194 protein-coding genes, 3 tRNA genes, 1 pseudogene and 1 riboswitch (2 of these 199 running past the window's edge) are annotated in these 230,686 nt (G+C 69.4%); of the genes and pseudogenes, 91 read left to right on the top strand and 107 right to left on the bottom strand.

Annotated features, from left to right (window positions below; all coding sequences use genetic code 11):
* The 4 genes from ABD655_RS02610 to ABD655_RS02595 all read left to right on the top strand — a co-directional run.
* On the top strand, nucleotides 1-966 hold the 3' portion of the coding sequence (locus ABD655_RS02610; RefSeq protein WP_344711486.1) for a kynureninase. 330 nt of this gene lie to the left of the window's left edge; the window shows 966 of its 1,296 coding nt (coding positions 331-1,296); the start codon falls outside the window, past its left edge; it ends in the stop codon at nucleotides 964-966.
* A 121-nt stretch (nucleotides 967-1,087) separates the two neighbouring features.
* A complete protein-coding gene (locus ABD655_RS02605) occupies nucleotides 1,088-2,542 on the top strand; it encodes an MFS transporter (RefSeq protein ID WP_344711485.1) in 1,455 nt (484 codons plus the stop codon).
* 70 nt (nucleotides 2,543-2,612) lie between these two features.
* Nucleotides 2,613-4,421: an aldehyde dehydrogenase family protein gene (locus ABD655_RS02600; RefSeq protein WP_344711484.1), complete on the top strand. Its 1,809-nt coding sequence runs from the start codon at nucleotides 2,613-2,615 to the stop codon at nucleotides 4,419-4,421.
* Nucleotides 4,418-6,058, top strand: a complete 1,641-nt coding sequence (locus tag ABD655_RS02595; protein ID WP_344711483.1) for a GMC family oxidoreductase — start codon at nucleotides 4,418-4,420, stop codon at nucleotides 6,056-6,058. Before ABD655_RS02600 ends, ABD655_RS02595 begins: the two co-directional genes overlap by 4 nt.
* 41 nt (nucleotides 6,059-6,099) lie before the next feature.
* Here ABD655_RS02595 and pip read toward each other — a convergent pair whose 3' ends face one another.
* Both pip and ypfJ read right to left on the bottom strand, forming a co-directional pair.
* On the bottom strand, nucleotides 6,100-7,077 hold the full coding sequence (gene pip / locus ABD655_RS02590) for a prolyl aminopeptidase (RefSeq protein ID WP_344711482.1): 978 nt from the start codon (nucleotides 7,075-7,077) through the stop codon (nucleotides 6,100-6,102).
* Nucleotides 7,074-7,946, bottom strand: coding sequence for a KPN_02809 family neutral zinc metallopeptidase (gene ypfJ, locus ABD655_RS02585; protein WP_344711481.1), 873 nt, complete (start codon nucleotides 7,944-7,946; stop codon nucleotides 7,074-7,076). Before ypfJ ends, pip begins: the two co-directional genes overlap by 4 nt.
* Nucleotides 7,947-8,042: 96 nt before the next feature.
* Here ypfJ and ABD655_RS02580 point away from each other — a divergent pair, with 96 nt between their 5' ends.
* The 3 genes from ABD655_RS02580 (at nucleotide 8,043) to ABD655_RS02570 (ending at nucleotide 11,335) form a co-directional block, all read left to right on the top strand.
* On the top strand, nucleotides 8,043-9,047 hold the full coding sequence (locus ABD655_RS02580) for a malate dehydrogenase (protein ID WP_344711480.1): 1,005 nt from the start codon (nucleotides 8,043-8,045) through the stop codon (nucleotides 9,045-9,047).
* 5 nt (nucleotides 9,048-9,052) lie between these two features.
* Nucleotides 9,053-10,786 (top strand): cation:proton antiporter, encoded by a 1,734-nt coding sequence (locus tag ABD655_RS02575; RefSeq protein WP_344711479.1) that lies wholly within the window; start codon nucleotides 9,053-9,055, stop codon nucleotides 10,784-10,786.
* Nucleotides 10,787-10,861: 75 nt separating this feature from the next.
* On the top strand, nucleotides 10,862-11,335 hold the full coding sequence (locus ABD655_RS02570; protein ID WP_378721000.1) for a recombinase family protein: 474 nt from the start codon (nucleotides 10,862-10,864) through the stop codon (nucleotides 11,333-11,335).
* Between the two features lie 16 nt (nucleotides 11,336-11,351).
* Here ABD655_RS02570 and ABD655_RS02565 read toward each other — a convergent pair whose 3' ends face one another.
* The 19 genes and pseudogenes from ABD655_RS02565 to ABD655_RS02475 all read right to left on the bottom strand — a co-directional run bounded on the left by ABD655_RS02565 (nucleotide 11,352) and on the right by ABD655_RS02475 (nucleotide 44,339).
* The gene (locus ABD655_RS02565; RefSeq protein WP_344711477.1) at nucleotides 11,352-11,828 is read right to left on the bottom strand and encodes a hypothetical protein; all 477 of its coding nucleotides are present in this window, start codon (nucleotides 11,826-11,828) and stop codon (nucleotides 11,352-11,354) included.
* Nucleotides 11,829-11,876: 48 nt separating this feature from the next.
* On the bottom strand, nucleotides 11,877-12,986 hold the full coding sequence (locus ABD655_RS02560; RefSeq protein WP_344711476.1) for a WXG100 family type VII secretion target: 1,110 nt from the start codon (nucleotides 12,984-12,986) through the stop codon (nucleotides 11,877-11,879).
* 107 nt (nucleotides 12,987-13,093) lie between these two features.
* Complete coding sequence (locus ABD655_RS02555; protein WP_344711475.1) at nucleotides 13,094-13,363, bottom strand: WXG100 family type VII secretion target; 270 nt, start codon at nucleotides 13,361-13,363, stop codon at nucleotides 13,094-13,096.
* A gap of 157 nt (nucleotides 13,364-13,520) precedes the next feature.
* Entirely contained in the window at nucleotides 13,521-17,942 is a 4,422-nt protein-coding gene (locus tag ABD655_RS02550) for a type VII secretion EssC family protein (protein WP_344711474.1), read from the bottom strand.
* The gene (locus tag ABD655_RS02545) at nucleotides 17,939-18,691 is read right to left on the bottom strand and encodes a hypothetical protein (protein WP_344711473.1); all 753 of its coding nucleotides are present in this window, start codon (nucleotides 18,689-18,691) and stop codon (nucleotides 17,939-17,941) included. The genes ABD655_RS02550 and ABD655_RS02545 overlap by 4 nt, the downstream gene beginning before the upstream one ends.
* Nucleotides 18,688-20,301, bottom strand: coding sequence for a serine/threonine-protein kinase (locus ABD655_RS02540; protein WP_344711471.1), 1,614 nt, complete (start codon nucleotides 20,299-20,301; stop codon nucleotides 18,688-18,690). Before ABD655_RS02540 ends, ABD655_RS02545 begins: the two co-directional genes overlap by 4 nt.
* Nucleotides 20,302-20,443: 142 nt before the next feature.
* Nucleotides 20,444-21,115, bottom strand: a pseudogene (locus ABD655_RS02535) (FHA domain-containing protein); the annotation flags it as partial.
* A 500-nt stretch (nucleotides 21,116-21,615) separates the two neighbouring features.
* Nucleotides 21,616-22,458 (bottom strand): PP2C family protein-serine/threonine phosphatase, encoded by an 843-nt coding sequence (locus ABD655_RS02530; RefSeq protein WP_344711470.1) that lies wholly within the window; start codon nucleotides 22,456-22,458, stop codon nucleotides 21,616-21,618.
* Entirely contained in the window at nucleotides 22,455-23,666 is a 1,212-nt protein-coding gene (locus ABD655_RS02525) for an RDD family protein (protein WP_344711469.1), read from the bottom strand. The genes ABD655_RS02530 and ABD655_RS02525 overlap by 4 nt, the downstream gene beginning before the upstream one ends.
* Nucleotides 23,663-26,023, bottom strand: coding sequence for a transglutaminaseTgpA domain-containing protein (locus ABD655_RS02520; RefSeq protein WP_344711468.1), 2,361 nt, complete (start codon nucleotides 26,021-26,023; stop codon nucleotides 23,663-23,665). The genes ABD655_RS02525 and ABD655_RS02520 overlap by 4 nt, the downstream gene beginning before the upstream one ends.
* A complete protein-coding gene (locus ABD655_RS02515) occupies nucleotides 26,020-27,258 on the bottom strand; it encodes a DUF58 domain-containing protein (protein WP_344711467.1) in 1,239 nt (412 codons plus the stop codon). The genes ABD655_RS02520 and ABD655_RS02515 overlap by 4 nt, the downstream gene beginning before the upstream one ends.
* Entirely contained in the window at nucleotides 27,258-28,229 is a 972-nt protein-coding gene (locus ABD655_RS02510) for an AAA family ATPase (RefSeq protein WP_344711466.1), read from the bottom strand. The genes ABD655_RS02515 and ABD655_RS02510 overlap by 1 nt, the downstream gene beginning before the upstream one ends.
* A gap of 35 nt (nucleotides 28,230-28,264) precedes the next feature.
* Nucleotides 28,265-34,354 carry an Ig-like domain-containing protein gene (locus tag ABD655_RS02505; protein WP_344711465.1) on the bottom strand — a complete coding sequence of 2,030 codons (6,090 nt, stop codon included), beginning with the start codon at nucleotides 34,352-34,354 and terminating at the stop codon, nucleotides 28,265-28,267.
* Between the two features lie 237 nt (nucleotides 34,355-34,591).
* Nucleotides 34,592-36,946, bottom strand: coding sequence for an ATP-binding cassette domain-containing protein (locus ABD655_RS02500; RefSeq protein WP_344711463.1), 2,355 nt, complete (start codon nucleotides 36,944-36,946; stop codon nucleotides 34,592-34,594).
* Between the two features lie 99 nt (nucleotides 36,947-37,045).
* Nucleotides 37,046-37,645, bottom strand: a complete 600-nt coding sequence (locus tag ABD655_RS02495; RefSeq protein WP_344711461.1) for a hypothetical protein — start codon at nucleotides 37,643-37,645, stop codon at nucleotides 37,046-37,048.
* A 475-nt stretch (nucleotides 37,646-38,120) separates the two neighbouring features.
* Nucleotides 38,121-40,364 carry an LLM class flavin-dependent oxidoreductase gene (locus ABD655_RS02490; protein ID WP_344711459.1) on the bottom strand — a complete coding sequence of 748 codons (2,244 nt, stop codon included), beginning with the start codon at nucleotides 40,362-40,364 and terminating at the stop codon, nucleotides 38,121-38,123.
* Between the two features lie 75 nt (nucleotides 40,365-40,439).
* Nucleotides 40,440-41,030, bottom strand: a complete 591-nt coding sequence (locus ABD655_RS02485) for a DNA-3-methyladenine glycosylase I (protein ID WP_344711457.1) — start codon at nucleotides 41,028-41,030, stop codon at nucleotides 40,440-40,442.
* A 37-nt stretch (nucleotides 41,031-41,067) separates the two neighbouring features.
* Complete coding sequence (locus ABD655_RS02480; protein ID WP_344711455.1) at nucleotides 41,068-42,060, bottom strand: NAD(P)-dependent alcohol dehydrogenase; 993 nt, start codon at nucleotides 42,058-42,060, stop codon at nucleotides 41,068-41,070.
* Nucleotides 42,061-42,233: 173 nt separating this feature from the next.
* Nucleotides 42,234-44,339 (bottom strand): acyl-CoA dehydrogenase family protein, encoded by a 2,106-nt coding sequence (locus ABD655_RS02475; RefSeq protein WP_344711453.1) that lies wholly within the window; start codon nucleotides 44,337-44,339, stop codon nucleotides 42,234-42,236.
* Nucleotides 44,340-44,757: 418 nt separating this feature from the next.
* Between ABD655_RS02475 and ABD655_RS02470 the strand changes: the two genes are divergently transcribed.
* Nucleotides 44,758-46,011 carry a GNAT family N-acetyltransferase gene (locus ABD655_RS02470; RefSeq protein ID WP_344711451.1) on the top strand — a complete coding sequence of 418 codons (1,254 nt, stop codon included), beginning with the start codon at nucleotides 44,758-44,760 and terminating at the stop codon, nucleotides 46,009-46,011.
* Nucleotides 46,012-46,048: 37 nt separating this feature from the next.
* Here ABD655_RS02470 and ABD655_RS02465 read toward each other — a convergent pair whose 3' ends face one another.
* From ABD655_RS02465 to ABD655_RS02445, 5 genes are all read right to left on the bottom strand, one after another.
* Nucleotides 46,049-47,722, bottom strand: coding sequence for a formate--tetrahydrofolate ligase (locus ABD655_RS02465; RefSeq protein WP_344711448.1), 1,674 nt, complete (start codon nucleotides 47,720-47,722; stop codon nucleotides 46,049-46,051).
* A gap of 68 nt (nucleotides 47,723-47,790) precedes the next feature.
* Complete coding sequence (recQ, locus tag ABD655_RS02460) at nucleotides 47,791-49,818, bottom strand: DNA helicase RecQ (RefSeq protein WP_344711446.1); 2,028 nt, start codon at nucleotides 49,816-49,818, stop codon at nucleotides 47,791-47,793.
* A 125-nt stretch (nucleotides 49,819-49,943) separates the two neighbouring features.
* Nucleotides 49,944-50,816 (bottom strand): alpha/beta fold hydrolase, encoded by an 873-nt coding sequence (locus ABD655_RS02455; RefSeq protein WP_344711444.1) that lies wholly within the window; start codon nucleotides 50,814-50,816, stop codon nucleotides 49,944-49,946.
* Nucleotides 50,816-52,069 (bottom strand): glycosyltransferase, encoded by a 1,254-nt coding sequence (locus tag ABD655_RS02450; RefSeq protein WP_344711442.1) that lies wholly within the window; start codon nucleotides 52,067-52,069, stop codon nucleotides 50,816-50,818. The genes ABD655_RS02455 and ABD655_RS02450 overlap by 1 nt, the downstream gene beginning before the upstream one ends.
* 31 nt (nucleotides 52,070-52,100) lie before the next feature.
* On the bottom strand, nucleotides 52,101-53,180 hold the full coding sequence (locus ABD655_RS02445) for a class I SAM-dependent methyltransferase (RefSeq protein WP_344711440.1): 1,080 nt from the start codon (nucleotides 53,178-53,180) through the stop codon (nucleotides 52,101-52,103).
* 249 nt (nucleotides 53,181-53,429) lie between these two features.
* Here ABD655_RS02445 and ABD655_RS02440 point away from each other — a divergent pair, with 249 nt between their 5' ends.
* Nucleotides 53,430-56,216 (top strand): helix-turn-helix transcriptional regulator, encoded by a 2,787-nt coding sequence (locus ABD655_RS02440; RefSeq protein ID WP_344711438.1) that lies wholly within the window; start codon nucleotides 53,430-53,432, stop codon nucleotides 56,214-56,216.
* 51 nt (nucleotides 56,217-56,267) lie between these two features.
* Here the strand turns inward: ABD655_RS02440 and ABD655_RS02435 are convergent, their stop codons facing one another.
* Complete coding sequence (locus ABD655_RS02435) at nucleotides 56,268-58,808, bottom strand: DEAD/DEAH box helicase (protein ID WP_344711435.1); 2,541 nt, start codon at nucleotides 58,806-58,808, stop codon at nucleotides 56,268-56,270.
* 100 nt (nucleotides 58,809-58,908) lie between these two features.
* Between ABD655_RS02435 and ABD655_RS02430 the strand changes: the two genes are divergently transcribed.
* Nucleotides 58,909-59,253, top strand: coding sequence for a GNAT family N-acetyltransferase (locus ABD655_RS02430; protein ID WP_344711433.1), 345 nt, complete (start codon nucleotides 58,909-58,911; stop codon nucleotides 59,251-59,253).
* Nucleotides 59,254-59,293: 40 nt separating this feature from the next.
* Here the strand turns inward: ABD655_RS02430 and ABD655_RS02425 are convergent, their stop codons facing one another.
* Nucleotides 59,294-62,971, bottom strand: a complete 3,678-nt coding sequence (locus ABD655_RS02425) for a S8 family serine peptidase (RefSeq protein ID WP_344711431.1) — start codon at nucleotides 62,969-62,971, stop codon at nucleotides 59,294-59,296.
* A 131-nt stretch (nucleotides 62,972-63,102) separates the two neighbouring features.
* Here ABD655_RS02425 and ABD655_RS02420 point away from each other — a divergent pair, with 131 nt between their 5' ends.
* From ABD655_RS02420 to ABD655_RS02410, 3 genes are all read left to right on the top strand, one after another.
* On the top strand, nucleotides 63,103-63,654 hold the full coding sequence (locus ABD655_RS02420) for an ECF transporter S component (protein ID WP_344711429.1): 552 nt from the start codon (nucleotides 63,103-63,105) through the stop codon (nucleotides 63,652-63,654).
* Between the two features lie 162 nt (nucleotides 63,655-63,816).
* Complete coding sequence (locus ABD655_RS02415; RefSeq protein ID WP_344715638.1) at nucleotides 63,817-65,613, top strand: ABC transporter ATP-binding protein; 1,797 nt, start codon at nucleotides 63,817-63,819, stop codon at nucleotides 65,611-65,613.
* Nucleotides 65,610-66,449 carry an energy-coupling factor transporter transmembrane component T family protein gene (locus ABD655_RS02410; RefSeq protein WP_344711427.1) on the top strand — a complete coding sequence of 280 codons (840 nt, stop codon included), beginning with the start codon at nucleotides 65,610-65,612 and terminating at the stop codon, nucleotides 66,447-66,449. Before ABD655_RS02415 ends, ABD655_RS02410 begins: the two co-directional genes overlap by 4 nt.
* Nucleotides 66,450-66,991: 542 nt before the next feature.
* Here the strand turns inward: ABD655_RS02410 and ABD655_RS02405 are convergent.
* Both ABD655_RS02405 and ABD655_RS02400 read right to left on the bottom strand, forming a co-directional pair.
* Nucleotides 66,992-68,155 carry an acyl-CoA dehydrogenase family protein gene (locus ABD655_RS02405; protein ID WP_344711424.1) on the bottom strand — a complete coding sequence of 388 codons (1,164 nt, stop codon included), beginning with the start codon at nucleotides 68,153-68,155 and terminating at the stop codon, nucleotides 66,992-66,994.
* Between the two features lie 255 nt (nucleotides 68,156-68,410).
* Nucleotides 68,411-69,430, bottom strand: a complete 1,020-nt coding sequence (locus tag ABD655_RS02400; RefSeq protein WP_344711422.1) for a D-alanyl-D-alanine carboxypeptidase family protein — start codon at nucleotides 69,428-69,430, stop codon at nucleotides 68,411-68,413.
* 343 nt (nucleotides 69,431-69,773) lie between these two features.
* Here ABD655_RS02400 and ABD655_RS02395 point away from each other — a divergent pair, with 343 nt between their 5' ends.
* From ABD655_RS02395 to ABD655_RS02385, 3 genes are all read left to right on the top strand, one after another.
* On the top strand, nucleotides 69,774-70,844 hold the full coding sequence (locus tag ABD655_RS02395; RefSeq protein WP_344711420.1) for an Rv2578c family radical SAM protein: 1,071 nt from the start codon (nucleotides 69,774-69,776) through the stop codon (nucleotides 70,842-70,844).
* 119 nt (nucleotides 70,845-70,963) lie between these two features.
* Nucleotides 70,964-72,202, top strand: a complete 1,239-nt coding sequence (locus ABD655_RS02390) for a glycosyltransferase (RefSeq protein ID WP_344711418.1) — start codon at nucleotides 70,964-70,966, stop codon at nucleotides 72,200-72,202.
* A 100-nt stretch (nucleotides 72,203-72,302) separates the two neighbouring features.
* Entirely contained in the window at nucleotides 72,303-73,154 is an 852-nt protein-coding gene (locus ABD655_RS02385; protein ID WP_344711416.1) for a VOC family protein, read from the top strand.
* Nucleotides 73,155-73,308: 154 nt separating this feature from the next.
* Here the strand turns inward: ABD655_RS02385 and ABD655_RS02380 are convergent, their stop codons facing one another.
* Nucleotides 73,309-75,759, bottom strand: a complete 2,451-nt coding sequence (locus ABD655_RS02380; RefSeq protein WP_344711414.1) for a DEAD/DEAH box helicase — start codon at nucleotides 75,757-75,759, stop codon at nucleotides 73,309-73,311.
* Between the two features lie 328 nt (nucleotides 75,760-76,087).
* Here ABD655_RS02380 and ABD655_RS02375 point away from each other — a divergent pair, with 328 nt between their 5' ends.
* Together ABD655_RS02375 and ABD655_RS02370 are read left to right on the top strand one after the other, a co-directional pair.
* The gene (locus ABD655_RS02375) at nucleotides 76,088-77,167 is read left to right on the top strand and encodes a DUF998 domain-containing protein (RefSeq protein ID WP_344711412.1); all 1,080 of its coding nucleotides are present in this window, start codon (nucleotides 76,088-76,090) and stop codon (nucleotides 77,165-77,167) included.
* Between the two features lie 168 nt (nucleotides 77,168-77,335).
* The gene (locus ABD655_RS02370; protein ID WP_344711410.1) at nucleotides 77,336-78,271 is read left to right on the top strand and encodes a DUF998 domain-containing protein; all 936 of its coding nucleotides are present in this window, start codon (nucleotides 77,336-77,338) and stop codon (nucleotides 78,269-78,271) included.
* A 25-nt stretch (nucleotides 78,272-78,296) separates the two neighbouring features.
* Here ABD655_RS02370 and ABD655_RS02365 read toward each other — a convergent pair whose 3' ends face one another.
* The 4 genes from ABD655_RS02365 to ABD655_RS02350 form a co-directional block, all read right to left on the bottom strand.
* Nucleotides 78,297-81,860 (bottom strand): efflux RND transporter permease subunit, encoded by a 3,564-nt coding sequence (locus ABD655_RS02365; RefSeq protein ID WP_344711408.1) that lies wholly within the window; start codon nucleotides 81,858-81,860, stop codon nucleotides 78,297-78,299.
* Nucleotides 81,861-82,033: 173 nt separating this feature from the next.
* The gene (locus ABD655_RS02360) at nucleotides 82,034-82,408 is read right to left on the bottom strand and encodes a fluoride efflux transporter FluC (protein ID WP_344711406.1); all 375 of its coding nucleotides are present in this window, start codon (nucleotides 82,406-82,408) and stop codon (nucleotides 82,034-82,036) included.
* A complete protein-coding gene (locus ABD655_RS02355) occupies nucleotides 82,405-82,839 on the bottom strand; it encodes a fluoride efflux transporter FluC (protein WP_344711404.1) in 435 nt (144 codons plus the stop codon). Before ABD655_RS02355 ends, ABD655_RS02360 begins: the two co-directional genes overlap by 4 nt.
* Before the next feature lie 184 nt (nucleotides 82,840-83,023).
* Complete coding sequence (locus ABD655_RS02350; RefSeq protein ID WP_344711402.1) at nucleotides 83,024-83,986, bottom strand: DNA topoisomerase IB; 963 nt, start codon at nucleotides 83,984-83,986, stop codon at nucleotides 83,024-83,026.
* Nucleotides 83,987-84,306: 320 nt separating this feature from the next.
* Here ABD655_RS02350 and ABD655_RS02345 point away from each other — a divergent pair, with 320 nt between their 5' ends.
* The gene (locus ABD655_RS02345; RefSeq protein ID WP_344711400.1) at nucleotides 84,307-84,471 is read left to right on the top strand and encodes a hypothetical protein; all 165 of its coding nucleotides are present in this window, start codon (nucleotides 84,307-84,309) and stop codon (nucleotides 84,469-84,471) included.
* A 158-nt stretch (nucleotides 84,472-84,629) separates the two neighbouring features.
* On the opposite strand, the gene ABD655_RS02340 is transcribed toward ABD655_RS02345, so the two are convergent.
* Nucleotides 84,630-85,409: a MerR family transcriptional regulator gene (locus tag ABD655_RS02340; protein ID WP_344711397.1), complete on the bottom strand. Its 780-nt coding sequence runs from the start codon at nucleotides 85,407-85,409 to the stop codon at nucleotides 84,630-84,632.
* A gap of 168 nt (nucleotides 85,410-85,577) precedes the next feature.
* Here ABD655_RS02340 and ABD655_RS02335 point away from each other — a divergent pair, with 168 nt between their 5' ends.
* Nucleotides 85,578-86,450: a DUF4097 family beta strand repeat-containing protein gene (locus tag ABD655_RS02335; RefSeq protein WP_344711394.1), complete on the top strand. Its 873-nt coding sequence runs from the start codon at nucleotides 85,578-85,580 to the stop codon at nucleotides 86,448-86,450.
* Nucleotides 86,450-87,058: a PadR family transcriptional regulator gene (locus tag ABD655_RS02330; RefSeq protein WP_344711392.1), complete on the top strand. Its 609-nt coding sequence runs from the start codon at nucleotides 86,450-86,452 to the stop codon at nucleotides 87,056-87,058. Before ABD655_RS02335 ends, ABD655_RS02330 begins: the two co-directional genes overlap by 1 nt.
* A gap of 15 nt (nucleotides 87,059-87,073) precedes the next feature.
* Here ABD655_RS02330 and ABD655_RS02325 read toward each other — a convergent pair whose 3' ends face one another.
* Nucleotides 87,074-87,646: a universal stress protein gene (locus ABD655_RS02325; protein ID WP_378720864.1), complete on the bottom strand. Its 573-nt coding sequence runs from the start codon at nucleotides 87,644-87,646 to the stop codon at nucleotides 87,074-87,076.
* A 161-nt stretch (nucleotides 87,647-87,807) separates the two neighbouring features.
* Between ABD655_RS02325 and ABD655_RS02320 the strand changes: the two genes are divergently transcribed.
* Nucleotides 87,808-87,984: a DUF3073 domain-containing protein gene (locus ABD655_RS02320; protein WP_344711389.1), complete on the top strand. Its 177-nt coding sequence runs from the start codon at nucleotides 87,808-87,810 to the stop codon at nucleotides 87,982-87,984.
* A 79-nt stretch (nucleotides 87,985-88,063) separates the two neighbouring features.
* Here the strand turns inward: ABD655_RS02320 and ABD655_RS02315 are convergent, their stop codons facing one another.
* The 3 genes from ABD655_RS02315 to purM are packed head-to-tail and all read right to left on the bottom strand — an operon-like array spanning nucleotide 88,064 to nucleotide 91,993.
* Entirely contained in the window at nucleotides 88,064-89,293 is a 1,230-nt protein-coding gene (locus ABD655_RS02315; RefSeq protein ID WP_344711386.1) for an MFS transporter, read from the bottom strand.
* Between the two features lie 58 nt (nucleotides 89,294-89,351).
* On the bottom strand, nucleotides 89,352-90,812 hold the full coding sequence (purF, locus tag ABD655_RS02310) for an amidophosphoribosyltransferase (RefSeq protein ID WP_344711383.1): 1,461 nt from the start codon (nucleotides 90,810-90,812) through the stop codon (nucleotides 89,352-89,354).
* A 5-nt stretch (nucleotides 90,813-90,817) separates the two neighbouring features.
* Nucleotides 90,818-91,993 carry a phosphoribosylformylglycinamidine cyclo-ligase gene (purM, locus tag ABD655_RS02305; RefSeq protein ID WP_344711380.1) on the bottom strand — a complete coding sequence of 392 codons (1,176 nt, stop codon included), beginning with the start codon at nucleotides 91,991-91,993 and terminating at the stop codon, nucleotides 90,818-90,820.
* A gap of 132 nt (nucleotides 91,994-92,125) precedes the next feature.
* On the opposite strand from purM, the gene ABD655_RS02300 reads away from it, so the two are divergent.
* A complete protein-coding gene (locus ABD655_RS02300; RefSeq protein ID WP_344711377.1) occupies nucleotides 92,126-92,737 on the top strand; it encodes a zinc-binding alcohol dehydrogenase in 612 nt (203 codons plus the stop codon).
* 5 nt (nucleotides 92,738-92,742) lie between these two features.
* Here the strand turns inward: ABD655_RS02300 and ABD655_RS02295 are convergent, their stop codons facing one another.
* The 8 genes from ABD655_RS02295 to ABD655_RS02260 form a co-directional block, all read right to left on the bottom strand.
* Nucleotides 92,743-93,132 (bottom strand): potassium transporter Trk, encoded by a 390-nt coding sequence (locus ABD655_RS02295; RefSeq protein WP_344711374.1) that lies wholly within the window; start codon nucleotides 93,130-93,132, stop codon nucleotides 92,743-92,745.
* Between the two features lie 103 nt (nucleotides 93,133-93,235).
* A complete protein-coding gene (locus ABD655_RS02290; protein ID WP_344711371.1) occupies nucleotides 93,236-95,584 on the bottom strand; it encodes an HtaA domain-containing protein in 2,349 nt (782 codons plus the stop codon).
* A 104-nt stretch (nucleotides 95,585-95,688) separates the two neighbouring features.
* The gene (locus ABD655_RS02285; protein WP_344711368.1) at nucleotides 95,689-96,462 is read right to left on the bottom strand and encodes a heme ABC transporter ATP-binding protein; all 774 of its coding nucleotides are present in this window, start codon (nucleotides 96,460-96,462) and stop codon (nucleotides 95,689-95,691) included.
* The gene (locus tag ABD655_RS02280; RefSeq protein WP_344711365.1) at nucleotides 96,459-97,520 is read right to left on the bottom strand and encodes a FecCD family ABC transporter permease; all 1,062 of its coding nucleotides are present in this window, start codon (nucleotides 97,518-97,520) and stop codon (nucleotides 96,459-96,461) included. The genes ABD655_RS02285 and ABD655_RS02280 overlap by 4 nt, the downstream gene beginning before the upstream one ends.
* Nucleotides 97,517-98,623, bottom strand: a complete 1,107-nt coding sequence (locus ABD655_RS02275; RefSeq protein WP_344711362.1) for a heme/hemin ABC transporter substrate-binding protein — start codon at nucleotides 98,621-98,623, stop codon at nucleotides 97,517-97,519. Before ABD655_RS02275 ends, ABD655_RS02280 begins: the two co-directional genes overlap by 4 nt.
* On the bottom strand, nucleotides 98,620-99,468 hold the full coding sequence (locus tag ABD655_RS02270) for an HtaA domain-containing protein (protein ID WP_344711359.1): 849 nt from the start codon (nucleotides 99,466-99,468) through the stop codon (nucleotides 98,620-98,622). Before ABD655_RS02270 ends, ABD655_RS02275 begins: the two co-directional genes overlap by 4 nt.
* A 117-nt stretch (nucleotides 99,469-99,585) precedes the next feature.
* Complete coding sequence (locus tag ABD655_RS02265; protein WP_344711356.1) at nucleotides 99,586-99,954, bottom strand: sterol carrier family protein; 369 nt, start codon at nucleotides 99,952-99,954, stop codon at nucleotides 99,586-99,588.
* Nucleotides 99,955-99,999: 45 nt separating this feature from the next.
* A complete protein-coding gene (locus ABD655_RS02260; protein ID WP_344711353.1) occupies nucleotides 100,000-100,419 on the bottom strand; it encodes a hypothetical protein in 420 nt (139 codons plus the stop codon).
* Nucleotides 100,420-100,489: 70 nt separating this feature from the next.
* Here ABD655_RS02260 and purD point away from each other — a divergent pair, with 70 nt between their 5' ends.
* The 4 genes from purD (at nucleotide 100,490) to ABD655_RS02240 (ending at nucleotide 104,369) form a co-directional block, all read left to right on the top strand.
* Entirely contained in the window at nucleotides 100,490-101,761 is a 1,272-nt protein-coding gene (gene purD / locus ABD655_RS02255) for a phosphoribosylamine--glycine ligase (RefSeq protein ID WP_344711350.1), read from the top strand.
* Nucleotides 101,762-101,780: 19 nt separating this feature from the next.
* Nucleotides 101,781-102,998: an L-2-hydroxyglutarate oxidase gene (lhgO, locus tag ABD655_RS02250; protein ID WP_344711347.1), complete on the top strand. Its 1,218-nt coding sequence runs from the start codon at nucleotides 101,781-101,783 to the stop codon at nucleotides 102,996-102,998.
* Between the two features lie 59 nt (nucleotides 102,999-103,057).
* Complete coding sequence (locus ABD655_RS02245) at nucleotides 103,058-103,936, top strand: siderophore-interacting protein (RefSeq protein ID WP_344711344.1); 879 nt, start codon at nucleotides 103,058-103,060, stop codon at nucleotides 103,934-103,936.
* A gap of 94 nt (nucleotides 103,937-104,030) precedes the next feature.
* Nucleotides 104,031-104,369, top strand: coding sequence for a hypothetical protein (locus ABD655_RS02240; protein WP_344711341.1), 339 nt, complete (start codon nucleotides 104,031-104,033; stop codon nucleotides 104,367-104,369).
* Nucleotides 104,370-104,401: 32 nt separating this feature from the next.
* Here ABD655_RS02240 and ABD655_RS02235 read toward each other — a convergent pair whose 3' ends face one another.
* Nucleotides 104,402-106,192 (bottom strand): BCCT family transporter, encoded by a 1,791-nt coding sequence (locus ABD655_RS02235; RefSeq protein WP_344711338.1) that lies wholly within the window; start codon nucleotides 106,190-106,192, stop codon nucleotides 104,402-104,404.
* Between the two features lie 155 nt (nucleotides 106,193-106,347).
* On the opposite strand from ABD655_RS02235, the gene ABD655_RS02230 reads away from it, so the two are divergent.
* Nucleotides 106,348-107,301 carry a phosphoribosylaminoimidazolesuccinocarboxamide synthase gene (locus ABD655_RS02230; RefSeq protein WP_344711335.1) on the top strand — a complete coding sequence of 318 codons (954 nt, stop codon included), beginning with the start codon at nucleotides 106,348-106,350 and terminating at the stop codon, nucleotides 107,299-107,301.
* Nucleotides 107,302-107,415: 114 nt separating this feature from the next.
* On the top strand, nucleotides 107,416-108,330 hold the full coding sequence (locus ABD655_RS02225) for a VOC family protein (RefSeq protein ID WP_344711332.1): 915 nt from the start codon (nucleotides 107,416-107,418) through the stop codon (nucleotides 108,328-108,330).
* Nucleotides 108,331-108,367: 37 nt separating this feature from the next.
* Here ABD655_RS02225 and ABD655_RS02220 read toward each other — a convergent pair whose 3' ends face one another.
* From ABD655_RS02220 to ABD655_RS02200, 5 genes are all read right to left on the bottom strand, one after another.
* A complete protein-coding gene (locus tag ABD655_RS02220) occupies nucleotides 108,368-109,390 on the bottom strand; it encodes a LacI family DNA-binding transcriptional regulator (RefSeq protein ID WP_344711328.1) in 1,023 nt (340 codons plus the stop codon).
* Between the two features lie 36 nt (nucleotides 109,391-109,426).
* Complete coding sequence (locus ABD655_RS02215) at nucleotides 109,427-110,905, bottom strand: GH1 family beta-glucosidase (protein WP_344711325.1); 1,479 nt, start codon at nucleotides 110,903-110,905, stop codon at nucleotides 109,427-109,429.
* Nucleotides 110,906-110,907: 2 nt separating this feature from the next.
* A complete protein-coding gene (locus tag ABD655_RS02210; protein ID WP_344711322.1) occupies nucleotides 110,908-111,825 on the bottom strand; it encodes a carbohydrate ABC transporter permease in 918 nt (305 codons plus the stop codon).
* Nucleotides 111,822-112,844, bottom strand: a complete 1,023-nt coding sequence (locus ABD655_RS02205; RefSeq protein ID WP_344711319.1) for a carbohydrate ABC transporter permease — start codon at nucleotides 112,842-112,844, stop codon at nucleotides 111,822-111,824. The genes ABD655_RS02210 and ABD655_RS02205 overlap by 4 nt, the downstream gene beginning before the upstream one ends.
* A gap of 79 nt (nucleotides 112,845-112,923) precedes the next feature.
* Nucleotides 112,924-114,198 carry an ABC transporter substrate-binding protein gene (locus ABD655_RS02200; RefSeq protein WP_344711316.1) on the bottom strand — a complete coding sequence of 425 codons (1,275 nt, stop codon included), beginning with the start codon at nucleotides 114,196-114,198 and terminating at the stop codon, nucleotides 112,924-112,926.
* Between the two features lie 327 nt (nucleotides 114,199-114,525).
* On the opposite strand from ABD655_RS02200, the gene purS reads away from it, so the two are divergent.
* Both purS and purQ read left to right on the top strand, forming a co-directional pair.
* Nucleotides 114,526-114,774, top strand: a complete 249-nt coding sequence (purS, locus tag ABD655_RS02195; RefSeq protein ID WP_344711313.1) for a phosphoribosylformylglycinamidine synthase subunit PurS — start codon at nucleotides 114,526-114,528, stop codon at nucleotides 114,772-114,774.
* The gene (purQ, locus tag ABD655_RS02190; RefSeq protein WP_344711309.1) at nucleotides 114,771-115,478 is read left to right on the top strand and encodes a phosphoribosylformylglycinamidine synthase subunit PurQ; all 708 of its coding nucleotides are present in this window, start codon (nucleotides 114,771-114,773) and stop codon (nucleotides 115,476-115,478) included. The genes purS and purQ overlap by 4 nt, the downstream gene beginning before the upstream one ends.
* 86 nt (nucleotides 115,479-115,564) lie before the next feature.
* Here purQ and xdhC read toward each other — a convergent pair whose 3' ends face one another.
* The 3 genes from xdhC to ABD655_RS02175 are packed head-to-tail and all read right to left on the bottom strand — an operon-like array spanning nucleotide 115,565 to nucleotide 120,296.
* Complete coding sequence (gene xdhC, locus ABD655_RS02185; protein ID WP_344711306.1) at nucleotides 115,565-116,422, bottom strand: xanthine dehydrogenase accessory protein XdhC; 858 nt, start codon at nucleotides 116,420-116,422, stop codon at nucleotides 115,565-115,567.
* Between the two features lie 11 nt (nucleotides 116,423-116,433).
* Nucleotides 116,434-118,821, bottom strand: a complete 2,388-nt coding sequence (gene xdhB, locus ABD655_RS02180) for a xanthine dehydrogenase molybdopterin binding subunit (RefSeq protein ID WP_344711303.1) — start codon at nucleotides 118,819-118,821, stop codon at nucleotides 116,434-116,436.
* Nucleotides 118,818-120,296 (bottom strand): xanthine dehydrogenase small subunit, encoded by a 1,479-nt coding sequence (locus ABD655_RS02175; RefSeq protein ID WP_344711300.1) that lies wholly within the window; start codon nucleotides 120,294-120,296, stop codon nucleotides 118,818-118,820. Before ABD655_RS02175 ends, xdhB begins: the two co-directional genes overlap by 4 nt.
* A gap of 125 nt (nucleotides 120,297-120,421) precedes the next feature.
* Here ABD655_RS02175 and ABD655_RS02170 point away from each other — a divergent pair, with 125 nt between their 5' ends.
* Both ABD655_RS02170 and ABD655_RS02165 read left to right on the top strand, forming a co-directional pair.
* Complete coding sequence (locus tag ABD655_RS02170; RefSeq protein ID WP_344711296.1) at nucleotides 120,422-121,726, top strand: DUF6986 family protein; 1,305 nt, start codon at nucleotides 120,422-120,424, stop codon at nucleotides 121,724-121,726.
* Complete coding sequence (locus ABD655_RS02165) at nucleotides 121,723-122,532, top strand: bifunctional allantoicase/(S)-ureidoglycine aminohydrolase (RefSeq protein WP_344711293.1); 810 nt, start codon at nucleotides 121,723-121,725, stop codon at nucleotides 122,530-122,532. The genes ABD655_RS02170 and ABD655_RS02165 overlap by 4 nt, the downstream gene beginning before the upstream one ends.
* A 45-nt stretch (nucleotides 122,533-122,577) precedes the next feature.
* Here ABD655_RS02165 and ABD655_RS02160 read toward each other — a convergent pair whose 3' ends face one another.
* On the bottom strand, nucleotides 122,578-123,009 hold the full coding sequence (locus ABD655_RS02160) for a DUF1761 domain-containing protein (RefSeq protein ID WP_344711291.1): 432 nt from the start codon (nucleotides 123,007-123,009) through the stop codon (nucleotides 122,578-122,580).
* A 109-nt stretch (nucleotides 123,010-123,118) separates the two neighbouring features.
* On the opposite strand from ABD655_RS02160, the gene ABD655_RS02155 reads away from it, so the two are divergent.
* The gene (locus ABD655_RS02155; RefSeq protein WP_344711288.1) at nucleotides 123,119-124,045 is read left to right on the top strand and encodes a 2-hydroxyacid dehydrogenase; all 927 of its coding nucleotides are present in this window, start codon (nucleotides 123,119-123,121) and stop codon (nucleotides 124,043-124,045) included.
* 81 nt (nucleotides 124,046-124,126) lie between these two features.
* On the opposite strand, the gene allB is transcribed toward ABD655_RS02155, so the two are convergent.
* Entirely contained in the window at nucleotides 124,127-125,467 is a 1,341-nt protein-coding gene (allB, locus tag ABD655_RS02150; RefSeq protein WP_344711285.1) for an allantoinase AllB, read from the bottom strand.
* Between the two features lie 106 nt (nucleotides 125,468-125,573).
* On the opposite strand from allB, the gene uraD reads away from it, so the two are divergent.
* Genes uraD through ABD655_RS02130 form a run of 4 tightly spaced genes read left to right on the top strand, consistent with a single transcriptional unit; the run spans nucleotide 125,574 to nucleotide 128,766 of the window.
* On the top strand, nucleotides 125,574-126,074 hold the full coding sequence (uraD, locus tag ABD655_RS02145) for a 2-oxo-4-hydroxy-4-carboxy-5-ureidoimidazoline decarboxylase (protein ID WP_344711282.1): 501 nt from the start codon (nucleotides 125,574-125,576) through the stop codon (nucleotides 126,072-126,074).
* Nucleotides 126,075-126,078: 4 nt separating this feature from the next.
* Entirely contained in the window at nucleotides 126,079-126,417 is a 339-nt protein-coding gene (gene uraH / locus ABD655_RS02140; RefSeq protein WP_344711279.1) for a hydroxyisourate hydrolase, read from the top strand.
* Nucleotides 126,418-126,420: 3 nt separating this feature from the next.
* Entirely contained in the window at nucleotides 126,421-127,338 is a 918-nt protein-coding gene (pucL, locus tag ABD655_RS02135) for a factor-independent urate hydroxylase (RefSeq protein WP_344711276.1), read from the top strand.
* A 6-nt stretch (nucleotides 127,339-127,344) separates the two neighbouring features.
* Nucleotides 127,345-128,766, top strand: coding sequence for an amidohydrolase family protein (locus ABD655_RS02130; RefSeq protein ID WP_344711273.1), 1,422 nt, complete (start codon nucleotides 127,345-127,347; stop codon nucleotides 128,764-128,766).
* An 85-nt stretch (nucleotides 128,767-128,851) separates the two neighbouring features.
* Here ABD655_RS02130 and ABD655_RS02125 read toward each other — a convergent pair whose 3' ends face one another.
* Nucleotides 128,852-129,373 (bottom strand): adenine phosphoribosyltransferase, encoded by a 522-nt coding sequence (locus tag ABD655_RS02125; protein ID WP_344711270.1) that lies wholly within the window; start codon nucleotides 129,371-129,373, stop codon nucleotides 128,852-128,854.
* 84 nt (nucleotides 129,374-129,457) lie between these two features.
* On the opposite strand from ABD655_RS02125, the gene ABD655_RS02120 reads away from it, so the two are divergent.
* The 4 genes from ABD655_RS02120 (at nucleotide 129,458) to ABD655_RS02105 (ending at nucleotide 134,607) form a co-directional block, all read left to right on the top strand.
* Nucleotides 129,458-131,146, top strand: a complete 1,689-nt coding sequence (locus ABD655_RS02120; protein ID WP_344711267.1) for a glycoside hydrolase family 13 protein — start codon at nucleotides 129,458-129,460, stop codon at nucleotides 131,144-131,146.
* Between the two features lie 27 nt (nucleotides 131,147-131,173).
* Nucleotides 131,174-132,196 carry a LacI family DNA-binding transcriptional regulator gene (locus ABD655_RS02115; RefSeq protein ID WP_344711264.1) on the top strand — a complete coding sequence of 341 codons (1,023 nt, stop codon included), beginning with the start codon at nucleotides 131,174-131,176 and terminating at the stop codon, nucleotides 132,194-132,196.
* A 330-nt stretch (nucleotides 132,197-132,526) separates the two neighbouring features.
* Nucleotides 132,527-133,741 carry an amidohydrolase gene (locus tag ABD655_RS02110; protein WP_344711261.1) on the top strand — a complete coding sequence of 405 codons (1,215 nt, stop codon included), beginning with the start codon at nucleotides 132,527-132,529 and terminating at the stop codon, nucleotides 133,739-133,741.
* A 41-nt stretch (nucleotides 133,742-133,782) separates the two neighbouring features.
* Entirely contained in the window at nucleotides 133,783-134,607 is an 825-nt protein-coding gene (locus tag ABD655_RS02105) for an esterase/lipase family protein (protein ID WP_344711258.1), read from the top strand.
* 41 nt (nucleotides 134,608-134,648) lie between these two features.
* On the opposite strand, the gene ABD655_RS02100 is transcribed toward ABD655_RS02105, so the two are convergent.
* The gene (locus ABD655_RS02100) at nucleotides 134,649-135,203 is read right to left on the bottom strand and encodes a hypothetical protein (protein ID WP_344711254.1); all 555 of its coding nucleotides are present in this window, start codon (nucleotides 135,201-135,203) and stop codon (nucleotides 134,649-134,651) included.
* A 114-nt stretch (nucleotides 135,204-135,317) separates the two neighbouring features.
* Here ABD655_RS02100 and ABD655_RS02095 point away from each other — a divergent pair, with 114 nt between their 5' ends.
* Both ABD655_RS02095 and sufU read left to right on the top strand, forming a co-directional pair.
* Complete coding sequence (locus ABD655_RS02095) at nucleotides 135,318-136,607, top strand: SufS family cysteine desulfurase (RefSeq protein WP_344711251.1); 1,290 nt, start codon at nucleotides 135,318-135,320, stop codon at nucleotides 136,605-136,607.
* Nucleotides 136,604-137,074 carry a Fe-S cluster assembly sulfur transfer protein SufU gene (gene sufU, locus ABD655_RS02090; RefSeq protein ID WP_344711249.1) on the top strand — a complete coding sequence of 157 codons (471 nt, stop codon included), beginning with the start codon at nucleotides 136,604-136,606 and terminating at the stop codon, nucleotides 137,072-137,074. Before ABD655_RS02095 ends, sufU begins: the two co-directional genes overlap by 4 nt.
* 112 nt (nucleotides 137,075-137,186) lie before the next feature.
* Here the strand turns inward: sufU and ABD655_RS02085 are convergent, their stop codons facing one another.
* Nucleotides 137,187-137,744, bottom strand: a complete 558-nt coding sequence (locus ABD655_RS02085; protein ID WP_344711247.1) for a hypothetical protein — start codon at nucleotides 137,742-137,744, stop codon at nucleotides 137,187-137,189.
* A 225-nt stretch (nucleotides 137,745-137,969) separates the two neighbouring features.
* Here ABD655_RS02085 and purL point away from each other — a divergent pair, with 225 nt between their 5' ends.
* From purL to ABD655_RS02065, 4 genes are all read left to right on the top strand, one after another.
* Nucleotides 137,970-140,375: a phosphoribosylformylglycinamidine synthase subunit PurL gene (gene purL / locus ABD655_RS02080; RefSeq protein WP_344711245.1), complete on the top strand. Its 2,406-nt coding sequence runs from the start codon at nucleotides 137,970-137,972 to the stop codon at nucleotides 140,373-140,375.
* A gap of 9 nt (nucleotides 140,376-140,384) precedes the next feature.
* Nucleotides 140,385-140,519: a hypothetical protein gene (locus ABD655_RS02075; protein WP_344711243.1), complete on the top strand. Its 135-nt coding sequence runs from the start codon at nucleotides 140,385-140,387 to the stop codon at nucleotides 140,517-140,519.
* A 269-nt stretch (nucleotides 140,520-140,788) separates the two neighbouring features.
* Entirely contained in the window at nucleotides 140,789-141,637 is an 849-nt protein-coding gene (locus ABD655_RS02070; RefSeq protein WP_344711241.1) for a hypothetical protein, read from the top strand.
* An 82-nt stretch (nucleotides 141,638-141,719) separates the two neighbouring features.
* Nucleotides 141,720-142,667: a hypothetical protein gene (locus tag ABD655_RS02065; protein ID WP_344711239.1), complete on the top strand. Its 948-nt coding sequence runs from the start codon at nucleotides 141,720-141,722 to the stop codon at nucleotides 142,665-142,667.
* A gap of 52 nt (nucleotides 142,668-142,719) precedes the next feature.
* Here the strand turns inward: ABD655_RS02065 and ABD655_RS02060 are convergent, their stop codons facing one another.
* The 3 genes from ABD655_RS02060 to ABD655_RS02050 form a co-directional block, all read right to left on the bottom strand.
* Nucleotides 142,720-143,625, bottom strand: coding sequence for a glycine betaine ABC transporter substrate-binding protein (locus tag ABD655_RS02060; RefSeq protein ID WP_344711237.1), 906 nt, complete (start codon nucleotides 143,623-143,625; stop codon nucleotides 142,720-142,722).
* Nucleotides 143,626-143,768: 143 nt separating this feature from the next.
* Nucleotides 143,769-144,674 carry an ABC transporter permease gene (locus ABD655_RS02055; protein ID WP_344711235.1) on the bottom strand — a complete coding sequence of 302 codons (906 nt, stop codon included), beginning with the start codon at nucleotides 144,672-144,674 and terminating at the stop codon, nucleotides 143,769-143,771.
* Nucleotides 144,671-145,966 carry a quaternary amine ABC transporter ATP-binding protein gene (locus tag ABD655_RS02050; protein WP_344711233.1) on the bottom strand — a complete coding sequence of 432 codons (1,296 nt, stop codon included), beginning with the start codon at nucleotides 145,964-145,966 and terminating at the stop codon, nucleotides 144,671-144,673. The genes ABD655_RS02055 and ABD655_RS02050 overlap by 4 nt, the downstream gene beginning before the upstream one ends.
* A 289-nt stretch (nucleotides 145,967-146,255) precedes the next feature.
* Here ABD655_RS02050 and ABD655_RS02045 point away from each other — a divergent pair, with 289 nt between their 5' ends.
* The 3 genes from ABD655_RS02045 to ABD655_RS02035 are packed head-to-tail and all read left to right on the top strand — an operon-like array spanning nucleotide 146,256 to nucleotide 148,305.
* Nucleotides 146,256-146,657, top strand: a complete 402-nt coding sequence (locus ABD655_RS02045) for a GntR family transcriptional regulator (RefSeq protein ID WP_344711231.1) — start codon at nucleotides 146,256-146,258, stop codon at nucleotides 146,655-146,657.
* On the top strand, nucleotides 146,654-147,568 hold the full coding sequence (locus tag ABD655_RS02040) for an ABC transporter ATP-binding protein (RefSeq protein ID WP_344711228.1): 915 nt from the start codon (nucleotides 146,654-146,656) through the stop codon (nucleotides 147,566-147,568). The genes ABD655_RS02045 and ABD655_RS02040 overlap by 4 nt, the downstream gene beginning before the upstream one ends.
* Nucleotides 147,565-148,305, top strand: coding sequence for a hypothetical protein (locus ABD655_RS02035; RefSeq protein WP_344711226.1), 741 nt, complete (start codon nucleotides 147,565-147,567; stop codon nucleotides 148,303-148,305). The genes ABD655_RS02040 and ABD655_RS02035 overlap by 4 nt, the downstream gene beginning before the upstream one ends.
* Nucleotides 148,306-148,389: 84 nt before the next feature.
* Here ABD655_RS02035 and ABD655_RS02030 read toward each other — a convergent pair whose 3' ends face one another.
* On the bottom strand, nucleotides 148,390-149,478 hold the full coding sequence (locus ABD655_RS02030) for an ATP-binding protein (RefSeq protein WP_344711224.1): 1,089 nt from the start codon (nucleotides 149,476-149,478) through the stop codon (nucleotides 148,390-148,392).
* A gap of 19 nt (nucleotides 149,479-149,497) precedes the next feature.
* Entirely contained in the window at nucleotides 149,498-149,821 is a 324-nt protein-coding gene (locus ABD655_RS02025) for a chorismate mutase (RefSeq protein ID WP_344711221.1), read from the bottom strand.
* 96 nt (nucleotides 149,822-149,917) lie between these two features.
* Here ABD655_RS02025 and ABD655_RS02020 point away from each other — a divergent pair, with 96 nt between their 5' ends.
* Nucleotides 149,918-151,075: an AI-2E family transporter gene (locus ABD655_RS02020; RefSeq protein WP_344711218.1), complete on the top strand. Its 1,158-nt coding sequence runs from the start codon at nucleotides 149,918-149,920 to the stop codon at nucleotides 151,073-151,075.
* A gap of 211 nt (nucleotides 151,076-151,286) precedes the next feature.
* On the opposite strand, the gene pdxR is transcribed toward ABD655_RS02020, so the two are convergent.
* Nucleotides 151,287-152,744, bottom strand: coding sequence for a MocR-like pyridoxine biosynthesis transcription factor PdxR (gene pdxR / locus ABD655_RS02015; RefSeq protein ID WP_344711215.1), 1,458 nt, complete (start codon nucleotides 152,742-152,744; stop codon nucleotides 151,287-151,289).
* An 84-nt stretch (nucleotides 152,745-152,828) separates the two neighbouring features.
* Between pdxR and ABD655_RS02010 the strand changes: the two genes are divergently transcribed.
* Nucleotides 152,829-153,668 (top strand): DMT family transporter, encoded by an 840-nt coding sequence (locus ABD655_RS02010; RefSeq protein WP_344711212.1) that lies wholly within the window; start codon nucleotides 152,829-152,831, stop codon nucleotides 153,666-153,668.
* 83 nt (nucleotides 153,669-153,751) lie between these two features.
* Nucleotides 153,752-154,573: an MBL fold metallo-hydrolase gene (locus ABD655_RS02005; RefSeq protein WP_344711209.1), complete on the top strand. Its 822-nt coding sequence runs from the start codon at nucleotides 153,752-153,754 to the stop codon at nucleotides 154,571-154,573.
* Between the two features lie 46 nt (nucleotides 154,574-154,619).
* Here ABD655_RS02005 and ABD655_RS02000 read toward each other — a convergent pair whose 3' ends face one another.
* Complete coding sequence (locus ABD655_RS02000; protein WP_344711206.1) at nucleotides 154,620-155,801, bottom strand: lactonase family protein; 1,182 nt, start codon at nucleotides 155,799-155,801, stop codon at nucleotides 154,620-154,622.
* A 117-nt stretch (nucleotides 155,802-155,918) separates the two neighbouring features.
* Nucleotides 155,919-157,205 (bottom strand): adenylosuccinate synthase, encoded by a 1,287-nt coding sequence (locus ABD655_RS01995; protein ID WP_344711203.1) that lies wholly within the window; start codon nucleotides 157,203-157,205, stop codon nucleotides 155,919-155,921.
* 189 nt (nucleotides 157,206-157,394) lie between these two features.
* On the opposite strand from ABD655_RS01995, the gene ABD655_RS01990 reads away from it, so the two are divergent.
* On the top strand, nucleotides 157,395-158,141 hold the full coding sequence (locus ABD655_RS01990) for a Pr6Pr family membrane protein (protein ID WP_344711200.1): 747 nt from the start codon (nucleotides 157,395-157,397) through the stop codon (nucleotides 158,139-158,141).
* Here the strand turns inward: ABD655_RS01990 and ABD655_RS01985 are convergent.
* Nucleotides 158,131-159,324: a cytochrome P450 gene (locus ABD655_RS01985; protein WP_344711197.1), complete on the bottom strand. Its 1,194-nt coding sequence runs from the start codon at nucleotides 159,322-159,324 to the stop codon at nucleotides 158,131-158,133. The genes ABD655_RS01990 and ABD655_RS01985 overlap by 11 nt on opposite strands.
* 86 nt (nucleotides 159,325-159,410) lie before the next feature.
* Here ABD655_RS01985 and argG point away from each other — a divergent pair, with 86 nt between their 5' ends.
* A complete protein-coding gene (gene argG / locus ABD655_RS01980) occupies nucleotides 159,411-160,853 on the top strand; it encodes an argininosuccinate synthase (RefSeq protein ID WP_344711194.1) in 1,443 nt (480 codons plus the stop codon).
* 170 nt (nucleotides 160,854-161,023) lie between these two features.
* The gene (locus ABD655_RS01975) at nucleotides 161,024-163,630 is read left to right on the top strand and encodes a penicillin acylase family protein (RefSeq protein ID WP_344711191.1); all 2,607 of its coding nucleotides are present in this window, start codon (nucleotides 161,024-161,026) and stop codon (nucleotides 163,628-163,630) included.
* A gap of 15 nt (nucleotides 163,631-163,645) precedes the next feature.
* On the opposite strand, the gene mnhG is transcribed toward ABD655_RS01975, so the two are convergent.
* From mnhG to ABD655_RS01940, 7 genes are all read right to left on the bottom strand, one after another.
* Complete coding sequence (gene mnhG / locus ABD655_RS01970) at nucleotides 163,646-164,074, bottom strand: monovalent cation/H(+) antiporter subunit G (protein ID WP_378720831.1); 429 nt, start codon at nucleotides 164,072-164,074, stop codon at nucleotides 163,646-163,648.
* Nucleotides 164,071-164,340 carry an MrpF/PhaF family protein gene (locus ABD655_RS01965; RefSeq protein WP_344711188.1) on the bottom strand — a complete coding sequence of 90 codons (270 nt, stop codon included), beginning with the start codon at nucleotides 164,338-164,340 and terminating at the stop codon, nucleotides 164,071-164,073. The genes mnhG and ABD655_RS01965 overlap by 4 nt, the downstream gene beginning before the upstream one ends.
* Nucleotides 164,337-165,023: a Na+/H+ antiporter subunit E gene (locus ABD655_RS01960; RefSeq protein ID WP_344711185.1), complete on the bottom strand. Its 687-nt coding sequence runs from the start codon at nucleotides 165,021-165,023 to the stop codon at nucleotides 164,337-164,339. Before ABD655_RS01960 ends, ABD655_RS01965 begins: the two co-directional genes overlap by 4 nt.
* Nucleotides 165,020-166,576 carry a Na+/H+ antiporter subunit D gene (locus tag ABD655_RS01955; RefSeq protein WP_344711182.1) on the bottom strand — a complete coding sequence of 519 codons (1,557 nt, stop codon included), beginning with the start codon at nucleotides 166,574-166,576 and terminating at the stop codon, nucleotides 165,020-165,022. The genes ABD655_RS01960 and ABD655_RS01955 overlap by 4 nt, the downstream gene beginning before the upstream one ends.
* A complete protein-coding gene (locus ABD655_RS01950) occupies nucleotides 166,573-167,142 on the bottom strand; it encodes a Na(+)/H(+) antiporter subunit C (RefSeq protein WP_344711179.1) in 570 nt (189 codons plus the stop codon). The genes ABD655_RS01955 and ABD655_RS01950 overlap by 4 nt, the downstream gene beginning before the upstream one ends.
* Nucleotides 167,142-170,159: a Na+/H+ antiporter subunit A gene (locus tag ABD655_RS01945; protein WP_344711176.1), complete on the bottom strand. Its 3,018-nt coding sequence runs from the start codon at nucleotides 170,157-170,159 to the stop codon at nucleotides 167,142-167,144. The genes ABD655_RS01950 and ABD655_RS01945 overlap by 1 nt, the downstream gene beginning before the upstream one ends.
* Nucleotides 170,160-170,285: 126 nt before the next feature.
* The gene (locus ABD655_RS01940) at nucleotides 170,286-171,329 is read right to left on the bottom strand and encodes a LacI family DNA-binding transcriptional regulator (protein ID WP_344711173.1); all 1,044 of its coding nucleotides are present in this window, start codon (nucleotides 171,327-171,329) and stop codon (nucleotides 170,286-170,288) included.
* Between the two features lie 98 nt (nucleotides 171,330-171,427).
* On the opposite strand from ABD655_RS01940, the gene ABD655_RS01935 reads away from it, so the two are divergent.
* From ABD655_RS01935 to ABD655_RS01915, 5 genes are all read left to right on the top strand, one after another.
* Nucleotides 171,428-172,678, top strand: coding sequence for an MFS transporter (locus ABD655_RS01935; RefSeq protein WP_344711170.1), 1,251 nt, complete (start codon nucleotides 171,428-171,430; stop codon nucleotides 172,676-172,678).
* A 21-nt stretch (nucleotides 172,679-172,699) separates the two neighbouring features.
* Nucleotides 172,700-173,395: an endonuclease NucS gene (gene nucS, locus ABD655_RS01930; RefSeq protein ID WP_344711167.1), complete on the top strand. Its 696-nt coding sequence runs from the start codon at nucleotides 172,700-172,702 to the stop codon at nucleotides 173,393-173,395.
* Nucleotides 173,396-173,576: 181 nt separating this feature from the next.
* On the top strand, nucleotides 173,577-174,260 hold the full coding sequence (locus ABD655_RS01925; protein WP_344711164.1) for an HAD hydrolase-like protein: 684 nt from the start codon (nucleotides 173,577-173,579) through the stop codon (nucleotides 174,258-174,260).
* Nucleotides 174,217-175,518: a hypothetical protein gene (locus tag ABD655_RS01920; RefSeq protein ID WP_344711161.1), complete on the top strand. Its 1,302-nt coding sequence runs from the start codon at nucleotides 174,217-174,219 to the stop codon at nucleotides 175,516-175,518. The genes ABD655_RS01925 and ABD655_RS01920 overlap by 44 nt, the downstream gene beginning before the upstream one ends.
* A gap of 51 nt (nucleotides 175,519-175,569) precedes the next feature.
* Complete coding sequence (locus tag ABD655_RS01915; protein WP_344711158.1) at nucleotides 175,570-177,642, top strand: bifunctional lysylphosphatidylglycerol flippase/synthetase MprF; 2,073 nt, start codon at nucleotides 175,570-175,572, stop codon at nucleotides 177,640-177,642.
* 63 nt (nucleotides 177,643-177,705) lie between these two features.
* On the opposite strand, the gene ABD655_RS01910 is transcribed toward ABD655_RS01915, so the two are convergent.
* Nucleotides 177,706-177,912 carry a cold-shock protein gene (locus ABD655_RS01910; RefSeq protein ID WP_091485579.1) on the bottom strand — a complete coding sequence of 69 codons (207 nt, stop codon included), beginning with the start codon at nucleotides 177,910-177,912 and terminating at the stop codon, nucleotides 177,706-177,708.
* A gap of 312 nt (nucleotides 177,913-178,224) precedes the next feature.
* Between ABD655_RS01910 and ABD655_RS01905 the strand changes: the two genes are divergently transcribed.
* Nucleotides 178,225-178,863, top strand: coding sequence for a GntR family transcriptional regulator (locus ABD655_RS01905; protein ID WP_344711155.1), 639 nt, complete (start codon nucleotides 178,225-178,227; stop codon nucleotides 178,861-178,863).
* A 43-nt stretch (nucleotides 178,864-178,906) separates the two neighbouring features.
* The gene (locus ABD655_RS01900) at nucleotides 178,907-179,392 is read left to right on the top strand and encodes a GNAT family N-acetyltransferase (protein WP_344711152.1); all 486 of its coding nucleotides are present in this window, start codon (nucleotides 178,907-178,909) and stop codon (nucleotides 179,390-179,392) included.
* Between the two features lie 43 nt (nucleotides 179,393-179,435).
* Here the strand turns inward: ABD655_RS01900 and ABD655_RS01895 are convergent.
* Nucleotides 179,436-179,519: transfer RNA gene (locus ABD655_RS01895), tRNA-Leu, on the bottom strand.
* A 303-nt stretch (nucleotides 179,520-179,822) separates the two neighbouring features.
* On the opposite strand from ABD655_RS01895, the gene ABD655_RS01890 reads away from it, so the two are divergent.
* From ABD655_RS01890 to pknB, 7 genes are all read left to right on the top strand, one after another.
* On the top strand, nucleotides 179,823-180,563 hold the full coding sequence (locus tag ABD655_RS01890) for an FHA domain-containing protein (protein WP_344711149.1): 741 nt from the start codon (nucleotides 179,823-179,825) through the stop codon (nucleotides 180,561-180,563).
* Complete coding sequence (locus ABD655_RS01885; RefSeq protein ID WP_344711147.1) at nucleotides 180,560-181,087, top strand: FHA domain-containing protein FhaB/FipA; 528 nt, start codon at nucleotides 180,560-180,562, stop codon at nucleotides 181,085-181,087. The genes ABD655_RS01890 and ABD655_RS01885 overlap by 4 nt, the downstream gene beginning before the upstream one ends.
* Nucleotides 181,088-181,100: 13 nt before the next feature.
* On the top strand, nucleotides 181,101-182,339 hold the full coding sequence (locus ABD655_RS01880; RefSeq protein ID WP_344711144.1) for a PP2C family protein-serine/threonine phosphatase: 1,239 nt from the start codon (nucleotides 181,101-181,103) through the stop codon (nucleotides 182,337-182,339).
* Nucleotides 182,336-183,733, top strand: coding sequence for an FtsW/RodA/SpoVE family cell cycle protein (locus ABD655_RS01875; protein ID WP_344711141.1), 1,398 nt, complete (start codon nucleotides 182,336-182,338; stop codon nucleotides 183,731-183,733). Before ABD655_RS01880 ends, ABD655_RS01875 begins: the two co-directional genes overlap by 4 nt.
* Nucleotide 183,734: 1 nt before the next feature.
* On the top strand, nucleotides 183,735-185,192 hold the full coding sequence (locus ABD655_RS01870) for a peptidoglycan D,D-transpeptidase FtsI family protein (RefSeq protein WP_344711138.1): 1,458 nt from the start codon (nucleotides 183,735-183,737) through the stop codon (nucleotides 185,190-185,192).
* A complete protein-coding gene (locus tag ABD655_RS01865) occupies nucleotides 185,189-186,898 on the top strand; it encodes a serine/threonine-protein kinase (RefSeq protein WP_344711135.1) in 1,710 nt (569 codons plus the stop codon). The genes ABD655_RS01870 and ABD655_RS01865 overlap by 4 nt, the downstream gene beginning before the upstream one ends.
* A 65-nt stretch (nucleotides 186,899-186,963) precedes the next feature.
* On the top strand, nucleotides 186,964-188,664 hold the full coding sequence (gene pknB, locus ABD655_RS01860) for a Stk1 family PASTA domain-containing Ser/Thr kinase (protein ID WP_344711132.1): 1,701 nt from the start codon (nucleotides 186,964-186,966) through the stop codon (nucleotides 188,662-188,664).
* 63 nt (nucleotides 188,665-188,727) lie between these two features.
* Here pknB and ABD655_RS01855 read toward each other — a convergent pair whose 3' ends face one another.
* The 3 genes from ABD655_RS01855 to ABD655_RS01845 are packed head-to-tail and all read right to left on the bottom strand — an operon-like array spanning nucleotide 188,728 to nucleotide 190,367.
* On the bottom strand, nucleotides 188,728-189,360 hold the full coding sequence (locus tag ABD655_RS01855; RefSeq protein WP_344711129.1) for an anthranilate synthase component II: 633 nt from the start codon (nucleotides 189,358-189,360) through the stop codon (nucleotides 188,728-188,730).
* 21 nt (nucleotides 189,361-189,381) lie between these two features.
* Complete coding sequence (locus tag ABD655_RS01850; RefSeq protein WP_344711126.1) at nucleotides 189,382-189,537, bottom strand: hypothetical protein; 156 nt, start codon at nucleotides 189,535-189,537, stop codon at nucleotides 189,382-189,384.
* Complete coding sequence (locus ABD655_RS01845) at nucleotides 189,537-190,367, bottom strand: class E sortase (protein WP_344711123.1); 831 nt, start codon at nucleotides 190,365-190,367, stop codon at nucleotides 189,537-189,539. Before ABD655_RS01845 ends, ABD655_RS01850 begins: the two co-directional genes overlap by 1 nt.
* Before the next feature lie 96 nt (nucleotides 190,368-190,463).
* Between ABD655_RS01845 and ABD655_RS01840 the strand changes: the two genes are divergently transcribed.
* Nucleotides 190,464-190,703, top strand: a complete 240-nt coding sequence (locus ABD655_RS01840; protein ID WP_344711120.1) for a cell division protein CrgA — start codon at nucleotides 190,464-190,466, stop codon at nucleotides 190,701-190,703.
* 94 nt (nucleotides 190,704-190,797) lie between these two features.
* Here ABD655_RS01840 and ABD655_RS01835 read toward each other — a convergent pair whose 3' ends face one another.
* Both ABD655_RS01835 and ABD655_RS01830 read right to left on the bottom strand, forming a co-directional pair.
* Nucleotides 190,798-191,673, bottom strand: a complete 876-nt coding sequence (locus ABD655_RS01835) for a rhomboid family intramembrane serine protease (protein ID WP_344711117.1) — start codon at nucleotides 191,671-191,673, stop codon at nucleotides 190,798-190,800.
* 15 nt (nucleotides 191,674-191,688) lie between these two features.
* A complete protein-coding gene (locus ABD655_RS01830; RefSeq protein ID WP_344711114.1) occupies nucleotides 191,689-192,261 on the bottom strand; it encodes a peptidylprolyl isomerase in 573 nt (190 codons plus the stop codon).
* A 98-nt stretch (nucleotides 192,262-192,359) separates the two neighbouring features.
* Between ABD655_RS01830 and ABD655_RS01825 the strand changes: the two genes are divergently transcribed.
* The gene (locus ABD655_RS01825; RefSeq protein ID WP_344711111.1) at nucleotides 192,360-192,944 is read left to right on the top strand and encodes a DNA helicase; all 585 of its coding nucleotides are present in this window, start codon (nucleotides 192,360-192,362) and stop codon (nucleotides 192,942-192,944) included.
* Between the two features lie 61 nt (nucleotides 192,945-193,005).
* Entirely contained in the window at nucleotides 193,006-193,485 is a 480-nt protein-coding gene (locus tag ABD655_RS01820; protein WP_344711108.1) for an aminoacyl-tRNA deacylase, read from the top strand.
* Between the two features lie 24 nt (nucleotides 193,486-193,509).
* On the opposite strand, the gene ABD655_RS01815 is transcribed toward ABD655_RS01820, so the two are convergent.
* On the bottom strand, nucleotides 193,510-193,938 hold the full coding sequence (locus ABD655_RS01815) for an NUDIX hydrolase (RefSeq protein ID WP_344711105.1): 429 nt from the start codon (nucleotides 193,936-193,938) through the stop codon (nucleotides 193,510-193,512).
* A 357-nt stretch (nucleotides 193,939-194,295) separates the two neighbouring features.
* Nucleotides 194,296-194,416, top strand: a riboswitch (SAM riboswitch).
* Between the two features lie 26 nt (nucleotides 194,417-194,442).
* Between ABD655_RS01815 and ABD655_RS01810 the strand changes: the two genes are divergently transcribed.
* The 4 genes from ABD655_RS01810 to ABD655_RS01795 all read left to right on the top strand — a co-directional run bounded on the left by ABD655_RS01810 (nucleotide 194,443) and on the right by ABD655_RS01795 (nucleotide 197,798).
* A complete protein-coding gene (locus tag ABD655_RS01810) occupies nucleotides 194,443-194,904 on the top strand; it encodes a hypothetical protein (RefSeq protein WP_344711102.1) in 462 nt (153 codons plus the stop codon).
* A gap of 565 nt (nucleotides 194,905-195,469) precedes the next feature.
* On the top strand, nucleotides 195,470-196,741 hold the full coding sequence (locus ABD655_RS01805) for a DNA methyltransferase (RefSeq protein ID WP_344711099.1): 1,272 nt from the start codon (nucleotides 195,470-195,472) through the stop codon (nucleotides 196,739-196,741).
* 48 nt (nucleotides 196,742-196,789) lie between these two features.
* Complete coding sequence (locus ABD655_RS01800; RefSeq protein ID WP_344711096.1) at nucleotides 196,790-197,017, top strand: helix-turn-helix domain-containing protein; 228 nt, start codon at nucleotides 196,790-196,792, stop codon at nucleotides 197,015-197,017.
* Nucleotides 197,010-197,798: a hypothetical protein gene (locus ABD655_RS01795; RefSeq protein WP_344711093.1), complete on the top strand. Its 789-nt coding sequence runs from the start codon at nucleotides 197,010-197,012 to the stop codon at nucleotides 197,796-197,798. Before ABD655_RS01800 ends, ABD655_RS01795 begins: the two co-directional genes overlap by 8 nt.
* Nucleotides 197,799-197,849: 51 nt before the next feature.
* Here the strand turns inward: ABD655_RS01795 and ABD655_RS01790 are convergent, their stop codons facing one another.
* The 5 genes from ABD655_RS01790 to ABD655_RS01770 are packed head-to-tail and all read right to left on the bottom strand — an operon-like array spanning nucleotide 197,850 to nucleotide 200,718.
* Nucleotides 197,850-198,542, bottom strand: coding sequence for a hypothetical protein (locus ABD655_RS01790; RefSeq protein WP_344711090.1), 693 nt, complete (start codon nucleotides 198,540-198,542; stop codon nucleotides 197,850-197,852).
* A gap of 46 nt (nucleotides 198,543-198,588) precedes the next feature.
* Nucleotides 198,589-199,146, bottom strand: a complete 558-nt coding sequence (locus ABD655_RS01785) for a hypothetical protein (protein ID WP_344711087.1) — start codon at nucleotides 199,144-199,146, stop codon at nucleotides 198,589-198,591.
* A complete protein-coding gene (locus ABD655_RS01780) occupies nucleotides 199,143-199,535 on the bottom strand; it encodes a hypothetical protein (RefSeq protein ID WP_344711084.1) in 393 nt (130 codons plus the stop codon). The genes ABD655_RS01785 and ABD655_RS01780 overlap by 4 nt, the downstream gene beginning before the upstream one ends.
* Nucleotides 199,532-200,452, bottom strand: coding sequence for a hypothetical protein (locus ABD655_RS01775; protein ID WP_344711081.1), 921 nt, complete (start codon nucleotides 200,450-200,452; stop codon nucleotides 199,532-199,534). Before ABD655_RS01775 ends, ABD655_RS01780 begins: the two co-directional genes overlap by 4 nt.
* Before the next feature lie 44 nt (nucleotides 200,453-200,496).
* Nucleotides 200,497-200,718 (bottom strand): helix-turn-helix domain-containing protein, encoded by a 222-nt coding sequence (locus ABD655_RS01770; protein WP_344711078.1) that lies wholly within the window; start codon nucleotides 200,716-200,718, stop codon nucleotides 200,497-200,499.
* 198 nt (nucleotides 200,719-200,916) lie between these two features.
* Between ABD655_RS01770 and ABD655_RS01765 the strand changes: the two genes are divergently transcribed.
* Nucleotides 200,917-202,137: a site-specific integrase gene (locus ABD655_RS01765; RefSeq protein ID WP_486348125.1), complete on the top strand. Its 1,221-nt coding sequence runs from the start codon at nucleotides 200,917-200,919 to the stop codon at nucleotides 202,135-202,137.
* A gap of 19 nt (nucleotides 202,138-202,156) precedes the next feature.
* Here the strand turns inward: ABD655_RS01765 and ABD655_RS01760 are convergent.
* The 9 genes from ABD655_RS01760 to dnaA form a co-directional block, all read right to left on the bottom strand.
* Nucleotides 202,157-202,229 (bottom strand) — tRNA-Ala (locus tag ABD655_RS01760).
* A gap of 80 nt (nucleotides 202,230-202,309) precedes the next feature.
* Nucleotides 202,310-202,383: transfer RNA gene (locus ABD655_RS01755), tRNA-Ile, on the bottom strand.
* Nucleotides 202,384-202,567: 184 nt separating this feature from the next.
* On the bottom strand, nucleotides 202,568-202,972 hold the full coding sequence (locus ABD655_RS01750; protein WP_344711072.1) for a DUF3566 domain-containing protein: 405 nt from the start codon (nucleotides 202,970-202,972) through the stop codon (nucleotides 202,568-202,570).
* The gene (gyrA, locus tag ABD655_RS01745; RefSeq protein ID WP_344711069.1) at nucleotides 202,969-205,536 is read right to left on the bottom strand and encodes a DNA gyrase subunit A; all 2,568 of its coding nucleotides are present in this window, start codon (nucleotides 205,534-205,536) and stop codon (nucleotides 202,969-202,971) included. Before gyrA ends, ABD655_RS01750 begins: the two co-directional genes overlap by 4 nt.
* Before the next feature lie 53 nt (nucleotides 205,537-205,589).
* The gene (gyrB, locus tag ABD655_RS01740) at nucleotides 205,590-207,644 is read right to left on the bottom strand and encodes a DNA topoisomerase (ATP-hydrolyzing) subunit B (RefSeq protein WP_344711066.1); all 2,055 of its coding nucleotides are present in this window, start codon (nucleotides 207,642-207,644) and stop codon (nucleotides 205,590-205,592) included.
* Between the two features lie 122 nt (nucleotides 207,645-207,766).
* Nucleotides 207,767-208,318 (bottom strand): DciA family protein, encoded by a 552-nt coding sequence (locus tag ABD655_RS01735; protein WP_344711063.1) that lies wholly within the window; start codon nucleotides 208,316-208,318, stop codon nucleotides 207,767-207,769.
* Nucleotides 208,311-209,468: a DNA replication/repair protein RecF gene (gene recF, locus ABD655_RS01730; protein ID WP_344711060.1), complete on the bottom strand. Its 1,158-nt coding sequence runs from the start codon at nucleotides 209,466-209,468 to the stop codon at nucleotides 208,311-208,313. Before recF ends, ABD655_RS01735 begins: the two co-directional genes overlap by 8 nt.
* A 63-nt stretch (nucleotides 209,469-209,531) precedes the next feature.
* Nucleotides 209,532-210,683: a DNA polymerase III subunit beta gene (dnaN, locus tag ABD655_RS01725; protein WP_344711057.1), complete on the bottom strand. Its 1,152-nt coding sequence runs from the start codon at nucleotides 210,681-210,683 to the stop codon at nucleotides 209,532-209,534.
* 560 nt (nucleotides 210,684-211,243) lie between these two features.
* The gene (dnaA, locus tag ABD655_RS01720; protein WP_344711054.1) at nucleotides 211,244-212,674 is read right to left on the bottom strand and encodes a chromosomal replication initiator protein DnaA; all 1,431 of its coding nucleotides are present in this window, start codon (nucleotides 212,672-212,674) and stop codon (nucleotides 211,244-211,246) included.
* Nucleotides 212,675-213,000: 326 nt separating this feature from the next.
* Between dnaA and rpmH the strand changes: the two genes are divergently transcribed.
* From rpmH to ABD655_RS01675, 9 genes are all read left to right on the top strand, one after another.
* Nucleotides 213,001-213,138 (top strand): 50S ribosomal protein L34, encoded by a 138-nt coding sequence (gene rpmH / locus ABD655_RS01715; RefSeq protein WP_045278552.1) that lies wholly within the window; start codon nucleotides 213,001-213,003, stop codon nucleotides 213,136-213,138.
* 10 nt (nucleotides 213,139-213,148) lie between these two features.
* Nucleotides 213,149-213,484 carry a ribonuclease P protein component gene (gene rnpA, locus ABD655_RS01710; RefSeq protein ID WP_344711051.1) on the top strand — a complete coding sequence of 112 codons (336 nt, stop codon included), beginning with the start codon at nucleotides 213,149-213,151 and terminating at the stop codon, nucleotides 213,482-213,484.
* On the top strand, nucleotides 213,481-213,840 hold the full coding sequence (yidD, locus tag ABD655_RS01705; protein WP_344711048.1) for a membrane protein insertion efficiency factor YidD: 360 nt from the start codon (nucleotides 213,481-213,483) through the stop codon (nucleotides 213,838-213,840). The genes rnpA and yidD overlap by 4 nt, the downstream gene beginning before the upstream one ends.
* A gap of 3 nt (nucleotides 213,841-213,843) precedes the next feature.
* Nucleotides 213,844-214,953: a membrane protein insertase YidC gene (gene yidC / locus ABD655_RS01700; RefSeq protein WP_344711045.1), complete on the top strand. Its 1,110-nt coding sequence runs from the start codon at nucleotides 213,844-213,846 to the stop codon at nucleotides 214,951-214,953.
* Between the two features lie 37 nt (nucleotides 214,954-214,990).
* The gene (locus tag ABD655_RS01695) at nucleotides 214,991-215,512 is read left to right on the top strand and encodes a Jag family protein (RefSeq protein WP_344711042.1); all 522 of its coding nucleotides are present in this window, start codon (nucleotides 214,991-214,993) and stop codon (nucleotides 215,510-215,512) included.
* Between the two features lie 19 nt (nucleotides 215,513-215,531).
* Nucleotides 215,532-216,158: a 16S rRNA (guanine(527)-N(7))-methyltransferase RsmG gene (rsmG, locus tag ABD655_RS01690; RefSeq protein ID WP_344711039.1), complete on the top strand. Its 627-nt coding sequence runs from the start codon at nucleotides 215,532-215,534 to the stop codon at nucleotides 216,156-216,158.
* A 310-nt stretch (nucleotides 216,159-216,468) separates the two neighbouring features.
* On the top strand, nucleotides 216,469-216,939 hold the full coding sequence (locus tag ABD655_RS01685; RefSeq protein WP_344711036.1) for a GIY-YIG nuclease family protein: 471 nt from the start codon (nucleotides 216,469-216,471) through the stop codon (nucleotides 216,937-216,939).
* Nucleotides 216,940-217,732: 793 nt separating this feature from the next.
* Nucleotides 217,733-218,701 (top strand): ParA family protein, encoded by a 969-nt coding sequence (locus ABD655_RS01680; protein ID WP_344711033.1) that lies wholly within the window; start codon nucleotides 217,733-217,735, stop codon nucleotides 218,699-218,701.
* Nucleotides 218,701-219,651, top strand: a complete 951-nt coding sequence (locus ABD655_RS01675; RefSeq protein WP_344711030.1) for a ParB/RepB/Spo0J family partition protein — start codon at nucleotides 218,701-218,703, stop codon at nucleotides 219,649-219,651. The genes ABD655_RS01680 and ABD655_RS01675 overlap by 1 nt, the downstream gene beginning before the upstream one ends.
* On the opposite strand, the gene ABD655_RS01670 is transcribed toward ABD655_RS01675, so the two are convergent.
* Nucleotides 219,636-220,910, bottom strand: a complete 1,275-nt coding sequence (locus ABD655_RS01670; protein WP_344711025.1) for an RNA polymerase sigma factor — start codon at nucleotides 220,908-220,910, stop codon at nucleotides 219,636-219,638. The genes ABD655_RS01675 and ABD655_RS01670 overlap by 16 nt on opposite strands.
* Nucleotides 220,911-220,968: 58 nt before the next feature.
* On the opposite strand from ABD655_RS01670, the gene ABD655_RS01665 reads away from it, so the two are divergent.
* Nucleotides 220,969-221,316 carry a tryptophan synthase subunit alpha gene (locus tag ABD655_RS01665; protein WP_344711022.1) on the top strand — a complete coding sequence of 116 codons (348 nt, stop codon included), beginning with the start codon at nucleotides 220,969-220,971 and terminating at the stop codon, nucleotides 221,314-221,316.
* Between the two features lie 4 nt (nucleotides 221,317-221,320).
* Here the strand turns inward: ABD655_RS01665 and ABD655_RS01660 are convergent, their stop codons facing one another.
* From ABD655_RS01660 to ABD655_RS01640, 5 genes are all read right to left on the bottom strand, one after another.
* Nucleotides 221,321-221,740, bottom strand: a complete 420-nt coding sequence (locus ABD655_RS01660; RefSeq protein WP_344711019.1) for a YciI family protein — start codon at nucleotides 221,738-221,740, stop codon at nucleotides 221,321-221,323.
* A gap of 221 nt (nucleotides 221,741-221,961) precedes the next feature.
* Entirely contained in the window at nucleotides 221,962-222,285 is a 324-nt protein-coding gene (gene trxA / locus ABD655_RS01655) for a thioredoxin (protein WP_344711016.1), read from the bottom strand.
* 77 nt (nucleotides 222,286-222,362) lie between these two features.
* Nucleotides 222,363-223,382, bottom strand: coding sequence for a thioredoxin-disulfide reductase (gene trxB, locus ABD655_RS01650; protein ID WP_344711013.1), 1,020 nt, complete (start codon nucleotides 223,380-223,382; stop codon nucleotides 222,363-222,365).
* Between the two features lie 108 nt (nucleotides 223,383-223,490).
* Entirely contained in the window at nucleotides 223,491-225,086 is a 1,596-nt protein-coding gene (murJ, locus tag ABD655_RS01645) for a murein biosynthesis integral membrane protein MurJ (protein WP_344711009.1), read from the bottom strand.
* Nucleotides 225,083-227,296 carry a DUF6049 family protein gene (locus ABD655_RS01640; RefSeq protein ID WP_344711007.1) on the bottom strand — a complete coding sequence of 738 codons (2,214 nt, stop codon included), beginning with the start codon at nucleotides 227,294-227,296 and terminating at the stop codon, nucleotides 225,083-225,085. The genes murJ and ABD655_RS01640 overlap by 4 nt, the downstream gene beginning before the upstream one ends.
* A 113-nt stretch (nucleotides 227,297-227,409) precedes the next feature.
* Between ABD655_RS01640 and ABD655_RS01635 the strand changes: the two genes are divergently transcribed.
* Both ABD655_RS01635 and ABD655_RS01630 read left to right on the top strand, forming a co-directional pair.
* Nucleotides 227,410-228,936 (top strand): DUF7059 domain-containing protein, encoded by a 1,527-nt coding sequence (locus ABD655_RS01635; RefSeq protein WP_344711005.1) that lies wholly within the window; start codon nucleotides 227,410-227,412, stop codon nucleotides 228,934-228,936.
* Between the two features lie 138 nt (nucleotides 228,937-229,074).
* Nucleotides 229,075-230,520 (top strand): CCA tRNA nucleotidyltransferase, encoded by a 1,446-nt coding sequence (locus tag ABD655_RS01630; RefSeq protein ID WP_344711002.1) that lies wholly within the window; start codon nucleotides 229,075-229,077, stop codon nucleotides 230,518-230,520.
* Nucleotides 230,521-230,553: 33 nt separating this feature from the next.
* Here the strand turns inward: ABD655_RS01630 and ABD655_RS01625 are convergent, their stop codons facing one another.
* Nucleotides 230,554-230,686, bottom strand: partial view of an NAD(P)-dependent alcohol dehydrogenase gene (locus tag ABD655_RS01625; protein ID WP_344711000.1) — the final stretch only. Its footprint extends 902 nt past the window's final position; the window shows 133 of its 1,035 coding nt (coding positions 903-1,035); the start codon falls outside the window, past its right edge — the gene reads right to left on this strand; it ends in the stop codon at nucleotides 230,554-230,556.

Below are 230,686 nucleotides of genomic sequence, written 5' to 3'. Positions count from 1 at the left end.
GTCGCGGACTCGACCACGGTGCTTCTGTACAAGCTGATCCGGGCGGCGTTCGACCTGCAGCACGCCCGCGATCGGGCGCGGGTCGAGATCGTCGTGGACACCGACAACTTTCCGACCGACCGGTATCTGGTCGAGGGGATCGCCGCCGAGCGCGGTGGCCGGGTGCGGTGGATCGATGTCGATCGTTCCTCCGGGGTTTCCGCCGAAGACCTGCGCGCGGCCACCGGCCCGCAGACGGCAGTGGTGGTGCTGAGCCACGTCGCGTACCGGTCCGGGTACCTCGCCGATGCGCGCACCCTCACCCGCATCGCGCACGATGCCGGCGCGCTCATCCTCTGGGACCTCTGCCACTCCGCGGGATCGGTGCCGATCCGGGCCGACGCGTGGGAGTTCGATCTGGCCGTCGGATGCACCTACAAGTACCTGAACGGCGGACCGGGATCGCCCGCCTTCGCGTACGTCGCCGCTCGGCACCAGGCCGCGCTCGCGCAGCCGATCCAAGGCTGGATGGGCGCGGCCGACGTCTTCGCGATGGGACCCGAATACGTGCCGGCGGACGGCATGCGTCGGTTCCTCTCGGGCACGCCTCCGATCGTGAGCATGCTCGCGCTGCAGGACACCCTCGCGCTCATCGAAGACGTCGGCATCGACGCGATCCGCGACAAGTCGATCGCGCTCACCGCATTCGCGATCCGGGTCGCAGACGCGCTCCTCGGTGCGCTCGGGGTGACCGTGGCCTCGCCCCGCGAGACGGGACGGCGCGGCGGACACGTCACGCTCCAGCATCCGGCCATGCGTGCGGTCACCGCGGGGCTGTGGGAGCAGGACGTCATCCCGGACTACCGGGACCCCGGCGGACTGCGCATCGGCCTCTCGCCCCTCTCGACGAGTTTCACCGAAACGCTCCACGGCATGCTCGCCGTCCGCGACGCCGTGGAAATCGAGAGCGCCGCGCGCCGCCCCTGAGGGTCCGGCGACTCCGCGGTGCGACGCCGGACCGAGCCGCCCCGACTCATCGATCTCGTCCCTCTCGCCGGCCCGGCGACCAGACGGCCGGCCCCGCGTCGCGTCGCTCTACACTGGCGCGATGAGCCCAGACGCTCCCGACGCCCGCGCTGCCGCGTCCGCCGGCCCCGCGGAGGCCGCCGCGGACTCTCACGCGCCGCCCACGACGCTCGCGGGCAGGCTGTCCGCCGGGACCATCGCGCGCTACGCGACCGGCTCGGTGGGCACGGGCGGATTCGCCACGCTGCCCGGGTTGGTGCTGGCCTACTACCTGACGGATTCGCTCGGCGTGGCCGCACTCGCAGCGGGCGCGGTGATCACGGCGGCCAAGGTCTGGGACGTCGTCATCGACCCCGTCATCGGCGCCCTCACGGACCGCGACCTCGCCCGCCACGGCACCCGGCGGCGGCTCATGCTCGTCGGATCGTGTTCGATCGCGGTGCTGTTCGCGCTCACCTTCGCGGTTCCGCCCGCGCTCGGGCCGGTCGTCGGCGCCATCTGGGTGCTGATCGCCTTCCTGCTCACGGCGACGGCGTTCAGCCTGTTCCAGGTCCCCTACATCGCACTGCCCGCGGAGCTGACCCCCGGGTACGACGAGCGCACCCGCCTGCTCACCTGGCGCGTCGTGGTGCTGACGCTCGCGATCCTCCTGTTCGGGGCCGGCGGTCCGGCGCTGCGCGCGGCTTCGGACGATCCGACGACCGGGTATCTCATCATGGGCGGAGTGGCCGGGATCGTCATCGCCGGCGGGATGCTGGTGGCCACGACGGTCGCGCGCCGTCCCGTCTCCGCGGCCGGCGTGCCCGTGAGCACGGCCGCTCTCGCCCCGGCGGCGCGCATGCCGCTGCGCGAGCACTATGCCGACGGCATCCGTTCCCTGCGCCGCAGCGCGCCATTCCGGGCGCTGCTGTCGACCTTCGTCCTGCAGGCGCTGGCAACCGGTCTGATGCTGGCGGGCGCGCAGTACGTGGCGACATGGGTGATGCGCTCGGAGGATGCCGTCCAGCTGCTGTTCATCGCGCTCATCGCTCCTGCCCTGCTCGCCGCCCCCGGGTGGGGCGTGATCGCCCGCCGGATCGGCAAGGAGCGCACCTTCGCAATCGCGAGCGCAGTGTTCGCGGTCGCAGCGCTCACGATCGTCGCGGCCCAGTGGGCGCCGGGCGACTGGATCTATGCATCGGTCGCCGCGGCCGGGATCTCCTACGCCGGCATGCAGTCGCTGCCCATGGCCATGCTCCCCGACGTCATCTCGCACGACGAGATCGCGCATGGCCCCGGCCGGGCCGGCGCATTCAGCGGCGTCTGGACGGCCGGCGAGACCATCGGGTTCGCCCTCGGCGCGACCGCGCTCACGGTGATCCTGGCGCTCACCGGATACGTCTCGTCGACGGCCGGCCAGATGGTGACCCAGCCGGATGCCGCGACCGCCGGCATCGTGATCAGCTTCAGCATCGTGCCCGCAGCTCTCATCGGACTGAGCCTGCTCACCCTCGCGCGCTACCGGCTGCGCCGCGCGGACATCGAGTCGGCAGCGTGAGATCGAGGTTCGCCCAGGATGGGACTGCGTCCCGCGACGTAGGCTGGACATCCCGTCGAAGGAGACCGCAGTGACGCCCCCCGCGAAGTCCATCCCCCGCGTGGCCGATGCTGCGAGCACCGCGTCCTCGCCGCCCGGCGGCAGCGACACGGATGTCCCCACCGCCGAGCGCGAGAGGCTCGACGCGGCGATCGCCGATCTGCACGCCGGCGCGCGCAGCTGGTCTCATCTGACACTCGCCCAGCGCGCCCGCCTCTTCGAGCGCCTGCACGCGACCACGGCCGCCAGCGCGGAGGAATGGGCCGAGGTCGCCGCGACGTCGAAGGGGCTCGAGCCCGGGCATCCTCTGCGCGGCGAGGAGTGGCTCTCGGGGCCTTACGCGACACTGGTCGCCGTCGACGCGTATCGCGACAGCCTCCGGACACTGGCGAAGGGTGGCAGCCCGCTGGACGGCATCCGCACGGACGCCGCGCCGGGAGACCGCCTGCGCGCACACGTCTTCCCGCTGAAGACCATCGACGGACTCCTCCTGTCGGGGTTCACCGGCGAGGTCTGGTTCGAACCCGGTGTCACCGCGGCCGAGGCACGCTCCGCCGCGGGTCTCGCGCAGCTGGAGCCGACCCGCAGCGCCGGTGTCGGGCTGGTGCTGGGCGCCGGCAACGTGACCTCCATCCCCGTGCTCGATGTGCTGTACGAGCTGATCGCGCACAACCGTGTGGTCCTGCTGAAGGTGAACCCGACGCAGGATGCGATGGTCCCGGTCTACGAGCGTGCGCTCGCGCCGCTGATCGAGCCCGGATTCCTCCGGATCGTGCGCGGCGGCGGCCCCACCGGCGCCTATCTGACCGGCCACGACGGCGTCGCGCACGTGCACATCACCGGCGCCGCGCCCACCTTCGACGCGATCGTGTGGAACACCGGCGATGACGCGAAGCGACGACGGCGCGAGGGGCGTCCGCAGCTGACGAAGCCGATCACCGCCGAGCTCGGCGGCGTGTCACCGATCATCGTCGTCCCGGGAAGGTGGAGCGACGCGGACCTGCGATACCAGGCGGAGCACATCGTGACGATGCGCCTGCAGAACAGCGGCCACAACTGCATCGCCGGACAGGTCGTCCTGCTGAGCTCGGACTGGCCGCAGCGCGATGCGTTCCTGGCCGCCCTGCGGACCGCGTATGCCCAGGCGCCCGCTCGTTCGGTCTGGTACCCCCGCAGCGACGAGAGACTGGATGCCGCGGCATCCGACTACCCGCATGCGAAACGGTACGGGGACGGCACCCGCCTGCTGGTCGAGATCGCCCCCGACGAGGATGCGACCGCGCTCGAGGCGACGGAGTACTTCGCGCCGGTGCTCGGCGTGATCGCGCTCGCCGGCAACGGACAGGAGTTCCTGGACGCCGCCGTCGCCCACGCCAACGAGAAGCTGGCCGGCACGCTCGGCGCCAACGTGCTGATCGATCCGGACACGCAGGCCGCGCTGGGTGACGGATTCGAGCGCGCCGTCGCCGCCCTGCGATACGGCGCCATCTCGATCAACTCGTGGACGGCCTTCGCCTTCCTCACACCGAGCCTCACGTGGGGCGGCTATCCCGGCGGGACGCTCGAGAACGTGGTGAGCGGCATCGGGGTGGTCCACAACGCCCTTCTCCTGGCCCGGGTCGAGCGGTCGGTCACACGCGGCCCGTTCCGCCCGTTCCCGCGCTCGATCCCGCGGATCCTGAAGACGAGGAGCCTGTCGAAGGGTTCCCTCCTGCCCAAGCCGCCGTGGTTCGTCGACGCCCGTACCGGAGCGGCGGTGAGCGAGGGCTTCACGCGCTTTCGCATGGACGGCAACCTCGCGCGCCTCGTGCGGACGTTCACTCAGGCCTACCGCGCATGAGTGCGGCATCCCTCCCGGCGGCAGATGCGCTCACCGCCGACTACATCGTCGTGGGTGCCGGTTCCGCCGGCGCCGCGCTCGCGGCTCGTCTGAGCGAGGACCCCTCCGTCTCGGTGCTGCTGCTCGAGGCCGGCGGTCCGGACAAGGCGCTTGAGCTGCATGTGCCGGCCGCATTCAAGAACCTCTTCCGCGGCGCGTACGACTGGAACTACGACACCGTCCCGCAGCCGGCCCTCGAGGGCCGGACGATCTACTGGCCGCGCGGCAAGACGCTCGGCGGCTCGTCGTCGCTGAACGCGATGATGTGGATCCGCGGCTTCGCCGCAGACTACGACGACTGGGCGGACGCCGCCGGCGAGCGCTGGTCGTGGCAGTCGCTGGTGCCGTACTTCCTGCGGGTCGAGCGCACAGAGGATCTGCTTCATCCGACGCAGGGATCGGAGGGTGCGCAGCACGTCCAGCACCAGCGCGACCCCCGCCCGCAGACCGCGGCGTTCCTCGCCGCCGCGGTCGAGGCCGGGCACGCCGTCACCGCACCCAACCTGCCCGATGGCCAGGGATTCGCGCAGACGATGGTCTCGCAGCACCGCGGCGCGCGCGCCTCGACGGCGGACGCGTATCTGAGGCCCGCCAGGCGGAGGCGCAACCTGCGCGTCGTGACCGGCGCGTTCGTGCGTCGCGTCACCTTCACCCCCGGCTCCCGGACTCCGCGAGCGACGGGCGTCTACGTCGAGATCGACGGCGTGACCCGTCATGCTCTGGCACGCCGAGAGGTGATCCTCGCCGGCGGGACGATCAACACCCCCCAGCTGCTGATGCTGTCCGGGGTGGGTCCGGCCGAGCACCTCGCCGAACACGGCATCCCCCTCGTGTTCGACAGCGCCGAGGTGGGCGCGAACCTGCAGGACCACCTCGTGGCGGGACTCGCGCCGGGCGCGAAGGGCGGCACCCTCTTCGGTGCCGAGCGGGCGGGGGAGCTCGTGCGCTACCTCACCTCACGGCGGGGGATGCTGACCTCGAACGTGGCCGAGGCGTACGGCTTCGTCCGCACCGAAGTCGCCGACCGGGCCGGGATGGCCGGCGCGCTGCCCGATGTCGAGGTCATCTTCGCCGCCGCCCCGTATGTCGGCGAAGGACTGGTGCCCCTGCCCCGTGAAGGGCTGACGGTCGGAGCCATCCTGCTGCGGCCGCGCAGTCGCGGAACCATCCGGCTCACCTCCGCCGATCCGTCCGACAAGCCGGCGATCGACCCGAGGTACCTCAGCGATCCGGACGGCATCGACGAGGCGACACTGCTGGCCGGCCTGGCTCAGTGCGAACGCCTGCTCGCGACCGACGCGCTGCGCGCCGTGACGGACGGCAGCTGGGTCCAGCCCACCGGCGGGGAGGGCATGACCCCCGAGGAGCGGGCCCGGGTCTCACTGCGGCGCTACTCGCACACGCTCTACCACCCGGTCGGCACCGCGCGGATGGGGTCCGATGCGGCGTCGGTCGTCGATCCCGAGTTGCGCGTCCGCGGCGTCGAGGGATTGCGGGTGGCGGACGCGTCCATCATCCCGTCGCTGATCCGCGGTCACACGAACGCCCCGGCGATCGTGATCGGCGAGGTCGCGGCCGACCTGATCCGAGGCCGCTGAGCCCGGTCAGGACTCCGCGGACGCTCGGCGAGGAGACGAGCTCAGGATGCCGCGAACCGGTCGGTCGCGGCGACGAGCGCGGCGGCGATCCCGGGTTCGGTGGCCGAGTGACCCGCGTCATCGACCACGACCAGCTCGGCCTCGGGCCAGACTCGATGCAGGTCCCAGGCGGTCATGATCGGCGTGCAGACGTCGTAACGACCCTGCACGATGACCGACGGGATGCCGCGCAGCGAGGGCGCGTCGTCGATGAGCTGCTGCTCGCGGAACCATCCGCCATGCAGGAAGTAGTGGTTCTCGATGCGCGCGAACGCCGTCGCCGCGGCGGGCTCGGTCATCTGGGCGACCAGCTCCGGATCAGGCCGCAGCGTGAGGGTGGCCGCCTCCCAGCGGGACCAGCGGACCGCGGCGGGGACGTGCACGGCCGGGTCGGGATCGGTGAGCCGGCGGTGGTACGCCTCGATCATGCGTGAGCGCTCCAGGACGGGGATGCACTCGATGAACTCCTCCCACAGGTCCGGGAAGATCGACGACGCTCCGCCTTCGTAGAACCACTCCAGCTCGTGCCGGCGCAGTGTGAAGATGCCACGCAGCACCAGTTCGGTGACCGCTTCGGGGTGGCTCTCGGCGTAGGCGAGCGCGAGCGCGCTGCCCCACGATCCGCCGAAGACCTGCCACTGTTCGATGCCGAGATTGCGGCGCAGCAGCTCGATGTCGGCGACCAGATGCCAGGTCGTGTTGTGGCGGAGGTCCGCATCCGGCTCGCTGGAGTGCGGGGTGCTCAGACCGCAGCCGCGCTGGTCGAACAGCACGATGCGGTACTTCTCGGGGTCGAAGAAGCGTCGCTGCCAAGCCGACGTCCCGGCTCCCGGGCCGCCGTGGAGGAACACGACCGGCTTGCCCTCGGGGTTGCCGCTCTGCTCCCAGTAGACCCGGTTGCCGTCGCCGACCAGGAGCATGCCGGACTCATAGGGCTCGATCGGCGGGTAGAGGCAATCGAGGTCGTCTGCGGCGCTCATAGAGCGGATCCCGATACGGAGAACGTGTCGCACGCACCGACACCCTCTTCGAACCCGGTCGTGAACCACCGCGCACGCTGCTCGCTGGAACCGTGCGTCCAGCTTTCGGGATTGACGCCGCCGCCAGACTCCTGCTGGATGTGATCGTCGCCGACCGTCTCGGCCGCGTTGAGCGCGTCGTTGATCTGCTGGGGCGTCGGGGCTCGCAGGTACGGCACGCCGTTCTCGTCGAGCTCGTTGGAGGCGCCGGCCACCCACGCGCCCGCGAAGCAGTCGGCCTGCAGCTCGGTGCGCACGCCGTTGCTGTCCTCACCGGTCCCGTTGTCCGGGTTCTGCTGCATGATGCCGGTGATCTGCTGGATGTGGTGGCCGTACTCGTGGGCGAGCACGTAGAGCTGCGCGAGCGGACCGGCCGTCGCGTCGAACTGCTCACGCAGCAGCGCGAAGAAGGTCGGGTCGACGTAGATGGCTTCTTCGGGCGGGCAGTAGAACGGACCCGTCGCGTTCGATGCCGTTCCGCAGGCGGTCCCGGTGGACCCGTCCACGATGATCAGCTGCGGTTCGCGATACCCCTGAACGGTGTCCGCCCAGAACTGGTTGATCGAGAGCGAGGCCGCCGCGAGCCGGCAGTCGTCACGGGCGTTCGCATCGGCACCGGTCTCGCACTGCGCGATCTCGGTGCCGCTGTCGGTCCCCTGGGGCACTCCCCCGCCGCCGATCAGGCCCGAGATGTCGGTACCCGTGAACAGCTGGAAGAGCAGAACGGCGATCGCTCCGAGCCCTGCGACACCGCCACCGGCGACTGCAATGCCGGCGCCGCGACGACGGGCGGTGTTGCCGCCGACGCTCGCGTTGTCGTTGAAAGTCATGGGCCAAACTTACCGGCCGTGGTGCAGCCCGGTGAGGAGCCCCGCGGGCCGCGGCCCGTTCGTTACCCGCGGAAGCGAGGGGAATAGGCTCTGCTCATGTCTCCCGCAACGACCACCGTGACCATCACCGGCGCCGGCGGCCAGATCGGATACGCGCTCCTGTTCCGCATCGCCGCCGGTGAGATGCTCGGAGCCGACCGTCCGGTGCGGCTTCGGCTGCTGGAGATCCCGCAGGGCGTGCGCGGGGCGGAGGGTGCCGCGCTCGAGCTGCAGGACTGCGCCTTCCCGCTGCTGCGGGACGTCGAGGTGACGGACGATCCTTCCTCCGCGTTCGAAGGCTGCCAGATCGCACTGCTGGTCGGCGCCCGCCCGCGCGGGCCGGGCATGGAGCGCGGCGACCTGCTCGCCGCCAACGCGAGCATCTTCGGACCCCAGGGCGCCGCGCTCAATGCCACAGCGGCCGACGACGTGCGCGTCGTCGTGGTCGGCAACCCGGCGAACACCAACGCGCTCATCGCCGCGGCATCCGCCCCCGACATCCCGTCAGACCGCTTCACCGCCCTGACGCGACTGGACCACAACCGGGCGCTCGGGCAGCTCAGCGCAGCGCTGGAGGTGCGGCCGGACGAGATCGACCGGCTCGCGATCTGGGGCAATCACTCGGCCACGCAGTTCCCGGACGTGTCGCATGCCCTGGTGCGCAGCGAGCCCGTGGCCGACGCGCTCGCCACGCGGCTGGGCGGGCGAGCGCAGGCCGCTGCCTGGCTCGATGACGTGTTCCTTCCTCGGGTCGCGGGGCGCGGCGCGGAGATCATCGAGGTGCGCGGATCATCGTCGGTGGCATCCGCTGCGAACGCGGCGATCGAACACGTCCGCGACGAGCAGGCCGGCACATCGTGGACCTCCGCGGCGGTGGTCTCGCGCGGTGAGTACGGCGTGCCCGAGGGGCTGGTCTGTTCGTTCCCCGTCTCATCCGACGGCGGCGACTACCGGGTCATCGAGGGCCTGCCGATCGACGATCGTGCCCGCACGCGCATCGACGCCTCCGTCGCCGAACTCGTCTCCGAACGCGACGCCGTCCGGGCGCTCGGAGTCCTGTAGCCGCGATGGAGATCCTCCTCGTCGCCGTCGTCGGTGTGGTCGTGGTCGCCCTCGCGACCGCGCTGGCGCCGCGCGTGGGGATCGCCGGACCGCTCGCGCTCGTGGCCATCGGGCTCGGCGTGAGCCTGTTGCCGTTCGTCCCGCCCCAGGAGATCGACCCGGAGATCATCCTCGTCGGCGTGCTGCCGCCCCTGCTGTACTCGTCGGCGGTGTCCCTGCCGGCCATCGAGTTCCGGCGAGACTTCCGCCCGATCGCGGGCCTGTCGATCCTGCTGGTGCTGGTCAGCACGGCCGCCCTGGCGTTCTTCTTCACCCTCGTGATCCCGGGCATCGACCTGTACCTCGCCATCGCGTTCGGTGCGATCCTGAGCCCCACCGATGCGGTGGCCACCTCGATCGTGAAGCGACTGGGGATCTCGCCGCGCGTGGTGACGATGCTCGAAGGCGAGAGCCTGCTCAACGACGCGACCTCCCTGGTGCTGCTGCGCACCGCGGTGGCCGCCATCGCCATCGGCAGCATGCCGGCGGGCAGCGCACTGTGGGCGTTCGGGTGGGGCGTGTTCGTCGCCGTGATCATCGGTGCCGTGGTCGGCCTGCTCGCGCTGCGTGTGCGCACGTGGGTCGCGCATTCGGCGGCCAACACGGCGCTCAGCTTCGTCGTGCCGTTCGTGGCGTATCTGCCGACCGAGCAGCTGGGCGGGTCCGGACTGGTCGCCGCCGTCGTGGCCGGAATCGTGACCGGACAGGGCGCCGCCCGCTGGTTCACCCCCGAACAGCGCCTGTCCGACGAGTTGAACTGGCGCACCGTCGAACTCATGCTCGAGGGTGCGGTCTTCCTCGTCATGGGTCTGGAGCTCAAAGAGATCGTCGAGCAGAACTTCGCGGCCGATGAGGGCCTCGGCCATGCGGCCTGGCTCGCCGTGAGCGCCCTGGGGATCATCCTCGTCGTACGCGCCGGTTATGTCGCCGTGCTGGTGGCCACGCAGGGCCGCCGCGCCCGCCGTCTCGGCCGTGAGCAGATCGAGCGCTTCCGCACCCGCGTCGACCAGGTCACGGCGCTCGGTCCGCCCGGCCGGCGCGGGGGCGGGCGGACACCGTCCCCCGAGCGGCACGAACGGCGGCTGCGGCGCATGCGCGATCGGATCGCGCGGGTGCTGGCGGACTTCGACTACTACCAGGCGTCGCCCCTCGGATGGAAGCACGGCACCGTCATCGTCTGGGCGGGCATGCGCGGCGTCGTCACCCTCGCCGCGGCCCAGACACTGCCCCGCGATACGCCCGGTCGGGCGCTGCTGGTCTTCGTGGCGTTCCTCGTGGCCGTCGGAGGCCTGATGCTGCAGGGCTTCACGCTGCCCTGGCTGGTCCGGCTGCTGCAGCTCGAGGGGTCGGGTCGCACCGGGCCGTCGGCGGAGGAGCAGAGACGCCTCGCCGACGAGATGCGGGCGGCCGCGGCATCCAGCCTCAATGCGGGCAGGCTCGCGCGGAGGGATGGATCGGCCTTCGCCCCCGAACTGCTGCAGAGCGCCGGGTCGCGATTGACCCGGCCTCCCGACGACGACACCTCGGCACGCGCGCGCGACGTGCTCGAGCTGCGCCTCGCTCTGATCGGGACGATGCGGACGCGCCTGAACGCGCTGTCACGAGACGGGGCGTTCAGCACGGCCGCGCTGAGACACGCGCTCGCCGAGCTGGATGCCGACCAGCTGAGCCTGGAATTGCGCCTCTACGACGGTTCGTGACCGGCATCCGGTCGTCCACCGGCGGAAGGTACCCGCCGGGGCGCCTTCCGGGCGAGAATGGACACCATGAGCGAGATGACGGATGCCGCGGTGAGGCGTTCCGCGGCGCTCGCCGATGACCCGCACGGAGAGACCAGCCCGCTGCACCTGCCCCACCAGGCGGCCCAGTGCCCGAAGTGCTTCACCGAGTTGCAGCGGGACCACGACTGGTGGCTCGCGCGTCCGGCGGGCTCACGTCTGGTCGGCCTGGTGATCTCGCGCGATGACATGCCCAGCGTGGTCGAGCAGCGCGACGAGCTGACCCGCTTCGGCGTATCCATCGCCGGGTTCCGTCACCCGGCGCCCGAGACGCTGGAATCGTGGGAGGAGCGGCTCGTGCGCCTCTTCGGAACGCTGCGGACCGGCGACGTGCTCGTCGTGGCCACCGTGCACGCGCTCGGTCGCGACATCGACGAGGAGACGCGGACCGTGGCCGAGCTGCACCGCCGCGGCGTCGTTGTGAAGGTGCTCAGCCACGGCGGGCGGCACCTGTACGACGCCGGACGCTGATCCGCCTGCCGCCTGCTCAGCGGGTTCCGACGCGAGTGCTGGCGATGATGCGGCGGATGACGGGGAGCGAGGCCTCGTAGTCGGCCGTCGAGGCTGTGCCGGTCACGCGTACGACGTCGGAGACCGGGCCGGAGTCGACCACCGTGACCGCGACGACCTGCACGACCGTTCCGGCGGCCGTGCTCGCGTAGGCGAATTCCGACACCCACCAGGCGCGATCGCCGAAGTCGACGCGGGCAGCGTCGACCGGCGCCACTTCGGGCAGCCGTTCCACATACTCGGCGACGGCGGCGGCAGCCAGCTCGAGGGTGTGACCGGCCGCGTGGCGGGTCACACCCAGGACGACGTTCGGCGAGAACGCGTCAGGGCCGAGGTCGTGGATCACGGCCAGGAGCGTGCCGTCGACGGGGCGTGCGACCCACTCGGCAGGATGGTCGACCGCCACCGTGGGCAGCGCGGGGAATGCGTCGCTGGGGAAGGATGCCTGCGGCATGACTTGTCTCACTCTCTGTCGGGGAACCGTCGGGCGCCCGCCTGGAAGCTATCGCGCGAAGAAGTCCGCGATGTTGCCCGCGATCTCGCTGGGGCTGAAGCTGATGGAGGGCTTGATGGTGAAGCCGACACCCACCGCGACGCCCACCTCGAACTCGAAATCTACGCGATCCAGACCGATCTCCGCGGTCGCGCTGAGGTCGGCGCCGATGCCGGCGCGCAGGCCCGCTTCGATCTCGCCGCCCACCCCGCCGATGTCGGCCTGCACGGCGCCCTTGATCTCGGCGCCGGCGAACGCGCCGGCAGTGACACCCGCCTGAAGCCCATCCGGACCGGCGGTCAGCCCACCGCCGACCTCGGCCTGCGCTCCGGCCATGGCATCGTAGCTGGCACCGACCTCGGCGATGCCGCTGGAGTACGAGATCGAGTCCTCGGCCCACGCCCCGGCCTGGCCGCTGGCCTGGCCGCCGATGGAGAGACCGGGCTGCCCTTGGTCGATGTCGTCGCCGCGGTGCGAGGTGACATCGCGCGGGTCGACGACGTCCTCTTCGTCGCCGAACCCGAACTCCCAGCCGGCCTCACCCTTCACGCCCAGTCCGTAGTCGCCTTCGCGCGACACCGTGCCCCCCGCGGCATCCCAGTTGCCTTCGAACTGCGCGCTGAGCGCGGCGCGACCGCTCGCCTGCCCAGGGGTCACCTCACCGCTCGCGCCCAGGCCGATCTCCTCGGTGGTGCCGGGATCGCGCCCGTCGACTCCGCCGCCCTGCGCTCCGCCGGCGCTGTCGTCCCCCTGCGAGCCTGATCCATCGCCGGCGCCGGACCCGCCGCCGGTGTTCGAGCCGCCGCCCGTGTGGGACCCGCCGCCCGGGGCGGCACCGCCGAGGCTGCCGGTTCCGGACGCGCTGGTCTGCTCCTGGTCGCCGGCGTTCGAGCGCAGCGACCGCGCCGCGTCCCGCAGGCGGGTGGCGGCGTCGACGATCCGGCGTGAGTAGTCCGTGTCCCAGGACGCGCGGAAGGCGACAGCATCAGCCCCGTGCCACGGTGCACGCGTCAGTTCGCCGCCGAGCAGGGTCGAGATCGATTCGAGGGTTCCCGCGGCGCGATCGAGCTCCGTCGCGCTGCCGCGCAGCTGCGCGATGTCGGCTCCGTAGACCCCCATGGCACCCTCTTCCGCCGGCGTTGAGTGAGACCTCGCGAACGAGTGCTCGATGTTGATGGAGCGCAGAGCGGGAGCGACCCGTTCGGGTCGCTCCCGTCACCTGCGGATCAGAGCGAGGAGGACGTGCTCTCCTGGGCCGACGCGTTGGCCGAAGCCTTCTGCGCGGCTTCCTGCAGCGCCGCGATGACCTGCTTGAGCGCGGCGGTGTGCTGACCGGACCAGTCGCTGCGGAACTGCTCGGCGTCCGGACCCGTCCACTGGGTCGAGTTCAGCTGCGAAGTGAGCTGCGACAGGACCTGCTGGATGTCGCTCGCCTTCGCGTTGAGCTGCTGCGAGAGCTGACGGACCTGCTGAACATCAAGACCCCAAACGGCCATGGTGAATCTCCTTCACATCGTGTTGCTGTGTGTCCCGGACCAGCCGGGTAATTCCCCGAAGAGCCTGAGCTCTTTGTATCTCGAAGCTAACTCGACGCAGCCTGGAACGTCGATGGGGACAAATACCCACCGCCGCCCCGGATGCGTCGTCGATCTCTCACGACTGCCCCTCGGGGGTGGCCACCTGCAGCCGCGTGGCGCGGCCTTGATGGACAGTGAAACCCCGACCAGGGGGAAAATCGGACCGCTTCACGCGGCCGAGGGAGGTGCCGTACAGGGCGTCGCCCTCGATGTCTCCGGGCGCCAGGATCAGGCCACGACGAGCGGCTTTGAACGGCTGGGCCAGCATCCAGGCCTGACTCCACGTGGAGGACTCCGCTTCGCCGACGACGAACGCATCGGCCCGTGTGGCGACCCGGATGAGACGGTCCAGGGATGCCTCGGCCTCTCCTCCGGTGAACTCCGTGACCCCCTCGATGAGGATGGCGACCGAGCCGAGCTCTCCGCGCTCGATGGCATCCGCGACGGAGTCGGCCAGGACGGCGACGGCGGCCGCGTCCGCGCCCGCGTACCCCGAGGCCGAGGCGAGCGCCAGCGATGTGCGCCGGGGCGAGAGGTGCACGATGGTGCGGGCGGGATCGGCGCGCCGGAGCGCCCGGCCGATCGTGGCCAGCGCCGTGGTCCGTCCGCTTCCGGGAGGGCCGGCCAGCAGGAACGCCCCGCGCGGATCGACACCGGTGGGCGCGAGGTCCTCGTCGGCGAGCCCGAGCACCAGATCGCCGCCCGGCGTGCGAGCCGGCAGTGAGTCGATGCCGATGTGCTCGGGCAAGCGGCCGACGGGTGGGGCCGCGGTGATCCCCTGGCGGCGCATCGCATCGGCGAGGCGTTCCAGCTCGCGCGACTGCACCGCCATGTTCGCGCTGCCCCCGAGCACGGCGAACTGGATCTCCTCACCGTCGAGCATGCCCCGGCCCGGTGGGGACGCGGCATCCAGAACGTCCTTGGGAACCCCCAGCAGCAGGTAGTCCTCGTCCGTCGCCAGGCGCATCACGAAGCGCTTCTGCACGGTCGACGCGATCGAGGTCGGCAGCGAATTGGGCCGGTCTCCGGTCATGACGAAGTGCACGCCGACCTGGCGTCCGTCCACGGCGATCTGCGAGAAGAGGGTGAACCAGCCCATCGCAGCTCCGGAGAACTCGTACGTCTCGCGGAACGCGCCCATGCCGTCGATCAGCACGAGAACGCGCGCCTCATCGGGGGCGGCGGCGATGCGCCGGTACTCCGAGATGGTGCCGGCGCGGACGTCGCCGTAACGCGCGGAGCGCTCGTCGACGAGATCGCGCAGCATTCGCAGCAGGCGCGTGACCCGCTCGTCGTCGTCGCCGGAGATGATGGCGCCGACGTGCGGCAGGCCTTCGAGCATGCGCAGGCCGCTGGCGCCGAAGTCGAGACCGTACACGTGCACCGGACCGCCGCGCGGGGTGATGGCCGCCGAGACCGCGATCGTGCGCAGCGCGGTGCTCTTGCCCGAGCCGCCGGTGCCGAAGATCGCCACGTTGCCGTCGCGGTCGGGCTCGTAGAAGGCGGTCGGCTGCGCCTGCGAGCGCGGATCATCGAGCACGCCCAGCAGCAGCTGCTCGTCCGTGCGGGGGCTCGGCAGACGCGCCAGGTCGTAGGCGGCGGCCAGCTCGTCGAGCCAGGGTCGCCGCGGCGCGGGGATGGACAGATCGGATGCCGCGGCGCGCACCGACCGGACGATGCGGGCGATGTCGGTCGGACCGGGGTCCTCGGGAGCGGCGGCCTCGGGCTCGGGGAGATCCCATGACGCGCCGGCACCGAAGTCGAGTTCGCGGATGTCGATCTGCGGTCGCGGCTTCTCGCCCGTGGTCCAGCCTCCGACGTACCCGGCCTGGAACGGCACGATCCGCCCGGGTCCGGTCTTGGCGGCGCCACGGCCGGGGATCGACGGGTCGAAGTGCGCGGCCATGGGGATGCCGAGGATGTCGCTGGAGTCTTCGGCGTCGGCCATGCGCAGGGCCACGCGGAGGTTCGTGTTCGCGCGGAGGTTGTCCTTGATCACGCCGGCCGGTCGCTGGGTCGCAAGGATCAGGTGCAGCCCGAGCGATCGCCCGCGCTGGGCGACATCGACGACTCCGTCGACGAACTCCGGAACCTCGTTGACGAGCGCGGCGAACTCGTCGACCACGATGATCAGGCTCGGCGGCGCCTCGGGGTCCCCGGTGCGCTCGAGCGAGATGAGGTCCTTCGCCTTCTTGCGATTGAGCAGATGCTCCCGGTACCGCAGCTCGGCGCGCAGCGACGTGAGTGCGCGGCGTACGAGGTGCGGCGACAGGTCGGTGACCAGTCCGACGGTGTGCGGCAGATCGACGCAGTCCGCGAACGCCGAGCCGCCCTTGTAGTCGACGTACAGGAAGGTCACGCGATCGGGGCTGTGCGCCGCGGCCATGCCCAGCACCCACGACTGGAGGAACTCCGACTTGCCGGCGCCGGTGGTGCCGCCGACCAGCGCGTGCGGTCCTTGCGTGCGCAGGTCCAGGTGCAGGGCGCCGGCACCGGCGTAGCCGACCAGGGCGCGCAGGTTGGCCTCCTTGGCCCGTCGCTGGGGTGCGCGGCCGTCGCGCGGGGTGATCGAGTCGTTCTCCCGCCACCGGTCCACGATCGCGGCGGGATCCCCGCCGATGTCGCTGCCGGCCAGGTCGATGTATGAGACCGATCGCGGCAGGTCGGACTCGTCGTCGATCGGGGTGCCGGCATCCACCGTCGGAGCCAGCACGCGAGCCCACGCGACGGCGGAGCCTTCATCCAGCAGTTCCACCCGTACCGGGGTGGACGACAGGCCGCGGCGGACCAGGCCGGCCGCGGTGTCGTCGGCGACCGAATCCACCGACAGGAACGTGCGGCAGGCCGCGGGGATCGCGCCCGCCTTCGGCGCCACCCAGACGAGGTGGATGCCGGCGTCGGGGCCGCGCTCGGCCAGCCGTGTGAGCCGGGCACGATCCACCGAGGCGTCGTCCTCGACGACCACGACCACGGCCGGGATGCGCGGCGCGGTGATCTGCTGCTTGTCCCCGCTCTCGATCGGGCCACGCGCGGATGCCGCGCCCTCACCGGCACGATCCTCGACGAGCCCCTCGAGCCGGGACAGCAGCGCGGCGCCCGTGCCGGGATTCGCCGCGAGATGAGCGCCGTCGAGGGGGCTGTGCACGGAACCGGTGTGGGGGAGCCATTCGAGCCAGGACCACGCGGCGCGCGTGCTCGGCGAGGTGAAGGCGGCCACGACGAGTTCGGCCGGCGAATGTGTCGCGACCAGCTGCATCACGAACGCGCGGGCCGCGGCATCCGCCTGCCCGCGCTCGCCCGCGATCCCGACGTTGCCGGACTCGCGCAGGTGCGCGACCACCGGGACGTCGTCGATGACGGCGAAGCGGTCCCGCAGCTCGAACAGCCGCTCCGTGAACACCGGAAGCGTGTCGTCGGTGCCGCTGAGCTCGATCGTGGCGCGCGACGGGAGCGTTCCGGTGCCCAGCCGTGCGCTCAGGAAGCCGGGGTGCTCCGGTCGGTGCGTCCAGGTGAGATCCCCCCACGACGACAGTGACGAGAGCGCCTCGGCGAGCGCCGGGATCTCGGCATCGCGAACCGCACGCTCCTTGATCTGCTCGGCGAGCATGACGCCGTCGAAGTGCTCCATTCCAGCGTCGAACTGCTGCACCGCGCGTTTGTGCTCCTTGCGCGCGCCCACCCGATTGTCGATGTAGGCGGCGATCATGATCAACGGGCTCAGCGCGATGAAGATGACGGCGAGGATCGACTGGGTGAACGCCCACAGCACCGCGCCCATGATGAGCGGCGCGATCAGAGCGATGACCGGCAGCCGCGACTGGGCCGGGGGACGAGGCGCCTTGGGCGCCGTGAACTCGGCGTCCTCGTAGCGGGGCACCACACGAGGCGAGCGGACGATCTCGACCACGGGACTGGCTGCGTGCGTCGCACCGGGCCGGTTGAGCGGAATGATCGACACTTCGGTCGAGCCCAGCACCAGGACATCGGCCGGTCCGAGGCTGGTCCGCGCGACCTGCTCGCCGCCCATGAGCAGGCCGTTGGCCGAGTTGAGGTCGATGATCTCGATGACCGCGTCGACGTTGATGCGCGCGTGTCGCTTGGACACGAGCGGGTCATCGATCACGATGTCGGCGCCGGGGTCGCGCCCCACGATGTTCGACCCCGAACGCAGCGGGCGCTCGGTGCCCGCGTGCGCCCCGCTGAGAATGCGCAGCACCGCGGCGGGCGCGTCGTCGCCGGTGTAATCCGGCGCCGGGGTGACCTGCAGGGTCGTGCCGGATCGGATCCCGGACTCGCCCACCGCGCGATCGGGTGCCACCACACGCGGACCGCCGGCCTCGAACGCGGCCAGCGTGACCAGTCCGGGATCGATCCCCTCCGCGGTCGGATCCGCGAGCACGAGCGTGCGAGCGAGGTCCCCGACGGTGGAGGTGCCGTCTGCGGTGACCTCCAGGTCGGTCGGTCCGCCCGCTCGCTGGAGCGTGAACTTGAGCTTCACGAGTCGTCCTCTCCGGCCGAAGGCCGCGGTGCATCCAGCAGCGGAAGATCTTCGCGCGTGACCAGCCGCGTCGAGATCGCGTGCTCGACGAGGCGGGCGCGACGGTTCGTGGCGAAGGAGCGCACCCCGCCGCGCATGCCGGGAACGCCGCTGCGGTCGAGCTTGTCGCAGACGTTGTCGAGTTTGCGGTTGAACCTCGTCAGGGTCCATCCCAGCCGTTCAGCGGCCTGCGCCGACGTGGGAAGCTCGCTCATGCCGGTGCCGTCGCGGCGCAGCATGGGCTCGGCCAGCGCCAGGATCATCTGCCGTTGCGCGGGAGTGAGCGGGACGTCGCCGATCGTGCTCAGGCCACCGTCCTCGTCGCGCGGCTGCATCTCACGGAAGGCCGGGGCATCGAGGTGCAGGACCAGGTCGTAGGTGGTCGGGCCGGCGCTGAAGACGACCGAGGTCGCAGCGAACACCAGCGGCAGGCGCGCGCCGGGAGCGAGCCACGCCTGCACGCGGCCGCCGGAGTCGGTGACGGTCGCCGCCAGTCGGCTGCCGACGTTGGAGAGCAGCCAGAGCCTCTCGACGTACTCGATCGTGAGGAAGTGGCGGTGCAGGAAGAGGTTGTCGTCGATGGCGAGATCGCCCTCGCGTCCCACCGTGAAGACGTCTCCCGGGACGACCGTGAACTCCTCGCCGGCGAACTCGACGATGAGCGCATCACTGCTCGCGGCCTTCGTGGCGCCCTTCCCGGCGGCGGTCACGGCGCACACTCGCGAATCGCGTCCGAATACTGCCCTGTCGAGCGCACCACGATGACCTCGATGCAGGTCTGGCCCGAGGGGTCGGCCGGCACCGTGACGGTCGGCTCGTCGATCGTCGCGAAGCTCGGCTCCTCATCGGCCCGGGTCACCAGGCCCCACGCGTAGCGGTCGCCTTCCTCGGGCTTCGGGTTGGTCCACGTGAACACGACGCCGTCCGGGACGGCCGCGCCGGCCAGGTCCGTCGGCGCGGCGATCCCTCCCGCCACGGGGTTCATCGGCTCCGACGTCTCTGCCGCCGTCTGCTGCGGCGACGCCGTCCCCCCGTTGAGGATGCCGGGCAGCGAGACGCCGATCACCACGGCCAGCAGTGCTGCGCCGGCGAGGCCCAGGCTCACCCAGAGCGCCTTCCGTGACCGCCCGGTCGCGGAGGGCGCGGCGGGCTCGGACGGTTCCGGCTCGAGCGCGACCGGGTCACGCCGAAGGGTCTCGCCGAGCTCCGGAGCGGACGCGGCCGCCGCTGCGGGTCGGACCGTCTCGTCGACGGGAGCACGGCGGACCGTTTCGGACACGACCGGATCTGCCCACGCGGCCACGGGATCGGACCGGGGCGGAACGGCGGCGGTGGTCGCGGACGGCCGCGTGTAGCCGGCGGCCGGAGTGGTCTCGGGATTGATGCTGACGACGCCTCGGACACGGGTGAGCCCGTCGTCCTCCTCCGCGACCGCGTCATCCGGAACGTGGTCGTCGAGGATGTCGATCGGGGTGACCGAGTGCGACAGTTCGATCTGCACCTTCTGCAGCGCCCGCCCGAATGCGAGGGCGCTGTCGTACCGGTCGACGGAGGCCTTCGACATCGCGCGCTCGAGCGCGTGCTGCAGTGATGCGGGCGCATCGGCGCGTCCCAGCGAGGCGAGCGGCATGGTCTCGATGCGCTGGATGAGATCGACGCCGTTGTTGCGCTGCCCCTGCAGCTCGAACGGGGATCGGCCCGCCAGCAGCGAGTAGACCGTCGCGCCGAGGGCGTAGACGTCCGAGCGCTGGTCGCTGCGCGGAACGTCGGCGAAGGACTCCGGCGGCGACCAGGGAATCGACAGTCCCGCCGATTCGGCGGCCGCGCTCGTCGTGGACGCGATACCGAAGTCGGTGAGCGCGGGACGGTTGTATTCCGTGACAAGAATGTTCGCGGGCTTGATGTCGCGGTGCAGGACGCCGGCGCGATGCGCGGTCTCCACCGCGGCGGCGACCTGGATGCCGACGCGCAGGGATTCCGCGACGGAGAACGGCTCGCGTCGGTAGCGGACCTGGAGATTCGGCTTGGGGCAGTACTCCATCACGAGGTAGGGGCGACCGTCGCCGGCGACCCCGGCCTGGTAGATCGTCACGATCGCCGGATGCGTCGAGAGCATCGCCATGACGTTCGCCTCGGCGGTGAACTCCGCGACCGACGTCGTCGAGATCCGGTCCATCAGCAGGACCTTGACCGCCACGCGGCGGCGGGGCAGGTGCTGCTCGTAGAGGTACACGTCGGCGAAGCCGCCCGAGCCCAGGATGTCGACGTAGGTGAACCCGGGCAGGTCGGGCGGCGTCATCGGGGTCCGCTTGGCGTTCACCCGATCTCCTCGGTCGCGAGGGACTCGATGACGACGGTGATGTCATCACCCAGGTCGATGACGTCCCCGGGCACGACGACGGTCGGCTCCCCGGGTGCAGTCTCATCGGGTCGACCCCGGAGCGACGCAGAGTGGTGCCGTTCGTCGTATGCAGGTCGATGGCCACGATGCTGTCGCCCTCGGCGCGCAGCTCGACGTGACTGCGCGAGATGTCCTGCTGCGGGCTGTCGACGGCGACGAGGTGGGGCAGGTCGGTGCCGGTCACGCGGGTGGAGCGGGGGCGGCGCCCGATCACGACGGTGCGGTCGAGCGTGAGCACCTGGCCGGTGGACACGCGCACGCGCCCGGGGGCCGGCGGCCGCGGCGGTGCCAGCGGTGGCGGGGCGGGCTGGTCGGTGCGCTCGACACTCGGACGACTGTCACGAAGCGCCCGCGCCTGTGCGACGGTGACCGTCGCGCCGTCGTGGTCGCCGGCGGCGGCAGCGTCATCGTCGTGTTCCTCGGCCTCTTTCCCCTCTTCGCCCTCTTCGTTCCGCACTGCGGCGTCCTCGACGACCCGCGCCACGGTGGCCCCCCAGAGGTGGTCGTACCCGCCCGTCGCGGACTCGTCCGCGGGCGGCGTGCCCGCATCGTTCTCGCCGACGCCGCGTGTGGAGTCGGGCGGCAGGAGCGTGTCGGCGTCGGTGAGCGAGGACACTGCGGCGGAATCGATGAGTGCGGCGGCGTCGGGCCGTGGCGTCGGCGACTCGGCGTCGAACGCGGACCACGGTCCGCGTGGAGCAGGCGGCGACGCGGGCGGTACGACGGGCGCCATGGCGGGGCGGTCCGGCTCCGGTTCGCGCGGCGCGACCGGCTCAGGGTCGGGCGCTGCGGCCGGGACCGGCAGCCATTCCACGGCCGAGGCCAGCACGACGCCGTCGCCGACCGGAAGAGTCGGGGATGCGGCATCCGCACGCACGTCGATCTCCACCCGTGTGACGGCCGCGATCACGCGCTCGGACCAGGTCGTCACCCCCGCACCCGAGATCACCTCGGTACCGGCGCCGCCCACGACGCGCACGCTCAGCGATCCGCGGACGGCGAGCCGCACGGCGGATTGTTCGGAGAGCGCGACCACGAAAGGAGGGATCGCGGACAGGGAGGTGCCGAATGCTCCGGTGAGCGCCTCCAGCACGGCGGCCAGTCCCCCGCCCGCGGAGACCTCTTCCCACAGCCGGGCGACAAGTGCGGAGGAGACTTCGCCCCCCACGACGACCAGACCGTGAGGCGTGACCACGACATGGGCCCGCCCCGGGGCGTAGCGAACGATTCCGCTCATCGACTGCCACCTCTCGCATCCACGCGGGGCCGCGTGTCCGTATCCACGTCCTCGACGGCCGCGCCCACCGGCAGAGTGTCCCGATCACGGCAACCGTGCTCGCGGCTGAGCACCTCGATGGCGTCCACGACGATCGCCGTGATGTTGTCCCGACCGCCGCGCAGCATCGCCTCGTGCACCAGCCGGGTCGCCGCCGCCTGAGGGTGCGCCTCGGCGCCCAGGATCGCTTCGATCGCGGCGCGGTCGAGCTCGCCCGACAGGCCGTCCGAGCACACCAGCAGACGGTCTCCCTCGTCCGCGGGGATCAGCCAGTAGTCGGGCTCGGCGTCGCTGCCGCCGCCGATCGCCCGGGTGATGACGTTGCGGCGCGAGTCCGTCGTGGCCGACAGCTCGTCCAGCTCGCCGCTGTCGATCAGCTCCTGCACGACCGAGTGGTCCACGCTGATCTGCTCGAGCACTCCGCCGCTGAGCCGATAGGTGCGGGAGTCGCCCAGGTTGATCGCCAGCCAGTAGCCCTCGCCGTCGACGCTCGCGATCACCACGCCCGACAGCGTCGTGCCCGCGCCGGCGCCGGGAGGCAGCGGCACTTCGGCCACGCGACGGCGGGCGTGAGCCAGCGCGAGCTGCACCTGTTCGATGGTCACGCTGGGCAGCCCCGCCAGCCGCGCGAACTCTTCGATGACGAGCATGCTCGCCACTTCACCGGCCTGGTGGCCGCCCATGCCGTCGGCGACGAGGAACAGCGGCGGGGCGGCGAGGAACGAGTCCTCGTTGATCCGGCGTCGCAGACCGGTGTCGGTGGCCGACCCGTGCGCGACGGTGATGGGTGCGGCGTTCACGAGGTTCCCACTTCCAGGCTGCGGTCGCCGAATTCGAGTCGGTCGCCCGGGCGGAGGCTGGTCTGGGCTCCGGCGATCAGTCGCTGCGGCGAGCCGTTGCGCACGAGCGCGCTGCCATTGGTGGAGTGCCGGTCGATGATCCACGGCCCCGCCGCGTCGCCGCCGATCTCGAAGTGCGTCTTCGACAGTGACAGCGTCTCGTCCCGCATCGCGACACGGGCGGCGCCCTCTTCGGTCGCCGGGTTGCGCCCGAACAGCGTGCGCCCGTACACGGCGATGCGGGTGCCGTCGTCCCACGTCAGGACCGTGACCGCCGCCGCCTCGTCCGCGCGATGCGCGGGAGCGGATGCCGCCGCCCGCGTCTCGTCGACGTTCTCGCCCGTGGTCGGGGGAGCCGGTGCGGCGACCGCGGTTCCGGAGGGGGGCGGAACGGGCACCGGCGCGGCCGGCGCCGCCGGGACAGCAAACCCGGAGGCAGCCGCGGAAGTCGCCGCAGCGGCAGGAGCCGATCCGGCGACGCCGGGCACATGCGAGATGAGACCGGTCGAGGGGATCGGGGCCGCGGGCACGACAACCCGCGCCGCCGGAGTGAGCGATGGGGCCGCCGGGGCGGGGCCGAGCCCCGTCACGGAAGGCACCACGGGCGCGTCACCAGCGGCCGGCGCACCGGCGGGGGGCGGCAGGTAGGGGTTCGCGACGGGTGCGGGCGGCACCGGCGGGGGGACGGAGGCCGCGGCGTCCATCGCCTTGCGGTCCACGACGACGCTCCGGGACGCCATGTCGTGCCAGCCCTGCCGGCGACCGCTCGAATCGAACAGGGGCGAGAAATAGCCGACGACGATCGACCCGGCCAGCGCCCAGACCAGGTTGCGCAGCAGCGCACGCCAGAACCCGATCGGCGCGTCGGACGCGGCATCCCGAATCTGTATTCCGCGCGCCCGCTGCCCGAGCGACCCGCGGCCGCCCTGCATCGCCGTGTAGACCACCAGCCAGATCAGCGAGACGACGGCGACGATCGCCCAGAGCAGCAGCACCATCGCGGCGAGCGCCTCGCGCTTCCAGGTGGGACCGAGCGCGAACAGGATCGCGACGGAGATCCCGCCGAGGACACCGCCGATCGCGTACTGGATCGCGAGGTCGATCGCGTAGGCGCCGACGCGGCGGCCGATCGGCGCGGCGACGGTGGGGGCGACGGTGCGTCCGGTCATCGGGTCTCCTTCGGGTTCTGAGTCGGCTGAGGTGTCCATCGCAGGCGCGCGCCCGCCAGCAGAGAGCGCACGCTGAAACGCGCCCGCAGGCGCTGCCACCGTGTACGGTCGGCGCCCATTCCGCCGACGATCTCGTCGACCTGTCGCCAGAATTCGTCGACGTCGGCGGCGGTCGGCTCGCTCGGGCCGAAGATCTCGGCGTCGGCGCGGCGGGCCAGCGTATCGACGCCGGGCTGGGTGAAGGCCGCGCCGAGCACGCCGGCCTCTTCCGTGCGCGTGCCCCCGGGTCGCACCGGGGTGCCGAAATCCGTCGCCCTATCGACGAGCTCCTCCCACCCTCCGGTGATCCGGTCCCAGGCGCGTTCGGCCTCGCGCCTGCGGCGACGGCGGACCGTCTTCAGCGCGGCTATCAGGATGAAGGGCGCGGCCAGCAGCGCGAGGATGCCGAGCGTGATGAGGCCGATCACGACGTACGGACCCCACGGCCACGCAGAGGCATCGTCCTCATCTTCGGACTCGCGATCGTCGGGCACCATCGGCGGCAGGTCCACCGGATCCTGCTCGGGGGGCGGGGGCTGCAGCACCTGCGGCTTCGGATCCGCGCGCGGTTTGGTGGTCTGCTCGTTGGGCAGCTGGTCCTCCGGGGGCGTGGGATCGAACGGCACCCAGCCGACCTTGTCGAAGGCGACCTCGACCCATGCGTGCAGCGAGTCGCCGGTGGCGGTGAAGACGCCGTCGGCGGCCTCTCCCTGGTCGGGGTAGAAGCCCATCACGACCCGGGCGGGGATGCCCAGCTCGCCGGCCAGGAGCGCCATCGAGCTGGCGTACTGCTCGTCGTCGCCGACCATCTGGTCGGCGCCGAGCAGGGACGCGATGCGCTGCGCGCCGTGTCCGGCGCGCGAGAGCGCCTCGCCCTCGAGACCGTGGCTGAAGAACCCGTCACGAGAGAGCATCGTCTGCAGCGCACGCACCTGCTCGATCGGCGTGGTGGCCTCGGTGACGGCCTTCGAGGCGATGTCCGCCAGCCCCTCGGGCACTCCCTCCGACGTGGGCATCTTGAGCGGCGCGAAGGGCACGTCGGCCAGCGTGCCGTCATCCGGGACCGAGGCGATCACCGTGTTCAGCGTGTACGCGTCGCCGGATCGAAGCTTCGAGGTGACCACCGCGGTGCCGGTGGATTCGTTGTAGTGCGACGCGCGACGGAGGTCATCGGCGCGGTCTCCGTCGAAGGCGATGCTCGTGACCGCACCGGCATCCGGCAGCCACACCCCGTCGTACTCGTCGATCTCGACGCGCAGAGTGACCGGCGTGCCCTCGGCGTCCGCCGACATGTTGCTGCGCACGGGGGTGAACGCGCTCGACGAGCCGGCACCCTCGTCCGACACGTTGTAGACCATGCCGTTGTAGGCATCCATTGTCGCCACGCGCACGCGGGCGTCCTTCGGAAGCCCGGAGACCGTGAACAGCGGCTCCTCCGCGGCATCTCGGACATACCCTCGGAACGCCTGCAAGGGGCTGGGGTATTCGCGGATGTCGAACGGCGGGATGACGATGTCTCGCAGCACATAGCGCGGCGAGGCCGGCGCGGTGACGGCGCTGGTCATGATGCCGGCCGTGACCGCGACCGCGACGATCAGTCCGGCCGCGAGCACACGACGGGTCGTGGCCCCGGATGAGGCCGACCCTTCCTCGCCGAGGGCGACGACGGCTCCGGAGGGCGCCCAGGCCTGGCGGACGGCGAGCCAGGCGATCGCCACGACGGCGAAGACGATGCCCTGCACCACCGGAGCCGCCGGCTGCGACGTGCCGATGGCGATCTGAACCGCCAGGAAGGCGGCGGCGGGAACCAGGGCCCACGCTGCGGAGCGGGCCCGCAGCGCCAGGCTCGCCGTCAGCACTGCCGCGATGAGTGAGAGGAGGAAGGGGACCAGGAGGTGACCATCGGATGCCGAGACCGGCGCGACGGTGGTCAGCAGCTGCTTCCACGAGGTGACCGTGCCGACGGCCAGCTGCCGCAGCGTCTCCAACGTCGGGATAACGCCGGCGAACGCCGTGTGGGGCAGGGCGAGAGCGGCGCCGAAGACGAAGTAGGCGAGCACCGTGGTTCCTGCGAGCAGGAGCAGTCCCCAGCGCAGACGGGTGCCGAGCGCGGCGAGCAGCAGGCCCAGCGCCGTGCCGCCGACAGCCGCGATGAGGTAGCCGGCATTCTCGAACGTCGGCCAGAAGCCGATGATCGGAACGGCGAGAAGCAACGCGACCGCGGCGAGGTCCAGGCCCCACCGTCGACCGGGGAGGACCCTGCGCGCGTCGGCTGCCGCCGCGCGGGTGCGTGCCCGGAGTCCGGAAGGTTCGTTCATGCGAGCACCTTCACGAGGGCTCGCGACAGCTGATCCAGCGCGCCGACGGTCACGACGTCGGCTTCGCCGATGCGCCGCAGCGACGGCGTCGCACCGTCGTCCGCCACGATGGCGAGCACCCGCGCGCCGAACGGCAGACGCGAACACGCCAAGCGCACGTGCTCGGCGGAGGTCTTGCTGCCGCACACCAGCACGACCACGCTGGCGCTTGCGAGTGTGGCGCCGACCGAACCGGCCAGATCCACGAGCGTGCCCTCCCGGGCGGCAGAATGTTCGAGCCCGGCCAGCGAGTCGAGGAACTGCTTGCCCGTCGCGGCCGGCAGCGCCCGGCCCTGCACCCGCACCTGAACACGCTGCGAGTCGCGCAGCGCACGCAGACCGAGTGATCCCGCGGCGGAGATGGCCAATTCGAACTCTTCGGCGGTGCGATAGTCGGAGGGATGCCGCGACAGCGCGATCACGAAGTGCGAACGCCGCGTCTCCTCGTACTGCCGCACCATGACGGTTCCGGTGCGGGCGGTGGACTTCCAGTGCACGTGGCGCAGGTCATCGCCGGGGTGGTACTCCCGCAGCGCGTGGAATGAGACATCGTCCGGCGACAGATCGGTCGCCGGGAGGCCTTCGAGGTCGCGCAGGAAGCCGAGGGACTGCCCTTCGAAGAGCACGGTCCGCGGGTGCACGTACAGGTCGACGGGAGAGTCGCGCCGATGGATGCGCTCGAACAGGCCCAGCGGGTCGCCGCGCAGCACCGCGACGGGTCCGACCTGCAGGATGCCGCGCTTCTGGGTCGGGATCGCGAAGAGCTCCTCCACCGAGTCACCCGCCGCCAGCCGACGCACGTCGAAGACGCCGCGGCCGCTGCCCACGGGCAGAACGACACGGGACGCCAGGATGGCGCGGCTGCCCGCGTTCGAGAGCGTGAGCGCTCCCACCGCCCGCTCGCCGACGATGACGCGCGTGCGATTGAGGTCCAGTGTCACCTCGTACGCCGTGCGACCGAACAGGAACAGTGCGCACAGCGCCAGCACGACGGTGACGATGACGGCCGCCACGGTCAGCTCCTGCCACCCGAGCCGCTGTCCTGCGGTCCACAGCGCGATCGCCGAGAGGATCAGGATCCACGCCGCCGGTCGCGCCACGGAGGCGATCGCGCCCGCGCGCCGGGCCAGCCGGGATGCCAGGGCTCCCACCTGTTCCGTCGTCGTCGCTTTCGCGCCCCGTGTATGGACGGTCATCAGGCCGCGGACCTCGCCTGGGGTGCTGCCACGCTTTCGAGGACGCGCGCGATGACCGCCTGCGCCGTCGTGCCGGCGAACTCCGCCTCGGGATCCAGCACCAGCCGGTGCGTCCACACCGCCGGTGCGAGGGTCTTGATGTCGTCGGGCAGGACGAAGTGGCGGCCATGGACGGCGGCCCACACCTTCGCCAGACGGATGATCGCGAGCGATCCGCGCACTGAGACACCGACCTGCGCGGCGTCGTCCGCACGGGTCGCCTCGGCCAGCTGCGCGGTATAGCGCAGGACCGCGGGCTCGACGAAGACGGTCGAGGCGAGATCTGCCATGTCGGCCACGGCCGCCGTGGTGATGATCGCGGCGAGGTGTGCCGACGGGTTGCGATCGGATGCTCCGGCCAGGATCCGTTCGGCGACGGCAAGGTCGGGGTACCCGATCGAGGTCTTGATCAGGAAGCGGTCCAGCTGCGCCTCGGGCAGCTTGTAGGTTCCGGCCTGCTCGATGGGGTTCTGCGTCGCGATGACGAGGAAGGGGCGCCCCACCTCGTGCGTCACGCCGTCCACGGTGACCCGCGACTCCTCCATGACCTCCAACAGCGAGGACTGGGTCTTGGGGGACGCGCGGTTGATCTCATCCGCCAGAACGATCGACGCGAAGACCGGGCCGCGGTGGAACTCGAACCGGTGGCTGGTCTGGTCGTAGATGGTCACCCCGGTCACATCCGACGGGAGCAGGTCGGGCGTGAACTGGATGCGGTTGCTGGTGCCCTGCACGGTCGCGGCGAGAGCCTTCGCGAGGCTCGTCTTGCCCGTGCCCGGCGCGTCCTCGAGCAGCACGTGTCCTTCGGCGAGCATGGCCGCCAGCACCAGGCTGACCACGTGCGGCTTGCCCATGAGCGCCTGGTCGACGTTGTCGACGAGGCGCGCGAAAGTGCCCTGGAACCAAGCAGCCTGTTCGGGGGTCATCGTCATTCGGGGGGTGTCCTTCGTTCGGGGGGAAAGTGGTTTCAATACCAGGTCAAGTGCTGAGAATCGCCCCAGCCGTCGATCTCGAGCCAGGCGTCGTACCCGGGGTAACCCATGTAGCACGTCATCTGGACTTCGCCGTTGGCCGGGATGCTGTAGGACTTGACGCCGAACCGCTTGGCTCCCTGGTGCGAGCACGCGACGGTGTACGTGCCCGCCGGGAAGTTCTCGACCTGGAGCTTCAGGTACGCGCAGGACGAATGGTCGCACTCGGCGAAGCTGCCGCCGGAGCCCTTCACGAGCCGCGCGACCGGCACCGGCGGATCGTTGGTCCGCGCGGACGCCGACGCGACGGCCGACACCTGGTTCTCGCTGTCGATGGCCCGGACCTGGATCGAGTGGGTCTGGCTGTAGCCGTCGCCGACGGCACGCGAGCCGCCCTGCGCTCCGACGTTCTCCCAGCCGCCGCCGTCGACCGCGATCTCGAGCCGCGAGATCGGGCGCCCGTTCGGCGAGGGCACGGACCACGACACGGTGACGCTGGTGCCGTTGTTGCCGGCTACGGCCCCCGGCGTGTTCACCGCGCCGAAGGGTGCGACCGCGTTGGACCCCGGCGACGAGGGTCCGTCGTAACGGACGCCGTCCAGGGAGGTGTACGCGCGAACGGCGATCGTGTAGGTGCCGTTGTTGCCCACCTGCCCGTTGCCGATGGTGCCGGACCCGCCCGTCCCGCCACTGATCCAGTCGCCACGCCACCCGCCTGAGCCCACCTGGTACTCGTAACGCAGCTCCCCAGCGGTCGCGCCGTTGCCGGCGGCCTCGGAGAACGTGACCGACACGGTGTTGTCGCCGGGCGTCGCCGCCACGCTGGCCGGAGCGCCCGGGGCGACGAATGCGCGGCGGGGGGCGGAGGGGGCACTCGGGTCACCCCAGCCGGCCTTGTTCTGCGCCCGGACAGTGAAGGTGTAGTCCGACGTCGATGCGTCGACGGCCAGTGCCTGTGAGGTCTGGCCCGCCGCGACCGGGATGGTGCGCTGGAGCGCTCCGCCGCGCAGGACGTTGAGCTCGTAGCCGGCGATCGGATCGCCGTTGGTCGCCGGCGGCTGCCAGGAGACGGACATCTGCGCCTGCGATCCCACCGGGTCCAGGCGGGCTGTGGCCGGTGCACCGGGCGCGGCGGGCGGGCCGGCGGGTACCGCGTTGGCTGACCAGACGCTCCAGCTCGATGGCTCGGGGGCGCGGTTGTGGGCGCGGACGCGCACCTGGTACGAGGCGCCGTTCTCCAGCCCCTCCCAGACGAGCGAGGTGCCGGTGACGCCGGTCTTCTGGGCGACGCCGGAGGGTGGCGCGGGTGAGATCTCCAGCGTGAAGGACTCCACCGGCGAGCCGGGAGTGGTCGGGGTGACCCACGCGACCCGGAGGCTGCGGTCGCCGAAGACGAGCGTCGGAGGCTGCGGCGTGTCCGGGCGCGCGTCCGGACGCGCGGTCTGCGAGGGCGCGGACGGGTCGGATTCGGCGACGCGGTTGGTCGCCGTCACCGAGAAGTTGTATTCGACGTTGTTGGTCAAACCGTCGAGCGTGCAGGTCGTCGACGCGCAGCTCTTCGTGTAACCGCCGGCGAGGGATCGCACGGTGTACTTCTCGATCGACGCGCCGTTGTCCGCCGGCGGGGTCCAGGACAGCACCACGGTGCGGTCCTGGACGCTAGAGACGGTCGGCGTGCCGGGTGCGTCGGGCCGCCCCTGCACCGTCAGACGGATGCGTCCCTCGACCTCGCGCTCGGCATCCCCCGTCGCATCCTGCACGCGGTAGCGCACGACCATCGTTCCGAAGAACGTCTTGTCGGGCGTGACACGCACCGCGTCGCCGGCGACCTCGACGGCCCCCTGGCCGGTCTCGATGATGGCCGTGGTGATCTTCAGCGGCGTCTCGGGGAACGGGTTGAAGTCGTTGGCGAGCACCGGGACGCTGACCGTCTTGCCCTGGTCCGCCTCGGCGATGGTGTCGTCGTTCGCGGTCGCGAGCGATCGTGTCGAGGCCGTCACGCGCACCGTGACGGATCCCTCGACGGGTTCGGTCTGTCCGTCGTCGACCCGCACTCGCAGGGTCGCTGTGGTGCCCTTGGGCGTGCTGGCGGCCGCGCTCACCTTGAGGCGCTGGCCGTCGATGTCCGCGGAGAGTCCGGCCGGCGCGCCGCCGATGAGGCTGTAGCGCACCCCCGGCAGGTCCTCCCGGTCGGGGTCGGTGGTCAGGGCGAGCAGGTCCAGGGATGCGGCATCCTCACCGGGTGCGACATCGACCTGTCCGGTGGTGAAGCTCGGCTGCTGGTTCGACGGGGGAAGGACGGTGACGGGCAGCGTGAGAACGGCCTTGCGCCCGTCGGGGTCATCGGGACCGGTGCCGTCGGTCACCTCGAACGTCAGCGCGTCCTGGCCGAAGTAGCCGGCGGCGGAGGTGTAGACGAGGGTCTTCTGGTCCTTCACGAGCGACGCGCCGCTGGAGTGCACCGCGGCGACCGTGGCGGCTTCGGTGAGGACGACCTGCTTGCCGCCGGCCGCCTGGACGTACTCACTCAGGGGAATATCGATCGTCTCTCCGCTGGCGACCTCGATCGGCTTGACCGACGTGATCAGGGTCGGCGGAAGCGCACCGAGCGCGGGCACATGCACGAAGGCGGAGGCGGTGAGAGAGTCACGGTCGGTGACGCTGTACGTGATCAGCTGCGGTACGTCGCCGAGCTGGATGCGGAGCTTGCCGTCAGCCAGGACGCGGGCGACGCCGCCGGTGACGCGCACCTGCAGCGCGGCAGCCGTCCCGTCGGGGTCCTCGTCGTTGCCGAGCACCTCGACGTCCACGGTGTCGTCGTCCTTGACGTCCTCCGCGCGCACCCGGTCATCGCGTGCGATCGGCCGCAGAAGCGGGACGTCCTCGTCGACGGTGATCTGCAGCACGGCGGTCGCCTCGGCACCCCGCGCATCGACGATCGTGTACTGCACCGACGTCTCCATCGGCTTCGTCGGCGAGGTCACCACGACGCGACCGCTCTGCACTTTGGCCTCGAGCCCGGCGACATCGGGGATCACGAGGCCGTCGGTGACCAGCGAGATCCGGTCCCCGTCGGGGTCGGAGTCGTTCAGCAGGACCGGAACGGCGACGGTGCGGCCGGGACGCATGATGACGGAGTCCTTGACCGCGTACGGGGCCTGGTTCGTCGCTTCGGGCGGCGCGATGCCGACCCGGATGGGAGCGGTGGCCTCCTTGCCGAGGCGGTCACGGACGCGGTAGGTGAAGGAGTCCACGCCGTGGGAGTCGTCGAACGCCTCGTAGACGAGGAAGTTGGACCCGGTTTCGACGATGCGGCCCTTCGTCGGCGCCGATGCGATGCCGACGAGCTCGACCGAGTCGCCGTCCTGGTCGATCCCGTCGAGCGGGATCGCGATCTGCACCCGCTGTCCGCTGAGCACGCGGGCGGTGAGGTCGCGGGGGCGCGGCGCGGAGTTCGTCTCGTCGTTGACCGGAAGCACCTGGATGGTGACGTAGCCGGCGTCACGCTGTCCTGTGCTGTCGATGACCTCGTAGGTCGCGTAGACGGTGCCCGGCTCGGCGCTGGCGTGGAAGCGCAGCGTGTCCTGCGAGATGAACAGCTCACCGTCCTCGGGAGAGACGAGGGGCGGGATCAGCTCCGGTGCGACGTGGATCGTGTCGCCGTTCGGGTGATAGTCGTTCTCGAGCACCGGGATCGTGACGATGTCGCCGGCGCGCACGACGGCCTGATCGTCGTTGGCGACCGGCGGGCGCAGCTGCGCGGGCGCCGGAACCGGGATCACGATGACCTCGCCTTCTGCCGTCTGGGACCCGTTGGAGATCCGGTATCCGATTCGCACCTGCTCGCCGAGGGCGGACTGGTCGCTGATCCGCAGCGTCTCGTGATTGAGAACCGCCACGGCGATGCCGGAGTTCGGTGGCAGCGTGACCGATTGGACGACCAGGATGCCGCCCGCGGGGTCGCTGTCGTTGGTGAGGACGTTCACCAGCACCTCTCCGCCGCTGGGCAGGAGCGCGACGTCCCGGACGGCGACCGGCGGAAGCGCCGATTCCGATTCGGGGTAGACGTCGACGCGCACCAGGCCGGGGACGGCATTGGCGCCCGCCGAGACGAGGTACTGCACGTAGTAGACGGCGGGGACGTCGGAGCGGAACGAGAACGTCTTGTTCGCGAAGTCCGGCACGATGGTGGCGCCGTCGATCTCGTCGACGCGCGTGAGCCGCAGCGGCTCGCTGCTGGAGCTGGTGTCATTCGCCAGCGGCGCGACCGTGACCGTCTGTCCGACGCGCACGACGACGTGGTCGGCGTTGGTGACCGGCACCGTGGAGCCGACCGGGCGCACGTCGAACCGCACGGTGCCCTCGGTCACCTTCTCGCCGTCCGAGACGAGAATGGTGACGTCCTTCTTGCCCTGCGTCGCGCCGATGGCGCGGTAGGTGATGCGCCCGTCCGAGGTGAAGTCGGCCTCGTCGCCTTCCGCCGGGGTGACCCCGGCGAGGAAGACGTCATCGCCGTCCGGGTCGATCCAGTCGGGCAGCACGTTGTACGACACCGTGCCGCCGGCCTCCACCGCGACCGTGGTGATCCGCTTCTGCGTCGGCCCGGCGTTCGTGCTCCAGTCGTGCACGGACAGACGCACCGTCGCGGTGTCGGTGCCTCCGCGCCCGTCATCGATCTCGTAGACGAAGGAATCGCTGCCGGACCCGTCGTCGGCGACGGCGATCTGCAGGGCTGCGCCGTTGTTGATCGGCTGGATCGCACCCAGGCCGGGGTCCCCGTCGGGGACGGATGCCGTCAGGACGTCGCCGTCCGCGTCGGTGTCGTTGTCGAGCACCGGCAGGACGGTCGTGCGCCCGGGGCGGACGCCGAACTCGTCGTCGGTCGCGATGGGCGCGGTGTTGACGTCGGTGCGCTCGGGCAGCGTCGTCTCGACCGTCTCCTCGGTGGTCTGCTCGTCCTCTTCCGCGTCGCCTTCGGGCGGGGTGATCTCGTTCCAGTTGTCCACCCGCTGCAGACTGTCGCTGGCCATCCACGTGGCACCGCCGACGATGTCGTTCAGGACGATCACGTCGCGGTTGACCCGGAAGCGAAGCACCGACGTCTCGTCGGCGCCGTCGATGTCGCTCTTGAGGTCGTCGTCCTTGCCGACGCAGTCGCGAACGAAGGTCGACGATCCCGACCACGCCCCGTACGCGCAGCCCTTCAGCCAGACCGGTGCAGCCGGCGTGCCGACGCCTCCCGAACCGATCTCGGAGAGCTCCGAACCATCCAACGGCACGCGGACGAGAGCACTCGTGGTCGACAGACTCACCGCATCGGATGCCTCCGAAGGCTGCTGCAGCACGGCCGCTTCGCCGCCGGGCACCAGCAGGGTGGTGCCGTCGGAGGTGAAGATCCGGCCCGCCGCCGCGTCGAGTACCACGGCGGTCGAACCGACGGCGGTGATGCTCACCGGGCCGTCGGCCTGCAGCTCGTCGATCGCGCGCACCTGCGGATCGGTCGTCTCGCCGTTGGCGTCGATTCGGATCGTGTAGAGCTCTGCGGATTCCGCCGAGACCGCGTAGACGGTGCCGTCGACGCCCACCGTGACGGCGGCACCCTTGCCGAGCGACGCAAGCGGGTCCGTGCCCTGCACCTCGAACGCGCCGACGCCGTCGGCGGGAAGCGCCCACAGGTCGCCCGAGGCGGGGTCGAGGATCGCGACGGTCGAGCCGCCGAGCACGACAGCGGCACCGGCCGGAACGTCGGTCGAGTCGGTCAGTGCGACCATCGCGGTGTCGACGCTTGTGACCGTTCCGTCGCTGTCGTTCACGACGAAGACGGTGGTCCCGGACTGAAGGATGTCGAACTGATCACCGGTGGTGCGCAGCGCGCCGTCCAGCACCTGCGATTCGTGGTTGAAGTGTCCCACCAGCAGGCTGGACTGCTTCGTCACCCACACCCCGCCGTCGTGCAGGTCGACCTCGGTGGTCGGGAACCCCTGGTACACGAATGCCATCGTGGTGAGGGTCACCGCTGCCGCCGTGACGGCGCTGGTCGATGCGACCGCGCGCGGATGCGCACGAAGCCACGCGAACGACTTCATTGAATTCCTCGGTCCCGGCCTGTTTGACGGTGGCGTGGCGTCGGGTCCCGAGTCGCAAAACGACGCGGGCACTCACTGGGGCAGCGGCGTATTCAGCCTACCTGCAGAAAAAACCCCCCCTCGCACCCCCCAGTGCGGGGAGGGGAGCGCAGCCGATGAAGGCTGGCTGAATCGACACTACGGAACCGGTCACGGGGCCGCGATGGGGCGAACTACCCATTGCGCTCTGCGGATTTCTCAGGCTCCGACGTACTGCTTGAGGTGATGCGCGGTGAGCGTGTCGGCGTTCGCGACGAGCTCGGCCGGCGTCCCTTCGAAGACGATCGCACCGCCATCGTGGCCTGCGCCCGGTCCGAGATCGATGATCCAGTCGGCGTGGGCCATCACTGCCTGGTGATGCTCGATCACGATGATGCTGTTGCCGGCCTCGACCAGGCGGTCGAGCATGGCGAGCATGTTGTCGACGTCGGCGAGATGCAGACCGGTCGTGGGCTCGTCGAGGACGTAGATCGCCCCCTTCTTGGCCATGCTGATCGCGAGCTTGAGCCGCTGCCGTTCGCCACCGGAAAGCGTATTGAGGGCTTGCCCGAGGGTGATGTAGCCGAGCCCGACATCGATCAGCCGGGCCAGCGTCGTCTGTGCCGGCCCCTTCGTCAGAAAGTCGGCCGCTTCGGCCGCCGACATCGCGAGCACCTCCGCGATGTTCTTGCCGTCGAGCCGGTACTCGAGCACCTCGTCGCTGAAGCCGGAGCCCTCGCACAGCTCGCACAGGGTTTCGACCGTCTGGGTGAAGCCCAGCGTCGTGATGATCACGCCGAGCCCGCGGCATGCGGGGCACGCGCCCTCGGAGTTGGCGCTGAAGAGGGCGGGCTTCACGCCGTTCGCCTTCGCGAATGCCGTTCGGACGGTGTCGAGGATGCCCGTGTACGTCGCCGGACTGCTGCGGCGGTTGCCCTTGATGGGCGCCTGATCGAGGACGATGACGTCGTCGAACGACGGGACGTTGCCGTGGATGAGCGAGGACTTGCCCGAGCCCGCGACTCCCGTCACGACAGTGAGGACACCGAGCGGGATGTCCACGTCCACGCGCTTGAGGTTGTGCTGCGTCGCGCCCCGGATCTCCAGGACGCCCTTGGGCGTGCGCGTGGACTCCTTGAGCCTCGCGCGGTCGTCGAGGTGGCGCCCGGTGATGGTGCCCGACGCACGCAGGCCCGCGACATCCCCCGTGTACTGGACCTCGCCGCCCGCTCGACCTGCTCCCGGGCCCAGGTCGACGACATAATCGGCGATCTCGATGACCTCGGGCTTGTGCTCGACGACCAGGACGGTGTTGCCCTTGTCGCGCAGCAGCTTCAGCAGGGCGTTCATCCGCTGGATGTCGTGCGGATGCAGACCCGCCGTCGGCTCGTCGAAGACGTAGCTCATGTCGGTCAGCGCCGAACCCAGGTGCCGGATCATCTTGGTGCGCTGCGCTTCGCCGCCCGACAGCGTCCCGGACGCCCGATCCAGCGACAGGTACCCCAGGCCGATGTCGACGAACGAGTCGATCGTGCCGCGGAGACTCACCATCAGCGGCGCGACCTCGGGGTCGTCGATCGTGGCGAGCCAGTCGGCGAGGTCCGTGATCTGCATCGCCGCAGCATCCGCGATGTTCACACCTCGGATCTTCGACGAGCGCGCGCCCTCGTTCAGACGCGAGCCGCCGCAGTCCGGGCAGGCGGTGAACTTGACGGCCCGGTCGACGAAGGCGCGGATGTGCGGCTGAAGCGAGTCCCGATCCTTCTGCAGCATCGACTTGGTGATCTTGGGGATCAGGCCCTCGTAGGTCATGTTGATGTTCTGGATCTTGACCTTCGTGGGTTCTTTGTAGAGGAAGTCCTGACGCTCCTGCTCCGTGTAGTCCTTGATCGGCTTGTCGGGATCGAAGAACCCGGACTCGGTGAACCCGCGCACCATCCAGCCGTCGACGTTGTATCCAGGGACGTTGATCGCGCCGCCGGCCAGCGATTTCGAGCCGTCGAACAGTTCGTCCAGGTCGATGTCGCTCGCCTCGCCGAGCCCCTCGCACCGCGGGCACATGCCGCCGGTGATCTCGAACGACCGGCGCTCCTTGACCGTCTTGCCCCCCTTCTCGAAGGTGACGGCGCCCGCACCGGAGACCGACGGGATGTTGAACGAGAAGGCCTGCGGCGATCCGACGTGGGGCTGGCCGAGGCGGCTGAACAGGATGCGGAGCATCGCGTGCGCATCGGTCGCGGTTCCGACCGTCGAGCGGGAGTTGGACCCCATCCGCTCCTGATCGACGATGATCGCAGGGCTGACGTTCTCGAGGGCGTCGACGTCGGGACGATTGAGCTGCCCCATGAACTGCTGGACGAACGTGGGGTAGGTCTCGTTGATGAGCCGCTGCGACTCGTTCGCGATCGTGGCGAACACGAGCGAGGACTTGCCGGACCCGCTCACCCCGGTGAAGACGGTCAGGCGTCGCTTCGGGATCTCGACATCCACATTCTTGAGGTTGTTCTCCCGGGCCCCCACGACGCGGATCACCTCGTGGGAATCGGCGATATGGGGCGTGGATGCCGGAGTCATGAGAATCCTCTCGATCGGGGCACGCTTCATTCTGCCCGTCGTCGAGGACAGCCCGCTTCCTCGATCCTGCTCGGATGGCACACCGGACTCGGGCCGGCGTCAGCGCGCGTTGCCGGCGAGGATGATCCACCACGCCGGGAAGGCGACCATCGCGAGCGCGACCGGAATCCCGCCGGCGACGAAGAGCACCATCCGCGCGGCGGAGTCCGCCTGGACGAGGAAGCCTGCGCCGATCAGTGCGCCCCCGCCCACGAACGCGATGAGCAGGGCGATGCTCAGCGGCAGGACCCAGGACGGCAGGGCGGCCGCCCCGACCGCGGCGGCGGCGGCCGGCCACAGCCAGACGAACCCGACGAGGATCATCGGCGTCGCCACCAGGAACTGCATGTTCAGGCCCACCCTGCCGGCCAGCATGAGCACGGTGACGACCGCATTCGCGGCGATCAACGCGCTCAGGACCCCGGTGAGAATCCACAGCGGCGTTCCGCCGCGGACGCGCACGACGAGCAGCACCGACGCCACGATCCAGGGGACCGCGCCCAGCACGTAGAGCCAGTCGTTCACCGGGCCCAGCCATGCCCATCGGCGCTGTTCGGCGCCGAAGGGCGTCGCGAGCGCGAAGAACAGCACCAGCGCCAGCAGTCCGGCGGCGCTCACGAAGCCCTGCAGGCCGGCGAAGATCCTCAGCTGGTCGGTCACATCTCTCCCCCGTTCGCCGTTGGTCGCTGCGCGTCAATGTGCCAGCGGACACCCCGCGCCGCAAGATCACCCATCCGCTCTCGTTTTCGCGGCCCCGGCGAGCCCGCCGCTCGCCGGGGTTCCGCTGTCACGACACGCCGGCGAGGCCCGCACCTTGCGACAGCGGAACAGGAGAGTGTGGGCGACCGAGCCCGAGGGTCGCCGGGGGTTCGGCTGTCACAACACGCCGGCGAGGCCCGCACCTTGCGACAGCGGAACAGGGCAGCGTGGCGACCGAGCCCGAGGGTCGCAGAAGTTCCGCTGTCACGACACGCCGGCGAGGCCCGCACCTTGCGACAGGGGAACAGGGGAGTGTGGCGACCCAGCCGGAGGCTCGCCGGGGCTCCGCTGTCACAACACGCCGACCGCGCCCACACCTTGCGACAGGGGAGCACATGGGGCCGGCGGAACGAAGGCCGCGGCGAAGGGGGACGCGTCAGCCGGTGACGGCGGACTCCGGGGTCACCGAGAAGTTGTCGGCGAAGACGGAGTCCGGATCCACCTCGGCCTTGATCGCACGCAGCCGGGCGAGGGTGGCGGGCGGGAACGCCTCCTCGATCCGCTCGGGCCGCAGCGAGCTCTCGAAGCTCAGGTACAGGCCGCGTGAGTGCTCGGCAAGAGCCGCCCACGCCGCCGCGAAGCGTTCGGGATCCGCCCCGAACGCGACGATCGAGAAGTTCGCGGCGCGGTGCGCATACGCGGTGGCGTCCTCGGGCACGTCGGCGACCGCGCCGCCGACGGAGCGGATCTGGAAGAAATAGGAGTCCCCGGCCTCCAGCATCCGGTCGGCCGCCTCCGCGATCGCGGGCGTGATGTGGTCGACGAGGCCGGAGCGCGCGAGCGGCTCACCCGCCCCATGCTGCGGGCCGAGGTCGGCGTTGGCCATCACCTGCGCGTACGTGGTCAGCTGGACGGACTGCTGCACGAGAGGAGCGAGATCGGCGAAGGGCTGCAGACGGGCGATGATCCGGTCCGGGTCGGCGGAGTCGACCATGGCGAGCATCTGCGCGATGCGCGGCTGACCGGGGCGCCGCCCGCCCAGGATGAGGAACGCCGTCAGGTCACGCGGGGCCGCCTCCATCGCGGCACCCCAGCCTCGGAGGAACTCCGCGGTTTCGGAGGCATCGAACGCGAGCTGGGCCCAGCCGACCTCGCCGACCTCGTCCACCTCGAAGTCGAAGCTCGTCACCACGCCGACATTCGCGCCCGCGCCGCGCAGGGCCCAGAACAGCTCCGGGCGCGTCTCGGCGTCGGTGCGCACGATCGATCCGTCGGCCAGCACAATCTGGGCACCGCGCACGTGATCGATGGTGAGGCCGTGCTCGCGCGCGAGCCATCCGATGCCGCCCGCGGTGGCGAGGCCGCCCACGCCCACGCCGCCGTAGTCGCCGGAGCTGAGCGCCCAGCCGTGCTCGCCCAGAACGGCGGCCACTTCCATCCAGCGCGCGCCGGGGCCGATCCGCACCAGGCGCCGCTCGTGGTCGAGCACCTCGATCGAGTTCAGTCGACGCAGGTCGATCACGATGCCGCCGTCGTTCGTGCTGCGACCGCTGATTCCGTGACCACCGCTGCGGATCGAGAGGGGTGCGACGGGATGCCGCCGGGCGAAAGCGATCGCCGCGGCAACCTGCTCGGGCGAATCCGGCTGCACCACGATCGCAGGCGATCCGCCGCGCAGATACGTGGAGCTCACGTCGGGATAGTCGAAGTCACCGGGTTCGACGACCCGCAACCCGGCGGGCACGTCGTCGTAGGCGATGCCCGGGCGGCGTCGCGCGAGCGAAGCCGCGCTGCGCAGGGGAGCCTCGCTGATCCCGCGGGCGCCGCGTTCGCGCGCCACGAGTTCGCGGACCAGGGGCGCGACCTCCTCGCCGAAGGTCTGGAGGACGCGCGGGTCGTCTCCGGTCGCGATGAACGTGCCGATCCCGTCCTCGAGGGCGAGGGTCGCGAGCTGGTCCGCCCAGGCGCGCGGTTCGGGGGTTCCGCCGCCGACGTTGAGGAGCCGGCGGATCTCACGCGGGTCGCGGCCGACCGAGTCCGCCGCCTCATCGATCGCGGCGTTGCCGCGGGCGAGGTCGCCCGGCTTCATGTACCCGAGTGACGGGAGCCACCCGTCGCCCTTCCGGCCGGTCAGCGCGAGCATGCGCGGCTTGTAGGCGCCGATCCAGATGGGGATGTCGTGGGTCGCGCGCGGCCCGCGCTTGGCGCCGGTCACCCGGTGATACCGACCGTCGGAGAAGGCGCCGCGCTTCTGGCTGGTGTCCCAGAGCAACCTGATGACGTCGATGGCCTCTTCGAGCGCGGTCACCGCCTGTCCGGGGGTCAGGCGAGTGCCCCCCATCGCGACGATGGCATCCCAGAAGCCGCCTGCGCCGAGCGCAAGATCGAAACGGCCCTCCGAAAGCAGGTCGAGGCTCGCGGCGGAGCGTGCGATGACGGCCGGCGGGCGCAGCGGGACGTTCAGGACGTTGGGCGCGATCCGGATGCGCTCGGTCCGGGCCGCGACGAAGGTCATCAGCGTCCAGGTGTCCAGGAACGCCGGCTGGTACGGGTGATCCTGGAACGTCACCAGGTCCAGTCCCGCGGCCTCGGCGAGCCGGGCGAGCGCCACGGGAACGTCGGGCTTTGCCGCCGATGGGGTGATGAATGCTCCGAATTCGAGCGCGTGCGCGTAGTCCACGTCAGCCTCCGACGGGAGCAACCGGCATCCGTCGTTGCGTATTCCAGCGCATGGACCGCGCGCCGGTATGGCGCATCAGGCCGCGCGCCAGCATCCCTCGACGTGGTCATCGACCATGCCGGCCGACTGCATCAGCGCGTACATCGTCGTGGGGCCCACGAAGCGGAACCCGCGCCCGCGCAGGGACTTGCTCATCGCCGTGGACTCCGGTGTCACAGCCGGCACCTCGGCGAACGACCGCGGCCGGGCGCGCCCCGACGCGGGCGCGAACGACCACAGGAGGCCATCGAGCTCGCCGCCCGGCATCTCGACGAGAAGGCGGGCATTGGAGATCGTCGCCTCGATCTTGGAACGATTGCGGATGATGCCCGCGTCCCCCATCAGCCGCTCGATGTCGTCGGCGCCGAATGCCGCGACCGACGCCGGGTCGAACCCGGCGAACACCTCGCGGAATCGGGGTCGTTTGCGCAGGATCGTGATCCACGAAAGCCCCGCCTGAAAGCCCTCGAGGCTCATCTTCTCGAAGAGCGGCCGGTCGCCGTGCAGGGGCACGCCCCACTCCTCGTCGTGGTACCGGCGGTATTCTCCGTCGTCACCGGTCCACGCGCAGCGCGGGATTCCGTCGTCGCCGATTCGGATGTCAGGGGTGGGGATGCCGGGGCTCACCTCGTCAGGATAGGGCGACGTGACGACGCGACGGGGATCATGGCGTCAGGATCACGTGCCCCGCCTTGCCGCGCGCCACGTGCTCGTGAGCCGCGCGACCGTTCGCGTACGGGTAGATCCCGTCGACCACGGCACGGATCCGCCCCGCCGACACCAGGGCGCTCGTGGCCTCGAGGTCTGCCCGGACCACCGCGGGTCTGCGCAATCCGGTGAACGCGATCCGCGAGCGCCGTCCGCGCGAGCCGAGCGTGAGCGCGTGGAATGCGAGGGCGCCGATCGTCGGCACCGTGATCAGGTACCGGCCGGTCGGGGTGAGGATGCCGCGGGCTCGGCGGTAGCCCACCGTGCCTACGACGTCGAAGACGACGTCGTAGCGTTCGGGCAGTGTCGTGACGTCGACGGCGCGGTAGTCGTAGGCGTGCACCGCTCCGAGCTCGCGGACGAGCGCGATCCGCGGCCCGCTGCACACCGCCGTGACCTCGGCACCCATCTCGACGGCGAGTTGCACGGCGGCCGTGCCGACAGCACCGGAGGCGCCGTGGATGAGAATCCGCTCGCCGGCGCGCAGCCGCGCGGTGTCGCGCAGGAAGGACATCGCCGTCGCGTCGACGAGGGACGCGGCATCCGTGGCCGTCAACGTCGGCGGACGCAGCGCGACCGCACCTTCCTCGTGGATCCGCACCAGCTCGGCGTGCGCACCCATCGCCGCCCCGGTCGCCCCCCACACCGCGTCGCCGACCGCGAAGCGCGTCACCGCGTCACCGACCGAGACCACGGTGCCCGCGAAGTCCGCACCCAGGATCGCCATGCGGGGCCGGCGCAGGCCCGCGAACAGACGTGCCGCGAACGGCGTACCCGCCCGGAATGCCGCGTCGGCGGTCGAGAGATCGGCCGCTTCGACCCGGATGAGCAGCTCGCGGGACCTCGGTGCGGGGTCGGGCGCATCCGCGTACTCGACCACTTCTGGGCCGCCGTATCGGCGGGTGACGACAGCGCGCATGATGTCTCCTTGGCGTAAGGGATCCGTCATGTAAAGAATCCTTGACACCAAGTTACGCTCCGCCCTCGGCCGGTGTCAAGTATTCTTGACACCCTGTCACTCCCCACCGGCCGCGAGACCGGATAGACGCCACGAGACGGGGTCGAACGGACTCCGTCTCGTGGCGTCTATCCAGTCTCGCGGGAAGGGAAGAGGGCGCGCGGCTACTTCTTGTTCGCGGCCTTCTCCGAGATCGGGGCCTCGCCGGATGCGGCCAGCTCCCGGTAGTACGCGCGCGCCTCGTCCTGACGGGCCTGCTCCGCGCCCGATGCGATCGGGGCCCGCAGGTGCTCGGGCTCGTAGCCGAACGCGTCGACGAGGTCCTGCGCGTGCGGGCGCAGCCGCAGGCACAGGCGGTCGATGTAGGCCGACACGGCGCCGGCCCGCTGTGAGGAGAGGCGCCCGTGGATCAGATACCACGCCAGGTGCTTCTCGATCAGGCCGAGACCGAACAGGTCGCGCAGCCAGACCAGGACCTGCTTGGTGCCCTCGTCGTCGACGGCGGTGACAGCATCCGTGAACGCCTCCCACTGCAGCAGCTCGGCGTGCGCACGCGCGGCCTCGATCAGCTCGGACTGGTTCGCGTTGAACAGCGCGGCCGCGGCGGCAGGGGACAGGGCGGATGCCGGACGCAGGCGTGTCGCGACATCGGTGACCATCTGGTGCACACGGTCCGCGAGCAGCTCGTGCTGCTGCTCGGCGCGCAATCCCCGCTCGATCGCGCGCGCGGTCGAACCGAAGTCGCTCACCGCCTGGCCGAGCTGGCGCATTCCGGCACCGTGGAAGAGCTTGCCCGCGGTCTGTCCCACGGCGTAAGCGGCGAGCGCCTTGGCGTCCTTGTCCTTGAACTGCTTGCCGAAGTCGCTGAGCAGCCGCTTGCCGACGAGCTGCAGCAGCACATTGTTGTCGCCCTCGAACGTCGCGTAGACGTCGAGGTCCGCGCGCAGTCCCACCAGACGGTTCTCGGAGAGGTATCCGGCGCCGCCGCAGGCCTCACGGGCCTCCTGCAGGGTGTCCAGCGCATGCCAGGTCGACAGCGGCTTGAGCGCCGCCGCCAGGGTCTCGAGGTCCTGGCGATCGGCATCCGTGTCGGTGGCCCCGCTCATGACCGAATCGAACTTCTGCAGGAACTCGTCGTGCACGAAGATCGACGCGTAGGTGGTCGCCAGCCGTGGCAGCAGGCGACGCTGGTGCTTGCCGTAGTCCAGCAGCACGACCTCGTCGGTACCGATTCCGGAGTCGAACTGACGCCGCTGGTTCGCATAGGTGATCGCGATGTCCATGGCGATCGCCGACGCCCACGCCGCCGACCCGTCCAGCGACACGCGCCCCTGCACGAGGGTGCCGAGCATCGTGAAGAACCGGCGGCCGGAGCTGGAGATGTGGCTCGTGTACGTGCCGTCCACCGCCACATCGCCGTACTTGTTCAGGAGATTGGTGCGGGGCACGCGAACCTGGTCGAAGTGCAGGCGGCCGTTGTCGATCCCGTTCAGACCGCCCTTCAGCCCGTCGTCCTCGCCGCCGATCCCCGGCAGGAAGTCGCCGTTCTCGTCGCGGAGCGGCACGTAGAAGCAGTGCACCCCGTGATTGACGCCGGCGGTGATCAGCTGCGCGAAGACGGTGGCCGCCACGCCGTGCAGCGCCCCGTTGCCGAGGTAGTCCTTCCAGGCGCCCCGGAACGGGGTGTGGATCACGAACTCCTCGGCCGCGGGGTCATAGGTGGCCGTGGTGCCGATGGACGCGACATCCGATCCGTGGCCGGTCTCGGTCATCGCGAACGCACCGGGGATCTCCAGGCTCATGATGCCCGGCAGCCATTTGTCGTGATGCTCCTTCGTGCCCAGCTGGAGCACGGCCGAGCCGAACAGCCCCCACTGCACACCCGACTTGATCTGCAGGCTGGGGTCGGCGGCGACCAGTTCGGCGAAGCCGGCGATGTTCGCGCCGTTGTTCTCGGCGCCGCCGTACTCCTTCGGGAACGCGCGGTGCACGGCCTTGCTCTCGACGAGCAGGTGCATCTGGCTCAGGACCCGCTCGCGGTGCTCGGCCATGCTGAGTCCGTCCACACGCCAGAACGCGGGGTCCTTGATCATCCGGCGCGCCTCGCGCCGGGTGTCGGCCCACGTGCCCAGGAGCATGTCGGTCACCTGCGCGACATCGATGCGGGATTCGGATGCTTCGGCCGCAGTGTGCGGGCCGGTGGGGGCCCCGCCTGCGGGGGTGCGCTTGTTCGTGGCGGGCTTTTTGGAACGGACGGCGGCGTCGGCCATTGCGTCACCTTTCGGTGGGATGAGGAGTCTCATCGACGGTAGAACTCCTCCAAGTCCAGGCAAACTCCATTGGACGATGTCGACAACGGGCGGACGCGCAGCGGGCCGGAGCGCTTGTGCGCTCCCGACAGCGAACGGCGTGCCCACGATAGAGCGGCGCGAGAACAGGAGATATCGCGGAGTCAGGACGATTCTGGCCGAAGTCTCCTGAGACGGCCGTATCTCCTGAGCCCGTGTCACCGGCATCCGCCCTCCCGGCACCGGCATCCGCCCTCCCGGCACCGGCATCCGCCCTCCCGGCACCGGCATCCACCTGCCAGCACCGGCGCGCACCCCTGCCGACCCCGGCGCGCACCCTTGCCGACCGCCGCCGCCGCACCGAGAATGGCTCGGGACGGAGGGACGGGATGCGATGCGCGTGACGCTTCACCCATGGAGTCCCGGCGACCTGCCGATCCTCGAGCGCAGCAACACCCCCGAGATGACGGCGTATCTGAACGGACCCGAATCGGGCGAGGAGGTGCGAGAGCGCCACGAGCGCTACCTCCGGTATCGGCAGACCGGCGAGGCCCATATGTTCCGCATCGACGTCGACGGCACCCCGGCGGGCAGCATCGGCTGGTGGCAGACGCGGCACAAGGGGGTGGACGCGTACGAGACCGGGTGGGGCGTGCTGCCGGAGTGGCAGGGAAGGGGTGTCGCCGGCCGCGCACTGCGACAGCTGATCCGGCGCGTCGCCGCCGAGGGCGACCGCGATCTGCTCGTCGCCTATCCCGGTACGGACAATGCGGCCTCGAACGCGCTCTGTCGTCGCGCGGGGTTCGAGCACACCGGATCGGCCACCGCCCCGTGGCGCGGCGGACATCTCGCGTTTCACACGTGGGAGCTGGACATGTCGCCCCTCGACCTGACCGACCGCACACCCGATCACCAGGACGACTTCGACGACGGACTCGACCACACCCGCTGGTGGCCGCACTACACGCCGCACTGGTCGTCGCGCGCGGCGACGGCGGCCCGGTGGGAGACGGGCGAGTCGGGGCTGACGCTGCGCATCGACGCCGACACCGCGCCGTGGTCGCCGCGCTACGACGGCGAGGTCCGCGTGTCGCACCTGCAGACCGGTCAGTTCTCCGGGCCGGTCGGCAGCACGATCGGCCAGCATCGGTTCCGTGACGACCTGGTCGTGCAGCAGGCGCAGCGCCAGCGGCGACTCTGGCTGGCGCACTTCGGCGTGCTGGAGGTGCGGCTTCAGGCGATCCGGCATCCCGATGCCATGGTCGCCTTCTGGCCGATCGGGTTCGAGGAGCGCCCCGACGAATCCGGGGAGATCTGCGTGTGCGAGATCTTCGGGAATGAGCTCGACGACACCGGCGGGTGGGTGGGCGTGGGCGTCAAGCCGCAGCACGACCCGCGACTGACGCTGGACTTCGAGAAGGTGCGCGTCGAGGGCGACCTGACCCGCTTCCACGACTACGCGGTCGAGTGGGATGCGGATCGCCTGCGGTTCTTCATCGACGGTCGATGGGTCAAGACCGTGCGGCAGCGCATCGATTATCCGGTGCAGTTCATGCTGGACGTCTACGAGCTGCCGGGGAATTCCCGACGGGATGCCGAGGCCTTCCCCCTCCGCCTCCGCGTGCGCCGCGTCCGCAGCTTTCCGCCCCGCTGACAGCGGTGATCCGTCCCGGACCCCAGCGCAGCGCCTGTCAGAAGAGGCCGACGATGCGCCCTTCCTCGTCGACGTCGATGGTCATCGCCGCGGGCGCCACCGGCAGGCCGGGCATCGTCATGATGTCGCCGCACACCATCACGACGAAACGCGCACCCGCCGCCAGCCGCACCTCGCGCACGTCGACGGCGTGCCCGGAGGGCGCACCGCGCAGCTTCGGATCGGTCGAGAACGAGTACTGCGTCTTCGCGACGCACACCGGGTAACGCCCATACCCCTCGTCCTCGAGCCGTCGGATCTGCGCGCGCACCGCGGTGCTGGCGGTGATGTCCGAGGCTCCGTAGATCCGCCTGGCGATGGCCTGCATCTTCTCCCACAGCGACGCCTCGTCGGGGTAGGTGAAGCCCAGGTCCGAGGGCTCGGCGCACAGCCTCACCACTTCGCGGGCCAGCTGCTCGGCGCCCGCTCCGCCCTCAGCGAAGTGCTTGGCCACGACCGCGACCGCGCCCATGCGCTCGACGGCTGCCACCAGTGCGTGCACCTCGGCATCCGTGTCCTCCGCGCGATGGTTGATGGCCACCACCGCGGGCAGGCCGAACGTCCCCCGAATGGTCTCCAGGTGCCGGGCGAGGTTCACGGTGCCGCGCTCGAGCGCCGCGACATCCTCGGTCGCCAGGTCGGCGACCTCGACGCCGCCGTGGAACTTCATCGCCCTGATCGTCGCGACGATCACCGCCGCCGCCGGGCGCAGCCCGGTCGTGCGGCACAGGATGTCGACGAACTTCTCGGCCCCGAGGTCCGCGCCGAACCCCGCCTCGGTCACCACGTAGTCGGCCAGGTGCAGAGCCGAACTGGTCGCCAGATACGAGTTGCACCCGTGCGCGATGTTGGCGAACGGCCCGCCGTGCACGAAGGCCGGGGTGTTCTCGAGCGTCTGGACGAGGTTGGGAGCCAGCGCGTCGCGCAGCACCGCGGTCATCGCCCCGTTTGCGCCCAGGTCGCGGGCATGGACCGGCCGACGGTCGCGGGTGTAGCCGACGACGATGTCGCCGAGGCGTTCGCGCAGGTCTCGCAGGTCGGTCGCGAGACAGAAGATCGCCATCACCTCCGAGGCCACGACGATGTCGAAGCCCGACTCCCGGGGGTACCCGTTGCCGGGGCCGCCGAGCCCGACCACGACATCGCGCAGCGCGCGGTCGCTGATGTCCAGGACTCGCCGCCAGGTGATCCGGCGCACGTCGATCTGGAGGGCGTTGCCGTGATGGATGTGGTTGTCGATCATCGCCGCGAGCAGGTTCGTCGCCACCGCGATCGCGGAGAAGTCGCCGGTGAAGTGGAGATTGATGTCCTCCATCGGAACGACCTGGGCGTAACCGCCCCCCGCGGCGCCGCCCTTCATGCCGAACACCGGGCCGAGCGCGGGCTCGCGCAGGCAGATCATGGCACGCTCCCCGATCCGGGTCAGCGCGTCGCCGAGTCCGACGGTGGTCGTCGTCTTCCCCTCCCCGGCCGGGGTGGGCGAGACCGCGGTGACGAGCACGAGCTTGCCCTGCGGGCGCTCGCGGATCGCGGCCAGATAGTCCAGCGCGACCTTGGCCTTGTAGCGGCCGTACGGCTCGAGACTCTCGTCCGGGATGCCGAGGCGCGCGGCGACCTCACTGATCGGGATCATGCGCGCCGCTTGGGCGATGTCGATGTTGCTCAGGCTCACCGGTGAACCTTCCCCAGGGGCCGCGCCGGCCCGAGACCGCGGACCCGCGTCGGCCCGTTGCGGTCAGCCTACTGAGGCGAGCCCGAGATCACCGCGAGGACGGCGCTGCCGTATGCCTCGCGCTTCTTCGCGCCGATGCCGGTGATGCCGTCCAGATCGGCGAGCGACGCGGGGCGCTGCTCGGCCAGCGCGCGCAGCGTGGCGTCGCCGAAGACGATGTACGCCGGCATCCCCTGTTCCTTCGCGACGCCGGCGCGCCACTCCCGCAGCGACTCGAACAGCGGCCGGTCGCCGACTTCGAGGGCGTCGGATGCCGGTGTCTTCCGCGTCCGCGGCGAGCCCGATCCGGTTCTGCCCAGCACGTCGCGGCGCAGCGGCACCGGAGCCTCGCCGCGCAGCACCGATCCGGCGGATTCGCCCAGCGCGAGGGTTCCGTATTCGCCCTTCGGGACCAGGATGCCGCCGGCCAGAAGCTGCCGGATCACGCTGCGCCAGTCCTGATCGGTCAGGTCGGCGCCCAGACCGTACGTCGAGAGGGCGTCGTGACCCTGCTGGCGGATGCGGTCCGTGGAGGCACCGCGCAGGATGTCGACGAGGTGCCCGGCCCCGAACGCCTGTCCGCGCTCGCGCTGCAGGCGCACGATGGTGGACAGCAGCTTCTGCGCGGGCACGAGGCCGTCCCACGTGTCGGGCGCCTCCAGGCAGGTGTCGCAGTTGCCGCACGCACCCGACGGCTCACCGAAGTAGCCCAGAAGGTTCTGGCGACGGCATCCCACCGTCTCGCACAGGGCGAGCATGGCGTCGAGGTGCTGGCCGAGGCGCATCTTGTACGAGCGCTCCCCCGGCGACTGGTCGATCATGCGACGCTGCTGCACGACATCGCCCAGGCCGTAGGCCATCCACGCGACGGCCGGCTCGCCGTCGCGACCGGCGCGACCGGTCTCCTGGTAGTAGCCCTCGACGGACTTCGGCAGATCGATGTGCGCGACGAAGCGCACGTCGGGCTTGTCGATGCCCATGCCGAACGCGATCGTGGCGACCATCACGACGCCGTCATCGCGCAGGAACCGGGACTGATGCGCGGCACGGATCGATGAGTCCAGACCCGCGTGGTAGGCCAGAGCGTCGATGCCCTGCGTGCGCAGGTACTCGGCGGTCTGGTCCACGCTCTTGCGGCTCAGCGCGTACACGATTCCCGCGGAACGCTCCGGCTGCGACCGGATGAAGGCGAGCAGCTGCTTGCGCGGCTCGACCTTGGGATCGATGCGGTACTGGATGTTCGGCCGGTCGAAGCTCGCCACGAAGTGCTGCGCCTCGTTCAGGCGCAGCCGCTCGGTGATCTCGCGGTGCGTCGCGTCGGTCGCAGTGGCCGTCAGCGCGACACGGGGCACGCCGGGGAACTGCGTGCCGAGCTCGCCGAGGGTGAGGTAGTCGGGGCGGAAATCGTGACCCCACTGCGACACGCAGTGGGCTTCGTCGATCGCGATGACGCTGAGCGTGCCGCGCTGCAGCAGGGACCGCGTGGACGCGTTCGAGAGACGCTCGGGCGCGACGTAGATCAGGTCGAGTTCGCCGGCCAGATATGCCCCCTCGACCGCCGCGCGCTGCGGCGCGGCCTGCGTGGAGTTGAGGTACGCGGCGCGCACGCCATTGGCGACCAGCGCGTCGACCTGATCGTGCATCAGCGCGATGAGCGGGCTGACCACCAGGCCGGTGCCGGGTCGCACCAGTGCGGGGATCTGGTAGATCAGACTCTTTCCGGCGCCCGTGGGCATGAGGACGACAGCATCCCCACCCTGGACGATCTGGTCGATCGCGGCGGCCTGATTGCCGCGGAACGATTCGTACCCGAAGACCGTGTGCAGCGCCTCGGCCGAGGTGGCGTAGCGAGCGGGGGCGGCTGCCAGGGGGGCCGGCGGTGCGGATGCCGCGACCGAAGCGCCCGGCACCCAGCCGTCGTCCGGCGGCGGGGCCCAGGAGTCGTCAGCGGGCGGTGCCCACGCGTCGTCGCCGGGGGCGGAGAAGAAGTCGGGTGGCGGCTCGTCGTCGGTGGCCCACACCGCATCGGCGTACGGATCGGCGGACGGAGTGCTCATCGGCTCAAGGGTAGCCCGGGCAGCTGACAGCCCCGCGCCCCCTCTGTTCACTTGCCCTGTTTGTACGCGAAAACACGGTCCGCCCGTACGAACAGCGCAAGTGAACGGGGGGGAACGGGCGCGGATCAGGGCGCGACGCGGCGGATGAAGTCGCGCAGCAGCAGGTTGACCTTGACCGGATCCCGCGCCTGCGGCAGGTGCCCGCCGCCCTCGATGACGACCAGCTGCCCGCCGGTCAGGTCGGCCACGATGGGGCTGCGCAGCGGATTCTGGCACTGATCGAGCGACCCGTTGATCACCAGAACCGGGCAGCGCACCGCCTCGCAGATCGCCCGCGCCCGGGGGATCTCGTCATCGAGGTACGGACGCGCGTCGTTCTCGCGCAGCATCGTCTCGGCGCCCGCCCCCAGCGACCATGCGACGCAGTCCTCGATCTGCTTCGAGGAGTGCGGCTCGGGGAACATCTCGCCGAAGAAGAACCGCGAGAAGTCCGGCCAGTCCTGCCGCCAGTAGTTCCGGTTCTGCTTCTGCCACCCGACGTAGGTGTCGCGGTGCTCGTCGAAATCGAACGCGATCCGGTGCGGCAGCGGCTCCGTCAGCAGCAGCCCGGGGTTGATCGCGCACACGCCGAGCACGCGCTCGGGGTGCTCGGCCGCCATCGTCAGCGCGTGTCCGGCGCCGGTGCACACGCCGACCAGGATCGCCCGGTCGGCGCCCACCGCGTCCAGCACCGCCCACTGATCGTCCAGGCGCGCGCGCGTGCCCATCCGGTCGAGGGAATCCGGGACCGGGCTGAGGCCGTTGCCCGGCGGGTCGCTCACCACCACGCGGCACAACCGCGACAGGAACGGGATCTGCCCCTTCCACGCCCGGCTGTGCACGATGACGTCGGGCATGAGCAGGTACACCGTCGGCGAACCCTCCCCGTAGACCTCGAAGTGGATCGTGACGCCGTCCCGCTCGGCGAAGTCGCTCTGCACCGGCTGCACGGCGCGCATCAGATCAGCTCCCCCAGAAGCACCGCGGCGCGGGCGGCGCCGTCCGTCTCGACGGGCCGGTAGTGCACGTGGTGCGACAGCTCGGCGATCAGAGCGTCGGCGAGCGCCGCCGGATCACTGGCCTCGGCATAGCGGATGCAGCGGCCGGCGCCGTATCGGCTCAGGCGGTGGCGCACATGGAAGTTCTGCTCGAAGTGGTTCTCCAGCGGCACGTACAGGAACGGCCGCTGCCCCGCAGTCAGCTCCATCGTCGTGGTGAGCCCGCCCTGCACGACGGCGACATCGCATGCGGCGAGCGTCAGGTACAGGTCGGGCACGAACCCGCGCACCGTCGCGCCCTGGCGCCGCGGCAGCGACGCCGGATCGATCCGCGGACCCGTGACGACCAGGAACCGCAGCTCGGGCCGCAGGCGCCGCGCGAGCGGGATCGCGTCCATCACCCGGTGCAGCAGCGCTTCGCCCACGCCGGACCCCCCGACGGTCACCACGCACAGCAGCTCGTCGGGCGCGACCCCCAGCCGCGCCCGCACGGCCGCCCGCTCCGCCTCGGACGGCGGGGCGAAGCCGGTGACATATCCGGCGAAGTCGTAGTTCGCCGCCGTCCATTCGCGGATGCCCGGCAGCCCGGCCCCGAACGAGGCGTCGATCACGTCATCCGGGTTCCCGACGAAGATCGAGCGATCGCGCAGCCGCCGGTAGCGCGATCGCTGCTCGAGCATCTCGGCGTTGTAGTCCGCGGTCAGTGCCGCCTCGGCATCCCCGCCGGCGGGCATCGGCAGCCACCCCACGAAATCGGTCATCCACGCGAAGGCGAAGCGCTTGAGCTCGGGGTTCTCGTGCAGGAAGTAGTCGACCTCCCACGCCTCGTCCCCGATCACCAGGTCGTAGAAGGTCTCCTCGACCACGTCGTTGAACACCATGAAGTTGTTCACGAGGATCTCGTCCATCCGCCGGATCGCCTGGAACGCGTGCAGGTCGTGGTCGGCGGACTCGTCCTCGATGTGCGCGGACTCGTTGGCGAGCATGGCGGATGCCGGATGCACAGGTTCTCCGGCATCCGCCAAGACTCGGGTGACGGGATGCTGCGCCAGCCAGTCGATCTGCAGGTCGGGGTGCAGCAACCGCAGTTCCTGCGCGATCGCGATGTCGCGGCGGGCATGGCCGAGTCCGATCGGCGAGGAGAGGAACAGCGCCCGCCGGGGCCGGCGCTGGGCGCGGACCCAGGTGCGGCTCTGGCCGGACATCGTCGCCATTCCTCCAGTGTGCTCCTGCGATCCGCCGGTGTCAGGGGCGCACTTCGAAGACGCGGTTGAAGGGCGTCTCGGTGGCGCTGCGGAACCGGGTGAAGCCGCCGGCCGCCGTGACGTCCCGGATGCGCGCGGGCCCCGCCTGTGCCCCGAGCGCCAGGCCGACATCCTGCGACAGGGAAGCCGGGGTGCACAGCAGCGTCGAGAAGCCGTAGTACACGCGTCCCACCGTGTTGAAGTTGTCCTCGACGTGGTCGCCGGCCATCGGCTCGATGACCATCCACGTGCCGTCGTCGGCGATCGCCTCGCGCACGTGGCGCGCAGCGCCGACCGGATCCCCCATGTCGTGGAGGCTGTCGAACATCGCCACGAGGTCGTAACCCGTGCCACTGAACTCCTGACCGGAGGCGACTTCGAACCGAACACGGTCGGCCACCCCTGCCTCGGCGGCACGCAGCCGCGCCGTCTCGATCGAGCCGGCGTGGTAGTCCGACCCGATGAAGGTCGATGCGGGGAAGGCCTGGGCCAGCAGGATGGTCGAGGCCCCGTGACCGCAGCCCACATCGGCGACCAGGGCGCCGTCGCGGAGTTTCTGCTCCACACCGTCGAGGGCGGGAATCCACGAGTCGAGAAGATTCGCGTGGTACCCGGGACGGAAGAAGCGCTCGCACCCCGCGTACACGTCCGCGTCGTGCTGGTGCCAGCCGAACCCCGCGCCGCTGCGTGCGGCGTCCACGATGTGCTCGGTGTCGTGCAGGGTGCCGAGGGCGAACTGGAAGAACCCGGGCAGGAACGCGGGGCTGTCGGCCTCGGTCATCGCGATCGCCTGCTCCGGCGGCAGCGTGTAGCGCTTCGTCGCCGGATCGTAGGTGACGTAGTCGCCCGCCGCCTGCGCGTTCAGCCATTCGCGCGCGTACGGCTCGGCCGTCTGCGTCCGCTCGGCCAGTTGAGCGGGCGTGCTCGGACCGTTCTGGGCCAGGTCCCGGTAGTAGCCGAGTTTGTCGCCCATGACGACGAGCCCGGCGTTGAGGGTCGCTCCGACCTCGTCGACGGCACGGAAGACGAAGCTCATGAGCTTGTCGGCGTCGATCTCGGTCGCTGGTGCGGTGGTGGACATGGCGTGCTCCTTCGGTGATGCCGGTGTTGTGCGGTGGACCCGTCGACGCGGTGCGCCGGTGGGATGCCTCGACCGTAGGAAGCGGCATCCCGACGCCGCATCAGGGGGACCCCCTGGTTCGTGGAGCCGCGCGAGAAGACCACACCCGAGGAGAGGCGCGAACGGGAGGATGGATGCCGCGGGCACGGTCCTCCGATCTGCCCTCCTGCCCCGAGCGCGGGGCTGGGAGACGAGCCTAGACTCGGGGCCATGCTGGTGGGTCGGCAGGCCGAACAGCAGGCGATCGGCCGCCTCACCGCGGCGGCCCGCCTGGGGATGAGCGGCGCGCTCGTGGTGGTCGGCGAGGCAGGAGCGGGCAAGACCGCGGTGCTCGAGGACACCGTCGACGGACTCGAGGACATGAGGGTGCTGCGCGCCACCGGCGTCGAGTCCGAGCGCGACATCCCGTTCGGAACGCTCCTGCAGCTGGCGCGTCCTGCGCTCGGGCTGCTCGAGGAGATCCCGCCCGTGCAGGCGGCCGCCCTCTCCGCCGCGCTCGCGCTGCCGGCGACCCCCGCCGACTCGCGCCCTGGCGCACATGACCGCTTCACGATCGGGGCGGCGCTGCTCAGCCTCGTCTGCCGGTATGCCGAGGACGGCCCCGTCGCCGTCGTCGTGGACGACCTGCACCTGGCCGACCGCCCCTCGGCGAACGCTCTCGTCTTCGCCGCGCGGCGCCTCGCGGCCGACCCGGTCGCCGTCGTGTTCGGAGTGCGCACGCCCGAGGGCGATGACATCGCGGCGGGACTGCCGTCACTCCCGCTGCCGGGCCTCACGATCGCCGCGGCGCGGGCGCTCGTCTCACGCGCGCGCGGGCATCCTCTCGGCGAGGAGCAGCTGCAGCGGCTGCACACGGCCACCGCGGGAAATCCGCTGGCCCTGCTGGAGCTCAGCGCCGCCGATCGGGAGGTGGTCGAGAGCGCGGAGACCGGTCTGCCGCTGCGGGTGCCGCGCGCAGTCGCCGAGGCCTTCGGCCGTCGGCTCGCGTCTCTCGAGCCGGAGTGCCGGTCGGTGCTGCTCGTGGCCGCCGTCTGCGGGTCGGAGCTGCGCCTGATCACCGACGTGTGCGGCGCGCTGGGTCTCGACCTCGCGCGGATCGACGAGGCCGAGGACCTCGGCCTCGTCACTGTCCGGGGCGCCGAGGTCGAGTTCCGGCATCCGCTGCTGCGCTCCGCGGCCTACTCCGCCGCGCCGGCCCAGGACCGGCGTGCGGCCCACCGCGCCGCCGCCGACGCGACGGCGGATGCGGATCGGCGGGCATGGCACCTCGCGGAGGCGACCTGGCACCCCGACGCAGGGGTCGCCGACCTGCTCGCGGCGGCCGGCGCGCGGGCGGTCGCACGTGCCGCGTACGCGGTGGGCTCCGGAGCCTTCGAACGCGCGGCGCACCTCTCGGCCGATGACGACGAGCGCGCCGCACGCTTGCTGCACGCCGCGGACACGGCCTGGACCGCGGGGATGCGCGACCGAGCGCTCGCGCTGCTGGACCAGCACGGGCGGGCGACCGAGTCGACGGCGGATCGCACGGTCGCGCCGACCGCCATGCGGGCGCTCGAGCTGCGGGCCGCGATCGCGGCGCGCAGTGGCTCGCTGCGCGAGGCACTCGAGATCCTGCTCACGGCCGCCGACCTCTCGCCTCGCGCGGACGACACTGCGATCCTCCTCGCCGACGCGGTGCACGCCGCCTATTACCTCGGCGACGCTCGCACCGCGTCGACGCTGGCCGACCGACTGTCCGGCCTCCGCGCGGCCGTGTCGGAACCGCGTGCTCGGGCGCTCGGCCTGATGGCGACCGGGATGGCGAAGGTGCTCTCGGGGCGCGGTGGGGCCGCTGACATCCGTGCCGCGGTTCCCCTGCTGGAGACGGATGCCGAGCTGCTGCGCGACCCGCGGAGGCTGTCGTGGCTGATGCTCGCACCGCTGTACCTTCGCGATGCGACGAGCGGGGCGCGACTGCGGGCCCTTGTGGACGAGGTGCGGGCCGCAGCCGGAATCGGAGCACTGCCGGCGGTGCTGTTCCACGTCGCGCGAGACCAGGCGGCGACGGAGGCGTGGACGAGGGCGGAGGCGAACTACACCGAGTCGATCCGTCTCGCCGCCGACACGGGGCAGACCACGGAGCTGGCGATGTCTCTGGCGGGGCTGTGCTGGCTCGAATCGCGGGCGGGCAAGGCCGACGCGGCGCGCGCGCACGCCACGGAGGCGGCCGCCCTGTGCGCAGACCGCGACATCCACATCGGCGAGGCCTGGGTCGCGTTCGCGCTCGGCGACCTCGCGCTGTCGCTGGGCGATGCCGACCGGGCGGTGGAACACCTGTCCGCGCTCACGATCCTGCTCGATCGTCTCGGGCTGCAGGACGTCGACCTCTCCCCGGCGCCCGAACTGGCGGACGCCCTGCTGCGACTCGGTCGACGTGCCGACGCGGTGGCCCTTTCGCACCGATACCGCGACGATGCGGTGCGCAAAGGGCAGCCGTGGGCGCGCGCGCGGGCCGACCGCGCGTGCGGCCAGGCCGGCGGCGAGGACGAGGTCGACGAGTGGTTCTCGGCCGCCCTGGGCTGGCACGACCAGACCCTCGACCGCTTCGAGTCCGCACGGACCCGACTGGCCTACGGGGAGCGGCTGCGCCGGGCGGGGCGCCGCGTCGACGCACGCGTCCAGCTGCGCCGAGCGCTCGAGGACTTCTCGGATCTCGGCGCGAGCATCTGGGGGGAACGGGCGGCCGCCGAGCTCACCGCGACCGGTGAGCACGTGCGCACGACTGCCGTCAACGCGGTGGCGGCGCTCACCCCGCAGGAGCTGCAGGTCAGCGTGATGCTGGCAGAGGGTCGCACGACGCGCGAGGCTGCGGCGGCGCTCTTCCTGAGTCCGAAGACGATCGAGTACCACCTGCGCAAGGTCTACACGAAGCTCGGGATCGGCTCCCGCGCCGAGCTCGCCGAACAGCTGGCACCTCTTCGGCCGCGAGACCGCAGGGACGCCACGAGACCGGGATGATCGACCTCGGTCTCGTGGCGCCTATCCGGTCTCGCGGGTTCGGGGGCGGCGCTAGAGGCGCAGCACCTCGGTGATGCGCACGACCGCGGCGCCCTCCTCCTCGGACGCGGCCAGGTCCACTTCGCCGCGGATGCGCCAGTCGTGGTCACCGGCCGGGTCATCGATCGTCTGCTCCACCTTCCAGACACCGGATGCCGCGGCATCCGTGTCATCGACGGTGACCAGTCGCGGCGCGCGCGCCGGTCCACCGGTGAGCATCTCGTCGTGCTCGTCGAAGTACGCGTCCAGGGCGGCCGACCAGTCCACGTCCGGATCCAGCTCGGCCAGCTCGTCGTCGCGCTGCAGCGCGGCCAGGCGCACCCGGCGGAAGAGCTCATTGCGCACGAGCACCAGGAACGCGCGGCGGTTCGTGAGGACCGACGGCGGCGCGGGTGGCACGACCGGGGCGGTCGGGTCGGTCACCGGGTTGATGAGACTCTCCCACTCGTCGACCAGGCTCGAGTCGACCTGCCGGACGAGCTCGCCGAGCCAGGCGATGATGTCGAGCAGCTCGGGCGTCTGCGCATCCGTGGGCACGGTCTGGCGGATCGCCCGGTAGGCATCGCTGAGGTAGCGCAGCACCAGCCCCTCGCTGCGCGCGAGCTGGTAGACCTGGATCAGCTCCGCGAACGACAGCGCCCGCTCGAACATGTCGCGCACGACGGACTTGGGCGACAGCTCGAAATCACGTACCCAGGGCTGGCTGGAGGCGAACACCTCGAACGACTGCGCGAGCAGTGCCTCGAGCGGCTTCGGATAGGTGATCTCCTCGAGCATCTCCATCCGCTCGTCGTACTCGATGCCCTCGCGCTTCATCGCCGCGACCGCCTCGCCGCGCGCGAGGTACTGCTGCTGCGACAGGACCGGCCGAGGGTCATCGAGGGTGGCCTCGATGATGCTGACGACGTCGAGGGCGTAGTGGCCGGTGCCGGCAGAGCCCGTGGCGCCGTCCGCGGCCGCGCCGTGGTGCAGCTCGGTGTCGGGGTCGAGCAGACCGATGGCGGCGAGTGCGAACGGCGACAGCGGCTGGTTGAGTGCGAAGTTCGGCTGCAGGTCGACGGTGAGGCGGATGCCGCCGTCCGGGCCGGCGATCACCACCTGCGCCGCGACCAGGGTGCGGAAGATCCCCAGCGCGCGGCGGGCGAGTTCGTACTTTCGCGCCCTCGGCTCGTGGTTGTCGAACACCAGGGAACGCACGTTCGCGAACACGTCGCCACCGCGCGCGATCACGTTGATCAGCATCGCGGCGGTCAGCTGCAGGTGCGGCTCGAGCGGTTCGGGGTCCGCAGCGACGAGCTTCTCGAACGAGGCCTCGCCCCAGTTCACGAAGCCCTGCGGCGCCTTCTTGCGCACGATCTTGCGGACCTTCTTGGGGTCGTCTCCGGCCTTGGCGACCGCCGTGGAGTTCTCGATCTCGTGCTCGGGCGCCATCACCACCACCGTCCCCGCGGTGTCGTATCCCGCGCGCCCGGCTCGGCCGGCGATCTGATGGAACTCGCGGGCGCTGAGCTGACGCATGCGCTGTCCGTCGTACTTCGCCAGCGCGGTGATCAGCACGGTGCGGATGGGGACGTTGATGCCGACGCCGAGGGTGTCGGTGCCGCAGATGACGCGCAGCAGACCGCGCTGCGCGAGGGTCTCGACCAGTCGTCGGTAGCGCGGCAGCATGCCCGCGTGATGCACCCCGATGCCCGCACGGACGTAGCGCGACAGGGTGCGTCCGAAAGCGGTCGTGAAGCGGAATCCCCCGATCGCCTCGGCGATGGCGTCCCGCTGTTCGCGGCTCACGATGCGGACGCTGGAGAGTGCCTGCGCCCGTTCCATCGCTGCAGCCTGCGAGAAGTGCACGATGTAGACGGGCGCCTGGCCCGTCTCGAGCAGGTCCTCCACCGTCTCGTGCACGGGCGTGCGGGCGTAGGAGAAGTGCAGCGGCACCGGCCGCTCGACGCCGGTGATCACCGCGGTCTGGCGGCGGGTGCGGCGGGTGAGGTCGGCGGCGATGCCGGTCACGTCGCCGAGGGTCGCCGACATCAGCACGAACTGCACTCGCGAGAGCAGCAGCAGCGGCACCTGCCACGCCCAGCCGCGGTCGGGGTCGCCGTAGTAGTGGAACTCGTCCATCACGACCTGATCGACGTCGGCGTCGGCGCCCTGGCGCAGGGCGAGGTTCGCCAGGATCTCGGCGGTGCAGCAGATTATGGGCGCGTCGGGATTCACCGACGAGTCGCCGGTGACCATGCCGATGCTCTCGGGGCCGAAGATCTCGACCAGCGCGAAGAACTTCTCGCTCACGAGCGCCTTGATCGGCGCGGTGTAGTACGTCCGCCCGCCGCGGGCCAGGCAGGCGGCGTGCGCGGCCACGGCGACCAGGGACTTGCCCGTTCCCGTCGGCGTGGACAGGATGACGTTGGCCCCCGAGACGATCTCGATCGCCGCCTCATCCTGCGCCGGGTACAGCGAAAGACCCTGGCCGGAAGCCCACTCGACGAACGCCTCGTACACCGCGTCGGGGTCGGCCCCGACCGGAATGCTGTCGCGCAGGGATGCCGGCATCCCTCGAGTCTGACAGGCCGCAGCGCGCGGTTCGGCGGAATGCCCCGCCGAACCGTGTGTTGCACCGAGGGAGAGACCGATGCAGGACGAAGGGACGTACATGAGCACGCAACCCGCCACCGGCGCGATCACCGATGTGGAGCCGCGCGTCGAGCGCAACGACGAGGACGGCCGTTACGAGATCCGGATCGGAGACGTGCTGGGCGGATTCGCGGAGTTCGAGCCCGACGACTCCGGACGGCTGGTCTTCCTGCACACCGAGATCGACCCCACCCTGGAGGGACGCGGTCTGGGTGGACTGCTCGTCGGCGAGGCGATGGCCGATGTCGCGCGTCGGGGCGAGACGGTCGTCCCGAGCTGCCCCTTCGTGGTGCGCTTCCTCCGCGATCGCGAGGTCCCGGGGCTGCAGGTGGAGTGGCCGAAACGCGGCGAACCCGCAGAGTGAAGCCGACGGTGCGCCGCAACGGATTCTCGGGATGAGTCGCTCACCGCGCGACGATGAACCCCGAGACACCGGTCGCGCCGTCCACGCGCGCGCTGCCGGCGTACTCCGCCACGACGACGTGGATGCCGGGCGCCTGCACCGGAAGACTGAATGTCACGCGGCCATCGGCGAGCGTTCCGGTGTACTTCGCCGCGTCGACCCAGACCTCGACGGGGCCCACGGCCCTCGCGCCGAGCGCGGTCCGCACGTCCACGGTCACGGCATACGCCTCGGCGACCGTGCCGCGGTAGGGGTGCATCGTGACCTCGACCGAGGCGCCGGCCTTCACGATCACCTCGTCGCTCACGGCCGTCCCCGCATTGATGTTGCTGGGCCGCGCGGCTGATTCCTGGACCGACAGCGCGGCGCCGACATCGGCCGCTGTCACTCGGTACTCGTCGCCGAACGCGCCCGGGATCGGCTGGCCGTTGCGCATCCACACGTACGCGACGTCGACCTCGTCCGGTTCCCATGTGCCCGCCTGGGCGGTGAGGGTCTCCCCGACGCGCGCCTCGCCTTTGATTCCGGGCGGGGTCTTCGCCGCGGGCGGTACTGCCCCGGCATCGATCTCCACCACGGTCTGGACGTCGGAGCCGCCGTACGTCACCACGCCGAGGTAGCGGGTGTCGGGCCGCAGGCCCTGCCACGACAGCGAGTAGTGCGCACTGCGTCCGGTCCACCCGGACAGCGCGTCCAGCGGACTGGTCAGCGAGCGCGCACCATCCGGCCGGACGACGGCGGCCGTCAGATCCCATGTCATCGCATCGGTCGCCTCGCGCACGTTCGCCACGACCAGATAGGACCCGGCGACGGGGTGGGGCAGCGTCACCTCGTCCGCCACGCCCGCCGGGGGCGCCCACCGCTCGTAGTAGCGCGTGTCGGCAGCACTGACGATGCGGTAGACGCTCAGGTGCAGGTCGGTCTCATCAGACCCGCGGAGGGCGAAGCGCGCGAGGGGGGATCCCTCCGGCACCTCGATCACCCACGCCGCGTTTCCGTTCTGGTCACCGGAGTCCTGATCTCCGGAGTGACCCGGAACCGAGTCGTCCGTGAGCAGCTCCACCGGCGCGAGCCCGGCCACGTTGAGGTGGATGACACCGTCCACCTCCGCCACGACCGCCACATCGGTGCTCCCGGCGATCCCCTCCGCGGTGACCACGGCCTCGGCATCCACGTTGACGGGTCGCACGGCCAGTGGCGAGCGCACCGTCGTACCGTCCTGGCCTCTCCACGTCAGGAACCCCGTCGCCCAGACCTCTGCGGGCGCGATGAGGTTCGTGATCGTGACGGCGAATTCCTTCGTCTCGCCTGCGCGTGCGAAGGTCAGCGTCGAGGGGCGCACCGAGACCTCGACACCCGGAATGTTGGCCGCCACCTGGTACGTGCCGGGGCGCGTTGCGGTGAGCGTCCGGGTGACCGTCTGCTCACCGGCCAGCACACCGAGGGTGATCGACGGCAGGTTGAGGTCGCGGCTCTCGACCGCGGGCAGGTCGGAGCGGGCGTACCCGTGCGCCTTCGCGTAACCCGCCCACGCGGCGGGTCCGTTCAGGTAGAGCAGGCCGGGATCGAGCAGACCGACCGTGTCGACCTGCCCCGCGCCCTGCGCGAACGGGTCGATGTGTGCGGACCCGTCCGCGTGCACCGTATCGTCCGCGGAGGTCATGATCGCGGACTTGATCTCGTCGGGGGTCGCTCGGGGAATGACGCCGAGATAAAGAGCGGCCACGCCGGCCACATGCGCGGCGGCCATCGAGGTGCCCGATGCGATACCCCACGTCGGATCGCCTCGGGAGCTGTCGCTCCGGGCCCCCAGGATCCCGGCGCCCGGAGCCGCGGCATCCGGGGTCAGAACGTCGCGATCGATCGCCGACGGACCACGGCCGGAGAACCCGGCGATCTGCGGCGCCGCGGTCTGAATACCGGTGATGTTCTCGCCGATGAGCGTCGCCGTGACCTGGGCGCCGCTCGCGATCTGCTCCAGCAACGCGGTGCGGTCCGCGGCGTCGATGTGCACGGTCGGCACTACGTGAGGGTCGCTGTCGAGCGTGTCGGGCGTCACGTTGGCGAGGATCATTCCGGCGCCGCCCGCATCGGCCACCTCCTGCGACTTCTCGGTGCGGGGGTTCGTGCCCCGGTCGCAGATCACGATCGCACCGGACACCTCCGCCGGATCCAGGGTGCCCGGATAGCAGAGGTGTGCGTCGGCAGCGCCGCCGACGCCGGCATCGCCGGCGTACACGACCGGCGCGCTGACCTCCGCGGTGGCCGGCACGGACATCGACACCCCGAGTGCCTCGAAGCCGGTCGACAGCTGCACCGTCGCCTCGAAGGCCGACGTGGTGGATGCCGCGACCGTCGTGTACCAGGGCGCCCCGTGCCCGGTGGCCGTCGCGGCACCCGGGCCGGTGTTGCCCGCGCTCGCGGCCACGAAGACGCCCGCCGTCGCGGCGTTGTAGAGGGCGGTGTCCTCGGCACCCCAGCCCTGCCCTGCCCGACCGCTGATCGGGTAGGCGATCACATCCACCCCGTCGGCGACCGCGCGTTCGATCGCCGAGACGACATCGCTGCCGACGCACATGTCATCGGCCGCGGCCAGCGGATCCGCTCCGGTGAAGCACGCCTTGTAGGCTGCGATCTTCGCTGCCGGGGCGACACCCGCCACCGCGCCGAGGTCGACGTCGCTGACCGATGCGTCCACCGCAGCGTTGCCCGCGGCGATGCTCGCGACGTGAGAGCCGTGACCGTCCGCGTCACGAGGCGAGAGCGTGTCGTGATCGAACGCGAAACCCGCCGCGGCGGCGCCCGCGGCGAAGTACTGCGCCCCGATCACCTTGGTCGAGTAGTCGGAGTCCGCCCATCCCTCGGCGGCCGTCCGTTCGCTGCGGAACTCGCGGCCGTCGGCCTTGCGGAAGACGACCGAGTCACCGACGAGATAGGGCTCCGCGCCCTTGGTCGTTCGGAGCCGCTCCCCGGAGAACGAGGGGTTCTCCGGGGCGATCCCGGTGTCGATGATGCCGACGACGACCCCGCTTCCCGCCGTGTCGTCGGTGCCCGGCGGGTCGGTGTCATCGGTGGCCGGCGGGTCGGTGTCATCGGTGCCGGGCGGGGCGGTGTCCGTGTCATCGATGCCGGGCAAGGCGGTGTCGTCGGTGCCGGGCGGGTCGGCGTCCGTGTCGTCGGTGCCGGGCGGGGCGGTGTCATCGTCCGGCGCCGCGATACGGCGGTCGTCGGTCGAGGCCGCTTCGTCCGGACGCAGGATCTCGTCCGGATACACCGCCAGGACGCCCTCGGTGACAGCGACCTGCGCGGCCTGCTCGGGTGCCATGATCACGCTGAACCCGTTCAGCGTGATCATGTACGTCGCCGCCGGCTCCACTCCCGCCTCCGCCGCCACGTCGGCCTGCCGCTCCTCGAGGAAGGCCGCGTACCTGCGCACCTCCGCCGAGTGCGGGTCGAGCTTCTCGCCATCGCCGGGCATCGTCGGGGCCAGACCGGGCACCCCGCCTTCGTAGGTCGCCGCCGGCGCCTCATCGAGGACGACGATGTACGACCCGGTCGCCGATTCGATCGGAACGGGGGCGACCGGTGGGTCCACCGGTGTCGAACCGAGAACCGGCGTTGCGGCCAGCAGCGTTCCGATCGCGACGTACACCGCTGTGCGCGTCGCCCGCCGAACCATGGCGAACCCCCTTGGCTGAGGCTCCGTTGCGGTCGTCATCACCCGCAACTGGGGCCAACCTAACCCGCCGGACCTCTCCGGGGATAGGGGCGACGTGAGAGCAGCACGGCGGCCCGCACTACGCTGAGCGTGTGGCCCCGGCATCCCGAATCTCGACGAGCGTTCTGCTCACCTGCGCCGCGATCGGCGTTGCCACCGGCGTGCTGTCCGCGGGCGCGGGCGCGATCAGCGGGTTCGTCTCGGCCGGTGCGCCGATCCTGTACGGCCTGGTCCTGGGAGTGCACGTCCTGCCGGGTGTCGTCGCCCAGGCGCTGCTGCGCAGGCCGTGGGTCGCGCTCATCACCCACCTGATCGCGGCGCTGGTCGCGAGCGCGGTCGTACCGCTGTGGATCGGACGCTACGTCGGCACCGCCCTGCTGATCGGAGCCCTCCAAGAGGGAATGGCCGCCCTCGGGCGATACCGACGGTGGGAGTCGTGGCGATTCTTCGTGTCGGCGGTGATCGTCGGCGTGCTCATCGCCGTGTCGATCTGGTTCGCGGCCGACGTCTCACGCTTCCCGCTGTGGGCGCAGATCGTCTACATCGCCCTCTTCGTGCTCGGTCCCGTGCTGTGGACCGCCGTCGGCCTGGCGGTCGGGGCCGCGCTGCGTCGCGCCGGCGTGGCGCGATCCAGCCGACTCTGAACCATCGCGACGTGGTTAGGGTCGGCTAAGTTAGGAGACACTTAGCTACCACCCCTGGGAAGACCCGTGACCGCACTCGAGCGTGATCCTTCCGCCGCGGCGCATGCATCCCGGCCCGGCCGAAGCGCCCTTGCCGCGCCCGGGCATCCCCGGTCCGGCGCGGTGCCGCTGCTGAAGGTGCGCGATCTGGCCATCACCCACGCCGGTGAACAAGCCGCCACTCCCGCCTCGGTGAGCTTCGACGTCACCCCGGGCGAGGTCGTGCTCCTCCTCGGCCCGAGCGGCTCCGGAAAGTCCACGCTCACCCTGGCCCTGAACGGCCTGATCCCCCACGCCCTTCCGGCGGAGGTGCACGGCACTCTCGAGGTCGGAGGCCTCACGGCATCCGACACCCCCGTTGCGGAACTCAGCACGCACGTCGGCATGGTGTTCCAGGATCCCGATGCGCAGCTGGTCACCGGGACGCTGCTGGATGAGGTCGCCTTCGGGCCGGAGAATCTCCGGATGCCGGTGGCCGACGTACTGGCGCGTGCAGAGGCCGCGTTGCGGCGGGTGAGGTTGTGGGAGCGCCGCGCGGACAACCCCGATCGCCTGTCGGGCGGGGGGCGCCAGCGCCTGGCGATCGCCTGCGCCCTGGCGATGGGGTCCCCGCTGCTGGTGCTGGACGAACCCACCGCGAACCTGGATCCGCGGGGAATCGAAGAGGTCTACGAGGCACTGGCCGACCTGGTGGCGGCCGGCGACCGGGCGATCCTTCTCGTCGAGCACAACCTCGACGCGGCCATCGGCTTCGTGGATCGCGCGGTGGTGCTCGACCAGCAGGGCAGGCTCGTCGCGGACGGCTCGGTCGATGCCGTGCTCCGCGACCGCGCGGAGGAGCTGCACGCGATGGGGGTGTGGCTGCCGACATCGGCACTGGCCGCCCTGCGGCTGCGCCGCGCCGGGTACGTCCTCGATCCTCTGCCGCTGACGCCGGCCGAGCTGCGCGCGGCCCTCGAGGCGGAGCCGGTGCGGAATGTCGAGACGCTCGCCGAGCCGGGCCGCCCGCACCGAGGCATCTCGGAGTCGGTCCACGCATCCACGCATCCCGGAGGCGTCGGTTCGACAGCGCACGCGTCGCCTCGGCGAGCCCCGTCGGTCGCACCGCTCATCTCGGTCCGCGGGCTGACGCTGCGGCGGGGTCGCAGCGAGGTGCTGTCGGGCGTGGATCTGGATGTCGCCCGGGGCGAATTCATCGCGGTCGTCGGGGCGAACGGTGCGGGCAAGACGAGCCTCATCCAGGCCATCGCGGGCGTGGTCCCGCCGCCGCGCGGAGCCGTGCGCGTCGATGGGCTCGACATCAGTCGCGCCGACATCCGCTCACTGTCGTCGCGGGTGGGCTTCGTGTTCCAGAACCCCGAGCACCAGTTCATCGCGAACACCGTGTTCGACGAGATCGCACACGCCCTGCGCCTGCGTCACCTGCCCGAGGACGAAGTCCGAAGCCGCACCGAGGCGCTGCTGGCGCGATTCGGCCTCAGCGCGAAGGCGCAGACGCATCCGTTCCTCCTCTCCGGCGGGCAGAAGCGGCGCCTCTCGGTCGGCACCGCCCTGGTCGCCGGCGCCCCCGTGCTCGCGCTGGACGAGCCGACGTTCGGCCAGGACCGCGCGCGTGCCGACGAGCTCCTCGCGCTGTTGCGCGAACTGAACCGAGAGGGGACGACGATCCTCGTCGTCACCCACGACATGCAGCTGGTCGCGGAATACGCCGACCGCATGGTCGTGCTGGCCGACGGGCGCGTGCTGGCACACGGTCCCACGGCCGAGGTGTTCGCCGACGCGGATCTCATCGACCGGGCGGGGCTGCGGCTGCCTCCGCTCGCGCGCGCGCTGCACGGCATGGTGCGGCATCCCGAGTTGAACGGGATCGCGCGGCTCTCCGATCTGCCCGGCGGCATCCCCACGGGGGCCATCGCATGACCACGACCGGTCCCCTCGTCGCGGCGCAGGTTCCGCACACGGCGCTCGACCCCTATGCGGATGCCGTCACCGCCGCCCCGGTCCGCTTCCTGTATCGGCTCAACCCGCTCGCGAAGCTCCTCGCGCCGGTGCCGGCGATGGTGCTGCTCGTCTTCGTGCGCGAAGCCGCGGTCCCGCTCGCGTTCCTGGCGCTGTCGTATGCGGTGCTGCTGGTGGGTGTGAGCTTCACGCCACGGCTCGCCGTCGTGCTGCTGCTGGCCCTGCCGCTCGGAGCGGTGGCGATCGGCTTCGGCTTCTCGCTGTGGACGGATCCTGCCCACGTCGACCAGAGCGTTATCCTCTGGCAGCTCGGAACGTGGAAACTCTACGGCGGCGCCGTGCTGATCGGCATGGCCACGGCGCTGCGCCTCGCGGCGATCGTCGCGCTCGCATTGATCGCGGGGCTCAGCACGACCGGCCCGGACCTCGTGCGGGCCGGCGTCCAGCAGCTGCGGGTTCCGTACCGCATCGGGTACACGGCCCTGGCCGCGTTCCGCTTCGTGCCCCGGTTCGGTCACGAGCTCGAGGTCATCCGCCAGGCGCACCGGGTGCGAGGTGCGCACGGCGGCCGGGGTCCCTTCGGCGCGATCGCCCGCTGGGGCGGCTACCTCGTCCCCCTGCTGGCCGGGGCGATCCGCCACGCGGAGCGCGTGGCCCTCGCGATGGATGCGCGCGCGTTCGGCGCCTATCCGGATCGCACGGAACGCCACCTGGTCCCGTTCCGCGCCCGCGACGTCGTGTTCATCGTCCTGTTCCTGGCGGCCTCCGCCGCGATCTTCTGGGCACTCCTTCGCTAGCGCCCCGCCCCACCCGCGCACCGACCCCCCTCTCGCCTCCCCCCGCTCGCCCGTCGCAATCGGCAGGCCCCCACCCGCGTGTCGTGACAGGCGAACCCCCGCGCCCAGCCCCGCGCCCAGCCGCAGCCGCGCACCAACCACCGCTCCCCTGTCGCAATCGGCAGGCCCCACCCGCGTGTCGCGACAGGCGAACCCCCGCGCCCCCGCCCATCCCACCCGCGCACCAACCCCGCTCGCCTGTCGCGATCGGCAGGCCCCACCCGCGTGTCGTGACAGGCGAACCCTGCACCTCCGCCCACCCCGCGCCCATCTCACCCGCGCACCAACCCCCGCTCGCCTGTCGCGATCGGCCGGCCCCACCCGCGTGTCGCGACAGGCGAACCCCCACGCCCAACCGCGCGCCCCGCCCAACCCGCGCCCAGCCCACCCGCGCCCCGCCCAACCCGCGCCCAGCCCACCCGCGCCCGGCCCACCCCGGTAAAGGCGGATGCCGCGACCCGAGCCTCTGAAGAGGCACCTGGTCGCGGCATCCGGTGTTCGTGTTACCGCTTGCCGACGATCTGCCGGCTCACGAGGTCGCGCATGATCTCGTTCGTGCCACCGTAGATGCGGTGCACGCGCGCATCGAGGAACGCCCGCGCGATCGGGTACTCCGTGATGTAGCCGTATCCGCCGTGCAGCTGCACGCCGACGTCGAGCAGCTCCCACTCGCGGTCGGTCGCCCAGAACTTGACCTTCGCGGCCTCTTCGGCGGTGAGCTTCTGATCCTTGTAGAGCATCATCGCCCGGTCGATGTACGCCCACATCACGTCGACGGTCGTCGCCATGTCGGCGAGCTTGAACCGCGTGTTCTGGAACTCGGCGATCGGCTGTCCGAACGCCTCGCGGCTGAGCGTGTAATCACGCGTCCACACGAATGCGGCCTCGCCGGCGGCCGCCGCCGCGACGCCGATCGACAGGCGCTCGAGGGGCAGGTTCATCATGAGCTGGATGAAGCCGAGACCCTCCTTGCCTCCGATGAGGTTCGCTTCCGGCACGAAGACGTCGACGAACGACATCTCGGCCGTGTCCCATCCGTGGAAGCCCATCTTCTCGAGCTTCTTGCTGTGATCGAAGCCCTCCATGCCGTCCTCGAGGATCAGCAGGCTGAACGCGTCCGGCCGGTTGCCCTCGCCGGTCTTGACGAACGTGACGACGATGTCGGCGGTCTTGCCCGACGAGATGAACGTCTTCGCACCGTTGACGATGTATCCGCCGTCGACCTTCTTGGCGGTGGTCTTGATGCCGCGGAGGTCAGAACCCGCGCCGGGCTCGGTCATCGCGAGGGCGCCGAGGATCTCGCCCGTCGCCATGCCCGGAAGCCACTTCTCCTTCTGCTCCTGGGTGCCCATGTGCACGATGTACGGGATCGCCAGGTCGTCCTGGATGCCCAGGGCACCGGCGAGCGAGCCGTGGCCCGCGCCGATCGTCTCCTCGAGCACGATCGCACGGAAGCGGTAGTCCTGCAGCATCCCGGCGCCGCCGAACTCCTCGGGGACCGACAGGCCGATGACGCCGGCCTGACCGGCCGCGAGCATGGTCGCGCGGTCGATCTCGCCGTCCGCCTCCCACTGCTTGCGCTTCTCTTCGGTCGCGTACCGCTTCACGAATTCCTTGACGACGTCGCGGAACGCCTCGTGGTCCTCGTCGTAGATGTCGCGCTCCATGTGCGCCTGCCCTTCTTGACACGTCGGTGGCGGGGCCGTTCTCGGAGGGTGCGCGGCCGCGTCGCCGCTGGCGATTCTAGGTCACCCGGCACGCCGCAGGCCGAACGCCTGTGAGATTGCATCCCAGGACGCGCGGTACTGGGTACCGCCATTGTGGGATGCCGCAAACCCGGGTCCGGGCTCACTGCAGCGTCCCGCCGTCGCGCCGTCACGGCTCGTGAAGACCGTCGCCACACCTGCCCCTGCGGGACAGGATCACCCCAGGTAGCCGGGGGCGGCCGGAAGGCCCAGGAACTCCTCGAGAGTGTGCCAGCCACCGTCGTGGTAGGCGCGCGCCAGCTCGGGTCCGATGTAGCGGAGGTGCCAGGGCTCGGGCGAATACCCGGTGATCGGCGTGTACCCGTCCTCGTAGCGGGTGATCCACCCGAACTCCCAGGCGTGCGCGGCGATCCACTGGCCCTGTGCGGAGCCGGCCAGGTCGTCGAGCGTGCCGCAGCCGTCGGAGCAGGCGACGACGTCCGCGGCGAGGCCCGACTGGTGTTCGCTGAACCCGGGCCGGGCGCTGGACAGATCGGCCAGCTCCACACCCCGCGCGCTGACCTGGTTGCCGTAGCTCGTCTCCTGCGTGGTGTGGGACCGGAAGCCGCTCTCGAGGGCGATCTCGCCCACTCCCGCGGCCGCGGCGGCGGCCACCATCGCGCTGAGAGCTGCCGCGGCATCCGATCGCAGCGAGCCGCCTTCGATGCTGCGCACGCCCTCCGGCATGGCCAGCGCACCAGGCCGATAATCCAGCGGAGCCAGCGGACGCGCCTTGTTGATCACGGTCCACACCCGAGCGGGATCGGCGAGGTTGACGCACGGCGCCATGCCGGTGGCGACGGCGCGGCGGAACGCTTCGGGCCCGCCGGCGGCGGCGACCGCCACGACGTCGTCGCCGACGGCGAGCGCATCGGCGAAGCCGTGCAGCGCGCACAGCTCGATCACCGCCGGAGCAGCGGCGACCTGGGGCGTGGGGATCGCCTGCGCGGGTGCCGGCAGGGGCGGGGTCGAACGCGGGGCCGGCATCGACGCGACCTTCTCGTCGACGCGGTCGACCATCATCGTGGCGGTGCTCGCGACCGGGTCGGCGAGGGGCTGCGGACCGGTGACGGCCGCGGTCACGGTGGCGGTCGATCCGAGAATGAGCGATGCGACCACGGTGAGGCCGGCGACCACGCCGGCGCGGATCGGCGGCGTGCGACGCGCGTGCCGAGGCTGCGGCGCGGAGGGGTTCATGAGCCTCGCGGTCTTGGCCTCGTTGCGACTGGCCGGCGCCGCCGGTCGAGCCGCAGCGCCCACCCGGGTCGGGGTCGCGGGCCGACTCGCCCCACGCGCTGCGGCCGAGCGGCGCGGCTGGGCGGCGTCCCGCGGCGCGCCGAACGCACGCTCAGCATCCCTTGCGCGTTGCAGCCTCGCGGCGCGACGGGTCGATGGGGGATCGTGCGGTTCGGGGGCCGTCACGCTCTCCATTCTGGCCTGCCGGGCGTCGCGGGTCGAGCGATCGGCCGCATCCGTCCGGATTCGGCGATCTGTGCGAGTTCATCTTGACACATATTCGAATTTCTGTTCCCATGGGAACATGCGTTGGCAGGGGCAGGAACTGGGTGTTGCGGATGCCGCGGCTCTACCCGGGCTCGAACAGCTCAATGGGCTCGTGCGGTCCGTGACGACTCCCGAGTTCGCAGACGTCACCTTTCACGAGGTGATGTGCAAGAGCGCCCTCAATCATGTCCCCGGCGCCTCGGCGATGCCGTTCGACTGGACCATCAACCCTTATCGGGGGTGCAGTCACGCGTGCGCGTATTGCTTCGCCCGGGGAACGCACGAATACCTCGAATTGGATGCAGGACGGGACTTCGACTCGCAGATCATCGTCAAGATCAACGTCGCCGACGTGCTCGAGAAGGAGCTCCGCCGCGGCAGCTGGATGCACGACGCCGTCATGCTGGGCACCAATACGGACCCGTACCAGCGCGCGGAGGGACGGTACCGGCTGATGCCGGGGATCATCTCGGCGCTGACCGAGTCGGGTACTCCGTTCTCGCTGCTGACGAAGGGCACGCTGCTGCGGCGCGACCTTCCCCTGCTGCGGGATGCCGCGGCATCCGTTTCAGTGTCCATCGCGATGTCGATCGCCGTGTTCGACGACGCACTGCAGAAGCTCATCGAACCCGGGACCCCATCGACTGCGGCTCGCCTCGACACGGTGCGGGCCGCCTCCGAAGCGGGATTCCGCGTGACCGTCTTCCTCATGCCGGTCCTGCCGCACCTGACCGACTCGATCCCGGCGCTGGACGAAGCGCTCGCGCGCATCCGCGCGGCCGGGGCGGTCCGTGTCGTCTTCGGCGCGCTGCACCTGCGGCCCGGTGCGAAGCAGTGGTTCATGGAATGGCTGCGCCGCGAGCGCCCCGAGCTGGTCTCGTCGTACCTGGGTCTTTATCCCGGCGCCTCGGCGACCGCACCCAAGGCGTATCGAGAGTGGCTGTCCAAGCGGGTGCGGCCGCTGCTGCGGGTCCACGGGCTGGACGGGCGCGCCGAAGACGACGCGCCGCGCCGATCCAGCGTGGCCGGACTCGCCGCGCGCACGACGCCGCAGTTCGTCACCACGTCGCGGGGCCGCGAGGCGCAGAGCGCCGTGCGGCTCTTCTGACCCTCGCCGCCGGCTCTGACACTGGGCGACCGCGCCGACCGGCTCTGACCGCCAGAGGGGGTGCGCGCTCGACCCGAACACGGCACGATGAAGCGGTGGCGCGGTTTCTGCTCTCAGCGATGCCCTTCACGGGACACGTCGCACCGATATGCGCCGTCGCACAGGCGCTGGTGACGCGGGGACACGACGTGCGCGTCTACACCGGCGCGGCATTCCGGCGCCGCGTGGAGTCCGCCGGTGCCGCTCTCGTGCCGTGGCAGATCGCACCGGACTTCGATGAGAACGACCTGTCGGCGACCTTCCCCCGGGTGGTCGGCAAGAAGGGCCTGGGACAGCTGCTCATCAACGTCCAGGACGTCTTCATCCGTACCGCGCCGGCGCAGGTCGAGGACCTCAGGACCGCGTGGGAGCGCACACCGTGGGATGCGATCGCCGGTGACGAGGTCTCGCTCGGCGGTGCGCTGTTCGCGGAGCAGACCGGCGGCGTCCGGGCGACCGTGGCACTGCTGCCGCTCAACCTCTCCGGCACGCACGGCCCGCCCAGCGGAATGGGGATCGCCCCGGGGCGCAATCCGTTCACCAGAACGCGGGATGCCGCGCTCCGCGCCGCGGTTCCCCTGATCTCACGACCGCTGCGTCGGCCGCTCGCGCAGGCACGCGCAGCGGTGGGGCTGCCGCCGTCCGCGCGCGCCTTCGACAAGGTGGCCTTCTCGCCCCGCCTCGTCGTGGCGAGCGGTGTCCCGCAGCTGGACTACGAGCGGACCGACCGACCACCGTCGGTGCACTTCGTCGGAGAGCTGCGAGCGCCGACGACCGTCGCGGCCGAGCTGCCCCGCTGGTGGGGAGATCTGGATGGGCGCCGGGTCGTGCACGTCACCCAGGGGACGCAGAACATCGACCCCTCCGACCTCATTCGCCCCGCGCTCGAGGCCCTCGCCGACCGAGACGTGCTCGTCGTCGTCGCGACGGGGGTCTCCGGGCGCGACGAGCTGCCGTTCGCCGTGCCGGGCAACGCGCGCGTCGCGGGGTTCCTGCCGTACGCGGAGCTTCTGCCACGCACCGACGTCGTGATCACCAACGGCGGGTGGGGTGGCGTGCTCGCTGCCCTGAGCCACGGCATCCCCCTGGTGATCGCGGGCGGTGACCTGGACAAGCCCGAGATCGCGGCCCGCGTCGCATGGGCCGGCGCGGGGGTGAACCTCAAGACGGGGACGCCGACCGCCGCGAAGGTGGCGGCCGGGTTCGACCGCATCATGGCGGATGAGTCGTTCCGGGATGCCGCCGCCCGCGTCGGCGCGGACCTGCGATCCCGCGGCGGTGCGCCGCGCGCGGCGGAGCTGCTGGAGTCTCTCGTCTGACGCGCAAGCCCCTGCCGCGGCATCCGCTCTCGTGGAAATGTCGCTCGAGGAGATGTACGCCCGATGAAGACGGGATCGCCGCTGAGTGAAGGAGAGGGTCATGGCGGACGAGTACGAGGGGCCGCGCACGTATCCGGAGGGCGTGCCGTGCTGGGTGGATGCGAAGCAGTCCGACGTGCGCGCCGGCGCGGAGTTCTACGGCGTGCTGTTCGGGTGGGAGTTCATCGAGGCGGGCCAGCCGGGCGAGGATCAGCCCTACCTGTTCGCCCAGCTCGACGGCCGCGACGTCGGCGCGCTCGAGCCGGTCGCGCCAGGCCAGCCGGGCGCCGCCTGGATCAGCTACATCGCCTGCGATGACATCGAGGACGCGTGTCTGCGCATCGAACGCGCACACGGTCTCGTCGGCGTCCCGCCTGCCGACGCCGGCCCCTACGGACGCGGCGCGCTGTGCACCGACCCGCAGGGCGCCGTGTTCGGACTCTGGCAGGCCGGGGCGCACCCCGGCTCGCAGATCGTCAACGTTCCGGGGGCCTGGAATTTCAGCGACCTTCACACACCGGATGCCGCGGCCGCCCTCGCGTTCTACGGCGAAGTCTTCGGGTGGCAGGTGGATCCTGGCCTCGGATCCGGGATGATCCGACTGCCCGGGTACGGCGATCACCTCGCGTCGACGGTCGATCCCGGCATCCACGAGCGCCAGGCCCTCGCCCCGCCGGGCTTCGCCGATGTGATCGCGGGGTTGACCGTGGACCCGCGCGCCCCCGGGGCCGCGTGGGAGATCCGCTTCAGTGTCGCGGACCGCGACAAGAGCGCGGCCGACGCGGAGCGGCTCGGGGCGACGGTGCAGTCGCGGGCGGACGGTGAATGGACGCGGGATGCCGTGATCATCGACCCGCAGGGCGCGCGTCTGGTCCTGAGCCAGTTCACTCCCCCCGACGCCGCGGGCTTCTGAGCCGTCGATGCGGTGAGTTCAGGAGAAATCGCCGGGTCAGGACGATTCCCCGCGGATCGTCCTGACCCGGCGACAACTCCTGACCCGGCGATGCGCAAACGCGAAACGCCGGGCTGCCCTCCGAAGAGAGCGACCCGGCGTTCGACGTCGTGGGCTACGCGGTGATCTCGGCAGCGGTCGGCATGCGACCGGCCAGCTCCTCGATCGTGTCGTCGCCGGGGCGGACGTTCTCGAAGGGCGCCGCGATCTCGGCTCGTTCGAGCATCTCGTTCATGCGGCGCTGACGCTGCCGCGTGATGAGCGTCACGACACGACCGGTCTTGCCCGCGCGGCCGGTGCGGCCGGAACGGTGCAGGTAGGTCTTGTACTCGTCGGGCGCATCGGCCTGGATCACCAGATCGATGTCGTCCACGTGGATGCCGCGGGCTGCGACGTCCGTCGCGACGAGCACATTCACCCGGCCCGACGTGAGGCGCTCGAGGTTGCGCGTGCGGCGGGCCTGATTGAGGTCTCCGTGCAGCGAAACGGCCGGGATCCCGATGTTCGCGAACTGCTCGGCGAGCATCTCGGCGTACGCACGGGTCCGGGCGAAGACGAGGGTCTTGCCTTCGCGGTCCACGAGCTGGTCGAGGATCTCGGCCTTGTCGCGGTGCTCGATGACAAGGACGCGGTGCTCGATCGTGCTCGAGGCCTGGTCTTCACCGGCGACCTCGTGCACCGACGGCTCGACGAGGAATTCGTCGACCAGCGACGACACCTCACGGTCGAGCGTCGCCGAGAACAGCAGCTTCTGTGAACCATCGGCGGTTTCGCGCAGGATGCGCTGCACCGGCTCGAGGAACCCGAGCTCGCACATGTGGTCGGCCTCGTCGATCACGGCGACCATCACGTCGCTGAGATCCAGCTTGCGCTGGTTGATGAGGTCTTCGATGCGACCGGGCGTGCCGATGATGATGTCGACGCCCTTCTTGAGCGCACCGACCTGGCGCGCCTGGGGCACGCCACCGTAGATCTGCGTGGTGAACAGCCCGACGCTGCGGGCGATCGGCTGGATCGTGCGGTCGAGCTGCAGCGCGAGCTCGCGCGTCGGGGCGAGGATGATCGCCTTCGGCTTGCGACCGAACTCGCGCTTCTTGCCGGCGCCGCTCTTGAGCACGTTCTCGACGAGCGGTGCGCCGAACGCGATGGTCTTGCCCGAGCCGGTGCGACCGCGAGCGAGGACGTCGCGGCCCGCGAGGATCTCGGGGATCGTCGCGGCCTGGATGGCGAACGGGGTCGCGGCACCGAGGTCGGCGAGGGTGCGGACGATATTCTCACCGAGTCCGAGCGAGCCGAAGGTCACACCATCGACGACGGTCGCCTGGACGGCCTCGGCCTGCAGGCGGTCGTGCACGACGTCGACGTGCTGCTGGTGCGCGGCAGTGCGCGTGGGCGCATTCCAGTCGCCACGATTGCCGGATGCCGCGGGGCGGCGATCGCGGTCATCACGACGGGGGCGATCGGCGTTGTACTCGCGCTTGGGACGGTCGTCCGTGGAACGCTGCGGACGATCGGTGCCGAACGAACGCGCCGGACGGTCATTGTTGTACTCACGACGGGCCGGACGCTCATCGTTCGAACGCTGCGGACGGTCGTTGCTGTAGGGCCGAGCAGGACGGTCGCCCTGCGAACGCTGCAGACGATCGGTGCCGAACGAACGCGCCGGACGCTCCGTGTTGTAGTCACGACGGGCGGGACGCTCATCGTTCGAACGCTGCGGACGGTCACTGCCGAACGAACGCGCCGGACGCTCGCTGTTGTACTCACGACGCGCGGGACGCTCATCGTTCGAACGCTGCGGACGATCGTTGCCGTACTCACGACGGGCGGGACGCTCGCTGTTGTACTCACGACGCGCGGGACGCTCATCGTTCGAACGCTGCGGACGATCGTTGCCGTACTCACGACGCGCGGGACGCTCATCGTTCGAACGCTGCGGACGGTCACTGCCGAACGAACGCGCCGGACGCTCACTGTTGTACTCACGACGGGCGGGACGCTCATCGTTCGAACGCTGCGGACGGTCACTGCCGAACGAACGCGCCGGACGCTCGCTGTTGTACTCACGACGGGCCGGACGCTCATCGTTCGAACGCTGCGGACGATCGTTGCCGTACTCACGACGCGCGGGACGCTCGTCATTCGAACGCTGCGGACGGTCACTGCCGAACGAACGCGCCGGACGCTCGCTGTTGTACTCACGACGCGCGGGACGCTCATCGTTCGACCGCGCCGGACGCTCGTCGAACGACCGCGCTGCGCGGTCGTTGTACGACGGCGCGCGGGTGCTGCGGGCCTCGTCGCGGCCGGCGCGCTGCGACGCCGTCCACCGGGTCTTCGGAGCACCGGTCTTGGAGGCACCCGTCCTGGGGCCACCGGTCCTCGGAGCGCTCGTCGGTGCGCCGTCTTCCGCAGCGCGGTATCCGCGGTGCGCCGCGCTCTTGCTGCCGGGCTTCTGGGCGGAACCCCCGCGGGCCCGGTCGTGGAACGAGGTCTTCTTCTCGCCGTAACGCGGCTCGAAGTTCTTGGCCGGTCGACCGCCGGCGGGCTTTTTGCTCTTGGGCATGGGGGATGTCCTTCTGGGTTGTCTCAAATGTGAGAACAGCACTCCACAGATCGCGGGCAGATTGCATCCGCACAGTTGACACTGCGCAGGTAGCACTGCCGCGAGGCCGCACATGCGGCACGGAGTTGCCCGGACTATCGTCGGCCGGGGGCCATTCAACGTGATGGTCGCCGGAGCGGATTCGCTCCCACCATCGGCCCCTTGGACTCACAAACCCATCCGCACAACACGTGCGGTGTCCAGAGCCGACCCTTCATCCTAGCGGATGCCGTGAAAACGAGTCTGAGAGGTCCACGCACGCGCCGTATCCCGGTTCTACACTGACGCCATGACCACCAGCACCACCGCGTCGCACTCCGGTGCGGCAGCTCCGGCACCGCCCACGTTGCGCGCCGAGTCGGAGGCCGTCTATGCCGCCGGCGCCGCGGGCGTGCTCGGTGCGGCATACGGGCTCGTCGTCTCCCTGGTCCTGCCTGATCTGCCACTCGCCAACGCCACCGGCGCGTTCGGACTGCTCGCCGCGATCGGCGCGGGCCTCGTCGCTGCGGCCGCATCGGGAACCGGCTACTGGCGATCCCGCAACCGACCTGGTCAGGAATGGCGGCGTGCGCTGCCGGCGTGGAAGTTCACGGTGAACACCATCTCCGTGGTGATCGTGCACACCGCGCTGGCCTTTCTCGTCACGTACGCGGGGTTCCGGCTGCTGGGTCTGGGCTTCATCGGCCTGCCCGTCGTCACGTTCTGGGCGATCCTGCTGATGGCCGTGACTCTGGGGCTCGCGTCCTATCTCGTGTATCTCTCGGTGTCCCGCGTGACGACACAGCGCATGTCATCGCTGCTGATGGCCTTCATCGTGATCGGCACGCTGACGGCGATGGTGACCTCGCCCGATCCCGGGTGGTGGAAGGTCCATTTCAGCCAGCTCGGCACTTTCGACGACCTCTGCAGCGTCGTCTTCAACGGCACCCTGATCGCAGGCGGCCTGCTCGTGACGACCTTCGCTGTCTACATCGCGAACGATCTGCACCAGCTGGCCGCGGAGCGCGTTCTGACCAATGCCGCTGCGCCGCGCATCGTCTCCACGCTGTTCGTGATCATGGGAGTCATGCTGGCCGGCGTCGGCATCTTCCCGGTGGATGTGAACCTCTGGCTGCACAACCTTTCGGCGTCGGGGATGGCCCTGATGTTCCTCGCACTGCTGATCGCCGGCCCCAGACTGCTGCGAGGGATGCCGCGCACCTACTTCGTGTCGGGGTGGGCTTTCCTGTTCGCAACGCTCGCCTCGGTCGTGCTCTTCGTGGTCGGCTATTTCTCCTTGACCGCGTTCGAGATCATCATCTTCGCGCTCATCTTCGGGTGGATCGCGGTATTCATCCGCTTTCTCGGAGTATCTGGCCAACGCGAATAGTACGGCTAAAATTCAGGTGAATTCACCGCGATTGATCCGAACGCGCTACATTCAACGCAAGACCGGGTGCTGCGAGGGGTGCAAACCAGTCCAACCAGTGCTGTCAATCCGGGGTAGGCGGCTGGGGCCTGGAGTATCTGCAGGGCGGGAGCGCTACCGCACCGCCTCATGAAAGGCCTGTCCATCACCGTGGCCCTGCTTGCCGACATCACGCTCGCTGGACCGAGTGTGCGCCTGCGCGCACTCACCGGACCCGTGACAGCAACTCAGGTCGGTTTTCTCACCGCCGCCGTGCTGATCGGCGGCATCCTCATCTCGATCGTCACCACCCCTGATCCGCTGTGGTGGCAGTTGCACTTCAGCCGACTGGGCACCTTCTCGGTCCTGTCGGGCTATCTCTTCAACTCCACCCTCATCGCGACCGGCGCCGGGGTCGTGGCGTTCGGGTGGAGACTGCGCATCGAGATGAAACGCCACGCGGGCACGGCCGTGCTGACGAATCGGAGGTCCGCGACCGCAGTCCCGATCCTCGTCGTGCTGATCGGCATCCATCTGTCGTTCGTCGGCATCATCCCCCAGAACACCAATGAGTTCCTGCACGACCGCGCGTCGACCGGCGCGGTGTTCTCGTTCACCGCGATCCTGTTGTCCAGCCGCTGGCTCTTGCGTGGCATGCACCGCGGAGTCGCGCGCGCCAGCCGGCGAGTGGGCATCGGGCTCGTTGTGGCCGTCAGCGTGTACGTCCCGGGTTTCATCAACCTCGCGGCCTTCGAACTGATCGGCTTCAGCCTCATCTTCTTCTGGCTGCTGTTCTTCGCACGCAGCCTCGGCCGCCACGCGGACGAGCCCCGTCGCAGCCGTCCTGCCGTTCAGCGAACGGCCAGCACGCATCACACCGTCGTGGTCGCACCGCGCGCCCACGCTCGCCGGATCCATGCCGCGGCGAGCGGTCCTTCGATGACGGCCGTGCGGCCCCGCACCGTGACCCGGCCTCGTGCGGGCGCGCGCGCCCGGCACGGCACGAACCGGGCACCGACGTCGCGTCAGCTGGATTCGGAGCACCACCGAGCCCGCAACGCAGCACCACGGGTCGATCGGCGCTAGCTCGCTGACGCCCGCGCGGCCTGTGTCAGCGCGAGCCTGCTGAATCGTCCTCGTCCCACGATGCCTCGGCGTCCGCACTGTCCGTGCGCCCCTGATCAGCGGGGGCGGGGCCGTCCTGCGCCGAGGGGTCGGCGTGGATCGTCTCGGGCTCGGCGTCCATCGGCTCGTCGCCCTCCGGCTCGGGCTCGGCAACCACGAACTCCGGCTCGTCGCCCTCCGGCTCGGGCTCGGCGACCACGGACTCCGGCTCGTCGCCCGCCGGCTCGGGCTCGGCCTGCGCCGCCAGCACGGGCTGCCCGTCCTGCGGCATCTCGATGTCCGGTCCCTCGTCGATGACCGGGACGTCGGCGTCTTCACGCGCGGCAGCGACGACCGTGGCGGGTGCGGAAGCGGCGCGCACGGCGTCCCGGGCCCTGATCTCGCGCCGCGTCAGGCCTGACTCCGTCGCGCCCACGGCTCCCACGGCGACCGGCGCCGCCGCGGGAGTGTCCTCAGCGGCATCCATCCCTCGCTGGCCCCGGGCGACGCGCCGCTCCTTCGCGCCTTCGACCACGTTGTAGAGGGTCGGCAGCACGAGCAGCGTGAGCAGCGTGGAAGAGACCAGTCCGCCGATCACCACGATCGCGAGCGGCTGCGAGATGAAACCACCGTGACCGGTGATCCCGAGCGCCATCGGTGTCAGCGCGAAGATGGTGGCCAGCGCGGTCATCAGGATCGGCCGGAGTCGTCGCGACCCTCCGGCGACGGTTGCGTCGTGCGCCGACAGTCCCTTGGTCCGGTACTGGTTGACGAGGTCGACGAGCACGATCGCGTTGGTGACCACGATGCCGATGAGCATCAGCACGCCGATCAACGACGCGACGCCCAGCGGCACGCCCGTGGCGAGCTGCAGCAGGATGGCGCCGGTGGCAGCGAACGGCACCGAGATCAGCAGCAGCAGCGGCTGGCGCAGCGACTTGAACGTCGCGACCATGACGATATAGACGATGAGGATGGCCGCGAGCAGCGCGAGACCGAGCTGGGTGAACGCGTCCTGCTGCTGCGAGATCACGCCGCCGAGCGCGGCATCAGCCGAATCGGGCAGGTCCGCGTCGGCGAGGGCCGTGTTCACCGATGCGGATGCCGTCGTCAGATCGTCCGTGGCGGGAGTGACGGTGACGGTGGCCGTGCGCTGACCGCCCTCGGTGGTGATCGAGGTCGGCCCTTCGCTCGCCTCGACCGTCGCGATCTCGGCGAGAGCGATCGGGCCACTCGCGCTCGGGACCGTCAGCTGCCTGAGCTCATCGATCGTCAGCGGAGTCTGCGAGGCCGCCAGGTACACCGTGAGCGTCGTGTCGTCGATCTCGACGGCGCCGATGCGCTGCGGCTGCATCGTGTTCGACACGAGGGCACCCACCGCGACCTCCGACAGGCCGAGCGAGGCGGCCTTGTCGCTGTCCACCACGACGGCGATGTACGGCAGAGAGGCGGACAGGTTGCTGGAGACCTGACCGATGCCCTCGGTACCCGTGACAGCGTCCACCACGGCGTCCGTCGCCTCCTGCAGCGTCGACGAGTCGGGCGCGGTGACGTCGATCTCGATGTCGCTCGATCCGAATCCGCCGCCGCCCCCGGCGACGGTGATCGTTCCGGCGTCCTCGAGATCCGCGACAGCGGACTGCACTTCCTCGCGCAGCGCGACCTGGTCGGCGTCGGGATCGGTCGTGACCGAGTAGGTGATGCCGCTGCCGCCGCCGGTGAAGGCGTCCCGCAACGCGGAGCCGCTCGAGCCGATGGACACCTGGACGGTGTCGATGCCGTCGATCTCGAGCAGGAGCGCCTCGACCTGAGTCGATGCGGCGTCCTCGGCCTCGAGGCTGGGCGCCTGGCCGATGTCCTGGGTCATCGTGAAGGTGTTCTGGCCCGAGTCGCCGAGGAAGTTCGTCTTCAGGAACGGGGCGACCGCCGCGGTTCCCACCAGGACGAGCACGGCCAGCAGCAGCGTCACCCACGAGTGCTTCAGCGTCCAGCGCAGGACCGGCAGGTAGGCCTTCTGCAGACGGCTCGGAGGAGCGTCGGGGTCCTCGGCGTCGATCTGACGGCCGTCGGCTCCGAAGATCGGCTTGCCCGGGCGCAGGAACCAGTACGCCAGCACGGGCACGATCGTCAGCGCGACGAACAGGGAGGCGGTCATCGCGATCGTGACCGTGAGCGCGAACGGCCGGAACAGCTCGCCGGTCACATCGCCGACGAAGGCGATCGGAAGGAACACGGCCACGGTCGTGATCGTCGAGGCGGTGATCGCCGCGGCGACCTCGCGCACGGCGCGCAGGATCGACTGCAGCTTGTCGGCGTCCCCGACGTAGTGGCGCTTGATGTTCTCGATCACGACGATCGAGTCGTCGACCACTCGGCCGATCGCGATGGTCAGCGCACCCAGCGTGAGGATGTTCAGCGAATAGCCGAAGGCCTGAATCCCGATGAACGTGATCAGCACGCTCGTCGGGATCGAGATCGCCGTCACCAGCGTCGCCCGCACCGACAGCAGGAAGACGAGGATGACGAGCACGGCGAAGAAGAGGCCCAGCAGGCCCTCCTGCGCGAGAGCCTCGATCGACTGCTGGATGTAGGGGGCCTGGTCGAAGACGACCGTGAACTCCGCGCCGCCGAGGCTCTGTTCCAGATCGGGCAGTGCGGCCAGCACTCCGCGCGAGACGTCGACGGTGTTGGCCGAGGGCAGTTTTGTGACGGCGATGGTGAGCGCCGGCTCGCCGTTGACGCGCGAGATCGTCGTGACCGGATCCTGGTTCTGCTCGACCGTGGCCACGTCCGCGATCGTTCGAGGTCCCGATTCGAACTGCGCGGCATCCGTCGGCACGAGGGGAAGCGCGGCGATCTCGTCGACCGACGCGATCTTCGAGCCGGTCTGCACGGTGAGGGTCTGACCGTCTTCGGTGATCTCGCCACCGGGGAACAGGACGCCGTTCTGGTCCAGCGCGTCCCGGATCGCCTGCTGCGAGTATCCCGCCTCCTCCAGCGCGGCCTGATCGGGGGTGATCGTGACGCGCTGACCGACGCCACCGACGATCTGAGCGGCATTCACTCCGACGATGTCTTCGAGCTCGGGGACGATCGCCGACTCCAGCTGCGCCTGAATGGTCTGCTCGTCGTCATATCCGGTCACCGCGAGCTGGATCACGGGGAAGTCGTCGATGCTCGCCGAGATCACGTTCGGCTCGATCCCCTCGGGGAGCTGGGACTTGATCCGGTTGATCGCCTGCGTGATCTTCTGCTCGGCCGTGGCGAGGTTGGTGCCGTACGTGAAGGATGCCTGGATGATCGACGCGTTTGTCGTGCTCGTCGCGGTGGTCGACTCCAGACCCGGAACGCCCTGGATCGCCGATTCGATCGGCACGGACACGTCGTTGCTGACGACCTCGGGGGACGCGCCCGGGTACGTGGAGACCACCACGAGCTGCGGGAACTCGATCGACGGGATCAGCTCCTGCTTCAGGCTCGTGAGCGCGAGACCTCCGAACACCGCGGCGACGATCGTGATGAGGGCGATGAGCGCACGGTTCTTGAGGCTCAGTACGGCGAGATTCGACACGGGGGCCTTCGCTGGGTGCAGTTCGGATGCCCGGGGAGTGCCGGGTCAGGATGCCGGGCACTGCCCGCGCGACCGATACGCGAATGTATCGAGTCCTCAGTATCGCATGACAGAAACCCCGGGGTGCCGCGAATCCGGGCTTCGCGAGCGCGGGCGCGCACCCCCGGCGGGTCTCAGAACCGAGCCGCGAGCGCGAGTCCGACGGCCGCGGCGACGACGCCCAGGACGAGGTTGGCGCCGGCGTTCATCCACCCTCGACGCGCGTACCCGCGACGCAGGTTCAGCACGGACTCGAGCGAGACCGTGCTGAAGGTCGTGTAACCGCCGAGCAGCCCCACCCCGAGGATCCACGCCGCCTCTGAGCCGACGAAACCGACGCCCAGACCGGTGAGGATCCCGAGCGCGAATGAGCCGGTGACATTCACGACGAGGATGCCGAGGGGGAACCGCCGCGCCTTTCCGCCGTCGACGAGGACATCGACGAGATAGCGCAGGCCCGCTCCGACGCCCCCGGCGAGTGCGGCGCCGAGGAGGGTCCACACGCTCATCTGGCGCCCTCCGGTTCGTCCGACGGCCCGCCGGTCTCGCCCCGGGGGCGCAGCGTCAGCCGCAGCCCGAGCCCCGCCGCGGCGAGGCCGAGGATCACCGAGGCGGCCGCCAGCGCGATCCCCGCGACCGGCGCCGCGCTGAGGAGAGTCGCCGTCTGCACCGCGAACGCGCTGTACGTCGTGAAGCCGCCGAGCACCCCGGTTCCCAGGAACACGCGCGCGGTGGGATGCCGGTCCGCGAGAGAGCCGACCACCAGCCCGAGCGCGAACGACCCGACGACGTTCACGACCATCGTTCCGAACGTCAGCGCAAGCGTGGACGACCGGTCCGAGAACGGCAGGAGCAGCAGTTCGCGGGCCGCCACGCCGATGACACCGCCGAGGAAGACAGCGCCGAGCATGCGCACATCGGGAACGGGTCGGCGCGGCACGGCCCCACCTTATGCCCGCGCTGCCCTGCGCCCCCGCTGCCCCGCGCCCGCGCTGCCCCCGCGCCCGCGGGGCGTCGGTCACGGCATCCGGCCTCTCCGCCTGTTCACTTGCCCTGTTCGTACGCCGGAGCGCCCCTTGGGCGTACATCCAGGGCAAGTGAACAGAGCTGAACGGCCGGCGGAGTCAGCCGATGAGCAGGCGCTGGATCGCGGACTCCGGCGACACACCCAGGTCCAGCAGCCTGCCGCGCTCGTACGCGGTGAAGACGCCGGGGTCGATGTAGCTGCCCCGTGCCACGGCGGGCGTATTGCCGAGCGCCTCGGACGTCGCCCGCACCGCGAGCGCCTCGGCCCGTTTGCGGTCCTTCGCCGTGTCGACGGTACCGATGCGGGCGAGTGCCTCGGCGGCGAGGATGGTGCCGCGCAGGGTGCGGAAGTCCTTGGCGGTGAACGCGCCCCCGGTCAGCGAGCGCACGTGCGAGTTGACGTCCGCGGGCGTGAGCGGCACCCGCCGGTTGCCCCGGCGGTAGGCCAGAAGCGGGGAACGCGGGCGTCCGCCGCTCAGCTCGAGAATCACCGCCGCGAGTTCCTCATCGTCGATCTCGATGTACGCGCGCTTGCCGCTCTTGCCCGGAAACGACAGGGTGATCAGGGATGCCGCGACCGCAGCATCCCGTCGCTGCAGGGTGGTCAGACCGCGACTGCCGTGCTGCTCGAGATAGCGCGCCGACCCGATCCGCGGGGCAGCCTCGTCGAGCAGCCGGAACGATGCCGCGAGCACCCGTTCGCGATCGAGGTCGTCGCGGCGCAGCGCGCTGGTGACCCGCCCCCGCGCGCGGGGCAGCGCCGCAGCCAGGTCGAGCGCGCGGGAGAACTTGCGGCGGTCCCGGCGTTCGCGCCATCGCGGGTGATACAGGTATTGGCGTCGCCCCGCGTCATCGACTCCGACGGCCTGGATGTGCGCGTTCGGGTCGACGGCGATCCACACGTCCTCCCAGGCCGGCGGGATCACGAGATCGTGGATGCGCTGCCGATCCGCGGGGGGCGCGGCCGATCCGCTCATGTCGGCGTAGCGGAAGCCGCTTCCGGCCCGGATCCGTCGATAGCCGGGGTCTTCTCCCGGGCGCACCCGGATCAGTCGTGCCACGTCGCCTCTTGTCCTGCGTCGTCGTTGCCGGGAGCGGTCGGTGATCGCCCAGGAGCGTGATCTTCTCCTCGATCGTGTCGACGGTACGGCGGGCGGATGCCGCATCCGAAGGGGTTGACAAGATCACAGGCCCGGAACATGGCTCCCCCTTCCCCCGCTGAACGCCCGTTCCTGGGAGTCCGCTGTGCGCGTAGCATCGCCTCCGACCGCGCGTCAAGCCCCTCCCCTGTGCACGCGCGGAGTGGCATTCTCTTAGCCGTGCCTCTTGTGGCATCCGGGTCGCGCCACTTCGCTATCCGGCGACAGAAGGAGAAGCCTCCATGAACCTCGCCCTCATCATCATCATCGTCATCGCGGTCATCCTCGCGATCTTCGGTGGCCTGAACTCAGCGCTGAGCTGGCTCCTCTGGGTCGCCATCATCGTGGGAGTCATCGCGCTGATCGTGTTCCTCTTCCGAGTCATCAGCGGCAACCGCCGCACGTGAGTCGTGGGTCGGTCATGACGACCGACCTCGCTCCCCCAGGAGAGCGGATGCCGCATTCCGACGGTTTCGTCGGAGTGCGGCATTCGCCGTCTTCCGAGCGGTGGATGCCGTGTCCCGGCTGAGGCGGGAACGCGGCATCCGTCGCCCTGATCGTCGCGCTACAGGTTCGCCTCCGCGTAGCTGCGGAGTGCGTCGCGCACGAACTCCGCGCCGGCCGTGCCACCCTCGCTCGTGCGATAGTTCGCTCCGAAACGCTCGTCCGCGACGTACATCTCGCCGAGCCCGATGACGTAGGCCTTGACGTCGCCGCCGGGCGCCGCGGCCGGCGTGCCCGGAATACCCGTCAGCCACTCGACGTGGCGTCTCGCGAGCGTCGCGGCCTCCGCACTGTCGGGCGCGATGCCGCGTTCGGCCGCAGCGATCCAGTCGCGGCCGAGGTCCGCTGCACGTCGCGTCCACTCCGCCTTCTCGCCGTCGCTCATGCCACGCCACCAGCGGTCGCCGTCGGCGTAGGCCTTCTCGCCCCAGCGCTGTTCGACCTCGTCCTGATACTGCGTGTGGTCGAAGCCGTCGAACATGTCTTCTGCCATGAGTCGTTCACCTCCCTTCACTGCGTCGATGGTCAGCTGCACCGACGCGATCTGTCGGGTCAGCCGGTCCTGCTCCTGCTTCAGCCACGCGAGGTGGCCGGTCAGCGCCTCCTCCTGCGCCACCTCCCTGTCGAGCACGTCGCTGATCTGGGAGAGGCCGAGACCGAGGTCCCGCAGCAAGAGGATCCGCTGCAGCCGCACCAGTGCGTCCTGGTCGTAGTACCGGTACCCGTTCACGCCGATGCTCGACGGCGGGAGGAGCCCGATCTGCCCGTAGTGGCGCAGCGCGCGACTGGTGGTGCCGGCGGCCTTCGCGATCTGTTGGATCGACCATTCTTTGATTTCCACGGCTCTTCCCTCCCTGCCGATCAGGCTAAAGGTTGACGTGGCGTCAAAGTCAAGCGGGGAACTCTGGGTGTTTCCCGAACCCTCTTGACATCAACGCGATATATCGTGTTCCATGGCGTCATCGCGATATATCGTGACTTACCTTCCGAATGGAACTCAGGAGCAGACATGACCCTCGAGAAGTGGATCATCCACCCGGGCGAAACGCGCGTCATCGACATCGAGACCGTGCGCAAGCTCAAGATCAGCCTCATCGGAGGCCAGGTAGACGTCATCGGCCACGACGAGCCGGGCGCGCGCATCGAAGTGCACGGCGTGACCATCAAGGACCTGCGCATAGAGGTGGTCGGAGACGTCGTCGAGATCGACCACCCGCAGCTGCGATGGGACAACTTCCTCGAGGTGTTCCGCAACTTCGGTGCGGGCGGCCCGAAGGCCGAGATCAGCGTCGCCGTCCCCCGCGAGGTGGCACTGAACCTCGGTGTGGTCAGCGCGAGCGCGCTGGTCTCCGGCATCCGTCACGACACCCGGCTCAACACGGTCTCGGGCGACATCATCGTCGACGGCCTGACAGGCGACCTCACGGTCAACGCTGTCTCCGGGGACGTCCAGATCCGTGAGCTCGTCGGTGCACTGAGCGCGAACAGCGTGTCGGGCGACGTCGCCGCAACGGGCGCGATCCGCAAGGCGACGATCGACACCGTCTCGGGCGCGACGCTCGTCGATACGAGCGGCGAAGCCCACCAGGTCGGCCTCAACACCGTCAGCGGCAACTCCACGGTGCGCTTGGACGAAGGACGGCCCGCGAACTTCGTCGTGCGCAGCGTCAGCGGCCGCGTGCAGGTGGACGGCGTGGTGCGCTCGGGCAAGGGCACCGGCCCGACGACGAACTTCGCCGGTGCGGTCGGCGAGCTCAGCGGCTCATTCGTCGACGTCCGCGCGAACTCGGTCTCGGGCGATGTCACCGTGCTGCGCCGGGCATCCGAGGATGCCTCGGACAGAGCGGTGGATGCCGCCGACGACGCCGAGAAGGAGTGGTGATGGCACCCGTCTTCTCGCATGGCGACCTGCGTCTGTACCTGCTGAGCCTGCTCGATGAGGGGCCGCGGCACGGCTACGACATCATCCAGGCGCTCTCGGATCGGACCGGCGGCACGTACACCCCGAGCGCCGGCACGATCTATCCGCGCCTGGCCAAGCTCGAAGAGGAGGGCCTGGTGTCCAAGAGCGTAGACGGTCGCAAGACCGTCTACGAGATCACGGATGCCGGACGCGCAGAAGTCGCCGCACGGACCGGTGACCTGGAAGGCATCGAAGCGGGGTTGACGGACTCGGTCCGCCTCATCGCCGACGAGGTCCGCAGCAACGTGCGGGAGGCGATGAAGAGCCTCCGCGCAGACCTCGCCGCGGCCACCCGCGAAGAGCGCTCCACAACGCGCCAGACGCCCAGAAACGACGAGCCGCGCACGGCCAGCCGCGAGCAGATGCACCGAGCGGATGCCGCGATCAACGAGTTCCGTGCGCGCGTGCGCACGGACCTGCGCTCGCACGTCGCGCGCGGCGGTGAGCTGGCGGCATCCGTGATCGACGATCTGATGGCGTCGCTGGACGGTGTCGCCCGCGAGATCACGCGTTCCCTGCGGCGCTGAGCGGGTGGCCCGACCTCAGCCGGGCCAGATCTCCTCGTCGTCCGGCACGGGCTCCCCGAGCGGGACGACGAGGATCGGCCGGTGCTGCCGATGCGCCAGCCGCGCGGCGACCGAGCCGGTGAAGAACTCCCGGATCGACTCGCCGAGGCCGCGCTTGCGCGTGCCGACCACGAGCAACCGCGCCTCGACCTGATCGGCCAGCTGCTTCATCGCCAACGCGGGGTCGCCCACGAGCTGCTGGACGCTCCACGGGATCTCGGCCCGCTCGAGAACAGCGGCCGCCTCCGCCGTGACGAGGGCGAGGTCGCTCTCGCCCGCCGCCACGTTGATGTCGATCGGCGCCGAGTGCACGTAGCCGTCCGGATCCTCGTAGGTGATGAAGCGCGTGACGTCCACGTGCACGACCACGAGCGGCGCGTTGAGCAGCTTCGCGTAGCGCGCGGCCTCCTTGAGCACACGCGCCGGGAGGCCCGGCACGACTCCGACGAGCACCGCGCCGCGCAGAGCCTCCGCCTCCGCCTCCGGGACGGGCAACGGCTCGCCCCCGGCATCCGCGCCCTGCATGCTGTCGGATGCTTCGTCGGCCATCTGTCCCGCCTTCTCCGTGCGTGGCCGGAGCGGTCTGCGCGCAGGGCTCCGTGGTATCCTGAATGCTACTCTTACCGGCCTCGAGCCGGTTTCGTGAATGCCCGGGTTGATGCGGCGGAATGCCCCGCACGGCCCGTTACTCAGAAATGAGGGGGTCTCGCATGGGGCGTGGCCGTCAGAAGGCGAAGCACACCAAGATCGCTCGCGAACTCAAGTCCTACAGCCCGACCGTCAACTACTCGGCGCTGGAGAAGGAACTGGGTCACCCCGACGACGAGCAGTTCGTCGACAAGTGGGCCGACCAGTATGCCGACGAATACGAGGGCGAGAAGGCGTAGTCCTCGCGCCCGCTGATCTCGCTCCGGGCTCCCGCCGCCCGTAGCGTCGGGCCGCGATCATCTACGGTGACCCTCACGGTCACCACGTTCCGTGACGGCGTTCCCACGCGTCCTCGATCGTGACCCGTCGCGCGACGACGACACCGGCCGGGATCGCTGCCGCGACCACGCACGCGAGCACGAGAAGAGGGGCCGTCCAGGAGTCGGTCGCATCGTGCAGCAGCCCGATGCCCACCGGGAACACCGCCACGATCGCGTACCCGATGCTCTGCACGAACCCGCTGAGCGCGACCGAGCCCTCGTGGGTGCGCGCGCGCAAGCCGAGCAGAACGAGCGTCAGGGGGAACAGCAGCGGCTCCAGGCCCAGCAGTGCGACCCAGAGCCACGGCGCTGCCTGGGGTGCAAGGAGCAGGCCGGCGATCGCGGTCATCCCGGCGACGACGGCCACGCCGAACAGCAGCCGCGTCGCGTGATAGCGGGTCACCAGTAACGGCACGAGCAGCGAGGCCGGCAGACCCATGGCGGCGAACAGCGCGAGCAGCGCGCCGGCGGCGGCGGGGCTGACGCCCGCCGTGTCGACCAGCAGTTGCGGCAGCCAGGCGAACGAGGTGTACGCGATGGTGCCGGCGGCGAGGAAGCCGACCGCCAGCGCCCACGCCAGCGGCAGTCGCCACATGCGGCCGAACACCCGCGGGTTCGGCGGCTCGATGTCTTCGTCCGCAGCGCCGGCGCGTTCGCGCACCAGCATCCCGATCCACGGGATCAGTGCCAGGCCCGCGAAGACCGCCCACATTCCGAGCGAGAATCCCCAGCTCGTCGCGTCCGCCACCGGCACCGCGATCAACGGAGGCGTGAGCGTCGCGACCGCCATGGTCGTCGTGTAGATCGTCGTCACCAGGCCGATGCGGTCGGGGAAGTACTTGCGCACCAGCGGCGGCAGCAGGATGTTGCCCACTCCGACCGCGGCGAAGATCAGGACCGTCCCCAGCAGGAGCCCCAGAGGATCGGCGGCGAGACCGCGCAGGACCATTCCGACGGTCACGACCACGATCGCCAGCACGGTCAGTCGCTCGAGTCCCAGCCGGCGCTCGAACAGCGGCGTCAAGATGCCGAAGACGGCGTAGCAGACCGGCGGGGCCGTGCCGATGAGCCCGATGATCGCCACGGGCATCGCGAAGTCGACCGTGATGTGGTCGATCAGGGGCGAGAGCGAGGCCACGGCGGAGCGCAGCGAGAACGCGAAGAGAACGATGCCGACGAGGACGAGAGTCCTACCCTGCCAGAGCGGGCGGGCAGAAGTCGGTGTCACTGCTCAAGCTTAGGCGCGCTGCGCAGGATGACCCTCCCGCTGCTCGCGCCGGCTGGTATCAGCTTTCCTGCGAGCCTTCGATCCAGGCCAGGTACTCCTCGGACACCGTGCCGGTGACGTACCGGCCGTCGAAGCAGCTCATGTCAAGATCGTCCACGTCGGAACCCTCGAGGATCGCCGCCTTGAGGTCTTCGACCTCCTGGTAGACCATGAAGTCCGCGCCCAGCTCCCGGGCGATCTCCGGGATGGTGCGTCCGTGCGCGACGAGCTCGTGGCGCGAGGGCATGTTGATGCCGTACACGTGCGGATAGCGCACCGGGGGCGCAGCCGAGGCGAACGTGACACTCTTGGCCCCGGCATCCCGGGCCATCTGGATGATCTCCTTGCTCGTCGTGCCGCGCACGATGGAGTCGTCGATCAGCAGCACGTTCTTGCCCTTGAACTCGCTGGACATCGCGTTCAGCTTCTGGCGCACGCTCTTCTTGCGCACCGCCTGGCCGGGCATGATGAACGTGCGACCGACGTAGCGGTTCTTGTAGAAGCCCTCGCGGTACTCGAGGCCGAGCTTGCGTGCCACCTGCATCGCCGCCGGACGAGCCGAGTCCGGGATGGGCATGACGACGTCGATGGTTCCGCGCGGCGTGTACTTGGCGATCGTGTCGGCGAGACGCTCGCCCATCCGAAGCCGCGCTTCGTACACGGAGATCCCGTTCATGATCGAGTCGGGCCTCGCCAGGTACACGTACTCGAACGAGCACGGGACCAGGCGTGCGTCCGCGACGCACTGCCGGCTGTGCAGGTGGCCGTCGAGGTCGATGAAGACCGCCTCGCCGGGCAGCACGTCCCGCACGACGTCGAACCCGCCGTTCTCCAGCACCAGCGACTCGGAGGTCACGATCCACTCGTAGGAGCCGGCATCCGTCTTGCGGGTGCCGATGATGAGGGGGCGGATGCCGAACGGATCACGGAAGGCGAGCAGCCCGTATCCGGCGATCAGGGCGATGGCCGCGTACGACCCCTCGACGCGCTCGTGCACGCGCGAGACCGCCTGGAAAACCTGTTCGGGATCCAGGTCGAGGCCCGAGATGGAGGCCTGCAGCTCGTTCGCGAGCACGTTGACCAGCAGTTCGGTGTCGCTCGAGGTGTTCAGGTGCCGGCGATCCTTGTGGAAGAGCTCGTCGGTGAGCTCGCGCGTGTTGGTCAGGTTGCCGTTGTGCACGAGCACGATGCCGTAGGGGGCGTTCACGTAGAAGGGCTGCGCCTCTTCTTCGCTGGATGCCGTGCCCTTGGTGGCATAGCGCACATGCCCCAGTCCGATCGTGCCCAGCAGGGTGCGCATGTCGCGCGTGCGGAAGGCCTCGCGCACCATCCCGCGCTCCTTGTGCACGTGGAAGGTGCCGCTGGGCTCCGCCGTGGCGATGCCGGTCGAATCCTGCCCGCGGTGCTGCAGCAGCAGCAGGGCGTCGTAGATCTCCTGGTTGACGGAGCCTTGCCCGACCATTCCGACGATGCCGCACATAGGTTCTAGCTCGCTCCGCCGTCATGTGAGTTGTTGCCGCTGTATGTCCCGACCAGTCGCACGGCGCCGCCGTCGACGCCCTTGGCGCCCTGCTCGAAACTCCCGTGCGCGTCGACCGGCGGCGCACCGTCCTGGACGACCCCGACCTGCCAGGTCGCGATGCCGTCGTGCGCCAGAGCGGATGCCGCGGCATCCGCGTCCTCGGCGGCCACGATCGCCACGAATCCGATGCCGAGATTCCAGGTGCCCTCGGTAGCCTCGAGTGCGAGTCCGCCGAGATCGGCGAGCACTCGGAACACGGGCGGCGGCGACCAGGTCGACCGGTCGAGGTCGACCCAGGTGCCCTGTGGCAGAACACGCGCGAGGTTGGCGGCGATGCCGCCTCCGGTCACATGGCTGAGCGCGTGGATGCCGCCGCCGAGGTCGTGGATGGCTCGCAGGAGCGGCGCCGTGTACAGGCGCGTGGGCTCGAGCAGCGCTTCGCCCCACGTCGTGCCGAAGTCCGCGGCCGAATCGCCGTACTGGATGCCGGACCGCGCCACGATGTGGCGGACGAGCGAGTAGCCGTTGGAGTGCAGGCCGCTGGAGGCCAGGGCGAGGACGACATCACCGGGGCGGACCCGATCGGCGCCCAGGACGCGATCGGCCTCGACGACTCCGGTCGCCGCGCCGGCCACGTCGTAGTCGTGGAGCCCGAGCAGCCCGGGGTGCTCGGCGGTCTCGCCGCCGACCAGGGCCGTGCCGGTCTCGGAGCAGCCCCGCGCGATGCCCGCGACGATGTCGGCGATGCGCTCGGGGAAGACCTTGCCGCACGCGATGTAGTCGGTCATGAAGAGGGGCTTCGCCCCGACCACGACGATGTCGTCGACGACCATGCCGACCAGGTCGAGCCCGATCGTGTCGTGCTTGTCGATCGCCTGTGCGATCGCGACCTTCGTGCCGACACCGTCGGTGCTCGTCGCCAGAAGGGGGTGCGCGTAGTCGCGCAGAGCCGACGCGTCGAAGAGCCCGGCGAAGCCGCCGACGCCCCCGAGGACTTCGGGACCGTGCGTGCGGCGGACTGCGGTCTTCATCAACTCGACCGCGAGGTCGCCGGCAGCGGTATCGACGCCGGCTTCGGCATAGGGGTTCGCTGAGGCGCTTCCGTGCGCGGAAGAGGCATCGCGGGAGGGGGAGGCCACGATCCCAGCCTACCGGCGGCCCGGCTGAGCGGATCCCCGATGCCCGGCGGATCCCCGCTGCGCGCGTTCCCGCCGCGCGCCCGTCCGCGAGCTCACCGGGCGGGTGTCGGCAACCCGCCGTAGACTTGAGCCATGGGCGGTGGTGGTGCTCCGGAGTGGCTGATCCGCGAGGACGCGGGCCAGCCGGTCCTGCTTGCGCTCTATCTGCGGCAGGTTCTGGGGATCCGCTCCCCCGATGAGCTGCCGCATCTGCGCGGCATCCCCGCGCGGGTGAACGACCGCTCCGAGGACGCGCAGGCGCTTCTGGAACGCCAGTGGCGCGAGTTCTGGGCCATGACGGTCGAGCCGACCGCGCATCCCTCGCCGGTGCCGCTCGAGCTGGTCGACGGATTCGAGACGCTGGTCGCGCTGCCCGCTGAGGGGTCAGAGGTGCTGCGCGAGGCGATAACCCCGTACGCCGCCGAAGCGCTGGCGTTCTCGCAGTCCGCCCACGAGCGATACCGCAAGGATGCCGCCGCCAAACCGGGCGTCTCGTACCGCGCCTATGCGAGCGCGATCGCCGAGCACGAGCGCCAGGTGGGTCGCCGGGCGCACTCGTTCGAACTCAACGTGCAGGTGCTGCCGTTGGCCCAGCGCGGCGTGTGGTGGATCGGGTCGCTCACCATCGCGGTGACCGACAGCCTGCGCGGCGACGTCGTCGCGTTCGACGCGGCGATCCACCCGATCATCGCCGAGCTCGCGTAGCGGCGTCAGTCCTCGACGTGGATCGTCTCGCGGTCCACGGTCACTTCGCGCGTGCGGCGGGCGAGAACGCGATCGAGGATCAGCGCGGTCACAGCGCCGACGACCAGGCCCGCGGTGATGCAGATCAGCGCGAGGAACCCGAAAACCTGCCCCTGCGAGTAGATCATGCCCGTATTCGGGCTGGTGTCGGCGGTGCCGTCGGAGGCGAAGGTGAGGATGAGCGCGACCAGCAGGCCGAGGCCGGCCCCGGCGATCAGGAACACCGCATACTTGGGCGCGCGCCGTACGCGCACCGTCTCCACGCGGGGTGCCACCGTCGCGTGCGGGTCTCGCTGTGCGTCCGTCGGGGGGGATGCCGTGGCATCCGGTTCGGGAGTCTGCGCCGGTTCGGCCATACGTCCATTGTCTCACCCGACCGGGCCGTCCGGCGTCGGTGCACGCGCCGCGAACGCCGGCACAGGGGTCCCCCGCTGATGAGCGGGGCACCCCTGTCCCGGATCAGACCCGCGCGGTCCGGCGGCGCATGACGTACACGCCGGCGCCGAGGACGAGCATTCCGACACCCAGCCAGAGCGCATCCACGGGCGCCTCGCCGCCGGTGGCGGCGAGCGCGGCGGACGTCGCCGCGTCGCACGGGACCTCGGCTCCCAGCGGGAAGGAGAAGGTCACCGGATCCAGCGCCGTGCCGGCGGTGTAAAACCCCGCGAAGGCGTCGGCTCCGGCCGCGGTCAGGGTGGCCGCCGCGTTGTTCCAGCCGATACGCGAGCCGGTCTCCGCGGCCGCGGGCAGCGACAGGGTCGCGAACACCACACTGCTCGACTCGATCCCCGGAGAGCCGTTGTACGCCGTCGACTGCACCCCCACGATCAGGGACGCGGAATTCGCGCTGTGAACCTGGATGCGCGGGTTGGAGATCGTGATGTCGAGCGTTCCCCCGTGTCCGGTGAAGGACATGGACCCGCCGAAGCTCACGCGGCCGCGGTCGTCCTGCGTGTTGTATGAACCGGAGCCGGAGCCCCAGCCGCCCAAGAACGAGCCCTTCGCGATGCCGCCCGCGATGTAGTCGCGGAAGCTCTGCTTCACGCCCCACTCGATGCTCGCGCCCGAGACGGCGCGCGCGACGCACGCCGGTTCGGCCGATGCCGCCGGCGCAGGTGGGACGGGCACGATCGCCGTCGCAGTGACGGTCACCGGAGCCGACGCGCTGAGATCTCCCGCCGTGGCGACCACGGTGTGCACGCCCGGTGCGAATGACGCGGGGATCGACCCCGTGACGCTGAACGCCCCGCTGTCGTCCGCGGCAGCCGCGCCCAGCGTGATCGGCTCCGAGTTCATCGTCACCGTCACGGTCTGACCGGCGGGGAATCCCACGCCATCGACGGTGAGGGCACCGCCCTGCGGGACCGAGTCGGCGTTCAGGCGGATCGCCGCACCGGCGCCGGGACGATCCCCCACGTAGTCCACTGCGACCGACCGTTCCTGAGTCGCGTTCGAGACACCGCCGGCGCCGTACGTGTACACGCCCCAGTTGCCGTCGGCGAGGCCCGATGCGAAGTCCTGCGCCGTGAGCGTCGCCGAGAACGCGCCGTCCTCCGACAGTTCGGTCCACTGCGCGCGGATCGCGCCCTGGTACTGAACGGGCACCTGGTCGAGCACGGATTCGGCGAGCGCCCACACCTGCGAGACCACCTTGCGCGTGCCGCTGGCGGCCGATGCCGAGGGCTTCCACGCATCCAGGAAGGAGCCCAGGACGACGTAGGTGCCCTGTGGCAGGGTGTTCGGGATGGGGACCCCGCGACCGCCGACGTTCGCGGTGGGGTCGAATCCGCTCCCACGGACCACGAGCGCGTCGTCCGTGTACACCGGCTGCCCGGTGTACGGCGTCACACCGTCGGCGAGGAACACCGCGATCGACGGGTCGAGGACCGGCTGCCCGGGCTGCGCCGGCTCAGCCGTCACGGTGTGCGGGACGGTTGCGGACGCCGAACCGGTGAAGGCCGCGGCATCCGTCGGGGCGAACGTCGCACTGAACCCGTGAGCGGCCGCCGTGGCCGGGTGGACGGCGAACGTCGCGGTGCCGGCGGTGACCACCACCGGCGCCCCCAGCGGGCTGCCCGAGTCGAAGAACGTGACCGACCCTGCGGCGGCCGGGGCCACCGTCGCGGTCAACAGGATCTCGGCGCCGGCGACGGATGCGCCGGCGGGTGCGACGGAGAGCGAGGTCGATGTCCCGGTCGGCGCGGCGACGGGGGCGTCGTAAGTGAGCGAGAAGCCCAGGTCGTCCATCGCGTCGCCGGCGGCGTAGGAGCCTCCGAAGGCCGCGGCCCCGTCAGCGGTGAAGGCTACGCCGGACCCGGTGAGCGTCACCGTGGATTCCGCTCCGGTCGTCGGCGTGCTGACCGAGACGGAGGAGATCGTCGCGCCGAGAACTACGGCGCCGCCGCTGCCGGCCGACCAGTACACGCTGCCCGCGCCTCCCGCGAAGTCCACCCGCGGGTCGGTGACCGCGATGTCGATGCCGTGCGAGGGAACGGCGAACTGCACGCTCCCGCCGAACTGGACCGAGCCCTCGGCAGCGCCCGGGTCGAAGCTGGCGGCCGCAGGGGACCAGGTGTAGCCGCTGTCGTTCGACATCGCCCCGCCGGAGGCGGTCGCGGTCCCGCCGAAGTTGGCGACGTAGCTGCGCCAGCTGGATTTGAATCCCCACGAGAGCGCCGACGCCGCGGCGTCCGCTCCGGCAGCCTGCGCGGGCGCGGCCACGCCGACGAGTGCCGCCGTCGCGATGAGCGCGCCGGTCAGCACGGTCGCCAGCGCCTGCCGGAGCGACGCCTTTCGGTTTCTTCTCACGGTGTCGTCCTCCACGGGTCGGGGTGCACGCAATCGGCGCGGGTAGTTAGCTTAGGCTTACCTTACTAGTACCTGTGACCCCGCCGTGAACGCGCTGTACCGGCTCAGCGGCGCGGGAGGACGATGGGCCGGCCCGTGTCAGGATCGCGGAGCACCCGCACGGGCGTGTCGTACACCGCGGCGACGCGCTGCTCGGTGAGGACCGCCTCGGGCGAGCCGTGCGCGACGATGCGGCCGTGGTGCATCATCGCGATGTCGTCGGCGTACGCGCCGGCGAGCGAGAGGTCATGGAGCACGACGACGACCGCGCGACCCGCCCGCGCCAGATCACGGGCGATGCGCAGAACGTCCTCTTGGTGACGCAGGTCCAGTGCCGCCGTCGGTTCATCCAGCAGCACGATCGGAGTGTCCTGCGCGAGCACGCGCGCGAGCGACACGCGAGCCTTCTCTCCCCCCGACAGCGAGGGGTAGGTGCGCCCCGCCAGGCGTGCGACGTCGGCCTGTGCCAGCGACAGCGCGATGATCGCGGCGTCAGCCCCGGCGCGATCGGTCCCGATCCAGGGCGCCCGGCCCATCTCCACGACCTCGCGGGCGGTGAAGGAGAAGGCGACCTGGTTGGACTGCGTGAGGACGGCGCGCATCCGGCTCAGGCGACGGGGGGCCCAGTCGGCGAGCGGGCGGTCGTCCAGCAGCACCCGGCCGGCCGTGGCGCGTCGATCGCCGGTCAGGACGCCGAGCAGACTCGACTTGCCCGCACCGTTGGGGCCGACGAGAGCCAGAAGGCGCCCGTAGCGGATCCGGAGTGTGACGTCCTCGAGGATGCGCGCGTCGCCGACGGCGTAGCCGACGCCGTGGACAGCGAACGCCGCGCGACTCACGCCCATCCTCCGGCTCCCCGTCGATTGCGCCGGATGAGCCAGTAGAAGAAGGGACCGCCGACGAGTGCGGTGAGGATGCCGATCGGCAGGTCTGCGGAGGGCACGAGTGTCCGGGCGAGCAGGTCCGCGTAGACGAGGACCGTGGCACCGCCGAGGAATGACAGCAGGATGAGGGGGCGGTTGGCGGGGCCGACCAGCATCCGCATGATGTGTGGGACGACGAGCCCGACGAACGCGATGATCCCGACGAACGCGACGGCGACGCCGGTCAGCAGCGCGACGAGGACGATCGAGACGAGTCGCAGCCGTTCGACACGGACGCCCAGGTGCGCGGCGGTCCGGTCGCCGAGGGCGAGCAGGTCGTATCGGCGCGCGAGTACGACGGTGAGGACGGTCGCGACGAGTCCCACGATCGCCACGAGCAGCACTTCCATCCAGCGGGAGCCGTTCATCGACCCCAGCTGCCAGAACACGATCTGCTCGCGCGAGGCGGTGTCGCCGGCGAACATCAGCAGGGCGAGCAGAGCCCCCGCGAACGCATTGACCGCGATGCCGGTGAGGATCAGCGTGACCGACTCGGTGCGCCCCTGAGCGCGGGAGGTGGCATACACGACCAGCGTCGCCGCGAGCCCGCCGGCGAAGGCGAACGCGGCCGTGGACCACGACCCCAGGGAGGTGACGCCCAGCGTGATCGCGGCGGCCGCACCCAGGGCCGCACCGGATGACACGCCCACGACGCCGGGCTCGGCGAGCGGGTTGCCGAAGATCGCCTGCATGACCGCTCCCGCGACGGCGAGCAGGCCTCCCACGAGGAGGGACATGACCACGCGCGGGAACCGGATCTGCCACAGCGTCTGTTCGATGAGCCGCTGATCGGGGGCCCACGCGTTGTCGATCCCCAGCGCACGCAGGACGGAGCCGATGACCTCACGGGGCCCGATCGGCAGTTGGCCGAGACCCGTGGAGAGGAGGATGCCCACGACGAGGAGCACGGCGACGACGACGCAGACCACCAGACGCGGGGTCGCTGCGGTCCAGAACGCCGGCGCCCGCGTCATGAGCCTGCCGCCGGGGCGTAGACCGCCCGGGCGAGTGCGTCCAGCACCGAAGCCGATCGCGGCCCGAACGAGAGGATCTGGCCGTCGGCCATGTCGACGATGCGGCGGCGCTCGCCGGCGCGGGTCAACGCGATCGCGGGCTTGGATTCCAGAAGTGCGTCCACCCCGCCGACGGAGTCCAGTCCTCCGGTCATGACGAGGATGAGGTCGGGATCGGCGGCGAGCATCGCCTCGTCGGTGAGCGGCTGCATGCCCCTCCAGCCCAGCTCACCGGCGACGTCGACGCCGCCCAGGCCGGCGATGAGGTCATCGGCGCCGGACTCCTGGCCGAAGAGGTAGTACACGCCGGCCGCCCCGCGCAGGTACAGGAAGACGATGCGAAGCCGGTCCTCGCCGCTCGGCGCGAGCCGTGCGATCTCCGAGCGCGCGGTCGCCACATCGCCGGCGATCTGCGCGGCGAGCAGTTCGCCCGCTTCGGGGGCCGCGAACACCGCGGCGACATCGCGGGCGAGCTGCGCGGCACCGTCGAAGGACGCCGTGTTCTCCACGAACACGACGGTGATGCCCACGTCGCGCAGCTGCTCGACGACATCGCGGGGACCGACGCTGCCATCGGTGAGCACGAGTGTCGGCGCGAGCGCGATGATCGACTCGGCGTTGACGGTGTGACCGCCCGTCGTGACGATGGGCAGATCCTCGGTGCCGGGGATGGTCGTCGACACGTCCCGGCCGACCAGGGTGTCACCGAATCCGAGCCCCCAGACCGTCGCGGCGAGGGATCCGGACAGGTCCATGGCGATGACCCGCGAGGTGTCCGCGACGACGGTTCCGACGTCGCCCGCGGCATCCCTCGACAGAACCGTCGCAGGCAGGGCCTGAGCCGGATCGGCGAGGACGGGCACGATGGCCGCGTCGCCGAGGATCGCGGTCGACGGCCCCTCGAGCGCGCGCGGGTCGGCCGATGCGGTCAGCTCGCTCAGGGGCACCCGTGGGATGTCGGTCGCCGCAGCGACGGGCTCGGAGCCAGGGGCCGGAGCACTGCAGGCCGCGAGTCCGAGCATCGCGGCTAGGAGCAGTGCGATCCCCGCGCGCGACGACCTCACGCTGCTCCGCCCGCGCCCGTGCCACCGCCCGTTCGACCGCGGCGCGTGAACGCGAACCCGGCGACCGCCACGACGACGGTGAGGAGTCCTCCGACCGCCCCCGGGATCCACCCGGGACCCGCGTCAGCCGCGGCATCCGTCGCTGCGGCCTCGGCTCCGACCGGAGCGGACGGCGCGGGCGGGGCCGTCTCGGCCGGCGGGCAGGCGGCCGAGACCGTGAGCGCGATCGGGTCGAACGCGGAGCCCGCCTCGTAGCCGCCGAACACGGCGAACCCCTCGGTGGTGATCGTCGTCGGCGCAGCCGACACGGCGATGGTGATCCCGGCGTCCGACGAGTCGGTCGTCGCGTTGGCGAGATCGACGTCGATGAAGGGCACCTGGGTCACCGCGTCCCGCTCGGTGCCGCCGGACAGCGCGTCCTCCATCGACACTCCCGAGACATCCAGCAGCACCTGGGCGGTGCGGGGGCCGGTGAGCACGAGGGTGGGGTTCTGCACCGTCGTGTCGAGCAGTCCGCCATGCCCGGTGAAGCGGATGCCGCCGGCGAACGCGATCGATCCGGTCCCTGTCTGCGGGTCGTACCACCCGGTGCCGCCCGTCCACGCGAAGTTCGGCGTCTCGTACGAGGCTGCGCCGGTGGTCTCCCAACGACCGTTGGCGATCGTGCCGGAGACGTAGGAGCGGAACGACTCTTTGAAACCCCAGACCGCGTCGGCCGTAATGACCGCACACGCGGCGGGGTCGGCCGCGTGCGCCGCCGGGAGGGCGAGCATGGCGGGGGCGAGCGCGAGGACTCCGGACAGGGCGAACCGTGGGAGACCGCGGGGGAGCTGCGAGGTGCGCACGGTACACATCCTGGACGTAGACGATGCGCGCCTCGGCGCGACAAGGTTAGGTGATCCTTACCTTGCTTGAGTCTATGGGGTGCGCGAAGGCGACACCGTGCACCGCGGGCCGCGCGGTCAGGGGCGCAGGGGCAGAAGATCGGTGAGGTCAGCGCGGATGCCCGACGCCAGGATGCGACCGGATGCCGCGGCATCCGCCCACTGCTCCTCACCCGTCGCGAGCGCGATCCAGGTCGCGGGGTCCGTCTCCACCACGTTCGGCGGCGTGCCCCGTGTGTGACGCGGGCCCTCGATGACCTGCACGGCACCGAACGGCGGAACGCGCACCTCGACGGAGCCGCCCGGAGCCTTCTCGACCAGCAGCTGCAGCAGATACCGCACCGCCGTCGCCAGATCGGGGCGGGCGGGCCTCTCGGATGCCGCGGCCGCCGCTCTCACCGCGGCGAGCGCCGCGCGCCCGTCGTCGAGCAGGATCTTCTTCGCCACCCGTCCACGGTACGCCCGCCACGAGACGGCGCCGGGACCCCGCCGTCAGGAGAGGTCGTCGACGTCACGCACCCACGGGGGCTCATCGTCGTCCGCGGGAGCATCCAGATCCACCACGAGCGTCGTGACGTGTTCCGCGCGCGCCGGTCGCGCGTGGCCGGAGACGATGCGATCGAGGACGAGGGCGAGGGTGCCGGTGACCAGCAGACCGGCCGCGACGCACACCGCCGCCGAGACGCCGAACACGCGCAGCCAGCCGGACGCTCCTCCGCCGAACGGGTCGCCGCCGGCCCACCCCGTGGCGAAGGTCAGGATCGCCGCCACGACCAGGCCCAGGACGATCCCGGCGCCGAGGAAGCGCCCGTAGCGGGGCGACGGGCGGACGACGACGGTCAGGAACTCGTCATCGACAACGCGCCCGTTCTCGATGCCCTCGTCGGCTGATGAGCCGCGCTCGGCTGCCATGCATCGATTCTCCCACCGCCGGGACCGGTCGGCACGGGGTTCTTGCGAGGCCGGTCGATAGGCTGGCCCGGTGAGAATCCTGGTCCTCGGTTCGGGCGCGCGCGAGCACGCCATCATCCTCGCGCTGCGGTCGGAGGACGCCCCGCACGAACTGTTCGCGGCCCCCGGCAACGCCGGGATCGCCTCCGATGCGGTTCTCGTGGACGTCGACGCGAACGACCCGGCGTCGGTCACGGAGTTCGCGAACGAGAACGCGATCGACCTCGTCATCGTCGGTCCCGAAGCGCCGCTGATCGCCGGGGTCGCCGACGCCCTGCGCGAGCGGGGCATCCCCGTGTTCGGGCCCGGCCGCGCCGCCGCGCAGCTGGAGGGGTCGAAGACGTTCGCGAAGCGGATCATGGATGCCGCCGGGGTGCCCAGCGGCCGCGCGATCCGGGCGACGACCCTCGACGAGGTCGCGGCCGCACTCGATGACCTCGGGGCACCGCACGTCGTGAAGGCCGATGGTCTCGCCGGCGGCAAGGGCGTCCTGGTGACCGAGGATCGCTCCGCCGCCCTCGTCCACGCGGCGGCCTTCCTGCCGTCCGGTGCCGTGCTGGTCGAGGAGTTCCTGGCCGGACCCGAGGTCTCGCTGTTCTTCCTGAGCGACGGCGACCACGTGCTGCCGCTCAGCCCCGCCCAGGACTACAAGCGCCTCGGCGACGGCGACGCCGGACCCAACACCGGGGGAATGGGCGCTTACTCGCCGCTGCCCTGGCTGTCGGATCTCTTCGGCGACGAGAACACCTTCGTGCACCACGTCACCACCGAGATCGCCGAGCCGGTCATCCGCCAGTTGGATGCCGAGGGCACGCCGTTCATCGGGCTGCTCTACGCGGGCCTGATCCTCACCGAGCACGGCATCAAGGTCATCGAGTTCAACGCGCGCTTCGGCGACCCCGAGACGCAGGCGGTGCTCCCTCGGCTCGTCGACCCGCTGTCCGAGCTGCTTCTGGCCGCGGCATCCGGCACCCTCGAGGATCAGCCTCGACCCGCCTTCGCCGACGCCGTCGCGGTGACGGTCGTGCTCGCGAACGAGGGCTACCCGCAGGCGCCGGTCACGGGACGGCGGATCCGGGGGCTGGATGCCGCGGCATCCGTGGAAGGGGTGCACATCGTGCACGCGGCCACGGCCGACGAAGGCGGCCACCTCATCGCGACGGGCGGCCGCGTCGTGAACGTCGTCGGACTCGGCACCACCTTCGCCGAAGCACGGGATCGCGCGTACCGCGCCCTGAGCGTCATCGAGCTGGACGGCGCCCAGTACCGGACCGACATCGCGCGCCGGGTCGTCGAGGACTGACTGTGGCGAGGTGGACCTGATGGCTCGCAGCGCGTCCACGCGGATCGGCATCATCGGCGGCGGAATCGTCGGCATCGCCCTGGCACGCGCGCTCGCGCAGGGCCGCGCGGGCGAGGTGACCGTCTTGGAGAAGGAGGCGCGGCTCGCGCAGCATCAGACCGGGCGGAACTCCGGAGTGGTGCACGCGGGGCTGTACTACAAGCCCGGTTCTCTGAAGGCAACGCTGTGCGCGCGCGGCCGCGTGCTGATCCGGGATTTCTGTCAGGAGAAGGGGCTGCCCTACCGCGAAGTGGGGAAGCTCGTCGTCGCGGTGGACGAATCCGAGCTCGGTGCCCTCGCCGAGATCGAACGGCGCTCGTTGGAGAACGGCGTCCCCGACCTGACCCGGATCGACGATGCGGCACGCCTGCGTGAGATCGAACCGCACGTGGCCGGGGTCGCCGCGGTGCATTCCCCGCACACGGCCGCGGTGGACTACGCCGCGATCACCGACGCGATGGCGCAGGACGTGCGGGCCGCGGGTGGCCGGATCCTGCTGCACAGTGAGGTGACCGGCATCCACCTGGAAAACGGCGGCGTCCGCGTGATCACCCCGCTCGGCGAGCATGTTTTCGATCGGCTGATCGTCTGCGCGGGGCTGCAGTCCGACGTCGTGGCCAAGCTCGTGGGCGCCGACCCATCGCCGAAGATCCTGCCGTTCCGCGGGGAGTACTGGGAGCTCGCGCCGGAGTGCACCGATCTGGTGAAGGGGATGATCTATCCGGTGCCCGACCCCCGGTTCCCCTTCCTGGGTGTGCACTTCACCCGCGGGGTTTACGACAACGTGCACGTCGGCCCGAATGCGGTGCCGGCCCTGGCCCGCGAGGGATACAGCTGGCTGCAGATCTCGCTGCGCGACACGTGGGAGTCGCTGCGCTGGCCGGGCGCGTGGCCGCTGGCCCGGCAGCACTGGCGGATGGGCGTGGATGAGATCAGCGGCTCGCTGATCAAGCCGCTGTACTTCCGGAAGGCCCGGCGATTCGTGCCCGAGCTGAAGATGTCGGACCTGGAGTGCAAGAGCGCCGCCGGAGTCCGCGCGCAGGCGTGGGGGCGAGCCGGCGAGCTGCTGGACGACTTCGCGGTGGACCAGGTCGGGCCGGTCACGGTGCTGCGCAACGCCCCCTCCCCCGCCGCCACCTCTTCGATCGCGATCGCCGATCACCTGATCGAGCACTACCTGACCACGACGACCACCTGATACGACCGGTCGCGCACCGGTCCGGCCCCACCGCTCGCGGCCTGTGGTTGGCTGGAGGCATGACGGATACGACGATTCCCGACGCCCGGCCCGCTGCGGATGCCGGCCGGTTCGCGCGAGTGAGTGGCCGGAACCGCTTCACGGCTCGCCGGGCGAGCGTGGTCCGCGTCGAGCGCATCGCCCCGCCGATGATCCGCGTGACCGTGTCGGGTCCCGAGTTCGCCGACTTCACCAGCGGGGGTCCCGCCGATCACGTGCGTGTCTTCTTCCCCGACCCGATGACCGGTGAACTGGTCGCGCCCACGCCGGTCGGTCCCGGCGAGGACGGCGTCGTGCGCCCCGACCGCGCGTCGATCTCACGCGACTTCACGCCGCTTCCTCGCGCCGTGGACGGCGGATTCGAGATCGACCTGGACTTCTTCGTACACCCCGATCCGGGTCCGGCGTCGTCGTGGGCGGAGTCCGCCCGGCCCGGCGACCCGCTCGTGCTGCTCGGCCCGCGCGGATCGCGACGCGCGCCGCAGGACCTCGACGGCCTGCTTCTGATCTGCGACGAGACATCCCTTCCCTCGGTCAGCCGGTGGGTGCGTGAGATCCCGACCGGCACATTCGTCGACGTCGTCGCGGCCGTCCACGGCGACGGGAACTGGGTCGCCGGCTACCTCGGCGAGGTGCCGGGCGTTCAGATCCGCGTGCACCTCGTCCTCCCCGACTCGTCCGGCGCGACGTTCCTCGACGCGCTGGAGCAGCTCCCACCGATCGGCGACGGCGTCTTCGTCTGGGCCGCGGGCGAGGCTTCCGCTCTGGTGCCGGTGCGGCGTCATCTGCGCCGCACCCTGGGACTGCCGGCCGAGCAGACCCAGCTCAGTGGATACTGGCGACGCGGAGTCGTGGCGCTGGACCACCACGCTCCGATCGACCCCACCGACCCCGACTGACCGCATCCGCTCGCGGCGCTCCACTGTCGGCGCGCCGCATCGGCCCCTCCCACCAGCGGTGCGAAGGTCGGATCCTGGGGATAGGGTTGCGCCCATGGCGAAGGATGCCGCGACACCCGCACATGCGATCTTCGATCCGATCGTGGCCCGGTACCAGCAGAACCCGGATGTCGACATCGGCCCGATGCTCGGGAGCGAGGGCGTGCGCGTACGGGGAAAGGTGTTCGCGTTCGTGGGACATGCCGGCGATCTCGTCGTGAAGCTCCCCGAGGCGCGCGTCACCGAGCTCGCCGAGCAGCGCATCGCAGTTCGCATGGTCATCGGCGCGCGTGCGCTGCGAGAGTGGGCAGTGATCGGCGTGGACGCGGGTGCCGAGCGGTGGGAGACCCTCGTCTCCGAGGCGTTCGCGTACCTCGACCGGATCACCCCGTAGGATCGCCCGAACCCCGCAACGAGACCGTCCGGTCATTCCGCTTCTGAAGCCCGGCCCGCCTCGGACGAACCGGCCTCCGGTGCGGCGGGTTCGGGCGTCGCCGGATCGGGAATCGTGCGTTCCGGTATCGCGAAGGGCTCCGCTGCGGGCCGGCGCTGCCGTCGGCCCGGGCGCGAGAAGATCCCGCGACGGACGGGCTCCTCGACATCGAGGCCGTAGTACTCGCCGATCTGGTCCCGGAACTGCGCGCGCTCGGCGCGATCGTACGCTCTGATCTCGCGTCGCAGCGCGACGATCGTGGCCCAGCAGATCGCCAGCATGACCAGGCTGAACGGCAGCGCGATGCTGATCGCCGCCGTCTGCAGCGCCGCCAATCCGCCCGCGAACAGCAGAGCCAGCGCGATCAGCGCAGTCGCGAGCGTGAAGAAGACCGACACCCACCGCTTGGGATGCACCTCGCCGCCGGTTGCCAGCATGCTCATCACGAGCGCGCCCGAGTCGGCCGAGGTCACGAAGAAGATCGCGATGAGCACCAGCGCACCGACCGTGACGACCGCTGATCCGGGGACCTCGGCCAGCATCGCGAACAGCGCGGACTCGACGGTCACCGATCCGTCCGTGCCGATCAGCTCCGCCCTGCCGGTCAGCTCCATCCAGATCGCGGTTCCGCCGAGCACGCTGAACCACAGGATGCCGATGAGGGTCGGCACGAGAATCACGCCGGCGACGAATTCGCGCACCGTGCGGCCGCGCGAGATGCGCGCGATGAACACCCCGACGAACGGCGCCCACGAGATCCACCATCCCCAGTAGAACGTCGTCCACGAGCCTTGCCACGCGAGGCCGGCAGCACCCTGGAAGGCGGTGACATTGAACGAGAGTGCGATGAAGTCCTGCAGGTAGTTGCCGATGGACTGCACGAATTCGCGGAGGAGGAAGGTCGTGGGCCCGGTGACCAGCAGGTAGAGCAGAAGGACGCCCGCCAGCGCCAGGTTGAAGTTCGATAGCCACTTCATGCCCCGCGCGACGCCGGAGAGGACCGACCACAGGACGACCGCGGTGATGACGACGATGATGGCCGTCTGTGTGAGCGGCGTCGCCTCCAGGACGCCGAGCGTGTCGAGCCCGGCGCTGATCTGCAGCACCCCGAGCCCGAGCGAGGTCGCGACGCCGAAGATCGTACCGACCAGGGCCGCGGCATCGACCGCGTTTCCCCATCCCCCACGTGTGCGGCGCTCCCCGAGCACCGGTTCGAGCGCCCAGCGGATCGTCATCGGCCGTTTCCGGCGGTGGAAGGCGTAGGCGAGGGCGACACCGACCACGACGTAGATCGACCACGCATGCACCCCCCAGTGCAGATACGTCTGCGACAGAGCCGCCTGCGCGAGTTCGGCAGGCGTGCCCTCCACTCCGGGACGCGGCGTCGCGAAGTGGCTGAGCGGCTCGCTCACCCCGTAGAACACCAGGCCGATGCCCATTCCGGCGGCGAACAGGAGGGAGAACCAGGAGATCATCGAGAACTCGGGCTCGTCATCGTCGGCCCCGAGTCTGATGGATCCGAAGCGACTGAAACCGACGACCAGCGCGAAGGCGACGAAGAACGCCGCGATCAGGACGTAGTACCAGTTGAGCGCGGAGACGATCCCGGCCTGGATCGCGCCGAAGGCGCGATCTGCGGCCTCGGGGACGACCAACGCGAACACGATGAATGCGGCCGCAATGGCGGCCGCCGGCCAGAAGACCCAGGGACGGATGCCGCCGCCGGATGCCGCGGCTCGAGGGGGCCGAGGGGATTGGGGGGATTGCGGAGATTCCTCACGCATAGGACCAGGCTACTGACGGTCTTCTGCGACGGACAGGTCCTTGACGATCGGAAACGCGGGCGGCGACCGTGCGCTGCGTGATCGGCGACGGGCACCCGACCGATCCGCAGACGACCAGCGACGGAGAGGGGCATGGCGCCCGCGATAATGGGCAGGTGACGACCCCTCTCGAGCTCACCGGCTGGCGCCATCTGTACTCCGGCAAGGTCCGCGACCTGTACTCGCCCGCCGACCCGTCCACGGGTCCGGAGCGACTGCTGGTCGTGGCCAGTGATCGCGTGAGCGCGTTCGACCATGTGCTGTCGCCGGGCATCCCCGGCAAGGGCGTGCTGCTGACCACGTTGAGCCTGTGGTGGTTCGACATGCTGGCCCGCGGCGACGGGGGGCGCGGCATCCCGAACCATCTCATCGCCTCGCACGTGCTCACCCTCGGCCAGGACGGTGTGCCCAACACCCCCGACGACGTCATGTCGCTGATCCCCGCGGAAGTCGCCGGGCGCGCAATGGTCGTTCAGAGCCTGTCGATGGAGCCGATCGAGTGCGTCGTGCGCGGGTACCTCACGGGCTCGGGATGGGCGGAGTACACCCAGAACGGAACGGTGTGCGGCATCCGTCTGCCGTCGGGACTGGAGAACGGGGACCGGCTGCCGGAGCCGATCTTCACGCCGGCGTTCAAGGCGCCGATGGGCGAGCACGACGAGAACATCTCGTTCGAGCGCACGGTCGAAATCGTCGGCGCCCCGCGCGCGGCGGAACTGCGCGACCTCTCGCTCGAGATCTACGAGCGCGCCGCCCGCACGGCCGAGCACCGCGGGCTGATCCTGGCCGACACGAAGTTCGAGTTCGGCACCGATGACGCGGGCGTTCTGACCCTGGCCGACGAGGTGCTCACCAGCGACTCCTCGCGGTACTGGGATGCCGCGGCGTGGGAGTCCGGCTCGACGCCGTCCGAGCGGATGGCGAGCTTCGACAAGCAGATCGTCCGCGACTGGCTCGCCGCGAACTGGGCGCCGGAGGATCGCGCCGGCACGCCGCCCGAACTGCCCGCGGAGATCGTCGAACGCACCGCGGAGCGCTATCGCGAGCTGCTCGAGCGCCTGACCCGGTGACCCGATGACCCGCGGAATCGACGAGTCGGTGACTCGGGTGACCGACCGCCCCGGACCCGCGGCGGTCGGCGAGGGTCCGGAATGCACGGACCGCCCGCCGCGTTGTACATGCACATGAATGAATTCATCGCGACACAGGGTGACAAGCTGGCCGCCGACACCGGCATGGGCCCGGTCACGCTGTTCGTCGGCGACCTCGACGGTATGACGCGCTACTACCGCGACGTCGTGACGCTGGACGTGCTGTCCGCCGGAGGCGGGAGCGCGTTCGGGGACCGGGCACGACAGAACACCGTGACCCTCGGTCGAGCCGGCCGGCCCATCGTGGTCCTTCAGCACGACCCCGCGCTGAAGCACGCGGCGCCCGGGTCCGCAGGCCTGTACCACACCGCGATCCTGTTCGAGACGCAGGCCGCGCTCGCGGCCGCGCTGTATTCCGTCGCCCGGCACGCACCGGGGACGTTCACCGGCTCGGCCGACCACTTGGTCAGCCAGGCGTTCTACTTCACCGACCCCGAGGGCAACGGGATCGAGCTGTACTGGGACCGCGCCCGCACGGACTGGTCCTGGGTGCACGGCCAGGTCGAGATGGCCACCCTCTACCTCGACCCGAACGCGTTCCTCGGCGAGCACCTGACCGAAGAGGCGGCGAGCGGTCGGGTGACGCAGGATGCGGCATCCATCGGTCATGTCCACCTCTCGGTGGGCGACGTCGCGACCGCGCGCGCGTTCTACATCGACGCGCTCGGGTTCGACGCGACGCTGAGCATGGGTGACCAGGCCCTCTTCGTCAGCGCGGGCGGGTACCACCACCACATGGCGATGAACGTGTGGGGCTCCCGCGGCGCGGGACCGCGAATGCCTGCGCTCGGCCTCGGCCGCATGGATCTGACGGTGCCCGATGCCGACGCGATCGGCTCTCTCGGCGAACGCCTTCGGCATCACGGTTTCGCGGTGCGCGACGACGGCCGCACCCTGGGCTTCAGCGACCCCTGGAACAACGAGATCCTCGCCTCCGTCGCGCACTGATCCGGGATCGGAAGACCCGAGATAGATCCGCAGTGAATCAGACGCTGTCGCGGACGACCAGCTCGGTGTCCAGCATCGTGACGTGTCGCGGACTGCGCCCAGCCAGAAGGTCGAGCAGGACGTCGGCCATCCCCTGGCCCTGGGCGAAGGACGGCTGACGCACCGTGGTGAGCTGCGGCGACACGGATGTCGCGACAGGCGAGTCGTCGAACCCGACGATCGCGATGTCATCGGGCACGCGGATCCCGGCCAGACCCAGCGTGGCCAGCGCGCCGCGGGCCATCAGGTCGCTCGCGATGAACAGCGCGTCCGGCAGGGCGTCCTGCGCGAGGATGCGCGCGACTGCCGCGGAGCCTCCGTCCGCGGTGAAGTCGCCCTCTTCGACGATCTCCTCTGCCAGTCCCGCCGCGGCCATCGCCTGACGATAGCCCTCCAGGCGGTCGATGCCCGCCGGCATCGTGAGCGGCCCTGTGATCGTTCCGATCCGACGATGCCCGCGCTCGATCAGGTGGGCCGTGGCCTCACGACCGCCACGCACGTTGTCGACGTCGACGTAGTAGTCGTCCTCGCGCTCGCGCACCGGGCGGCCGCCGTAGACGACCGGCACGGCCGCCGCGATCCGGTCGATGTAAAGGTCGCTGGTGTGGTGGGAGACGATGAACGCCCCGTCGACGCTCCCGCTTCGCACGTAGCTCGTGGTCTTGTCTCCCGGGTCGTCGCTGGCGATGAAGAGGTTGAGCACATAGTCGGAGCGGCTGATCCGCGCGTTGATGCCCGACACGATCGCGGCGAAGAACGGGTCTCCGAAGAATCGGGTCGTGTCCTCGGGGACCACCAGCGCGATCGCGTGGGTCTGCCGGCTCGCCAGCGATCGCGCGGCGCGGTTGGGCACGTAGTTCAGATCGGCGATCGCCCGCTGTACGGCCTCGAGCGCGGTCGGACTCACGGCGCTCGAGCCGTTCACGACACGGGACACGGTCGATCGCGAGACGCCCGCGGCAGCCGCGACCTCTTCGATCGTCACGGCAGATCCGTTCGTGTGCGCGCCCGTGTCGACCATGGCCGCACCTTCCTCGTAAATGTCCAACCAGGTGCGCTACGCCCCGGGATTACCCGGCTCCCCGAGTGCACGCGCCGCGATGATGCGTGCGTACTCCCGGCCGCTGTCCTTGATCGAGCGTTCCTGCGAGTCGTAGTCCACTCGCACGATACCGAACCGCTTCTCGTACCCCCACGCCCATTCGAAGTTGTCCAGCAGCGACCAGTAGAAGTAGCCGCCGACCTCGACGCCGGCATCCATCGCATCCAGAATGGCACCCAGGTGCAGGCGTACGAAGTCGGCGCGCTCGACGTCGTGCACGCGCACGATACCGTCTTCGAGTACCGGCTCGTCATCATATGCCGCACCGTTCTCAGTGACGAACACCGACGTGCCCGCGGGCACCGCATACTCCTCCGAGACGCGCACCAGCAGGCGGGTCAAACCCTCGGGCTGCACTTCCCAGTTCATCGGGGTCCGCGGCAGGCCCCGGTCGTGCCAGAAGATGCGCTCCGACGAGGGGAACGGTGAGTCGCCGCGGCGCTCGGTGGGGGCCTCGCCCGCACTCGGGGGCACGCCCGGGGCATGTCCGCCGACGAGCTCGCCGTGGTAGTAGTTGACGCCGAGCGTGTCGATCGGCGTCGAGATCACCTCGAGGTCACCGGGCAGGACCGCCGCGCGCAGGGCATCGTCGGCGATCTCGTCGAAGATGTCCTGCGGGTACTGCCCGCGGAAGATCGGATCGAGGAACCACCGGTTGAACTGACCGTCGATGCGCCGCGCAGCGTCGAGGTCGGCGGGATCGGTCGCGTCGACGGGGTCGGCGACCGTGAGGTTGAGCGTGATCCCGAGGTTCAGCGACGCGTCGCGGCCGCGCAGCTCGCGCACCGTCTGCCCGTGGCCCAGCATGAGGTGGTGGGCCGCCAGCATCCCTTCGCTCTTGCTGTAGTGCCCCGGGGCGTGCAGCCCCGCGGTGTAGCTGAGGAACGACGAGCACCACGGCTCGTTCAGGGTGGTCCACACGTTCACGCGGTCACCGAGGGCGTCGTGCATGTCCAGCGCATATTCGGTGAACCGGTCGGCGGTGTCGCGATTGGTCCAGCCACCCTTGTCCTGCAGCGCCTGCGGGAGGTCCCAGTGGTACAGGGTGAGCCACGGCAGGATGCCGGCCTCCAGCAGTTCGTCGACCAGACGACGATAGAAGTCGACCCCCTGGGGGTTCAGCGCGCCGCCGTCGGGGCGCACCCGCGACCAGGACGTGGAGAAGCGGTACGTCTGCAGTCCCATCGACTTCATCAGCGCGACGTCGTCGCGGTACAGGTGGTAGTGGTCGCACGCGACGTCGCCGTTGTCGGCGTTGATCACGGCGCCGGGGACTCGGCTGAACGCGTCCCAGATCGAGTCGCGTCGGCCGTCCTCGTGTGCGGCACCCTCGATCTGGTAGGCGGCGGTGGCAGCCCCGAACAGGAAGTTCGAGGGGAACGGGCGTGCGGTTTCGAGCATGCGAGCAGAGGCCTCTCTGAGATCGGTGGTCATTTTCAGCCTTTCACCGCACCGGCCATGATGCCGTTGACGAGTTGCTTGCCGGCGAAGGCGAACAGGATGAGCAGGGGGATGGTCGCAAGCAGCACTCCGGCCAGAACGATCGAATAGTCCACGAAGTAGTTCGACTGCAGGAGCGACAGGGCCACCGGCAGCGTCGGGCTCTGCCGGTCGAGCACGATGAAGGGCCAGAAGAAGTTGTTCCACGCGTTCACGAAGGTGAACAGGAACAGCATCGCCGCGGCGGGTCGTGCGGCCACGACCCCGACCGTCCAGAAGGTGCGGATCATCGAGGCGCCGTCGACCCGCGCGGCCTCGATCAGCTCGTCGGGAACGGACTGGCTGAGGTACTGGGTCATCCAGAACACCCCGAACGCGCTCGTGAGCGCGGGGATGATCACGGCCCCGATGTTGCCGGTCCAGCCCAGGTCGGCGAAGAGGATGTACAGCGGCACCACGCCGAGCTGCGTGGGCACCGCCAGGGTGGCGACGATGAAGGCCAGCAGCCACCCGCGACCACGGAACCTGAGTTTCGCAAAGGCCCAGCCCGCGAGCGTGGAGAACACGACGACGGATGCCGCGATCACCGTGGAGCTGAAGATCGAGTTCCACAGTGCGATCCAGAAGTTCACGGCGGAGTCGTTGACCACCGACAGTGCGTTTGCGATGAAGTTGCCGCCCGGAAGCCACGACATGTTGGGGTCATTGATCGTCGAGGCAGTGCCCGAGCCGATCAGGAACGACCAGTAATAGGGGAAGATCGCCGACACGATCACCACGCCGAGACCGATGTACACCCAGGTGCCCGCGCGGACCCCACGGATCTTCGTGGTGCGCTCACCGCGCCGCCGGCGCTGCGCGTTCCGGATGTTCTCCTCGACGATCGCGAGGGGTGGTGAGTCGAGAGAGGTCATCGCCGGATTCCCTTCCGTCGGCGCGGTGCGAGTTCGCCCCGACCGCCTTCGTCGCGCACGAGGCGCCGGGTGATGAGCAGGTTGATCAACCCGATGGCCAGGATGATCAGGAACAGGATCCACGCCAGGGCGGCTGCCCTGCCGAAATTGAACTCGCCCCAGCCGATGTTGTACAGGTACAGCGTGATCGTCAGCCACTGCTGCGCAGGACCGCCTTCACCCGTGTTGTCGTAGATGCGCGGCTCGTCGAAGATCTGCAGCCCGCCGATCGTGGCGGTGATGATGACGAAGATGAGCGTCGGCCGCAGCGAGGGCAGCGTGATGTTCCAGAACTGGCGGAATGCGTTCGCACCGTCGACAGTGGCGGCCTCGTAGTACTCGCGCGGAACCGCCTGCATCGCAGCGAGCAGGATGAGGGCGTTGTAGCCGGTCCAGCGGAAGTTGACCATGGTGGCGATGGCGATATGGCTCCAGAACGGGTCCTTGTGCCACGGGATCGGATTCAGTCCGATGTCCGTCAGGATGCCGTTGACCAGACCGTGGTTGTCGCCGAACATGTTGCTGAAGATCAGCGCGACGGCGACGGGCGCCATGACGAAGGGGAGCAGGACGCTCATGCGCCAGAACGTCTTGGCGCGGATGTTGCGATCGAGCATCGCTGCGATCAGGAGGGCGAGGATCAGCTGCGGCACCGAGGACAGCAGGAAGATGCTGAAGGTGTTGCGCAGGGCCGTCCAGAACTGGGGCTGGCCGAGGATCCAGATGTACTGGTCGAACCCGACGAACGTGCCGGAGTTTCGCACCAGGTCCCATTCCTGGAACGAGATGACCGCCGTGAACGCGATCGGAAAGAGTCCGACGATGGCGAACAGGATGAAGAAGGGCGAGATGTACAGATAGGGCGAGAGCTTGAGGTCCCAGCGGCTCAGCTTGCTGCCGAACGAGAGACGGCGAGGCTGCCTCTCTGCGGGGGCAGAGGACGCCGATGCCGTGGGCGGGCGGGTGTCGGTCGCGGTCACGTGGAGCTCCGTATCGGCGGGGACGTCGGATCGGGGTGACGGGTGTGGGCCGCGGACGCGACCCACACCCGTCAGGTCATCAGAAGGCTTCGACCTCTGCGACCCACGTGTTCCACGAGGTCTTCTGGTCTTCGAGTCCGTCGAAGACGCGGTTGACCGCGTTCTGGAGCGCGTCGTGGTACTTGAAGTAGTTCGCGTCCTTGAACGGCGTGACCGTGATGGCCTCCGAACGGGCAGCGAAGATCTCACCGGTCGGCGCGTTGTTGAAGTACTCGTTCGTCGAGTCCGTGATCGCGGGATCGCTCTGAGCCTCGATCGCGCTCGGGAACTGGCCGGCGTTGACGAAGGTCTTGGCCTGCTGCTCGGGAGCGGTCAGCCAGTCGGCGAGCGCGAGTGCCGCGTCCACGTTCTTGCCGTTGGCCGGAACGGTCAGGTACGACCCGCCCCAGTTCGCGCCGCCGTTCGGGAAGACGTCGGCGACCTCCCAGCCGGTCACGTCGGGCGCGTTGCCCGAGATGACACCCAGCATCCAGCCGGGGCAGAGCATCGCGGCGAACTCGCCGTTGGCCATCGAGGCGTTCCAGTCGTCACTCCACTGACCGGAGTATGCCGCGTTGGGAACCGCGCGCTCGACGACGAGGTTGTACGCGTCGGCGATCTCGGGGTTCTCCGTCGCGATGACCGTGCCGTCAGGCTCGGTGTACGTGTACTCGAGCTGGTTCACGATGCCCTGGAGGACGGAGTTCGCCGCGTCGATCATGGGCTTGCCCGTCGCAGCCTTGTACTGATCGGCCACGTCGAAGAAGTTGTTCCAGTCGCCGTCGAACAGCGTCGCGACGTCGGCGGGCGTCGATGCGAGCCCAGCAGCCGCGAACAGGTCGGCGCGGTAGCAGATCGCCTGCGGCCCGATGTCGGTACCGAAGCCGACGAGGCGTCCGTCGCCATCGGTCGCACCGGCTTCCTTCCAGTCCAGCCAGCGGCCCTTGGCGCTGTCGGGCACCTCGGCCAGCAGGTCGGAGTACTGCATCGCCTCGGCGAACCAGTCGATCTCCACGGCCTCGATGTCGGCGAGACCTTCCTTGCCGAGCTTCTGGAAGTAGTTCTTGCGGGCGTCGCCGGACTCGGCGGCCTTGTTGTGCACGATGGTCACGTTCGGGTTCTCATCCATGTACTCCTGGAGGAGCTCATCGGTGTAACCGAAGTTGTTGAACGTCGCGACCGTGAGGGTGATCTCCTCATTGGGGTCGGTGGACGCCGAGTTGCCGCTGCTTCCGGCGCAGCCGGCGAGCACGATGGCGGAAGCCGAGAAGGCGGCTACGGCCACGGCTCCCCTGCGGAAGGCACGAGAGTTCACTGTCACTCCTTTGTGTTGTCAGGGTTGTCTTGCAGGTGGTGGTGCTGGGTGCGGGTTCGAGGCGGCGCCTGTTCCCACGAGTGTGGGAGCGTTCCCACCGAACTTCCCGTCACGCTATGGGATCGCTCCCATGCGTGTCAAGAGAGCGCTCCCATGGTCAGGTCACGGTTTCGTCACGTCAGCTCTCACGGGGCAGAGAGGAGCCAGGATGCCGCGGCCGTAGACTGGGGGGACACTCCCGCCCGCGACATCCGGCGCTTCAGCTCCTCGCTGCGCTCGTCGCTCAACGACCGATAGCTGCGGCATGCGGCCGCCAGGAGGATTCACGTGCCCACCATCGTCGTCGACGTCATGCCCAAAGCCGAACTGCTCGACCCTCAGGGCAAGGCCGTCTCCGGCGCCCTGTCGCGCCTGGGCGTGTCGGATTTCAGCTCCGTCCGCATCGGCAAGCGCTTCGAGCTCACCGTCGAAGGCGAGGTCGGCGAGGACGTGCTGGCCAAGGCCCGCAAGATCGCCGACGAGATCCTGTCGAACTCGGTCATCGAGGACGTCGTGAGCATCGAGGTCGTGGAGTGACACCGCGGATCGGGGTCATCACCTTTCCCGGATCGCTGGATGACCGCGACGCGCAGCGCGCGATCCGCGTCGCGGGCGGCGAACCGGTCGCCCTGTGGCACGGGTCGCACGACCTCGAGGGCGTGGACGCACTGGTCCTACCCGGTGGTTTCAGCTACGGCGATTACCTGCGCGCGGGTGCGATCGCCGCGCTGGCGCCGATCATGGCCGACGTGAAGGACGCCGCGGCCGCAGGCATGCCCGTTCTCGGCATCTGCAACGGCTTCCAGATGCTCGTCGAAGCGCAGCTGCTGCCGGGCGGACTCATCCGCAACGCCCATCAGCAGTTCGTCCGACGTGATCAGAGGCTGCGGGTCGAGAACACGTCGACCGCGTGGACGTCGGACTTCACCGACGGTCAGGAGATCGTCATACCGCTCAAGAACGCCGACGGCGGCTACATCGCCTCCGAATCCGAGCTCGACCGGCTCGAGGGCGAAGGGCTCGTGGCCTTCCGCTACCTCGGCGTGAACCCGAACGGATCGCTGCGCGACATCGCCGGCCTCGCCAACGAGCGCGGCAACGTCGTCGGCCTCATGCCGCACCCCGAGCACGCGGTGGAGGAGGGCTTCGGGCCCGACACTGCCGCCGCGATGCGCTCGGGTTTGGACGGCCTGCCGTTCTTCACCTCGGCGATCGCCGCTGTGGTGGGCGCCGCGGCCTGAGCCCCGGCATCCTCCCCCCTCGCCTCTTCCCGCGAGACAGCATGTGCGCCACGAGACCGAGGCGGACGCACTCCGTCTCGCGGCGCCTATCCAGTCTCGCGGACTGGTGCGGGGCGGGGCGGGGCGGGGGCGGCCGTCTCGATCAGCTGCAGGACGCGCGCTGCGACGCTCACCGCGATGGATGCCGGGGCCTTCCCCCCGACTTCCGGAATGCCGATGGGCGTGGTCACCCGGGCCAAAACCTCTTCGGACTGGCCGAGGTCGAGCAGTTTCGCCCGGAAGCGCGCCCACTTCGACGCCGACCCGATCAGTCCGATGGAGCCGAGCCCCTCACGACGGAGCGCCTGATCGGTGATCGCGAGGTCTTCGACGTGGTCGTGCGTCATGATCAGCACGTGCGTGCCCGGCGGCAGGTCGGCGATCGCGGCCTCGGGAACCGGCTCGTGGCGAAGCCGCACCGTGGCGACCGCATCGGCCAGAACCCCGGTCGAGCCCGGCTCGCCCACTCGGCCGGGGTCGAGCATCTCCGGGCGCGCGTCGATGAGGTGCAGCTCGACTTCCTGCCGCGCGAGGATCCGGGCGAGCTCGAGCCCCACGTGGCCGAGGCCGAAGATGGCGACGGACGGCACGGCGCGGACCGGCTCCAGCAGCATGGTGACCTCCCCTCCGCAGCATTGCACGCCGTACTCGGTGACGGCCTTGTCGGTGAGCCGGAGGGTGAGCAGGCGGGGCTCGCCCGTCCGCTCGGCGAGCATCTCCCGCGCCCGGTCGACGGCCGTCGCCTCGAGATTGCCGCCTCCCACGGTGCCGAAGAGCCCGTCCGGCGAGACGACCATCTTCGCCCCGCCGTTGCGGGGCGCGTGGCCGCGCACCACCGCGAGCGTGACGATGACGGCGGGCGTGCGCGCCTCGCGCAGGCGGTGCAGCTCGTCGACCCAGTCCATGGCCGGTGGTCCTAGAGCGCGCTGTCCGCGAGCGCCGCGGCCGCGGCGACCGGGCGGTCCGCCGACGCATCCAGCGCCGCCGCGCGCGCGGAACGGATCGCCCAGAACACGGCTTCCGGCGTGGCCGGCGACCCGAGCTCGACGGTGCGCCCCGTGGGACCGAATGCGCCGACGGCCTCACGGATCGCCTCGCGCGCGCTGAAGGCCAGCATGAGCGGCGGCTCGCCGACGGCCTTCGACCCGTACACGGCACCGTCCTCACGGGCGTCTGCGAACAGCCGGACGTTGAACTGCTCGGGCATCTCCGAGAAGCTCGGCAGCTTGTACGTGCTCGCGGACTGCGTCAGCAGCCGCCCGCGATCGGGGCCATCGCCGGTGTCCCACCGCAGCTCCTCCAGCGTGAGCCAGCCCACCCCCTGCACGTATCCGCCCTCGATCTGACCGAGGTCGATCTGCGGGGAGAGCGAGTCACCGACGTCGTGGACGATGTCGACACGGCGCACCCGGTAGGCGCCGGTGAAGCCGTCCACCTCGACCTCGGTGGCCGCGACGCCGTAGGCGAAGTATTTGAACGGAGAGCCCTGCATCCGGACGCCGTCCCAGTGCAGGCCCTCGGTGCGGTAGTAGCCGGCCGCGAACAGCTGCACCCGCGCAAAGTACGACGCGGACGCCACTTCGGCGAACGTCAGGGCGCGCTCCACACCCGGGGCGGTCACCCTGCCGCCGGAGAACCGCACGTCCGCGTCGTCGACGCCGAGCAGTCGCGCGGCGACCGGTGTCATCCGATCGCGGATCTGATCGCAGGCGTTCTTCACCGCCGCGCCGTTGAGGTCGGCGCCCGACGACGCGGCGGTCGCCGACGTGTTCGGCACCTTGTCCGTGCGCGTCGGCGCCAGGCGCACCTGCTGCAGCGGCACGCCCAGTGCGGTGGCGGCCACCTGCAGCATCTTGGTGTGCAGCCCCTGGCCCATCTCGGTGCCGCCGTGGTTGACCAGCACCGACCCGTCCTTGTAGACGTGGACGAGCGCGCCGGCCTGGTTGTAGGCGGTGTAGTTGAACGAGATCCCGAACTTGATCGGGGTCATCGCGATCGCGCGCTTCACGTGCTCGTGCTGCGCGTTGAAGAGCGCGGTGCTCACGCGGCGGGCGTCGACGTCGGCCTCGCCTCGCACCTGGTCCCAGATCGCGTGCATGCGTTCGGCATCCTTGACCGGCTGTCCGTACGGAGTCGCCTGGCCCGGCTGGTAGAAGTTCCTGCGGCGCAACGCGATCGGTTCGACGCCGAGCACCGGAGCCACCCGGCCGAGGATGTCCTCGATCAGGAAGACCCCCTGCGGGCCGCCGAATCCCCGGAACGCGGTGTTGGATGTCTTGTTCGTCTTCGCGACCCTGCCGTGCACATTCACATGCGGGATCCAGTAGGCGTTGTCGAAGTGGCAGAGCGCGCGGCTGAGCACCGGCTCCGAGAGGTCGAGGCACCATCCGCCGTCGGAGGTGAGCGTGGCCTCCAGCGCGAGGATCGCGCCGTCGGCGTCGAAGCCCGCGCGCCAGGCGATGTGGAACGGATGCCGTTTGCCGGTCATCGTGATGTCCTGCGTGCGATTCAGCCGCAGCCGCACCGGGCGACCGGTCAGTCCCGCGCCCAGCGCCGCGATCGCCGCCAGCCCGTGCGGCTGCATCTCCTTGCCGCCGAATCCGCCGCCCATCCGCAGCGCCTGCACCGTCACCCGGTTCGACGGGATGCCGAGCACGTGCGCCACGATCTCCTGCGTCTCGCTGGGATGCTGCGTGGAGCACTCCACGAAGTACTGACCCTCGGAGTCGAGGTGGGCCAGCGACGCGTTGGTCTCGAGGTAGAAGTGCTCCTGACCGCCGAACTCTGTCACCCCCTCGAACACGAACGGGGCGGTCGTCAGTGCGGTCGCGGCGTCTCCGCGCTGGACGGTCAGGGCAGCGCCCTGAAACGAACCGGCGTCGATCGCCTCGACCACGGTGATCAGGCTCGGCAGCGGTTCGTACCGGACCGTCACCGCGGCGGCGCCCAGCCGTGCTGCCTCGGGAGTCTCGCCGAGCACCCAGACCAGCGCGTGTCCGTAGTACATCGCCTCGCTCGGGAACAGGGGCTCGTCGCTCTTGACGCCCGCATCATTGACGCCGGGGACATCGTCGGCGGTCAGGACTCGGACGACGCCCGGAACCGCGTAGGCGCCCGAGACGTCGATCGTCACCCGCGCGTGTGCGTTCGTCGACTGCACAGGCCACGCGGTCAGCACGCCGGACGTGCGGACGGCGAGGTCGTCGGTGTACATCGCCCGGCCGGTCACGTGCAGGGTCGCGCTCTCGTGCGGGGTGGGGATGCCGACCACCGCGTCCGCGGGGCGTGCGGCCAGTTCGCTCATGCCGACACCTCCGCAGGCTGCCCGGTCTCGCGACCGCGCGGGGCGGCGGCGTGGAGCTTCAGCAGCGCGTGGCTCAGCATGAGCGCGCGATACTCCGCACTCGCCCGGTGATCCGACAGGGGGGAGCCCTCGGCGCCCAGCACGGCGGCGGCGGCGCGGATCGTGGCGGTGTTCCAGGCCTCACCCACCAGCATCCGCTCGGTGTCATACGCGCGGATCGGAGTGGCGGCGACCCCGCCCAGGCCGATCCGCGCCCCGGTGACCAGACCGTCGCGGATGTCGATGGCGAAGGCGATCGCCACGCTCGAGATGTCGTCGAACCGGCGTTTGGCGACCTTGTGGAACGCGGTGAGATCGGCCTGGGGCAGCGGCACCCGGACCGCACGGATCAGCTCATCGCGATGCCGCACGGATTCGCGGTAACCGGTGTAGTACACGGCGAGATCGACTTCGCGCTCACCTTCTGCGGAGGCGAGCACGACGCGGGCATCGAGGGCGAGCAGCGCAGGGCTGAGATCTCCGATGGGGGAACCGGTGCCGAGATTGCCGCCGATCGTGGCTCTGTTGCGGATGAGCGGGGAGGCGAACTGGGGCAGCAGCTCCGCCAGCAGGGGCACTCGGCCGGCGAGGCCGCGTTCGACCTCCGACAGCGTCAGTGCCGCGCCGATCTCGATCGACTCGGCGCCGATCCTCAGCGTGCGGAGCTCGTCGAGTCGATCGATGGCGAGAACGAACGGTGCGCGCGCCCCGCGGAGGTTCACCTCCACACCCCAGTCCGTCGCCCCCGCCACGGGGCGCGCGTGGGGCTCGTCGCGCAGCAGCGACAGCGCGGCAGCGAGTGAGGCGGGCCGCACGAAGCGGGAGCCGCCGAGACTCACGTCGGTAGGCACCGGCGCGGGCGCGCCGTGCGCACGACGCGCGGCGAGCGGGTCGTCGGCCTCCGGCATCCCCAACGCATACGCGGCATCGCGGATCGGACGGTAGCCGGTGCAGCGGCAGAGGTTGCCGCTCAGGGCGTGCAGATCGAACCCGTTCGCGCCGTGCTCCGTGTCCGGCGCCGTGCCGTCGTCGCCGGGTCCGTCGGAGGGCCCGCGATCGGCGCGGTAGTACTCACCGGCCATGCTGCAGACGAAACCGGGCGTGCAGTAGCCGCACTGCGAACCGCCACCCTCGGCGAGGCGGGCCTGCACGGGGTGCAGCGCGTCGGGCGTTCCCAGTCCCTCAGCCGTGATGACCTCTTGGCCGCTCAGCGCGTACACCGGCACCAGACAGGAGTTGACCGACGTCCACGCGGTGCCGCCGTCGGCCGCCGGGGTGGCCAGCAGGACGGCGCACGCGCCGCACTCGCCTTCGGCGCACCCCTCCTTGCTGCCGGGCAGACCGGTGGCGCGCAGCCAGTCGAGCGCGGTGGTGTGCACCGGCACGCCATCCAGCGTGCGGCGCAGCCCATTGACGGTAACGACGATGTCATCCACGGGGGAGCTCCTCTTTTCGCGATTGTACGACGCTCAGGGTGGCGGGCGGCGGGCGCGTGAGACACCATGAGGGAACACTCCGTCGTCGCACGGCGCGATCCAGCACAGCGAGGAGCCGTCATCGCATGACCGCCGACCTCGCTCGCGCCCGTGACGGTGTTCTCACCGCGGCGGATCTGGCCCGCGTGGACGCGGCCCTGCAGGGCACCGACGACCTGCTGCGCTCGGCGTACCGCGGTGACGACGGGTCGCGTCAACCGGTGCACACCGCCTACGTCCCCGCGGACCGGTATCACCCGGGCCTCCCCGCGGAGTGGGGAGCGGCCGCCCTCGCCGCGGCCGAGGCGGTCGGCGGTCTGGACGCTCTCGCCGCGCACGTCGGCCTGACTCCGGAACTGGTCACCGACGTGGTCCCGCGCGTTCGCGCGAAGCTCGAGCGAGAGCCCATCGAAGACCTGCGGCTCGACTTCGAGGACGGCTACGGTGACCGCGGCGATGCGGTGGAAGACGCCGACGCGGTCGGCGCGGCCGCTCGCGTGATCGAGGCGGTGCGCTCGAGTGCGGCGCCTCCGTTCATCGGCATCCGGTTCAAGTCCCTCGAAAAGTCCACCCGCGCCCGCGGTCTGCGCACCCTCGACCTTTTCCTCAGTGGTCTCGTGGAGGCAGGCGGCCTGCCCGGCGGTCTGGCGCTCACGCTCCCGAAGGTGACCACGGCGGCCCAGGTGGCGGCGATGGCCGACGTCGCCGCTGCGCTCGAGGGTGCGCACGGGCTGACCGAGGGCAGCGTGCGCTTCGAGGTGCAGATCGAGACGCCGCAGGTGGTCCTGGGCGCCGACGGCAGGTCGCCGCTCGCCCTTCTGCCACGGGCGGGAGCCGGGCGGATCACTTCACTGCACTTCGGCACCTATGACTACACGGCCGCGCTCGGGATATCCGCGCACCACCAGTCACTGGATCATCCCGCCGCCGATCTGGCCAAGGAGCTCATGCAGCTCGCGGTGGCCGGCACCGGCATCCGGCTGTCGGACGGCTCGACCAACGTGCTGCCCATCGGCGACCGGGCCATCGAGGCATGGATGCTGCACGCCCGACTCGTGCGCCGATCACTGGAGCGCGGTTTCTTCCAGGGTTGGGACCTGCATCCGCATCAACTGCTGACGCGGTACCTCGCCACGTACGCGTTCTATCGCGAGGGCTATCCTCAGGCGGCGGAAAGGCTGCGCGCCTACATCGAGCGCAGCCCGGGCACGGTGCTCGACGAGCCCGCGACGGCACGGGCACTGGCCTGGTTCGTCGTCCGCGGCGTGCAGTGCGGAGCCCTCGACACCGACGACGTCATCGCCGAGACCGGCATCGGGCACGAGGCGCTGATCGCGCTCGCCCACCCGCGACCCGTCTCCCGAACCGATCCCCGCGAGGACTCCGCATGAGCTATTTCACCCCGACCGGCGGTCTGCCGCCTCAGACCGCGCTGCTGACCGATCGTGCCATCGTGACGGAGGCGTACACGGTCATCCCGCGCGGCGTGCTGCGAGACATCGTCACGAGCAACCTGCCGGGCTTCAGCGGAACGCGCTCGTGGATCCTCGCCCGCCCGATCGCGGGATTCTCGACCACCTTCTCGCAGATCATCGTCGAGATCGGGCCCGGCGGCGGTGCCGAGCGCCCCGAGCGCGAACCCGGGGTCCAGGGCGTCGTCTTCGTCACCGCCGGCCGCCTCACGCTCACGCTGGCCGGGCGCCTTCACGAGCTGGAGGCCGGCGGTTACGCGTACCTCGCGGCCGGGGAGGAGTGGTCGCTCGCCAACGCGGGGGACGAGGTCACGACGTTCCACTGGATCCGCAAGGCGTACGAACCGCTGGAGGGGATGCACCCGGCATCCTTCGTCACACGCGACCAGGATGTCGCACCCGCACCGATGCCGGGCACCGACGGGGTGTGGGCCACGACGCGGTTCGTCGACCCGGACGACCTCGCCCACGACATGCACGTGAACATCGTCACCTTCCAGCCGGGCGGGTCGATTCCCTTCGCCGAGACCCATGTCATGGAGCACGGACTGTTCGTGCTGGAGGGCAAGGGCGTCTACCGGCTGAACGGCGACTGGGTCGAGGTCCAGGCGGGCGACTTCCTCTGGCTGCGCGCGTTCTGCCCGCAGGCCTGCTACGCCGGCGGGCCCGGTCCGTTCCGCTACCTGCTCTACAAGGACGTCAACCGTCAGATCCGGCTCACCTGAGGGCGGCGCGGCCGCGTCGACGGACCGTCTCGCGGTCGGGGTGGGTCAGACGGTTCCGGCCGGGGGCCAGACGCCGATGATCACGGCCATGATCAGCACCGTGACCAGCTCGTGCCCGATGTTCATCACCGTCAGCGCCGACGGGCGACCTTCGAACACGTCGTGGGTGATGAACCGCGCCGCGGTGAATCCGGCCCACAGCGCCACCGCCGTGACGATGGCCGCGAGCAGGAAGCCGCCGCCGTAGAAGTGCCACGCGATCGCGGTCGCTCCGGCCAGGACCCACGCCGTGAGGAAGCTCACCACGACCGTGATCAGGATCGGCACCACCGCCGAGGCCCCCGGGCGGTTCAGGTCGACGTTCGCGAGCTTCGCCCATCTCGTCCCGAACACCTTCGGCGTGTACCAGATCGATCCGACGACCATGCTCGAGGCTGTCGCGATCAGGACCGCCCAGTAGTTGATCTCGGGAACCATGACTGCCTCCTCCGCGCGAGCCGCGCTGCTTCCGCGACAGTAGCCCCGTCGCCTGCCCGCAGGACGGAAGCGCGCCGACCCGCTCCGGCGCCGCGGGTAGCGTGGAACGGTGAGCACCCCATCGCTTGTCGTGTCCGTTCCCAACGAAGAGCTCGCCGCCGCGCTGCGGCCCGTACCCGAGGGCGTCGAGGTCCTGGTCTGGACCATGCTCGCAGCGCCCCCGCGGGAGGCCATCGACATCGTGGTGCCGCCGTACATGGCGATCGGCAAAGCGCTCCCGCGACTGGCCGAAGTGCGGACGCGCCTGGTGCAGGGCCAGTCGATCGGGTACGACGGCGTCGCCGACGCCCTGCCGCCCGGTCTGGTGTTCGCCAACGCCGCGTCGGTGCACGAGGCATCGACCGCCGAGCTCGCGATCGCGCTCACCCTCGCCGCGCAGCGCCATCTGCCGACGTTCGTCCGCGCCCAGGACGAGGGTCGCTGGGCGTCCGAGTTCTCGGACAGCCTGGCCGATCGCCGGGTGCTGCTGCTCGGGTACGGCGGCGTCGGAAAGGCGGTCGCGGCGCGCCTCGCGCCGTTCGAGGTCGACCTCACCGTGGTCGCCTCCCGCGCCCGGGTGGAGGACGGGATGCCGGTGCACGCCGTGGACGAGCTGTTCGACCTGCTTCCGCACGCCGAGGTCGTCATCGTGACCCTCCCGGGTGGCGACGCGACGCGGCGGATCATCGATGACGCGGTCCTGTCGGCGCTGCCCGACGGCGCGCTGGTCGTGAACGTGGGGCGCGGCGGCCTCATCGACACGGAGGCGCTCGTCGACCACGCCACCCGCGGACGCATCCGCGCAGCGCTCGATGTCACCGACCCCGAGCCGCTGCCCGCCGACCATCCGCTGTGGACGCTGCCCGGCGTGCTGATCACCCCGCACGTCGGCGGTGCGTCCAGCGCGATGCGGCCGCGCACCGTCCGGCTGATCCGCGCCCAGATCGAGCGGATGCTGGCCGGCGAGCCGCCGCTGAACGTCGTGCACGAGAGCTGAATCCCGCAGAGGCAGAGCGGACCGGTGGTCCTCCCCAAGGCCACTGCCGTGCACGCGGGATTCCGGGCGGACGGGGCGCAGCTAGAGCAGGATCTCCTGGCCGCGACGCGGGCCGATGCCGTCGCTCCGGCCGTACGCGCGCTCTCCCGCGAGATAGGTCGCCTCCACGACGCCCGCGAGCACCTTGCCATCCCACGGCGAGATCGGGTTCCGGTACTCCAGCCGCGAAGCGTCGACGGTGAACAGTGTGTCCGGGCTCAGCACCACCAGGTGTGCCGGGGCGCCCACGGCGATGCGACCGCGGTCGGCGAGACCGGCGATGCGCGCGGGGCCCGTCGTCAGCAGGGGCAGGAGGGTCTCGAGGGGGATGCCGCGCGCCCGGGCCTCGGTCCAGACCGCCGCGAGCCCGGTCTGCAGCCCGGAGATGCCGCCCCATGCCTGCGCGAAGTCGCCACCGCCGCGCTGCTTCATCGCGGCGGGGCACGGGGAGTGGTCGCTGACGACGGCGTCGATCGTTCCGTCCAGGACTCCGGTCCAGAGCAGCTCGCGATTGTCGCCGCCGCGGATCGGCGGGCACGCCTTGAACGCGGCGGCCCCGTCGGGCACGTCTTCGGCGCGCAGAGCCAGGTAATGCGGACACGTCTCTGCGGTCAGTCGCACGCCCGCCGCCTTCGCCGCGCGGATCTCATCGAGTGACCCGCCGTCGGAGACGTGCACGATGTGGGCGCGTGCGCCGGTGCGTTGCGCCGCGCCGATGACCGTGCGGATGGCCGACCGTTCACTGAGCGGTGGGCGGGAGGCGGCGAACTCCGCGTAGCGCACACCGAGGCGGGCGGGGGTGTGCAGGAGTGCGGGGTCTTCGGCGTGCACGATGAGCACGCTGTCGAGCGCAGCGACCTCGGCGAGGGCGCGCTCGAGCTGCTCGGCATCCAGATATCCGAACTCGTCGATGCCGGACGGCGAGAGGAAGCACTTGAACCCGACGACGCCGGCGTCGGCGAGCGCCGCGAGCGATCCGAGATTCTCCGGGACCGCGCCGCCCCAGTAGCCCGTATCGACCGCCAGCTTGCCGCGCGCCGCCGCGCGCTTGGCGGCGAGCGCGCCGACCGTGGTGGTGACGGGGACGCTGTTCAGCGGCATGTCCAGGATGGTCGTGACTCCGCCCGCCGCGGCCGCAGCGGTCCCGGTCGCGAAGCCCTCCCACTCGGTGCGCCCGGGTTCGTCCAGATGCACGTGCGAATCGACCAGCCCGGGGATGAGGACCCGGTCGTTCGAGAGCACGACCTGCGCTGCGGCGTCGAACCCGTCCACGCCGACGACGCGACCGTCGGCGATCCGGACCGTCGCCGGTTCGAACACGCTCCCCGTGAACACTCGCGTCGCAGCGATCGCCCGCAGGGAGGCGGGGAGGACGGCATCCATGCCCCCACGTTAGGGCGCGAGCGTTTCCCGGCGTCACCCCGCCGGGCGGCGCGCCGGAACGCCCCGCCCTCGTCGACGACCGGAACCCGGCGAGTACGGTGTGGCCATGAACCTCGACGAGTTCAACGCAGCGGATGCCGCGGACGCGGCATCCGTCGTCGCCGTATGGGCGGCGGTTCCGTCGTGGGTGCACGCGGTGGTCGCGGCGCGACCATACGGCTCGATCGACCAGCTCGCGACCCGCGCCGGCGCGCTCGCAGCGCAGTGGCGCACAGCGGACCTCGATGCCGCGCTCGCCCACCACCCGCGGATCGGACAACCGCCCGCCGGTGCCGGGGCCGAAGCCGCGGTGTCGCGTCGGGAGCAGGCGGCGATGACGGATGCCGCGTCCGCCGTGGCGGCGGCGATCGCCGCGGGCAACACCGCCTACGAGGAGCGCTTCGGTCGGGTCTTCCTGATCCGGGCGGCGGGCCGCTCACCGGAGGAGATCCTCGCGGAGCTGGAACGACGGATGCGCAACGACGACGAGACCGAGGCGTCCGAGGCGCTGGCGCAGCTCGCTCAGATCGCGCTCTTGCGCCTGCGCGGGTCACTGGCGGAAGGATGAACCCATGACCAGTCGCCTCACCACGCACGTGCTGGACGCCTCCTCCGGCGCTCCGGCCGAGAACGTCGTCGTGTCTCTCGCGCAGTACCTGCCCGGCGGCGGAACGACGGGAGTCGCCCAGGGCTTCACCGACACCGACGGTCGCCTGGCGCTGGGTCCGGAGAGCTTGGACCCGGGCATGTACGCCCTGACGTTCGGGACGGGCGCCTACTTCGCGGATCGAGACATCCCGACCTTCTATCCGCTCATCACCGTGACCTTCACCGTCGACGCGACCGATCGGCACTATCACGTGCCGTTGCTGCTCAGTCCGTTCGCCTATTCGACCTACCGGGGGAGCTAGAGCATGAGCGACGTGTCCGTCAGTCTCGGCGCGAACAAGTACGGCAAGGCCGAGAACCGCGTCGTGCGGATATACCGAGACACCCCGCGGCACGAGATCGTCGACCTCAACGTCACCTCGCAGCTGCGCGGCGCGGCGCTGGCCGACTGCTATCTGTCCGGCGACAACTCGTTCGTGGTCGCGACCGACACGCAGAAGAACACGGCGTTCGCGTTCGCGAAGCTGTACGGCATCCCCTCTCCCGAGGAGTACCTGCTCCGGCTCGCCGAGCATTTCGTGACCGCGTTCGACTGGATCGACGGCGGCCTCTGGCAGGCCCAGCAGTACGAATGGGAGCGCATCCTGGTCGACGGACGGGCGCACGACCACTCGTTCGTGCGCACGGGTCGGGCCACGCGTCTTGCCGCGGTGCAGGTGGTGGACGGACAGACCCACGTCATGGGCGGCATCGCGGATCTGGTGGTGCTCAAGTCCACCGGCAGCGAGTTCGCGGGCTTTCCCCGCGATCAGTACACGACCCTCGCCGAGACGGACGACCGCATCCTGGCGACCTCGGTCACCGGGCGGTGGCGGTTCCTGCCCGAGGCCGTCGAGGCGGGCATCGACTACAACGGCCTGTATGCCGAGGTTTCGGCGGTGCTGTTGTCCACGTTCGCGACGGTGCATTCGCTCGCACTGCAGCAGACCCTCTTCGCGATGGGCAAGGCGGTCATCCAGGCGCGACCCGAGATCACCGAGGTGCGCTTCGCGATGCCGAACCGCCATCACTTCCTGTACGACCTCGCGCCCTTCGGACTGGAGAATCCGAACGAGGTGTTCCTCGCCGCCGACCGTCCGTACGGGCTGATCGAGGGCACGGTCACCCGCGACGGCGCGGAACCCGCACCCGACGCCTGGCTCGACATCCCGGCCTCGGGCTGAGTCGTCGTGCCGATCTATCGAGGTCACCTGCTGCATGTGACGGGAAGCCCACGCCTCGAAGGCGCGGCGGACGCCCTGGTCTCCGAGCCCGACGGCGCCCTCGCGATCGATGCGGCCGGTCGGATCGCCTACTCCGGACCGTGGTCGGACCTGCCCGCAGCACTCGCCGGCGATGAGGTGGTTCGAACCGGCGCTTACCTGCTGCCGGGCTTCGTCGACACGCACGTGCACTACCCCCAGACGCTGGCGACCGACGCGTTCGGCGGCGGCGAACTGCTCGAGTGGCTCGAGCACTGCGTCTACCCGGCCGAGTCGCGCCTCGCGGACGCGGGGTTCGCGGACGCCGTCGCGGCGGAGTTCGTGCGACGCCGCATCGGCGCCGGCACGACGGCGGCTCTCGTCTTCGGCTCGGCGTTGCCCGCCGCGCAGGACGCGCTCTTCTCCCGTACGCTCGACGCCGGGCTGCGCATCGTCAGTGGTCGCGGCATCCAGACGGTGGGGCCACCGAGCGCTGCGGCTCTGCTGACCACCGAGGACGCAGCGATCGGCATGGCCGAGGACGAGATCGCCCGATGGCACGGGCAGGATGCCTCGGGCAGAGCGCTCGATCCTCGCTCCGCCCTGGCGCAGGTCGCCCTGGTGCCGCGCTTCAGCCTCTCGGTCACGACCGAGACGCTGCGCCGCCTCGGTCACCTCTACGCGGGGACCCGAGCGGACGGTGTCTACTTCCACTCGCACCTCAACGAGAACGATCGCCCCGGAGACGGCGAGATCGCCGCGGTCCGCAGCCGATACGGTGTCGACCACTACCTGGACACGTACGACGGCCGGCACCTGCCCGGGTCGAAGACGGGCGGTGAGAGCCTGCTCGGACGTCGCAGCATCCTCGCTCACGCGGTGCACTGCACCGATGCCGAGCTGCATCGCCTGGCCGAGACCGGCTCGTCGATCGCGCATTGCCCTACGTCGCAGCTGTTCCTCGGAAGCGGCACCCTGCCGTGGCGGCGGACGGTGGCGTCGGGTGTCGGGATCGCGATGGGCACCGACATCGGAGCCGGGGACGAGTGGCTGATCCCGCGGGTTCTCAACGACTGCTTCAAGGTGCACATGAGTGAGCAGAGTGACCGGTCGGTCGCGATCGACCCGGCTCAGCTGCTCTTCCTGGGCACGCTCGCCGGTGCCCGCGCGCTGGATCAGGAGGCGCTGTTCGGCAACCTGGATGCCGGCAAAGACGCCGACTTCGTGATCGTGGATCCCGCGGCACAGCCCGGCTTCGCGCTTCTGCTGGAGGCGTCCGCCGACGCGAGCCCGAGCTCGCGCCTGTTCACGCTGCTGATGGGCATGCGTGAGGCCTCCATCACCGGGGTGTTCGTGCGCGGGAGGCGTGTCGTGGCGCCGGATGACGCGCGTTCGCTGCTCTCTCCCTGAGCTCCCGGATCAGTTCCGCCGCGCCATCCGTTCGCGCACCCGCACCGCAGACTTCGTGACCGGTCGCCACTTCAGCTTCGCCGGCTCAGCCTTGGAACACCGCGTGCACGTCGCTCACGAGCTCCCGGCCGCCCAGGCCGGCGATCTCCATCAGCACGGCCGTGCCGACCACGGTCTGCCCCAGCACGGCGAACAGCTCGTGCGCCGCCGCCAGCGTCCCGCCCGTGGCGAGAACGTCGTCCACGAGCAGAACGCGCGTCCCGGGAGCGATGTCGTCGTGCACCTCGATCGTCGCCTCGCCGTACTCCAGCGCATAGGCGACGGATGCCGCAGGCCGCGGCAGTTTGCCGGCCTTGCGCACCGGCACCAGACCCACGCCCGCCGTGATCGCCACCGCACCCGCCAGCAGGAAGCCCCGCGCCTCCACTCCCGCGACCACGTCGAACGTCCCCGCGAAGGGTGCGATCAGGGCGTCGATCGCGGTGCGCAGGCCTGCGGCATCCGCCAGAAGAGGAGTGATGTCGCGGAACACGATGCCGCGCTCGGGATAGTCGGGAATCGAGACGATGAGCGATTCAGCGAGGGCGAGGGAGTCGGCGGAAGGCACGCGCCCACACTATCCGCGTGTCGTTCCTCTCCTCGACGAGTCCGCCCTCAGCCTGCGTGCAAGCGCTTGCAGTATCCTGGAACGATGACTTCGCCCGAGACCGCTGAGCGCACCGACGTCCTTTCCTCCCGACCTGGAGCGGAATGGTGGCGCACCGCCGTCATCTACCAGATCTACCCGCGCTCATTCGCGGACAGTTCCGGCGACGGCGTCGGCGATCTGCCCGGCGTCACCGCGCACCTCGACGACCTTCTCGACCTGGGCGTCGACGCTCTGTGGTTGAGCCCGTTCCAGCGTTCACCGCAGAAGGATGCCGGCTATGACGTCGCCGACTACTGCGACGTCGACCCGCTCTTCGGCACCCTGGCCGACTTCGACGAGATGGTGGCCGAAGCGCACGGCCGCGGCATCCGGATCATCGTCGATCTCGTCCCCAACCACTCCTCCGACCAGCACGAGTGGTTCCAGTCGGCCCTGGCCGCCGGTCCCGGCAGTGTCGAGCGCGCGCGCTACCTCTTCCGCGAGGGCAAGGGCGAGCACGGCGAGCTTCCGCCCAACAACTGGGAATCGGTCTTCGGGGGTCCGGCGTGGACCCGCATCATCGAGGCCGATGGCTCACTCGGACAGTGGTACCTGCACCTGTTCGACTCGTCGCAGCCCGACTTCGACTGGTCCAACGAAGAGGTGCGCGAGGCGTTCCGCGACGTGCTGCGGTTCTGGCTCGACCGAGGCGTCGACGGCTTCCGCGTCGACGTCGCGCACGGCCTGATCAAGGCCGAGGGTCTGCCCGATTACACCCCGCCGGAGGACGCCGCATCCATGGGCGGCGAAGAGGAGGACGTGCCGTACTGGGGTCAGGCCGGCGTGCACGACGTGTACCGCGACTGGCACCGCATCCTCGCCGAATACCCGGGCGACCGCGTTCTGGCCGCCGAGGCGTGGCTCCCCGACGCCGACAAGACCGCCCTGTGGGTGCGGCCCGACGAGATGCATCAGGCCTTCAACTTCCCCTACCTGCAGACCGAGTGGGATGCCGCGACGCTCCGTGTCGTCATCGACGACTCGCTGCGGGCGTTCTCCGCAGTCGGCGCCCCGAGCACCTGGGTGCTGTCGAACCACGATGTGGTGCGGCACGCGTCCCGCCTCGCACTGACGGCCGAGAACCCGCAAGGATACGGCATCGGCCCGGACTCCATCGGCCGGCCGATCCCGGATGTCGGACTGCGGCGCGCCCGCGCGGCGACGGCGATCATGCTCGCCCTCCCCGGGTCGGCGTACCTGTACCAGGGTGAAGAGCTCGGGCTGCCCGAGGCCATCGACCTTCCCGACGACGCCCGGCAGGATCCGACCTGGTTCCGCTCGAACGGCGAGCGGTACGGGCGTGACGGATGCCGCGTGCCCATCCCCTGGTCGGCGAGCGCTCCCGCGTACGGGTTCAGCGCGACCGGAGCGTCCTGGCTGCCGCAGCCCGCGGAATGGGCGTCGTTCGCCCGCGACGTCCAGGTGAGCGACCCGGACTCGACGCTGTCGTTCTATCGTGCACTGCTCCGCGTACGGCGGACCCACGAGCTGGGGTTCGGCACGCTGGAGTGGCTCGACGGCTTCGGCCCGGATGTCATCGCATTCCGGAACGGGAATGTCACGGTGATCGCGAACCTCGGCTCGACGCCGATCGTGCTGCCGCACGGTAACGTGATCGCGACGAGCGGCCCGATCGTCGACGGCGACCTGCCCGTCGACACCGCTGTCTGGCTCGCGACCGACGGAGCCTGACCGCGGGACCCGGGCGGAGGGGACGACGTGGTCAGCATCGATGAGGTCGCGCGCTCCGCGGGCGTCTCCACCGCCACGGTCTCCCGAGCGCTCAGCGGGCGGGGCCACGTCTCCGATGCCACGCGTGCGCGGGTCGAGTCCGCGGCGCGGAACCTGGGGTACGTCGTCTCGTCGTCCGCCTCGAGCCTCGCCTCCGGTCGCACGCGCAACATCGGGGTGCTCGTACCGTTCCTGGATCGCTGGTTCTTCAGCACCGTGCTCAGCGGCACCGCGTCCGCACTCATGCGGCGCGGCTACGACATCACGCTGTACAACCTGACGGCTGACCGCGAGCAGCGCAGGAGCGTCTTCGAGACGTTCCTGCGCCGCCAGCGGGTCGATGGCGTCATCGCGATCTCGATCGAGCTGGGCGACGAAGAGATCGAAGGCCTGCGCGCGCTCAAGCTCCCGGTGATCGCCATCGGGGGCCCCAACCCGCGCCTGTCCACCCTCACGGTCGACGACGTGGCCGTGGCGCGCCTGGCCACCGAGCATCTCCTGACGCTCGGTCATCGTGCCATCGCGCACATCGGCGCGAGTCCCGAGTTCGATATCGACTTCCACATCCCCACGCACCGCCGACAGGGATTCGAGCAGGCACTGGCGGATGCCGGCATCCCCCCGCGCCCGTCCCTGTACGAACCCGCGGACTTCACGATCGAAGGCGGGTTCCGTGCGGCGAAGCAGCTGCTCGGGAGGCCGGGCGAGCAGCCCACCGCGATCTTCGCAGCGTCGGACGAGATGGCGATCGGCGCTCTGCTGGCCGCACGCGAGCTCGGCTACCGCGTGCCCGAGGACCTGTCGATCGTGGGTATCGACGGCCACGAGCTGGGTGAGTTCTTCCAGCTCACGACCGTCGACCAGTTCCCGATGGGTCAGGGCGAGCGCGCGGCCGACGCGATCCTCGACGAGCTCGAGGCGACGGATGCCGCGGCCGGCCACGCCGAGGCCCCCCGCGCGCTGCCCTACGAGCTCATCGTGCGCGGCACGACGGCGCGCCTGGACGGCTGACCCGGCCTCGCGCGGCCGTCGCGACCGCGATCCGGGACGCCGCGATTCGCTCGCCTGTCGCGAACTGCCGCCCCACCCCGCGTGTCGTGACAGGCGAGCCCCAGCGCTATTCGCTCGCCCGTCGCAAACCGCCGCCCCGCCCCGCGTGTCGTGACAGGCGAGCCCCAGAGAGCGCGCTTCGCTCGCCCGTCGCAAACCGCCGCCCCGCCCCGCGTGTCGTGACAGGCGAGCCCCAGAGAGCGCGCTTCGCTCGCCCGTCGCAAACTGCCGCCCCACCCCGCGTGTCGTGACAGGCGAGCCCCAGAGAGCGCGCGAACTAGGCTCGAACTCATGACTCTCGACCTCGAAGCGCTCTACATCGATCTGCACCGGCATCCCGAGCTGTCCTTCCAGGAGACCCGCACGGCGGGGGTCGTCACCCGCGAGCTCGAGGCGCTGGAAATCGAGTTCGAAGAGGGCATCGGCAAGACCGGTGTCGTCGGAGTCATCCGCAACGGCGAGGGACCCGTCGTCTGGCTGCGCGCCGACATGGATGCGCTGCCGGTCCAGGAGCAGACCGGCCTCGCATACGCGAGCACGGCGCGGGGAGTCGACCCGGCCGGCACGGATGTGCCGGTCATGCACGCCTGCGGCCACGACATGCACGTCACGTGCCTGCTCGGCGCGCTCGAGAAGCTGGTCGCCACGAAGGACGAGTGGTCCGGCACGATCGTCGCCGTCTTCCAGCCCGCCGAGGAATACGGCGCCGGTTCGCAGGCGATGATCGCCGACGGCGTCCTGGATCGCTTCCCCAAGCCCGACATCGTCCTCGGCCAGCACGTCACGCCCCTGCCCGCGGGAACGATCGGCGTGCGCTCGGGCACCCAGATGGCGGCATCCGATGGTCTGACCGTGACGCTGCTCGGCCGCGGCGGCCACGGCTCGCGCCCGCACTCCACCATCGACCCGGTCGTCATGGCGGCCGCCACCGTCATGCGCCTGCAGACGATCGTGTCGCGCGAGGTCGACCCGCGCGATGTCGCGGTGGTCACGGTGGGCTCGATCCACGCGGGCCTCAAGAACAACATCATCCCGGCCGAGGCACGACTCGAACTGAGCCTGCGCTATCCCGACGACGAGGCGCGTGAGCGCGTCCTCGCGAAGGTCGAGCGGGTCGTCCGCGCCGAGGCCCAGGCCTCGGGCGCCGACGAGGAGCCGGTGATCGTGATCGATCACTCGCTGCCGCCGACCATCAACGACGTGCACGCGACCGCGCAGCTCACGCTGGCCTTCGACCGCGCATTCGGCGAAGGAACGGTCGTCGATCCCGGCATGTTCACCGGCAGCGAGGACGTGTCGTGGTTCGCCCGCGAGTCGGGCGCTCCGCTCGTGTTCTGGTTCTGGGGCGGCATCGACCCGCAGGCCTACGCTGACGCCAAGGCGGCCGGAACCATCGATCGCGACGTGCCGACGAACCACTCCCCGTTCTTCGCGCCGGTGCTTCAGCCCACGCTCGACCTGGGCGTCGGCGCGTTGGTGGTCGCGGCGCGCGAGTTCCTCGGCTGATGTCCCGGACCGAGCCCGCACCGCGATCGTAGAATTCGGCCATGAGCGGCGCTGAGCAGGCTCCTGCACAACCCTCCTGGCTCGTGCGCGGGTGGTGGTGGGCACTGGACTACGCCTACGCCGGGCGACGGCAGCTCGCCCTCCTCGCCGCACCATGGACCCTCGGACGCCCCCGCCCGGCTCCGGGCGCCTGGCGCGAGGGTTCGGACGGGCTCGCCGAGGTCATCCTGCTGCCGGGGGTCTACGAGCACTGGACCTTCCTGCGGCCGCTGGGCGACGCCCTCAACGCGGCCGGACATCGCGTGAGGGTCGTCCACGGGCTCGGGACGAATCGTCGCGGCATCGTCGAGACCTCGGAACGTCTGGGCCGTGCGCTGGCGAGCAGACCGCCCTCCGCGGCCGGCCGCATCCTCGTCGCCCACAGCAAGGGTGGGCTGATCGGCAAGCATCTGCTGGTCGCCTCGGGTGCGGCCGCCGCCGCCGCGATCGAGGCTGCGACCGGGGGTGACCCGGCGGATGCCGCGGCCGCGGCACCCTCGAGCTCCGCTGCGCCGCTCGGCCTGCTCGGTCTCGTCGCGGTGTGCACCCCGTTCCACGGGTCACGGCTCGCCGGCCTGTTCGTCGTGCCCAGCATCCGGGCCTTCCTGCCCGACGACGAGACGATCGTGATGCTCGGCCGCGAGGACTCGGTCAACGGCCGCATCGTGTCGGTGTTCGGCCGTTTCGACCCGCACATCCCCGGCGGCAGCGCGCTGGACGGCGCGACGAACGTCATCGTTCCCGCGGTGGGGCACTTCCGGATCCTCGGGTCGCCGCGCACCCACGCCGCCGTCCTGGACGGGGTCCGGATGCTGTCCGCCGGCTGACCGCGGAGGCCGCGGCATCCGCGGTCACGTCTGGGGTTCCGCTACGGGCCCAGTGCGCCGTTGCCGGCGACCAGCGCCACCGTTCCGAGGATCAGGAAGATCGGCGCCGCGAGGATGCCGCACCAGAAGCTCGGCGCCGCGGTCTTGTGCGGCAGAAGCACCGCGGCGACCCCGGCGGCGGTGATCAGCAACGCGGCGAGCAGGATGATCGGCTGACCGAAGACGAACGAGAGCGGCACGAAGTGCACGCCGACGATGACCAGCACCGCCGGGGCGATCAGCTGCGCACGCTTCGTGCGCGTGAGCAGGATCGCGAGGCCGATCATGACGACCACCTCGAGCCAGAACACCACGATGTACCAGACGAACGCGGTGCTTCCGGGATCGATCGCGGTGGGGGTGTTCCAGTGCTGGACCGCCGCCGGAATGCCGAAGCCGACGAGAACCAGCCCCGCGACCTGCAGCACCACGAGCACGATCCGCCAGACCACGCCGGCGGGCGGGCGTTCCTGCGCCCACCCCGCCCAGACGAAGGCGGCGGCGCCGAAGATCACACCGGTCATGACGAGGTCGCGCGCGAAGGCCAGATCGAGCATGACCACACGCTAGCGGCGGCCCGCGCACGAACGCGAGGAGCTGTGCCGGTGCTCGAGCGCGTGCGGCGGGCGCGCACCGACCTCCCGCTCAGGACTGCGGCGTAGCCTGGGAGCGTGAGTTCTTCGACCGAAACCGCCCTCGACGCCCGCGCGCTCCGAGCAGACTTCCCGATCCTGAGCCGACTGGTCGACGGCCGCCCCCTCGTCTACCTCGATTCGGCGGCGACGAGCCAGAAGCCCCGGGCCGTGATCGACGCCGAGGTGGCCTTCCTCACCAACGAGAACGCCGCGGTGCATCGCGGTGCCCACACGCTCGCCGCCGAAGCCACCGAGTTGTTCGAGGATGCGCGCGCCACCGTCGCCGCGTTCGTCGGCGCGCCTCCCGAGCAGCTGGTCTGGACGAGCGGTGCCACCGCGGGATTGAATCTCGTCGCATACGCGATCGGCAACGCGACGGTGGGGCGCGGCGGTCCCGCCAGCTCCCGTCTCGCGCTCGCGGCCGGGGACGAGATCGTCGTGACCGAGGCCGAGCACCACGCCAACCTCGTTCCCTGGCAAGAGCTGGCCGCCCGCACCGGCGCGGTACTGCGCCACATTCCGGTGCGCGACGATGGCACCCTCGATCTGGATGCCGCGGCATCCGTCATCGGACCCCGGACCCGCATCGTCGCCTTCGCCCACGTCTCCAACGTGCTCGGGATCGTCAACCCGGTCGCCGAGCTCGTCGTCCTGGCGCACGCGGTCGGCGCGCTGACCGTGCTGGACGCATGCCAGTCCGCGCCGCACCTGCCGCTGAACCTGCCGGCGCTCGGGGTCGACCTCGCGGTGTTCTCTGGGCACAAGATGCTCGGTCCGTACGGAATCGGCGGGCTGTACGGCCGCGCTGACGTGCTGGACGCGCTTCCTCCCTTCCTCACGGGGGGCTCGATGATCACTCGGGTGACCCTGGATCGGACCGAATACCTGCCGCCTCCGCAGCGCTTCGAGGCGGGGACTCAACCGGTCTCTCAGGCGATCGCCCTCGCGGCGGCGGTGCGCTACCTGGACACGGTGGGAATGGATGCCGTGCACGAGCACGAGCGCGTGCTCGAGCGGCGGCTTCGTGAGGGCCTGCGCACCATCGACGGCGTGCGCCTGCTCGGTGACAGCCCGGCAGGGATCGAGCGGGTCGGGCTCGCCGCCTTCGACGTCGACGGTGTCCACGCCCACGACGTCGGCCAGTACCTCGACTCCCGCGGGATCGCGGTGCGCGTCGGTCATCACTGCGCCGCCCCTCTGCATGCCCGCTTCGGCCTGACAGCATCCGTCCGCGCCTCCACGGCGCTGTACAACACCGTCGAAGACGTCGATCTCTTCCTCGAAACCCTCGCGGACGTCCGCGGGTTCTTCGGAGTGGGCGCATGAGCGGGCTCGAATCGCTCTACCAGGAGCTGATCCTGGAGCACTCCAAGCGACCGCACGGCAAGGGCCTCGCGCCGGAGGACGATGCGGCCGACTCGCTCCTCACCGGCACCTCGCACCAGCGCAACCCCATCTGCGGCGACGAGATCACCCTGCGCGTGCGCCTGGACGACGCCGGCGTGATCCGCGACGTCACGTGGGACGGCGCCGGGTGCTCGATCTCGCAGGCGTCCGCGTCGATGCTCGCCGTTCTCGTGGACGAGAAGGACGACGGGATGCCGCGGGCCGAAGCATCCGCGCTGATCGACGGCTTCCGCGAAGCCCTGCGCTCGCGCGGGACGATCCCCATCGATGAGGAGACCTACGGGGATGCCGAGGCCCTGAGCGGCGTCTCGAAGTACACCGCGCGCGTCAAGTGCGCGATGCTCGCGTGGGTCGCGCTCGAGGACGCACTGCTGCGCGCCTCCTGACCCGCCCGGCCCTCCTTCACCGCGAGACAGCATAGGCACCGCGAGACGGAGTGCGTTCACCCCTGTCTCGCGGCGACCATCCTGTCTCGCGGCCGGAAAGGACGGGGGCGGGTCAGCGGGGACGCAGGGCGGAACGGCCGGCGATCGTGCACCAGGCGCCGATCGCGATGAACACCGGAGCGCCCAGGAGCCCGCACCAGAAGCTCGGCGCGGCGATCGACTCGGGGATCAGCACGGCGACCGCGGCGACCACCACGAGCAGCGCGGCGGACAGATGCAGCACCGGCTGTGCGAACACGAACGCCAGCGCGACGAAGTGGATGCCGACCACCGCGAGGATCAGCGGCGCGACCAGGTCGGAGCGCCCGGCGCCGATCGCGAGGAACCCGGCGGCCGCCGCGATGACCACCTCGACGACCACGACGACGATGTACACGCGGAATGCCCGACTGCCCGGGTCGATCGCTGTCGGCGTGCCCCAGTTGCGCACCGCGAGCGGGATGCTGAGACCTGCCAACGCGAGACCGGCGACCAGCGTCACCGTCAGCACGACACGCCAGATCCAGTGGTCGGGCGGCGCCTCCTGCGCCCACCCTGCCCAGACGAACGCCGCGACGCCGAAGATCGCGCCGATCATGATCAGGTCCCGCGGATGCTCGAGTCTCAGCACTTCGACCTCCTCGCCGGCCGGCTCGTGAAGCAGCTCCAACCTAGACCCCGCGCCCGCCCCCACGCCCGCGAGACCGCAGCGGCACCGCGAGACGGAGCGGGCTCGCCCCTGTCTCGCGGCGGCCATCCTGTTTCGCGGCCAGGGAGCGGCCGGGGAGGGGCGGAGCGAGCCGCGACTAGACTTGGGGCTGTCCGGCATCCCGCGATATTGGAGTTCAGCCGCGCCATGACTTCCCTCGAGAACGCCGCGGTCGCGGCATCCCGTCCCGTTGCCGACACCGTTCAGAACGCGGCCCTCACGCCCGAACGCGAGCAGCCTTATGCCGCCCTCGGGCTCAAGCCTGACGAGTACGCGCGCATCCGCGAGATCCTGGGGCGCCGCCCCACGAGCGGTGAGCTGGCGATGTACTCGGTGATGTGGTCCGAGCACTGCTCGTACAAGTCGAGCAAGATCTACCTCCGCCAGTTCGGCGAGAAGGTCAGCGATGACATGCGCAAGCGCCTCATGGTCGGGATGGGCCAGAACGCCGGCGTCGTGGACATCGGCGAGGGCTGGGCGGTGACGTTCAAGGTCGAGTCGCACAACCACCCGAGCTACATCGAGCCGTTCCAGGGCGCCGCGACCGGTGTCGGCGGCATCGTGCGCGACATCATCTCGATGGGTGCCCGACCGGTCGCGATCATGGACCAGCTGCGCTTCGGAGCCATCGATCACCCCGACACGGCGCGGGTCGTGCACGGCGTCGTCTCGGGCATCTCGTTCTACGGCAACTGCCTGGGTCTGCCCAACATCGGCGGCGAGACCGTGTTCGACTCGGTCTACCAGGGCAACCCGCTGGTCAACGCCCTCGCGGTCGGCGTCATGCGTCACGAGGACATCAAGCTCGCCAACGCGACCGGCGCCGGCAACCTGGTCGTTCTCTTCGGCGCCCGCACCGGCGGCGACGGCATCGGCGGGGCGTCGATCCTCGCGTCGGACTCGTTCGATTCGACCGGCCCCACCAAGCGCCCCGCCGTGCAGGTCGGCGACCCGTTCGCCGAGAAGGTCCTCATCGAGTGCTGCCTGGAGCTGTACCGCGACGACCTGGTCGAGGCGATCCAGGACCTCGGTGCCGCGGGTATCTCGTGCGCGACGTCCGAGCTGGCCGCCAACGGCGGCAGCGGGATGCGCGTCGACCTCGAGAAGGTTCTGCTTCGCGACCCGAGCCTGACCCCCGAAGAGATCCTCATGTCCGAGTCGCAGGAGCGGATGATGGCGATCGTGGCCCCCGAGAAACTGGACGCCTTCCTCGAGGTCGTCGGCAAGTGGGATGTCGAGACCAGCGTGCTCGGCGAGGTGACCGGCGACGGCCGCCTCGTCATCCAGTGGCACGACGAGGTCATCGTGGACGTCGACCCGTCGACCGTCGCCGTGGACGGTCCGGTGTACGAGCGTCCCGTCGCCTACCCGACGTGGATCGACGCGCTGCGGGACGACTCGGCGACCGCGCTGAGCCGCTCCGACGATCCGGACACCCTGCGAGGCCAGTTCGTGCAGCTGCTCGCCAGCCCCAACCTCGCCGACACCGCGTGGGTGACCAACCAGTACGACTACTACGTCGGCGGCAACACGGCCCTGGCGTTCCCCGACGATGCCGGCATGGTCCGCGTGGATGAGCACTCCGGCCTCGGCTTCGCCATCGCCACCGACTGCAACGGCCGCTTCTGCCAGCTCGACCCGTACGAGGGCGCCAAGCTCGCCCTGGCCGAGGCGTACCGCAACGTCGCCGTCACCGGCGCGGAGCCCACCGCGGTCACGGACTGCCTCAACTTCGGCAGCCCGGAGAACCCCGAGGTCATGTGGCAGTTCTCGCAGGCCGTCGCCGGCCTCGCCGACGGATGCCTCGAACTGGGCATCCCGGTCACCGGCGGCAACGTCTCCTTCTACAACCAGACCGGCGACCAGCCCATCTTCCCGACCCCCGTGGTCGGCGTACTGGGGATCATCGACGATGTCGCCAAGCGCATCCCGAGCGGATGGCAGGATCCCGGCGAGAACATCTACCTGCTCGGCGTGACCGCCCCCGAGCTCAGCGGCTCCGCATGGGCCGGCACCGTCCACGGGCACCTGGGCGGCCGCCCGCCCGCGGTCGATCTCGGCAACGAGAAGCGGCTCGCGGGGCTGCTGCACGCGGCATCCCAGCAGTCGCTGGTCTCCAGCGCCCACGACCTCTCCGCGGGCGGGCTCGCGCAGGCTCTCGCCGAAGGCGTGCTGCGCTTCGGCGTCGGCGCGCGCGTGTGGCTCCGCGAGATCATGGAACGCGATGGGGTGGATGCCGCGACCGCCCTCTTCTCGGAGTCAACGGGCCGCGTCATCGTGACGGTGCCGCGCGAGGACGACGTGAAATTCCGCGGCCTGTGCGAAGGCCGGGGATATCCGGTGCTGCGCATCGGTGTCAGCGATGCGCCCGGCGAGGCCGTCGCGAGCGGAGCTTCCCCCCAAGCCCCTGGGGCGCTCGCGCACGCCGAGCCGTCCCTGGAGATCCAGGGACTGTTCACCCTCTCGCTCGGTGAACTGCGCCACCTGTCCGGCTCGACGCTTCCGGCGGCCTTCGGCCCGACCGTCTCCGAGCCCCCGCAGCACACCGCGTAAGCTGGACGCATGGCGAGCGACGACGAGTACAGCGGATACAACGATGCACGGCAGCGACGGATCAAGATCACCGCGTGGGTCGTCATCGTGGCGCTGATCGTCGTGGGCGGTGGCGCGACGGTGCTCGCCCTCATCTTCGGCTGACCTGCGCGGGCCTCGGCGAGGCTCGCACCCGCAGAGCACGCTCGCCCCGCAGAGTTCACTTGCACCGCCGGTTCACTTGCCCTGGATGTACACGCGCACGCCGCTTTCGCGTACAAACAGCGCAAGTGAACGGAGGAGGTCGGCCGCGCCCGCCGCTTTCGCGTACGAACAGCGCAAGTCGACGGAGGAGGTCGGCCACGCCCACCGAGGCGGGTCGGGTCGCCGGAATTGCTCGGGTCACCTCCAGCCGGCGCCGGTAGCCTGAGTGTGTGGATCCGCTCTGGGTGTTGCTGTCCGAGGGGTGGTGGGCGGTTCCCGCAACGGTGACCGCTGCGGGCGCCGCAGCCCTCGGCGCCGTCGGCGTGCGCGCACAGCGCAAGGCGCGGGTGCGCCGGCTCGAACTCCACGCGGCCCAGGGCGACCTGCGCCCCGCCCGCACCGCGCTCACCCGTGCGCGCGCCGCCGTGCATGCCGCCCGTGCGCATGTGGCGCGTGTCGAGGCCGACCGCCGGGCCGGGCGCGCGACCACGGCGGACGCCGCGGCGGCCCGTCACGGCTTGAGGCAGGCGCAGCGCGAGGCGACCGCCGCCTCGGCCGCTCTCACGGCCCGCCGCGCGGACGTACGCGCCGCGCGGGTCGCGGTGCCCACGCGACGGGATGGTCCGGAGGCGCTGCCGCTGGCACGATTGATGGCGACACACAGCGCGGTGACCTCGGCGTGGATGGCGTACGAGACCGATCCCGCACTGGCCATCGCCTATCCGTCGATGTCGGACGTGCGTGCACCGCTGACCGCGACCTTCCTGAAGGAGCAGAGGGCGGCGCAATGGCTGCGCCCCTCATCGGCGGACGCGCGCATCTCGCCCGCCGACTACTCGGCATACCGTGATGCCGTCCGGCGGATGTCGCGGGCGTTCGACGCCGCGGAGCACGACGCGTGGCGCCGGGCCGGCGACCCACGCGCTGAGGAGCCGGCGGGTGAGTGGTGGGTCGGTCTCGCGCAGGATCTGTCGGACGGGGCATCCCGCACTCTGGCGTGGTCGATCGAGGCGATGGCTCGCGTCGCGGCGGTCGCGTCGCGTCCCGGACGCCGCGATCCTCGCCGGCCGCGTTCCTGACGGCGGAGCGCGGACCTTCGGCGGACCTGCAAGTGCGCTGACCACGAGGACGCCCGACCCGCTCGACGGTTAGCATGAAACGGTGGAGCCCCTCTTCCAGTTCATCGGGAGCTACTGGTGGCTCGTCTTCCCTCTCATGGGTGTGATGGGCGGCGTCGGCAGCGCCTGGGAGCGCAGCGCGCGCCGCCGGCACAAGCGCCGGCTCGAAGTCCTGCACGCGAAGGCTGAGCTCAAGGCCGCGCAGGCGGCCGCCCGCGGCACCTCGGTCCTGCTCCCGGCGAGCACCGCGCCGGCGACCGGCGGCGCGGCAGCGCACAGCAGCAGCGGTGCCGCGCAGGGAGCGACTCAGCTCGAGCGGCTCTTCACGGCGCACGACGCCGTGACGGCGCGCTGGCTCGACTACGAGCTCGATGTCGCCAAGCTGATCGCGTTCCCCGCGATGAGCGACGGGCGTCAACCGCTGACGGCGGCGTTCCTGCGGGCGAAGCGCGTCGCGGACGGCCTACGTCCGGCATCCGCCAAAGCGCGCCTGACCAGGGACCAGCTCACCGAGTACCGCAATGCGGTCGCCGACTTCGAGGTCGCCTTCGACGTCGCTGAGCGCGACGCCCGACGGCTGAAGGACTCGTCCTTCACCGAGGTGGAGCGCAAGCGCCTCGACACGGCCAAGCAGCTGCTCACGATCGCGATCGACCAGGCAGCGACGCCCGCGGAGCGGCAGGTCGCCTATCGCCGCGTCCGCGAAGAGCTGGACGGCCTCATCTCGCTGTCCGACGAGGCCATCGAAGTGCTCGAAGGCAAGGTCTCACTCGAGCTCACGACCGGACAGGCTCCGGGAGGTTCGAGCACCGACGCGCATCCGCCGTCCGCGGCCGCACCGACCCGCTCCGGGTCGCCGGCGATGCCCGACCGAGCGGATGCCGCGCCTCCGCGTGATCGGCTGCCGTCCGGTCCCGTGCCCTGGCCGGTACCGTCGCGCAGCTCCGATACCGCGCCCGGACGCGTCATCAGGCCGAAACCGCACACCTGACGCACACGGCGGGGCGGGGGCCTGTCGGCCACCCGCCCCGTCCATGCCACCGTCAGGAGGTGAGGGCGTCGGCCCACGCCTGGTTCGCGGCGATCCAATCCTTGACGACGGGACCGAAGTCGTCGCCGTCGTATTCGCCGAACATGGCGTCCTCGAGGGAGTAGAGCATCTCGTTGTCCATCGCGAAGTTCGAGAGCCATTCGAACGCCTCGGGGAAATCCTTCTGGAACGCGAGCGACGAGGTGGTGTGAATGCCCTCGGCGTCGCCGAGCAGACCGTCGGGGTCTTCCAGGTCCTTGATCGGGAACGCGCTGTACGCCCAGTGCGGGCGCCACAGAGTGACGGCGATGTTCTTACCGGCATCCGTCGCCGACTTCAGCTCGGTGAGCATTGCCGGGGTGGACGACACGATGAAGTCGAGGCTGTCGAGCCCGTATCCGGGGATCACGGCGTCCTGGGTCACGGTGACGAGACCGGAGCCCGCATCGATGCCGACGAGCTTGTTGTCGAAGAGCGCGGCGTTCTCGGCGAGCTCCGTGAGGGAGTCGATCGGTGCGTCCTCGTTCACGGCGATCGTGAGCTTGGCCTCTTCGTTCCACGCGCCCAGGTCGACGAGGTCCTCGCCGAAGCGCTCGACGTACTGCTGGTGCGTCAGCGGAAGCCAGGTGTCCAGCGTCAGATCGTAGTCGCCGTTCGCGAGACCCGTGTAGACGGCCGCCGGCTCGGCGTATTCGAGCTCGACCTCGTAACCCTGCTCCTCGAGCACCGACTTCCACAGTTCGGATGCGGCGATGCCTTCATCCCATCCGTTGAAGACGGCGATCGTGATGGGGCGGTCCGCGCCCGCGGTGTTCGAGTCCTTCGATGCGTCGCCGCTCGGGCCGGCGCATCCGGCCAGTACGAGCGCTCCCGCGCCCGCGAGGGCTAGTGCTGTTGTGATCCTGCTTCTCTTGGTCATCGTGACGTCCTCTCCATCCGCGTGCTGGACGCGGATCGGTCTTGGTCGTGGCGCAGCGGTTCCGCGCGCCTCCTGCAGGTGATGAGCCCGCGAGGTGTGGTCGAGTGCCGGGTGCCCCTCATCGCGCCCCGGACTCGTTCGTGTCAGTTCGGTACACCCGCCGGGGCGGGGGCCGCCTGTTCTGCGCTGCCGGCGAAGGGCCGCGTGAGTCGCTTTCGATTCCGCGCTCCGGCGGCGGCCGAGGTGATGCGATCGAGGATGATCGCGAGGATGACGACGGACACGCCGGCCTCGACTCCGAGTGCGATGTCGATGCGGCTCAGGCTCTGCACCACGGCGCCGCCGAGACCGCCGGCACCGACCATTCCGGCGATGACCACCATCGAGAGGCTGAGCATGATGACCTGGTTGACCCCGGCCATGATGCTGGGCATCGCGAGGGGCAGCTGGATCTGACGCAGGATGCGGGCGGGCGAGGCACCGAACGCGTGCCCTGCTTCGACGACCTCGGCGTCCACACCACGGATGCCGAGTTCGGTGAGCCGGACACCGGGTGCCAGCGCGAAGACGACGGTCGCGACGATTCCCGGGACCGGCCCCACCCCGAAGAGCAGGAGCGCCGGAATCAGGTAGACGAAGGCCGGCATGGTCTGCAGGAAGTCGAGCACGGGGCGCACCACGCGTGAGACGCGATCGTCGCGGGCGGCCCAGATGCCGACGGGAATGGCGATCAGAACCGCCGCCGAGGCTGCCACCATCACCAGCGCGAGGGAGTCCATCGCGTTCGCCCACTGGTTCACGCCGACGATCACGAGCAGCCCGATGACCGTGCCGACCGCGAGCCACAGGCCCTTTGCGAAGTAGGCGAGCGCCGCGAAGGCGGCGATGATCAGCCAGAACGGCGGGGCCGAGAGGACCCAGTCCAAACCGCTGTAGACGGCGCCGAATGCAGCGCTCAAGGCGTCGAAGAACCAGCCGAACGTGTCGATCACGAAGCCGACGACGGCCTCCGCGACATCGCCGAGCGGCAGACGGAAGACCCCGCTCATGCGAAGCTCCCCTCGGTCGACGGCTGCGCCGATACCGCATCGAGGGTGGTCGTCATTTCCGCGGCGCCCACGGTGACCGGCGGTTCGATGATCGGGTTCTCGCGTGTGACGTCCGGCACGTTGCCGAGAGCTGCGAGCAGTGTGACCCGCGGAATCACGCCGACCAGTCGCCTCTGCTCGTCCAGAACGGCGACCGGAAGGCTGTTTTCGACGGAACGCTCGACGACATCGGTGAGCGGGTCGTCCGCACCCACGACCGGCTGCGAATGATCCAGCAGGGTGCGAAGGTCGGTGTTGCCGGCCTTCACGGCCCGGATCACGGCGCGGTCCGAGACCACGCCGAGGTAGCGCCGGTTCTCGAGGACGGCGACCGATCCCGTCTGCAGATCGCGCATCACGCGAAGCGCACCGCGCACACCGGCGGTGAGTTGTGTCGTCGCCTGCGGCGGTTCCATCACCGACGCGGCGGTGAGGACGCGAGCGCGGTCGACATCCTGCACGAATTGGGCGACGTAGTCATTCGCGGGATCGGTGAGAATCTCCTCGGGGGTGCCGGTCTGAACGATCCGTCCGTCCCGCATGACTGCGATCCGATCGCCGAGGAACATCGCCTCGTTCAGGTCGTGCGTGATGAACACGATCGTGCGGCCGAGCTCCCGCTGCAGTTCCACGAGCTGCTGCTGCATCTCACGGCGGATCAGCGGATCCAACGCCGAAAAGGCCTCGTCCATGAGCAGGATGTCTGTGCCCGCCGTGAGCGCGCGGGCGAGACCGACGCGTTGGCGCATGCCGCCGGAGAGTTCGTCGGGCATCGCGTCCGGGCGGTCGCCCAGGCCCACCTTCTCGAGGATCTCCCGCGCGCGGGCGCGTCGCTCGTCACGCGGTACGCCCTGGATCTCGAGTGCGTACGCGGCGTTGTCCAGGACGGAGCGATGCGGCAGCAGCGCGAAATGCTGGAAGACCATGGACACCGAGGTCCGTCGCATGCGTCGCACCTCCGCCGGCGCGGCGTCCGTGATGCTCTTGCCCTGGATGAGGACCTCGCCGGCGCTCGGGGGCACCAGGCCGTTCAGCATTCTGATGATGGTGGACTTGCCCGAGCCGGACAGCCCCATGATGACGAAGATCTCGCCGGGCTCCACGGTGAAGCTGGCGTCGATGACGGCGGCCGTTCCGGCATCGACGACGTCGGCGCGGGATTCACCGGCGCGGAGTCGTTTCACCGCCTGGGACGGGCTGCGTCCGAAGATCTTGAAGAGGCCTCTGGCCTCGAGTGCGTGCGCGAGAGTCAATATGCACCTTCGGCCGTCCGCTGTGCGTGCGACCGCATCGGTATCGCCCGGGTGACAGTCATAGGCAAGCATGCGCATCAGCGCTGTGCACAGGCGGGGAACATCGGGTAATCCGCCAAGACCGCCAACCGTACGCTCGGGCGGAAGGCCGGGATTCGCTCCGCCACGACCGCGGACTGGGTCGTCGGGCCGGATGGGCCCTCAGCCAACGTAACAGGCTTGTGCACTTGACACTGGGTTGGTTCCATGGTTACTTAGTTGAGTAACTAACCAAAGAGCGAGGTGGATCGTGATCGAAGAAGGCCGGGCCCTCTTCCTGCAGATCGCGGAGAACGTGGAGGATTCGATCATCGACGGCAGTCTGTCCGAAGAGACGCAGGCACCGTCGACGAACGAGCTCGCGGCGTTCTTCCGCATCAACCCCGCAACGGCCGCCAAGGGAGTGAACATGCTCGTGGACAAGGGCGTGGTGTACAAGAGGCGCGGGATCGGCATGTTCGTCGCGCCGGGGGCGCGCGAACGCATTCTCGCCGAGCGCCGCGCCGCATTCGCTGACCGCTTCGTCGAGCCGCTCCTCGTCGAGGGACGCAAGCTCGGCCTGGACGCCGACGATCTCAGTCGGCTGATCCTCGACCGTGCAACCACGGCCCGTGTGCCGGCGATCGAACCTACGGAAGGAACTGGACGATGACCGACGTGATCCAGGTCGACAATCTCACCAAGCGGTACCGCGACACGCTCGCGGTCGATGACGTGTCCTTCAGCATCAAGAAGAACACGATCTACGGATTGCTCGGCCGCAACGGAGCCGGCAAGACCACTGTCATGTCGATCCTCACGGCGCAGAACTTCGCGACGATGGGCGACATCCGCATCTTCGGTGAGGATCCCTACGAGAACGCGAAAGTGCTGCAACGCATGTGCTTCGTGCGCGAGAGCCAGAAGTACCCGGACGATGCCCTGCCCAAGCACGCGTTCCAGACGGCGCGGCTGTTCTTCCCGAACTGGAGCCAAGAACTGGCTGACCAGCTCATCGACGAGTTCCAGCTGCCGACGAAGAAGCGCATCAAGAAGCTCTCCCGCGGACAGCTGTCGGCCGTGGGCGTGATCATCGGGCTCGCCTCGCGCGCGGAGATCACCTTCTTCGACGAGCCCTACCTCGGACTCGATGCCGTCGCTCGGCAGATCTTCTACGACCGGCTGCTCGAGGGCTACACCGAACACCCGCGCACGGTGATCCTCTCGAGTCACCTGATCGACGAGGTCGCCAACCTCATCGAGAGGGTGCTCGTGATCGACCGCGGACGCATCGTCATGGACGAGGACACCGAAGCGGTCCGCGACCGTGCGGCGACCATCGTCGGCGACGCGGCCGCCGTGGATGCCTTCATCGTGGGGCGTGAGGTCATACATCGCGAGAGCCTCGGCCGCGTCTCGGCCGTCACCGTGCTCGGTGCTCTGACTCCCGACGACCGCCGGCGGCTCACTTCGGCCGGCCTCGACGTCGCACCTGTCTCGCTCCAGCAGCTCGTGGTCCGCCTCACCCAGCACACCGCGGGCGAGCCGATCACCGTCCCGACCGAAGAAGGAGTCCTGCGATGACCGCGTATGCATCCGACGGCGCCGGCACACCGACGCGCGCGCCCAATCGCACGCTCAGCGTCGTGCGCATGCAGCTGATCAACAAGCAGACCTACATCTGGATCCCGCTGATCATCCTCGGGGGTGCTTTCGTCCTCGCGTTGGCCGTCTACGCGATCCTCTTCAACGCCGGCATCGACAGCCCGAAATACGGCGGTGGTGCGCAGGCACCGCTGTGGTACTTCCTCATCGTCGGCGTCCAGGCCCTCACGCTGACCTTCCCGTTCTCGCAGGCGATGAGCGTGACCCGGCGCGAGTTCTACTTGGGCACGCTTCTGACGGCCGCGCTCACCTCGTCGATCCTCGCCGGCATCGCCGTGGTCGGCGGGCTTCTCGAGCGGGCCACCAACGGCTGGGGCGTGAACGGATGGTTCTTCGGCCTGCCCTGGATCTGGGAGGCCGGTCCGCTCGGTGCGCTGCTGGTGAATTTCGTCGGCGCGATGCTGTTCTTCGTGATCGGCTTCTGGGCCGCGACGATCTACAAGCGCTTCGGCGGACTGTGGCTGACGATCGTGCTCGTCGGGATCGGCGTGCTCCTGGTCGCCGGATTGTGGTTCGTCGGCCGGCTGGACGCCTGGGCAGAGGTGTTCATGTGGTTCGGCACCGTCGGCGTCGTGGGGCTGTCCCTCTGGACCGCGGCCCTCACGGCGGTGCTCGCCGGGATCGCGTTCCTCACGCTCCGACGCGCTGTCCCCTGACACGCACATCGGATGCCCCGGCCTGCGCGACCGCGGGCCGGGGCATTCGTGGTCGAAGCGGGTGCCGCGTGGACCGCGAGGGCCTCACCGCAGCGGTACCTTCACGTCGATGCCGCCCTCGTGCGTGAGCCGGGCGCCCATCTGCACCAGGCTGGGCTGATCGACGAAGCCCCCCGCGAACAGCGCCTGGCCCTGGGCGAACGACGGCGAGCGCTCGAGCAGCGAGTCGGGTGCATAGCCGAAGACCGACGCGAGCTCGGCGAGGTCGCGTGGCGAACTCATCCGCATGAGCGCCAGGTTGTCGCACTGCGAGAGCGCGTTGGGGTGCACCTTCGACGGACGCTGCGTGGACAGCAGCAGCCAGAGCCCGTATTTGCGCCCCTCCGCCGCGATCTGCACGATGCGCTCGGTGAGCAGTCGCTCCACGGGCGTCGCCGGGTCCGGTGTGCACAGGTTGTGGGCCTCGTCGATGACGATCAGGCGGCCGATGCGCTGCTCGCGGTTCTCCCAGAGGTGATCGAGCACGGCGAGCGCGGCAGCCCGCGACTCCGCGGGGGTGGCGAAGCCGCCGAGGTCGACAACGGTCGCATCCGGCCGCTCGTCGATGTCGTCCGTCACGCTGCGCTGACCCCAGGCCCAGAGTTTCCACTCGGTGACGCCGAGGTTCTCCAGCCGCATCGCGAGCTGGTGGCGCACGCGTTCGGGATGCGAGCGCATGAAACCGACGAGATCGTGGTCCTGCACGAGCGAGAGGTCTCCCTCCATCCTCAGCATCGTGTTGTAGTCGGCGGCGTCCAGGAGCGGATCGATCTGGAGGATCGCCGCTCGTGAGCGCAGCGGCATCGACAGGAATCGCGTGCGAAGCGGCTCCCCTTCACCCGCCGTGGAGCGTCGGACGCGGATGTCGCGCGCCGCGAGTTCCGCGGCCACGGCCGCCGGTGCGTCCTGGTGCACCTCGCCGATGCGCACGAAGTCGGAGTTCGGATCGAGGATCACGAGCGGAAGCCGGGTGTGCAGCAGGATCTGCTCGAGCGCGACGCCCAGCGCGTACGTCTTGCCCGAGCCGCTCTGGCCGCACCAGAACGTGTGCCGGTTCAGCTTGGCGGCGAGCAGACGCGCGGGTGCGGCGCTCTCCGAGTCGAGCAGTGTTCCGATGGTGAGGTCATTGGACATGCGCGGACCTGTTCGCCGGTCAGAGGTGTTCCGCGGCTTCGACGTGGTGGCGGATGACCTCTGCCACGACGAAGGTGAACCACTTCTGCGCGAACTCGGGATCGAGGTCTGCGTCGACGGCGAGGGAACGCAGACGCGCGAGCTGCTGCTCTTCCCGGGCCGGATCGGATGCCGGCATCCCGTGCTCCGCCTTCAGCCGGCCGACCTGCTTGGTCGCCCGGAAGCGCTCGGCCAGGAGGTAGACGAGCGCGGCGTCGATGTTGTCGATGCTGCCGCGCAGGCGCTGCAGCGTCTCGACGGCAGCGGCTTCCTCGGTGGTTCGCGCAGACGTGTGGTCGGTCATGGGGGTTCCTCCTCGCTCCCCGACGATACCGCGCGGCGCCGAGACCGCACGAAGTCGGCCCTGACCGTCGCGACCGGGGCGCCCTAGAGTGTGTCCATGACCGATGGCACGCCCCCGCCCGAATCGCTCTCGGCCAGTCCCTCCGCGGGCACGGATGCAGCTGCGACTGTCGTTCCCCTCGAACCCATCGAGAGACATCGCCCGTTCTGGGCGCGCCTGGACAGTCCGTTCTCGGTGGGGTTCCTGCTGACCCTGGGCGGGCTCGCCGCCGTGCTCCTGGGCATCGCGCTGACCAACATCGCGACGGTCATCATCTACATCGCCCTCGCGATGTTCGCCGCACTCGGCCTGGACCCCGTCATCCGGTGGTTCGGCCGACACAATGTTCAGCGGCCGTGGGCGATCGTCATCGTCTTCCTGGTCTTCGGGATCCTGGCCGCGGGCCTGCTCTGGCTCGTCGTGCCGACCCTCATCGACCAGGTCGGCGAGTTCATCACCGGCATCCCCTCGACGATCAGCGACTTCGAAGGCTCCGATACCTACGCGTGGCTCGAGGGCATCTTCGGCCCAGGCCTGACGACGCTGGTCAACGAGCTCGAGTCGTTCATCACGAACCCGTCGAACATCGCGGCCATCTCCGGCGGCCTGCTCAAGGTCGGCGTGGGAATCGCGACCGCCGTCTCGGGCCTGCTCATCGTCATCGTCCTCACGCTGTACTTCGTGGCGTCGCTGCCCGGCATCAAGGAAGCCATGATGCAGTTCGCGCCGGCGCGCAACCGCCCCAAGGTGCGCGATATGACCGACCAGATCACCGACTCGATCGGCGGCTATCTGATGGGCATGGTCATCCTGGCGTTCTTCAACTCCGTGGTGGCCTTCCTCCTGCACCTCTTCCTCGGACTTCCCTACCCGCTCCTGATGGGCGTGCTCGCGTTCTCGATCACGATCATCCCGCTCGTCGGACCCGTGCTGTACTGGATCTTCGCCACTGTCCTGGCCCTGTTCACGAGCCCTCTCGCGGCGCTGATCTTCGGACTCGCATACCTCGTGTACATCCAGATCGAGGCGTACGTGATCACGCCCAAGGTCATGAGCAAGGCCATTTCCATCCCGGGGTCTCTCGTGGTGATCGGCGCACTGATCGGCGGCACGCTGCTGGGACTGCTCGGGGCACTGATCGCCGTGCCGGTGACCGCGTCGATCCTGCTGATCATCAAACAGGTCTTCATTCCACGTCAGAACGCGAAGATTTGACACGAGCCGGATCAATGCGCGCGCAGCGTGCGTTGATGCGGCTCGTGTCAAGATCGAGTAGGCCGCGCAGCGGCCGTATCGAGATCTCCGTCCACCCCACGGATCAATGCGCGCGCAGCGTGCGTTGATGCGGCTCGTGCCAAGGTCGAGTAGGCCGCGCAGCGGCCGTATCGAGATCCCCTCCACCCCACCGATCACTGCGCGCGCGGGCTTACTCGCGCTCGCGGGCCGGTCCAGCGTGTCGTTCGGCTGCCCGTGCCAGGATACGGATGCCGCGGCGGAGCTGCTGCTCGTCCACGTTGCCGAAGCCGAGGACGAGAGCGGGTGGGAACCCGAGGGGCGCGGCCCGGCCGTCTTCGGTCACGAACCGGTAGTGGCTGAGGGGATTGACGCGCACGCCCATGGTCTCCGCAGCCGCCGCCACGCCGCGCTCGGACGATCCGTCGGGCAGGTGCAGCAGCGCGTGACAGCCGGCTGCCAGCCCGCGCAGCCGGCCGGGTCCGAAGGCATGCTCGACCTCGGCTGCCAGTAAGTCCCGACGGGTGCGATAGATCTCCCGCACGCGTCGCAAGTGACGATCGAACCGGCCGGTCTCCATGAGCAGCGCCAGCGCTTCCTGGTCCAGGCCGGGTGCGCCGCGACTGCTGAGCCGCTTCTCTTCGACGATGCCGGCTGCGAAGCGCGGTGGTGCGAAAACCCAGCCGAGCCGGATCGTGGGGGCGAGTGTCTTGCTGACCGATCCCAGGGCGATCACGCGGGCGGGGTTCAGCCCCTGCAGTGAGCCCACCGGCTGCCGGTCGTATCGGAACTCGGCGTCGTAGTCGTCCTCGAGGATCACCCCGTCCACCTCGTCCGCCCAGGCGATCAGGTCGCGTCGCCGTGAGGGGCCGAGCACGACACCGGTGGGGCACTGGTGTGCCGGTGTGAGCAGCACCGCTCGCGCCCCGGACCGGCGCAGACGCCCCACGTCGAGTCCGTGATCGTCGACGGGAACCGGGACGGCTTCGAGGCCCGCACGCCGGGCGATCAACGCGTGGTCGCGTGGACCGGGATCCTCCAGCGCGATGCGCGGTATCCCCTGACGCGCCAGCGTTGCGAGGGCGAACGCGAGTCCCTGCCGGAAACCCGAGACGATGATCGCGTCCTCGGCGGTGGCCCAGCCCGCCCGAACCCGGCGGTGGTAAGCGGTGACGACCTCCCGCAGGTTCCGCGAGCCGGCGAGGTCCTCGTCACCCAAGGCCGCCGTCGGGAGGGTCTGTGTCGCCTTGGACACCGCCCAACTCCAGTCACTCAACGGCACCGAACGCAGATCGGGGATGCCGTATTCGAAGTCGACCGGCCGGGGCGAGGACGGAGCCGAAACGACAACGGGAGCGCGACGGGCCGACCCGCCGGATGACCCGATCGCCGCCACCCGCGTCCCGGAGCCGACCGTGGACTCGAGATAGCCCTCGGCGAGCAACTGCTCGTAGACGTCGACGACCGTGCCGCGTGCGACTTCGAGCAGCTCGGCGAGGCGCCGAGTCGATGGCAGACGCTCGCCGGCGCCGAGCCGCTGGTCGCGTATCGCCGCCCGCAACTGATCTTGGATCTGAGTCCGCAGTGGTCCGGCGTCACGGTCGACCGCCACGAGCAGGTCGGGGCCACCCCGGCCCCAGTCGACCGTCATGCGACCCATTACATCAAATGGTCCACTTCTTGGGAACCGAAGCGGACCTTCATTCCGGACCGCATCGGCGACAGGCTCGGTGGCATGAGCATCGGCATCCTCCTGGCGCTCGCCTCGGCTGTGGCCTACGGCGCTTCAGACTTCATCGGCGGCGTCGGTTCGCGGCGGCACTCCTCCTGGCAGGTCGTGCTGGTGGGGCAGGGCGCCGGGGCAGTGGTGATGATCGTCGGCGGTCTCACGTTGCCGGGCCGTCCCGTCGCACTGGATTTCGCCTGGGCGGCCCTGGCCGGAATCGGCTCGGCGACCGGCAGCATCTTCCTGTACCGGGGGCTCGCCCGCGGCCGAATGGGCCTCGTCGCGCCCATCTCAGCAGTCGGTGCGGCCGTTCTCCCCGTCCTGGCGGGAGTGACCTTCGGTGAACGCCCCGGCTGGTTGGTCTGGGTCGGAATGCTGGCCGCGCTGCCGGGAATCTGGTTGATCTCGCGCAAGACCACCTCGGATCGAAAGACGCACGCGCGAGGAGCACTTGTGGACGGCATCCTCGCGGGCGTGGGTTTCGGCATCCTGTTCATCGCCCTGGCCCAGATCTCCGATGACGCCGGGCTGCTGCCGCTTGCCGCCAACCAACTGATCGGAGCGATCCTGACGATCCTCACCGCAGTTGGACTCAGACAGGTCTGGCGCCCGTCACGCGGTGTGCTGGGGTGGGGCAGTGCCGCCGGCGTTCTCGGCGCTCTGGGCACCCTCGCCTTTCTCGGAGCAACCGGAGCGACCGGCCTCGGCATCGCGGGCGTTCTCGCATCCTTCTACCCGGCCGTCACCGTGCTGCTCGCCGCCGGTCTCCTGAAGGAGCGGGTCGCCATGGGTCAACGAGCGGGCATCGGCATCTGCACTCTCGCCGTCGCGGCCATGGCGCTGGGCTGAACGACCGTGACAGCATCCACCAATGAGCGGATCGACCGCCGGGATCGAACGGCCCCGCCCGCTCCACACGCGAAAGGTATCTCATGCTCACGCAGATCGCTGAGGACGTCCTCGTTCACGAGAGCGCGTTCATCCGGAGCAATTCCACCGTCGTGCAGGGCGAGGACGGAGTGCTTCTCATCGACCCCGGCATAACAGCCGATGAGATGGTCGACCTGGCGCACGACCTCCGCGAGCTGGGTCAGCCGGTCGTCGCTGGCTTCTCGACCCATCCCGATTGGGACCACGTGCTCTGGCACGGGAGCTTCGGCGACGTGCCTCGGTACGGCACGGCCCGTTGTGCCGCCGCCATGCGGAGTGTGCTCTCGAACGAGGGATGGCAGGCGCTCGTCGCGCAGGGCGTGCCACCCGAATACGCCGATGAGATCCCGATGGACCTGTTCGGCCTCGTCACCGCTGTGCCTGCCGACGCATCGCACATCCCGTGGCAAGGCCCCGAAATCCGGATCATCGAGCATCGGGCCCACGCCCCGGGCCATGCGGCCTTGCTGATCGAGGGCCCCGCCGTCCTCGTCGCCGGCGACATGCTCTCGGACATCCTGATGCCCTTCCTCGACCTGGACGCGGAGAATCCGATCGAGGACTACCTCGCCGCCCTGCGGCTGTTCGAGGGTGTGGCCGAGGCCGTCGAGGTCGTCATCCCCGGTCACGGGTCCGTCGGGGGAAGGGCGCAGCTGCGAGCGCGAATCGACCTTGATCGCGCGTACGTTCAGGAGCTCCTCATCGGACGCGATCCCCATGACCCGCGGGTCGGTCCGGCGGCGCCGTTGGATTGGCTCGGCGACGTGCACCGATGGCAGCTGCAGCGGCTCGCCGACCGTGCGCAGCACGACGAGAGGGCCTAGCGGCCTCCGTCATCGCGCGCTCGGGCCCGGCGGGCCCGCATCGCGTTCACCGCGCGACCAGCAGGCACGTCGGCGACGGGGCCTCGACGCGATGCCGCACCCGCCCGGGGACGCCGGTGCGCAGATCGAGCGTCAGCGACGCGACCTCGTCCGAGCGCTGTCCCGCCACCAGCAGTGTGTCGCGCACGACGAGGTGATGGCGTGGCCACTGCACACCCGAATCCGCGAGTGCCACCGGGGTGAGGGAATCGCCTGCGCCGCGCACGCGCAGGGTTGCGATGGTGTTGCTGCCGCGCACGCCCGCATAGAGGAATTCCCCATCGCGGGATGCCGCGAGCTCCGCAGCGGCGTCACCGGGGAGGATCCCCATCGCGAGCGGCGTCCCGGCGACGATCCGCCAGGATCCGGTGATGTCGGCGGCCAGTGCGTAGACCTCGCAGCTGAACTCCGTGACGACGTAGAGATGCCCGCTCGGGTGCCAGACCATGTGCCGCGGTCCGGTGCCCAGTGGCAGCGCCACGTCCTGGACGGGCCGCAGCCCCTCCGGGGTCGTCCGCCAGAACCGCACCCGGTCGAGCCCCAGATCCGTGGTCGCCACCAGACCGGCCGGCAGAAAGACCGCCTGATGGGCGCGGGAGACGGGGGATGCCGCGTCATCCGTCACGGTCGGCGCGACCGGTTCGGGTTCGGCCGCGTCGTAGTCCGGCACGAGATGCGCGTATTGATCGCCGGCAGCGGCGCGGAGCGCACGGGCGGCCTGCGCGAGGTCGATGCCGCCGCCCGGCGGCCCGGTGGAGTCCGACTCGTCCGAGACGCCGGCCGCGGCGGCGAGAGTCGGCGCGGAGGGTCGGCCCGCGGCATCCAGACTCATCCGGACGACGCGCCCGTCTCCCCAGCAGGCCGCGACGAGCGATCCGCCGTCGGGGGCGACCGCGACGTGGCACACGGCGTCGCCGGCGGCGACCGGCCCGCCGAGTGGAACGAACGAGGTCTCGCCGGTGCGATGGAAGGCCCGCACGGTGCCGGCATCCTCCATCGCCGCGTAGATCACATCGAGCGTCGGATGCGCGGCGAGCCAGGAGGGCGAGCCGTCGGTGGCTGCGGCATCCCCGGCGAATCGGAGCTGCCCGCCGGCCAAGGGGTCATCGGCATCGCCTGCCAGAAGAGTGCCTATGCCGGTCGCGGTGCCTGCCGAACGCGCCGTGTAACCCCCGAGCCAGAAGCGCATCAGCGGGTTCCGTCCCGCTCATGCGCTTCGCGGTCCCTGAGCCCGTCGAAGGGGCGCATCAGCGGGTTCCGTCCCGCTCATGCGCTTCGCGGTCCCTGAGGCCGTCGAAGGGGCGCATCAGTCGATCAGATCGTGGCGCACGATGACGGCGTCGCGCGCCGCGCCCACACCGATCACCGAGATGCGGGTTCCACTCATCTGCTCGAGCGTGAGCACGTAGTCCTGCGCGGCCAGCGGCAGCTCTTCGAATGTGCGCGCGCCGGAGATGTCCTCGGTCCACCCCGGAAGGTATTCGAGGATGGGCTTCGCGTGGTGGAAGTCGGACTGGTTGACCGGCACCTCGTCGAAGCGGACGCCGTCGACGTCGTAGGCCACGCAGACCGGGATCACATCGAGGCCGGTCAGGATGTCGAGTTTGGTGAGCACGAGATCGGTGATGCCGTTGATGCGGGTGGCGTAGCGCGTGATGGGCGCGTCGTACCAGCCGACCCGTCGCGGGCGGCCCGTCGTGGTGCCGAATTCGAAGCCTCGCGAGCGCAGCCATTCGCCCTGCTCGTCGAAGAGCTCCGTCGGGAAGGGACCCGAACCCACCCGCGTCGTGTAGGCCTTGACGATCCCGACGATGCGGTCCAGCCGGTTCGGTCCGACGCCGCCGCCCGTGGCCGCGCCACCGGCGGTCGCGGACGAGGACGTCACGAAGGGATAGGTACCGTGGTCGACGTCGAGCATCGTCGCCTGGCCGCCCTCGAAGACCACCACGTCGCCGGCATCCAGGGCGTCGCTGAGCAGCAGCGAGGTGTCGCTGACCATGGGACGCAGCCGTTCCGCGTAGGAGAGCAGGTCCTCGACGATCTCGTCGCACGTGATCGCGCGCCGGTTGAAGACCTTCACCAGCAGGTGGTTCTTCTGATCGAGCGCGCCCTCGACCTTCTGGCGCAGGATGTTCTCGTCGAAGAGGTCCTGCACGCGGATGCCGACGCGGTTGATCTTGTCGGCGTACGCCGGACCGATGCCACGACCGGTCGTGCCGATCATCCGCTTGCCGAGGAAGCGCTCGGTGACCTTGTCCAGAACGCGGTGGTACTGCGTGATGATGTGCGCATTGGCGCTGATCTGGAGACGCGACGTGTCGACTCCGCGTGCGTTCAACGCCTCGAGTTCGGCGAAGAGCACTTCGAGATCGACCACGACGCCGTTCCCGATCACGGGCGTGACGCCCGGTGAGAGGATGCCGGAGGGCAGCAGGTGCAGCGCGTACTTCTCGTCGCCGATGACCACGGTGTGACCCGCATTGTTGCCGCCGTTGAACTTGACGACCCAGTCGGTACGGCCTCCGAGGAGGTCGGTCGCTTTGCCCTTGCCCTCGTCTCCCCACTGGACGCCGATGATGACGATGCCTGGCATGGGCTACTCCCCCGTTATCGGACGGTTACACCCCATCCTATCCAGGGCTAGTCTGACCCCACCGACAGACGGGACCGCTTCCGTGCGTTGACCTGCGCAATCCGCATGGGCGGATAGGGTGACGAACATGACGGCACTGGGGCCGGGGCACCCGCGACGATCGCTGCGCACGGCCACGCGGAGCGGGCGGTGAATGTGAAGGCCTGGGCGGTCGCGCGTGCCGCCGCCGCCGTCCTGATCGCGGTGGCCTTGACCGTCCAGTTCATCGCAAGCACCCGTGCCGCAGTCGACCGGGGTTGGGACGTGCCCACGACGGCTGCGAATTTCTTCAGCTTGTTCTCCGTTCAGACGAACATCCTGACCATGCTCACCCTGGGCGGTGCGGCGATGTGGCTGTGGTGGGAGCACCGCCGCGGGGCCGAGGAGCCGCTCGTCGTGGAGGCGGCGCTGGCCGCCGTCACGACGTATCTGATCTGGACGGGCATCGTGTACAACGTCCTCCTCCGCACGCCGCCGCTGCCGGAGGGGACCCGGGTGATCTGGTCCAATGAGGTGGTTCACCTCGTCATCCCGCTGTTCCTGCTGGCCGACCTCCTCTTCGCGCCCCGCAGGCGCGCCCTCCCCTGGAGCGTTCTGGCGATCCTTCCCCTCTACCCGATCATGTGGGGGTTCTACACGCTGGCCCGTGGTCCCTTCATCGTCGATCCGCGCAACGGCGAGCCGTTCTGGTACCCCTACACGTTCTTCAACCCGCAGGCGGCGCCGGGGGGCCTGCTCGGAATGGGCGGATACTTCGGGGTGGGTGTGCGCTTCGTCCTCATCGCCCTGGTCCTCACCGCGATCGGCGCTCTCGTGATCTGGTGGGGCCGGCGCCGCGCCGAAGCACACCGCGAGCGATCGGCGCGTGCCGCGCCCGACGCCCCGCTCAGTCGCTGACCGTGAAGCGGAGCGGAAAGCGCACCGGACCGGTGTTCCCCGACACGGGCAGCCACTGTCCGGGTCCGTCCGCCTCGAGTTGCGGCATCCGTCGTGCCAGCAGCGGCAACGCGACACTCATATCGGTACGCGCGACGAAGTGCCCGATGCAGTGATGCACGCCGCCGCCGAAACCGCTGTGCAGCGGGCGGTCGTCCACGGTGATGTCGAACGCGGCGCGGTCGCCCATCGCGCGCGGGTCGGTCCCGATGGCGTGTGAGAGCACCTGGACGATCCCCCCGCGGGGCACTCGGAGGCCGTCCAGCTCGACGTCCTCGAGCGCTTCGCGAGTGACCCAGGTGACGGTGGGGTTCACCCGCATCACCTCCTCGACCGCGCGGCCGCCCAGCTCGGGGCGATCGGCCAGCAGCGCCCACTGATCGGGATGCGCGAGGAATGTCTGCAGCGCGAGCCCCAGCTGGTTGCGCGTGGTTTCCATACCGGCGAAGGCCAGGAACACGAGGGCGACACTGAGCTCGCGGCGCGTCAGGGCGTCGTCGGACTCGTGCGCGGCGAGCAGGGTGGTGACGAGGTCGTTGCGCGGGCGGGCCTGCCGGTCGGCGACCACCTCTTCGATGTACCCGGTGAGGCCCTCCAGCGCGGTCTCGATCCGGGGCAGATCCTCGCGCACGTTGACACCGAAGGACTTGCCGAGGTCGTCGGCCCAGTGCGCCACCTGCGGCCATTGCGCATCGGGCAGACCCAGCAGCAGGCAGAGGATGCGGGAGGCGTACGGCTCGGCGAATTCTCCGACGAACTCCACCCGGCCGCGCGGTGCGAACGCGTCGATCAGCTCGTTCGCGAGCTGTTGGAACTGCGGCCGCATCGTCTCGATGGCGCGGCTGCGGAAGGCGGGTCCGAGCAGGCGCCGCAGTCGCAGGTGGTCATCGCCCTCGAGGCTGAGCAGGGTCTCCTGCCACCACTGCGCCCACGGACCGTCGTGGATGCCGTTCTGCGCCGGCCAGCGGGCGTTGCCCTGCTGGAACCGGCGGTCCTTCAGGATCGCGGTGCCCTGGTCGTAGCGCAGCACCGCCCAGCCGTACGGGGTCTCGGCGTACCAGCTGTTCTCACGCGCCGAATGCACCCCGGCCGACGTCACGTCCAGGGCCGGGTCTGAGAGGTCCAGATAGGGCACACCGCTCATACCCGGAGTCTATGACTCCTTCGTCGGCTCGGGATGGCTGGGCAGCAGGCCAGAGGCCGCGCAGCGCCGACGATAAGCTGGAGACCATGTCGAAAGTCCTGCAGTCACTGCCCGTCGGCGAACGCGTCGGCATCGCCTTCTCCGGGGGTCTGGACACATCCGTCGCGGTCGCCTGGATGCGCGACAAGGGCGCGATCCCCTGCACCTACACGGGTGACCTCGGCCAGCCCGACGAGGACGACATCGATGCGATCCCCGGTCGCGCCCTCGAGTACGGCGCAGAGCTGGCTCGTCTGATCGACTGCAAGAGCGCGCTGGTCGAAGAGGGCCTCGGTGCGCTGGCCTGCGGCGCCTTCCACATCCGCTCCGGCGGCAAGACCTACTTCAACACCACCCCGCTCGGCCGCGCGGTGACCGGGACGCTCCTGGTGCGCGCCATGAAGGACGACGGCGTGGACATCTGGGGCGACGGGTCCACGTACAAGGGAAACGACATCGAGCGGTTCTACCGCTACGGCCTGCTCGCCAATCCCCGTCTGCGCATCTACAAGCCGTGGCTGGACGCTGATTTCGTCACCGAGCTGGGCGGCCGCGCCGAGATGTCCGCGTGGCTCACCGAGCACGGCTTCCCTTACCGCGACAGCGCTGAGAAGGCCTATTCGACGGACGCGAACATCTGGGGGGCCACCCACGAGGCCAAGACGCTCGAGCACCTCGACGTCTCGCTCGAGACCGTCGAGCCGATCATGGGCGTGCGGTTCTGGGACCAGGCCGTCGACATCGCTCCCGAGGACGTCTCGATCACGTTCGCCCTGGGACGCCCGGTCGCACTCAACGGCGTGGAGTATGCCGACCCGGTCGAGCTCGTCCACGAGGCGAACCGCATCGGTGGGCGTCACGGTCTCGGCATGAGCGACCAGATCGAGAACCGCATCATCGAGGCCAAGAGCCGCGGCATCTACGAGGCGCCCGCCATGGCGCTGCTCTTCATCGCTTACGAACGTTTGGTCAACGGCATCCTGAATGAGGACACGCTCGCGACCTATCACGAGCAGGGGCGCCGTCTCGGTCGTCTCATGTACGAGGGCCGCTGGCTCGAGCCGCAGTCGCTCATGCTGCGCGAGTCCATCCAGAAGTGGGTGGGTTCGACCATCAACGGCACGGTCACCCTGCGTCTGCGCCGCGGTGAGGACTACACGATCCTGGACACCACCGGACCGAACCTCTCCTACGCCCCGGCGAAGCTGTCCATGGAGCGCGTCGGCGACGCCGCGTTCGGACCGACCGATCGGATCGGTCAGCTGACGATGCGCAATCTCGACATCGCCGACTCGCGGTCGCGCCTCGAGCAGTACGCGGGCCTCGGACTCATCGGCGGCGCGACCGGCGCCCTGGTCGGACGCATCACGTCGGGTGAGGCGGACGAGATCACCGAATCGGCGTCGCCGGCGGATGCCGCGGCCGAAGCCCTCGACGAGGCCATCGAAGCGGCATCCGAGTCCGCGATGTACGACGCCGGAACCGACTGAGATCCACCGCCCATGACGGGCGGACCTCGTTCTCCTTCGACAAAGGCTTCAGCATGGCGAGGTCTGGGGGTTACGATGCCTGACAGTGCCCGCGCGACCCGAAAGCGTGGGACTGCGGATCGCGGTGCATGACACCGCGTTCCCCCGGCACCTCACTCGAAAGCCCTTCAATGCTGAAGCCCGTCACCGCGCCCACCACGACCCAGGGGACGGATCAGCCCCGTACGCGTTCCGTCGGACGCATCGTCGGTGCGACGGTGTTCGGCATCGTCGCAGGCGTCACCGTCGTCGCACTGATCGCCGCCGGCTTCGTGGTGTGGACCATTCAGCGCTCCTTCCCGCAGCGGGACGGGACTGTCGCCGTCCAGGGCCTGGACCGCGAGGTCACCGTTCAGCGGGACGATCTCGGCATCCCGACGATCACGGCCTCCGGCAGCGACGATCTGTTCTTCGCCCAGGGCTACGTGCACGCGCAGGACCGCTTCTGGGAGATGGACTTCCGCCGCCACGTCACCAGCGGCCGACTCTCGGAGCTCTTCGGCGCGTCCCAGCTGGAGACCGACTCGTTCCTGCGCACACTCGGCTGGCGCGAGGTCGCCGCGGCAGAGGTCGCCGCGCTCGAGCCTCGGATCGCGTCCTACTACGACGCGTATGCCGAGGGAGTCAACGCCTACCTCGCCGACCACGACGGTGCCGACGCGTCCCTCGAATACGCGATCCTCGGACTGCAGAACGCAGACTACGAGATCGAACCGTGGACGCCGGAGGACTCGGTCGCGTGGCTGAAGGCCATGGCGTGGGACCTGCGCTCCAACCTCGAGACCGAGAGCGAGCGGGCTCTGCTGGCGACCACGCTCACCCCCGAGCAGATCGCCGGGCTCTACCCGGACTATCCCTACGATCGCCACCCGGTGATCGTCCCCACCCTCTCGTCGACGCAGTCGGCGATCGCGACCGGTCCGGCCGATGCCGGGGTCGCCTCGGCGTCGATCGAGTGGACCGAGGCGGACGACGTTCTGCAGGCCGTCAGTGCGCTGGTCGGCGGCGCCGGGGAGGGCATCGGCTCGAATTCGTGGGTGGTGTCGGGCGACCTGACCGAGACCGGGATGCCGCTGCTTGCGAACGACCCGCACCTCGGCGCTGCGCTGCCCAGCGTGTGGCACCAGGTGGGCCTGAGGTGCCGCGTCGCGACGGAGAGCTGCCCCTTCGATGTCTCGGGCTTCGGCTTCTCCGGGGTCCCCGGTGTGGTCATCGGGCACAACAGCCGCATCGCCTGGGGGTTCACCAACCTCACCACCGACGTCACCGATCTCTACCTCGAAAAGCTGGAGGGCGAGTCGTACTGGCGCGACGGGCAGCTGATCCCGCTGGAGGAGCGGACCGAGACGATCCGCGTCGCGGGAGGCGACGACGTCGAACTGCGCATCCGCTCGACAGGAAACGGACCGATCGTGTCGGGCCTCACGCCCGATTTCGACGCGATGGCCGCCGACCCGATGATGGGCACGGACGGGATCGCCGCTGCCCCCGCGACACCGCCCGAGGGGGAGTATGCCGTCAGCCTGAAGTGGACCGCGCTCACGCCCGGCACCACCGCGGCATCCATCTTCGCCCTCAATGTGGCGCAGGACTTCGACGCGTTCCGCGCCGCCGCCGCCCAGTTCAGCGTGCCCGCGCAGAACCTCGTCTACGCCGACGTCGACGGGAACATCGGCTATCAGACTCCCGGCATGCTGCCGATCCGCGGCGCCGGCGACGGCTCTCTGCCCCAGCCCGGGTGGGACTCGGCATACGCGTGGCAGGGCTTCATCCCGTTCGAGGAGCTGCCGACCTCGTTCAATCCCGCCTCCGGCTACATCGTCACGGCCAACAATGCGATCGTGACCGAGACGTTCCCGTACTTCCTGACGGACGACTGGGATTACGGGTGGCGTGCCGCGCGCATCGTCGATCTGATCCAGCGCAAGTCCGCGATGGGCGAACTGACCGTGGACGACATGCGCGAAATCCAGGCCGACAACGAATTCGTGATGGGCAGACAGCTCGCCTCGGCGTACATGGACATCGAGACCGGTCGCCGCGGCCCGGACGCCGCGCTGGACCTGCTGCGCTCCTGGGATGCGCAGAACAATGCCGACTCGGATGCCGCGGCCTACGCGAACGTGCTCTGGGACGAACTGGTGACCGACCTCTTCGTCGCCGGACGCGAAGCGCCCGCACCCGTCACCGGGCAGGGTCGTCTGTTCCTCGTCGTCGACGAGCTGCTCGAAGATCCCGCCTCGGAGTGGTGGACCAACGCCGAGCTCGACATCGACGGCCGCGATGAGATGCTCGCGTACGCCGCGGACCGGGCGTACGACCGGCTGGTCGCGATGCAGGGCGACAACCCGACGAAGTGGAACTGGGGCTCGCTGCACGCCCTGTCGCTCACCAGCGGCACGTTCGGCTCATCCGGCATCGCGCCGATCGAGATGCTGTTCAACCGCGGCCCGTATCCCGTCGGCGGCGGGACGTCGGTGACCAACGCGACCGGCTGGAACATCGGGGTCGGGTTCGAGACGGTCACGGTCCCGTCGATGCGCATGGTGGTCGACCTGTCGGACTTCGACGAGTCCGGCTGGAACCATCTCACCGGCGCGAGCGGCCACGCGTTCCACCCCAACTACGTGGATCAGACGCCGGCGTGGCAGCGGGTGGAGCTGACGCCCTGGGCGTTCAGCCCGACCGCGGTCGACGCGGCCGCCACCCACACGCTGACCCTGGTCCCGGCATCCTGACCTGAAGGGTCTCTCTCAGCCGCCGGCGGCCGGCGGTGTCTGCCGTGACTCGGCGAGCTCGTCGACCAGCAGGGCACGCTCATCGACCGTGCCGTTGCGGTACGCCTGCCGACTGACCATGTGCGCGGACAGGGGTGCGGTGGCGAATTGGATGAGCACCACCGGGATCAGGAACGCGACCACCGGCCAGGATCGCAGCGACAGGGCGATGGCGAGGCAGATCAGCATGAGCCCGAGCACTTGCGGCTTCGTCGCCGCATGCAATCGGGTCGGAACGTCGCGCCAGCGCAGCAGGCCGATCGCCGCGGTCAGGCACAGCAGCGCGCCGAACAGGATCAGCACCAGAGATGCCGTGTCGAGCCAGATATCCAGCGGTGAGTGGATGCGGGTCGCTGAGCTGTCGGCGACGGCGCGGACGGCGGATACTGCGGCGGGCGTGTTCATCGGTCGACGTTGTCCTTCCTCGCCACGAAACGCGCGATCGAGATGGAGCCGAACACGCCGACCGCCGCGATGATCAGCAGCACCGGCAGAGCACGCGTGTGGTGGTTGATGGCCATGTCGGCGCCGAGGACGCACATGACCTCGGTGAGGAGGACATCGGATGCGACCGCGCGGTCGAGGATCGACGGCCCCAGGACGATGCGCCACAGCGTCAGGAGCGCGGCGACGCCGAACACGACGTAGATGGCGATGAGCAGCGGGTTCATGACGGTCCTCCCGACGGCGCGTCGTCACTCGGATTGGACGCACTCGGAGCGACCAGGGCGACCTGGGCGCGGGAACCGACCGCCATCACGATCCGGCGCTCCCACCGCAGCACGGCCTGCCGTTGGGCTTCGACGTCCTCGGCGTTGCGCACGCCGATCACGTGCAGGTACAGGATGCGCCGGTCGCGGTCTGCGTCGACGATCAGGGATCCCGGGATCAGGGATGCCGTGATGGCCGTGTGGGTCATGATCAGGTCGTCGTCCATGCGCACCGGAACGGCGATGATCGCGGTGCCGGGTTGCCGGCGGAAGTCGAGCACCTGTGCGGCGACCGTCAGCGAGCCACGGACGACCGCCCACAGGAACGAGAACACGAAGATCGCGCCGTACCAGATGTTGACACGCCCGGACAGCTCCACCGGGGGCAGCCGGAACACCCGGGTCACGGCGACCGCAGCGATCAGCCCCGTGACGAACGCCAAGACGGTGAACTGTCCCCACAGCAGCATCCACAGCGCAATGAGCCATACGAAGAATGGCAGCTGGCGCCATACCTGCTGCAGCACGCCCCGCTTGCCGACCAGCAGCCCGGATCCGCCGCGCCCGGCGCCGCGGATCGGGTCGCCGGCCGTCTGCCCGGCGGTGTGGCGGGGGCGCGCGGTGTGGTGGATCGGAGCGGTCATTGCCCCGCCTCATCCTCGAGCTGCGAGATGCTCACCGGCTCGAGCAGCGCCGCACCGATGCGCGTGCACACCTCGTACAGCGGACCCGCGAAGATCGTCAGAGCCACGGTGACCGCGACCATGCCGACGGTGGAGGCGGTCATGATGCGAGGGATGACGCGGCGCTCGGTCTCCACTGCCGCTGCCGGGGCACCGCCGAGGTACGAGATGCGCGCCTCGGTCTCGGCCGAGTCGTCCTCTTCGCGCCAGAACGCCAGGTTCCATGCCCGCATCAGCGCATAGAGCGTGAGCAGTGACGTCACGATGCCGCCGACGATCAGCACCAGCATGATCGGCGTGCCCACTTCGGCAGCCGCATTGAACAGGGCGTACTTGCCGATGAAGCCCGAGAAGGGAGGGAGTCCGCCGAGGTTGATCGCGGGAATGAAGTACAGCACCGCGATCACCGGGGCCGCACGCATCAACCCCTTCACCCGAAGGATCGACGTGCTGCCCGCGTTGCGCTCGATGAGTCCCACCGCCAGGAACAGCGTCGTCTGCACCACGATGTGGTGGACCATGTAATAGATGGTCGCGCCGATCGCCGCCGGTGTCGCGATGGCCAGGCCGAACACCATGTACCCGACGTGGCTCACCAGTGTGAACGACAGGATGCGCTTCAACTCCGCCTGCGCGACGGCACCGAGCACGCCGACGATCATGGTCGCGAGCGCGACGATCAGCAGCAGCAGGTTGACGTCGTTCTCGCGGAACAACTCGGTCTCGGTGCGGATCATCGCGTAGACGCCGACCTTCGTCAGCAGACCGGCGAAGACGGCCGTGACCGGCGCGGGCGCGGTCGGGTAGGAGTCGGGCAGCCAGAACGACAGCGGGAAGACGGCGGCCTTGATGCTGAACGCGAGCAGCAGCAGGATGTGCAGCACCGTCTGGGTCTGCTGGGGCAGCTGGGTCATCCGCTCGGAGATCTGCACCATGTTGACCGTGCCCAGCGCCCCGTAGATCACCGCGATCGCGGCCAGGAAGAGGATCGACGAGACCAGCGAGACCACGATGTAGACGACGCCGGTGCGGATGCGCGACTCGGTGCTGCCGAGGGTGATGAGGACGTACGACGCGACGAGCAGGATCTCGAAGCCGACGTAGAGGTTGAACAGGTCTCCGGCGATGAACGCCGTGAAGATGCCTGCCGCCAGGATCAGGTATGAGGGGTGGAAGATCGAGACGGGCGTGTCATCGTCACCGTCGGCGGCGCCCTGGCCGACGGAGAAGAGCAGCACCGCCAGCAGCACCACGCTCGAGACGACGACCAGCAGTGCGGCGAGGCGGTCGACGTACAGCACGATCCCGAACGGGATCGGCCAGTTGCCGACCGAGACGGCGAGGGGTGCGTTGCCGGCGTCGACGACCACCAGGAGCACCGCGGCGATCACCAGCACGGCGGTGAGCGTCAGGACCGACACGACGACCTGCGCCTTGCGGTGTCGCCCCGCGATCAGTGCAGCCGCGGCACCGAGCAGCGGCAGCGTGACCAGCAGGGGAACGAGGGCGTTCACGATTCGCTCCCGTCTTCGGGGGGCCGGATGCGACGCGGAGGCTCTTCGCGTCGGGCGGTCGGTCGATCGGTGGGGGCGTCATCGCGGATACCGGCGAAGTCCCGGCTGCCGAGCAGGGTGATGGGGGCGGTGTCGGTCCCGACGAAGTCCGTGGTGGTGTCGTCGCTGACCAGCTCGGTCTCGTCGTCCATCGCGTCCTCGGCCACTCCACCACGCGCGCGCAGCGCGATGTCCTCGGCATCGTCCTCGACGGTGTCGGCCTGGCCGAGCTGCCAGGAGCGATAGATCAGGGCGAGCAGGAACGCCGAGATTCCGAACGTGATGACGATGGCCGTGAGAGTGAGCGCCTGCGGGAGCGGGTCGGACATCTCCTCGGACGTCGCCGCGGCACCGAAGAACGGAGCGACCCCGGGCTGGCCCATCACGATCAGCAGCAGCAGATTCGTCGCATTGCCCAGCAGAAGGAAACCGATCAGCACCCGCGTCAGGCTCCGCTCCAGCATCGCGTAGACGCCGCAGGCGAACAGCACCGCCATGACGACGATCAGAACGAGTGAGACATCCATCAGCCACTCACCCCGCTGCGGCTGTTCGAATCGGTCGGTGAGGACCCGCCGTTCAGCTCGTAGGTCTGACGGTCGACCTCGGCCCCGAGGCTGCGCAGGACATCGAGCACGAGTCCGATGACCACGAGATAGACGCCGATGTCGAAGAAGGTCGAGGTCACGAACTCGAGGTGGCCGAGAATCGGCACCTGGATCTCGAAGAACGCGCTCGTCAGCGGGGGCGCGCCGAAGAAGAGCGGGATGATCGCGCAGGCGACCGCGATCGACATGCCGGTCCCCAGCAGCCGCCCCGCATCGGTGGGGGCGGCGGCACCGAGCTCGTAGCGACCGCCGGCCACATACCGCATGACCAGGGCCATTCCGGCGACCAGTCCGCCGGCGAACCCACCCCCGGGCAGGTTGTGCCCCGCGAACAGGATGTACAGCGACACGATGATGATCGAGTGGAACAGGACGCGCACGACCACCTCGAGCATGATCGACCGGTTCTCCGGTCGCACGCGCTGGCCGCCCACGAGCCAGGCCATGCGTTCCGCTCCGGCGCTGTCGCCACGGGGACGCACCCCTTCGTCGGTCTCCACGAGCGGCCGCCGCGTGCGCGCGGCCGCCGGCGGGAGCGCGCTCGAGAGCGAAAGCGTGTCGGCTCGATGCGTGACGAAGACCAGCGATGCCACGCCCGTCGCGGCCAGGATGAGCACCGACAATTCGCCCATCGTGTCCCACCCGCGCAGGTCGACCAGCGCCACGTTGACGACGTTCTTGCCATGGCCGAGTTCGTAGGCGAGCTCTGGGAAGGACTCGGATATCGGTTTCGCCGACCGTGCGGCGGTCGCGACGATCGCGATGACGGCCATGGTGACACCGACCGCGGCGGCCAGGACCGCTCGGGCGACGGGCCAGACCGACGCGTTGTGCTCACCCATGCGTGAGGGGATGCGGCGCAGCACAAGGGCGAAGGCGACCAGGGTGACCGTCTCGACCAGGATCTGCGTGAGGGCCAGGTCGGGTGCGCCGCTCGTGGCGAAGAGCAGCACCATGCCGAGGCCGGTCACCGAGACGAGCACCACGCCGCTGTAGCGCTTCTGCGCGCGCACGGCGAGCAGGCCGGCGGCGATCATCAGGGGTGCGACGACCAGCTGCATGGGCGTCTGGAACGCATCCAGCTGCGCCGTCCACTCCGTGCCGAGCAGCAGCGCCGTGCCCTCGGCGGCGACGAAGACGACGAAGATCGTGCCGACGTACACCGGGAGGGAACCACGCTGGGTGAATGTGGTGACGACGACCGAGAGTCGTGCCACGCCGCGGAGCACCGCGTTGTAGATGTCCGCCGCCGTGAAGGGCAGCATGTGCCGTTTCCAGCCCGTCGCCGTGACCAGCCAGAACACCGCGGCACCGGCGGCGATGGTGCCCAGTGAGATCCACAGCGCCGGCTCGAGGCCGTGCCACAGAGCGAGGTGTGCGGGGTGCTCGGGCGCGGCGACCCCTGCCGAGGCCGCCGGAGCGAGAGCCGCGTAGGTCGCCAGCACCGTGTCCAGAAGAGGGGCGGCGAGACCGGCCACGACCGTCAACGCGGAGAGCAGGACGGGGGCGCCGAGGAATCCGATCGGCGGATCGGGCCATTCGGTCAACGGCAGAGGCGTGCCTCCGGCGGGACCCAGACGCCCGGCGGCTTCGCGCAACGCGTCAGGCTCGCTGGGAGCGGGCGTGGGGACCGTCTTCGTCCAGAACGCCCCCCACAGGAAGCGGATGCCGTATGCCGCCGTGAGGATCGACCCCAGGACGATGCCCACCAGGCCGACGATCCCCCAGAGGGCGCCACCGGTCGCTTCGTGCAGGAAAGCGGTGAGGATGGTCTCTTTCGCGACGAATCCGATCGTCGGGATGATCCCCACCATCGATGCGACGGCGATGAACGAGAAGGTCGCCATGACCGGCGCCTGGCGGCCCACGCCGCTCAGTTCGCCGATGTCTCGCGTGGACAGCTGCCGGTCGATCACGCCCACGACCAGGAACAGCGCGGACTTGAACAGCGCGTGGCTGATCAGCAGCGCGAGACCCGCGAGGGCGGCATCCTGAATGCCGTATCCCAGCACGACCGTCAGGAAGCCCAACTGGCTGACCGTGCCGAATGCGAGAATCCTTTTCAGGTCGGTCTCGCGCAGGGCCTGGACCCCGCCGAGGACCATCGTCAGGGCGCCGAGTCCGACCACGATCGGCCGCCACGGGGCGGACGCGGCGAAGACGGGGGCGAACAGCGCGATCAGGTAGATGCCGGCCTTCACCATCGCCGCGGCGTGCAGGTAGGCGCTGACCGGAGTGGGTGCGGCCATCGCACCGGGAAGCCAGAAATGGAACGGGAAGATCGCCGACTTGCTGAGCGCTCCGACCAGGATGAGGATGAGGGCCGCGTCCACGACCGCGCCCGTCGGTGCGGCGGCGAGGATCTCGGAGATGCTCGAGGTGCCCGTGTCCACGACCAGCAGAACCACTCCGATGAGCATGACGAGCCCGCCGAGAGTGGTCACCAGGAGCGCCTGAAGTGCGGCACGGCGGCTGGTCGCGCGGCGGTTGTAGAACCCGATGAGCAGATACGACAGGACGCTCGTCAGCTCCCAGAACATCACCAGGACGATCAGGTCGTCGGTGATGACCAGGCCGTACATCGCGCCGGCGAACGCGAGAAGGACCGCGGAGAACTGGCCGACGCCCTCGGTCTTGCCCCGGAAGTACCAACGGCAATACAGCATCACCAGCGCACCCACGCCGGTGACGATCAGCGCCATCATCCACGACAGCGTGGTCAACCGGACAGAGAGCTCGATGCCGAGCGAGGGGATCCAGTCGAATGCCTCGAACGGAATGTCTCCGGCGAGGACGGCGGGGGTCTGCCACGCGGTGTAGAAGAACGCCGCGATCGGCAGCAGTGCCGCACCATAGAACGCTCGTGCCCCGATGCGTCCGACCAGCCACGGCAGCAGCAGTGGGAGGAGCGCGAACGCGCCGAGGAGTAGCAGCATGCGGCCTCCTCGGTGTTCGTCGGCCGAACGGCTCGGGGGCGGCGGCGCGGGCGTTCGGCGTGTCGCAGCAAGTCTAACGGCGCGAATCCGCGCTCCCCGCGCGGGAGTGGACGCGGAGGGCCGGTTTCAGGACCGTGGGCCGGTGGTGTTTCCGACTCGGAAGACGCAGGTGAACCGGATGGAGGCGGCGGTCTGCCCGGCGAGCATCGCCGCGATGGCCTGCCCTGCGGCGCGGCCCTTCTCGGCTGCCGGCTGAACGAGGGTCGTCAGTTCGTACGGTGCGAGCCCGTCCACCACGATCCCGTCGAATCCGGTCACGCTGAGCTGCTGAGGCACCCGCAGTCCCAGCTCCTCCGCGGCACGGATGACGCCGGCCGCGAGCAGATCGCTCTGCGCGAGAACGGCGGTCGGACGCGTTGCCGGATCGGTCAGCAGTGCACGGCCGGCCGCCAGTCCCTCGTCGATGGAACTGCCCTGGGCCGCGTAGGCGGGGGCCTCGGGGAACACCTCACGGGCGCCGGCCAGCCGCTCCCGCGTGACGTCGATCGTGATGCGCTCGTCGGCCGCGAGCCGGCCGCGAACCCAGCCTGCGCGAGCCGGCAGCGTGACCAGGGCGACCTGTGTGTGACCCAGGGTGCGCAGGTGGCTGGCCGCCTGGCGCTGCGCCTCGCGATTGTCGAGTTGGATCTGAGGGATGCCGTCGCCGGCGTCGCCCTCGATCACGACGACGGGGATGCCACGTGCCTGCACCGCGTCGAGCGATTCGCGCAGCATCCCGCTGCATCCCACGAGCACCGCGGCATCCAGGGGGGCCGTGGTCAGGGTGGGCTCGGTGCCGAGCGGCGCCTGGTCGCGCAGCAGCAGAAGACCGGCGCCGAGGGACGCGACCCCGTCGGTGAGGCCGTCCATCATGAGCGTCTTCACCGGGTCCAGGAAGGCGGCTCCGAGGTGCTCTTCGAAAACGACGCCGACGATGCCGGAGCGGCCGCGTCGCAGCGACGCCGCCCGGGGGTCGGGCCCGGTGTACCCCAGTGATCCGGCGGCGTCGAGCACCCGCTGACGCGTGGTGTCCGAGACCGCTGTCTTGCCGCTGAAGACCACGGACGCCGTCGAGGGCGACACGCCGGCATGGCGGGCGACGTCGTTGATCGTGGGTCTGCGTACGGTCATGGCGCCTCGATGCTACCGCGCGTCTCCGCCGCAAGTCGAATCGATTCGACACGCCGACGGGAATGACGTGATCGAATCGATTCGCTAAGGTTGCCCGCATGGAACTCGACCTCACCCGCGCGCAGCTCGTCCGCTGGCGCGCCGCGATCTTCGCGATCTTCCTCGCGAGCGGTCTCAGCATCGCGACATGGGCATCGCGCGTTCCGGCGATCAAGATCGCGCTCGATGTCGACAACATCCAGATCGGGCTCATGCTTCTCGGCGCGGGCATCGCCTCGATCCTGGGGCTGTCGCTGGCCACGCTCGTGCTCGCCAGGTTCGGTGCGCGAAGCGGCATGCTGGGCGCGATCCTGGTCTTCGCTCTCGGCGTCGCCGTGATCGGCGTGGGCACCGATGTGTTCCACTCGTACGTCCTGGTCGTGGCGGGCCTGGCGCTGTTCGGTCTGGGCAACGGGGCGGTCGACGTGATGATGAACGTCGAGGGTGCGGCGATCGAGAAGCAGGTGGGCAAGACGATCCTGCCCCTGTTCCACGCGTTCTTCAGCTTCGGCACCGTGATCGGCGCCGGCCTGGGCGCGCTGGCGGTGACCTTCGGCCTGAACGTGCTGGTGCACACCTCGGTGATGGCCGTCGTCATCGTCGTCATCGCCTTCGTCACCCATGCCAATGTTCCTGCGCGGGAGATCACCATGGACCCGGTCGACGCCGCGCAGAAGCGCCACTGGCGCGAGCGCCTGCACACCGCGCTGGCCGCCTGGCGAGAACCGCGCACCTACGCCCTGGGCGTCATCATGCTCGGGATGGCGTTCGCCGAGGGAGGCGCGAACGACTGGCTCGCGCTCGGGATGGTCGAAGGCCACGGCGCCGCTCAGGCGATCGGGGCGCTGGGCCTGACGGTCTTCTCGGTGAGCATGACGGTCGTGCGGATCTTCGGCGGTCCGCTGGTCGACCGGTTCGGCAGGGTCTGGACCCTCCGGGTCCTTGCCGCTCTCGCCACGGCGGGCCTGCTCCTGTTCATCCTGGCCCCCACCATCCCGCTGGTGTTCGTCGGGGCAGCCCTGTGGGGCGCAGGCGTCTCGCTCGGCTTCCCGCTGGGCATGTCGGCGGCCGCCGACGACCCGGCGAAGGCCGCGGCGCGCGTGAGCGCGGCGGCCACCATCGGCTACATCTCCTTCCTGTGCGGACCGCCCATCCTGGGCTTCATCAGCGAGAACATCGGACTTCTGAACACCCTCTACATCCTGGTCGCGCTGGCCGTCGCCTCCGGGCTCGCGTCGGGCGCCGCCAAGCCCCTGGCCGGCACGGCCGTGGGCGCGGGCAAGTCGCACGCACAGTCCGACCGCGGCTGAGCCCCGGGCTAGGCTCGTCGGGTGCGCCTCGTCATAGCCCGTTGTTCGGTGGATTACACCGGTCGCCTCAACGCGCACCTGCCGCTGGCCACCCGCCTGCTCGTCCACAAGGGCGACGGCAGCCTGCTCGTGCACTCCGACGGCGGCTCGTACAAGCCGTTGAACTGGATGAGTCCGCCGTGCACGCTGACCGTCTCCTCCCCGGAGGAATCGGATGCCGAGGACGGCGTGGTCGAACTGTGGAAGGTCACGCACACCAAGACCGGCGACGCCCTGCTGGTTCGGATCTACGAGGTCGTGCACGACACGTCGCACGAACTCGGTGTCGATCCCGGGCTCGTCAAGGACGGCGTCGAGGCCGATCTGCAGCGGCTGCTGGCCGAGCAGGTCGGCGTCATCGGCGACGGCCTCACCCTGGTCCGACGGGAGTTTCCGACCGCGATCGGCCCGGTGGATCTGCTGCTGCGCGATGCCGCCGGCGGCACCATCGCCGTCGAGGTGAAGCGGCGCGGCGACATCGACGGCGTCGAGCAGCTCACGCGCTACCTCGATCTGCTCGGACGCGACCCGCACCTGGCGCCCGTCACGGGCGTGTTCGCGGCGCAGGAGATCAAGCCCCACGCGCGCGTCCTCGCCGCGGACCGCGGCATCCGCTGCGTCACCCTGGACTACGACGGCATGAAGGGCGTCGATTCCGGCGCACCGCGGCTCTTCTGACGCCGGCTCGCGGTGCGGACATGCCCGCGCCCGGCGTTCCCGTCGCGCGAACGTACGCTCACCCCGCGGTTCACTTGCGCTGGATGTACGCGCCCGGGGCGGTTTCCGGTACATCCAGGGCAAGTGAACGGCCGCGGGCATCGCAATCTCGCGGGTGAGAGTGCCCGCATAGGCTGGGGGCATGGGGAATCGGTCGCCGTGGACGTGCGTGCTCTGGGATGTCGACGGCACGATCGTCGACGCATCCGACGGCATCCTGCGGCGTCTGACCATCACGCTCGAGCACTTCGGCAAGGCGGCGCCGACCAGGGCGGAGCTGGTGCACTGGATCGGACCGCCGATGTTCGAGTCGTTCCAGGTCACCGGGGGCATGACTGCGGATCAGGCGTCCGAGGCCGTCGCCTTCTACCGGGTGCTCGGCAAGGCCGACGGGTACACGACCGGCGCCAAGCTGTTCCCCGGAGTGGCCGAGCTGATCAAGGAGCTCGCCGACGATGGCGTGCCCCAGTCGACGGCGAGCTCGAAGCCCGAGGTGCAGGTCGTCGCGCTCATGGATCATTTCGATCTGTCGTCGTGCTTCACCGCCATCGTCGGCGCCACCCCTGACGAGCGGACGCTCGCGGCCAAATCCGACATCGTCGCCGAGGCGCTGCGGCGGCTGGAGGCGGCGGGCGTGGACACGAGCCGCCCGGTGCTCGTAGGTGATCGCCACCACGATGTCGAAGGCGGTGCCGAACAGGGCGTGCCCGTGATCTTCGTGCGCTGGGGCTTCAGCTGGCCGCACGAGGCGGCCGGAGCGCAGGCGGCCGTCAGCACGGTCGATGAGCTTCGCCACCTCCTCCTGGTCGGGGATGCCGATGCCTGAGGCCCTCGGCGGGGCGCTCGCGTGGGCGGTGCCCGCGGTGGTCGTCTTCGGAGCGACGGCGATCGCCATCGCGGTGATCGTCTGGGCGGTCCGCAGGGCCCGGCGGTCGCCGCGGGCGCGTGCCGCCGCGGACGGCTTGCGCGCGCGCGCGGGCGCGGCCCTGGTCACGCTGGACGATGCCGTCGACGAGCTCGACCTCGAGGTCGGTCTGTCCGGGGCGTTGTACGGCGGAGGCGCTCCGGCGTCCCTGCGCCGTGCCCGGCTCACCGCCCAGCACGTGCGGGATGCCTCATTCGAGGAGTACCGGGAGATCTCCGACGAGAGTGTGACTCCCGACGAGATCCGACGCGTCTCCACGCGCATCGAGCGGCGCAGCGCCGAGGCCATCGCCACGATCTCGGCTGCCCGCGCGGAGCATGCGGGCTGGGTGCGCGCCAACGTGTCGGCGGGAGCGCAGATCGCCGCCGCCGAGCAGCGCCTGGCCGGCCTGCGCGCCACGATGGGCGACCCTGCCGCGCTGGTCGCCGAACTCTCGTCGCGCTTCGCCGAGGATGAGTGGGCGGACGCGTCCCGGGCAGCCCGAGCCGCCGTCGACGGTGCGAACGAGGCGGCGAGCCACCTCGCAAACGCGGCGCGCACGGCCGACGACCCGACCCGCACGGCACTGGTCGACCTCGCCAAGGCCGAGCGCGCCCTGCGCCGCGCCGAGGTCGAGGCGCGCACGATGGAAGAGACCCACCGCCTGGCCATGCAGGCCGCGCAGGCTGTTCCCGACGAGTTCGCTGCGGCCCGCACCGCCCTGCGGCAGGCGTTCACAACACGCGACCAGCTCGATCCGGTGGATGCCGCCCGTCTGGGAGCAGAGCTGCGCGTCGTCGAGGCCGAGCTGACCTCGCTCGAGGCGGATGCCGCGCTGCGACCGACGTGGACGATCGACCGCATCGCGCGCCTGCGCGATCGCCTCGACATTGCGCTCGGCGACGCGCGCACCGCGCAGCAGCGCCTGCGCGGTGCGCGCACCGCTCTGCCCGGAACACTCGCGGCGGCCCGCAATGCGGTGGCGCATGCCGAAGCATCCCTGGGTCATGCCCGCGCGGGCGCGGATGCGAGATCGCGATTGGTCTCCGCCCAGCGCGAGCTTGCCGCGGCCCGCCAGGTGCAGGATCCGGTCGAGGCGCTGGATGCCGCCCGACGCGCGATGCGGGATGCCGAGGACGCCAAGGCCCTCGCGGACTACGACCGGCTCACCGGAGGCTGAGACAGTCGGTCTCGGAATGGAGGGCAGCGCGGTCGCCGCTATCGTGAAGCCATGACCGACGTGCAGACCAAGCCGCGCCATCCCCTCGTGATCGTGGCGAGCCGCATTCCGGCAACGCTGACCATGGTCGCCCTGCTCCTGATCGTCGGTGTCGTCTTCGCTGGACTCTGGCGTCCGTTCGAGGACTCACCGCTGTGGGAGAGCGTCGCGTACGGATTGCCCGCTTTCCTCGAAGGGCGTTGGTGGACCCCGATCACCGGCACGTTCTTCGTCAACCACCCGCTCGTCTACATCCTCACGATCGCCAGCTTCGTCGGCATGGCCTACCTCGAGTTCCGACGTGGTTCCCGGGTCGCCATCGCCTATTACACGATCGGTCAGCTGTTCGCGATCTTCGCCAGCGCCCTGCTCGTATGGCTGTTCGCTTTTCTGCCGTGGCCGTGGGCTCAGGCGGAGGCCCTGGTGCTGGATGTCGGCCCGTCGGGGGGAGCGATGGCGTGCATCGCCGCCGCCGCAGGACTGCTCGCCGCCCCCTGGCGCGTCCGGGCGTGGGTGGTGCTGCTCGGATTCACGGTCGTTAGCCTCTTCTTCTGGGGATCATTGGCCGACCTCGAGCACGCGGTCGCGGTCGTACTGGTGCTGTTCGTCGACCGGTCGCTGCGACTTCAGCGCACCACTCTGCGCGAGCAGCGGCTTCTGGCGTTCGTGACGATCCTCGTCCTGCTCGCCGTCGAGATCCTGACCTTCCTCGTGCCGACCGACGGGCCCTTCGGCCGCACCACCGCGACGGGCGGGTCGATCCTCGACATCGGGATCGACATCGTCGTCGTGCTGGTCGTGGCGAACGGGCTGCGCCGCGGCCGACGGTGGGCGTGGGTCGTCAGCATCATTCTGGGTGTCTTCAACGTCCTGACCGGGCTGCTGTTTGTGACGCTGCTCGTGTTCGTGCCGGGTGCCGAGATCGAAAGCTCGGTCGGCGATGTGAGCGTGGCCATCGCGCAGTCCGCACTCTGGGGCATCCTGCTGGTGTACCTCCTCTGGGTGCGCGGCGCGTTCGCCGCTCACCGGAAGGCGACGATCGGCGTCGGCGCCGAGCCGTCGGTCGACGACGTCAAGGACGCGCTGCACGCCGACGGCGGCGGCACGCTGTCCTGGATGACGACGTGGCGGGGCAACAGCTACGCCAGGACGGCGGACGGCATCGTCGCCTATCAGAAGCGGGCGGGAGTGGCGATCGCTCTGGCCGACCCCCTCGGCCCGGAGGGATCACGCGCCCAGTCGGTCGAGGACTTCATCACGATGACCGAGCGCGCCGGCTTGATCCCGTGCTTCTTCAGCGCAAGCGATGCGACCAAGGCCGCCGTGCCCGAGAGCTGGCGCAGCATCGTGGTGGCCGACGACACCATCGTCGACCTTCCCGGTCTCGAGTTCACCGGCAAGGCGTGGTCGGCGGTGCGCACGTCGATCAACCGGGCCGTCCGCGAGGACGTGACCTTCCGCATGACGCGACTGTCCGACGAGTCCTGGGGAATTCAGCAGCAGCTGCGCGCCATCTCCGAGATGTGGGTCGGTGACAAGGGGCTGCCGGAGATGGGGTTCACCCTCGGCACCCTGGACGAGGCCAAGGACCCCGAGGTGCGCCTCGCCGTCGCGGTCTCGGCGAACGGCGACGTGGACGGCTTCCTGTCCTGGCTGCCGATCTACGGCGGCGACGGCCGCGTGCGCGGCTGGACGCTGGATCTGATGCGGCGCCGTGACGGCGGATTCGGTCCTGTGATGGAGTTTCTGATCGGCTCGTCCGCAAAGCACTTCTCCGAGGAGGGTGCGGAGATCATGTCGCTGTCGGGAGCGCCGCTGGCTCACGACTATCCACCGGATGCCGGTGCGATCGCCGGTCTCTCGGACTGGCTGGCGACCATGCTCGAGCCCGTCTACGGGTTCGGCTCGCTGCACCGGTTCAAGGAGAAGTTCCACCCGCGGTACGAAACGATGTACTTGCTGTTCCGCGACGAGAGCGACCTGACCCGCATCGGCGCGGGACTCACCCGTGCCTTCCTCCCCGACGCGACGCTGCGGCAGTTCGCTGGGGCCGGCGTGGAACTCATGCGGGGCGAACGCGACTGATCCGACGAGAACCCGTCCGCGAACGCCCCGCATGTCGCGGCGCGAGCGCCGCGAGGTAGGTCGTCAGACCGGACGAATGTTCTCAGCCTGCAGGCCCTTCGGGCCCTGGGCTACTTCGAACTCGACGCGCTGGTTCTCTTCAAGCGAGCGGTAACCGCCCGACTGGATCGCGGTGTAGTGCGCGAAGACGTCAGCGCCGCCATCATCAGGAGCAATGAAGCCGAAGCCCTTCTCCGCGTTGAACCACTTGACCGTGCCCTGGGTACTCATGTAGTAGTGCCGTTCTCTTGTGCCCGCGCCATCTGCGTCGAGTCCCGCTCAGGGTACCGAAAACTCGTCTGATAGCGAGAAAAATCGGGAAGGAAGGTGACACAAATGTTGCACTCTGCCATCGTCCGCCCGGGCCGAGAAAAGACACTCGAAGCCCGGGCGTCGACGGATCCCCCCGGATAGGCCACGCATGGCGTGACCACCGCACACTCTACCGATATATCAGCGTTTCGGCGAGGGAATCCGCTCCCGAATCGCATCGGACATCGACGATCCATACCGCTGAATCGGCAGTCGTACAATGGGCGCGCAATGACATCCCCGTTTCCACCGCTCGAACCGCAGGGCACCGTGCTCGGCGACGAGGTGTACACGCTCCTCGGCGAGGCGATCCTGGACGGCCGGCTCAGTGCGGGCGAGCGGCTGCGCGACCAGGAACTGGCCGAGCACTTGGGCGTGTCCCGCACCCCCGTCCGCGAAGCCCTGCAGCGGCTGGAGCGAACCGGCCTGGTCGAGGTCTCCCCCAATCGCTACACCCGCGTCTCCGTTCCCAGCGAGCGCACGCACGCGGACACCAACGAGTTCTTCGTGTACCTCATGGGGAACGCGCTGCGCCTCGCCCTGCGGCGCTGCTCCGACGAAGACCTGACCCGCAGCCTGGAGCACGCGGATGCGATCATCGCGGCATCCCGCATCGACGATCATGAAGGCATCATGGCCGCGACGTCGCGGCTCCTGGACCGCATCGTCGCCGACAGCGAGAACGTCGTCTTCCTCCGGGTGATCCGCGAGGCCGAGCTTGCGATCCGACGCAACCTGGCGGGATGGCATCCGTTCGTCGAGTGCCCGATCCAGCGGACCGCGGGGTACGTCGACTTCCGCGATGCGATCGCCGTACGCGATGGTGCGCGCGCCGAGACGATCCTGCGCGAACTGCACGGCCTGGCGTGATCGACACTTACGCCTGTCGCGACCCCTCGATACCGTTGACGGCGTGAGTCACATCGAACTGCGCGACCTGGACGAGGACGACCTGGACGCGATCTTCGACATGATGCGCGACCGAACGGCGGTGGAGATGGCCGCGTTCACCGCCGCCGATCCGGAAGATCGCGCCGTGTTCGACGAGTGGATCGCGCAGCAGCGCAGGACCGCGGATGTCGCTCTCTACGTCGTCACCGAGGCCGGGGGGTTCGCGGGGACGGCGGCACTGTTCTCCGCCGACGGCGAGCGGGAGGTCACCTATTGGATCGCCCGCCACGCATGGGGGCGCGGCGTCGCGACCGAAGCGCTCCGCCTGCTCGTGTCCCGCGAGCCGGAGCGGCCGCTGTTCGCCCGTGTCGCCGCGCACAACGCGGCATCCCGCGCCGTCCTCACCAAAGTGGGCTTCACGGAGGTCTCCCGCGACATCGAGTTCGCGCCCGGTGTCGGACGTGAGATCGAGGAGATCGTGCTGGTGCTGGTTCCCACGCTGGAGTAGCGGAAACGAAGAAGGCCCCCTTTCGGGGGCCATCTACGTTTCGTGCGCGAGGGGGGAGTTGAACCCCCACGCCCTTTCGGGCACTGGCACCTGAAGCCAGCGCGTCTGCCTATTCCGCCACTCGCGCGAGATGCGGCATCCGGAGATACTGCGCAACTCAACTTCCCGAGGATATCACGCGGTCCGACGTGACTTGCATCGCGTCCGAATCGCCCCGCATCCGCCCTCGACCAGGCAGCCCGCCCACCGACAGAGAATGCATCAGCCACGCGCACCGCCGCCGGAGCAGTCGCGCGACCTCCGCCAGCCTCTCGGAGCAGAAACGCGCTGCCGCCGGCGTGCACCCCGGATCCCGCCCCGCCACGTTCCCAGCTCCGCCCAGCGTATGCAATTAGCATGTACCGACTGGCATCCCTGCCTAAGGAGTCGTGTGGGACTACTTGACAGCTTTGAGAAGGGTCTCGAGCGCGCCGTCAACAGCGCGTTCGCGAAGACCTTCCGCAGCGGTATCCAGCCCGTCGAGATCGCTTCCGCGCTGCGCAGCGAACTCGACAAGAAGGCCGCCGTCGTGAGCCGCGACCGGATTCTGGCGCCCAACACGTTCATCGTGCACCTTGCCACCGCCGACGACGAGCGCATGCGCACGCTCGGCGGCGCCCTCGCCGACGAGCTCGACACCCTCGTGCACAAGCACGCCAAGTCCCAGGGCTACACGTTCGCAGGCCCGGTTTCGATCACCCTCGAACGCGACCCGCAGCTGTCCACCGGTACCCTGCGCGTGAACTCCTCGACCGCCGAGGGCCGCGTGGCGTGGCGGGGGGTTCTCGACGTCGAAGGCAAGCGGCATCCGATCGTGAAATCGCGCACGGTCATCGGCCGGGGCAGCGACGCCGACATCACGATCTCGGACTCCGGCACCAGCCGCAAGCACGTGGAGATCCTGTGGGACGGCGAGCGCGCGATGGTCCGCGACATGCAGTCCACGAACGGAACACTGCTGGATGGCCGCAAGGTGACCGAGGCAGGTCTCCCGCCCGACTCGACCGTCACCATCGGGCGCACCGACATCGTCTTCCACGTCGTCGCGCAGGCTGCTCCAGGACGCCCGGCGCAGCCGGCCGCCGATGCGACACGCGCCTACGACATGCGCGACGGAGGGCCGCTGCGGTGAGTGAACTGACCCTGCTCCTGCTGCAGGTGGGATTCCTCCTGCTGCTGTGGTTCTTCGTGTTCGCTGTCGTGTACTCCCTGCGCGCGGACCTGTTCGGCGTGAAGGTACGGCGGCTGCCGGAGCCGGCGCCCGCGGCAGCACCGGCACCCGCCGCCGCGGCACGTGCCACGGCTCCCGTCGCTCCGCAGAGAGCGGCTCCGTCCGGCGTGCGCGGCGGGCCGGCAACGACCGCCGCCGTCTCGCGCATCGTCATCACCAGCGGCCCGAAGGCCGGGCTGGAGCTTCCGCTGGGCACCGAGCCGCTCACCATCGGGCGATCCAGCGAATCCGGACTGGTGATCCGCGATGACTACACCTCGAGCCATCACGCGCGCCTCGTGCTCTGGGGCGAGCAGTGGATGATCCAGGACCTGGACTCGACGAACGGAACCTGGCACGACGGCGCGCGGGTCAGCTCACCGGTGCCCATCACTTCGGGTGCACCGATCAAGGTCGGCGCGACGACCTTCGAGCTGCGGAAGTAGCGGACCCGCACGCATGGTCTTCCAGGGCTCGAGCGCCGCCATCTCGCACACCGGCAAGGTGCGCTCCAACAATCAGGACTCCGGATACGCCGGATCCAACCTGTTCGCTGTCGCGGACGGCATGGGCGGCCACGCCGGCGGAGATGTCGCATCCAGCCTCGCGATCGCACGACTGGAACGCGTCGACCACCCGTTCGAGTCCACGTCCGAGGCCGAGCGTGCGCTGCGCGATGCCATCGCCGATGCCGCCGTCGAGCTGATCGACACGGTGCACATCAAGCCCGAACTCGCCGGGATGGGTACGACCGTGAGCGCTTTGGTGATGGTCGATGACTACGCGGTCATCGCGCACATCGGCGACTCGCGCATCTACCTCTACCGCGATGACGCCCTGACGCAGATCACGACGGATCACACCTTCGTGCAGCGGCTCGTCGATTCGGGGCGCATCACGCCGGAAGAGGCACGGTTCCATCCGCGCCGTTCGGTGCTGATGCGGGTGCTGGGCGACATGGACCCGGACCCCGAACTGGACACGTTCATCATGCCGACCCAGCCGGGGGATCGCTGGCTGCTGTGCTCGGACGGACTGTGCGGCGTGATCGACGACACGCACACCGCGAAGGCCCTCGCCCTCGGGCTGGCGCCCGGCCGCACCGCCGACAATCTGCTCAAGCAGGCACTCGATGCGGGCGCGCCCGACAACGTCACGATCGTGCTGGTCGACGTGGGCGGACAGCATCCGATCTTCTCCGGCACGCCCACCATCGTCGGTTCCGCGTCCAACCCCCTGGGTGTCGAGGTTCCGGCCGCGCGCTCCGGACGCGGTGGATGGCTGCACCCGAACCGGCAGGCCGCCAACGAGCCGAGCCACTTCGAACCGGCCGCGGAATTCCTCGAGGAGCTCATCGAGGAGGATCGCCGCCGCGCCAAACGGCGCCGCATCGGTTGGATCGTCGGTCTGGTCATCGTCCTCGCCCTGATCGCCGGCGGATTGTTCGCGGCATACAGCTGGACGCAGACGCGGTACTACGTCGGCGCCGACGGGGACACCGTCGTGATCTTCCAGGGAATCCAGCAGAACCTCGGTCCGATCGCCCTGTCGACACCACACGAGGACACCGAGATCCTGCTCGCCGACCTGCCCTCCTTCAGTCGCGCCACCGTCGAACGCACCATCTCGGCGCGTTCGCTCGCCGACGCCGAGGCGATCGTCGACCGGCTGCGCAGCTCCGCGGAGGCCACACGATGAGCGCGTCGTCGAGCAGCACCGAGGCGATCTCCACCGACACGGCGGTCATCCGCGCGCTGCGCCGCATCCGCGTCCCGCAGACCCAGCGCAACCGTGAGCTGTTCCTGCTCATCTTCGCCGTCGCCATCAACTCCGCCTCCGTCGCGCTGGTGCAACTCGGCGCGCTGGGGGCCATCGACGCCACCTTCCTCTTCTACTGCGGCGGCCTGACGGCTCTGGTCTTCGCCCTGCACATCGTGCTGAGGCTGCAGGCGCGGGATGCCGATCCCTTCGTCCTCCCGATCGCCACCGTGCTCACGGGCCTGGGCATCGCGATGATCTACCGCATCGACATCGCGCAGGACCTGCACGGCTGGGACGCGTACTCGACGAAGCAGCTCGCCTGGGCGGGCATCGCCGTCGGTGGCGCGATCGCGGTCGTGCTTCTGCTGCGCAATTACCGGCTGCTCTTCCGCTACACCTACATCGCCGGCCTGGTCGGCGTCGTGCTGCTGATCCTGCCGATCGTCCCGGGGCTCGGGACCAATGCCAATGCGGACGTCTGGGTCTCGCTGGGCTTCTTCTCGTTCCAGCCCGGCGAGCTGGCCAAGATCGCGCTGGCGATCTTCTTCGCGGGCTACCTGGTGCGCACCCGCGAGAGCCTCACCTCCGTGGGCACGCGGTTCCTCGGACTCACCTGGCCGCGCGCCCGGGAGCTCGGCCCGCTCCTGGTGATCTGGTTGATCTCCCTCGCCATCATCGTGCTGCAGCGCGATCTGGGCACCGGCCTGCTCATCTTCGGGATGTTCGTGGCCATGCTCTACGTCGCTACGGGAAAGACCAGCTGGGTCGTTCTCGGCGTGCTGCTCGCCGCGGCAGGGGCTTTCCTCGCCTCGCGCGTGCTGCCCTACGTCGGCGGCCGTTTCGCGAACTGGCTCGATGCGTTCAATCCGGAGGTCATCGAGCGCAGCGGCGGGAGCTACCAGCTGGTCCAGGGCATCTTCGGGCTCGCACACGGTGGCCTGCTGGGCACCGGACTGGGCCAGGGCAGGCCGTACATCACGCCACTCTCGCAGAGCGACTACATCCTTCCCAGTCTCGGTGAGGAGCTCGGCCTCATCGGGGTGTTCGCGATCCTGTGTCTGTACATGGTCTTCACCAGCCGCGGCATCCGGATCGGTCTGGCCGGTCAGGACGACTTCGGCAAGCTCCTGGCTACCGGGCTGTCGTTCACGATCGCGCTGCAGGTGTTCATCATGGTCGGCGGGGTGACACGCATCATCCCGCTCACCGGGCTGACGACCCCGTTCCTCGCCGCGGGTGGATCATCGCTCGTGGCCAACTGGATCATCGTCGCGATCCTGCTGCGGATCTCCGACGCGGTGCGCAGCCGTCCTCGGGTGGTGATCGGCTGAGATGACCAAAGAACTTCGGCGTCTCAGCATCCTCATGCTGCTGATGTTCCTCGCCCTGTTCGCCTCGACGAGCGTGATCCAGGTGGTGCAGGCGGAGACCCTGGCGGAGAACTCCCGCAACACGCGGTCACTCTACGATTCCTACGAGGTGCAGCGCGGGTCGATCATCGCCAGCGGTGCGGCGATCGCATCGTCGGTTCCGACCGATGACGTCTTCAGCTGGCAGCGGGTGTATGCCGACGCACCCATGTGGGCACCGGTCACCGGCTACATCAACCCCGCCCTGGGCGCCGCGACGGGGCTCGAGCAGGCGATGAACCAGGAACTGAGCGGCACGGCCGGTTCCCAGTTCCTCGCCCGCGTCGAGCGCATCTTCACCGGACAGCCGCCGCGCGGTTCCAATGTCGAGCTGAGCCTGGATGCCGGTGTGCAACGCGCGGCATTCGACGCGCTCGGCGGTCTGGAGGGCGCGGTCATCGCGATCGAACCGTCCACCGGGAGGGTCCTGGCGATGGTCACCAGCCCGAGCTTCGATACGAACCAGCTCGCCGCGCACAACACGGCCGAGGTCAACACGGTCTACGACCAGCTCGCCGCGGATCCGGCTCATCCGCTCTTCAACCGGGCGATCGGCGGCGACCTGAACCCACCCGGTTCGACGTTCAAGCTCGTCGTCGCCTCTGCCGCACTCGCATCGGGCGACTGGACTCCGCAGTCGACGCTGCCCAACCCGGCGTCCTACCAGCTGCCGCAATCCAGCAGCGTGGTCTTCAACGCCAGCGGTGGCACGTGCGGTCCCGACGAGACGGTCACGCTCGCGGACGCCCTGCGTCTGAGCTGCAACATCCCGTTCGCCGAGCTGGCAGTCGAGCTCGGCGACACCGCGATCCGCGAGGAGGCGGTCAAGTACGGCTTCAACACGTCGCTGTCGATCCCGCTCAGCTCGACGCCCTCCAGCTACCCGCGCGGGCTGGACGATCCGCAGACCGCGCTGACCGGATTCGGGCAAGGCCAGGTCACCGCCACTCCGCTTCAGATGGCCATGGTGTCCGCGGGCATCGCGAACGAAGGAATCGTCATGAACCCACGCATGGTCGACCAGGTCATCGGCGCCGATCTCTCGGTGCAGCAGACGTTCGATGACACCGAGTTCGGGCGGGCGCTGGATTCCGCACTGGCCGCTGAGCTGGCCGCGATGATGGTCGCCAATGTCAGTGACGGCGCGGCCTCGGGTGCAAGAATGGACGGAGTCGATGTGGGCGGCAAGACAGGCACCGCAGAGAATGGATCAGGTCGGCCGTACACACTGTGGTTCACCGGGTTCGCTCCCGCGGACAATCCGCAGGTGGCTGTCGCCGTCGTAATCGAGGACGGAGGCGGCGAGGGTCAGTCGGGCAGCGGCAATACCATCGCAGCACCGATCGCGAAGAAGGTCATGGAGGCGGTGCTGGGACGATGAGACCGACGCAGGGAGTGACCTTCGGCGGCCGCTACGAGCTTGACTCGCGGATCGCGATCGGCGGCATGGGCGAGGTGTGGGAGGCGACCGACCACGTGATCGGCCGCACCGTCGCCATCAAGATCCTCAAAGACGAGTACATGGGGGATCCCGGATTCCTCGAGCGCTTCCGCGCCGAAGCGCGCCACGCTGCGCTGGTGAACCATGAGGGCATCGCGAGCGTCTTCGACTACGGCGAGGAAGCCGGCAGCGCCTTCCTGGTGATGGAGCTCGTCCCCGGTGAGGCGCTCTCGACGATCATCGAGCGCGACGGCTCCCTCTCGACCGACAAGACGCTCGACATCGTCGCGCAGACCTCTGCAGCGCTTCAGGCGGCGCACGCCGCAGGGCTGGTCCACCGCGACATCAAGCCCGGCAACCTCCTGATCACCCCGGACGGCCGGGTCAAGATCACGGACTTCGGCATCGCACGCATCGCCGACCAGGTTCCGCTGACCGCCACAGGTCAGGTCATGGGAACCGTCCAGTACCTCTCTCCTGAGCAGGCGTCCGGTCATCCCGCGTCTCCCGCCACCGACACCTACTCGCTGGGCATCGTCGCCTACGAGTGCCTCGCGGGCCGGCGGCCCTTCACGGGCGAGTCGCAGGTGGCCATCGCGATGGCCCAGATCAACGAGCAGGCGCCACCGCTGCCGCCGACTGTGGCGGTGCCCGTGCAGAACCTCGTCATGGCCATGATCGCCAAGAAGCCCGAGGACCGACCCGCGTCCGCGGCGGTCGTCGCCCGTGCGGCCACCGCACTGCGGCGCGGCGATGTGGCGGCCGCGGCGGCCGCCGTGCCTGCGATCGCGACGGGTGCCTCCGCCGGCGACGACATGACCCAGCTGCTGACCTCTGCCGGGCAGACCGGTGCGGCGACGCGTCTGCTGCCCGCGCCGGATGCGCCGGACGAGCAGCGCGAGGCCAAGAAGCGCAGCCCGTGGACCTGGCCGCTGATCGCACTCATCGTGCTGCTGCTGCTGGTCCTCGGCGGCACGGTCTGGGCGTTCCTGGCCAATCAGCAAGCGCCGACACCGAGCCCCACCAGCACCTCTCCCACTCCGACCGAGTCCTCGGCGCCTCCGACACCGGTCCCGACCACCTCGACGATCGCGGTCGATGCCCTCGGCCTGGCGGGATTGGACTGCAGCGAGGCGGCGACGAAGGCGCGCGATGCGGGTGTGGATGCTGTCGACTGCGTCGGCGGGGACCCGGCTCCGACCGGGAACGACGTCAACAAGGTCTACCGCGTGAGCCCATCGGGCAACATCCCACCGTCGCAGCTGCTGACGCTGACGTTCTACGTCGATCAGGTGGCGCTGCCCGCTCCGGCCGCTCCGACGATGGCGGGAACGGTCGTGGCCGGCGACGAGACGCAGGTCTCGTGGTCGGGATACACCTGTCCGTCCGGAACGGGTACGGTCAGTGCCTACAACTTCACGGCCGTGCACGGGACGTTCTCGAGCACCGGTCAGTCCACGGCCGCGTTCGGTCCGAACGACCGCAACGGCCAGCTTCTGGCCGACAACAGCCCGGGCCAGACGATCATCGTGACGTACACCGTCACGTGCTCGGGCGGTTCGGCCGGTCAGCGCGAGTCGGGCCCGTCGGGCGAGGCGAACGCGCAGATCCAGCCGTCCGCGCCGGATCCCACCCCGACCCCGTAGCCGTTCGATTCAGCGAGTCGAGTCGCAGCGGTTAGGCTGGCTCTGTTCCACCCCAGGGAGTGACCGTGACAACTGAGCCGCGCGTGCTTTCGGGGCGCTACCGCGTCGACGAGCTGATCGGTCGCGGCGGCATGGCCACCGTGTACCGCGGGTACGACCTGACCCTGGGCCGGCAGGTTGCCATCAAGCTCCTGAACCGCGACCTTGCCAACGACAACGCGTTCCGCACGCGGTTCCGGTTGGAGGCGCAGGCCGCCTCGCGGATGGCCCACCCCACGATCGTGCGAGTCTTCGACGCCGGTGAAGACACCGAGACCAGCCCGGACGGCACGGTCCGGCCGGTGCCGTACATCGTCATGGAGCTGGTCCACGGCGCGCTCCTGAAGGACGTGATCAGCGCCGGTCCCGTCCCCGTTTCCGAGGCCGTGCGCTATGTGGACGGCATCCTCGAAGCCCTGGAGTACTCGCACCGCGCCGGTGTGGTGCACCGCGACATCAAGCCGGGCAACGTCATGGTCACCGACGCCGGCCAGGTCAAGGTGATGGATTTCGGCATCGCCCGCGCGGTGTCCGATTCGTCGTCGACGGTCGCCGAGACCACCGCGATCCTCGGCACCGCCGCCTACTTCTCACCCGAGCAGGCCAAGGGCGAACCGGTCGACGCGCGCGCGGACGTCTACTCGGCCGGCGTGGTCCTGTACGAACTCGTCGCCGGTCGCCCGCCGTTCCGCGGCGAATCACCCGTCGCGGTCGCCTACCAGCACGTCAGCGAAGCACCCCTGCCTCCGTCCGAGGTGAACGAGACGGTGCCGCGCACCATGGACACCGTCGTCCTGCGCGCACTCGCGAAGGATCCCTTCCAGCGCTACCAGGACGCCGCCGCGTTCCGCGAGGCCCTCGACGCGACGGTCGGCGGGAAGGTTCCCTCGAAGAAGGCGGTCGGGGCGCTTACGAGCGAGCTCTACGGCCCGAATCCTCGGCAGGCCGCCGAGACGGCGCGATCGCTTCGCCAGCTCAGCACCGACACCACCATGAAGCGCACGCAGGCGGGCCCGCCGGTGGCCTGGATCTGGGCGAGCGTGGCAATTCTCGCCGTGCTCCTGATCTCGGTGCTGTTCTGGGTCCTGTCCATCCGGCCTGGTACCGACGTGCCGTCGAATGCGCGTCTGGTCCCCGATGTCGCGGGAATGACCTATGAGCGGGCGAGCGTCGAGATCGGCGCGGAGGATCTGACGTCGTTCCGTGTCGACGAGCCCAACTCGACCGTTGCGGTGGGCAACGTCATCCGTACCGATCCGGGTGCCGGTGAATCGGTCAGCCCCGGTCAAGAAGTACGGGTGTTCGTGTCCACGGGCCAGGCGACCACGACGGTGCCGGCCCTCGAGGGGCTGGGTCAGGATGCCGCGGCCTCGGCACTCGCCACCGCGGGCCTGACGCTCGGCGCGGTCACACCCCGCAACGACCCTGCCCTCGGAGCCGGCACGGTCATCTCCTCCGATCAGCCGGCCGGCGCCGAACTTCCGGTCGGAGCGACGGTGAACGTCGTTGCGGCGACCGGGCGCGTCGTGATCAACGACGTCACCGGGTACACGCTCGAGGCGGCGACGCGCGAGCTGGAAGGCCCCGAGTCCCAGCTCGTCGTCATCCCGCAGGAAGATCCCTCGTGCACGGCCGTGTCCCCGCCGGTCGTCCGGACGCAGTCGATCGCACCGGGTGAGGCGCCGATCCACTCCGAAGTGATCCTCGCCTACTGCTCCGGTCCCTGAGCGAGGGCGCACGCAATGCGCCGGTCGCGGATCACTCCGCGCCGTGAGGGATGCGCGGCGCGGTCAGCGGCGCGGGTGCAGGGCGGCGCCTCGGGCGGACGCGCCGGCGAACCCGACGGACTCGAGCCAGTTGCCCAGTAGCCGGTGTCCGCCCTCGGTGAGTACTGCCTCGGGGTGGAACTGAACACCCTGAATCGGCGCCGTCCGGTGCGCGATCCCCATGATGACGCCACTTTCGGTCCGACTGGTGACGACCAGCTCGGCGGGCAGCGTGCCCGGAACGATGGCCAACGAGTGGTAGCGGGTGGCGGTGAACGGGCTCGGCAGACCCGCGTAGAGCGGATCGTCGTCGTGCTCGACGAGCGAGACCATCCCGTGCATCAGCTCGGGTGCATGCGCGACCGTCGCACCGTACGCCTCTGCGATCGCCTGATGACCGAGGCAGACGCCCAGCAGCGGAATCCGCGCCTCCGCGGCGGCGCGGACCACTGCGATCGACGCGCCCGCGCGCGCGGGAGTTCCCGGCCCGGGTGAGACGAGCACGCCCCGGTAATTCGCGATGACGGATGCCGCGGCATCCGTCTCGATCGCATCCGCCTCGACGAGGTCGGTGTCCGCGCCGAGCTCGTGGACATATCCGACGAGGGTGTGCACGAAGCTGTCGTGGTTGTCGACGACGAGGATCGGTGCGGTCATCGCGGTGACCCGTGTGCGCACTCAGCCAACGGTGACGTCCTGGGGGTTGACGATGTCGCCGATCCAGGGGAAGGCGTAGAAGAAGAGGCCGTAGAGCACCGCGGCGATCAGGACCACGAGGATGAGAATCCGAACCCACCACGGGCCGGGCAGGACTCGCCAAAGCGCCGCGTACATCAGGCGGTCGCTCCTTCCGTGAGGGATGCCGGTGCCCCGGCGGAGCGCGGGGTGAACGACTCGAACACGCCGTATGCGATCGCGCGCTCCGAGAAGCCGTAGCGCGGGCTGCAGGTGGTCATCGTGATGATGCTGTCCGTCGCCGTCGCATCGACCACCTGCGGGACCGGCAGCAGAACCTCGACCTGGTCGGGTTGCACGTACTCGAGGTTGCGGTACCGGTACGTGTACCAGCCGTCGGCGGTTTCGACCACGATCGCGTCATTCACACGCAGTCCGGGCAGGTCCTGGAACGGGGCGCCATGGCTGCCCCGGTGGCCGGCGACAGCGAAGTTCCCCGCCTGGCCGGGCATCGCCGTCCCCGGGTAGTGGCCGATGCCGATCGGGTTGAGCGTGACCGAGGCGCTCACGCCGCCCGCCAGGTTGAAGTAGTAGTCGGGCCCGAATCGGGGGATCCGCATGATTCCGAAGATCTCGCCCTCCGCGGGCTCCGCCAGAATCGGCGCCTCCACCGTGGTCGGCGTGGTGGGGTCGGCGGCAGGGGGCTCGGTGGGCTGCCCAGTGGGCTGCGGCGTCGGCGCGGCATCCGCCGGCTCCTGCGAGGCCCACTCCTCGGACAGCGATTTCGCTTCGTCCTTGAACTGGGCGCCGATGATGATGTCCCCGATCCACAGCTGCCACGAGACGTACAGCAGCGCGATCACACCAGCGGTGATGAACAGCTCGCCCACGACGCCCATGACCGAGGTGCGGCGTCGAGGCTGCGGATTGCGGCGCCGATCGCGGCGGGTCGGCGCGTCGCGCGCGCCTTCGTTCGTTGCCTCGTCCACACCTGGATTCTAAGGCAGGCCCCCTGTGGTCCTGCCCGGAGCGCGACCCCGGTGGGCTTCACCGGCCGCCCGAGACCGGGAGGGTAGGATATCCGTATGGCACGACCGGGCAAAGACGACGACTCCCTCGTGGAGCGCACCGAAGGCGAATCCGCACCCAATCCGGTGTGGTTCAAGCCGATCATGATCGGCCTCATGCTGGTCGGTCTCGTCTGGGTGCTCGTGTTCTACCTCAGCGGCCAGCAGTTCCCCATTCCCGGCGTCGGTGCCTGGAATCTCGTCATCGGATTCGGCATCGCCTTCGTCGGATTCCTGATGACCACGCGCTGGCGCTGACGACCTTCCCCCTTCGCCCACGCGGCGAATTACACGGGTGTGATTCATCCCCAGGTGTGGATGAACCTGTGGATAACTTTGCCGCGTCAGCGGATCACCCGTAGATCAGCGGCGGCAGCAGCAGCAGGGCGAAGAGGCCGACGGTCACGGCCGCCAGCAGCCAGACCTGCAGAGCCTGCTGTCGTACCGATCGCGTTCGGGCGTAGATCAGCCCGACCAGAGCGCCGACGACGAGGCCACCGACGTGCGCCTGCCAGGCGACCTGGAACCCGGGCACGAATCCGATCACGAGGTTCAGTCCCAGGATGAGGACGATTCCCCGGATGTTCGCGCCGATGTGCCGACCGATCACCAGCAGGGCGCCGAGCAGGCCGAATACCGCGCCGGAGGCTCCGACCACCCAGATACCCGGGGCGATGAGCGCGACGCCCACCGAACCGCCCAGGCCACCCAGTAGGTACAGCGCCAGGAATCGCCAGCGCCCGAGCAGGGGCTCGAGGCTGCGGCCGATCATCCATACCGCGAGCATGTTGAGCCCGACGTGGAAGAACCCGCTGTGGACGAGCAGCACCGTGAACAGGCGCCACGGCTGGAACGGGGCCGCATTCCACGCCGGTGCGACGAACAGGCTGTTGAAGGCGAGCAGCTCCTGGACGGCCAGGCCGGGGATGAGCTGGGTCAGGTAGACCAGCAGAGTGACCCCGACGATCCCGTAGGTCACCAGCGGCCGCGAGGCGGCGGCGGTGACCGCCCGCGGGCGCGACCAGCGTCGTTCGGCCTTGCGCTGCGCGGTGGTCTGGGTCTTCTGCTGCTCGCCCATGCACTCCGGACAGACCACGCCGACCGCGCCCTGCGTCTGGCACTCCGGGCAGACCGTGCGCAGACACCGCTGACACAGCACGAAACTCTGCCGGTCGGGATGCCGGTAACAGTAGTTGTCGCTGTTGCCAGCGAAGTCGGGCGAGGTCACGCGGGGTCGAGCGCCCTAGACGGAGACGACGTCGACGGACTGGAGCACGACGGGCTCGAGCGGTCGGTCGCCGGCGGCCGTAGGCAGCGCGCTGATCGTGTCGACGACGGCCTTGGAGGCGTCGTCGGCGACCTCGCCGAAGATCGAGTGCTTGCCCTGCAGCCACTCCGGTCCGCGTCCGCCCTGGCCGGGGACCGTGATGAAGAACTGCGACCCGTTCGTGCCTTCGGGCTGGCCGGTGATCGCATTGCGCCGCAGACCGGCGTTCGCCATCGCGAGCTTGTAGGGTGCGGTGAAGGTGAGCTCACCGTTGATCTCGTCGTTGAAGTTGTAACCCGGTCCGCCGGTGCCCTGCCCGAGCGGGTCGCCGCCCTGGATCATGAAACCCGAGATGATCCGGTGGAAGACGACGTCCTTGTACAGCGGGCCCGTGCCCGGCTTTCCCGTCGCCGGGTCGGTCCACTCCTTGGATCCGTCCGACAGACCGACGAAGTTCGCGACCGTTGTGGGTGCGTGGTCTCCGAAGAGGTTGACGACGATGTCGCCGTAGTTGGTGTGCAAAGTGGCTACCGCTGTGTGCTGAGGCATGTCGTCTATTCTCTCAGAGTTCTGTGGGAACCCTCCCGTCCGGGGTGCGGTCTGGCAAGATGGGAAAACTACATCCCCCGGCCTTTGGGAGGGCAAACGTGAGCGTGAACCGCAAGCGCAAGAAGGAACTCCGCCGACTGCAGGTGCAGGCGAACAGTCTGTGGGAGTCGCAGCAGGTGCTCGTCGGCGAAGCGGCGAACATCGCGCGTGAGGCCAGCCGGCAGCTCGGCCACTTCGGTCGTGAGCAGGTCGTGCCCTCGGTGCAGGCCGGTTACGGAAAGTACGCAGCGCCCTATGTCGACAAGGGCATGCAGTTCTCCAAGAACGTGCTGAGCGACAAGGTCGTTCCGACTGCAGGAGCGGTGGTCGGATCCGCACTCTCGGTGTGGGACGCCGCCAACGACACCCGATCCCGCCTGGCCTCCGGTCGTGGGTTCGCGATGCCGGACGCCGCCACGTATGCGAAGAAGGCGGACAAGTACGGCGCGCAGGCATCGAAGCGCATGGCGCAGAAGCTCCGCGTGCTCGACCCGCCCAAGCGGGGCATCGGCGCCGGAGGCGTGGTCGCGATCATCCTCGGTGTCGCAGCGGCTATCGGCGTCGTGTATGCGGCCTGGCAGACGCTTCGGGCCGACGACGAGCTGTGGGTTGCCGACGACCCGCTGCGCGCACCGGACGCCTGAGTCACTTTCGCGAAGAGCCCCGCCGTTCGGTGGGGCTCTTCGTCGTCGGTAGCCTGGTGCGATGAGCGACGGCATCGACCCCCTGGCTCGCGTCCGCGACGCAGCTGCAGCCCGCGGACTGGCGATCGAGATAAAGGAGCGCCCCGCGGCGGACAGCCTCGCCGAGGCGGCCGAGCTGCTCGGCATCCCTCCCGCAGGAATCGTCAAGACGCTGGTGGTCAAACGCAGCGACGACACCTATCTGTTCGCCCTGATCCCCGGTGACCGGGCGATCTCCTGGCCGAAGCTGCGCGCGGTGGTGGGCGTGAACAAGCTGCAGCTGCCCGATCCTGCGCGGGCGCTCGCGGCCACCGGGTACGAGCGCGGAACGATCGTTCCCATCGGCAGTTCCCACGAATGGCCGATCTTCGCCGATGAGCGCATCGTCGGGCGGCGTGTCGCGATGGGCGCGGGTGCGCACGGCTACAGCCTCTTCGCCGACGCGGATGCCCTGATCGCCACCTACAGCGCAACGGTCGCGGACATCTCGCAGGCCGTCTGAGAAGGAGCGTGCTCGGCCCACCGCTCAGTCGCGGCGCTCGGCCATCCTCAGCCCGATGTCGACGAGTTTCACGCGCCGAAGGGCGTGCAGGCTCTGAAGCGGGAACCACTCCGCGCGGTCGGTGGACCCATTGGTCTCGTTGCGCAGACGTCCCCCGGTGACCCGCCCGCGGTACACGATGCGAAGAGCATGCAGCGGGCCGGTCGCTCCGGGCGTGAGGCGTCGCGTCGCGGGGATCACACGAGAATGGATGCCGAGGAGCTCGCCCACGGCCGCCCGATAGCCCGTCTCCTCACGCACCTCGCGGCGGGCTGCGTGCTCCGGGTCCTCACCGGGCTCGAGCCCGCCACCGGGAAGGGTCCACGCCGCGCGGCGTCCCTCGTTCCAGTGGGCGAGCAGGATGCGATCATCAGCGTCGATGATGACGGCGTATGCCGCGATCCGCGTGTCCATGCCTCGACTCTACCGACGGGGATTTGTCCCCTTGTCCGACGCGCGGCTTCGCCGCTCGTTCGAATCGCCGTACCCGATAACGCGAGAAGCACCGACCCTCGCGGGCCGGTGCTTCTCACGTTGTGGAGCCTAGAGTCCCCCCGCCCTCCACACGGCGCTTCGCGCCGCGCGGAGCCTCGATCTGAGCTGGCGTCTTCGTCTGAACAGATGTTGGACCCACTTCCGATGGTTTTTTCCGGGCTCACCCGATTCCGCCACTGAACTCGTCGCGCCGACGCAACAGTCCACTTCGCGCGGGCGATGCGCGCACTTCGGTGGGTACTTCGATGTCGCTGGTAAGCCGTAGTCTGACGGCACGTTCCAGAGTTGCGGCTTTCGGTACCTGGCCGGCCGCACGGCAACCCGAGTCCCATCGACTTCCGGGTGCCCCAGGGGAAGAACGGGCGTGGCGCTGATCGGCGGCGCGCAAGTTCGATGGGTCCACCGCCCCGAGAGGGGCACGCCATGTGCACAGACCCTACGGACGACGGGCGGACCGCCGGCTCGTTCGACCCCGGATCGGATCCGACGCAGCGGGCCGCATATGACTGGTTGATCAGGGCCGCCCGCGCCAGCGCAGGTGCGGCCGCTGAACGGGCGCTGTGGGATGAAGTGGACTCGTCGCTATGGCAGGACAGCATCGCGGCGAGCAACTATGACCAGGCGCGGGCGAGGGTCGACGTGAACCGTCTCTTGCACTATGGTCACCCGATTCCGGTCAGCCGTGGCTTCACCGCCGCATTCGTCTCAGAGAACTATCCCGGCTGGACGTGGAATGAGCTGATCGGCGTGCTGAAGGACGCGGGCGTGGTGATAGGCGGGGTCCCACCACATTGCGAACCTGGTGTCGGAGCCGTTCACTTCGACGCGGACGGCTCCTGGCTCGTGGAATGGGAGGACGGTCGCATCACGCGATCCACGTGCTGACGCATTACGGGCGGAGGGCGACTCGACAGTCTTCGCACACACCATGCGGCTGCGGCGCTCGACGCGTGATGGACCGTGCCGCGAAGCACATGGCTGTTTGGGGCGACCGGAACCAGCCTGACGTGATCCGGACGACGTAGTCTTCTGCTGCTTGCTTCGATACTGCTTGCATAGGAGCAACGCTGGAGCGCATCGCCAATCGAAAAGGCCCGGATAACCGGGCCTTTTCGTGGAGCCTAGGAGAATCGAACTCCTGACATCCTGCTTGCAAAGCAGGCACTACGGTACACGGCGAGGCCCGGAATCCCGCCGAATCACGGGATCTCGGGCCCCTCTCGTTTGGCCCTGTTGGGGTGAGTTGTGGCACGAATGGCCCCCTAGTGGCACGACTCTGGCACGGCACCGACACCCCAAAGCCATCCCGGGATTCGAACGCCTACACGCATGGTCCGAACCCATCTGGAAGCCCATGCAAGACCGACGCTCTAGAAATTGCGCCAAACGATCTGCGTAAGCCGGGGGCGGCTCACCGTCGAGGCGGGAGCCCTTTGGGTAAAGTCGTTGCATGACACTTCCCGGGCTGGAACTCCTCGAACCGACCGCATCAAAACGGTCGCGTCGCGCTGCCGTGACGTTCGAAGGTGGGCTCGATGCTCCGTTCCATCGATGGTTCCGCCTTACTCCGAGTTTCTCGCCGGATCTCGTACGAGGGTGGCTATCGAAGTACGGCATCACACCTGGGCAGACCGTGCTGGAGCCCTTCGCTGGAGCGGGAACGACCAACATCGTCGCCAAGGAGTTGGGGATCGACTCCATCGGTGTAGAGATCAATCCATTTCTCGCGTTCGTCGGCCAAACCTCCGTCGACTGGACGCCAACGGCGCAACAACTCCGGGATGCCTCCGCACGCGTGGTGGCCACCGCTAGAGAGTCTGTCCTACGCGGACCGCACGACCCCGAGGCGTTTGCAGCGTTCCTAGGCGACTCCCTGCCACCAATCCACAACGTCAGTCGTTGGTGGCGAGATCAGGTTCTCCGCGAGTTGGTGGCTGTCCGTCACGCCATCAACCAACAGGATGCCGCCCTCGCAAACCACTTGAAGTTGGCACTCGCTCAGATCGTCTACTCAACCGCGAACATCACGCTTGGACGCTTGCAGGTTGCCTTCGTGAATCGCTCGCACCACGAGATCCACGTATTCGAGCCGTTCAGTCAGATGGTCGAGAAGATGGCCGCAGATCTGGGGATCTCAGACGACTTTCCCACCGCAACCGCGACGATACACAACGCAGACAGCACCATCCTCGATTTCGTGGAGGACGGGTCCATCGACGCGGTGTTCACCTCGCCGCCGTATCCGAATCGCTACAGTTACGTCTGGAACACCCGCCCCCACCTTTACCTCCTCGAGTTCATCTCCACTTCGAAGGAGGCTGCCGCTCTGGACATGCAGACCATCGGAGGCACCTGGGGAAGTGCAACGAGCCGACTGATGAAGGGTGTTGTTGAGCCCCGCCCCATCGTGGAGAAGGCTGCCGGTGCCGTGATCGAGCGCCTGCACGAAGAGTCGACGCTCATGGGCAATTACGTGACCAAGTACTTCAACTCGATGGATATCCAGGTCGGAGCAGTTCGCCCAAAACTGCGCGACGGCGCGCATGTTGGCTATGTTGTTGGGAATTCCGAGTCCAAGGGCATCATGGTCGAGACTCACGAGATCCTCGGAGAGATCTTTCTAGCGAATGGGTTTGATCAGGTGGAGCAGGACGTTCTCCGCAAACGAAACAGCGGAGTGGGTCTGACCGAAGTGACGGTGAGCGCTCGCGCATCGAATTAATGACTATATTCTGTCGCTATCCCCGGCTGGGTCGACCAGCGTTGGTGTGTGACAGATGGCCTTACTGAACGACTAGCGGGTCGAGTCGCCGCGTACCGGGCTGATCGTGGATTGAGCCAGGAACGTCTGGCGGAACACGCGGGACTTCACCGAACTTATGTCGGTCAAATCGAGCGCGGAACGGCCAACGCGAGCCTTGCCGCTGTCGAGAAGATCGCTGCCGCTCTAGAAATCGACACAGACCGACTTCTCTGCTCAGGCGGGCTGAATGGCTGAGTCGCCCGAGAAGACGCAGGCCCGTTTTCTGGAACTTCTTCGACGTGCGCTGATGGGGTGGCAAGACAAGGTCGACAACGACTTCAGTGTCGGCAATTCGTCAAAAGAGTTGGCCAGTCTGGAGTCCGACCCGGTCTACGCGCAGTTCGGGCTGGCTTCCAACGGCTACGTGCTCATCCGCCTTATGGGCCGGATGAGCATCAGCATCGGCAGACGCCTAGGTGAGTTGTACGACAACCTGCCGAAGTATGTCGCGGCCGCCAGATTCGGCCTCACGCCGAGTGATGTCGCTGCCAAGATCGTCGGGCTGAACCTTGACGTGTGCATCCCCTTCTCATTGCTAACCGAGGAGGATCGAGTGCTGGCACTCGCGGCAACAGAAGCCGCAACTGGCCAAGCCGTCGATCCAGCGCGCCGCGGGCTCGGAATCGAGATCCGCTACAACTTCAACCCGAACGACAGTGCTCGACTGCGCAAGGATGTAGCGATGGCCGAGGGCCTCATCGCAGAGGGCCTCGTTCCGATCTACCTAGTTTTCAGCGGAATCTCGCCACGTGCCGAAGCGATCGCCCGCCTGAAGCGAGCAGGGTGGCTTTTCCTGATCGCTGACGATGCCGCCGCGTATACGAAGGAACTGCTTGGCCTAGACCTGTCCTCGCTGTTGAGTAGCGAGAGCGTCCAGGCGGAGGTACGTGCTGGGACTGACGGCATTATGTCTGCGATCGTGGGTTCGGTCGCGATGAAGAACGCACTTAGCGACTATCCGCCCGAGAACGCTTAGGGGAGTGCCCCGGCATCCGGTGGGGCACCAGGGCACTCGCTGATTCGAGGGTCAGGTGGCGGCGGACTGAGCATCCGCGAGGTCGGCTCGCCTTTGCTCCCGATCCGAGCGGTGGAGCGCCTCCCCGAGCCCGTCGATCTCGGACGCCTGGGCCTCCCGATACCCGGCCTCGTCCGCGCGGTAGAGCGCCGTCCACGCGCCCACGGTCACCGGACCGGTGAGCGCCTCCGTCAGCACGCGCGACCAGGCGGCAACCGGGGCGGCGGACTCTTCGGCGCGGAGCCGCTCGACGGCGGGCTCATGCCCGAGAGTGGCAAGCCGGTCGAAGGCGAGCGACTCGAACTCCGCGACGATCTCGGAGCCCTCCGACGACGCGAGGACCTCGGGCATGATTTCCAGGCTGTCGAGGATCGCGCCGAGCCGTTCCGGGGATGCGGTGGCGATGATCTGATCCAGGCGACGACCGGCCTTCCGGAGAGCCTCGACCTTCTCCCGCTCGCGGGCGGCGAGGGCGAGGGAGTCGGCGGTGGTCGGGCGGATGCTGGCGAGGACCTGCGAGCGGTCCGGGCCGCTCGGCTCGTTGACGGCGGGGATGCGAGCGGCGAGCACGGCCCGAGCGCGGGCGAGCGCCTCCCGCTGTGCGCGGGAGTTCGCCTCCGGTGTCTTGTCGCGGTCCTGGGTCGAGACGGCGGCGTGCGCATCCCGGAAGAACCCGGCGAGGGCGGCGGTGTGAGTGCTGGTCATGATGATCTCCTGATCTGTGGATAGGGCTGTGGATATGTGGATAGATCTACGGATCTGATCGGCTCCTGGCCTCCAGATCCTCGTACATGCGTCTCAGACGCTCTCTGCTCGCGTCTGCCGAGCGTTCTCGCCTTCCAGGGGGTCCTGGGGGGGCCTGAGGCTCCGAATCCGGCAGATAGGCGTCCAGGGCTTCGTCCTCCTCGCGGACCTGCCCGAGCCATGCGCCGAGGACCGCCACGACCTCAGCGATGCCCGAGTCCGGCTGAGGCTCGTACAGTCCCAGCAACTTCGCCCGGTGGTCCATGATCCGGAGGAGCCGGTCGATCGCGCCGAGATGCCCGCTCATGATCTGCTTGGCGATCCGCTGTTGCGCGAGATCGAGACGCTCCAGTTCGATCTGTCGAAGTTCGAGCGCCGCCTCCCGAGGGATCGCCTTGAGTGCCCGCTCGACCGACTTCCGCGCCGCGCTCCGATGGGCGAATCCGAGTTCGCGTGCGATGCGGTCGTAAGAGTAGCCGAGGAGGCGGAGATCCAGGGCTCGCGCCTCCCGCTCCCGAGCCGACGCGGCGATCTGGGTTCGGGTCTTGCCCTTGGTCGTGGTCATGCTGGACCCTCCGATGTGTCTTGCTCTATGGGTGTCTTGCTCTGGCGGTCGTGGAGGGCGAGGAGCGCGGCGAGTAGTTCCCTCGTCTGGCGGACCTCGGCCCGGTTCGCCGCCGCCTCGGCTGAGATCGCCCCCACGTATCGACGCACCGAGTCGGCCACCCAGCCCTGCGAGTAGTCGAGGGCGGAGCCGTAGCCCTTCACGGCCCGATCCCGTTCGTCCTTCGCGCGGCGGAGACTTACCCGATCGGGGGTGTCGAGGGTGCGGCGGATCTGCGCGAGGAGCGCATCCCGGGCGTGGTCGGGAGTCGAGGCGGCGCGGGCGGCGGTTCGTGTCTGCCCGATCGTCTCCTGCGCTCGCCGGAACTGGCGGATGTCTCGCTCGCTCATGATGCTTCCCTTCGGTCGATATCGAGATCGTGCTCGTCCACATAGACGCGGGCTCGCGGACTGAGGTCCCAGTAGTTGCCGTCGAGGGGATCGCCCCGGTGCCGGCGTCGTTCGATCTCGGGCCAGAGGTCCCGGATCTCGGCGTCGGCGTCGTGCACGGTCAGGGGGTCCGGGTTCTCGAGTCCGGTTCCGGTCATGGCGCGGAGGTCGCGGAGCCAGAGGATCTGCGCGCGGCTGGCGCGGGCGCGCGGGGATCTATGGCTTGGTCGGTCACCCGTCGAGGTGAGGTCACCTGTCCCGACGTTGGGAGCGGATGATCCGATCGCGAGATGGTCTGTCTGGGCGAGGCTGGAGACGGCGGAGCCGATCTCCTCGGGGTCGCCCGACTTGGCGGGCATTGCCCCGGCGAGCCCGGAGGGATCGGCCTTTAGAGATCTGGAGAGATCTGTAGATCTGAATGTGGCTAGATTCTGGGCACCATGGTGGCCAATTTCTAGGCACCCGGTGGCTAGATTTTGGGCACCAAGATCCTTCTCGTCGTCGGTGACGGGAGCCTGGTCGGCAGTCTCGGCATCGCCCATGGTGGCTAGATTCTGGACACCAACCGAGGAGGGCGGACCCTCGGCGGGGAGTCTCAGCCGGTAGATGTGGGGCTGGGTGCGACGGCGGGTCACGATCTCCAGGAGCCCCGCGTGGAGTAGTTGCTTGACGGCGGCGGTCGCGGTCATCCGGCTTCCGCTTCCGGAGAGACGGGCGATCGTTTCCATGCCCACCGTCTCGATCAGCCCCGTGCTCCAGTCCGCGCGCCGATAGAGCACGGCGTAGGCCGCGATGCCGCCCGGGCCGATGCCCAGTGCGTGCGCGTTGTCCTGGAGCCAGTGCGGCACCTGGGCGAACCTCTCGCCGTCGTCGTTCATCTCGCGCCCGATCTGTCGCTGTTGGGATCTCGTGCTGGAGGGGATCAGGCGTCTGCGCCGAGGAGGGCGCGGAGGCGAGGGACGGGGATGAGGATGCGCTTGCCGATGCGGAGCACGGGGATCTCGTCGCGCTTGATCGCCTCGTAGGCCGACCAGGTGCCTATCCCGAGGATCTGCGCGGCCTCGGGGACGGTGCAGGTGGCGCGTCCGTGGAGGTCCTCGATCGTGAGGGCGTGCCGCTCGGAAGCAGGGGCTGTGGTGGTCATCTCTGGGTTCCGTTCGTTCGGTTCGGGCCGGTGTCCTGGGATCAGAATAGGGTGTCTTTGCGACACTGATTCCTACTCTGACCTGGAGTTTGTTCCCATCATGAGAACTAAGTAGACCCCACGGTGAGATCCGAGGCGAACGCAGGAAAGATCAGATCAGGCACCGAAACCAGGCACTCCCGACGAAAGGCAGAACCCATGACAACGAGCACCAGGAAAAGTTCTCGAATCGACTTCGGATCGGTCCGCAAACTCCCCTCCGGGCGGTGGCAGTCCCGCTATCTCGACCCGGCAGGACGCCCCATGACCGGCCCTCAGACGTTCCAGACGAAGCGGGAGGCGCTCGATCATCTCGCCGCCGTGCGCTCCGATCGGATGCGCGGAACCTACATCGACCACCGCGCAGGGCTCGTTCCGTTCGGCCCGTATGCCGCCGACTGGATCGCCCACGGGGGACGCCGAGGAGCGCTCGCGCCCAAGACTCGAGATCTCTACGAGACGACGCTCGCCGGTCCACTCACTCCGCTCCGGGAGATGCCGATCGCCTCGATCACTCCCTCCCAGGTCCGCGCCTGGTACACGAAGACGGGCCGAGCGCTCGCGGCATCCGCCAAGCGGCAAGGCGGCGACGGATCATCTCGACTCCGCCAGGCCTACAGCCTCCTCCGGGCGATCATGGCGACCGCCGTGCGGGACGGGATAATCCCCGCGAACCCCTGCCAGATCGACCGCGCCGGATCGGTGAAGCATGCAGAGCGCCCGTACATGAGCGCCGAGGATCTCGGGCGGATCGTCGCGGCGATGCCGGCGAAGTGGCATCTGCCTATCCGAGTCATGTTTGGCGCGCATCTCCGCCTCGGTGAACTCCTCGCGCTCCAGCGGCGGGACTACGCGGGCGGGGTCCTCCTGGTCGAGCGGCAGATCGTCCGCGTCGGCGGCGACGAGATCGAGAGCGGCACCAAGACGGGCAACGTTCGGAGGGTGGATCTCCCGCCGAGCATCGCGGCGGATCTGGAGATCTACCTCTCGACCGCTCCCGGGTTCGGCAAGGCTCCGATGTTCCCCGGCTCGGACGGCGAACGGTTCACCGGAGGGGCGATCGGCCAGGCCTGGCGGAAGGCGGCTCGCAGGGCTGGACTGTCCCAGTTCCGGCTCCACGATCTGCGGCACGCGAGCCTCACTCTGGCGGCTCAGGCGGGCGCGACGACCCGCGAACTCATGGCCCGCGCGGGACACTCGACCGCCCGGGCGGCTCTGCTCTACCAGCACGCGGCGGAGGAGCGCTCCGGGGCGATCGCGGCGGGTATGGATGCCCTCTCCGGAGGGTCGATCGGGACCGCTACTGGCACGACCATGGCACGAACGGCTCTGGAGGCAACGAGAAAGTCCCCCGAGCAGGAGGCCGGAAAGGCGCTCTGATCAGGGGACTTCTGGACTGTGGAGCCTAGGAGATTCGAACTCCTGACATCCTGCTTGCAAAGCAGGCGCTCTACCAACTGAGCTAAGGCCCCTGAGCTGTTTTGCGGGCTCTGCCCGCACAAGAGGCTCAATCGGCGTGGGAGTGGATGCAAGCATCCACCCCACTCGCCTGTGGGGCTACCAGGACTTGAACCTGGGACCTCTTCATTATCAGTGAAGCGCTCTAACCGCCTGAGCTATAGCCCCGAATTGTCACGGCGCGAGCGCCGTCAACCTGCAAGACTTTACCTGAACGGCGGGGATTTGACGAATCCGTGGAGCAGGCGACTCGCTCTCGCCGATGCGCTCGCGATCGGCACCCCGGTGGGCTCATCCGGCATGGTCCGATCGGTCCGGATGCGCCCACGTACGAGCCGAAACGGCCGCGTCACTAGTTGGATGTGAACCCGACGAGCAGTCCGCCGGTCACCTTGACCGCGAGGTTGTAGATGCCGGCCACCACGGCGCCCAGTACGGTCACGACGACGAGGTTCAGGATCGCGATGATGGCAGCGAAGGCCATCACCTGGGGCAGGCCGATGAACGCGGTGATCGAGATGCCACCGTCTGAGAAGCTCTGGAAGAACTCGTCGACCTTGCCGATCAGTCCCGTGGTCTGAACGATCAGGTAGACCAGGAAGAAGGTCACCACTGTCACGATCGCGAGAGCGACGGCGGCCAGGAACGACAGCTTCACTGCCGACCAGAAGTCGACGTACACCAGCCGCAGGCGCACCTGCTTGGCGCTGGTCTTGTGGCTGGACTTCTTTGCGAGCTTGTCGGCTACGGTGCTCATGCGTCAGTACTCTCTTCGGGGGTCTCGGCGGAGGCCTCGGGTGTGCCGGACACGTCTGCTTCTGTGTCGGCTGCCTCTGATGTCTCGGTCAGGCCACGCTCTCCGTTACGGGCGATCGCGATGATGCGATCATCGTCGTCGGCGCGGGCGAAAACGACACCCATGGTGTCGCGACCCTTGGCAGGGACCTCGGCCACGGCAGAGCGTACCACCTTGCCACTGGCAAGAACCACCAAGACCTCGTCGTCCTCGGAGACCATCAAACCGCCGGCGAGAACGCCGCGGTCATCGCTCAGACGCGCAACCTTGATGCCGAGCCCGCCACGGCTCTGGCCGCGATACTGCTCGATGGCGGTGCGCTTGGCGTAACCGCCGTCGGTGACGACGAACACGAACGCGCCGGCCTCGGCGACCGATGCCGAGAGCAGGCTGTCGCCCTCACGGAAGGACATCCCCTTCACTCCCTCGGTCGAGCGTCCCATCGGGCGCAGCGAATCATCGGTGGCGGTGAAGCGCAGCGACATGCCGTGGCGGCTGATGAGCAGGACGTCATCGCCCTCCTCGACCAGCAGGGCGCTGGTCACCTCGTCGCCTTCGCGCAGCCTGATCGCGATCACGCCACCCTGTCGATTGGTGTCGTACTCGGTGAGCCGGGTCTTCTTGACCAGACCGCCCCGCGTGGCCAGAACGAGGTAGGTGGCCACGCCGTAGTCGCGGATGTCGAGGATCTGTGCGATCTCCTCGTCCGGCTGCAGGGCCAGCAGGTTGGCGACGTGCTGTCCCTTCGCGTCACGGCCCGCCTCGGGCACCTCGTACGCCTTCGCGCGGTACACCCGGCCCTTGGTCGTGAAGAAGAGCAGCCAATGGTGGGTCGTGGTGACGAAGAAGTGCTCCACCACGTCGTCCGCGCGCAGTTGCGCGCCCTTGACGCCTCGGCCACCCCGATGCTGCTGGCGGTAGTTGTCGCTGCGCGTCCGCTTGATGTACCCATCACGCGTGACGGTGATGACCATCTCCTCTTCGGGGATCAGGTCCTCGATCGACATGTCGCCGTCGTAGCCGGCCAGGATCTGCGTGCGCCGATCGTCGCCGAAGCGCTCCACGATCGAGGTGAGCTCGTCACGGATGATCGTGCGCTGACGCACCGGGTCGGCCAGGATCGCCTTGAAGTCCGCGATCTGAGACTCGAGGTCTTCGGCCTCGTCGATGATCTTCTGACGCTCCAGCGCCGCGAGGCGACGCAGCTGCATCGTGAGGATCGCGTCGGCTTGGATGTCGTCGATCGCCAGCAGCGACTTGAGGCCCTCGCGCGCATCGTCGACCGTCGCCGACCGGCGGATCAGGGCGATCACGTCATCGAGCGCGTCCAGCGCCTTCAGGTACCCGCGCAGGATGTGCATGCGCTCCTCCGCCTTGCGCAGCCGGAACTGCGTACGGCGGACGATGACTTCGATCTGGTGATCGATCCAGTGCGTGATGAACCCGTCCAGCGGCAGCGTGCGCGGCACGCCGTCGACGATCGCAAGCATGTTCGCGCCGAAGTTCTCCTGCAGCTGGGTGTGCTTGTACAGGTTGTTCAGCACGACCTTGGCGACGGCATCCCGTTTCAGGACGATCACCAGGCGCTGACCCGTACGGCCGGAGGACTCGTCGCGGATATCGGCGATGCCGGTGATCTTGCCCTCGCGCGCGAGGTCGGCGATCTTGACGGCGACGTTGTCGGGGTTGACCTGATAGGGCAGCTCGGTGATCACGAGGCAGTTGCGGCCCTGCACCTCCTCGACGTTGACGACGGCGCGCATCGTGATCGAGCCGCGCCCGGTGCGGTAGGCATCCTTGATACCGCGGGTGCCGAGGATCTGCGCGTGCGTCGGGAAGTCCGGTCCGGGGATCCGCTCCATGAGGGCCTCGAGCAGCTCCTCCCGGTTCGCCTCGGGGTGGGCGAGCGCCCACAGTGCGCCGCTGGCCACCTCGCGCAGGTTGTGGGGCGGGATGTTGGTCGCCATGCCGACCGCGATGCCGACGGAGCCGTTGACCAGCAGGTTGGGGAAACGCGCGGGCAGGACGACGGGCTCGCGCGTCTGTCCGTCGTAGTTGTCCTGGAAATCGACGGTGTCTTCTTCGATGTCGCGCACCATCTCGAGCGCGAGCTGGGCCATCTTGGTCTCGGTGTACCGGGGTGCTGCCGCGCCCTGGTTGCCGGGCGACCCGAAGTTTCCCTGACCCTGCGCGAGCGGGTAGCGCATCGACCACGGCTGCACGAGGCGGACGAGGGCGTCATAGATCGGCGCGTCGCCGTGGGGGTGGTAGTGACCCATGACCTCGCCGACCACACGCGCGCACTTGGAGAACGACTTGTCGGGGCGGAAGCCGCCGTCGTACATCGCGTAGATGACCCGGCGGTGCACCGGCTTGAGGCCATCCTCGACGCGCGGCAGCGCACGCCCGATGATGACGCTCATCGCATAGTCGAGATAGCTGCGCTGCATCTCGGCCTGCAGGTCGATCTGGTCGATGCGGCCGTGATTGTGCTCAGGGACGGCGGGGTGTGATTCGTCAGTCATCGGTTTCGTTTCGTTTCTTCGCAGCCGGGATCACAGGGCATCCGATCGGGGGATCAGATGTCGAGGAAGCGGACGTCTTTCGCGTTGCGCTGGATGAATCCGCGGCGGGACTCGACGTCCTCGCCCATCAGGATGGTGAAGATCTCGTCGGCCGACGCGGCATCGTCGATCGTCACCTGTCGAAGCGTGCGGGTCTCCGGATCCATGGTGGTCTCCCACAACTCCTTGTCGTTCATCTCACCCAGACCCTTGTAACGCTGGATCGCGTTGTCCTTCGGGATGCGCTTGCCCGTGGCGACGCCTTCAGCCAGAAGCGCATCGCGCTCCCGGTCGCTGTAGACGTACTCGTGCGGCGAGTTCGACCACTTCAGGCGGAACAGCGGCGGCTGGGCGAGGTAGACGAAGCCCGCTTCGATCAGTCCTCGCATGTAGCGGAACAGAAGGGTGAGCAGCAGCGTGGTGATGTGCTGGCCGTCGACGTCGGCATCGGCCATCAGGACGATCTTGTGGTACCTGGCCTTTTCGATGTCGAACTCTTCGCCGATGCCGGTGCCGAAGGCCTGGATCATCGCCTGTACTTCTTTGTTGCCGAGGGCCCGGTCCAGACGCGCGCGCTCGACGTTGAGGATCTTTCCGCGCAAGGCGAGGATCGCCTGCGTGTGCGGGTCGCGGCCCTGGACCGCGGAGCCGCCGGCCGAGTCACCCTCCACCAGGAAGATCTCGCTGATCGAAGGATCCTTGCTCGTGCAGTCCTTGAGCTTGTCGGGCATGGCCGCGCTCTCGAACACGCTCTTCCGGCGCGCGGTCTCGCGCGCCTTCCGTGCAGCGAGCCGTGCGGTGGCCGCATCGATCGCCTTGCGCACGACGTTCTTGGCCTGCGCGGGGTTGCGGTCGAACCAGTCCCCGAGCCGATCGCCGACGACCTTCTGCACGAACGCCTTGGCTTCGGTGTTGCCGAGCTTGGTCTTGGTCTGACCCTCGAACTGCGGTTCGGCGAGCTTGACCGAGATGACGGCGGTCAGACCCTCGCGCACGTCGTCGCCGGAGAGGTTCTCGTCCTTCTCCTTGAGCAGGCTGTTGGCGCGGGCGTACTTGTTGACGAGTGTGGTCAGCGCGGCGCGGAAACCTTCTTCGTGCGTGCCGCCCTCGTGCGTATTGATGGTGTTCGCGTACGTGAAGACGTTCTCGGTGTACGAGGTGGTCCACTGCATCGCGACCTCGAGCGCGATCTTGCGCTCGGTGTCCTCTGTCTCGAAGTCGATGATGTCCTCGTGCACGTGCTCCGCCTTGCGCACGCGATTGAGGTATTCGACGTAGTCCACGAGCCCGCGCTCGTACAGAAAGCTGTCGTTCGGCTGCTGCAGAACGACCTCGCCGGGCGAGACTTCCTGCTCGTACGCGGCTCCCGGGCGCTCGTCCACCAGATCGATGCGCAGTCCCTTGTTCAAGAACGCCATCTGCTGGAAGCGGGTGCGCAGGGTGTCGTAATCGAAGTCGACGGTCTCGAAGATCGAGTCGTCCGGCCAGAACGTGATGGTCGTGCCGGTGTCGGGGCTCTCCTCCGCCCGCTCCAGAGGTGCCTGCGGAACGCCCCCATCGCGGTAGGACTGACGCCAGACGTATCCCTGGCGACGCACTTCCACGTCGAGGCGGCTCGACAGCGCGTTGACCACGGAAGATCCGACCCCGTGCAGTCCACCCGAAACGGCGTAACCGCCGCCGCCGAACTTTCCGCCGGCGTGCAGCACGGTCAGCACGACCTCCACCGTCGAGCGACCCTCGGCCTGGTGCATGTCCACGGGGATGCCGCGGCCGTTGTCCACGACCCGTACTCCGCCGTCGGGCAGGATGGTCACAAGGATGGTGTCGCAGTAGCCGGCGAGCGCTTCGTCGACGGAGTTGTCGACGATCTCCTGGACCAGGTGGTGCAGGCCGCGCGGTCCGGTCGACCCGATGTACATTCCCGGTCGCTTGCGGACGGCCTCAAGGCCCTCGAGAACCTGAATGTCTTCGGCCCCGTATCGCACATGCGTCCGCTCGGCCGGGTCTGGTTCCACGGAATGCTGATCGGATTGCTCGGGCAGGCTGTCGGGGGTATCAGACGTCATATTATCGGCGCGCTCCACATCGTAATTCCGGGCCTCCCCAGTCTACCAAGGAACACGTCGGCCAGGCGCCATGTGCGGCTCTGTGGCGCGATGGATTTCACCCGGATAGGACCGGAGGTATCTCAGCCGTAGGTATCGCGCGGACCACGCCCTGGAGTCGTTCTGGGACCCCATTTCCAGGAGGGGACGTCCGGCCCGATAAAGCGGATGCCGTCGACACCCGCCTCCGGGAACCTGCGAACGATCTCCGACAGGATCTGAGAGCGCATCAACTGCAGCTGCTTCGCCCACGCCGTGGAGTCCGCCTGAACGGTCAGAGTCCCCTCCGTGAACGCGATCGGACGCGTGTGCCGAGCGGTGTCCTCGCCGGCCACCTCGTCCCACGTCCGCACGACGTCCTCGCGCGCGAGCTGCGAGTCCCAGCCCGCGTCGCGGGTGAGGTCGGCCAGCACATCGGCCACGCCCTTCGGGTCGCGCCCCGGCGTGAAGGGCGCGTTCTCATCGTCCGGTCCGCGACGCCGCCGTTTGCGGTATGCCCGCGCCGATGGTTCAAGACCGCGCAGGCGAAGGTAGGTGGCGACGGTCTCCGGCACCAGGTCGGCACCGATCGGTTGCCGACGCGCGCCCGAGCTGCGCGACGCGTCGCCGTCGCCCGGCACGTCGCGCTCAGACATCCGTCGCCGCCAGGATGCGACCGGATTCGACGCGCACGACGCGCGCCCGCAACGCCACCGGCACGTCCTCTTCTACTGCGGCCGTCACGATGACTTGTTCGTAGCCGGCCGTGAGAGCCCCCAACCGTGCCCGGCGATCTGTATCCAGCTCGGCGAACACGTCATCGAGGATCAGAACGGGGTCGCCCAGACGCGAATCGGCGCGCAGGAGGTCTGCGGAGGCCAGGCGCAGTCCCAGCGCCACGGACCAGGACTCGCCGTGCGACGCGTACCCCTTGACCGGAAGCCCGCGCACGCGCAGCAAGAGGTCGTCTCGGTGCGGACCCACGAGAGTCAGGCCCCGATCGAGCTCAGCAGTGCGCTTGTCGGCCAGCGCCTGTCGGAACTGTTCCGCGATCAGCCCGCCCGGCGCCTCCGCGGCCGACTCCACGGCCTCTTCCTCGGGGTCGCCTCCACGTACAGACAGTGCCCACTCGATGCGCGGCTCGTGGTCCGCGCCCGCGATCGCGGCGTACGCGGCGGTGAGAGGTCCGGTCAGGTCCGCGGCCAGCGCCAGCCGTGCTTCGATGAGTTCGGTGCCGAGGGCGACGAGCTTGTCATCCCAGACATCCAGGGTGGACAACTGTTCGCCACGGATGCCGCGGGCCCGCGCGGATTTGAGCAGAGCCGTCCGCTGCCTGAGGACGCGGTCGTAGTCCGAGAGGACGCCGGCGAAGCGCGGCGATCGCTGCACGAGGAGCTGGTCCATGAAGCGCCGCCGGGATGAGGGATCGCCGCGCACGATGTGAAGATCTTCGGGAGCGAAGAGCACGACCTGCGCATAACGGGGCAGATCCGAGCTCTTGACGGGGGCGCCGTTGACACGCGCCTTGTTCGGACCCTGTCGGTTCACCTGTGCTTCCAGCAGGATTTGCCGCTCCCCGTGAGCGAGGCGGGCACGGATGATCGCGGCATCCGCGCCGTGACGCACCAGAGGCGCATCCGTCGAGACCCGATGGGATCCCAGGGTCGCGAGAAAGGCGATGGCCTCTGCCAAGTTCGTCTTCCCCTGACCGTTGCGGCCGACGAAGACGTTGGGACCGGCGCTCAGCGCGACGTCGGCAACCGCGTAATTACGGAAGTCGACGAGGCTCAGATGCTCAACGATCACTGTGCAACCCTAATCCGCGGGTCCGACTCGCCGGGCTGGTGCTCTCTCGAGAAGCGAAGGACCTCAGCGCAGGAGCAGGTTGGGCTGCAGCAGGTACTTGAACGACTCCGCGCCATCCTTGTCGACGGAAGTCTGCGGAGTGATCAGCACCGGGCTGAGCTTGTTCGCGTTGTCACTCGAGGTGAACGTGATCCGCACGAATTCGCTCTTGACCGCGCCGAGCGACTCCAGCAGATACTGGGGATTCAGACCCAGCGTCACGTCGTCGCCCACCAGGTTGGCATCGACCGACTCCGATGCACGGGCCTGCTCGGTGCCCGAAGCATCCATCGAGACGCTGTCGGTCGTGAACGTGAAGCGCAAGGGCGCAGATCGATCGAGCACCAGCGAAACACGGCGGACGGCCTCGGCCAGTTCCGCGGTGTTGAGCACCGCGTGATGCTCGGTCTGCTCGGGAAACAGCCGACGGACCGGGGGGAAGTTTCCCTTGATCAGCAGCGAGGTCACCGTCTTGTTGCCGGCGGTGAATGCGATGATCTCGCGGTCCCCCGAGCCGGAGAAGGCGATGGAGATATCGCCACCGTGTGCAAAGGTCTTGCCGACCTCGGTGAGCGTGCGCGCCGGGACGAGTGCGGTGGTCGGCTCGTCCGTCGCGGTACTTCCGCCATCCCAGGGGATGTCGCGGAGGGCGACGCGATACCGGTCGGTGGCGACAAGGCTGAGCCGGGTGCCGGAGACCTCGAGTTGGACTCCGGTGAGCACCGGGGTCACGTCGTCACGCGATGCGGCGAATGCGACCTGCGCGATGGCTGTCGCGAAGTCCTCGGCGGGAACGAGACCGGTGTCTCCGGAGACTTCAGGAATCGCGGGATACTCCTGCACCGGCATGGATGCCAGCGTGAAGCGGGCCGAGCCGCAGGTGAGCACGATCCCGCCATCGTCGTCGACCTCGACCTGGATCGGCGCGTTCGGGAGTCGGCTGGCGATCTCGGAGAGCAGCCGGCCGTGCACCAGGATCGTGCCCGGGTCATCGACGGTCGCCTCGATGGTGGTGCGCGCGGACGCTTCGTAGTCGAAAGCTGCGAGCGACAGCCCGCTCTCGGATGCTTCGATCAGGACCCCGGCCAGGATCGGCTGGGGGTTGCGCTGTGGCAGGAGCTTGACGACGAACGACACGGCTTCGCTGAACACATCGCGATTGACGTGGAACCTCACTGGCGCTCCCTTGACATCGGCGTGGGATCTCCCATGCTAGTGCCCACGATGCCGCGGTCCCCAGACGGGAGCGAGACTGGCTCCGACACCGTCAAGGTGATCGAACGGATTCCCATTAACTATTTCTCTGTCATCTTCTTAACGCCTGTGGAAACTGTGGATAACTCTGGGGATCCTTGTCGGGAGATGGAAACTACAACCGTGTGAGATGTGGAACGGCTGCGGACTGTGTCATCCAAAGGTGTCGACACCTTTCGCCGCATCAGCGTCTCCTCCACAGCTTCGACGCGATTGCGCACAACCTTTCCGCCGCGTCGCGGAGTTATCCACAGGTTTTCCACATGTGAAGAACCGGAATACTGGCCCGCCGCGCGGGGTCTGTCAAGCACTTCTTCAGGCATACATCGCTCCGCGTGACCGGGTTCGGACCTGCGGAAGGCGGGTTCGCACGCCCGCGCACGCTTTGGATCCGCGCACAACCGGCCCGAGCCTCGCGCACGACGGGTTCGGATCCGCGCACACCGAACACCGCGGCTACGACGCCGTGCTGCCTGGCGGCGTCAGCGCGGGTTGCGGCCCAGCTGAGTGGTGATCTCGGAGACCTGGTTGTAGATCGAGCGACGTTCCTTCATCAGGTCGCTGATCTTCTTGTAGGCATACATGACGGTCGTGTGGTCGCGGTTTCCGAACAGGTGACCGATCTTGGGAAGAGAGAGACTGGTGCGCTCACGGCAGAGATACATGGCTATCTGGCGGGCCGTTGCGATGGACTGCGATCTGCTCGAGCCGTAAAGGTCATCGACCGACAGCTTGAAGTACTGCGCTGTCGCGGTGATGATGTCCGTCGGGGAGATGACGTTCGCGTCGTCCTGGTCGATGATGTCCCGCAGCACCGTCTGGGCGAGAGACATGTCGAGAGTCGACCGATTCAGACTGGCGAATGCCGAGACGCGGATCAACGCGCCCTCGAGTTCGCGGATGTTCGAGGAGACGACGGTCGCGATGTACTCGAGGACTTCGTCGGGTATCTGCAGCCGCTCGCTCTGCGCCTTCTTGCGGAGGATCGCGATGCGCGTTTCGAGGTCGGGCGCCTGGACGTCGGTGATCAGGCCCCATTCGAAGCGGCTGCGCATCCGGTCCTCGAACCCGGTGAGGTGTTTGGGCGGCACATCGCTGGTGATCACGACCTGTTTGTCATGGTCATGAAGCGTGTTGAAGGTGTGGAAGAAGGCTTCCTGCGTCTCGGCACGGCCCTGCAGGAACTGGATGTCGTCGATCAGAAGGATGTCGACGTCTCTGTACCGGGCCTGGAATGCCGAGCCGCGGTTGTTCGCGATGGAGTTGATGAAGTCGTTCGTGAACTCTTCGCTCGAGACGTACCGCACGCGGATGCCGGCGTACAGGCTCAGCGCGTAGTCGCCGATCGCATGCAGGAGGTGTGTTTTACCCAGGCCCGAATCACCGTAGATGAACAGCGGGTTATAGGCCTTCGCCGGCGCTTCGGCGACCGCGACCGCTGCCGCGTGTGCGAATCGGTTCGACTGCCCGATCACGAAGTTGTCGAAGGTGTACTTCGGATTCAGACGCGTGTCGCTGCGCGATGCGGCGGATGCCGCATCCATCGTCTCTTCCATCTGCTGCCGGACCGGAGCCGACGAGGCAGCAGAGGACTGCACGTGGATAGGCGCGGTGATGCGGCTGTCTGCGAGCTCGGGATTGACCACGACCCGGAAGGCGGTTGCCGAGGGATCGTGCTGCTGGTCCTGGTCGACCTTGGTCAGTGCCTCCATGATCGGCGTCCTCATGCGCTTGTTGATCTGCGCGGCCGTCAGGTCGTTGGGTACGTCGAGATAGAGCGTGCCCCCCATGACTCCCTGGGGAACGGCAAGACTGAGGAATCCCTGCAACTGGGGGGTGACGCGGTCGTCGCCGGCGAGCTCGTCGAGCACGGCTGACCAGACGGGAACATCTGGAACTTCGTGCGATGGCATGGGCCCCCCGAGTATGTTGACGCGCCTCAGGTGTGGAACGGTGATCGTCACATCACAGCCTGTGGATAACTGCCCGTGCCACGCTAGTTCGCGGGCGTGTCGGGAGCAAACTCCACTGTAGGTCCGCCCGGCGTGTCATTTCCAGGAGTATGGGAATCTGGTGGAGATAATGCCCCGCGGTCCTGCTCGGTTTGAGTTCTGGGTCCGGGGAACGTAACCTGAATCGGTTGACTTATGCCGAGATGGCAGTCCCGTAAGCCACGTCCCCGGTCTGAGCGTCAGTCGTTGTTGAATACCGGGACACCCTGATCCGGAAGTGACCCCTCATGACCAAGCGCACATTCCAGCCCAACAACCGCCGCCGGGCCAAGAAGCACGGCTTCCGTGCCCGCATGCGCACCCGCGCCGGCCGCGGCATCCTGGCCGCTCGTCGCGCCAAGGGGCGCACCGAGCTCTCTGCTTGACCCTCTAGAGGTGCTTGCGAGGCCGAACCGACTCACCCGCGGAGCGGATTACAAGGCCGTCGTCCGTAGGGGCGCTCGTTGTGCGAGCACGCACACGGTGACGTATGTGAATACGTCCGGTGAGGACCGCGCAGCTCGTTTCGGCTTCATCGTCAGCAAGCAGGTGGGGTCGGCGGTGGTCCGCAACACCGTTCGTCGGCGTCTCAAGGCCGTGTGCCATGAGGAGTTGCAGCGCGTCCGTCCAGGCGCTGACATCGTCATCCGCGCATTGCCGTCTGCGGCGACCGCGGATTTCGCTGCGCTGCGGGACGAAGTGTCCCGGTGCATCGCACGGAGAGCCGCATGAGCGCGACTCTTCCGGCCGCCTCAACCGGCCACGGCCACTTCGAAGGATCAACGGCGTTGCAGGCGCTGCCGCTGCTCCCCCGCAACACCGTGTTGAGCTTGCTCCATGGTTATCGTGCGACGATCTCCCATGCCTACGGTGACGTCTGCAAGTACTACCCGTCGTGCTCGGCCTATGCGGTCGGTGCGGTCCAGCAGCACGGTGCTCTGAAGGGCTCCGTGCTGGCGGCGGCCCGAATCGCACGCTGCCACCCCTGGGCGAAGGGGGGCGTCGATGACGTTCCTCCGCACAAGAACTTTCGGCACGAACTGACCCCTCGCGGGTTCGTCGTGCCGGTCCCCCTGAGAAAGGACTGATCCGTGCCGGATCTGATCGGAATCATCCTCTGGCCACTCAAATGGCTGGTCGAACTCGTGCTCGTCGCGTGGCATTCGCTGTTCACGCTGATCGGGCTGCCCCCGGCAGCGGGCGGCACCTGGGTTCTGGCGATCATCGGCCTGGTGCTCGTGGTGCGGTCCGCCCTGATTCCGCTCTTCGTCAAGCAGATCAAGAGCCAGCGGAAGATGATGGAAATCGCCCCTGAACTGCGAAAAGTTCAGGAGAAGTACAAAGGCAAGAAGGATCAGCTCTCTCGTGAGGCGATGAGTCGCGAGACGATGGGGCTGTATAAGAAGCACGGCACGAGTCCGGTCTCGGGGTGCCTGCCGCTGCTGGTGCAGATGCCTGTGTTCTTTGCGCTCTTCAGCGTGCTCAACGGTGTCCAGACGATCAAGACCGACCCGAATCACACCGGTGTCGGCCTGCTGAACAACGAACTCATGACGGAGTTCTACAACGCGAAGCTCTTCGGCGTGGCATCGCTGCACGACACCCTCGTCGGTGCGTGGGAGGCACAGGCCACCGGTTGGCAGGTCACCGTCGGCATCCTCCTCGTCCTGGTCGTCCTGATGATCGTGTCGCAGTTCTTCACTCAGCTGCAGATCATCTCGAAGAACCTGTCGCCCGAGGCCAAGACCGGCCAGGCGTACCAGATGCAGAAGATCATGCTGTACGTGCTGCCCTTCGCATTCGTCTTCTCGGGTGTGTTCTTCCCCCTCGGTGTCGTCATCTACTGGTTCACGAGCAACGTGTGGACGATGGTTCAGCAGTTCGTCGTCATCCGAAACATGCCCACACCGGGCTCGGAGGCTGCGAAGCTGCGCGAGGAGCGTCTGGCACGCAAGGGCAAGGCGATCGACGCACAGGGGAAGATCATCCCGATCGAGAAGTACCAGGCCGAACAGCAGCGCCTCTACGAAGAGGCCGAGCGCGCCAGGGCTGCAACTCCCAAGCGCCAGCAGCCGATCGGCAAGCAACGCGCGAAGAAGCAGGGGCAGAAGCAGCCCGGCGACGGCGGCCCGAAAAAGGTTGAACCGCCCCACGGTGGCTCAACCGACCCTGCGCCAGGTACCGCCGGCGCGGCATCCTGATTCCCTGCTCTTCCCTTTCTAAAGGCTCGAGGACCCGATGACCATTAATCCCGACACCTCCCCCACCGAAGAAGCGCCCGCTGAGCGGGCTGCCGCGACCGTCGAGCAGCTCGAGCAGGAGGGTGACATCGCGGCCGACTTCCTGGAGGAGCTGATGGACATCGCCGATGTCGACGGAGATCTTGCTCTGGATGTCCGCTCGGGCCGCGCCTATGTGTCGTTGGAATCGGACGAACCAGGATCGCTGTCGCTGCTGTCGGATCCGGAAACGGTTCAGGCCCTCCAGGAGCTCACACGCATCGCCGTTCAGAACCGCACCGGCCGGTTCTCCCGTCTTATATTGGATATCGGAGGATCCCGCGACACGCGTCAGCGCGAACTCGAGACTCTGGTCGATCGCGCTATCGTCCGCCTCGACGAAGGTGCGACTCAGGCGTCTCTTCCGGCGATGTCGAGCTACGAGCGCAAGCTCGTCCACGACATCGTGGCCGACCGTGGTCTCGTCTCGGAGTCCTACGGCGAGGGTGCTGATCGCCACACTGTGATCAGCCGCGGTTGATGTTTCACGTGAAACACCGATGACCGACATCGAGGCGGAACCAGCGGTCGCCGCCGAGATCTTCGGCCCCCGCATCGATCTGGCGCGCGAGTTCACGCGCGCACTGGCAGAGCACGGCGAGGAGCGAGGCCTGATCGGCCCGCTCGAACCCCCGCGGCTGTGGAGCCGGCACATCCTGAACAGTGCTGTGGCCGCGCCTCTCTTCTCGGGACGCGTAGGCGACGTCGGATCCGGAGCAGGGTTGCCGGGGCTCGTACTGGCGATCGCACGGCCGGATGTGGAGTGGATCCTCATCGAGCCGATGGAACGCCGCGTCACATGGCTGAACGAACAGGTATCGGCTCTCGGTCTCGACAATGTCGAGGTTCTGCGCGGCCGCGCCGAGGAGTGGCGGCGTGGCCCGGTTCTGGATGCCGCGACCGCACGCGCCGTGAGCGCCCTCCGCACTCTCGTGCCGATGACCGCCCCGCTCGTCCGCGACGGCGGCGAGCTGATCCTGCTCAAAGGTGCGAGCGCGTCGACGGAGATCGAGACCGCAGACAAGCAGCTGCGCAAGTACCGACTGAGCAACGTACGACTCGAAGTGCTCGGCGAGGGTCTTCTCGACGAGCCGACCCGAGTCGTCCGCGCCACCGTGCGCGGCTGACGACTGTTTCACGTGAAACATCCGCGCTGTGCGGCACCCAGCCGGTGATCGAGTAGCCCGCGCAGCGGGCGTATCGAGATCCCATTCCACCGGATGTGCCGTTCGCGGTGATCGAGTACGCGCAGCGGGCGTATCGAGATCCCATTCCCCAGCTGTGCGGGGACTCAGCCGGTGATCGAGTAGCCCGCGCAGCGGGCGTATCGAGATCCCCATTCCTCCACACCCATTTCCGGCGAGCTCGGTCTGCACAAAGAGCCGAGCGCGCGCCAGCCACGGTGAAACGCTTCGGCCATCATCGAGCATGCCTTTCATGTACATCCTCGAGTGTCACGACCGCACTCTCTATGTCGGCAGCACCTGGGATCTCCACCGTCGTTTGGCTCAGCATCAGGAGGGCGAGGGTGCTCAGTACACACGCACGCGTCGTCCGGTTCGGCTGTTGTACTACGAGTACTTCCACCGCATCGAGAATGCCTTCCTGCGGGAGAAGCAGGTGCAAGGCTGGGGCCGAGCGAAGCGCTTGGCGCTGGCCAAAGGTGAGGTCGAAAGGCTGAACGAGCTGAGCCGCAAGCCTCCACGCCTGCGCGGAGGACGAGACCCGAGCACGCGTTCGCAGTGCTCGAGTAGCCCGCGGAGTGGGTGTACCGAGATCGGGTGGCACGCCGCCGACTCTGCCACCCATGTTTCACGTGAAACGCCGTGCGAGGCCCGCGTGGTCTCGATACAGCGGCTTCGCCGCCTACTCGACCACCGGATGTGCAGTTTTGCGGTGATCGAGTAGCCCGCGGAGCGGGCGTATCGAGATGGACCGGTCGATTTCGCGCCTTCTGGTCTCGATACGGCGACTTCGCCGCCTACTCGACCACCGGGTGGGTGGTTTGCGGTGATCGAGTAGCCCGCGGAGCGGGCGTATCGAGATCTGGCGGCTGGTTTTGCGAGTTCTTGGCGCGCTTCGGCTGCGTTGCCGGCCACCCGACCACCGATGTTTCACGTGAAACGCCGTGCGAGCCTCGCGTGGTCTCGATACGGCGGCTTCGCCGCCTACTCGACCACCGGATGTGCCGTTTTGCGGTGATCGAGTAGCCCGCGGAGCGGGCGTATCGAGATCTGGCGGCTGGTTTTGCGAGTTCTTGGCGCGCTTCGGCTGCGTTGCCGGCCACCCGACCACCGATGTTTCACGTGAAACGCCGTGCGAGCCTCGCGTGGTCTCGATACGGCGGCTTCGCCGCCTACTCGACCACCGGATGTGCCGTTTTGCGGTGATCGAGTAGCCCGCGGAGCGGGCGTATCGAGATCGACCGGTCGATTTCGCGACTAGCGGCCTCGATACGGCGGCGTTGCCGCCTACTCGACCACCGTTCTCGCGCGCTCTGGTCTCGATACGGCGGCGCCGCCGCCTACTCGACCGCCGGATGTGCGTCGTGCGGGGGGCTGGTTTGGTCTCGATACGGCGGCTGTGCCGGCTCCTCGAGCGCCGAGTCGTGTCACTCGGCGCGCGGCGTCGAGCGGGCGTCCACGCCGCGACTAGAGTGGAACGCGATGTCCGTCGGCGCGCCAAAGGGAGGGTGTTTCACGTGAAACAACCCGAGAACGCCGGATCTGCGGCGACTTTCTCGCTCGACGACAGCCCCATCGCCCGTGAATTGGCGGATCTGACCGCTCGGCGACGATCCCTCGACGCGGTGAGCGTGCAATTGAGCGGCCGTACGCGTGTGATCACTGTCTCGAATCAGAAGGGCGGCGTCGGCAAGACCACGACGACCGTCAATATCGCGGCATCCTTGGCCTCTGTCGGTGCGCGCGTGCTCGTCATCGACCTCGATCCGCAGGGGAACGCCTCCACGGCCCTCGGAGTGCCGCACACCGCGGACATTCCGAGCATCTACGACGTTCTGATCGACGATTTCCCGCTCGCGGACATCATTCAGACCAGCCCGGAGTCGCCGAACCTGCTCTGCGCTCCCAGCACGATCCATCTGGCCGGTGCCGAGATCGAACTGGTCTCTCAGGTGGCCCGCGAACACCGGCTGCGTACGGCGCTCGACGAATATCTCGCAAACGTGACCGAACAGCTCGACTTCGTGCTGATCGACTGCCCCCCGTCACTGGGGCTGCTCACGATCAACGCGTTCGCGGCCGCTCACGAGCTGCTGATACCGATCCAATGCGAGTATTACGCGCTCGAGGGCCTCAGCCAACTGCTGGGTACGGTCCGGATGATCCAGAAGCACCTGAATCCGCAACTTCGTCTCTCCACGATCCTCCTGACGATGTACGACGGGCGCACGCGGCTGGCGCAGCAGGTCGCCGAAGAGGTTCGTCAGCATTTTCCGAACGAAGTGCTGCCGACCGTCATCCCGCGCTCGGTGAGGGTCTCCGAGGCGCCGAGCTTCGGGCAGACCGTCATCGCTTACGATGGGCATTCTGCCGGCGCCGTCGCATATCGCGAGGCGGCCGTTGAGATCATCCGCCGCGACAGTCCGGATGCCACTGCGAAAGACCCCGGGAACGCCAGTGCGCCCGGAGATGAAGGGGACTCCTGATGGCGAAGAGAACCGGTTTGGGCCGAGGGATCGGCGCGCTGATCCCGATCAGCGAGACCTCGACGGAATCACGCCCCGTGGACGTCTTCTTTCCCGGCGCATCCCTCACGGCCACCGCGGTGGCCGAAGAGCTCGTCGAGGTCCCTGGTGCCCGGCTCGCCGAGATCGACCCTCACGCAATCGTTCCGAACCCCCGTCAGCCGCGGATGCACTTCGACGCGGACGATCTGGCGGAACTCGTGCACAGCGTCCGAGAGTTCGGTGTCCTGCAGCCGGTCGTGGTCCGCGATGTCGGTGACGGCACGTTCGAGCTCATCATGGGCGAGCGGCGCACCCGTGCCGCGCGCGAGGCCGGCCTCACATCGATCCCTGCCGTCATCCGCGACACCGCCGACGAGCATCTGCTCCGCGATGCGCTCCTGGAGAACCTGCACCGTTCCGAGCTGAACCCGCTCGAAGAGGCATCCGCGTATCAGCAGCTTCTGTCGGACTTCGGCATCACGCAGGAGGAGCTGGCGAGCCGTATCGGCCGGTCGCGTCCTCAGATCAGCAACACCATCCGTCTGCTGAAACTGCCGCTGCCTGTCCAGCAGCGCGTCGCTGCCGGCGTGCTCACGGCCGGTCACGCGCGCGCGATCCTCTCGCTCGAGGATGCCGACACCATGCAGTGGCTGGCAGACAAGATCGTCAACGAGGACCTTTCGGTGCGTGCTGCCGAAGTGGCGTCGAAGGCACCGGATCTTGCTCGGCAGCGCTCCCCGAGACCGCAGGCGGGCGCCCGCCGGGCCCACCTCGACGAGCTCGCCGAGCGCCTGGGGGACCGACTGAACACCCGCGTGAAGATCGCTCTCGGCGCTCGAAAAGGCCAGATCAGCATTGATTTCGCCAGCATCCAGGATTTGAATCGCATCCTCGGGGAACTCGGCGAAAACGGCTACAACTCGCTCTGAGCGGGTCGCCCCAGCACCGCTTCGGCCCGGCGCCGGAGGACGGTTGCCTCGGCGTCATTGCCTGGGAGCGCTGCGGCCTTCAAGAAGGCCGCAGCCGCGGCATCCTGTTCCCCCAGCTGTTCGAGAAGCTCGGCACGCACCGCGTGCAAGGGTCGGAATTCGCCCAGTTCCTGGGCAAGCTGTTCGACCTCGCCCAGCGCGGCGTCAGCGCCGTCCACCATCGATACGGCGACCGCGCGGTTCAAACGGACGACGGGCGATGAGGTCAGCGAACCGAGCGCGTCGTAGAGCTGCACGATGCGCGCCCAGTCCGTCTCGGCGGCGGTGGGTGCGACGACGTAGCATTCTGCGACGGATGCCTGCAGGCCGTAGTAGCCGAGTCCGCGCGCGTACGTCTGAGATCTGGCCAGCGCCGCGCGGCCTCGTGCGATGGCCGAGCGGTCCCAGCGTCGCCGATCCTGGTCCGCGAGGGGGATGGGCAGCCCTCCAGCGTCGACGCGGGCAGCGAATCGGGAGGATTGGAACTCCATCAGTGCGATGAGCGCATAGACCTCGGCCTCGGTCGGCATCAGCGCGGAGAGTTGGCGGGCCAGGCGGACGGCCTCGCGTGCCACGTCCGGGCGAATAGGGTGTTCTCCTCCGCCCGCGGAGTAGCCCTCGGTGAACAGCAGATAGATCACCTGCAGCACGCTGGCCAGCCGGGCCGGCCGATCCGCGCGATCCGGCACCTCGAAGGGCACGTCAGCGTCACCGAGCGCCCGTTTCGCGCGCACGATCCGCTGCTGCACCGCCGGCACCGTCATCAGCAGCACGCGCGCGATCTGCTCGGTCGTCAAGCCCGCCACCGCGCGCAGCGTGAGGGCGAGCCGCGCCTGGGCCGGCAGGACCGGGTGACAGGCGACGAAGATCAAGCGCAGAATGTCGTCGTCGATACGGTCGGGATCCCCGAGTTCGGGCACGGCATCCCACTGCTCGAAGGTGCGCAGTTCTCCGGCGATGAGCTTCTCGCGCTCGGTGAGCCGCTCCCGCCGGCGCCAGCCATCGATCGCGCGGTGCTTGGCGACCGTGATCAGCCATGCCCCGGGCCTGTCGGGGATGCCGGACTCCGGCCACGTGGCGAGCGCCTCCAGCAGCGCGTCCTGCGCGAGATCCTCAGCCCATTCGAAGTCGCCGGTATGACGAGTCAGCGCGGCCACGATGCGGGCCGACTCGTTGCGCCACACCGCCTCAGCCGCACGGCGCGCGGGACCCTCGCTCATGCTGTCAGCGTAGGCGCGTGAGCCCCGGACCGGGCGATTCGCATCGTAGGGTTGATGAATGGCGACGCACGATGAGTCCCCGCGGCGGCGGGCAAGTCTCGAGCTTCTCCGGGCCGAGGCATCCGACGAACTCTCCGTTCTGGTGCATGAGCGACTGCGCGGGGGCGAGGATCCGTGGGAGTTCATGGAGGAGCTGCCGACCGTCGATGAACTCGTCGTGCTGACGCTTCGTGCCGAGAACATCGCCGCTAACGGCGGGACCAGGCCGAATGCTGCGCGGCACTACCGCGTGCTGCGGCAGATCGCGCTGGAGTACCCGCCGCTGACCAGTGCGGTGTGGCGGCTGATCGGAGACGGCGGCTCGCATCGGGTCTGGGATGCCGCGGTGCGAGCCGACGCGTCCTGAACTCTCACGCCTGCGCGGCGCTCCATTCCTGCCGCTTCTGGATCCACTCGTTGTCCTCAGGAAGGCCCATCTCCTGGATTTCGGGGACACGGCGCACTTCGAGCGCGATTCCGGGCCCGAGGGGGCACTTCTTGGCCCAGTACTCGGCTTCCTCGCGGTTCGCCACCTCGAGGATCCAGAATCCGGTGAAGACCTCGCGCGCCTCCGCGAAGGGGCCGTCCGTGACGACGGGCGGGACGGACGAGAAGTCGACGCGGAAGCCCTCACTGGCGTCCGAGAGACCTTCGGCCGTGAGAAACACTCCCGCCTTCTGAAGTTCCTCGTTGTACGCGCCCATCACGGCGACGACCGCCTCCATGTCGAGGTCCTGAGCCGCACGAGCCGCTGCCTCGGGCTCGACTTGCATGATCATCATGTAACGCATCGCCTGCTCCTTTTCTCATTGAGCCGAGGCCCCGAAGGGCCGGTCGGCCTGCTCATCAATGACGTCGAACGAGGTGCGTCTCGATCGACAGATTCGCCGAAATCAAGGGAAGATCTTTGAATGCCGTTCGGAGCATACATCGAGAAAGCCCCGGCTTCCGTGGGAAACCGAGGTCTTCGGTTCCCCCGTTTGCCGGGGCTTTCTGCGGTTACGCTAGCGGGTCACGCGAGGTACGCGGCGAGATCCTGCTCGATCGCGTACTTCGGCTTGGCGCCGATGATCGTGGTCTCGACCTGGCCGTTCTTGAAGACCTTCATCGCCGGGATGGAGGTGATCTGGTACTTCAGCGCGAGGTCGGGGTTCTCGTCCACGTTCAGCTTCAGCACCGTGATCTTGTCAGGGTTCGCTGCCTGGATCTCGTCGAGGACGGGGGCGACCATGCGACACGGGCCGCACCACTCTGCCCAGAAGTCCACGAGCACGGGACCTTCAGCCAGCAGGACATCCTGCTCGAAGGTCGCGGATGTCGTCGCCTTGGCGGTCATATTCATTTCTCCTTTGTGGAAAGTCACTAGCTATGCAAACGTCGACGGCGCCCGGATTGTTCCGGCACAGCCGGCTCTCAGGCTGCGGGAACGCCGGTCTCGGCTTCGTCGGTCTCGCGGTCGGGCGTCTCGGTGGCGACCTCGACGTCTTCCGCCGTCTGCGGGTCCCCGGTCTGCGCGAGCGCGGCCAGGAAGTGCTCGGCATCCAAGGCCGCGACCGTGCCGCTTCCGGCCGCGGTGACCGCCTGGCGGTAGGTCGGGTCGATCACGTCACCCGCGGCGAACACACCGGGCTCCGACGTGCGGGATGAGCGGCCGTGCACCCAGATGGTGCCTTCGGGAGTGAGCTCGAGCTTGCCGTGCACGAGGTGCGTGCGCGGGTCGTTGCCGATTGCGACGAAGATCCCGTCGAGGGGCAGCTCGCGGGTGGAGCCGTCGACGGTGGACCGCAGGAGTGCCCCGTTGACCGCGTCTTCACCGAGGATGTCGGCGACTTCGGTGTTCCACACGAACTCGATCTTCTCGTTCGCGATGGCGCGTTCCTGCATGATCTTGGAGGCGCGCAGCGAGTCCTTGCGGTGGATCACGTACACCTTGCTGGCGAAGCGCGTGAGGAACGTGGCCTCCTCCATCGCGGAATCGCCGCCGCCGATGACGGCGATCGTGCGGTCGCGGAAGAAGAAGCCGTCACACGTGGCGCACCAGGACACACCGCGTCCGGACAGGCGCTCCTCGCCGGGAAGGCCCAGTTTGCGGTACGCGGAGCCGGTCGCGAAGATCACCGAGGACGCCTGGTGGACCGCACCGCTGCCCAGCTTGACGGTCTTGACCGGACCGGTCAGATCCAGCTCGATGACGTCGTCGTACAGGATCTCCGCTCCGAAGCGCTCGGCCTGTGCCTGCATCTTGGTCATGAGCTCCGGGCCCTGAATTCCGTCAGGGAAACCGGGGAAATTCTCCACGTCCGTGGTGTTCATGAGCTCGCCGCCGACCTCGACCGAACTGGCCACGACGAGCGGCTCCAGGTTCGCACGTGCCGCGTAGATCGCAGCCGTGAAGCCTGCCGGGCCTGACCCGATGATGATTACCTGACGCACGCGCGCCCCCTTTTTTGTCGCTCCGGATGCTTCAACACATGGTAACCGCGGCGCATTCCACGACCCGAGCGGGTTTCCGCGCAGTGGAGGACGGCGTTGCCCGCGCGGTCATCGCCCGCCGGGAAGAACACGCCGTGCCAGCCGCATCGCCGGCCCGAGTTCCGGTGCCCGCAGCAACGCGAGGAAACCCGCATAGACCGCCAGCGACACGACACCGATCAGTGCCGCACCGAGGGCACCGAGCAGCTTGTCCGACACGGTCCACCCGTCGACGCCCCCCAGCAGCAGGAACGTGAGCCATCCCGCGGCGGCCGCGGGGACGGCCGCCAGAGCGAATCGGCCGAGCGACAGCATCCATGAGCCGACGCGCAGTCCGCCCAGGCGCCGTTGCAGCAGCCAGGTGGCGAGGATCACCTGCACGATGCTCGCGAAGGACTGCCCCAGGGCGATGCCCGCGGCGATGTACTCCACCGGCAGCGTCGAGGCGATCAGGGCGGTGAGCACCACCAGAGAGCATTGCAGGAGCGTGAAGAAGAACGGGGTGCGCGTGTCGTTGTACGCGTAGAAGGTGCGCTGAATGACGAAGAGCACCGCCAGCGGGATCAGGCTGACCAGGAAGCACAGCAGGACGGCCGCCGCGGCCACCGCCTCGTCACGACTGTCGGTGAAGATGCGCGACGCGGGTACCGCCGCGGCCGCCAGCGCGGCGGTCGCGATCACGATGAACACCCCGAGGGTGCGGATGCTGCGCCCCACGTCGCCGCGGACATCATCGTCTCGCCCGCCGGCGGCGTGCTCGCTGAGCTGGGTGAAGTACGGCGTCCCGATCGAGAGCACGATGATCGAGTACGGAAGCATGAACAGCAGCCACGCGTTCTGCGAGACCAGCACACCCGGGTAGTCCTGCGCGGCCTCGGACAGGACGCGAGACTGCACGAGGCCCGCCAGCTGGCCGGCGACCACCATCAGGAAGGTCCAGCCCGCGAGCCGGCCCAGCTGGTCGAGGCCGACGCCGCGCCAGCGGAAGTCGGGCCGCACGTGCAGACCGGTGCGGCGCCAGAACATCAGCAGGATGACGGCTTGCACGACGATGGCGAGCGTCGCCGTTCCCGCGAGCAGGGCGATCATCTCCGGTGTCCAGGCGTCCACGGCGACGTCGGAGCCGAACAGCATGATGAACAGCAGGAAGCCCGCGATCGAGACGACGTTGTTCACGATCGGCGCCCAGGTGAACGGCCCGTAGACGCGTCGCGCGTTCAGCGCCTCGCCGACCAGCGCGTACAGGCCGTAGAACAGGATCTGCGGCAGGCACCAGTATGCGAACGCGGTGGCCAGCGCCTGCTGCGCGGGTGGGAACCCCGGTGCATACAGCTGGACGAGCCACGGCGCGCAGATCGTGGCGAGGGTCGCCACCGCCAGCAGCACCACCGTGCCGAGCGTGAACAGCTTCGAGACGAAGGCACGCCCGCCGTCCTCGTGACTGGCGGCCTTGACGATCTGCGGCACGATCACGGCGGTGAGAAGTCCGGTCGAGATGATCGCGTAGATGTTGTTCGGCAGCTGATTCGCGATCGCGAAGGCGTTGCCGGCACCGGTCGTGGCACCGACCGCCGAGACGAGCACGACGGCGCGGAGGAATCCGCTCAGTCGGGACACGATCGTGCCTGCGCCGATGAGCACGCTGGCGCGGCCGATTCCGGTCATGACGGCTCCTCCTCGACCTGGGCGCGTCGTCTCCGACGTGACCGCAGCCGCAGCACGGTCCGCACGATGCCGAGCAGGATGAACCCGCCGACCAGCAGCGACAGGACGACGATGCCGACGCCCTCCCAATCCGCTCGCACATTCACGTCCACGGCCTGCGGAGCGCCGATGGGTTCGAGGGTGCGACTGCGCAGCTGCAGCTGGACGGTCACGTCACCGTTGCCGACGCGCGCCTGGACAGGCACCTGTACGCGCGTGTTGCTCTGCGCCCCGGCCGTGGCCTCCGTCGCCTGGGCGACGTCGAGGCGAAGATCATCCGGCGTCGCATAGAGCACCACGTTGACGGGATAGGGCAGGTCGTTGCGCACCCAGATGGGGATCGGAGCCCCCGCACTGAACAGGTTGATCGGACTGGGCGGAAGGATGCCGACGCTGTCCAGCGTGGTCGCGGTTGCCGCGTAGTGCGCCGCGACGGCCTCCTGCCACTGCGCGGTCTCGGGCAGCCACGCCAGGCCGAGCAGCTGCAGGATCTCGGCGCGCTCGGGCCCGGTGATCAGCGACGCGTCCTCGAGGATCGTGGCGAACCGGTTCAGCTGGGCCTCTCCGGTCAGCAGCGCGGATGCCGTGTCGGCTCGCTCCTGCTCCACCGGGGCGTCCGCGATCTCGACCGCCGTCGGTGGTCTCGTCGCCACACCCCCCAGCGTCATCGGGGTCACGCCCGGGGCCTGAGCGGCTGTCGTGATCGCGGTGCGCAGACCGACACGGGAGCGATCGAGGTCCCGATCGACGGTGACGACGATCGGCTGGCCGTCGGCCTCCGCGACGGCGAAGGACAGGAACGCGGTCGCCGCGGTGAGCGGCGCGCCGCGCAGGGCGGTCTCCTCCAGCACGGACGCACTGTGCAGCGCGCGCGACACGTCCGCGTCATAGACCAGGAGGTCCGCGTCGCCGGCGACGGCGCGGCCGGACACGGTCGCTCCCTCGGCACCGGCCCGGGTCGACGTGGAAGGGACGAGTGTCAGGGCATCCCGGTCATCGACCACGAGGGACCCCAGGGTCGCGACCACGTCGGGTGTCGCCGTGCCGGTGCCCGGCCAATAGACCGCGGGTCTCGCCCCGCCGATGTCCAGCAGTTCGGCCGTACCGGGGTAGACGGGTGCGTCCGGGTCGGCGGTCGAGGTCGGGGTGGGGGTCGGGCCCGGGGTCGTGTTCCCGACCGCCGTGAAGTTCGCAGGGTCGATATAGGCCTGCAGCGAGACCGGACGCAGCGGTCGTGTCAGGCCGGCCTGCAGCTGCGCCGCGACATCGGCGTCGCCGAACTGCAGCGCGAACCGGGAGTTCTGCAGCAATTCGAGCCGCTCGAGCCAGGCCACGGCGCTCGCCGGCGCCGACGTGCCGAGGACGCGGATGGCGGCGGGGACCGCCGGGTCGATGGCGAGGATGGCGGTGGTGCCGTCGACGGCGTCCAGCTGACTCGTGAGCGAGCCGGTGGGCGAGGTCAGCTCGGTGAGTTCACGCGCCGTCAGGACGCCTTCTGCGCTGGGACCGGCCGTGATGGGAACGACGATGCCGACCCCGACGGTGGCGGGGTTCTCGGGTGGAACGATCATCGCACTCGTGGACTCGAGGCGACCATTGGGGGTCTCATACGTCGCAGACAGCGGGTAGACACCGGCCGCTCGTCCCGCCAGAACCGGGTCGCCCGCAGCGACGAGGATGCCGTTGATCAGTTCTCCCCCCGGGAGCACGGTCTCGAGTGCGGTGGTGCCGACGGGAACAAGGTCTCCGCCCGTCGTCTGGGCGTTCAACCACGCGCTCAGCGCCGCCCGGTCGGGCAGCGGCGTGGTCCCCAGCGACAGCGTGACGGCGGCCGGCTCGGTCGCGGCATCCGTCCCGTTCTGCAGCGTGACCGATACCGCGAGTCCCTCGTCCGCACGCACGATGCCGTTGGCGACCGGTGAGAGCGTGAACTCGACGCGTCCGGTCGGCGGTTCCGGCGGGGGTGAGGGCGAGACGGATGCCGATGCCCGCCCCCCGACGGCGGCGACGGCCGCGACGGCCGGCGTCGCGGCGATCGGGGCCGCGACCGCGAGCAGCGCCGCGATGGCGAGGGCTGCGCGCAGGCGTGCGCGGAGCCCGCGTCGCAAGACGCTGAGTCCCGAAGGCGGGGAGGTGACGGTCATGTGGGATTTCGCTCCTGTGCGATTCATGACCGCACGATCAGGTGCGATTCTACGGTCCGAGCCTCTGAGCACCCGGTACGGCGCCCCCAGGCGGCCGTACGCGGGCGCACGCGCGACGGGCAGCGGGGTTGAATGGACCGGTGCTTCCTGAACCCGATCCCACACTGTGCCGTGCGCTGGCATCCGACCTGAGCGACGCCGGCTTCGCGTCCGAGGCCCTCCGAGAGGCGTGGGGCGCGGTCGCAGACACGGCGATCGCACGCGGCCTCCGCGGACCGGCCGATCGGGCCCTCGGGGACCGCACGGACCCCCTCGCCGTGCTGGGACGGCTGTTCGTGCTCGGGATGCCGCAGCCCGCGGTGTCCGTGACCGCGGCGCTGCCGCGCACCGGGTCGGACGGGCTGGCGCGGCTCGGACTGGTCGGGCGGGACGGGAACGCGGTGGTGCCACGGGCGATCATCCGACCGCAGGACTTCGCCGATGATCGCGGATCGGGGCAGTGGTGGATCGCGAGCGATCTCGACGAGGCCGCGCTCGGCGGCGCGCTGCCAGAGGACCACGTGCTGGGCGTGGGCGGGGCCTCGCTCACCCTCGCCGGTCTCCAGCTGCCCACTCCGGTCGCACGGGGCCTCGACATCGGCACGGGATGCGGCATCCAGGCGCTGCGTGCACGTCGGAGTGTGTCGCACGTCGTCGCCACCGACGTCTCCGAGGCCGCGCTGCGATTCACTCGCCTGAACGCGCTGCTCAACGGCGTTTCCGGGATTGAAACGCGCAGCGGTTCGCTGTTCCAGCCCGTCGCCGGAGAACGATTCGATCGCGTCGTTTCCAACCCGCCCTTCGTCATCACACCGCGCGTCGCCGGCGTGCCCGCGTACGAGTACCGCGACGGCGGGATGCAGGGCGACGACCTGGTCGCCGCGGTCATCGAGGGGGTGGGCGAGCACCTCGAGCCCGGTGGCGTCGCCCAGCTCCTCGGCAACTGGGAGAGCCGCGACGGGGCGTCCGGGCTCGAGCGGGCCCGGGCGTGGGTGGAGGCATCCCCGGTCCCGCTGGATGCCTGGATCGTGGAGCGCGAATCGCTCGATCCGCTGTCGTACGCCGAGCTGTGGATCCGCGACGGCGGCACGCTGGCGGGCACCCCGCAGTTCACGGCGCTCGCGGACGCCTGGCTGGACGACTTCGCCGCGCGCGGGGTCACCGAGGTGGGCTTCGGATACGTGCTGCTGCGGCGCCCCGAGGCAGGCGCCCCGACGCTCGTCCGGTACGAGCGGATCCTGCAGGCGCTCGATCCGCGGACGGCGCTCGGATCGCACTACGCCGATGCCCTCGCCGCCCACGACAGGCTCGCGGCCCTCGACGACGAAGGGCTCGCGGCATCCGTCCTGGTCGTCACCGCGGACGTCACCGAAGCGCGCCACCACCTGCCGGGCGTGGAGTCGCCGAGCGTTCTCGAGCTGCGACAGGGGGGCGGCTTCGCACGCACCGTCCCGGTGGACCCCGGCCTGGCGGCCCTCGTCGGCGCCTCCGACGGCGACCTGCCCGTGGGTGTGCTCGTCGACGCGATCGCGTCGCTGCTCGAGGTCGACCCGGGTGAACTGCGAAGCGAACTGCTCCCCGCCGTGCGCGAGCTGCTGTTCACAGGATTCCTGCGCTTCGGCGACTGACGAGGCACGGCGCTGCGCGCCCGGTTGTCGAGTAGCGAGGGTGACGAGACACCTGGAGATCTCGATACGGCGCTGCGCGCCCGGTTGTCGAGTAGCGAGCGTCAGCGAGCGTATCGAGACACGATCTAGGCTCGAAGCATGCTCAACATGGCCGACGGTGTGGCGCGCCTGGGCGCGCTGGCCGAGTCGCCGGTCGTCGCGACCCTTGCCGCGGCGTTCACCGACGCCGGTCATGAGCTCTCCATCGTGGGCGGCCCGGTCCGCGACGCCCTGCTCGGTCGCACCACGCACGATCTGGACTTCACCACGGATGCCCGCGCCGACGAGATCCTGCGGATCGTCAAGCCGATCAGCACCGCGCAGTGGGACGTCGGCCGCGAGTTCGGCACCATCGGAGCGCGGGTCCGCGATCGGGAGAAGGGCACCGTCGAACAGGTCGAGGTCACGACCTACCGCGCCGACAGCTATGACGGGGTGACCCGCAAGCCCACCGTCGAGTTCGGCGACACGCTGGAGGGCGACCTCGCCCGGCGCGACTTCACCGTCAACGCGATGGCCTTGCGCATTCCCGACCGCACCCTCGTCGACCCGGCTGGAGGCGTGGAGGATCTGCTCGCCCGCCGCCTGCGCACTCCGGCCGACCCGCGGGTGAGCTTCGGCGACGATCCGCTCCGCATGCTCCGGGCTGCGCGCTTCTCCGCGCAGCTCGGTTTCGACGTCGATCCGGCGACGGTCGAGGCGATGGCGCAGCTGCGCGAGACGCTGTCCATCGTGAGCCCGGAGCGCATCCAGGGCGAGCTGGTGCGACTGCTGCAGACCGACGACCCGGTGCGCGGCATCCGCCTGCTGGTCGAGACCGGGCTGATGGATCAGTTCCTCCCCGAGGTGCCCGCACTGCGCCTCGAGATCGACGAGCACCACCATCACAAGGACGTCTACGAGCACTCCCTGACGGTGCTGCGCCAGACCATCGAACTCGAACAGGCGCGAACACCGGACGCCGCGGCCGATGTGCCGCTGCGACTGGCGGCTCTGCTGCACGACATCGGCAAGCCGTCGACCCGGCGCCTCGAGCCCGGCGGCGGGGTGACCTTCCACCACCACGACCTCAAAGGTGCACGTCTGGCTCGCAAGCGCCTGCAGGCGCTGCGATTCGACTCCGACACCATCGGCTCGGTCACCCAGCTGATCGAGCAGCACCTGCGCTTCTTCGGATACGCCGAGGGCGCCTGGACCGACTCCGCGGTGCGCCGCTACGTCCGGGATGCCGGGCCGGAGCTCGCACGGCTCCACATTCTGACCCGCGCCGACGTGACCACCCGCAACAAGCGAAAAGCAGGGCGGCTGGCGGGCGCCTACGACGACATCGAACGACGCATCTCGGAGCTCGCCGAGCAGGAGGAGCTCAACGCGATGCGCCCCGCGCTGGATGGCAACCGCATCCAGGAGGTCCTCGGCATCCGTCCCGGGCCCGACGTGGGAAAGGCATACCGGTACCTGCTGGACCTGCGGCTGGACGAGGGCGTGCTCGACGAGGAAGCTGCCGAGCAGCGCCTCCGCGCGTGGTGGGCCGCCCAGAGCTGACCTGCGCGGGAGTGACCCCGCCGGGCACGCGGGCTACGGAACGACGACCGCTCGTCCGCGCACGGTGCCCGCGTGCAGCTTGTCGTACGCCTCGACAGCGTCGTCGATGCCGTAGACCTCGGTGTGCACGGTGACCGCCCCGATCCGGGCGAGGTCCAGCACTTCG

Source organism: Microbacterium terregens, from assembly GCF_039534975.1.
GTDB lineage: Bacteria > Actinomycetota > Actinomycetes > Actinomycetales > Microbacteriaceae > Microbacterium > Microbacterium terregens.
This window is presented reverse-complemented; position numbering and strand designations above follow the sequence as displayed.

Bases quoted from the DNA above. Each gene is read 5' to 3' on its own strand.
- ABD655_RS02245 (WP_344711344.1), top strand. From the start codon at position 103,058: ATGACGGATACGACGATTCCCGACGCCCGGCCCGCTGCGGATGCCGGC.
- pip (WP_344711482.1), bottom strand. From the start codon at position 7,077: ATGAGCGCCGCAGACGACCTCGATTGCCTCTACCCGCCGATCGAGCCC.
- ABD655_RS01770 (WP_344711078.1), bottom strand. From the start codon at position 200,718: ATGACCACCACAGCCCCTGCTTCCGAGCGGCACGCCCTCACGATCGAG.
- ypfJ (WP_344711481.1), bottom strand. From the start codon at position 7,946: ATGACTTTCAACGACAACGCGAGCGTCGGCGGCAACACCGCCCGTCGT.
- ABD655_RS02005 (WP_344711209.1), top strand. From the start codon at position 153,752: ATGCTCACGCAGATCGCTGAGGACGTCCTCGTTCACGAGAGCGCGTTC.
- ABD655_RS02505 (WP_344711465.1), bottom strand. From the start codon at position 34,354: ATGAAGTCGTTCGCGTGGCTTCGTGCGCATCCGCGCGCGGTCGCATCG.
- ABD655_RS01665 (WP_344711022.1), top strand. From the start codon at position 220,969: ATGGCGACGCACGATGAGTCCCCGCGGCGGCGGGCAAGTCTCGAGCTT.
- ABD655_RS01660 (WP_344711019.1), bottom strand. From the start codon at position 221,740: ATGCGTTACATGATGATCATGCAAGTCGAGCCCGAGGCAGCGGCTCGT.
- ABD655_RS02220 (WP_344711328.1), bottom strand. From the start codon at position 109,390: ATGGTCGACACGGGCGCGCACACGAACGGATCTGCCGTGACGATCGAA.
- purF (WP_344711383.1), bottom strand. From the start codon at position 90,812: ATGTGCGGCATCGTCGGAATGGTCGGGCAAGGCTCCGTCAACCAGGAG.
- trxA (WP_344711016.1), bottom strand. From the start codon at position 222,285: ATGACCGCCAAGGCGACGACATCCGCGACCTTCGAGCAGGATGTCCTG.
- ABD655_RS02440 (WP_344711438.1), top strand. From the start codon at position 53,430: ATGCTGGTGGGTCGGCAGGCCGAACAGCAGGCGATCGGCCGCCTCACC.
- ABD655_RS02445 (WP_344711440.1), bottom strand. From the start codon at position 53,180: ATGTCCACCACCGCACCAGCGACCGAGATCGACGCCGACAAGCTCATG.
- ABD655_RS02020 (WP_344711218.1), top strand. From the start codon at position 149,918: ATGACCGATGGCACGCCCCCGCCCGAATCGCTCTCGGCCAGTCCCTCC.
- ABD655_RS02565 (WP_344711477.1), bottom strand. From the start codon at position 11,828: ATGCCGCAGGCATCCTTCCCCAGCGACGCATTCCCCGCGCTGCCCACG.
- ABD655_RS02385 (WP_344711416.1), top strand. From the start codon at position 72,303: ATGGCGGACGAGTACGAGGGGCCGCGCACGTATCCGGAGGGCGTGCCG.
- ABD655_RS01925 (WP_344711164.1), top strand. From the start codon at position 173,577: ATGGGGAATCGGTCGCCGTGGACGTGCGTGCTCTGGGATGTCGACGGC.
- gyrA (WP_344711069.1), bottom strand. From the start codon at position 205,536: ATGACTGACGAATCACACCCCGCCGTCCCTGAGCACAATCACGGCCGC.
- mnhG (WP_378720831.1), bottom strand. From the start codon at position 164,074: ATGAACACGCCCGCCGCAGTATCCGCCGTCCGCGCCGTCGCCGACAGC.
- ABD655_RS01805 (WP_344711099.1), top strand. From the start codon at position 195,470: ATGACACTTCCCGGGCTGGAACTCCTCGAACCGACCGCATCAAAACGG.
- ABD655_RS01765 (WP_486348125.1), top strand. From the start codon at position 200,917: ATGACAACGAGCACCAGGAAAAGTTCTCGAATCGACTTCGGATCGGTC.
- ABD655_RS02570 (WP_378721000.1), top strand. From the start codon at position 10,862: ATGACGGATGCCGCGGTGAGGCGTTCCGCGGCGCTCGCCGATGACCCG.
- ABD655_RS01785 (WP_344711087.1), bottom strand. From the start codon at position 199,146: ATGACCACGACCAAGGGCAAGACCCGAACCCAGATCGCCGCGTCGGCT.
- uraH (WP_344711279.1), top strand. From the start codon at position 126,079: ATGACCAGTCGCCTCACCACGCACGTGCTGGACGCCTCCTCCGGCGCT.
- ABD655_RS02375 (WP_344711412.1), top strand. From the start codon at position 76,088: ATGACCACCAGCACCACCGCGTCGCACTCCGGTGCGGCAGCTCCGGCA.
- ABD655_RS02215 (WP_344711325.1), bottom strand. From the start codon at position 110,905: ATGACCACCGATCTCAGAGAGGCCTCTGCTCGCATGCTCGAAACCGCA.
- ABD655_RS02280 (WP_344711365.1), bottom strand. From the start codon at position 97,520: ATGACGCGGGCGCCGGCGTTCTGGACCGCAGCGACCCCGCGTCTGGTG.
- ABD655_RS02035 (WP_344711226.1), top strand. From the start codon at position 147,565: ATGACCGCGTATGCATCCGACGGCGCCGGCACACCGACGCGCGCGCCC.
- ABD655_RS02165 (WP_344711293.1), top strand. From the start codon at position 121,723: ATGAGCTATTTCACCCCGACCGGCGGTCTGCCGCCTCAGACCGCGCTG.
- argG (WP_344711194.1), top strand. From the start codon at position 159,411: ATGTCGAAAGTCCTGCAGTCACTGCCCGTCGGCGAACGCGTCGGCATC.
- recQ (WP_344711446.1), bottom strand. From the start codon at position 49,818: ATGAGCACTCCGTCCGCCGATCCGTACGCCGATGCGGTGTGGGCCACC.
- ABD655_RS01985 (WP_344711197.1), bottom strand. From the start codon at position 159,324: ATGAGCGGTGTGCCCTATCTGGACCTCTCAGACCCGGCCCTGGACGTG.
- pucL (WP_344711276.1), top strand. From the start codon at position 126,421: ATGAGCGACGTGTCCGTCAGTCTCGGCGCGAACAAGTACGGCAAGGCC.
- ABD655_RS02500 (WP_344711463.1), bottom strand. From the start codon at position 36,946: ATGACTCCGGCATCCACGCCCCATATCGCCGATTCCCACGAGGTGATC.
- ABD655_RS01905 (WP_344711155.1), top strand. From the start codon at position 178,225: ATGACATCCCCGTTTCCACCGCTCGAACCGCAGGGCACCGTGCTCGGC.
- ABD655_RS01950 (WP_344711179.1), bottom strand. From the start codon at position 167,142: ATGGATGTCTCACTCGTTCTGATCGTCGTCATGGCGGTGCTGTTCGCC.
- ABD655_RS02235 (WP_344711338.1), bottom strand. From the start codon at position 106,192: ATGCGTGAGGAATCTCCGCAATCCCCCCAATCCCCTCGGCCCCCTCGA.
- sufU (WP_344711249.1), top strand. From the start codon at position 136,604: ATGAGCGGGCTCGAATCGCTCTACCAGGAGCTGATCCTGGAGCACTCC.
- ABD655_RS02170 (WP_344711296.1), top strand. From the start codon at position 120,422: ATGACCGCCGACCTCGCTCGCGCCCGTGACGGTGTTCTCACCGCGGCG.
- ABD655_RS02010 (WP_344711212.1), top strand. From the start codon at position 152,829: ATGAGCATCGGCATCCTCCTGGCGCTCGCCTCGGCTGTGGCCTACGGC.
- ABD655_RS01630 (WP_344711002.1), top strand. From the start codon at position 229,075: ATGCTCAACATGGCCGACGGTGTGGCGCGCCTGGGCGCGCTGGCCGAG.
- ABD655_RS01695 (WP_344711042.1), top strand. From the start codon at position 214,991: ATGACCATTAATCCCGACACCTCCCCCACCGAAGAAGCGCCCGCTGAG.
- ABD655_RS01965 (WP_344711188.1), bottom strand. From the start codon at position 164,340: ATGAACCCGCTGCTCATCGCCATCTACGTCGTGTTCGGCGTCGCCGCG.
- ABD655_RS02025 (WP_344711221.1), bottom strand. From the start codon at position 149,821: ATGACCGACCACACGTCTGCGCGAACCACCGAGGAAGCCGCTGCCGTC.
- ABD655_RS02555 (WP_344711475.1), bottom strand. From the start codon at position 13,363: ATGGCCGTTTGGGGTCTTGATGTTCAGCAGGTCCGTCAGCTCTCGCAG.
- rsmG (WP_344711039.1), top strand. From the start codon at position 215,532: ATGACCGACATCGAGGCGGAACCAGCGGTCGCCGCCGAGATCTTCGGC.
- ABD655_RS02060 (WP_344711237.1), bottom strand. From the start codon at position 143,625: ATGACCAAGAGAAGCAGGATCACAACAGCACTAGCCCTCGCGGGCGCG.
- ABD655_RS02055 (WP_344711235.1), bottom strand. From the start codon at position 144,674: ATGAGCGGGGTCTTCCGTCTGCCGCTCGGCGATGTCGCGGAGGCCGTC.
- ABD655_RS01975 (WP_344711191.1), top strand. From the start codon at position 161,024: ATGCTGAAGCCCGTCACCGCGCCCACCACGACCCAGGGGACGGATCAG.
- ABD655_RS01815 (WP_344711105.1), bottom strand. From the start codon at position 193,938: ATGGACACGCGGATCGCGGCATACGCCGTCATCATCGACGCTGATGAT.
- gyrB (WP_344711066.1), bottom strand. From the start codon at position 207,644: ATGACGTCTGATACCCCCGACAGCCTGCCCGAGCAATCCGATCAGCAT.
- ABD655_RS01945 (WP_344711176.1), bottom strand. From the start codon at position 170,159: ATGCTGCTACTCCTCGGCGCGTTCGCGCTCCTCCCACTGCTGCTGCCG.
- ABD655_RS01960 (WP_344711185.1), bottom strand. From the start codon at position 165,023: ATGACCGCTCCGATCCACCACACCGCGCGCCCCCGCCACACCGCCGGG.
- yidD (WP_344711048.1), top strand. From the start codon at position 213,481: ATGAGCGCGACTCTTCCGGCCGCCTCAACCGGCCACGGCCACTTCGAA.
- lhgO (WP_344711347.1), top strand. From the start codon at position 101,781: ATGGCTCGCAGCGCGTCCACGCGGATCGGCATCATCGGCGGCGGAATC.
- ABD655_RS02605 (WP_344711485.1), top strand. From the start codon at position 1,088: ATGAGCCCAGACGCTCCCGACGCCCGCGCTGCCGCGTCCGCCGGCCCC.
- ABD655_RS02320 (WP_344711389.1), top strand. From the start codon at position 87,808: ATGGGGCGTGGCCGTCAGAAGGCGAAGCACACCAAGATCGCTCGCGAA.
- purL (WP_344711245.1), top strand. From the start codon at position 137,970: ATGACTTCCCTCGAGAACGCCGCGGTCGCGGCATCCCGTCCCGTTGCC.
- ABD655_RS02075 (WP_344711243.1), top strand. From the start codon at position 140,385: ATGGCGAGCGACGACGAGTACAGCGGATACAACGATGCACGGCAGCGA.
- ABD655_RS01780 (WP_344711084.1), bottom strand. From the start codon at position 199,535: ATGAGCGAGCGAGACATCCGCCAGTTCCGGCGAGCGCAGGAGACGATC.
- ABD655_RS01855 (WP_344711129.1), bottom strand. From the start codon at position 189,360: ATGACCGCACCGATCCTCGTCGTCGACAACCACGACAGCTTCGTGCAC.
- dnaA (WP_344711054.1), bottom strand. From the start codon at position 212,674: ATGCCATCGCACGAAGTTCCAGATGTTCCCGTCTGGTCAGCCGTGCTC.
- ABD655_RS01850 (WP_344711126.1), bottom strand. From the start codon at position 189,537: ATGTACGCGGCGCTTTGGCGAGTCCTGCCCGGCCCGTGGTGGGTTCGG.
- ABD655_RS01940 (WP_344711173.1), bottom strand. From the start codon at position 171,329: ATGACCGTACGCAGACCCACGATCAACGACGTCGCCCGCCATGCCGGC.
- ABD655_RS01790 (WP_344711090.1), bottom strand. From the start codon at position 198,542: ATGACCAGCACTCACACCGCCGCCCTCGCCGGGTTCTTCCGGGATGCG.
- ABD655_RS01935 (WP_344711170.1), top strand. From the start codon at position 171,428: ATGGAACTCGACCTCACCCGCGCGCAGCTCGTCCGCTGGCGCGCCGCG.
- ABD655_RS02390 (WP_344711418.1), top strand. From the start codon at position 70,964: ATGCCCTTCACGGGACACGTCGCACCGATATGCGCCGTCGCACAGGCG.
- ABD655_RS01670 (WP_344711025.1), bottom strand. From the start codon at position 220,910: ATGAGCGAGGGTCCCGCGCGCCGTGCGGCTGAGGCGGTGTGGCGCAAC.
- ABD655_RS02120 (WP_344711267.1), top strand. From the start codon at position 129,458: ATGACTTCGCCCGAGACCGCTGAGCGCACCGACGTCCTTTCCTCCCGA.
- ABD655_RS02395 (WP_344711420.1), top strand. From the start codon at position 69,774: ATGCGTTGGCAGGGGCAGGAACTGGGTGTTGCGGATGCCGCGGCTCTA.
- ABD655_RS01640 (WP_344711007.1), bottom strand. From the start codon at position 227,296: ATGAATCGCACAGGAGCGAAATCCCACATGACCGTCACCTCCCCGCCT.
- ABD655_RS02105 (WP_344711258.1), top strand. From the start codon at position 133,783: ATGAGCGGCGCTGAGCAGGCTCCTGCACAACCCTCCTGGCTCGTGCGC.
- ABD655_RS02210 (WP_344711322.1), bottom strand. From the start codon at position 111,825: ATGACCTCTCTCGACTCACCACCCCTCGCGATCGTCGAGGAGAACATC.
- ABD655_RS01920 (WP_344711161.1), top strand. From the start codon at position 174,217: ATGAGCTTCGCCACCTCCTCCTGGTCGGGGATGCCGATGCCTGAGGCC.
- ABD655_RS02370 (WP_344711410.1), top strand. From the start codon at position 77,336: ATGAAAGGCCTGTCCATCACCGTGGCCCTGCTTGCCGACATCACGCTC.
- ABD655_RS02160 (WP_344711291.1), bottom strand. From the start codon at position 123,009: ATGGTTCCCGAGATCAACTACTGGGCGGTCCTGATCGCGACAGCCTCG.
- ABD655_RS02430 (WP_344711433.1), top strand. From the start codon at position 58,909: ATGAGCACGCAACCCGCCACCGGCGCGATCACCGATGTGGAGCCGCGC.
- ABD655_RS02295 (WP_344711374.1), bottom strand. From the start codon at position 93,132: ATGGCCGAACCGGCGCAGACTCCCGAACCGGATGCCACGGCATCCCCC.
- ABD655_RS01840 (WP_344711120.1), top strand. From the start codon at position 190,464: ATGGCACGACCGGGCAAAGACGACGACTCCCTCGTGGAGCGCACCGAA.
- ABD655_RS02400 (WP_344711422.1), bottom strand. From the start codon at position 69,430: ATGAACCCCTCCGCGCCGCAGCCTCGGCACGCGCGTCGCACGCCGCCG.
- pdxR (WP_344711215.1), bottom strand. From the start codon at position 152,744: ATGACGGTCGACTGGGGCCGGGGTGGCCCCGACCTGCTCGTGGCGGTC.
- ABD655_RS02300 (WP_344711377.1), top strand. From the start codon at position 92,126: ATGGGCGGTGGTGGTGCTCCGGAGTGGCTGATCCGCGAGGACGCGGGC.
- ABD655_RS02345 (WP_344711400.1), top strand. From the start codon at position 84,307: ATGAACCTCGCCCTCATCATCATCATCGTCATCGCGGTCATCCTCGCG.
- ABD655_RS02480 (WP_344711455.1), bottom strand. From the start codon at position 42,060: ATGACGGATCCCTTACGCCAAGGAGACATCATGCGCGCTGTCGTCACC.
- ABD655_RS02520 (WP_344711468.1), bottom strand. From the start codon at position 26,023: ATGAACGAACCTTCCGGACTCCGGGCACGCACCCGCGCGGCGGCAGCC.
- allB (WP_344711285.1), bottom strand. From the start codon at position 125,467: ATGGATGCCGTCCTCCCCGCCTCCCTGCGGGCGATCGCTGCGACGCGA.
- ABD655_RS02030 (WP_344711224.1), bottom strand. From the start codon at position 149,478: ATGTCCAATGACCTCACCATCGGAACACTGCTCGACTCGGAGAGCGCC.
- ABD655_RS01735 (WP_344711063.1), bottom strand. From the start codon at position 208,318: ATGTCTGAGCGCGACGTGCCGGGCGACGGCGACGCGTCGCGCAGCTCG.
- xdhB (WP_344711303.1), bottom strand. From the start codon at position 118,821: ATGAGCGAACTGGCCGCACGCCCCGCGGACGCGGTGGTCGGCATCCCC.
- ABD655_RS02240 (WP_344711341.1), top strand. From the start codon at position 104,031: ATGGCGAAGGATGCCGCGACACCCGCACATGCGATCTTCGATCCGATC.
- ABD655_RS02325 (WP_378720864.1), bottom strand. From the start codon at position 87,646: ATGGCCGACGAAGCATCCGACAGCATGCAGGGCGCGGATGCCGGGGGC.
- ABD655_RS01775 (WP_344711081.1), bottom strand. From the start codon at position 200,452: ATGAACGACGACGGCGAGAGGTTCGCCCAGGTGCCGCACTGGCTCCAG.
- ABD655_RS02425 (WP_344711431.1), bottom strand. From the start codon at position 62,971: ATGGTTCGGCGGGCGACGCGCACAGCGGTGTACGTCGCGATCGGAACG.
- ABD655_RS02435 (WP_344711435.1), bottom strand. From the start codon at position 58,808: ATGCCGGCATCCCTGCGCGACAGCATTCCGGTCGGGGCCGACCCCGAC.
- ABD655_RS01685 (WP_344711036.1), top strand. From the start codon at position 216,469: ATGTACATCCTCGAGTGTCACGACCGCACTCTCTATGTCGGCAGCACC.
- murJ (WP_344711009.1), bottom strand. From the start codon at position 225,086: ATGACCGGAATCGGCCGCGCCAGCGTGCTCATCGGCGCAGGCACGATC.
- ABD655_RS01795 (WP_344711093.1), top strand. From the start codon at position 197,010: ATGGCTGAGTCGCCCGAGAAGACGCAGGCCCGTTTTCTGGAACTTCTT.
- ABD655_RS01675 (WP_344711030.1), top strand. From the start codon at position 218,701: ATGGCGAAGAGAACCGGTTTGGGCCGAGGGATCGGCGCGCTGATCCCG.
- ABD655_RS02225 (WP_344711332.1), top strand. From the start codon at position 107,416: ATGAATGAATTCATCGCGACACAGGGTGACAAGCTGGCCGCCGACACC.
- ABD655_RS02510 (WP_344711466.1), bottom strand. From the start codon at position 28,229: ATGACGATGACCCCCGAACAGGCTGCTTGGTTCCAGGGCACTTTCGCG.
- ABD655_RS02380 (WP_344711414.1), bottom strand. From the start codon at position 75,759: ATGCCCAAGAGCAAAAAGCCCGCCGGCGGTCGACCGGCCAAGAACTTC.
- ABD655_RS01910 (WP_091485579.1), bottom strand. From the start codon at position 177,912: ATGAGTACCCAGGGCACGGTCAAGTGGTTCAACGCGGAGAAGGGCTTC.
- ABD655_RS01820 (WP_344711108.1), top strand. From the start codon at position 193,006: ATGAGCGACGGCATCGACCCCCTGGCTCGCGTCCGCGACGCAGCTGCA.
- ABD655_RS01875 (WP_344711141.1), top strand. From the start codon at position 182,336: ATGAGCGCGTCGTCGAGCAGCACCGAGGCGATCTCCACCGACACGGCG.
- ABD655_RS02330 (WP_344711392.1), top strand. From the start codon at position 86,450: ATGGCACCCGTCTTCTCGCATGGCGACCTGCGTCTGTACCTGCTGAGC.
- uraD (WP_344711282.1), top strand. From the start codon at position 125,574: ATGAACCTCGACGAGTTCAACGCAGCGGATGCCGCGGACGCGGCATCC.
- ABD655_RS02405 (WP_344711424.1), bottom strand. From the start codon at position 68,155: ATGGAGCGCGACATCTACGACGAGGACCACGAGGCGTTCCGCGACGTC.
- ABD655_RS02260 (WP_344711353.1), bottom strand. From the start codon at position 100,419: ATGGCAGCCGAGCGCGGCTCATCAGCCGACGAGGGCATCGAGAACGGG.
- ABD655_RS02455 (WP_344711444.1), bottom strand. From the start codon at position 50,816: ATGCGCGCCGTGCAGCCGGTGCAGAGCGACTTCGCCGAGCGGGACGGC.
- ABD655_RS02475 (WP_344711453.1), bottom strand. From the start codon at position 44,339: ATGGCCGACGCCGCCGTCCGTTCCAAAAAGCCCGCCACGAACAAGCGC.
- rpmH (WP_045278552.1), top strand. From the start codon at position 213,001: ATGACCAAGCGCACATTCCAGCCCAACAACCGCCGCCGGGCCAAGAAG.
- ABD655_RS01995 (WP_344711203.1), bottom strand. From the start codon at position 157,205: ATGCCAGGCATCGTCATCATCGGCGTCCAGTGGGGAGACGAGGGCAAG.
- ABD655_RS02525 (WP_344711469.1), bottom strand. From the start codon at position 23,666: ATGACCGGACGCACCGTCGCCCCCACCGTCGCCGCGCCGATCGGCCGC.
- ABD655_RS02360 (WP_344711406.1), bottom strand. From the start codon at position 82,408: ATGAGCGTGTGGACCCTCCTCGGCGCCGCACTCGCCGGGGGCGTCGGA.
- ABD655_RS02450 (WP_344711442.1), bottom strand. From the start codon at position 52,069: ATGGCGACGATGTCCGGCCAGAGCCGCACCTGGGTCCGCGCCCAGCGC.
- ABD655_RS02595 (WP_344711483.1), top strand. From the start codon at position 4,418: ATGAGTGCGGCATCCCTCCCGGCGGCAGATGCGCTCACCGCCGACTAC.
- ABD655_RS02100 (WP_344711254.1), bottom strand. From the start codon at position 135,203: ATGCTCGATCTGGCCTTCGCGCGCGACCTCGTCATGACCGGTGTGATC.
- ABD655_RS02560 (WP_344711476.1), bottom strand. From the start codon at position 12,986: ATGGGGGTCTACGGAGCCGACATCGCGCAGCTGCGCGGCAGCGCGACG.
- ABD655_RS01865 (WP_344711135.1), top strand. From the start codon at position 185,189: ATGAGACCGACGCAGGGAGTGACCTTCGGCGGCCGCTACGAGCTTGAC.
- ABD655_RS02410 (WP_344711427.1), top strand. From the start codon at position 65,610: ATGACCACGACCGGTCCCCTCGTCGCGGCGCAGGTTCCGCACACGGCG.
- ABD655_RS01870 (WP_344711138.1), top strand. From the start codon at position 183,735: ATGACCAAAGAACTTCGGCGTCTCAGCATCCTCATGCTGCTGATGTTC.
- ABD655_RS02000 (WP_344711206.1), bottom strand. From the start codon at position 155,801: ATGCGCTTCTGGCTCGGGGGTTACACGGCGCGTTCGGCAGGCACCGCG.
- ABD655_RS02575 (WP_344711479.1), top strand. From the start codon at position 9,053: ATGGAGATCCTCCTCGTCGCCGTCGTCGGTGTGGTCGTGGTCGCCCTC.
- ABD655_RS01750 (WP_344711072.1), bottom strand. From the start codon at position 202,972: ATGAGCACCGTAGCCGACAAGCTCGCAAAGAAGTCCAGCCACAAGACC.
- ABD655_RS02335 (WP_344711394.1), top strand. From the start codon at position 85,578: ATGACCCTCGAGAAGTGGATCATCCACCCGGGCGAAACGCGCGTCATC.
- ABD655_RS01830 (WP_344711114.1), bottom strand. From the start codon at position 192,261: ATGCCTCAGCACACAGCGGTAGCCACTTTGCACACCAACTACGGCGAC.
- ABD655_RS02515 (WP_344711467.1), bottom strand. From the start codon at position 27,258: ATGACCGTCCATACACGGGGCGCGAAAGCGACGACGACGGAACAGGTG.
- ABD655_RS02110 (WP_344711261.1), top strand. From the start codon at position 132,527: ATGACTCTCGACCTCGAAGCGCTCTACATCGATCTGCACCGGCATCCC.
- ABD655_RS01880 (WP_344711144.1), top strand. From the start codon at position 181,101: ATGGTCTTCCAGGGCTCGAGCGCCGCCATCTCGCACACCGGCAAGGTG.
- ABD655_RS01810 (WP_344711102.1), top strand. From the start codon at position 194,443: ATGTGCACAGACCCTACGGACGACGGGCGGACCGCCGGCTCGTTCGAC.
- ABD655_RS02040 (WP_344711228.1), top strand. From the start codon at position 146,654: ATGACCGACGTGATCCAGGTCGACAATCTCACCAAGCGGTACCGCGAC.
- ABD655_RS01915 (WP_344711158.1), top strand. From the start codon at position 175,570: ATGACCGACGTGCAGACCAAGCCGCGCCATCCCCTCGTGATCGTGGCG.
- xdhC (WP_344711306.1), bottom strand. From the start codon at position 116,422: ATGGACTGGGTCGACGAGCTGCACCGCCTGCGCGAGGCGCGCACGCCC.
- ABD655_RS02580 (WP_344711480.1), top strand. From the start codon at position 8,043: ATGTCTCCCGCAACGACCACCGTGACCATCACCGGCGCCGGCGGCCAG.